The organism is Mycobacterium sp., assembly GCF_046330795.1.
Lineage (GTDB): Bacteria > Actinomycetota > Actinomycetes > Mycobacteriales > Mycobacteriaceae > Mycobacterium.
In genome coordinates this window covers 172,506-401,712 of record NZ_JAXLSA010000004.1, presented here as the reverse complement: position 1 = coordinate 401,712, position 229,207 = coordinate 172,506, and the positions used below count along the sequence as shown (strand labels likewise).

The 229,207-nt window shown below is 69.1% G+C and carries 214 protein-coding genes, 2 tRNA genes and 5 pseudogenes (2 of these 221 only partly in view); 120 read left to right on the top strand and 101 right to left on the bottom strand.

Annotation, left to right across the window (positions count from 1 at the left end; translation table 11 throughout):
* Both U0R18_RS16415 and U0R18_RS16410 read right to left on the bottom strand, forming a co-directional pair.
* Positions 1-432, bottom strand: partial view of a type 1 glutamine amidotransferase gene (locus tag U0R18_RS16415; protein ID WP_526370229.1) — the 5' portion only. It extends 285 nt beyond the left edge of the window; the window shows 432 of its 717 coding nt (coding positions 1-432); its start codon is at positions 430-432; the stop codon falls past the left edge of the window.
* Positions 433-534: 102 nt separating this feature from the next.
* Complete coding sequence (locus U0R18_RS16410) at positions 535-1,767, bottom strand: MurT ligase domain-containing protein (RefSeq protein WP_526370227.1); 1,233 nt, start codon at positions 1,765-1,767, stop codon at positions 535-537.
* 81 nt (positions 1,768-1,848) lie between these two features.
* Between U0R18_RS16410 and U0R18_RS16405 the strand changes: the two genes are divergently transcribed.
* Positions 1,849-2,838 (top strand): DEDDh family exonuclease, encoded by a 990-nt coding sequence (locus tag U0R18_RS16405; RefSeq protein WP_526370225.1) that lies wholly within the window; start codon positions 1,849-1,851, stop codon positions 2,836-2,838.
* A gap of 19 nt (positions 2,839-2,857) precedes the next feature.
* Here U0R18_RS16405 and U0R18_RS16400 read toward each other — a convergent pair whose 3' ends face one another.
* The 9 genes from U0R18_RS16400 to U0R18_RS16360 all read right to left on the bottom strand — a co-directional run bounded on the left by U0R18_RS16400 (position 2,858) and on the right by U0R18_RS16360 (position 13,028).
* Entirely contained in the window at positions 2,858-3,244 is a 387-nt protein-coding gene (locus U0R18_RS16400) for an SHOCT domain-containing protein (protein WP_526370223.1), read from the bottom strand.
* 102 nt (positions 3,245-3,346) lie between these two features.
* On the bottom strand, positions 3,347-5,218 hold the full coding sequence (gene leuA, locus U0R18_RS16395) for a 2-isopropylmalate synthase (RefSeq protein WP_526370221.1): 1,872 nt from the start codon (positions 5,216-5,218) through the stop codon (positions 3,347-3,349).
* 194 nt (positions 5,219-5,412) lie between these two features.
* Complete coding sequence (relB, locus tag U0R18_RS16390; RefSeq protein ID WP_526370219.1) at positions 5,413-6,054, bottom strand: type II toxin-antitoxin system RelB family anti-toxin; 642 nt, start codon at positions 6,052-6,054, stop codon at positions 5,413-5,415.
* Positions 6,055-6,063: 9 nt separating this feature from the next.
* A complete protein-coding gene (locus U0R18_RS16385; protein WP_526370217.1) occupies positions 6,064-7,251 on the bottom strand; it encodes an NAD(P)/FAD-dependent oxidoreductase in 1,188 nt (395 codons plus the stop codon).
* The gene (locus tag U0R18_RS16380) at positions 7,248-8,576 is read right to left on the bottom strand and encodes an FMN-binding glutamate synthase family protein (RefSeq protein WP_526370215.1); all 1,329 of its coding nucleotides are present in this window, start codon (positions 8,574-8,576) and stop codon (positions 7,248-7,250) included. Before U0R18_RS16380 ends, U0R18_RS16385 begins: the two co-directional genes overlap by 4 nt.
* Positions 8,576-9,259 carry a protein glxC gene (locus tag U0R18_RS16375; RefSeq protein WP_526370213.1) on the bottom strand — a complete coding sequence of 228 codons (684 nt, stop codon included), beginning with the start codon at positions 9,257-9,259 and terminating at the stop codon, positions 8,576-8,578. Before U0R18_RS16375 ends, U0R18_RS16380 begins: the two co-directional genes overlap by 1 nt.
* Positions 9,247-10,131 carry a class II glutamine amidotransferase domain-containing protein gene (locus U0R18_RS16370; protein ID WP_526370211.1) on the bottom strand — a complete coding sequence of 295 codons (885 nt, stop codon included), beginning with the start codon at positions 10,129-10,131 and terminating at the stop codon, positions 9,247-9,249. The genes U0R18_RS16375 and U0R18_RS16370 overlap by 13 nt, the downstream gene beginning before the upstream one ends.
* Before the next feature lie 20 nt (positions 10,132-10,151).
* The gene (glnT, locus tag U0R18_RS16365) at positions 10,152-11,477 is read right to left on the bottom strand and encodes a type III glutamate--ammonia ligase (RefSeq protein WP_526370209.1); all 1,326 of its coding nucleotides are present in this window, start codon (positions 11,475-11,477) and stop codon (positions 10,152-10,154) included.
* 297 nt (positions 11,478-11,774) lie between these two features.
* Positions 11,775-13,028, bottom strand: coding sequence for an ammonium transporter (locus U0R18_RS16360; protein WP_526370207.1), 1,254 nt, complete (start codon positions 13,026-13,028; stop codon positions 11,775-11,777).
* 137 nt (positions 13,029-13,165) lie between these two features.
* Between U0R18_RS16360 and U0R18_RS16355 the strand changes: the two genes are divergently transcribed.
* The 13 genes from U0R18_RS16355 to U0R18_RS16295 all read left to right on the top strand — a co-directional run bounded on the left by U0R18_RS16355 (position 13,166) and on the right by U0R18_RS16295 (position 26,718).
* Positions 13,166-14,434, top strand: coding sequence for a glycosyl hydrolase family 28-related protein (locus tag U0R18_RS16355; protein ID WP_526370205.1), 1,269 nt, complete (start codon positions 13,166-13,168; stop codon positions 14,432-14,434).
* On the top strand, positions 14,431-14,874 hold the full coding sequence (locus U0R18_RS16350) for a hypothetical protein (protein WP_526370203.1): 444 nt from the start codon (positions 14,431-14,433) through the stop codon (positions 14,872-14,874). Before U0R18_RS16355 ends, U0R18_RS16350 begins: the two co-directional genes overlap by 4 nt.
* A 102-nt stretch (positions 14,875-14,976) precedes the next feature.
* Complete coding sequence (locus tag U0R18_RS16345; protein ID WP_526370201.1) at positions 14,977-16,242, top strand: aspartate kinase; 1,266 nt, start codon at positions 14,977-14,979, stop codon at positions 16,240-16,242.
* Between the two features lie 2 nt (positions 16,243-16,244).
* Entirely contained in the window at positions 16,245-17,279 is a 1,035-nt protein-coding gene (locus tag U0R18_RS16340) for an aspartate-semialdehyde dehydrogenase (protein ID WP_526370199.1), read from the top strand.
* A gap of 69 nt (positions 17,280-17,348) precedes the next feature.
* On the top strand, positions 17,349-17,762 hold the full coding sequence (locus tag U0R18_RS16335; RefSeq protein ID WP_526370197.1) for a hypothetical protein: 414 nt from the start codon (positions 17,349-17,351) through the stop codon (positions 17,760-17,762).
* 105 nt (positions 17,763-17,867) lie between these two features.
* Entirely contained in the window at positions 17,868-19,328 is a 1,461-nt protein-coding gene (locus U0R18_RS16330) for a catalase (RefSeq protein WP_526370195.1), read from the top strand.
* A complete protein-coding gene (locus tag U0R18_RS16325; RefSeq protein ID WP_526370193.1) occupies positions 19,325-19,753 on the top strand; it encodes an organic hydroperoxide resistance protein in 429 nt (142 codons plus the stop codon). Before U0R18_RS16330 ends, U0R18_RS16325 begins: the two co-directional genes overlap by 4 nt.
* 40 nt (positions 19,754-19,793) lie before the next feature.
* A complete protein-coding gene (egtA, locus tag U0R18_RS16320) occupies positions 19,794-21,062 on the top strand; it encodes an ergothioneine biosynthesis glutamate--cysteine ligase EgtA (RefSeq protein WP_526370451.1) in 1,269 nt (422 codons plus the stop codon).
* A complete protein-coding gene (gene egtB / locus U0R18_RS16315) occupies positions 21,059-22,336 on the top strand; it encodes an ergothioneine biosynthesis protein EgtB (protein WP_526370190.1) in 1,278 nt (425 codons plus the stop codon). The genes egtA and egtB overlap by 4 nt, the downstream gene beginning before the upstream one ends.
* The gene (gene egtC, locus U0R18_RS16310; protein WP_526370188.1) at positions 22,336-23,040 is read left to right on the top strand and encodes an ergothioneine biosynthesis protein EgtC; all 705 of its coding nucleotides are present in this window, start codon (positions 22,336-22,338) and stop codon (positions 23,038-23,040) included. The genes egtB and egtC overlap by 1 nt, the downstream gene beginning before the upstream one ends.
* On the top strand, positions 23,037-23,999 hold the full coding sequence (gene egtD, locus U0R18_RS16305; protein WP_526370186.1) for an L-histidine N(alpha)-methyltransferase: 963 nt from the start codon (positions 23,037-23,039) through the stop codon (positions 23,997-23,999). The genes egtC and egtD overlap by 4 nt, the downstream gene beginning before the upstream one ends.
* Before the next feature lie 5 nt (positions 24,000-24,004).
* Complete coding sequence (gene egtE / locus U0R18_RS16300) at positions 24,005-25,081, top strand: ergothioneine biosynthesis PLP-dependent enzyme EgtE (protein ID WP_526370449.1); 1,077 nt, start codon at positions 24,005-24,007, stop codon at positions 25,079-25,081.
* Between the two features lie 32 nt (positions 25,082-25,113).
* Positions 25,114-26,718 (top strand): HNH endonuclease signature motif containing protein, encoded by a 1,605-nt coding sequence (locus U0R18_RS16295; protein ID WP_526370183.1) that lies wholly within the window; start codon positions 25,114-25,116, stop codon positions 26,716-26,718.
* Positions 26,719-26,731: 13 nt separating this feature from the next.
* On the opposite strand, the pseudogene U0R18_RS16290 reads toward U0R18_RS16295, so the two are convergent.
* Positions 26,732-26,902 (bottom strand): annotated as a pseudogene (locus U0R18_RS16290) (response regulator); the annotation flags it as partial.
* Here U0R18_RS16290 and U0R18_RS16285 point away from each other — a divergent pair.
* A pseudogene (locus U0R18_RS16285) lies at positions 26,860-27,111 on the top strand (C4-dicarboxylate transporter DctA); the annotation flags it as partial. The pseudogenes U0R18_RS16290 and U0R18_RS16285 overlap by 43 nt on opposite strands.
* An 87-nt stretch (positions 27,112-27,198) precedes the next feature.
* Here the strand turns inward: U0R18_RS16285 and U0R18_RS16280 are convergent.
* The 4 genes from U0R18_RS16280 to U0R18_RS16265 form a co-directional block, all read right to left on the bottom strand.
* Positions 27,199-28,689 (bottom strand): glutamate-cysteine ligase family protein, encoded by a 1,491-nt coding sequence (locus U0R18_RS16280; protein WP_526370181.1) that lies wholly within the window; start codon positions 28,687-28,689, stop codon positions 27,199-27,201.
* Between the two features lie 18 nt (positions 28,690-28,707).
* Positions 28,708-29,487: a class I SAM-dependent methyltransferase gene (locus tag U0R18_RS16275; protein ID WP_526370447.1), complete on the bottom strand. Its 780-nt coding sequence runs from the start codon at positions 29,485-29,487 to the stop codon at positions 28,708-28,710.
* 24 nt (positions 29,488-29,511) lie between these two features.
* Entirely contained in the window at positions 29,512-30,228 is a 717-nt protein-coding gene (locus U0R18_RS16270; protein WP_526370179.1) for a PadR family transcriptional regulator, read from the bottom strand.
* 83 nt (positions 30,229-30,311) lie between these two features.
* The gene (locus tag U0R18_RS16265; RefSeq protein WP_526370177.1) at positions 30,312-30,869 is read right to left on the bottom strand and encodes a PadR family transcriptional regulator; all 558 of its coding nucleotides are present in this window, start codon (positions 30,867-30,869) and stop codon (positions 30,312-30,314) included.
* A 64-nt stretch (positions 30,870-30,933) separates the two neighbouring features.
* On the opposite strand from U0R18_RS16265, the gene U0R18_RS16260 reads away from it, so the two are divergent.
* Positions 30,934-32,268, top strand: a complete 1,335-nt coding sequence (locus tag U0R18_RS16260; RefSeq protein ID WP_526370175.1) for a carotenoid oxygenase family protein — start codon at positions 30,934-30,936, stop codon at positions 32,266-32,268.
* An 18-nt stretch (positions 32,269-32,286) separates the two neighbouring features.
* A complete protein-coding gene (locus U0R18_RS16255) occupies positions 32,287-33,510 on the top strand; it encodes a cation:proton antiporter (RefSeq protein ID WP_526370173.1) in 1,224 nt (407 codons plus the stop codon).
* On the opposite strand, the gene U0R18_RS16250 is transcribed toward U0R18_RS16255, so the two are convergent.
* Positions 33,414-34,250: an RDD family protein gene (locus tag U0R18_RS16250; protein WP_526370445.1), complete on the bottom strand. Its 837-nt coding sequence runs from the start codon at positions 34,248-34,250 to the stop codon at positions 33,414-33,416. The two genes, U0R18_RS16255 and U0R18_RS16250, sit on opposite strands and share 97 nt — an antisense overlap.
* A gap of 41 nt (positions 34,251-34,291) precedes the next feature.
* On the opposite strand from U0R18_RS16250, the gene U0R18_RS16245 reads away from it, so the two are divergent.
* The gene (locus U0R18_RS16245; RefSeq protein WP_526370171.1) at positions 34,292-35,284 is read left to right on the top strand and encodes a stage II sporulation protein M; all 993 of its coding nucleotides are present in this window, start codon (positions 34,292-34,294) and stop codon (positions 35,282-35,284) included.
* A 51-nt stretch (positions 35,285-35,335) separates the two neighbouring features.
* Here the strand turns inward: U0R18_RS16245 and U0R18_RS16240 are convergent, their stop codons facing one another.
* The 5 genes from U0R18_RS16240 to U0R18_RS16220 are packed head-to-tail and all read right to left on the bottom strand — an operon-like array spanning position 35,336 to position 40,568.
* A complete protein-coding gene (locus U0R18_RS16240) occupies positions 35,336-36,658 on the bottom strand; it encodes a DUF58 domain-containing protein (protein WP_526370169.1) in 1,323 nt (440 codons plus the stop codon).
* Positions 36,658-37,623 (bottom strand): AAA family ATPase, encoded by a 966-nt coding sequence (locus U0R18_RS16235; RefSeq protein WP_526370167.1) that lies wholly within the window; start codon positions 37,621-37,623, stop codon positions 36,658-36,660. Before U0R18_RS16235 ends, U0R18_RS16240 begins: the two co-directional genes overlap by 1 nt.
* Positions 37,620-38,744, bottom strand: coding sequence for a DUF4350 domain-containing protein (locus U0R18_RS16230; RefSeq protein ID WP_526370443.1), 1,125 nt, complete (start codon positions 38,742-38,744; stop codon positions 37,620-37,622). Before U0R18_RS16230 ends, U0R18_RS16235 begins: the two co-directional genes overlap by 4 nt.
* An 8-nt stretch (positions 38,745-38,752) precedes the next feature.
* Positions 38,753-39,403, bottom strand: a complete 651-nt coding sequence (locus U0R18_RS16225) for a DUF4129 domain-containing protein (protein WP_526370165.1) — start codon at positions 39,401-39,403, stop codon at positions 38,753-38,755.
* Positions 39,404-39,410: 7 nt separating this feature from the next.
* Positions 39,411-40,568 (bottom strand): DUF7847 domain-containing protein, encoded by a 1,158-nt coding sequence (locus U0R18_RS16220; RefSeq protein ID WP_526370163.1) that lies wholly within the window; start codon positions 40,566-40,568, stop codon positions 39,411-39,413.
* 95 nt (positions 40,569-40,663) lie between these two features.
* Here U0R18_RS16220 and U0R18_RS16215 point away from each other — a divergent pair, with 95 nt between their 5' ends.
* Positions 40,664-41,128: a GatB/YqeY domain-containing protein gene (locus tag U0R18_RS16215; RefSeq protein ID WP_526370161.1), complete on the top strand. Its 465-nt coding sequence runs from the start codon at positions 40,664-40,666 to the stop codon at positions 41,126-41,128.
* A 12-nt stretch (positions 41,129-41,140) separates the two neighbouring features.
* Here U0R18_RS16215 and U0R18_RS16210 read toward each other — a convergent pair whose 3' ends face one another.
* On the bottom strand, positions 41,141-41,905 hold the full coding sequence (locus tag U0R18_RS16210) for an SDR family NAD(P)-dependent oxidoreductase (RefSeq protein ID WP_526370159.1): 765 nt from the start codon (positions 41,903-41,905) through the stop codon (positions 41,141-41,143).
* A 65-nt stretch (positions 41,906-41,970) separates the two neighbouring features.
* On the opposite strand from U0R18_RS16210, the gene U0R18_RS16205 reads away from it, so the two are divergent.
* The gene (locus U0R18_RS16205; RefSeq protein WP_526370157.1) at positions 41,971-44,685 is read left to right on the top strand and encodes a glycoside hydrolase family 5 protein; all 2,715 of its coding nucleotides are present in this window, start codon (positions 41,971-41,973) and stop codon (positions 44,683-44,685) included.
* Here the strand turns inward: U0R18_RS16205 and U0R18_RS16200 are convergent.
* From U0R18_RS16200 to ponA2, 7 genes and pseudogenes are all read right to left on the bottom strand, one after another.
* On the bottom strand, positions 44,676-45,923 hold the full coding sequence (locus U0R18_RS16200; RefSeq protein ID WP_526370155.1) for a PE-PPE domain-containing protein: 1,248 nt from the start codon (positions 45,921-45,923) through the stop codon (positions 44,676-44,678). The two genes, U0R18_RS16205 and U0R18_RS16200, sit on opposite strands and share 10 nt — an antisense overlap.
* Before the next feature lie 54 nt (positions 45,924-45,977).
* Entirely contained in the window at positions 45,978-46,466 is a 489-nt protein-coding gene (locus tag U0R18_RS16195; RefSeq protein WP_526370441.1) for a GGDEF domain-containing protein, read from the bottom strand.
* An 8-nt stretch (positions 46,467-46,474) separates the two neighbouring features.
* Positions 46,475-47,713 carry a PAS domain-containing protein gene (locus U0R18_RS16190; protein WP_526370153.1) on the bottom strand — a complete coding sequence of 413 codons (1,239 nt, stop codon included), beginning with the start codon at positions 47,711-47,713 and terminating at the stop codon, positions 46,475-46,477.
* 418 nt (positions 47,714-48,131) lie between these two features.
* Positions 48,132-48,205, bottom strand: a tRNA-Pro gene (locus U0R18_RS16185).
* Between the two features lie 245 nt (positions 48,206-48,450).
* Positions 48,451-49,554 (bottom strand): L-cysteine desulfhydrase Cds1, encoded by a 1,104-nt coding sequence (gene cds1 / locus U0R18_RS16180; protein ID WP_526370151.1) that lies wholly within the window; start codon positions 49,552-49,554, stop codon positions 48,451-48,453.
* A gap of 4 nt (positions 49,555-49,558) precedes the next feature.
* A pseudogene (locus U0R18_RS16175) lies at positions 49,559-50,519 on the bottom strand (metallophosphoesterase).
* A 49-nt stretch (positions 50,520-50,568) separates the two neighbouring features.
* On the bottom strand, positions 50,569-53,025 hold the full coding sequence (ponA2, locus tag U0R18_RS16170) for a transglycosylase/D,D-transpeptidase PonA2 (RefSeq protein WP_526370149.1): 2,457 nt from the start codon (positions 53,023-53,025) through the stop codon (positions 50,569-50,571).
* Positions 53,026-53,318: 293 nt separating this feature from the next.
* Here ponA2 and U0R18_RS16165 point away from each other — a divergent pair, with 293 nt between their 5' ends.
* Positions 53,319-53,672, top strand: coding sequence for a WhiB family transcriptional regulator (locus tag U0R18_RS16165; RefSeq protein WP_526370147.1), 354 nt, complete (start codon positions 53,319-53,321; stop codon positions 53,670-53,672).
* A gap of 9 nt (positions 53,673-53,681) precedes the next feature.
* Here the strand turns inward: U0R18_RS16165 and bagB are convergent, their stop codons facing one another.
* Together bagB and bagA are read right to left on the bottom strand one after the other, a co-directional pair.
* Positions 53,682-54,815, bottom strand: coding sequence for an ATPase BagB (bagB, locus tag U0R18_RS16160; protein WP_526370145.1), 1,134 nt, complete (start codon positions 54,813-54,815; stop codon positions 53,682-53,684).
* Positions 54,816-54,871: 56 nt separating this feature from the next.
* Complete coding sequence (gene bagA, locus U0R18_RS16155; RefSeq protein WP_526370143.1) at positions 54,872-55,891, bottom strand: ATPase BagA; 1,020 nt, start codon at positions 55,889-55,891, stop codon at positions 54,872-54,874.
* A gap of 43 nt (positions 55,892-55,934) precedes the next feature.
* Between bagA and sp36 the strand changes: the two genes are divergently transcribed.
* From sp36 to U0R18_RS16140, 3 genes are read left to right on the top strand one after another with little or no spacing between them, the layout of a single operon-like run.
* Positions 55,935-56,096: a Sp36 family protein gene (sp36, locus tag U0R18_RS16150; RefSeq protein ID WP_526284157.1), complete on the top strand. Its 162-nt coding sequence runs from the start codon at positions 55,935-55,937 to the stop codon at positions 56,094-56,096.
* On the top strand, positions 56,093-56,548 hold the full coding sequence (locus U0R18_RS16145; protein WP_526370141.1) for a RidA family protein: 456 nt from the start codon (positions 56,093-56,095) through the stop codon (positions 56,546-56,548). The genes sp36 and U0R18_RS16145 overlap by 4 nt, the downstream gene beginning before the upstream one ends.
* On the top strand, positions 56,545-57,321 hold the full coding sequence (locus tag U0R18_RS16140) for an MBL fold metallo-hydrolase (RefSeq protein WP_526370439.1): 777 nt from the start codon (positions 56,545-56,547) through the stop codon (positions 57,319-57,321). The genes U0R18_RS16145 and U0R18_RS16140 overlap by 4 nt, the downstream gene beginning before the upstream one ends.
* A 74-nt stretch (positions 57,322-57,395) precedes the next feature.
* Here the strand turns inward: U0R18_RS16140 and crp are convergent, their stop codons facing one another.
* A complete protein-coding gene (gene crp / locus U0R18_RS16135) occupies positions 57,396-58,070 on the bottom strand; it encodes a cAMP-activated global transcriptional regulator CRP (RefSeq protein ID WP_263997190.1) in 675 nt (224 codons plus the stop codon).
* Between the two features lie 88 nt (positions 58,071-58,158).
* Positions 58,159-58,476, bottom strand: coding sequence for a hypothetical protein (locus U0R18_RS16130; RefSeq protein WP_526370139.1), 318 nt, complete (start codon positions 58,474-58,476; stop codon positions 58,159-58,161).
* A gap of 173 nt (positions 58,477-58,649) precedes the next feature.
* Between U0R18_RS16130 and nth the strand changes: the two genes are divergently transcribed.
* The 4 genes from nth (at position 58,650) to marP (ending at position 61,955) form a co-directional block, all read left to right on the top strand.
* A complete protein-coding gene (gene nth / locus U0R18_RS16125; RefSeq protein ID WP_526370437.1) occupies positions 58,650-59,330 on the top strand; it encodes an endonuclease III in 681 nt (226 codons plus the stop codon).
* A 6-nt stretch (positions 59,331-59,336) separates the two neighbouring features.
* Positions 59,337-59,981, top strand: a complete 645-nt coding sequence (locus U0R18_RS16120) for a TlpA family protein disulfide reductase (RefSeq protein ID WP_526370137.1) — start codon at positions 59,337-59,339, stop codon at positions 59,979-59,981.
* A 64-nt stretch (positions 59,982-60,045) separates the two neighbouring features.
* Positions 60,046-60,777: an NUDIX hydrolase gene (locus U0R18_RS16115; protein WP_526370435.1), complete on the top strand. Its 732-nt coding sequence runs from the start codon at positions 60,046-60,048 to the stop codon at positions 60,775-60,777.
* Positions 60,774-61,955 (top strand): acid resistance serine protease MarP, encoded by a 1,182-nt coding sequence (gene marP, locus U0R18_RS16110; RefSeq protein WP_526370135.1) that lies wholly within the window; start codon positions 60,774-60,776, stop codon positions 61,953-61,955. Before U0R18_RS16115 ends, marP begins: the two co-directional genes overlap by 4 nt.
* A gap of 170 nt (positions 61,956-62,125) precedes the next feature.
* Here marP and U0R18_RS16105 read toward each other — a convergent pair whose 3' ends face one another.
* Together U0R18_RS16105 and U0R18_RS16100 are read right to left on the bottom strand one after the other, a co-directional pair.
* A complete protein-coding gene (locus tag U0R18_RS16105) occupies positions 62,126-63,088 on the bottom strand; it encodes an alpha/beta fold hydrolase (protein WP_526370133.1) in 963 nt (320 codons plus the stop codon).
* Positions 63,089-63,095: 7 nt separating this feature from the next.
* Entirely contained in the window at positions 63,096-63,593 is a 498-nt protein-coding gene (locus U0R18_RS16100; protein WP_526370131.1) for a phage holin family protein, read from the bottom strand.
* 171 nt (positions 63,594-63,764) lie between these two features.
* Between U0R18_RS16100 and U0R18_RS16095 the strand changes: the two genes are divergently transcribed.
* Positions 63,765-64,460, top strand: coding sequence for a S1 family peptidase (locus tag U0R18_RS16095; RefSeq protein WP_526370129.1), 696 nt, complete (start codon positions 63,765-63,767; stop codon positions 64,458-64,460).
* A gap of 145 nt (positions 64,461-64,605) precedes the next feature.
* On the opposite strand, the gene acs is transcribed toward U0R18_RS16095, so the two are convergent.
* Positions 64,606-66,570: an acetate--CoA ligase gene (gene acs, locus U0R18_RS16090; RefSeq protein ID WP_526370127.1), complete on the bottom strand. Its 1,965-nt coding sequence runs from the start codon at positions 66,568-66,570 to the stop codon at positions 64,606-64,608.
* 172 nt (positions 66,571-66,742) lie between these two features.
* Here acs and U0R18_RS16085 point away from each other — a divergent pair, with 172 nt between their 5' ends.
* From U0R18_RS16085 to U0R18_RS16065, 5 genes are read left to right on the top strand one after another with little or no spacing between them, the layout of a single operon-like run.
* Complete coding sequence (locus tag U0R18_RS16085; protein WP_526370433.1) at positions 66,743-68,323, top strand: peptide ABC transporter substrate-binding protein; 1,581 nt, start codon at positions 66,743-66,745, stop codon at positions 68,321-68,323.
* A 15-nt stretch (positions 68,324-68,338) separates the two neighbouring features.
* A complete protein-coding gene (locus tag U0R18_RS16080; protein ID WP_526370125.1) occupies positions 68,339-69,265 on the top strand; it encodes an ABC transporter permease in 927 nt (308 codons plus the stop codon).
* Positions 69,258-70,133 carry an ABC transporter permease gene (locus U0R18_RS16075; RefSeq protein WP_526370123.1) on the top strand — a complete coding sequence of 292 codons (876 nt, stop codon included), beginning with the start codon at positions 69,258-69,260 and terminating at the stop codon, positions 70,131-70,133. The genes U0R18_RS16080 and U0R18_RS16075 overlap by 8 nt, the downstream gene beginning before the upstream one ends.
* Complete coding sequence (locus tag U0R18_RS16070; protein WP_526370121.1) at positions 70,130-71,743, top strand: dipeptide ABC transporter ATP-binding protein; 1,614 nt, start codon at positions 70,130-70,132, stop codon at positions 71,741-71,743. Before U0R18_RS16075 ends, U0R18_RS16070 begins: the two co-directional genes overlap by 4 nt.
* The gene (locus tag U0R18_RS16065) at positions 71,733-72,473 is read left to right on the top strand and encodes an oxidoreductase (protein WP_526370119.1); all 741 of its coding nucleotides are present in this window, start codon (positions 71,733-71,735) and stop codon (positions 72,471-72,473) included. Before U0R18_RS16070 ends, U0R18_RS16065 begins: the two co-directional genes overlap by 11 nt.
* Positions 72,474-72,894: 421 nt before the next feature.
* Here the strand turns inward: U0R18_RS16065 and U0R18_RS16060 are convergent, their stop codons facing one another.
* A complete protein-coding gene (locus tag U0R18_RS16060) occupies positions 72,895-73,743 on the bottom strand; it encodes an HAD-IB family hydrolase (RefSeq protein WP_526370431.1) in 849 nt (282 codons plus the stop codon).
* A 409-nt stretch (positions 73,744-74,152) separates the two neighbouring features.
* Here U0R18_RS16060 and ssd point away from each other — a divergent pair, with 409 nt between their 5' ends.
* The 7 genes and pseudogenes from ssd to U0R18_RS16025 all read left to right on the top strand — a co-directional run.
* On the top strand, positions 74,153-75,247 hold the full coding sequence (ssd, locus tag U0R18_RS16055; RefSeq protein WP_526370117.1) for a septum site-determining protein Ssd: 1,095 nt from the start codon (positions 74,153-74,155) through the stop codon (positions 75,245-75,247).
* A complete protein-coding gene (locus tag U0R18_RS16050) occupies positions 75,244-76,410 on the top strand; it encodes a TadA family conjugal transfer-associated ATPase (RefSeq protein ID WP_526370115.1) in 1,167 nt (388 codons plus the stop codon). The genes ssd and U0R18_RS16050 overlap by 4 nt, the downstream gene beginning before the upstream one ends.
* The gene (locus U0R18_RS16045) at positions 76,407-77,192 is read left to right on the top strand and encodes a type II secretion system F family protein (RefSeq protein ID WP_526370113.1); all 786 of its coding nucleotides are present in this window, start codon (positions 76,407-76,409) and stop codon (positions 77,190-77,192) included. The genes U0R18_RS16050 and U0R18_RS16045 overlap by 4 nt, the downstream gene beginning before the upstream one ends.
* Positions 77,189-77,779 (top strand): type II secretion system F family protein, encoded by a 591-nt coding sequence (locus U0R18_RS16040; protein WP_526370111.1) that lies wholly within the window; start codon positions 77,189-77,191, stop codon positions 77,777-77,779. The genes U0R18_RS16045 and U0R18_RS16040 overlap by 4 nt, the downstream gene beginning before the upstream one ends.
* Before the next feature lie 60 nt (positions 77,780-77,839).
* A complete protein-coding gene (locus tag U0R18_RS16035; protein ID WP_526370109.1) occupies positions 77,840-78,043 on the top strand; it encodes a DUF4244 domain-containing protein in 204 nt (67 codons plus the stop codon).
* A 23-nt stretch (positions 78,044-78,066) separates the two neighbouring features.
* On the top strand, positions 78,067-78,369 hold the full coding sequence (locus tag U0R18_RS16030; protein WP_526370107.1) for a TadE family type IV pilus minor pilin: 303 nt from the start codon (positions 78,067-78,069) through the stop codon (positions 78,367-78,369).
* 22 nt (positions 78,370-78,391) lie between these two features.
* Positions 78,392-78,721 (top strand): annotated as a pseudogene (locus U0R18_RS16025) (Rv3654c family TadE-like protein); the annotation flags it as partial.
* Positions 78,722-78,910: 189 nt separating this feature from the next.
* Here U0R18_RS16025 and sftH read toward each other — a convergent pair.
* Positions 78,911-81,268, bottom strand: coding sequence for a DNA 3'-5' helicase SftH (gene sftH, locus U0R18_RS16020; RefSeq protein ID WP_526370105.1), 2,358 nt, complete (start codon positions 81,266-81,268; stop codon positions 78,911-78,913).
* A 219-nt stretch (positions 81,269-81,487) separates the two neighbouring features.
* Between sftH and U0R18_RS16015 the strand changes: the two genes are divergently transcribed.
* The 3 genes from U0R18_RS16015 (at position 81,488) to topA (ending at position 85,340) form a co-directional block, all read left to right on the top strand.
* Positions 81,488-81,691 carry a cold-shock protein gene (locus U0R18_RS16015; protein ID WP_005138711.1) on the top strand — a complete coding sequence of 68 codons (204 nt, stop codon included), beginning with the start codon at positions 81,488-81,490 and terminating at the stop codon, positions 81,689-81,691.
* Positions 81,692-81,822: 131 nt separating this feature from the next.
* Positions 81,823-82,404 (top strand): hypothetical protein, encoded by a 582-nt coding sequence (locus U0R18_RS16010; protein ID WP_526370103.1) that lies wholly within the window; start codon positions 81,823-81,825, stop codon positions 82,402-82,404.
* A gap of 137 nt (positions 82,405-82,541) precedes the next feature.
* Complete coding sequence (gene topA / locus U0R18_RS16005; RefSeq protein ID WP_526370101.1) at positions 82,542-85,340, top strand: type I DNA topoisomerase; 2,799 nt, start codon at positions 82,542-82,544, stop codon at positions 85,338-85,340.
* On the opposite strand, the gene U0R18_RS16000 is transcribed toward topA, so the two are convergent.
* Complete coding sequence (locus U0R18_RS16000) at positions 85,327-86,898, bottom strand: adenylate/guanylate cyclase domain-containing protein (protein ID WP_526370428.1); 1,572 nt, start codon at positions 86,896-86,898, stop codon at positions 85,327-85,329. The genes topA and U0R18_RS16000 overlap by 14 nt on opposite strands.
* 114 nt (positions 86,899-87,012) lie before the next feature.
* Here U0R18_RS16000 and U0R18_RS15995 point away from each other — a divergent pair, with 114 nt between their 5' ends.
* Positions 87,013-88,221 carry a DNA polymerase III subunit delta' gene (locus U0R18_RS15995; protein ID WP_526370099.1) on the top strand — a complete coding sequence of 403 codons (1,209 nt, stop codon included), beginning with the start codon at positions 87,013-87,015 and terminating at the stop codon, positions 88,219-88,221.
* Between the two features lie 78 nt (positions 88,222-88,299).
* Positions 88,300-88,372, top strand: a tRNA-Thr gene (locus tag U0R18_RS15990).
* A gap of 340 nt (positions 88,373-88,712) precedes the next feature.
* Here U0R18_RS15990 and U0R18_RS15985 read toward each other — a convergent pair.
* The 3 genes from U0R18_RS15985 to U0R18_RS15975 are packed head-to-tail and all read right to left on the bottom strand — an operon-like array spanning position 88,713 to position 91,438.
* The gene (locus U0R18_RS15985; protein WP_526370097.1) at positions 88,713-89,156 is read right to left on the bottom strand and encodes an EVE domain-containing protein; all 444 of its coding nucleotides are present in this window, start codon (positions 89,154-89,156) and stop codon (positions 88,713-88,715) included.
* 37 nt (positions 89,157-89,193) lie between these two features.
* A complete protein-coding gene (locus U0R18_RS15980; RefSeq protein ID WP_526370095.1) occupies positions 89,194-89,583 on the bottom strand; it encodes a carboxymuconolactone decarboxylase family protein in 390 nt (129 codons plus the stop codon).
* Positions 89,584-89,602: 19 nt separating this feature from the next.
* Entirely contained in the window at positions 89,603-91,438 is a 1,836-nt protein-coding gene (locus U0R18_RS15975) for a hypothetical protein (protein WP_526370093.1), read from the bottom strand.
* Here U0R18_RS15975 and U0R18_RS15970 point away from each other — a divergent pair.
* The gene (locus tag U0R18_RS15970) at positions 91,404-92,342 is read left to right on the top strand and encodes a GDP-mannose 4,6-dehydratase (RefSeq protein ID WP_526370091.1); all 939 of its coding nucleotides are present in this window, start codon (positions 91,404-91,406) and stop codon (positions 92,340-92,342) included. The genes U0R18_RS15975 and U0R18_RS15970 overlap by 35 nt on opposite strands.
* 82 nt (positions 92,343-92,424) lie before the next feature.
* Positions 92,425-92,811, top strand: a complete 387-nt coding sequence (locus U0R18_RS15965; RefSeq protein WP_526370089.1) for a hypothetical protein — start codon at positions 92,425-92,427, stop codon at positions 92,809-92,811.
* Between the two features lies 1 nt (position 92,812).
* Here U0R18_RS15965 and U0R18_RS15960 read toward each other — a convergent pair whose 3' ends face one another.
* The 6 genes from U0R18_RS15960 to U0R18_RS15935 form a co-directional block, all read right to left on the bottom strand.
* Positions 92,813-93,166, bottom strand: coding sequence for a DUF2304 domain-containing protein (locus tag U0R18_RS15960; protein WP_526370087.1), 354 nt, complete (start codon positions 93,164-93,166; stop codon positions 92,813-92,815).
* Positions 93,163-93,876, bottom strand: coding sequence for a polyprenyl-phospho-N-acetylgalactosaminyl synthase PpgS (gene ppgS / locus U0R18_RS15955; RefSeq protein WP_526370085.1), 714 nt, complete (start codon positions 93,874-93,876; stop codon positions 93,163-93,165). Before ppgS ends, U0R18_RS15960 begins: the two co-directional genes overlap by 4 nt.
* An 18-nt stretch (positions 93,877-93,894) precedes the next feature.
* Positions 93,895-94,311, bottom strand: a complete 417-nt coding sequence (locus tag U0R18_RS15950; protein WP_526370083.1) for a hypothetical protein — start codon at positions 94,309-94,311, stop codon at positions 93,895-93,897.
* Positions 94,312-94,481: 170 nt separating this feature from the next.
* The gene (locus tag U0R18_RS15945) at positions 94,482-95,738 is read right to left on the bottom strand and encodes a polysaccharide biosynthesis protein (RefSeq protein WP_526370426.1); all 1,257 of its coding nucleotides are present in this window, start codon (positions 95,736-95,738) and stop codon (positions 94,482-94,484) included.
* The gene (locus tag U0R18_RS15940) at positions 95,735-97,063 is read right to left on the bottom strand and encodes a M1 family metallopeptidase (RefSeq protein WP_526370081.1); all 1,329 of its coding nucleotides are present in this window, start codon (positions 97,061-97,063) and stop codon (positions 95,735-95,737) included. Before U0R18_RS15940 ends, U0R18_RS15945 begins: the two co-directional genes overlap by 4 nt.
* Complete coding sequence (locus U0R18_RS15935) at positions 97,060-100,980, bottom strand: Pls/PosA family non-ribosomal peptide synthetase (RefSeq protein ID WP_526370079.1); 3,921 nt, start codon at positions 100,978-100,980, stop codon at positions 97,060-97,062. The genes U0R18_RS15940 and U0R18_RS15935 overlap by 4 nt, the downstream gene beginning before the upstream one ends.
* A 226-nt stretch (positions 100,981-101,206) precedes the next feature.
* On the opposite strand from U0R18_RS15935, the gene U0R18_RS15930 reads away from it, so the two are divergent.
* Positions 101,207-102,178, top strand: a complete 972-nt coding sequence (locus U0R18_RS15930) for a TerC family protein (RefSeq protein ID WP_526370077.1) — start codon at positions 101,207-101,209, stop codon at positions 102,176-102,178.
* Positions 102,179-102,206: 28 nt separating this feature from the next.
* On the opposite strand, the gene U0R18_RS15925 is transcribed toward U0R18_RS15930, so the two are convergent.
* Positions 102,207-102,728 carry a 2-oxo-4-hydroxy-4-carboxy-5-ureidoimidazoline decarboxylase gene (locus U0R18_RS15925; protein WP_526370075.1) on the bottom strand — a complete coding sequence of 174 codons (522 nt, stop codon included), beginning with the start codon at positions 102,726-102,728 and terminating at the stop codon, positions 102,207-102,209.
* Positions 102,729-102,798: 70 nt separating this feature from the next.
* Positions 102,799-103,287, bottom strand: coding sequence for an inorganic diphosphatase (locus tag U0R18_RS15920; RefSeq protein ID WP_526370073.1), 489 nt, complete (start codon positions 103,285-103,287; stop codon positions 102,799-102,801).
* Between the two features lie 76 nt (positions 103,288-103,363).
* Here U0R18_RS15920 and dacB point away from each other — a divergent pair, with 76 nt between their 5' ends.
* From dacB to U0R18_RS15895, 5 genes are read left to right on the top strand one after another with little or no spacing between them, the layout of a single operon-like run.
* Positions 103,364-104,752, top strand: coding sequence for a D-alanyl-D-alanine carboxypeptidase/D-alanyl-D-alanine endopeptidase (gene dacB / locus U0R18_RS15915; protein ID WP_526370071.1), 1,389 nt, complete (start codon positions 103,364-103,366; stop codon positions 104,750-104,752).
* Positions 104,749-105,849, top strand: coding sequence for an Rv3626c family coenzyme F420 biosynthesis-associated protein (locus U0R18_RS15910; protein WP_526370069.1), 1,101 nt, complete (start codon positions 104,749-104,751; stop codon positions 105,847-105,849). Before dacB ends, U0R18_RS15910 begins: the two co-directional genes overlap by 4 nt.
* Positions 105,828-106,829 carry a tRNA lysidine(34) synthetase TilS gene (gene tilS / locus U0R18_RS15905; protein WP_526370067.1) on the top strand — a complete coding sequence of 334 codons (1,002 nt, stop codon included), beginning with the start codon at positions 105,828-105,830 and terminating at the stop codon, positions 106,827-106,829. The genes U0R18_RS15910 and tilS overlap by 22 nt, the downstream gene beginning before the upstream one ends.
* Positions 106,798-107,409: a hypoxanthine phosphoribosyltransferase gene (gene hpt, locus U0R18_RS15900; RefSeq protein ID WP_526370065.1), complete on the top strand. Its 612-nt coding sequence runs from the start codon at positions 106,798-106,800 to the stop codon at positions 107,407-107,409. The genes tilS and hpt overlap by 32 nt, the downstream gene beginning before the upstream one ends.
* A 10-nt stretch (positions 107,410-107,419) precedes the next feature.
* Entirely contained in the window at positions 107,420-109,669 is a 2,250-nt protein-coding gene (locus U0R18_RS15895; protein ID WP_526370063.1) for a molybdopterin-dependent oxidoreductase, read from the top strand.
* A gap of 7 nt (positions 109,670-109,676) precedes the next feature.
* Here U0R18_RS15895 and U0R18_RS15890 read toward each other — a convergent pair whose 3' ends face one another.
* From U0R18_RS15890 to U0R18_RS15880, 3 genes are read right to left on the bottom strand one after another with little or no spacing between them, the layout of a single operon-like run.
* Positions 109,677-110,396, bottom strand: a complete 720-nt coding sequence (locus tag U0R18_RS15890) for an SIMPL domain-containing protein (RefSeq protein WP_526370061.1) — start codon at positions 110,394-110,396, stop codon at positions 109,677-109,679.
* Between the two features lie 18 nt (positions 110,397-110,414).
* On the bottom strand, positions 110,415-111,530 hold the full coding sequence (locus U0R18_RS15885; protein WP_526370059.1) for an MBL fold metallo-hydrolase: 1,116 nt from the start codon (positions 111,528-111,530) through the stop codon (positions 110,415-110,417).
* Between the two features lie 18 nt (positions 111,531-111,548).
* On the bottom strand, positions 111,549-112,439 hold the full coding sequence (locus U0R18_RS15880) for an alpha/beta fold hydrolase (RefSeq protein WP_526370057.1): 891 nt from the start codon (positions 112,437-112,439) through the stop codon (positions 111,549-111,551).
* Positions 112,440-112,586: 147 nt separating this feature from the next.
* Between U0R18_RS15880 and ftsH the strand changes: the two genes are divergently transcribed.
* The 17 genes from ftsH to U0R18_RS15795 all read left to right on the top strand — a co-directional run bounded on the left by ftsH (position 112,587) and on the right by U0R18_RS15795 (position 128,738).
* Positions 112,587-114,896: an ATP-dependent zinc metalloprotease FtsH gene (ftsH, locus tag U0R18_RS15875; protein WP_526370055.1), complete on the top strand. Its 2,310-nt coding sequence runs from the start codon at positions 112,587-112,589 to the stop codon at positions 114,894-114,896.
* A gap of 20 nt (positions 114,897-114,916) precedes the next feature.
* The gene (gene folE / locus U0R18_RS15870; RefSeq protein WP_526370053.1) at positions 114,917-115,543 is read left to right on the top strand and encodes a GTP cyclohydrolase I FolE; all 627 of its coding nucleotides are present in this window, start codon (positions 114,917-114,919) and stop codon (positions 115,541-115,543) included.
* Entirely contained in the window at positions 115,540-116,373 is an 834-nt protein-coding gene (folP, locus tag U0R18_RS15865) for a dihydropteroate synthase (protein ID WP_526370051.1), read from the top strand. Before folE ends, folP begins: the two co-directional genes overlap by 4 nt.
* Positions 116,366-116,782, top strand: coding sequence for a dihydroneopterin aldolase (folB, locus tag U0R18_RS15860; protein WP_526370049.1), 417 nt, complete (start codon positions 116,366-116,368; stop codon positions 116,780-116,782). Before folP ends, folB begins: the two co-directional genes overlap by 8 nt.
* A complete protein-coding gene (gene folK / locus U0R18_RS15855) occupies positions 116,779-117,309 on the top strand; it encodes a 2-amino-4-hydroxy-6-hydroxymethyldihydropteridine diphosphokinase (RefSeq protein ID WP_526370047.1) in 531 nt (176 codons plus the stop codon). The genes folB and folK overlap by 4 nt, the downstream gene beginning before the upstream one ends.
* The gene (locus tag U0R18_RS15850) at positions 117,306-117,806 is read left to right on the top strand and encodes a DUF3180 family protein (protein ID WP_526370045.1); all 501 of its coding nucleotides are present in this window, start codon (positions 117,306-117,308) and stop codon (positions 117,804-117,806) included. The genes folK and U0R18_RS15850 overlap by 4 nt, the downstream gene beginning before the upstream one ends.
* A 99-nt stretch (positions 117,807-117,905) precedes the next feature.
* A complete protein-coding gene (locus U0R18_RS15845) occupies positions 117,906-118,946 on the top strand; it encodes a DUF6779 domain-containing protein (protein WP_526370044.1) in 1,041 nt (346 codons plus the stop codon).
* An 81-nt stretch (positions 118,947-119,027) separates the two neighbouring features.
* A complete protein-coding gene (locus U0R18_RS15840) occupies positions 119,028-119,948 on the top strand; it encodes a Rossmann-like and DUF2520 domain-containing protein (RefSeq protein ID WP_526370042.1) in 921 nt (306 codons plus the stop codon).
* Entirely contained in the window at positions 119,945-120,826 is an 882-nt protein-coding gene (gene panC / locus U0R18_RS15835) for a pantoate--beta-alanine ligase (protein ID WP_526370040.1), read from the top strand. The genes U0R18_RS15840 and panC overlap by 4 nt, the downstream gene beginning before the upstream one ends.
* Entirely contained in the window at positions 120,826-121,242 is a 417-nt protein-coding gene (panD, locus tag U0R18_RS15830) for an aspartate 1-decarboxylase (RefSeq protein WP_526370038.1), read from the top strand. Before panC ends, panD begins: the two co-directional genes overlap by 1 nt.
* Complete coding sequence (locus U0R18_RS15825) at positions 121,242-122,045, top strand: type III pantothenate kinase (protein WP_526370036.1); 804 nt, start codon at positions 121,242-121,244, stop codon at positions 122,043-122,045. Before panD ends, U0R18_RS15825 begins: the two co-directional genes overlap by 1 nt.
* A gap of 45 nt (positions 122,046-122,090) precedes the next feature.
* Positions 122,091-123,581, top strand: a complete 1,491-nt coding sequence (gene lysS / locus U0R18_RS15820; RefSeq protein ID WP_526370034.1) for a lysine--tRNA ligase — start codon at positions 122,091-122,093, stop codon at positions 123,579-123,581.
* A gap of 149 nt (positions 123,582-123,730) precedes the next feature.
* Entirely contained in the window at positions 123,731-124,072 is a 342-nt protein-coding gene (lsr2, locus tag U0R18_RS15815) for a histone-like nucleoid-structuring protein Lsr2 (RefSeq protein WP_526370032.1), read from the top strand.
* 237 nt (positions 124,073-124,309) lie between these two features.
* Entirely contained in the window at positions 124,310-126,874 is a 2,565-nt protein-coding gene (locus tag U0R18_RS15810; RefSeq protein ID WP_526370030.1) for an ATP-dependent Clp protease ATP-binding subunit, read from the top strand.
* A gap of 185 nt (positions 126,875-127,059) precedes the next feature.
* Positions 127,060-127,272 (top strand): CbtB domain-containing protein, encoded by a 213-nt coding sequence (locus tag U0R18_RS15805; RefSeq protein WP_526370028.1) that lies wholly within the window; start codon positions 127,060-127,062, stop codon positions 127,270-127,272.
* Positions 127,273-127,301: 29 nt separating this feature from the next.
* The gene (locus U0R18_RS15800) at positions 127,302-128,105 is read left to right on the top strand and encodes a CbtA family protein (RefSeq protein ID WP_526370026.1); all 804 of its coding nucleotides are present in this window, start codon (positions 127,302-127,304) and stop codon (positions 128,103-128,105) included.
* 81 nt (positions 128,106-128,186) lie between these two features.
* Complete coding sequence (locus U0R18_RS15795) at positions 128,187-128,738, top strand: histidine phosphatase family protein (RefSeq protein WP_526370024.1); 552 nt, start codon at positions 128,187-128,189, stop codon at positions 128,736-128,738.
* A 6-nt stretch (positions 128,739-128,744) separates the two neighbouring features.
* On the opposite strand, the gene U0R18_RS15790 is transcribed toward U0R18_RS15795, so the two are convergent.
* The gene (locus U0R18_RS15790) at positions 128,745-130,106 is read right to left on the bottom strand and encodes a serine hydrolase (RefSeq protein ID WP_526370022.1); all 1,362 of its coding nucleotides are present in this window, start codon (positions 130,104-130,106) and stop codon (positions 128,745-128,747) included.
* Positions 130,069-130,386: a mycobilin-forming heme oxygenase MhuD gene (gene mhuD, locus U0R18_RS15785; RefSeq protein ID WP_526370020.1), complete on the bottom strand. Its 318-nt coding sequence runs from the start codon at positions 130,384-130,386 to the stop codon at positions 130,069-130,071. Before mhuD ends, U0R18_RS15790 begins: the two co-directional genes overlap by 38 nt.
* Before the next feature lie 23 nt (positions 130,387-130,409).
* Between mhuD and U0R18_RS15780 the strand changes: the two genes are divergently transcribed.
* Complete coding sequence (locus U0R18_RS15780; RefSeq protein WP_526370018.1) at positions 130,410-131,183, top strand: alpha/beta fold hydrolase; 774 nt, start codon at positions 130,410-130,412, stop codon at positions 131,181-131,183.
* Here U0R18_RS15780 and U0R18_RS15775 read toward each other — a convergent pair.
* Positions 131,180-131,413, bottom strand: a complete 234-nt coding sequence (locus tag U0R18_RS15775; protein WP_526370016.1) for a hypothetical protein — start codon at positions 131,411-131,413, stop codon at positions 131,180-131,182. The two genes, U0R18_RS15780 and U0R18_RS15775, sit on opposite strands and share 4 nt — an antisense overlap.
* A 71-nt stretch (positions 131,414-131,484) precedes the next feature.
* Here U0R18_RS15775 and U0R18_RS15770 point away from each other — a divergent pair, with 71 nt between their 5' ends.
* The gene (locus U0R18_RS15770) at positions 131,485-132,438 is read left to right on the top strand and encodes a GlxA family transcriptional regulator (protein ID WP_526370013.1); all 954 of its coding nucleotides are present in this window, start codon (positions 131,485-131,487) and stop codon (positions 132,436-132,438) included.
* Positions 132,439-132,513: 75 nt separating this feature from the next.
* On the opposite strand, the gene U0R18_RS15765 is transcribed toward U0R18_RS15770, so the two are convergent.
* Positions 132,514-133,443 (bottom strand): iron-sulfur binding domain-containing protein, encoded by a 930-nt coding sequence (locus U0R18_RS15765; protein WP_526370011.1) that lies wholly within the window; start codon positions 133,441-133,443, stop codon positions 132,514-132,516.
* Here U0R18_RS15765 and U0R18_RS15760 point away from each other — a divergent pair.
* Positions 133,442-134,065: a carbonic anhydrase gene (locus U0R18_RS15760; RefSeq protein ID WP_526370009.1), complete on the top strand. Its 624-nt coding sequence runs from the start codon at positions 133,442-133,444 to the stop codon at positions 134,063-134,065. The genes U0R18_RS15765 and U0R18_RS15760 overlap by 2 nt on opposite strands.
* A gap of 3 nt (positions 134,066-134,068) precedes the next feature.
* On the opposite strand, the gene U0R18_RS15755 is transcribed toward U0R18_RS15760, so the two are convergent.
* Together U0R18_RS15755 and U0R18_RS15750 are read right to left on the bottom strand one after the other, a co-directional pair.
* Entirely contained in the window at positions 134,069-134,737 is a 669-nt protein-coding gene (locus tag U0R18_RS15755) for a response regulator transcription factor (RefSeq protein WP_526370007.1), read from the bottom strand.
* Position 134,738: 1 nt separating this feature from the next.
* Positions 134,739-135,962 (bottom strand): sensor histidine kinase, encoded by a 1,224-nt coding sequence (locus tag U0R18_RS15750; protein WP_526370005.1) that lies wholly within the window; start codon positions 135,960-135,962, stop codon positions 134,739-134,741.
* Positions 135,963-136,105: 143 nt separating this feature from the next.
* On the opposite strand from U0R18_RS15750, the gene U0R18_RS15745 reads away from it, so the two are divergent.
* From U0R18_RS15745 to U0R18_RS15735, 3 genes are read left to right on the top strand one after another with little or no spacing between them, the layout of a single operon-like run.
* Positions 136,106-136,495, top strand: a complete 390-nt coding sequence (locus U0R18_RS15745; protein ID WP_526370003.1) for a hypothetical protein — start codon at positions 136,106-136,108, stop codon at positions 136,493-136,495.
* Positions 136,488-139,328 carry an MMPL/RND family transporter gene (locus U0R18_RS15740; protein WP_526370001.1) on the top strand — a complete coding sequence of 947 codons (2,841 nt, stop codon included), beginning with the start codon at positions 136,488-136,490 and terminating at the stop codon, positions 139,326-139,328. Before U0R18_RS15745 ends, U0R18_RS15740 begins: the two co-directional genes overlap by 8 nt.
* A gap of 21 nt (positions 139,329-139,349) precedes the next feature.
* On the top strand, positions 139,350-140,132 hold the full coding sequence (locus U0R18_RS15735) for a hypothetical protein (RefSeq protein WP_526369999.1): 783 nt from the start codon (positions 139,350-139,352) through the stop codon (positions 140,130-140,132).
* A gap of 7 nt (positions 140,133-140,139) precedes the next feature.
* On the opposite strand, the gene disA is transcribed toward U0R18_RS15735, so the two are convergent.
* From disA to U0R18_RS15720, 3 genes are all read right to left on the bottom strand, one after another.
* Positions 140,140-141,225 carry a DNA integrity scanning diadenylate cyclase DisA gene (disA, locus tag U0R18_RS15730; protein ID WP_526369997.1) on the bottom strand — a complete coding sequence of 362 codons (1,086 nt, stop codon included), beginning with the start codon at positions 141,223-141,225 and terminating at the stop codon, positions 140,140-140,142.
* Entirely contained in the window at positions 141,222-142,703 is a 1,482-nt protein-coding gene (gene radA, locus U0R18_RS15725; protein ID WP_526369995.1) for a DNA repair protein RadA, read from the bottom strand. The genes disA and radA overlap by 4 nt, the downstream gene beginning before the upstream one ends.
* A 67-nt stretch (positions 142,704-142,770) precedes the next feature.
* Positions 142,771-143,307, bottom strand: a complete 537-nt coding sequence (locus U0R18_RS15720) for a copper chaperone PCu(A)C domain-containing protein (RefSeq protein WP_526370424.1) — start codon at positions 143,305-143,307, stop codon at positions 142,771-142,773.
* A 244-nt stretch (positions 143,308-143,551) separates the two neighbouring features.
* Here U0R18_RS15720 and carD point away from each other — a divergent pair, with 244 nt between their 5' ends.
* From carD to rlmB, 5 genes are read left to right on the top strand one after another with little or no spacing between them, the layout of a single operon-like run.
* Entirely contained in the window at positions 143,552-144,040 is a 489-nt protein-coding gene (carD, locus tag U0R18_RS15715; protein WP_078021125.1) for an RNA polymerase-binding transcription factor CarD, read from the top strand.
* 18 nt (positions 144,041-144,058) lie between these two features.
* Positions 144,059-144,727 (top strand): 2-C-methyl-D-erythritol 4-phosphate cytidylyltransferase, encoded by a 669-nt coding sequence (gene ispD / locus U0R18_RS15710; protein WP_526369993.1) that lies wholly within the window; start codon positions 144,059-144,061, stop codon positions 144,725-144,727.
* Between the two features lies 1 nt (position 144,728).
* On the top strand, positions 144,729-145,232 hold the full coding sequence (ispF, locus tag U0R18_RS15705) for a 2-C-methyl-D-erythritol 2,4-cyclodiphosphate synthase (RefSeq protein ID WP_526369991.1): 504 nt from the start codon (positions 144,729-144,731) through the stop codon (positions 145,230-145,232).
* 14 nt (positions 145,233-145,246) lie between these two features.
* Positions 145,247-146,662: a cysteine--tRNA ligase gene (cysS, locus tag U0R18_RS15700; protein WP_526370422.1), complete on the top strand. Its 1,416-nt coding sequence runs from the start codon at positions 145,247-145,249 to the stop codon at positions 146,660-146,662.
* Entirely contained in the window at positions 146,662-147,600 is a 939-nt protein-coding gene (gene rlmB / locus U0R18_RS15695; RefSeq protein ID WP_526369989.1) for a 23S rRNA (guanosine(2251)-2'-O)-methyltransferase RlmB, read from the top strand. Before cysS ends, rlmB begins: the two co-directional genes overlap by 1 nt.
* A 20-nt stretch (positions 147,601-147,620) precedes the next feature.
* Here rlmB and U0R18_RS15690 read toward each other — a convergent pair whose 3' ends face one another.
* The 3 genes from U0R18_RS15690 to U0R18_RS15680 are packed head-to-tail and all read right to left on the bottom strand — an operon-like array spanning position 147,621 to position 150,564.
* Positions 147,621-148,886 carry an SLC13 family permease gene (locus U0R18_RS15690; RefSeq protein WP_526369987.1) on the bottom strand — a complete coding sequence of 422 codons (1,266 nt, stop codon included), beginning with the start codon at positions 148,884-148,886 and terminating at the stop codon, positions 147,621-147,623.
* A complete protein-coding gene (locus U0R18_RS15685; RefSeq protein WP_526369985.1) occupies positions 148,883-149,803 on the bottom strand; it encodes an MBL fold metallo-hydrolase in 921 nt (306 codons plus the stop codon). Before U0R18_RS15685 ends, U0R18_RS15690 begins: the two co-directional genes overlap by 4 nt.
* Positions 149,803-150,564, bottom strand: a complete 762-nt coding sequence (locus U0R18_RS15680) for a LamB/YcsF family protein (protein WP_526369983.1) — start codon at positions 150,562-150,564, stop codon at positions 149,803-149,805. Before U0R18_RS15680 ends, U0R18_RS15685 begins: the two co-directional genes overlap by 1 nt.
* 113 nt (positions 150,565-150,677) lie before the next feature.
* Between U0R18_RS15680 and U0R18_RS15675 the strand changes: the two genes are divergently transcribed.
* From U0R18_RS15675 to U0R18_RS15660, 4 genes are read left to right on the top strand one after another with little or no spacing between them, the layout of a single operon-like run.
* Positions 150,678-151,535: a metal ABC transporter solute-binding protein, Zn/Mn family gene (locus tag U0R18_RS15675; protein ID WP_526370419.1), complete on the top strand. Its 858-nt coding sequence runs from the start codon at positions 150,678-150,680 to the stop codon at positions 151,533-151,535.
* The gene (locus U0R18_RS15670; protein ID WP_526369981.1) at positions 151,522-152,295 is read left to right on the top strand and encodes a metal ABC transporter ATP-binding protein; all 774 of its coding nucleotides are present in this window, start codon (positions 151,522-151,524) and stop codon (positions 152,293-152,295) included. The genes U0R18_RS15675 and U0R18_RS15670 overlap by 14 nt, the downstream gene beginning before the upstream one ends.
* On the top strand, positions 152,295-153,167 hold the full coding sequence (locus tag U0R18_RS15665; protein ID WP_526369979.1) for a metal ABC transporter permease: 873 nt from the start codon (positions 152,295-152,297) through the stop codon (positions 153,165-153,167). Before U0R18_RS15670 ends, U0R18_RS15665 begins: the two co-directional genes overlap by 1 nt.
* 11 nt (positions 153,168-153,178) lie before the next feature.
* Complete coding sequence (locus U0R18_RS15660; protein WP_526369977.1) at positions 153,179-154,273, top strand: Rv3575c family transcriptional regulator; 1,095 nt, start codon at positions 153,179-153,181, stop codon at positions 154,271-154,273.
* A gap of 2 nt (positions 154,274-154,275) precedes the next feature.
* On the opposite strand, the gene otsB is transcribed toward U0R18_RS15660, so the two are convergent.
* The gene (gene otsB, locus U0R18_RS15655) at positions 154,276-155,025 is read right to left on the bottom strand and encodes a trehalose-phosphatase (RefSeq protein WP_526369975.1); all 750 of its coding nucleotides are present in this window, start codon (positions 155,023-155,025) and stop codon (positions 154,276-154,278) included.
* Between the two features lie 2 nt (positions 155,026-155,027).
* Positions 155,028-155,633, bottom strand: a complete 606-nt coding sequence (gene kstR, locus U0R18_RS15650) for a cholesterol catabolism transcriptional regulator KstR (protein WP_526370417.1) — start codon at positions 155,631-155,633, stop codon at positions 155,028-155,030.
* A 270-nt stretch (positions 155,634-155,903) separates the two neighbouring features.
* Here kstR and U0R18_RS15645 point away from each other — a divergent pair, with 270 nt between their 5' ends.
* Positions 155,904-158,012, top strand: coding sequence for an acyl-CoA dehydrogenase family protein (locus U0R18_RS15645; RefSeq protein ID WP_526369973.1), 2,109 nt, complete (start codon positions 155,904-155,906; stop codon positions 158,010-158,012).
* Position 158,013: 1 nt separating this feature from the next.
* Here U0R18_RS15645 and U0R18_RS15640 read toward each other — a convergent pair whose 3' ends face one another.
* Both U0R18_RS15640 and U0R18_RS15635 read right to left on the bottom strand, forming a co-directional pair.
* Positions 158,014-158,589, bottom strand: coding sequence for a hypothetical protein (locus U0R18_RS15640; protein ID WP_526369971.1), 576 nt, complete (start codon positions 158,587-158,589; stop codon positions 158,014-158,016).
* 22 nt (positions 158,590-158,611) lie between these two features.
* The gene (locus U0R18_RS15635) at positions 158,612-159,679 is read right to left on the bottom strand and encodes a 2Fe-2S iron-sulfur cluster-binding protein (RefSeq protein ID WP_526369969.1); all 1,068 of its coding nucleotides are present in this window, start codon (positions 159,677-159,679) and stop codon (positions 158,612-158,614) included.
* 161 nt (positions 159,680-159,840) lie between these two features.
* On the opposite strand from U0R18_RS15635, the gene hsaA reads away from it, so the two are divergent.
* The 4 genes from hsaA to hsaB are packed head-to-tail and all read left to right on the top strand — an operon-like array spanning position 159,841 to position 163,408.
* On the top strand, positions 159,841-161,031 hold the full coding sequence (gene hsaA / locus U0R18_RS15630; protein WP_526369967.1) for a 3-hydroxy-9,10-secoandrosta-1,3,5(10)-triene-9,17-dione monooxygenase oxygenase subunit: 1,191 nt from the start codon (positions 159,841-159,843) through the stop codon (positions 161,029-161,031).
* Positions 161,032-161,038: 7 nt separating this feature from the next.
* Positions 161,039-161,914 carry a 4,5:9,10-diseco-3-hydroxy-5,9,17-trioxoandrosta-1(10),2-diene-4-oate hydrolase gene (hsaD, locus tag U0R18_RS15625; RefSeq protein ID WP_526369965.1) on the top strand — a complete coding sequence of 292 codons (876 nt, stop codon included), beginning with the start codon at positions 161,039-161,041 and terminating at the stop codon, positions 161,912-161,914.
* Between the two features lies 1 nt (position 161,915).
* Positions 161,916-162,815 (top strand): iron-dependent extradiol dioxygenase HsaC, encoded by a 900-nt coding sequence (hsaC, locus tag U0R18_RS15620; RefSeq protein ID WP_526370414.1) that lies wholly within the window; start codon positions 161,916-161,918, stop codon positions 162,813-162,815.
* Positions 162,816-162,841: 26 nt separating this feature from the next.
* Positions 162,842-163,408, top strand: a complete 567-nt coding sequence (hsaB, locus tag U0R18_RS15615; protein WP_526369963.1) for a 3-hydroxy-9,10-secoandrosta-1,3,5(10)-triene-9,17-dione monooxygenase reductase subunit — start codon at positions 162,842-162,844, stop codon at positions 163,406-163,408.
* Here hsaB and U0R18_RS15610 read toward each other — a convergent pair.
* A complete protein-coding gene (locus U0R18_RS15610; protein ID WP_526369961.1) occupies positions 163,405-163,644 on the bottom strand; it encodes a fibronectin-binding protein in 240 nt (79 codons plus the stop codon). The genes hsaB and U0R18_RS15610 overlap by 4 nt on opposite strands.
* A gap of 122 nt (positions 163,645-163,766) precedes the next feature.
* On the opposite strand from U0R18_RS15610, the gene U0R18_RS15605 reads away from it, so the two are divergent.
* Entirely contained in the window at positions 163,767-165,119 is a 1,353-nt protein-coding gene (locus U0R18_RS15605) for an MFS transporter (RefSeq protein WP_526369959.1), read from the top strand.
* 4 nt (positions 165,120-165,123) lie between these two features.
* On the opposite strand, the gene U0R18_RS15600 is transcribed toward U0R18_RS15605, so the two are convergent.
* From U0R18_RS15600 to fadD3, 6 genes are read right to left on the bottom strand one after another with little or no spacing between them, the layout of a single operon-like run.
* Positions 165,124-166,407: an HNH endonuclease signature motif containing protein gene (locus tag U0R18_RS15600; RefSeq protein ID WP_526369957.1), complete on the bottom strand. Its 1,284-nt coding sequence runs from the start codon at positions 166,405-166,407 to the stop codon at positions 165,124-165,126.
* A gap of 36 nt (positions 166,408-166,443) precedes the next feature.
* Entirely contained in the window at positions 166,444-167,553 is a 1,110-nt protein-coding gene (locus U0R18_RS15595; RefSeq protein ID WP_526370412.1) for a pyridoxal phosphate-dependent aminotransferase, read from the bottom strand.
* 52 nt (positions 167,554-167,605) lie between these two features.
* Positions 167,606-168,565, bottom strand: coding sequence for an acyl-CoA dehydrogenase IpdE2 (ipdE2, locus tag U0R18_RS15590; protein WP_526369955.1), 960 nt, complete (start codon positions 168,563-168,565; stop codon positions 167,606-167,608).
* Positions 168,562-169,518 (bottom strand): acyl-CoA dehydrogenase family protein, encoded by a 957-nt coding sequence (locus U0R18_RS15585; RefSeq protein WP_526369953.1) that lies wholly within the window; start codon positions 169,516-169,518, stop codon positions 168,562-168,564. The genes ipdE2 and U0R18_RS15585 overlap by 4 nt, the downstream gene beginning before the upstream one ends.
* Positions 169,515-170,657 (bottom strand): acyl-CoA dehydrogenase family protein, encoded by a 1,143-nt coding sequence (locus U0R18_RS15580; RefSeq protein WP_526369951.1) that lies wholly within the window; start codon positions 170,655-170,657, stop codon positions 169,515-169,517. The genes U0R18_RS15585 and U0R18_RS15580 overlap by 4 nt, the downstream gene beginning before the upstream one ends.
* Positions 170,657-172,201 (bottom strand): 3-((3aS,4S,7aS)-7a-methyl-1,5-dioxo-octahydro-1H-inden-4-yl)propanoate--CoA ligase FadD3, encoded by a 1,545-nt coding sequence (gene fadD3 / locus U0R18_RS15575; protein WP_526369948.1) that lies wholly within the window; start codon positions 172,199-172,201, stop codon positions 170,657-170,659. Before fadD3 ends, U0R18_RS15580 begins: the two co-directional genes overlap by 1 nt.
* 138 nt (positions 172,202-172,339) lie before the next feature.
* Here fadD3 and ipdE1 point away from each other — a divergent pair, with 138 nt between their 5' ends.
* From ipdE1 to fadA6, 4 genes are read left to right on the top strand one after another with little or no spacing between them, the layout of a single operon-like run.
* On the top strand, positions 172,340-173,500 hold the full coding sequence (ipdE1, locus tag U0R18_RS15570) for an acyl-CoA dehydrogenase IpdE1 (protein ID WP_526369946.1): 1,161 nt from the start codon (positions 172,340-172,342) through the stop codon (positions 173,498-173,500).
* Positions 173,497-174,288, top strand: coding sequence for a (5R,7aS)-5-hydroxy-7a-methyl-1-oxo-2,3,5,6,7,7a-hexahydro-1H-indene-carboxyl-CoA reductase (ipdF, locus tag U0R18_RS15565; protein ID WP_526369944.1), 792 nt, complete (start codon positions 173,497-173,499; stop codon positions 174,286-174,288). The genes ipdE1 and ipdF overlap by 4 nt, the downstream gene beginning before the upstream one ends.
* A 4-nt stretch (positions 174,289-174,292) precedes the next feature.
* Positions 174,293-174,877, top strand: a complete 585-nt coding sequence (kstR2, locus tag U0R18_RS15560) for a TetR family transcriptional regulator KstR2 (protein WP_526369942.1) — start codon at positions 174,293-174,295, stop codon at positions 174,875-174,877.
* Between the two features lie 16 nt (positions 174,878-174,893).
* Positions 174,894-176,054 (top strand): steroid 3-ketoacyl-CoA thiolase FadA6, encoded by a 1,161-nt coding sequence (fadA6, locus tag U0R18_RS15555; protein ID WP_526369940.1) that lies wholly within the window; start codon positions 174,894-174,896, stop codon positions 176,052-176,054.
* A gap of 33 nt (positions 176,055-176,087) precedes the next feature.
* Here the strand turns inward: fadA6 and U0R18_RS15550 are convergent, their stop codons facing one another.
* Positions 176,088-177,200 carry an NDMA-dependent alcohol dehydrogenase gene (locus U0R18_RS15550; protein ID WP_526369938.1) on the bottom strand — a complete coding sequence of 371 codons (1,113 nt, stop codon included), beginning with the start codon at positions 177,198-177,200 and terminating at the stop codon, positions 176,088-176,090.
* 162 nt (positions 177,201-177,362) lie between these two features.
* On the opposite strand from U0R18_RS15550, the gene U0R18_RS15545 reads away from it, so the two are divergent.
* A complete protein-coding gene (locus U0R18_RS15545; protein ID WP_526370410.1) occupies positions 177,363-178,010 on the top strand; it encodes a M15 family metallopeptidase in 648 nt (215 codons plus the stop codon).
* 60 nt (positions 178,011-178,070) lie between these two features.
* Here the strand turns inward: U0R18_RS15545 and ipdC are convergent, their stop codons facing one another.
* The 4 genes from ipdC to echA20 are packed head-to-tail and all read right to left on the bottom strand — an operon-like array spanning position 178,071 to position 181,565.
* The gene (ipdC, locus tag U0R18_RS15540; RefSeq protein ID WP_526369936.1) at positions 178,071-179,180 is read right to left on the bottom strand and encodes a (3aS,4S,5R,7aS)-5-hydroxy-7a-methyl-1-oxo-octahydro-1H-indene-4-carboxyl-CoA dehydrogenase; all 1,110 of its coding nucleotides are present in this window, start codon (positions 179,178-179,180) and stop codon (positions 178,071-178,073) included.
* Positions 179,177-179,923 (bottom strand): cholesterol ring-cleaving hydrolase subunit IpdB, encoded by a 747-nt coding sequence (ipdB, locus tag U0R18_RS15535; protein ID WP_526369934.1) that lies wholly within the window; start codon positions 179,921-179,923, stop codon positions 179,177-179,179. The genes ipdC and ipdB overlap by 4 nt, the downstream gene beginning before the upstream one ends.
* A complete protein-coding gene (gene ipdA, locus U0R18_RS15530; RefSeq protein ID WP_526369932.1) occupies positions 179,920-180,807 on the bottom strand; it encodes a cholesterol ring-cleaving hydrolase subunit IpdA in 888 nt (295 codons plus the stop codon). Before ipdA ends, ipdB begins: the two co-directional genes overlap by 4 nt.
* Positions 180,804-181,565, bottom strand: coding sequence for a (7aS)-7a-methyl-1,5-dioxo-2,3,5,6,7,7a-hexahydro-1H-indene-carboxyl-CoA hydrolase (gene echA20 / locus U0R18_RS15525; RefSeq protein ID WP_526369930.1), 762 nt, complete (start codon positions 181,563-181,565; stop codon positions 180,804-180,806). The genes ipdA and echA20 overlap by 4 nt, the downstream gene beginning before the upstream one ends.
* 88 nt (positions 181,566-181,653) lie before the next feature.
* Between echA20 and U0R18_RS15520 the strand changes: the two genes are divergently transcribed.
* Positions 181,654-182,424 (top strand): SDR family oxidoreductase, encoded by a 771-nt coding sequence (locus tag U0R18_RS15520; protein WP_526370408.1) that lies wholly within the window; start codon positions 181,654-181,656, stop codon positions 182,422-182,424.
* Positions 182,425-182,432: 8 nt separating this feature from the next.
* Entirely contained in the window at positions 182,433-183,350 is a 918-nt protein-coding gene (locus U0R18_RS15515; RefSeq protein ID WP_526369928.1) for an SDR family oxidoreductase, read from the top strand.
* A 6-nt stretch (positions 183,351-183,356) separates the two neighbouring features.
* Here the strand turns inward: U0R18_RS15515 and U0R18_RS15510 are convergent, their stop codons facing one another.
* The 4 genes from U0R18_RS15510 to U0R18_RS15495 all read right to left on the bottom strand — a co-directional run bounded on the left by U0R18_RS15510 (position 183,357) and on the right by U0R18_RS15495 (position 186,937).
* Entirely contained in the window at positions 183,357-184,805 is a 1,449-nt protein-coding gene (locus U0R18_RS15510) for a histidine phosphatase family protein (RefSeq protein ID WP_526369926.1), read from the bottom strand.
* A gap of 89 nt (positions 184,806-184,894) precedes the next feature.
* The gene (locus U0R18_RS15505) at positions 184,895-185,374 is read right to left on the bottom strand and encodes a nitroreductase family deazaflavin-dependent oxidoreductase (RefSeq protein WP_526369924.1); all 480 of its coding nucleotides are present in this window, start codon (positions 185,372-185,374) and stop codon (positions 184,895-184,897) included.
* Positions 185,375-185,387: 13 nt separating this feature from the next.
* The gene (locus tag U0R18_RS15500) at positions 185,388-185,774 is read right to left on the bottom strand and encodes a DUF8021 domain-containing protein (protein WP_526369922.1); all 387 of its coding nucleotides are present in this window, start codon (positions 185,772-185,774) and stop codon (positions 185,388-185,390) included.
* A complete protein-coding gene (locus tag U0R18_RS15495; RefSeq protein ID WP_526369920.1) occupies positions 185,774-186,937 on the bottom strand; it encodes a steroid 3-ketoacyl-CoA thiolase in 1,164 nt (387 codons plus the stop codon). The genes U0R18_RS15500 and U0R18_RS15495 overlap by 1 nt, the downstream gene beginning before the upstream one ends.
* A 182-nt stretch (positions 186,938-187,119) precedes the next feature.
* On the opposite strand from U0R18_RS15495, the gene U0R18_RS15490 reads away from it, so the two are divergent.
* The 21 genes from U0R18_RS15490 to U0R18_RS15390 all read left to right on the top strand — a co-directional run bounded on the left by U0R18_RS15490 (position 187,120) and on the right by U0R18_RS15390 (position 212,977).
* Entirely contained in the window at positions 187,120-188,361 is a 1,242-nt protein-coding gene (locus U0R18_RS15490; protein WP_526369917.1) for a cytochrome P450, read from the top strand.
* Positions 188,362-188,391: 30 nt separating this feature from the next.
* Complete coding sequence (locus tag U0R18_RS15485; RefSeq protein WP_526369915.1) at positions 188,392-189,414, top strand: acyl-CoA dehydrogenase family protein; 1,023 nt, start codon at positions 188,392-188,394, stop codon at positions 189,412-189,414.
* Complete coding sequence (gene fadE29, locus U0R18_RS15480) at positions 189,415-190,578, top strand: acyl-CoA dehydrogenase FadE29 (protein WP_526369913.1); 1,164 nt, start codon at positions 189,415-189,417, stop codon at positions 190,576-190,578. It abuts the gene before it with no gap.
* Positions 190,575-191,528, top strand: coding sequence for an OB-fold domain-containing protein (locus tag U0R18_RS15475; protein ID WP_526369911.1), 954 nt, complete (start codon positions 190,575-190,577; stop codon positions 191,526-191,528). Before fadE29 ends, U0R18_RS15475 begins: the two co-directional genes overlap by 4 nt.
* Positions 191,510-191,917 (top strand): MaoC family dehydratase, encoded by a 408-nt coding sequence (locus U0R18_RS15470; protein WP_526369909.1) that lies wholly within the window; start codon positions 191,510-191,512, stop codon positions 191,915-191,917. The genes U0R18_RS15475 and U0R18_RS15470 overlap by 19 nt, the downstream gene beginning before the upstream one ends.
* Before the next feature lies 1 nt (position 191,918).
* Entirely contained in the window at positions 191,919-193,100 is a 1,182-nt protein-coding gene (gene ltp2 / locus U0R18_RS15465; RefSeq protein ID WP_526369907.1) for a 17-hydroxy-3-oxo-4-pregnene-20-carboxyl-CoA lyase, read from the top strand.
* Between the two features lie 512 nt (positions 193,101-193,612).
* Positions 193,613-194,425: a helix-turn-helix transcriptional regulator gene (locus tag U0R18_RS15460; protein ID WP_526369905.1), complete on the top strand. Its 813-nt coding sequence runs from the start codon at positions 193,613-193,615 to the stop codon at positions 194,423-194,425.
* 448 nt (positions 194,426-194,873) lie between these two features.
* On the top strand, positions 194,874-195,575 hold the full coding sequence (locus tag U0R18_RS15455; RefSeq protein ID WP_526369903.1) for a helix-turn-helix transcriptional regulator: 702 nt from the start codon (positions 194,874-194,876) through the stop codon (positions 195,573-195,575).
* Positions 195,576-195,749: 174 nt separating this feature from the next.
* The gene (locus U0R18_RS15450) at positions 195,750-197,069 is read left to right on the top strand and encodes a UDP-glucose dehydrogenase family protein (protein WP_526369901.1); all 1,320 of its coding nucleotides are present in this window, start codon (positions 195,750-195,752) and stop codon (positions 197,067-197,069) included.
* A 53-nt stretch (positions 197,070-197,122) separates the two neighbouring features.
* The gene (locus U0R18_RS15445; protein WP_526369899.1) at positions 197,123-198,070 is read left to right on the top strand and encodes a UDP-glucuronic acid decarboxylase family protein; all 948 of its coding nucleotides are present in this window, start codon (positions 197,123-197,125) and stop codon (positions 198,068-198,070) included.
* Complete coding sequence (locus U0R18_RS15440; protein ID WP_526369897.1) at positions 198,067-199,596, top strand: sugar transferase; 1,530 nt, start codon at positions 198,067-198,069, stop codon at positions 199,594-199,596. Before U0R18_RS15445 ends, U0R18_RS15440 begins: the two co-directional genes overlap by 4 nt.
* A gap of 43 nt (positions 199,597-199,639) precedes the next feature.
* Positions 199,640-200,623, top strand: coding sequence for an NAD-dependent epimerase/dehydratase family protein (locus U0R18_RS15435; RefSeq protein ID WP_526369895.1), 984 nt, complete (start codon positions 199,640-199,642; stop codon positions 200,621-200,623).
* Positions 200,624-200,642: 19 nt separating this feature from the next.
* A complete protein-coding gene (locus tag U0R18_RS15430) occupies positions 200,643-202,103 on the top strand; it encodes a KamA family radical SAM protein (protein WP_526369893.1) in 1,461 nt (486 codons plus the stop codon).
* Positions 202,104-202,129: 26 nt separating this feature from the next.
* Positions 202,130-203,086 (top strand): hypothetical protein, encoded by a 957-nt coding sequence (locus U0R18_RS15425; protein ID WP_526369891.1) that lies wholly within the window; start codon positions 202,130-202,132, stop codon positions 203,084-203,086.
* Positions 203,071-204,249, top strand: a complete 1,179-nt coding sequence (locus U0R18_RS15420; RefSeq protein ID WP_526369889.1) for a GNAT family N-acetyltransferase — start codon at positions 203,071-203,073, stop codon at positions 204,247-204,249. The genes U0R18_RS15425 and U0R18_RS15420 overlap by 16 nt, the downstream gene beginning before the upstream one ends.
* An 80-nt stretch (positions 204,250-204,329) precedes the next feature.
* Complete coding sequence (locus U0R18_RS15415) at positions 204,330-206,411, top strand: heparinase II/III domain-containing protein (RefSeq protein ID WP_526369887.1); 2,082 nt, start codon at positions 204,330-204,332, stop codon at positions 206,409-206,411.
* Positions 206,408-207,730, top strand: coding sequence for a nucleotide sugar dehydrogenase (locus U0R18_RS15410; protein WP_526369884.1), 1,323 nt, complete (start codon positions 206,408-206,410; stop codon positions 207,728-207,730). Before U0R18_RS15415 ends, U0R18_RS15410 begins: the two co-directional genes overlap by 4 nt.
* A 4-nt stretch (positions 207,731-207,734) precedes the next feature.
* Positions 207,735-209,255, top strand: a complete 1,521-nt coding sequence (locus U0R18_RS15405) for an oligosaccharide flippase family protein (RefSeq protein WP_526369882.1) — start codon at positions 207,735-207,737, stop codon at positions 209,253-209,255.
* 13 nt (positions 209,256-209,268) lie between these two features.
* Complete coding sequence (locus tag U0R18_RS15400; RefSeq protein WP_526369880.1) at positions 209,269-210,420, top strand: glycosyltransferase family 4 protein; 1,152 nt, start codon at positions 209,269-209,271, stop codon at positions 210,418-210,420.
* 9 nt (positions 210,421-210,429) lie between these two features.
* A complete protein-coding gene (locus tag U0R18_RS15395; protein ID WP_526369878.1) occupies positions 210,430-211,545 on the top strand; it encodes a polysaccharide deacetylase family protein in 1,116 nt (371 codons plus the stop codon).
* Entirely contained in the window at positions 211,538-212,977 is a 1,440-nt protein-coding gene (locus tag U0R18_RS15390) for a hypothetical protein (RefSeq protein ID WP_526369876.1), read from the top strand. The genes U0R18_RS15395 and U0R18_RS15390 overlap by 8 nt, the downstream gene beginning before the upstream one ends.
* Here the strand turns inward: U0R18_RS15390 and U0R18_RS15385 are convergent.
* From U0R18_RS15385 to U0R18_RS15315, 15 genes and pseudogenes are all read right to left on the bottom strand, one after another.
* Complete coding sequence (locus tag U0R18_RS15385) at positions 212,974-213,885, bottom strand: heparin lyase I family protein (RefSeq protein ID WP_526369874.1); 912 nt, start codon at positions 213,883-213,885, stop codon at positions 212,974-212,976. The genes U0R18_RS15390 and U0R18_RS15385 overlap by 4 nt on opposite strands.
* Positions 213,866-215,110 carry a glycosyltransferase family 4 protein gene (locus U0R18_RS15380; RefSeq protein WP_526369872.1) on the bottom strand — a complete coding sequence of 415 codons (1,245 nt, stop codon included), beginning with the start codon at positions 215,108-215,110 and terminating at the stop codon, positions 213,866-213,868. The genes U0R18_RS15385 and U0R18_RS15380 overlap by 20 nt, the downstream gene beginning before the upstream one ends.
* The gene (locus tag U0R18_RS15375) at positions 215,107-216,264 is read right to left on the bottom strand and encodes a glycosyltransferase (RefSeq protein ID WP_526369870.1); all 1,158 of its coding nucleotides are present in this window, start codon (positions 216,262-216,264) and stop codon (positions 215,107-215,109) included. Before U0R18_RS15375 ends, U0R18_RS15380 begins: the two co-directional genes overlap by 4 nt.
* Complete coding sequence (locus tag U0R18_RS15370) at positions 216,261-217,340, bottom strand: glycosyltransferase family 4 protein (RefSeq protein ID WP_526369868.1); 1,080 nt, start codon at positions 217,338-217,340, stop codon at positions 216,261-216,263. The genes U0R18_RS15375 and U0R18_RS15370 overlap by 4 nt, the downstream gene beginning before the upstream one ends.
* Positions 217,333-218,838: an O-antigen ligase family protein gene (locus tag U0R18_RS15365; RefSeq protein WP_526369866.1), complete on the bottom strand. Its 1,506-nt coding sequence runs from the start codon at positions 218,836-218,838 to the stop codon at positions 217,333-217,335. Before U0R18_RS15365 ends, U0R18_RS15370 begins: the two co-directional genes overlap by 8 nt.
* Complete coding sequence (locus U0R18_RS15360) at positions 218,835-220,166, bottom strand: hypothetical protein (protein WP_526369864.1); 1,332 nt, start codon at positions 220,164-220,166, stop codon at positions 218,835-218,837. The genes U0R18_RS15365 and U0R18_RS15360 overlap by 4 nt, the downstream gene beginning before the upstream one ends.
* Positions 220,167-220,192: 26 nt before the next feature.
* The gene (locus U0R18_RS15355; protein ID WP_526369862.1) at positions 220,193-221,566 is read right to left on the bottom strand and encodes a flavin monoamine oxidase family protein; all 1,374 of its coding nucleotides are present in this window, start codon (positions 221,564-221,566) and stop codon (positions 220,193-220,195) included.
* A gap of 12 nt (positions 221,567-221,578) precedes the next feature.
* The gene (locus U0R18_RS15350) at positions 221,579-221,800 is read right to left on the bottom strand and encodes an acyl carrier protein (protein WP_526369860.1); all 222 of its coding nucleotides are present in this window, start codon (positions 221,798-221,800) and stop codon (positions 221,579-221,581) included.
* Positions 221,797-223,449 carry an AMP-binding protein gene (locus tag U0R18_RS15345; protein WP_526369858.1) on the bottom strand — a complete coding sequence of 551 codons (1,653 nt, stop codon included), beginning with the start codon at positions 223,447-223,449 and terminating at the stop codon, positions 221,797-221,799. Before U0R18_RS15345 ends, U0R18_RS15350 begins: the two co-directional genes overlap by 4 nt.
* 4 nt (positions 223,450-223,453) lie before the next feature.
* Positions 223,454-225,238, bottom strand: a complete 1,785-nt coding sequence (gene glmS / locus U0R18_RS15340) for a glutamine--fructose-6-phosphate transaminase (isomerizing) (protein WP_526369856.1) — start codon at positions 225,236-225,238, stop codon at positions 223,454-223,456.
* Positions 225,239-225,695: 457 nt separating this feature from the next.
* Positions 225,696-226,256, bottom strand: coding sequence for a YdcF family protein (locus tag U0R18_RS15335; RefSeq protein WP_526369854.1), 561 nt, complete (start codon positions 226,254-226,256; stop codon positions 225,696-225,698).
* Positions 226,243-227,268, bottom strand: coding sequence for a thioesterase domain-containing protein (locus U0R18_RS15330; protein ID WP_526369852.1), 1,026 nt, complete (start codon positions 227,266-227,268; stop codon positions 226,243-226,245). Before U0R18_RS15330 ends, U0R18_RS15335 begins: the two co-directional genes overlap by 14 nt.
* The gene (locus tag U0R18_RS15325) at positions 227,265-227,678 is read right to left on the bottom strand and encodes a phosphopantetheine-binding protein (protein ID WP_526369850.1); all 414 of its coding nucleotides are present in this window, start codon (positions 227,676-227,678) and stop codon (positions 227,265-227,267) included. The genes U0R18_RS15330 and U0R18_RS15325 overlap by 4 nt, the downstream gene beginning before the upstream one ends.
* A gap of 397 nt (positions 227,679-228,075) precedes the next feature.
* A pseudogene (locus U0R18_RS15320) lies at positions 228,076-228,225 on the bottom strand (AMP-binding protein); the annotation flags it as partial.
* A protein-coding gene (locus U0R18_RS15315) for a hybrid non-ribosomal peptide synthetase/type I polyketide synthase (RefSeq protein ID WP_526369848.1) crosses the window boundary here: on the bottom strand, positions 228,222-229,207 show its end. Its footprint extends 5,773 nt past the window's final position; the window shows 986 of its 6,759 coding nt (coding positions 5,774-6,759); its start codon lies off the right edge, out of view — the gene reads right to left on this strand; the stop codon is at positions 228,222-228,224. The pseudogene U0R18_RS15320 and the gene U0R18_RS15315, both read right to left, overlap by 4 nt.

Here is a 229,207-nt window from a genome sequence, read left to right as displayed (position 1 = left end):
CTGGGTGAGCCCCTCGATCAGCGGGTTGGCGGCCACCTCGCCGATGGTCCGCGACTCCTGTGGGGAGGTGGTCACGTCGAGCAGTCCGACCCCGTCCACCCGTTCGCCCGCCGAGGTCTCGTACCAGTGCCCGAGGACCTGGATGGCCGCGCAGATCGCCAGCACCGGAGCACCGCGCGCGGCCGCCGACTGCAGACCGGGATAGCGGATCAGATGCTTGGTGGCCAGTCGCTGCGCGTAGTCCTCGGCCCCACCCAGCGTGTAGAGGTCCAGTGAGTCCGGCACCGGGTCGGCCAGGGTGATCTCGACGATCTCGGCGGGGATGCCCCGTAACCGCAGGCGCTGCCGCAGCACCACCGCGTTGCCGCTGTCGCCGTAGGTGCCCATGACGTCGGGCAGTACCAAGCCGATCCGCACCGCGCTGACGGCCATTACACCGCCTCCTCCTCATCGCTTCGCTCTGCATCGTCGGCGCTGGCGGCCATTACACCGCCTCCTCCTCATCGCTTCGCTCTGCATCGTCGGCGCTGGCGGTCACGGGAGCCGCCGGTTCAGTTGCAGGAACGCGGTGTAGTTGGCGACCACCTCGACTCGCCCCGGCGGGCAGGAGGCGATGGCCGCCATGGTGTCGTGCACCAGCGTGTGCTCGACGTCGGCATAGCCCAGCCGGACCGCGAGGTCGGTGCCGCGTTCCCCGGCGGCGACGACGGGGCCGGTGTGCTTCCCTACGCTGAAGTGTTCGAAGTTCACGTCCCACAGCCAGGACAGGTCCTCGCCGTCGGGTACCTGACCGTTGACGGAGATCACCACCCCGGCGGCGGTGGTGTCGACCATCGACAGGGCCTCCTGCCAGCCGGCCGGATTCTTGGCCAGCAGGATCCGGACCGCGTGCGGGCCGACCTGCACCGTGCGATAGCGTCCGGCCACTTCGTCGACCGCAGCGGCCGCGGCGACGGCCTGCGCGGGGTCGGCCCCCATGGTCACGGCGGCCGCGACGGCCTGTGCGGCGTTGCCGCGGTTGACCGCGCCCGGCAGCGACAGTGTCATGGGCAGGGACAGGCCGTCGGGTCCGTGCAGATCGGCGTCGTCGAACCACCACTGCGGCTCGGGCCGCTCGAAGTCGGTCCCGGTCGAGTACCAACGGACCCCGTCCCGCACGATCACCTCGCCGCTGCGCGGGCAGCTGACCGAATCGCCGGCCCAGCCGCCGCCGGCGGCCACCCACACCACATTGGGACAGTCGTAGGCGGCCGAGGTCATCAGAACGTCGTCGCAGTTGGCGACGATGGTGGCATCGGGATGCCGGGCCAGGCCGGCCCGCAGTGTGCGCTCGATGTGGTTGATCTCACCGACGCGATCCAGCTGATCGCGGGACAGGTTCAACAGCACGACCACCTCCGCGCCCACCGCGTCCATCACGTGCGGCACGTGCATCTCGTCGACCTCGAGCGCCGCGTAGCCCGCGTCCCGGTCGGCGGCCAGCGCCGCGATCAGGCCGGCGTCCATGTTCGAGCCCTCGGTGTTGGAGGCCACCGGGCCCAGCGTGCGCAGCGCGGCCGCGGTCATCCGGGTGGTGGTGGACTTGCCGTTCGTGCCGGTCACGACGACGGAACGGCGGCCCGTCCCGAGCTGACCCAGGATCGATTTGTCCAGGGTCATGGCGACCAGGCCGCCGATCATCGAGCCGGCGCCGCGCCCGGTCAGCCGGGAGGCCCAGCGTGCCGCGGAGCCTGCGGCCAGGGCGGCGCGTCCACGGGCGGTGATCACCCGGGCAGTCTAATTCGGCGTCGGGACTCGCCGCGGCGCGGTGAGGGCCGGTTTGTCGGAGTCGCGTGCCATTCTGAGTTCGTGAACCACCCCTGGGGCCGCCCGGTCACCGATCACGGCGACGGTTGGGCCGTCATCGACGTCGAGACGTCGGGTTTCCACCCCAATCAGGCGCGGGTGATCAGCGTCGCGGCCCTGGCGCTCGATGCCGGCGGCCGGGTCGAACAGTCGGTGGTCAGCCTGCTCAACCCCGGGGTCGACCCGGGCCCCACCCACATCCACGGTCTGACCGCCGAGATGCTGGAGGATCAGCCGACCTTCGGCGATATCGCCGAGGATCTGGCCGAGTTGGTGCGCGGTCGCACACTGGTCGCGCACAACGTCGGCTTCGACTACGGCTTCCTGGCCGCCGAGGCCGATCAGGCGCGCGTCGAGCTGCCCATCGACACCGTCATGTGCACCGTCGAATTGGCCCGTCGTCTCGACCTAGGCCTGGACAACTTGCGCCTGGAGACCCTGGCGCGGCACTGGGGTGTCACCCAGACCCGGGCGCACGACGCCTTCGACGACGCGCTGGTGCTCTCGCGGGTGCTGGCCCCGGCGCTGGACCGGGCGCGGGATCAGCAGGTCTGGCTGCCGGTCCGGCCGGTCACCCGGCGCCGCTGGCCGAATGGCCGCATCACGCACGACGAACTCAAGCCACTGAAGGCGCTGGCGGCGCGGATGCCGTGTCCCTACCAGAATCCGGGCCGCTACGTCGGGGGCCGGCCGATGGTGCAGGGCATGCGGGTGGCGCTGTCCAGCGAGGTGCGGCGCACGCACGAGGAACTGGTCGAGCGCATCCTGCACGCCGGGCTCGCCTACAGCGAGAGTGTCGACCCCGAGACCTCGATGGTCATCTGCAACAATTCGAATCCGTTGCAGGGCAAGGGTTTCACTGCGGTCGAATACGGGGTTCCGGTGGTTTCCGACGGCGAGTTCATGGCCAACGTCACCCACGTGATCGGTGGCACCGACGTCGAGCAGTTCGCCGACACCACCGCCGACGGGGATCAGTTCGCCTTGTTCTGACCGCGTAACGGGCCCGAAATCAGCTGAGCGCCTTGGCCTTCAGTGCCTCGAACTCCGGCTGGCTGATGGTGCCGTTGTCGAGCAGGGCCTTGGCGTCGGCGATCTGCTGGGCCGGCGAATGTCCGGCGACCTTCTTGATGTAGTTGTCCTGGTCCACCTTCGCCTCGGCCGCGGCACGCTGGGCCCGCAGCGTCATGCCCTTCCCGCGGGCGATGACGTAGATCAGGGCGGTCAGCCACGGAATGAAGATCAGACCGATCACCCACAGCGCCTTGGTGAAGCCGCGCGTCTCGTGGTCACGCCACAGCAGGTCGACGAGGATCTGGAACAACACCAGCAGATACGCGATCCACGCGAAGATGATCAGGAAGTGCCAGAGGAAATCCCAGGTTGAGCCCCAGTTCACGTCGAACTCCTTGTCAGGGGTGGTCGGGCCACGGCTTGACCCATGGAGTCCACCCGCAGCGCACACTACCGCGCACGGCCGACCCGGCGGGCGGGCGAATGGTCACACGGTGCGGGTCGAAGGTCCCGGGGAGTGGGCCAGACGTGCCGCGCGATTCACCGCGGAGACCACCGCCCGCAGCGAGGCGGTGGTGATCGAGGTCGCAATGCCGACGCCCCACACCGTCCGGCCGCCGATCGACGCCTCGACGTAGGCCGCGGCCTGCGCCTCTTCGCCGGAGGACATCGCATGCTCGGAGTAGTCCAGGACGTTGACGTCGAAACCGATGGCGCCCAACGCATCACAGAACGCGGCCAGTGGACCGTTACCGGCGCCGACGATCTCGCGTTCGGTGCCGTCGACCTTGACCACCGCGGTGATGGTGTCGGTGCCGCCGTCGGTCTCGGCGGCGTCCACCTTCTGGCGGATCCGCTCCAGCGGGGTGGTCGGGGCCAGATACTCGTCGTAGAAGGCGTCCCACATCTCCTTGGGCGAGACCTCGCCGCCCTCGCCGGCTGTGCCCTCTGCGATCTCCTGGATCGCGCGGGAGAACTCGATCTGCAGCCGTCGCGGCAGGGCCAGGCCGTGGTCGGCCTTCATGATGTAGGCCACGCCGCCCTTGCCGGATTGCGAGTTCACCCGGATGACGGCCTCGTAGGTCCGGCCCACGTCGCGCGGGTCGATCGGCAGATAGGGCACCTGCCACAGGATGTCGTCGACATCCGAGTCGGCGTCGTCGGCGTCGACCTTCATCTGGTCCAGGCCCTTGTTGATGGCGTCCTGGTGGCTGCCGGAGAACGCGGTGTAGACCAGATCGCCGCCGTACGGGTGGCGTTCGTGCACGGGCAGCTGGTTGCAGTACTCGACGGTGCGGCGGATCTCGTCGATGTTGGAGAAGTCGATCTGCGGATCCACTCCGCGGGAGAACATGTTCATGCCCAGCGTCACCAGGCAGACGTTGCCGGTGCGCTCACCGTTGCCGAACAGGCAGCCCTCGATCCGGTCGGCTCCGGCCTGATAGCCCAATTCTGCTGCGGCAACGGCGGTTCCGCGGTCATTGTGCGGGTGCAGGCTCAAGATGATGGAGTCCCGGCGGGCCAGGTTACGGCTCATCCACTCGATCGAGTCGGCGTACACGTTGGGGGTGGCCATTTCGACGGTGGCGGGCAGGTTCACGATCAGCGGCCACTCGGGGGTGGGCTGGATGACGTCGGCGACCGCGTCGCAGACCTCTTTCGCGTACTCCAGTTCGGTGCCCGTGTAGGACTCCGGCGAGTACTCGAAGCGCCAGTTGGTGCCCGGGTAGTCCTTGGCCGTCTGCACGCACAGCGCCGCGCCGTCGGTGGCGATCTTCTTCACCGCGTCGCGATCGGCGCGGAAAACCACGCGGCGCTGCAGGATCGACGTCGAGTTGTAGAAGTGCACGATGACGTTCGGCGCGCCCTGGCAGGCTTCGAAGGTGCGGGTGATCAGCTCGGGCCGGCACTGCGTCAGCACCTGGATGGTGACGTCGGGCGGGATCGCGCCCTGCTCGACGATCTCGCGGACGAAGTCGAAGTCGGTCTGCGACGCCGACGGGAAGCCGACCTCGATCTCCTTGTAGCCCATCCGCACCAGCAGGTCGAACATGCGGCGCTTGCGGGCCGGGCTCATCGGGTCGATCAGGGCCTGGTTACCGTCGCGCAGGTCCACCGCGCACCAGCCGGGGGCGCGGTCGATGACCTTGTCGGGCCAGGTCCGATCGGCCAGTTTGATGTTCTCGACCTCGTCGCCGAAGGACCGGTAACGGTTGACCGGCATCGAGGAGCCGCGCTGGGTGTTCCAGGCGGGCTGGCCGGGATTGGGTGCGCCGGCGGGCGTGGAGATGGTGCGAACCGAGCTGAATGCGTCGGGGCTAGAAACAGCTGATGCAAAAGATTCAGAGAAGCTGGTCATTGGTGGCTCCGGATGGTCTTTGGAATTGATCCAGTGGATATCAGACCGGCATCGCGAAAGACCCGCGACGGGAAGCCAGTCTGGATCAGACCCCGTCGCGGCGCCCGAGGAGGAGCACACGCTGCACGTCGGTCACTGTACTCCTGGCTGGGGGTAGCGCCAAAACCCGCGCCCACCTGCGGTGAACGCGGCGTTCAGACCTGCGAATCCGGGAACGCGATCACCGACAGGAACCGGATCGGCAGCTCGACCAGATCCGCGGGCCCGTGCGCGCCCTCGCCGTCGAACTGCAGCGAGTCGCCGGGCTCGAGCCGGTAGACCGAGCGGCTGTGGCTGTAGTCCATGACGCCTTGGATCATGAAGAGGAATTCCGTGCCAGGGTGCTGGAACAGCGGGTAGGTCTGGCTCTTCTCGGACAGCGTCACCATCAGGCATTCCAGCCGCTTGTGTTCCCCGCGCAGTGAGCCGAGAAGTTCGTACTCGTGGCCTTCCCGCGTGCCGTTGCGCACGATCCGGGCGCCAGTTCCGGCCTTGACGAAGGCGGCCGGCCGTTCGACGTCGGAGCCGCGGAACAAGCTGGTGACGGGGACGTCGAGGCCCTTGGCCAGCAGCGCCAGCGTCGACAGACTGCACGATGTCTGGGCGTTCTCGATCTTGGACAGCATGGCCTTGGAGATGCCGACCCTGGTCGCCATGTCGGCGACGGTCAGGCCCTGCTGTTGGCGCAGCAGGCGGACGTTCTGCCCGATGGCCGATTCGAGTTCGAGTTCGCCGACCGGTGACTGGGGGTCACGGTCGCGCGCGGTACCGGACTGGTTGCGGATCAGGTCGGACACGGCACCTGTCTATCGCATCTGTCCGGCCGCCGCGTAAGGGTACGGCGTTGTGAGCAGGTCGCCGTCCGCGAACCGGCTCAGCCGGAAGTCGGACTCGGGAATGCGAGGGTCGCTGCTGTGCCCGTCCACGACGAGATCGGCCACCAACCGGCCGACCGCCGGGGCGATCTTGAAACCGTGACCACTGAAGCCCGCCGCCACCACCAGGCCGTCGATGTCCGTTCGGGAGATCACCGGATTCCAGTCGGGGGTGACGTCGTAGCAGCCGGCGTAGCTGGAGCTCAGCGAGGCGTTCGTCAGCCCGGGGAATCGGGTGCTCACCTTGTCCACGGTGATGTCGACGAACTCCTCGGTGGCCCGGTTGGAGTAGTCGTCCGGATCGGCTTCCCCCGGGTCGGCCAGATCGCTGTTGCCGAACAGGATCTCCCCGCCGGCCTCCGGCCGGACGTATTGCAGCGAGACGAGATCGGAGAACACGGGCACCTGCCCGACCGCCATACCCGGATCGATCAGGACGATCTGCTCGCGCACGACGGTGATGGGAATGTCGATGCCGTACCGCAGCAGAAGTGGCCGGGTCCACGCGCCGGTGGCGACGACGACGGTGCCGGCGGAGATCTCGCGGCCGTCCGCGGTGCGGACCCCGGCCACCTTCTGATCCGTGGTCAGAAGGTCGGTGACCTCGGTGCCCTGCCGCAGCCGCACGCCGGCCGCGCGGGCGCTGCACATGAACGCCTGCGCGGTCTGATAGGCATCGCCGTAGCCGCCGCGCGCTTCCCAGCCGAACGCGCCGAACGGGCTGAGGTCGGCCCACGGCCACATCCTGGCCACCTCGTCGACACCGATCTCCTCCGTCTGCACGCCCACGGCACGTTGGGCGGCAAGGCTCTTGCGCATGTTCTCGACGTCGGGTTCGCCGACGCCGACGACGTAACCCGTCTGCCGGAAGCCGATGTCGGAGCCGAAGACCTCGTCGGCCTTCTCGAACGTCTCCAGCCCGACGGCGGCCATCGCGGCGAGTGAGCTCACCCCGTAGTGACAGCGGACGATGCCGCTGGACTTACCCGTCATCCCCGAGCCGACCGTATGACGTTCGACCACAACGATATTCGTGATCCCGCTCTGGGCGAGCGCCCACGCCGTCGCGGCACCCTCGAGGCCGCCGCCGACGATGACGACGTCTGCCGTCTCGCTCACCGGCCGGGGATCCAGTCCGTGCCTGCCAACGGCACCCGCGCCATGGCGGCCGCCTCGATACTGACCGCCACGAGATCATCGGGTTCCAGGTGCGTGACGTGCGCCTTTCCGCACGCCCGGGCGATGGTCTGGGCCTCCATGGTGAGCACCCGCAGGTAGTTGGCCAGCCGCCGCCCGGCGGCCACCGGATCCAGCCGTGCGGCCAGTTCCGGGTCCTGCGTGCTGATGCCGGCCGGATCGCGGCCGTCCTGGAAGTCGTCATAGAAGCCGGGGGCGCTCCCGAGCTTTTCGTACTCGGCCGCGTAGCGGGGATCGTTGTCGCCCAGTGCGATCAGCGCTGCGGTCCCGATCGCGACGGCGTCGGCGCCCAAGGCCAGTGCCTTGGCCACGTCGGCGCCGGTGCGGATGCCGCCGGAGACGATCAGTTGGACCTTTCGGTGGACGCCGAGTTCCTGCAGGGCCTGCACAGCCTGCGGGATGGCAGCCAGTGTCGGGACGCCGACGTGTTCGATGAACACCTCCTGGGTGGCGGCGGTGCCGCCCTGCATCCCGTCGACCACGACGACGTCGGCGCCCGCGTGTACCGCGAGCTTCACGTCGTAGTAGGTCCGGGTGGCTCCGACCTTGACGTAGATCGGCTTCTCCCAGTCGGTGATCTCGCGTAGTTCGTTGATCTTGATGGTCAGGTCATCGGGTCCGGTCCAGTCCGGATGCCGGCAGGCGCTGCGCTGGTCGATGCCCTGTGGCAGGGTGCGCATGGCCGCGACCCGTTCGGAGATCTTCTGCCCCAGCAACATTCCGCCACCGCCGGGCTTGGCGCCCTGGCCCAGCACCACCTCGATGGCGTCGGCCTTGCGCAGGTCATCGGGGTTCATCCCGTACCGCGACGGCAGGTACTGGTACACCAGGTGCTTGCTCTGGCCCCGCTCCTCGGGGGTCATACCGCCGTCGCCGGTGGTGGTGGACGTGCCGACCTCGCTGGCGCCGCGCCCGAGTGCCTCCTTGGCCTGGCCCGACAGTGCGCCGAAGCTCATGCCCGCGATGGTCACCGGGATATCCAGGTGCAGTGGGTATTTCGCGTGCCGATCACCGAGCACCACGTCGGTGCCGCACCGCTCGCGATACCCCTCCAGTGGATAGCGCGACATCGACGCGCCCAGGAACAACAGATCATCAAAATGCGGTAATGCGCGCTTGGCGCCCCAGCCGCGGATGTCGTAGATCCCGGTCTCGGCGGCACGCTGGATCGCGGCGATGGTGGCTCGGTCGAAGGTGGCCGATTCACGCAGGCCCAGTCGGGCCCGGTCGTCAGTGGTGTAGCTCATCAGTAGGTGCTCGCATTGTCGACGTGGAAGTGGTACAGGGATCGGGCCGAGCCGTAGCGGGTGTAGGCCCTGGTGTCGTCGTCCTCGAACCCGGCCGATTTCAGCAGGTACGCCAGCTCGGCATGGTGCTCGTCGGTCATCTCCTTGGCCACGCAGTCCGCGCCCAGCGACGCCGGCGTACCGCGCAGGTAGATCCGGGTCTCGTAGATCGAATCCCCCAGTGCCTCACCGGCATCGCCGCGGACGACCAACCGGCCGGCCTGGGCCATGAAGGCGCTCATGTGCCCGACGTTGCCGCCGACGACGATGTCGACACCCTTCATCGAGATGCCGCAGCGGGCCGCCGCATCGCCTTCGATCACCAGCAGGCCGCCGTGCCCGGTGGCGCCCGCCGACTGGGATGCGTTGCCCTTCACCCAGACCGTGCCGCTCATCATGTTCTCGGCGACCCCGGTGCCGGCGTTGCCGTTGATGGTGATCTCGGCCTGCTGATTCATGCCGGCGGCGTAGTACCCGACGTGACCGTCGATGCCGATCTGCACCGGAGCATTCACCCCGACCGCCACATTGTGTGCGCCGGACGGATTCTCGATGACGAATTCACCGGACAACCCGGGTTGGTGCAGTGCGGAATTGACCGTCCGCAACGGTGTCTGCGTGAGATCGAACGTCAGCGCTGCCACGCGTACACCACCTCGGGTTCGGGTTCCCAGATCTTCGCGCTCTCGACGCCCGGCAGACCGGACAGCGCGCGGTACTCGCTGGCCATCGCCACCCAGTCGGTGGTCTCGGCGATCACGGCCGGCTTGCATGCGATGGCGTCGCGCACCACCGCGAAGGAATCGCGGTTGGACACCAGCAGGGTGTAGAAGCCGTCAAAGGTCGCGCAGAGTTCTTTGAGTGCGGTCTCGACGTCACGTCCGGCGGCCAGTTGGGCGGCCACGAACCGGGCGCCCACCTCGGTGTCGTTGAGGCTGTCGAACTGTGCGCCGGCCGCAATCAGCTCGCGCCGGATGGTCGCGTGGTTGGCAAAGGATCCGTTGTGCACCAGGCACTGTCCCGGACCGACCGCGTAGGGGTGGGCTCCCGATGGCGTGACCGCCGATTCGGTGGCCATCCGAGTGTGTCCCACGCCCTGCCAGCCGGTGGCCCCGGCCAGCCCCCAGTGCTCGGTGAGAGTGCGGGGGTGACCGACGCCCTTGAGCACCGTGAGATCCGTGCCGAACCCGGAGATCAGTGCGCCGGGATACACCGAACGCACTGCCGCCAGGAGGTCTTCGGAATCCGCCGCGGCCGAGAGCTGACACGTGTCACCGATGCGGCATACGGTCACCGGCCTACCCAGCGCCTCGCTGACGCGGCGGCCCTCCGGTTCGACGTCGAGCACCGACACGCAGCCCTGCCCGGCCGGTGACCACACCGGATCGCCGTACACCGCGACGCCGGCCGAGTCGCTGCCGCGGTCGGCCATCTCACAGAGCATGCCCGTCAGCAGTTCGCCGAGCCTGGGCACCAGTTCAGGATTGCGTAGATGCAACCCCACGATCCCGCACATAGGTTGTGCTCCTTCGGTTCTCAGAATGCCGTCAGGTACCGTTCGACCTCCCACGGCGACACCGAGCCGTGGTAGGCGAAGAATTCGTCGCGCTTGAGACCGGCGAAGTAACCGGCCACCCCGTCACCCGCCGCATTGAGCGTTGCGCTCACCACCGGGTCGGCCTCGAGTGCGTCCACGGCGTGCAGCAGGGTCGGCGGCAGGGTGCCGCGACCGTTGGCCGGGGCACCGACCACGCCGGGGTCCGCGCTGCGTTTGATCCCGTCCAGTCCGGCGCCCAGTGCCGCCGCGATCGCCAGATATGGGTTGGCCGAGCCGTCGCCGCCGCGCAGCTCGATGCGCTGGTTGTCCGGCACGCGGATGTAGTGCGTGCGGTCGTTGCCGCCATACGTCGGGGTGCGCGGAGCCCAGGATGCGCCCGAGGCCGTTGACGTGGCCCCGGTTCGCTTGTAGGAGTTGACGGTTGGGGCGATGACCGACTGCAGGGCGCTCGCGTGGTCGAGGATGCCGCCGATGAACGCGTACGCGGTGGGGGACAGCCCCAGACCACGCTCGTCAACGCCCGTGGCGTCCATCGCGGGAAACACCGGGGTGCCGGCGCTGGTCAGCGACATGTGCAGGTGCAGCCCGCTGCCCGTGCGATCGGCAAAGGGTTTGGGCATGAAGGTGGCGACCATGCCGCGCTCGGTGGCGATCATCGACAGCAGGTAGCGCAGCGTGATCACGCGGTCGGCGGTGGTCAGCGCGTCGGCGTATTCGAAGTTCTGCTCGAACTGGCCGTTGCCGTCCTCGTGGTCGTTGGCGTAGTTGGACCAGCCGAGGGTGTTCATCGCGGTCGAGATGCTCGTCAGATGCTCGTACATCCGGGTGACGCCCCGGGCGTCATAACACGGTTGGTCGGCGGTGTCGGCGGCGTCCGCGGTGGACAGGCTGCCGTCCGGGTTCCGGGTCAGCAGGAAGTACTCGACCTCGGCGCCGACCCACGGCTCGAAGCCGGCATCGGCGGCCTGGGCGATCAACGACTTCAGGATGACCCGTGGGGCGTACGGCCACGGCGCACCGTTCACATGCGGATCGCAGTGCACGATGGCCAGGCCCTCCCGGATGAACGGGACGGGGGTGAACGACGCGGGATCCGGGATCGCCATCAGGTCGGGGTCCTTGGGTTCCTGACCGATGGCGCCCACCGCGTAGCCGGCGAAACCGACTCCCTCGGTGGCCAGCTGGTGGACGGCCTCGACGGGAACGAGCTTGGCACAAGGCTTTCCGCGTAGGTCGACGAACAACGCCAGGATGAATTTCGTCGCGGTGGCGGCGGCCCGGTCGGCCAGTTCAGAGGAGCTCATGAAGATCCTTGTCTCTTGTTAGGAATCAATGTATCGCACGATGAAACAACGCGCAGCGCGAGAACCGGAGAGAGCCACTTCCCGGCGGATGTTCCGTCGGGAAGTGGCTCCTCGTGGACTTGCCTATCTACTTGGGGTTCACGCGAACTCGATGGCGCGATTCCTCCTCGGCCGTGGCGGCCGCATCGTCATCACGCGAACTCGATGGCGCGATTCCTCCTCGGCCGTGGCGGCCGCATCGTCATCACGCGAACTCGATGGCGCGATTCCTCCTCGGCCGTGGCGGCCGCATCGTCATCACGCGAACTCGAACTCGTACGAGCCGTCGCGGTGGATCGTCGAGTCGATGCCCTTCTCCTCGTCCTCCGGGGCCACCCGGATGCCCATCGTCAGCTTCAGGACATAGGCGATGACGAACGCCACGATGAAGGAGTAGGCGATGACCGCGCCCGCGGCGATGGCCTGCTTCCACAGCTGGCCGAAGCCGCCGCCGTAGAACACTCCGTTGGTCGCGTTCGGCATGGAATCGCTTGCCAGGAAGCCGATCATCAGCGTGCCGACGATCCCGCCGACCAGGTGGACACCGACGACATCCAGGGTGTCGTCGTAGCCCAGCTTGCTCTTGAGCGCCACGGCGTAGGGGCAGATCACGCCGGCAATCACACCGAGGACGATCGCGCCGACGGGTGTGACGGCACCGCAGGCCGGGGTGATGGCAACCAGGCCGGTGATGGCGCCCGACGCCGCACCGACGCCGGTGACGTGCCCGTCCTTGAACTTCTCGACCACCAGCCAGGCCAGCGTCGCCGCGCAGGTCGCGACGAACGTGGTCACCATCACGATCGCGGCCGAATTCCCCGCGGCCAGTGCGGATCCGCCGTTGAACGCGTACCAGCCGGCCCAGAGCATTCCGGCGCCGAGCAACGTCAGCGGCACGTTGTGCGGCTTGCGGTCGCTGCCCCAGCTCAGGGACTTGCCCAGAACGATCGCCACGGCCAGGGCCGCCACTCCGGCGTTGATGTGCACCGCGGTGCCACCCGCGAAGTCAATTGCCTTGAGGTTGTTGGCGATCCAGCCGCCGACGGAGTCCTTGGTGACGACGCCGTCGAACGCGAACACCCAGTGCGCAACCGGGAAGTACACCAGCACTGCCCACAGGCCGGCGAACACCATCCAGGAACCGAACTTCATCCGGTCGGCTACTGCGCCGGAAATCAGTGCGACAGTGATGGCGGCGAACAACGCCTGGAACAACGCGAACAGGCTCACCGGCAGCCCGCTGACCGTGGTCTGCGATTCGAGCATGTCCTTCATCCCGGCGAATTCGGTAATGCTGCCGACGAATCCGCCGGTCGAGGTGCCGAACGTCATCGAGAAACCGAACAGCACCCACAGCACGCCCACCAGCGCGGCCGAGCCGAACGTCATCATCATCATGTTGGTCGAACTCTTGACCGAGACCATGCCGCCGTAGAACAGCGCCAGCCCGGGGATCATCAGCGTGAGGCCGATGATGCAACACAGCATGAAGGCAGTTGTGCCCGTGTCCATAAACCCTCTCCTGGGTACGCGGCCACCCGCGGGCCGTCCACTGCTAGTCACCGTCGTCTCTGTTACGGAAACAGGCTTCCTGGGTTTCGTCCGGGTTAATGCTGCGCGACCCGGGCCCGGGCCATACCGTCGCGAGGGTGATCGATGTACGGGAGTACGGCGCAACGGGTGACGGCCGGACCGACGACCACGCCGCCCTCACCGCCGCGCTGCTCGCCGCGGACGCGGCCGGCGGCGGCACGGTGTGCCTACCCGCCGGCACCTATGCGATCTCGGCCCCGCTGGGTCGCCACGATCCGCCGCTGTCCCGGGTGCATCTGACCGGCGTCGGCGACCGCGCGGTCCGGATTCTGGCCATCGGGCCGTTCGCCGCGGTCGCCGGCAGTTGGTTCATGTCCCGCATCGAGAACCTGATGATCGACGCGGGCGCGCACGGCGGACCCGGCCTGGTGGTCGATCTGGACAAGAGTTATCTCCGGCACTGCTGGGTGCTCAACTGGGCCGGCTTCGGGATCTCGCTGAACCCGGCCCGCGAGGGACTGCTCAACTGGATCGACGACAACTTCGTCGAACAGTGCGAGGGCACCGGTATCCATACGACCTACCGGTTCTACGACTCCTGGATCGTCAACAACAACGTCGGCTCCACCGGCCCGAACCTGTCGGTGGAGAGCGGACCGGTCCGGATCCTGGCCAACCACTTCGACGGGGCGCCACGGCACAACATCGAGATGCGCGGCAACCGGTTGCTCACGATCGTCGGCAACATCTGCGAGGGCGCCCGCCGTGAGGCGATCATCTACACCATGCCGGCGTGGCTGGACACCGACAGTCCACAGGTGCAGATCGTCGGCAACAACATCAGCAATGGCGGTAAGGAAGCACCGGGGACACGTCCGGCCATCGGCATCTACTCCCGCGATGCCGAACACCGCACGTCCGGCTTCACCATCACGGGCAACTTCTTCGCCTGCACCGACGACGACGCCGGCTGGACCTACGCGGTGGACGCAGAGCACGTCGACGCGCTCGCGATATCCGGAAACCAGTGGGAGAACCGGGGATTCACCATTGCCGCGACGCGCACTCGGGGCCGCGACGCCGTCGTGTCGGGCAACAGCTCCGGCAACATCGGCGCCGACCGCGTCGTCACCACCCTGGCCGCGCCCACCGTCCTGACGGACACCTCGGGCGACGGGGTCTACTTCCTGCACGACGGCGCCGCGGTCACTCTGCCGGATGCCGGTGCCAACCGCTGCCGGTACACGTTCAAGAACCTCGCGGCGTCGAATTGCCGGTTGAGCGCCCAGAGCGGGCAGAGTGTGAACCGGCAGCAGTCGATCTCGCTGGGACCGGCAGAATCGGTCGAACTGCTCTCGGACGGTAGGAGTTGGTGGTCCCTGTGATCAAACGCTGGCGGTTCACGATCGCGGCTGTCGTCATCGCGGTGATCGCGACGCTGGTGTACCAGTTCTGGTACCGCCGCGTTCCCGCGGAATGCAAGCCGGTGCAGGAGTTGCTGAGCTTCAATTCCGCGCAGTCGAAGGTGATCGACGAGAAGACCAAGGACGACCAGGGGCTCCCGAACCCGGACCAGCTGGCCGCCTACACCGCCTGGGCCGACGGGCTGGCCGACCGGGCGGGGAAGGTCACCGCGCCCAACCTGGCCCAGCCAGCGGTCGAGTTGGCCACCCTGGCAAACAAGTTCGTCGGCAAGCTCGAGCTGATCAGCTCCACCCCGCACGCCCCCGGTGCCCCGCCGCCGCCGGAGTACTACGAGCTGACGATCATCAACGACCAGATCAACGAGGACATCGCACAGTTGAAGAAGGCCTGCCAACGCTGATCGGCGACGTGCGCCAGCTAACCGAACCTCGGCACGGAGAAACGAGGTGCGGAACTCCCTTATCCTTATGTGCGAACAATCCCACGCTGGAAAGGGCGAACAGTGGCGCTCGTCGTGCAGAAATACGGCGGATCCTCGGTGTCGGACGCCGAGCGCATCCGGCGCGTCGCCGAGCGCATCGTGGAGACCAAGAAGGCCGGTAATGACGTCGTTGTCGTCGTCTCGGCCATGGGCGACACCACCGACGACCTGCTCGACCTGGCCCAGCAGGTGTGCCCGGCCCCGCCGGCGCGCGAACTCGACATGCTGCTGACCGCGGGTGAGCGCATCTCCAACGCCCTGGTCGCCATGGCCATCGAATCGCTCGGCGCGCACGCCCGGTCCTTCACCGGTTCGCAGGCCGGCGTCATCACCACCGGCACCCACGGCAACGCCAAGATCATCGACGTGACGCCCGGGCGGCTGCGGTCGGCGCTCGACGAGGGCCAGGTCGTCCTCGTCGCCGGGTTCCAGGGCGTCAGCCAGGACACCAAGGACGTCACCACCCTGGGCCGCGGCGGTTCGGACACCACGGCCGTGGCCGTGGCCGCGGCCCTGCAGGCCGACGTCTGCGAGATCTACACCGACGTCGACGGCATCTTCACCGCCGACCCGCGCATTGTGCCCAACGCTCGCCGTCTGGACACCGTCTCGTTCGAGGAGATGCTCGAGATGGCCGCCGCCGGTGCCAAGGTCCTGATGTTGCGTTGCGTCGAGTACGCGCGCCGCTACAACCTGCCCATCCACGTGCGTTCGTCGTACTCCGACAAGCCCGGCACCATCGTCAAAGGATCGATCGAGGACATCCCCATGGAAGACGCCATTCTGACCGGAGTCGCCCACGACCGCAGCGAGGCCAAGGTCACCGTCACCGGAGTGCCCGACGTACCGGGCTACGCCGCCAAGGTGTTTCGTGCGCTCGCCGACGCCGACGTGAACATCGACATGGTGCTGCAGAACATCTCCAAGGTCGAGGACGGCAAGACCGACATCACCTTCACGTGCTCGCGTGAGAGCGGGCCCGTCGCCGTGGAGAAGCTGACCGCCGAGCAGGGCGACATCGGGTTCACCCGGGTGCTCTACGACGATCACATCGGCAAGGTGTCCCTGATCGGTGCGGGCATGCGGTCGCACCCGGGCGTCACCGCGACGTTCTGTGAAGCGCTGGCCGACGCCGGCATCAACATCGACCTCATCTCCACGTCGGAGATCCGGATCTCGGTGCTGATCAAGGACACGGAACTGGACAAGGCCGTCGCGGCGTTGCACGAGGCATTCGAACTCGGCGGCGACGAAGAGGCCGTCGTCTACGGCGGGACGGGACGCTAGCAATGGTTGCCATTGGTGTTGTCGGTGCGACCGGCCAGGTCGGCCAGGTCATGAGGACCCTGTTGGAGGAGCGCGGTTTTCCCGCGACCGAGGTCCGGTTCTTCGCGTCGGCCCGGTCGGCGGGCAAGAAGCTGAGCTTCCGTGGTCAGGAGATCGAGGTGGAGGACACCGAGATCGCCGATCCATCGGGCCTGGACATCGCGCTGTTCTCCGCGGGCGCGACTATGTCGAGGGTGCAGGCGCCGCGCTTTGCCGCCGCCGGCGTCGTCGTCGTCGACAACTCCTCGGCGTGGCGCAAGGATCCCGACGTCCCGCTGGTGGTCAGTGAGGTCAACTTCGAACGCGATGCGGGTCGTCGACCCAGAGGCATCATCGCGAATCCGAACTGCACCACCATGGCCGCCATGCCGGTGCTGCGACCGCTGCACGACGAGGCCGGACTGACCCGGATGATCGTGTCGAGCTACCAGGCCGTCTCGGGCAGCGGGCTGGCCGGGGTCGAGGAACTCGCGAGTCAGGCCCGCGCCGTCATCGACGGTGTCGAGCAGTTGGTGCACGACGGCGGCGCCCTGGACTACCCGGCGCCGGCGAAATACGTTGCGCCCATTGCCTTCAACGTCATACCGCTGGCGGGTGCACTGGTCGACGACGGGTCCGGCGAGACCGACGAGGACCAGAAACTGCGCAACGAGAGCCGCAAGATCCTGGGCATCCCGGATCTGGCCGTGTCGGGAACCTGCGTGCGGGTGCCGGTGTTCACCGGGCACTCGTTGTCCATCAACGCCGAGTTCGCCCGGCCGATCTCGGTGGCCCGCGCCCAGGAAATCCTGGCGGCGGCCCCCGGCGTGAAGTTGGTCGATGTGCCGACCCCGCTGGCAGCCGCGGGGGTGGACGACTCCCTGGTGGGCCGGATCCGGCAGGATCCGGGCGTGCCCGACGGCCGGGGCCTGGCCCTGTTCATCTCGGGCGACAACCTGCGCAAGGGTGCGGCGCTGAACACGATCCAGATCGCGGAGTTGCTGGCAGCCCAGCTGTAGGGGCTTTCATAGCGAGCTCATAGCCGCATACCAGCTGACACTTCGATGTCGGCGAGGATCATCGAAGGTATGACCGAAACAACTGAGCACACCGTCGACACCCCCGTTGCCGTGGAACGGCAGCCGAATCGGCTCTACCAGATAGCTGCCTGGGTGGGGATCGCCGCAGGAACCGTTTTCATCGTCGCCGTCATCTTCTTCTCCGGCTTCTTACTCGGCCGGCATTCCGGCGGCGGTCATTTCGGGGGCCACGGTAGCGGCCATGGCGGCCCCGGCATGATGATGGACCGGCCCTGGGGGCCCGGCCCGATGCGCGGCGGACCCGGTGGCCCGGGCGACCGCGACGATCGCGGTCCCGGCATGATGCCCGGAATGATGCGGCCCGGCGGCGCCGGCGATGGTGGGACCAACGCACCGACCGGGCCGGGTACGCCCGTCGGCCCCGGTGCGCCGCAACAGCCGCCCGCGACGCCGGGCCGCTGATCCGACCACCGAACGGCACCGGGAGCGAATCGTCGCCCCCGGTGCCGTTTCGCCGTGCGGGCGAGGGGGAAGCCTGGGACCGACCGTAGGACGGAAAGGTGTCCCATGTCCCCCAAGATTGCGACCACCGATGCCGGCGCCCCGGCGCCCAGCGTCGAGCACTCCCTGACCGTCGGACCCGACGGTCCGATCCTGCTGCAGGACCATTACCTGATCGAGCAGATGGCCAACTTCAACCGCGAACGCATACCCGAGCGCCAACCCCACGCCAAGGGCAGCGGTGCGTTCGGCACGTTCGAGGTCACCCATGACGTCAGCGCCTACACGCGAGCGGCGGTCTTCCAGCCCGGCGTCAAGACCGAGATGCTCGCGCGGTTCTCCACCGTTGCGGGTGAGCGGGGCAGCCCCGACACGTGGCGGGACCCGCGTGGGTTCGCGCTGAAGTTCTACACGACCGACGGCAACTTCGACCTGGTCGGCAATAACACCCCGGTCTTCTTCATGCGCGACCCCATGAAGTTCCAGAACTTCATTCGCAGCCAGAAACGGTTGGCCGCCAACAATCTTCGCGACCACCACATGCAGTGGGACTTCTGGACGCTGGTTCCCGAATCGGCGCACCAGGTGACCTACCTGATGGGGGATCGCGGCATCCCGAAGAGCTGGCGGCACATGAACGGCTACTCCAGCCACACCTACAGCTGGAGCAACGCCGACGGCGAGATGTTCTGGGTCAAGTACCACTTCAAGACCGACCAGGGTGTCGATAATCTGACGCAGGAGGACGCCGACCAGCTGGCCGGCCAGGACGGCGACGCCCACGTGCGTGACCTCTACGAGGCGATCGAGCGCGGGGAGCACCCGACCTGGTCGCTGAAGATGCAGGTGATGCCGTTCGAGGACGCCAAGACCTATCACCTCAACCCGTTCGATCTGACCAAGGTGTGGCCACACGGCGACTACCCGCTGATCGATGTCGGGAGGATGACGCTCGACCGCAATCCCACCGATCACCACGCGCAGATCGAACAGGCGGCGTTCGAACCGAACAACCTGGTGCCCGGTACCGGCTTGTCCCCGGACAAGATGCTGCTGGCCCGCGGCTTCTCGTACTCCGACGCCCACCGGGCCCGGCTCGGGGTCAACTACCGGCAGATCCCGGTCAACGAACCGCACGTGGAGGTCAACAGCTACAGCAAGGACGGTGCGATGCGGATCCGTCCCGTCACCGATCCGGTGTACGCGCCGAACTCGATGGGCGGTCCGGTGGCGGACCCGGTGCGGGCCGACGAGCTGCACTGGGCCTCCGACGGTGACATGGTGCGCTCGGCCTACACGCTGCGCAAGGACGACGACGACTGGACGCAGCCCGGCATCCTGGTGCGCGACGTGATGGACGACGCGGCCCGGGATCGGTTGGCGTCGAACATCATCGGCCACGTGTCCGACGGCGTGCGCGAACCCGTCCTATCGCGGGTGTTCGAGTACTGGAGCAACGTCGACGCCGATCTGGGCAAGAAGATCGAAGAGGGTGTCCGGGCCAACCTGGCATCATCGACGTCATGAGTATCGAAGTCGTCTACACCGCAGAATCCACCGCGTCCGGCGGCGGCCGCGACGGCCACGTCGAGTCCACCGACGGACTCATCGATCTGGACACCCGCCCACCCAAGGAAATGGGTGGCAGCGGTGAGGGGGTCAATCCCGAACTGCTGTTCTCGGCGGGCTACGCCGCGTGCTTCCTGGGGGCGCTGCGACTGATCGCCAAGAACGACAAGATCGACCTCGACGACGCGACCGGTATCACCGCCCGGATCGGGTTCGGCAAGGACTCGGCAGGCGGATACGGCCTGACCGCTCATCTGATCGGCTATCTGCCGGGCCTCGAGCAAGCGGTGGCCGACGGCCTGATGGCAAAGGCGCACGAGTTCTGCCCGTACTCCAAGGCCACCCGCGGCAACATCGACGTCGAGCTGTCGGCGAAGGTCTGATCGGTTCCGGCCCGGTAGAACAGTGGTGGTGACCGGCGGGATGGGGTACACCGTGCCAGTGACCCTGGTTGACGGTGCGCTCGGTCGTACCGAGCAGGAGTTGACCAGTGCCGTGGACGCCGCCCTGTACATCGCGGACGGCACCCTGGCCGACGGGCCGATCGGCCAGGTCGGTCTGGAACTGGAAGCGCACTGCTTCGATTGCGTCGACCCGGCTCGGCGCCCGAGTTGGGACCGCATCGCCGAGGTCATCGCCTGCCTCCCGGCGCTCCCGGGAGACAGTCGCGTCACCGTCGAACCCGGTGGCGCGGTCGAACTCTCCGGGCCGCCGGCCGCCGGCGTGCTCGGCGCCGTCACCGCGATGCAGACGGACCGTGCGGTGGTTCGGGAGCACTTCGCCCGGGCCGGCCTCGGGCTGCTCCTGCTCGGCGCGGATCCGTTGCGCGCGCCGCGCCGGATCCATCCCGGGGGCCGCTACCGAGCGATGGAACGGTTCTTCGAGAGCAGCGGAACCGGCGCCATGGGCGCGGCGATGATGACGGCGACGGCCTCCATCCAGGTGAACATCGACGCCGGGCCGCGGGACGGCTGGACCGAACGGGTTCGGCTGGCACACGCCCTCGGCCCGACCATGATCGCGATCACCGCGAATTCCCCGCTGCTGGCCGGCGAGTTCACCGGCTGGCAGTCCAGCCGGCAACAGGTGTGGAGCGAATTGGATTCGGCGCGTTGTGGTCCGGTGCTCGGTGTCAGCGGGCTCGATCCAGCCACCGACTGGGCGCAGTACGCCCTGAAGGCACCGGTGATGCTGGTGCATGATCCCGAACCGCGGCCGGTGCTCGAGTGGGTGCCGTTCGTCGAATGGGTGCAGGGCGATGTCCGGCTGGGCGGGCGCCGGCCCACCACCGAGGATCTGGACTACCACCTGACGACCCTGTTCCCGCCCGTCCGTCCGCGGCGCTGGATCGAGATCCGTTATCTCGACGCGGTGTCCGATCTGCTCTGGCCGGCAGTGGTTTTCACCCTGGTGACCCTGCTGGATCGCGCCCCCGACGCGTCGGCCGCCGCGGTCGAGGATGTCGCCGCGGCCTGGGACACCGCCGCCCGGATCGGTCTGCGGGACCGCCACCTGTTCGAGGCTGCCACCCGCTGCCTGGCAATTGCGGAGCCGTTCGTCCCGGCCGCACTCGCCGATTCGTTCGACCGGCTGTCCGCGTCGGTTCGCGGGGGACGTTGTCCCGGTGAGGGATTCGCGGAGAATGCGGTGGAAATGGGTATCGAGCCGGCTGTCCTGGAGGCGCTGGGATGACGTCCCGACAGACGCTGGCCGACCACCTGGCCCGTGCCCGGGACCGCACACTACGGCTGGTCGACTTCGACGACGACGAGTTGGGTCGGCAGTACGACCCACTGATGAGTCCCCTGGTATGGGATCTCGCGCATATCGGTCAGCAGGAGGAACTGTGGTTGCTGCGTGACGGCAACCCGGCGCTGCCCGGCATGCTCGACCCGGCCGTCGAGCAGCTCTACGACGCGTTCCAACATCCCCGGGCCCACCGGGTGAATCTTCCGCTCCTTCCCGCTGCCGAGGCGCATCGGTATCTGAAGACGGTGCGCGCCAAGGCTTTCGATGCTCTCGACGCGCTGTCCGGCGATGACGACGGATTCGTATTCGCTCTGGCGGCCAGTCACGAGAACCAGCACGGCGAGACCATGCTGCAGGCCCTCGGCCTGCGCACCGGGGCGCCGTTGCTCGGACCCGGCGCGCTCCTGCCGGCCGGTCGTACCGGCGTGGCCGGTACGTCGGTCCTCGTCCCGGCGGGCCCGTTCGTCCTGGGTGTCGACGCCGCCGACGAACCCGGCTCCCTCGACAACGAGCGACCTGCGCACGTCGTCGACATCCCGGCATTCCGGATCGGCCGCGTCCCGGTGACCAACGCCGAATGGCGGGTGTTCATCGACGACGGCGGTTACCGGCACCGGGCGTTGTGGTCGGTCCTCGGGTGGGAGCACCGTCAGCGGGCGGGGCTCACGGCCCCGCAGTTCTGGAATCCCGACGGCAGCCGCACCCGCTTCGGCCGGGTCGAACAGATTCCCGACGACGAACCCGTCCAGCACGTGACGTACTTCGAGGCGGAGGCATACGCCGCGTGGGCCGGCGCGCGGCTGCCGACCGAGGTCGAGTGGGAGAAGGCATGTTGCTGGGATCCGAACGTCGGTGCACGGCGGCGCTTTCCGTGGGGAAGTCAACCGCCGACGCCGACGCTGGCCAACCTCGGTGGTGACGCGCTGCGCCCGGCGCCGGTCGGCGCCCATCCGGACGGGGCATCGGCCTACGGCGCGGAACAGATGCTCGGCGACGTGTGGGAATGGACCAGTTCGGCCTTCCGTCCGTGGCCGGGATTCACGCCGATGATCTACGACCGCTACAGCCAACCCTTCTTCGGAGCGGATGATTACCGGGTACTCCGCGGTGGCTCGTGGGCGGTGTCGCCGGACATCCTGCGGCCTAGCTTCCGCAACTGGGACCATCCCATCCGCCGGCAGATATTCTCCGGTGTGCGCCTGGCCTGGGATGCCTGATGTGCCGACACCTGGGTTGGTTGGGTGCGCCGACGCCGATCAGTGCCCTGTTGCTCGATCCACCGAACAGCCTTCTGGTGCAGTCCTATTCACCTCGTCGTCAGAAGCACGGTCTGCTCAACGCCGACGGGTGGGGGGTCGGGTTCTTCGCCGGTGGACAGGCCCGCCGCTGGCGCAGTGCCGCACCCCTGTGGGGTGATGCGTCCTTCGCCTCGGTGGCCCCAGCCCTGACGTCGGGATGCGTGGTGGCCGCGGTCCGGTCGGCCACGGTCGGCATGCCCGTCGAGTCCAGCGCGTGCGCCCCGTTCACCGACGGTCGGTGGTTGTTGTCGCACAACGGCGTTGTCGACCGATCGGTACTGCCGCCGGCGCCCGATGCCGAGTCCGTCGTCGACAGCGCGGTGCTCGCGGCGCTGATCTTCGCCCGCGGTCTCGACCACCTGGGCCGGACGATCATCGAGGTGGGCGAGGCCGATCCGAATGCGCGCCTGAATATCCTGGCCGCCAATGGTTCCCGGCTGCTCGCCACCACCTGGGGGGACACGCTGTCGGTATTGCGCCGGCCCGACGGAGTCGCGGTGGCCAGCGAACCCTATGACGACGATCCGGACTGGCAGGACGTGCCCGACCGGCACCTGGTTCAGGTCTCCTTCGACGGGAACGCCGACAATGTGACCCTGACCCCGCTGAGAGGAACCTCATGACCCTGGTGGCCGATCTCCTGGATGCCGACCACGCCGCCCGGGAGCTGCGCAACGATGTCCGCGAAGGACTGACACGGACACCGAAATCCTTGCCGCCCAAGTGGTTCTATGATGCGACCGGCAGTGATCTGTTCGACCGGATCACCCGGCTGCCCGAGTACTATCCGACGCGCGCCGAGGCCACGATCCTGCGGCAGCGGGCCGCGGCCATCGCGGCCGCCACGGGAGCGGACACGCTGGTCGAACTGGGCAGCGGCACCTCGGAGAAGACGCGCATGCTGCTGGACGCGCTACGCTCAGCGGGAACCCTGCGCCGGTTCGTCCCGTTCGACGTCGACCGCAGCGTGCTGGAAACCGCCTCGGCCGCACTGACTTCGGAGTACCCGGGGCTGTCCGTCGAGGCGGTGTGCGGCGACTTCGAGCGTCATCTGGGCGAGATACCGGGCGGTGGGCGCCGACTGGTGGCCTTCCTCGGCTCCACCATCGGGAACCTGACCCGGGGGCCCAGGACGGCATTCCTCAACGCGCTCAGCGAGGCAATGCTCCCCGGTGACGCACTGCTCCTGGGCACCGACCTGGTCAAGGACGTCGATCGGCTGGTGCGTGCCTACGACGACAGCGCGGGCGTGACGGCGGCATTCAACCGCAACGTGCTCGCGGTGATCAACCGGGAGCTGGGCGGCAACTTCGATCTGGAGGCATTCACCCATGTCGCGCGGTGGAATTCGGCGGCCCGCCGGATCGAGATGTGGCTGCGCGCCGACGCAGCGCAGACCGTGGTGATCCCCGCGCTCGACCTGACCGTCGAATTCACCGCGGGTGAAGAGATGCTGACCGAGGTGTCGTGCAAGTTCACCCCCGATGTCGTCGATGCCGAACTGTATGCCGCCGGGCTGACCCGCACCCACTGGTGGACCGACCCAGCCGGAGATTTCGGGTTGTCGCTGGCCGTCAAGTGATCGACATCGAACTGGCCGACCGGTGGCGGGCGGCCAGGCCGGCGGTCGCGGGTGTGCATCTGGATTCGGGGGCGTGTTCGCGACAGTCGTTCGCGGTGATCGAGGCGGCCGCGCAGCACGCCCGGCACGAGGCCGAGGTGGGCGGTTACGTGGCTGCCGAGGCGGCCGGACCGGTATTGCAGGCGGGACGGGCCGCCATCGGATCGCTCATCGGGCTGTCCGCCGACGACGTCGTGTTCACCACCGGCTCTGGTCACGCGCTGGACCTGCTTCTGTCCGCGTGGCCGGGTGAGCGCACGCTGGCCTGTCCGGCCGGCGAGTACGGGCCGAACCTGACGGCCATGGCGGCCAACGGATTTCGGGTCCACCGGTTGGAGACGGATCCGCTGGGCCGGGTGCTGGTGGAGGCGGCGGAGGCCGAGCTGCGCCGACGTCGGCCCGCCCTGGTCCACCTCACCGGTGTGGCCAGCCACCGCGGCGTCGTTCAACCGATCGCCGATATGGCCGAGATGTGTCGCCGGGTCGATGTGCCTCTGGTGGTCGACGCCGCGCAGGCGTTCGGTCAGGTGGACTGCGATGTCGGTGCCGATGCGGTGTATTCCTCGTCGCGCAAGTGGATGGCCGGTCCGCGTGGGGTGGGGTTCCTGGCGGTTCGGCCGGACCTGGCCGGGCGGCTGGGGCACGCCTTGGAGAGCATTGCGGCAGTCGAGGCGAATGTTGCTGCACACGTGGGCTATTCGATCGCGCTGGGTGAGTACCTGGCCATCGGCCCGGAGCGGATGCGCCAATGCCTGGCCCGGGTCGGCGCTGTTGCCAGGGGGACGCTCGATGGTGTGGCGGGATGGCGGGTGGTCGAACCGGCCGACGAGTCGACGGCCATCACCACGTTGGTGCCGCCCGCCGGTGTCGTTCCCGCCACGGTGCGGGCGCGGTTGATCGAACGGCACCGGATCGTGACCACCGCGGCCGAGATCGCCCGTGCGCCCTTCGAACTCACCGGCCCGGTGCTGCGGGTGTCCCCGCATGTGGATGTGACGGCCGAGGATCTCGAGGCGCTGGCGGTGGCCCTGGCGGACGCGTAGATCATGTCGGACCGGTCTGGTATATAGAACACATGTTCGATCACCCGTTGCCGGAGTCATCCGCTGTCGCGGGGCTCGGGGATGCGGCGCTGGTGGATGCGATGGCCGTCGGAGCTGCGGTGGAGGCGGCCGCGGCGGGTCGGCGATTGGCGGTGATCGCCGAGTTCGCGGTCCGTCGCCTCGGTGGGGACGAGCGTGCTGATTGGGCGGCTGATGGTTGGGATGCGGCCAGTGTGGAGGTCGCTGCGGCCCTGGGCATCTCGCTGGGCCGGGCGAGCAACCAGATGGATCTCGGGTTGGCGTTGCGGACCCGGCTGCCGAAGGTGGCCGCGCTGTTGTGCGACGGCGTGATCTCGCTGCAGATCGCCCGGACCGCGGTCACGCGGACTTCGCTGATCGTGGATCGTGACGCCCTGGAGGTCGTGGACAGTCGGATCGCGACGGCCGCGGCGCAGTGGGGGCGGCTCTCGCAGGCCAAGTTGGAAGCGGCCGTGGATCTGTGGGTCAACGCGGTGGATCCGGCCGCGGTGCACCGGACCCGGGATCGGGCCCGCGAGCGTGATATTCGGATCGGCGACCCCGACAACGACAGCGACGGACTGACCGCGATCTGGGGCATGCTGTTGAAGGTCGACGGTGAGATCCTCGATGCCCGCCTGGCGGCGATGGCGGCCATGGTGTGCGGCCAGGATCCGCGGACGGTGGCCCAGCGCCGTTCCGATGCGTTGGGCGCGTTGGGTGCCGGGCACCTGCATTTGTCATGTGCCTGCGGGCGGGAGGAGTGCACCGCCGTGGTCGACGACGGGCGTGCCACCTCGGTCACCATCCACGTGCTGGCCGACGCCGAGGCGGTGTCCGCACCGGTCGACCCGCAGATTCACGGGGAGAAGCCACCCGCCGAGCCGATCGGTTTCGCCGAGGCCATCCACGAATACCACGAAAAGCACTGCAGCGCGGAGACACTTGCTCCGTCCGCGGCCACCGCGGAGGCTGCCACCCCTGAACCGGTCGAATCGCCGAAGCCGTCGGACCCCGGACGCTCGAAGCGGCGGAACTCGGCCGGCTACATCCCCGGCGGCCCGGTCATCCCGGCCGAACAACTGGCCGATCTGATCGCCCGCGGCGCCACCATCGACCACCTGAAGCCGCCCGCCGCGGAGTCACAGAAAGGCCATCGGCCAACCCCGTCGCTGGCCACCTGGATCCGCCATCGCGACCTGACCTGCCGCGCGCCGGGTTGTGACCGACCCGCCACCAGCGCCGACCTCGACCACACCAACCCCTGGCCCTACGGCCCCACCCATCCGTCCAACATCAAGGGATACTGTCGCAAGCATCACCTGGTCAAAACCTTCTGGCCGGGTTTCACCGACCGTCAAAAACCTGATGGCACTATCGAATTCACCACACCTACCGGGCACACCTACATCACCCGCCCGCTGAGCGTCCTGCTGTTCCCACGTGCCGACGCCACCACCGCGACGTTGCCCGAACCCAGCGGGCCACCCCCGCCCCAGGCCGACGGTCAGATGATGCCCAAACGCGCCACCACCCGCACCCAGCAACGCACTTACCGCATCAATGCCCAACGCAAACGTAACCTGCTCGAACACCCACCCCAACCGCCGCCATTCTGAGGAGCGGGTGCGGTCAGCGCACTAGTTCATACCGGACCTGCGGGCGTCCCGCCCGGCCGTACTCACTTGCCCGCCGAACGGCCCCGTCGTCGGCCAGACGTTCCAGGTAGCGCCACGCGGTAACGCGCGAAATGCCCAACCACGCTGGCCGGCGGTCTGCAGAGCCACCGTCCCGAGCTGCTCGACGGCATCGGCCTGATCGTCGGCATCGACCGCTTCATGTCGGAAGCCCGCGCGGTCACCAACTTCTCCGGCAACGCGGTGGCCACCATCCTGGTCGGGGCCTGGACCAAGACCCTGGACAAGGCGCGCATGGACGATGTTCTCAACGGACGCAACCCCTTCGACGAGGAGACCATGGTCGACGACCACAGCACTCCGGCCGACTCGTAGGAGAAGCAACTGGTTCCGGCCTGAGCACCACGTATCCCGGCCATCGGCGGTCGCGTCCCACCCCCAGGGCGCGGCCGCCTTCGAGGGTCAGGAGGGGCCGTCCCAGGTGTGGACGGGATCATTGGCATGCATCCGCTCGCAGTACAGCCGCAGCATCTCGGCCAGGGCCCGGGGCCGGGACAGTCCTCGGCGTTGCAGCGCCTCGACGGTGCGCACCTGCCATGTCGCGCCGTTGCGGCCGGTCTTGGCGCGGCCCTCGATCACGCCGAGGTATCGGTCGCGGACCTCGGCGGCAACCCCCCATCGGCGCAGGCCCTCGTCGGCCATGGGGAGCAACCGGCGCAGCGCGAGTTCGTCGGCGGTGACCTCGCCCAGGCCCGGCCAGTACAACCGGGACTCGATGCCGTCGCGGGCGGCGGCGGCGAAATTCTGTTCCGCGGCAGCGAAACTCATCTTGGTCCACAGCGGACGGTCCTCCTCGGACATCGTCCGAAGTAGGCCGTAGTAGAACGCGGAATTGGCCATCATGTCGATCACGGTGGGCCCCGCGGGAAGCACCCGGTTCTCCACCCGCAGGTGCGGCTTACCGTCCACTCCGTCACCGACGACGTCGTAAACCGGCCGGTTCCACCGGTAGACCGTCCCGTTGTGCAGCCGGAGCTCCGAGAGCGCCGGGGTGCGTCCGGCCGCCAGGACGGCCCGGGGGTCCTCCTCCGAGAGTTCGGGCAGCAGGCTGGGGAAGTAACGGACGTTCTCCTCGAAGAGGTCGAAGATCGACGTTATCCAGCGTTCGCCGAACCACACTCGCGGCCGCACCCCCTGGGCCTTCAGTTCATCCGGCCGGGTGTCGGTGGCCTGGGCGAACAGCTCGACCCGGGTCTCGGCCCACAGATGATGGCCGAAGAAGAACGGTGAGTTGGCCCCCAGCGCGAGCTGCGGGCCGGCCACGATCTGGGCGGCGTTCCAGTTCGCGGCGAAGTCGGCCGGCGCCACCTGGAGATGCAACTGCATACTGGTGCAGGCAGATTCAGGGGCGATGGTCGACGAATACAGGCTCAGGCGCTCGGGTCCGGCGATGTCGATCAGAATGTCCTCGCCGCGTGCGGTGAAGATCGAGTCGTTGAGCGCCTGATACCGGTGCGACTCGCTCATCCAGTCGTGGTCCAGGTGCTCGGGCATCAAGGTGGGCAGGATTCCGACCATCACGATGTGTGCGCCGCGCGCATTGGCCTTGGCCTCGGCGGCATTGAGACTGGCGCGGACCTCGTCCTCCAGCTCGAGCCCGGCCCGGCCCGGCAGTGGGCGCGGCGGCACGTTGAATTCGATGTTGAACGCGCCCAATTCGGTCTGATAGGCCGGATCGGCGATGGAGGCGAGCACGTCGACGTTGGTCATGGCCGGCTGGTAGTCGCCGTCGACCAGGTTGCACTCGATCTCGAGGCCCGTCAGGGGGCGGTCGAATTCGAAGCTGGAGTTCGCGAGCATCGTCTCGAACACGTCCAGGCACAGCTGGACCTTGCGCCGGTACTCCTGGCGGTGTGCCCGGCTGTAATCGGTGTGCGTGATCTCCTCGCCCACGCCGAAATAGTATTCGGCTCAGCCGGAATTCCGGTGCGCGATCACCACCTGTTCGCTCAACGGCCCGCCGTGCAGTTCGAGCTCGATCGCCGGGCCGGCGTGGGCGGCCAGGGCACGCAGCGCCGACGGACTGTAGGTGCGCAACGAGCTGATGAGCCCGTCGTGCACGAATGGCACGAACGGTGCGAACGGCAGCATCGATGCCAGCCGGATGAGGTGCAGTGGCGCCGGCGGGCGGGGCAGGTCGACGATCAGTAGGACGTCGGCCACCCGGGTGCCCTCCCGCAGCACCTGTGCGGCGGCTTCCGGCGGTAGGTGGTGGAACGACAGCGCGAACAACGCCAGGTCGAAGGAGCCGTCCGGCGCGTCGATCGCGGTGGCGTCCATGACGCGCACGGTGGCGCGGGGCTCGCCGGTGAAGGACTCGGCCATCCGGGCGACCGAGTCGGGGTTGATGTCCGTGACGGTCAGGTGCGCGGTCGGATGTTCCTCGAGGAGCAGCCGCGACACCGCGCCGTGTCCGGCGCCGAGTTCCACGATCTTCGGGTCGGCGACGTCGGCCAGCACGTCCAGGACGCGGCGGGCGATCTTGCGATGGTTGCCGAACACCCGGCCGCTCCAGTCCAGCGCGTCGACGACCTGACGTTTTTTCCTCGCCAGGGCCGCGTCATCGGCGTCATTGCGATCCAGATATTCGTCCCGGCCGGTCTGTAACAGCCGGTCCAGGCAGGAGGCGTCGAAGCCGCCGCGCGGCATGTCGGCGATGTCGGTCACGAAAGTGGCGCCCATGAAATACATCATGGGCGCCACTTCGATCGGGTGTCAGCTCTCGCCGAGGATCTGGTAGATCTCGCGACGCGCGTTGTTGACGATGTCGAGGATCCGCTGCTGCTGATCCGCATCGGCGGCGTGCGCGGACTGCGCGACCGCACCGAACAGCTGGCCGACGGCCTCGCGGAGGTTGACCTGCGCGGGGTCTGCGCCCTCGGTGATCTCGGTCCACGGCGCGGTCTCGATCTTTTCGGCGGCGGCCCGGCCCTCGTCGGTGAGTTCGAACAGCTTCTTGCTGCCCTCGGTCTGGGCCGCGGAGATCAGGCCTTCGTCCTCGAGCATCTGCAGCGTGGGGTACACCGAGCCGGGGCTGGGCTTCCACAGGTTGTCGCTGCGCTCGGCGATCTCCTGGATCATCTCGTAGCCGTGCATCTGGCGTTCGGCCAGCAGCTTGAGGATGGCCGCACGGACGTCGCCGCGCTTGCCCCGGCCGCCGGGTCCCCGGCGACCCCCCGGTCCGCGCCGTCCTCGACCGCCGCCGAAGGGGCCGCCGCCGAACGGGCCGGGACCGAAGCCGAAACCGGGGCCGCCGGGTCCACCGGGGCCGAAGCCGGGACCGAACGGGCCGCCACCCTGAGCGCGGACCTGCTCGATGAACTCTGCGCGCCGGTCGGCGTGGCGGCGTCCGTGACCGTGGCCGTGCCGGCGGTCGCCGGGGCCGAAGCCGAATCCGGTGTGGGGTTCTGGGGGTGTGAATGGGGTGTTCATGTCTGATTCCTTCAGGTTCGGGGAAGCTCAGATCGAGCTTCGATGTGTTGACGATATATCGGAAACTATCGCGATGCAACCAGTTATTCCCCGAACGGTCGGATCTGCCCAGCCTTCTTGTCGAGTTCGGCGAGCAGCCAGCGGGCCCACTGGATCTCCATTTCGGCTTCTCGCAGCCCGTATTCCAGCGCGGCGCGACCGTAGAAGTCGCCCGGCGCGTCGGCGGGGTCATCGCTCCACGTGACCGTGTCCCGCAACTCCGCGTAGCGGGCCAGCTCGGACTCGGCGGAGTCGGCCACGCGCGCGACGTACGCGCGGGCTTGCTCGACGGGGAGCTGGCCGAGCAGGAAGACCCGCAGCAGATCCGGCCGGCGCAGGGGCGGGTCGCCGTCGGGATGGATGATCCAGTCCAGCAGCTCCATCCGGCCGGCGTCGGTGACGCGGTACTCCTTGCGTCCGCGGGGCCCCACGTCGCTGACCTCGATCAGACCGTCCCGGTCCAGCCGGTTGAGTTCGCCGTACAGCTGACTCTGCGTCGCCGGCCACACGTTGGCCATCGACACGTCGAACCGTTTCAGGAGGTCGTATCCACTGCCGGGATGCTGGGCGAGCAGGCCGAGGGCCGCGATGCGAAGGCTCACACCCGTAGTGTAGGGTCTCATTCCACTATTGACATGTCACTAGTGGAATGTCAGGGTGGGGCGTATGACCGATACCCACGACGTTTCTCTGGTCGCCGATGTCCCGGGCGACGGCCAGTTCTTCCTGCAGGGCAACTACGCGCCCGTCCCCGACGAACTCACCGCCGACAACCTGACTGTCACCGGCACGATCCCGCCCGAACTGGACGGCTGGTACCTACGCAACGGCCCCAACCCGCGCACGGCGAGCGGCCACTGGTTCACCGGCGACGGGATGATCCACGGCGTGCGGCTCGAGGGCGGCGCGGCCAAGTGGTACCGCAACCGCTGGGTGCGCACCGACAGCTTCGCCGACCCGTTCCCGGTCTACGGCCCCGACGGCGCCCGCAACCTGCGCGCCAGCGTCGCCAACACCCACGTCGTCAACCATGCCGGGCGCACGCTCGCGCTCGTCGAGTCCTCGCTGCCGTACGAGATCACCAACGATCTCGAGACCGTCGGGGCCTTCGACTTCGGCGGCAAGCTCGTCGACGCGATGACCGCGCACCCCAAGATCTGCCCCAGCACCGGCGAACTGCATTTCTTCGGCTACGGCAACCTCGCCGAACCGCACGTCACCTATCACCGTGCGGATGCCAACGGTGAGCTGGTGATCGACCGGCCCGTCGAGGTTCCGGCGTTGACGATGATGCACGACTTCGCGATGACGGCCGGGCACGTCGTCTTCATGGACCTGCCCATCGTGTTCAACCTCGACCTGGCGATCGACGGCAAGGGCATGCCATACCGGTGGGACGACGACTACGGCGCCCGGTTCGGCGTGCTGCGCCGGGACGACCCGTTCGGCGAGATCCGCTGGTTCGACATCGACCCCTGCTACGTCTTCCACGTGGTCAACGCCTTCGACACGGGCGACTCCCTGGAGATACAGGCGATCCGGTATCCCGAATTATGGCGCCACGACGGCGGATTCGACGCCGACGGCGTGCTGTGGAGCTGGACCCTGGACCTGGCGCGCGGAACCGTGACCGAGCGTCAGCTCGACGAGCGCGGGGTCGAGTTCCCGCGCATCGACGACCGGCTGGCCGGTCGGCCGGCCCGCTACGGCGTCGCGGTCGGTGGTGACCGCCTGGTGCGCTACGACCTGACCGACGGCAGCGCCGCCGAACGCGCCTTCGACGGCGGGCGACCGGGCGAGGCGGTGTTCGTCCCGGCGGCGGGCTCCACCGACGAGAGCGACGGCTGGTACCTGGCCTACGTGTACGACCCGGCCCGCAATGGCAGCGATCTGGTGATCCTGGATGCCTCCGACTTCGGCGGCGCGGCCGTCGCGACAATCCACCTGCCCCAACGGGTTCCGTACGGCTTCCACGGAAACTGGATCACCGGGCACAGCTGACGGGTCTAGGGTGTCCGGATGCCGCAGTTCGGGTTCGACACCCTGGCCCTGCTCGTCGTCATCGGGCTGGCCGGACCGCTGCTCGCCGCCGTCCCCGGCCTGGGCATCCCGATGGTGGTCGGCGAGCTCGTCGCCGGGATCGTCGTCGGCAGAACCGGTTTCAACATCGTCGACCCCGCCGATCCCACCCTCCAGCTACTGGCCAATACCGGCTTCGCGCTGGTGATGTTCCTCGTCGGCACCCACGTGCCGGTGCACAACCCGACGCTGCGGTCCGCACTGCCGACGGCCGTCGTTCGAGCCGTGCTCGTCGGAGTGGTCGCCGCGGTGTTCGGTGTCCTGCTCGCCGAAGCGTTCGGCACCGGTCAGGCGATGCTGTACGCGGTCCTGATGACCTCGTCGTCGGCGGCCCTGGCGCTGCCCGTCATCGACGGTCTGAAGCTCGCTGGCCCGGCGGTGCTGTCGACGACGGCACAGATCGCGATCGCCGATGCCGCCTGTATTGTGTTGCTGCCCTTGGTCATCGATCCCGACCACGCCGGGCGGGCCGCGCTGGGGGCGCTCGCGATCGCGGGTGTGGCCACGGTGCTGTTCGTCGCACTGCGGGCCTTCGAGCGCAGCGGCCGGCGCAAGCGGCTGCACCACTACTCCGAGGACCACCGGGAAGCACTGGAGCTCCGGGTGAGCCTGATCCTCTTGTTCGGCCTGGCGGCGTTGGCGGTCGCCACCCATGTGTCGGTGATGCTGGCCGGTTTCGCGTTGGGTCTGGTGGTCGGCGCCGTCGGCGAACCGCGCCGATTGGCCCGTCAGCTGTTCGGAATCACCGAGGGGTTCTTCGCGCCACTCTTCTTCGTCTGGCTGGGGGCCTCACTGCGCGTCCGCGAACTGGGGGAGCGTCCGGGTTTCATCGTGTTGGGTCTGGCGCTGGGGCTCGGTGCGGTGGTGGCCCACTGGACCGGGCGGCTCCTGCGTCAACCCCTGTCGCTCGGCACCCTGGCCGCCGCACAACTCGGGGTGCCGGTGGCCGCGGCCACCATCGGCACCGAACAGCACCTGCTGCAGCCGGGCGAGGCGTCCGCGCTGATCCTCGGTGCGCTGGTGACCGTGGTGGCGACGTCGGTCGCGGGCCGGGTGGCGGTCCGCACTCAGCTCGGCGGGGTGAAGCCGCCCGGCCCGGGCGGTGACGCCGGCGGTGGTGGTGGCGCCGCCGCAACCGGCGGGAAGAAACCGGCGCCGGCCTGAGCCGGCCCCGCCGCACCGAGGCGCATCAGCTCGCGGCGATGACGTTCGGCCAGCACCGCCGCCAGCAGGTACTGCGGCGGTGTGCCCGGCGGCGGTGGCGGTGAGATGTGCGCGACCACCTCGGCCGCGATGCGCGCGCCCATCTGATCCCGCAGCCGTGGCTCCAATTGCGGCGCCCGCGCGAGGAACTGCCGGGCCAGATCGGCCTGCTCGACCGAGAGTCCGGACAGCTGCAACGACGACGCCCACCACGCCAGCTGCGGCGGCATCACCGGCGGCGGTGGCGCTTTGGGGCCGCGTTCGCTGATCACCACGGTGCCGGCGAACACGTCACCGAGGCGCTTGCCCTTGGCCGACACCATGCTGGCGATCACCGCCGGCGCGCCGAAGAGCATCCAGATCTCGACCAGGCCGGCCAGCGCGCGGAACAGGGCCTGACGGAACCGCTCCGGGCCGCCGTCCTCGGACACCACCCGCAGCCCCATCGCGAACTTGCCCGGTGAACGGCCGCGGGTGGCTGTCTCGAACACCACCGGGTAGCCGATGAAGACGAGCACGGTGAAGATCACGACAATGGCCTGGGCGATCGCCAGGTCGAACTGGCGCAGCGTGAGCGCCCACAACACCGTCGCGATGATGTTGAGCAGCACCATGATCACGATGTCGATCAGGGCGCCCACCGCCCGCACCGGCAGTTGGGCGATCTGGACGTCGAGCACCACGGCGTCCCCGGTGACCATTGACGGCGAACTCATGCTCGAACGCTACTAAACTCGCCGGGGTGGATGTCGATGCGTTCGTGGTCGCACACCGCTCGACATGGACCCGGCTCGACCAGCTGGTCAAGCGCCGCAACAATCTGACCGGGGCCGAGGTCGACGAACTGGTCGACCTGTACCAGCGGGTCTCGACCCATCTGTCCATGGTCCGGTCGTCTTCCTCGGACTCTGTTCTGGTGGGGCGGCTGTCCTCGTTGGTGGCCCGTGCGCGTGCCGCGGTGACCGGGGCCCACGCCCCGCTGTGGAGCGATGTCGCCCGATTCTGGACGGTGTCGTTCCCGGTGGTCGCCTACCGGGCGTGGCGCTGGTGGCTGGCCACGGCGGTGGTCTTCTTCGCCGTCGCGGTGCTCATCGGTGGCTGGGTGGCACGGGATCCGGGCGTGCAGGCAACTCTCGGAACCCCCAGTGAGATAGCCGAATTGGTCAACCACGACTTCGAGTCGTACTACAGCGACCATCCGGCGGCGGCCTTCGCGCTGCAGGTCTGGGTGAACAACTCCTGGGTGGCTGCCCAGTGCATCGCGTTCGCGGTGCTGCTCGGGATCCCGATCCCGTACATCCTGTTCCAGAACGCCGCCAACGTGGGCGTGACCGGGGGACTCATGGTCAGCGCCGGCAAGGCCGACGTGCTGTTCGGCCTCCTCGTGCCGCACGGTCTGCTGGAGCTGACCGCCGTGTTCCTGGCCGGCGCGGTCGGGATGCGGCTGGGGTGGTCGGTGATCGCGCCCGGCGACCGGCCCCGCGGTCAGGTGCTGGCCGAGCAGGGCCGGGCGGTTGCCTCGGTGGCGCTCGGCCTGGTGGCCGTCCTGCTGGTGTCCGGTCTGGTCGAGGCGATGGTGACGCCGTCGGGGCTGCCGACGTGGGCGCGGATCGCGATCGGGGCGACCGTGTGGGCCGCCTTCCTGGGCTACGTCGTGCACTTCGGACGGCGGGGCGTGCGTGCCGGGGAGACCGGCGACATCGACGACGCGCCCGACGTGGTGCCCATTCGCTGACCAATTGTCTCGCTCCTCACCACCGCGTCCCCCGGTGGATCGTCGACTCGACTAGAGCCTGCCGGAGGCCTTCATCGCCAGATACTTGTCGGCCAGTGCCGGCGCGAGTTCGGCCGGCCCGGCGTCCACCACCTCGATGCCGAGGTTCCGCAGCCGGCCGGCCAGGTGCCGACGGTCGTTGCGGGCCCGTTCGGCGGCCGCGGCTCCATACACGGTCGCGGCATCGGAACGCCCGGCCGACATCTCCTCGACCCGCGGGTCGGACACCGCGGCGATGATCACCTGATGGCGCGCGGCCAGCTGCGGCAGCACCTGCAGCAGGCCCTCCTCGAGGGCCGAACTGTTCAGATCGGTCAGCAGCACCACCAGCGCGCGCCGGCGGATCCGTCGAGAGATCTCCGAAACCATTGCGGCGGAATTCGATTCGATCAGCTCGGGCTGCAGGGCGACCATCGCGTCGACCAGTTTCGGGAGCACCTCCGAGCGGGACAGCCCGAACACCGCGGCGCGGGCCACCTGGTCATGCGCCAGGAAGTCGACGTGGTCGCCGGCCCGCGCGGCCAGTGCCCCCAACAGCAGGGCGGCGTCCAGCGACCAGTCCAGCCGCGGCCAGCCCGTCGGGTCGGCGGCAATCGGATCCACCCCGACGCGCCCGGCGGACGTCCGCCCGGTGTCGACGACGATCACGATCCGGCGGTCCCGTTCCGGACGCCAGGTCCGCACCACCACGTCGGCGCGCCGGGCCGTCGCACGCCAGTCGATCGACCGGACGTCGTCGCCGACGACATACTCACGCAGCGAGTCGAATTCGGTGCCCTGGCCGCGGACCAGCACCGGCAGCAGGCCGTCGATCTCACGCAGTCGGGCCAGCCGCGACGGCAGGTGTTTGCGCGACAGGAAGGCCGGCAGGATGCGCACCGTCCAGGCGATCCGGCGGGACCGCTGCCGGCCCGCCAGCCCGAGCGGGCCCAGCGTGCGCACGGTGGTGGTGGCCGACCGCAGTTCGCCGCGCCGGACGGGTCGCAGCGTGGTCTGCACCACGGTGGATCCGTGTGCCCGGATATCGAGTGGGTGGCTGCGGGGTTCGGCGCGTGCACTGGGTGCCCACGCGTCGCGGATGCGGCCCCGCAACCGCCGGCCGGTGCCGTTGTTCACCTGCATCGTCAGGTCGACCGTCTCACCAAGGCGTGCCGACGTGCCGCCGGACCGGGTCAGCTCCACCCCGGCCGGGCTGGGCGCCAGCAGGACGTCGGCCAGTACGGCGACGGCCAACGCGGCCAGTAGTATCGCGAATGATGTTGCGGGCCATGGCGATACCGCGATCGGCAGCAGGCACACCAGTGCCACCAGTGCGGTCCGCCCGGTGAGTACCACTAGCGTGGTACCGGCACGGCTGCCAGGATCCCGTCGAGCACCCCGTCCGCGGTGGCGCCCTCGAGCTCGGCTTCCGGACGCAGCGCGATCCGGTGCCGCAGTGTCGGTTTCGCCATCGCCTTGACATCGTCGGGCGTGACGTAGCCCCGGCCGGACAGCCACGCCCACGATCGTGCGGTGGCCAGCAGTGCCGTCGCGCCGCGCGGTGAGACACCCAGGTTCAACGCCGGCGAATTCCGGGTGGCCCCGGCGATGTCGACGATGTAGCCGAGCACCTCATCGGCCACCAGCACCTGCCGCACCGCCTCGCGTCCCGCGGCCAGTTCGGCCGGACCGGCCACGGGCCGGATCGCCGACAGGTCGCGCGGATCGAATCCGTGCGCGTGCCGGGACAGGATCGCCACCTCCTGATCACGCGGCGGCAGCGGCACATTGAGCTTGAGCAGGAAGCGGTCCAGCTGCGCCTCGGGCAGCTGATAGGTGCCCTCGTACTCGATCGGGTTCTGGGTGGCGGCGACGATGAACGGATCCGGCAGCGCGCGCGGCTGCCCGTCGACGCTGACCTGACGTTCCTCCATGGCCTCCAGCAGGGCGGCCTGGGTCTTGGGCGGAGTGCGGTTGATCTCGTCGGCCAGCAGCAGGTTGGTGAACACCGGCCCCGCGCGGAACTCGAAGGCCGCGGTGCGCGCGTCGTACACCAGTGATCCGGTGACATCCCCGGGCATCAGGTCGGGGGTGAACTGCACGCGTTTGAAATCGAGTTGCAGCGCCGCCGCCAGCGCACGCACCAGCAGTGTCTTGGCCACGCCCGGAACACCTTCGAGCAATACGTGGCCGCGGCACAGCAGTGCGATCACCAGACCGCTGACCACGGCGTCCTGGCCCACGACGGCCTTTCCGATCTCGGCGCGCAGGGCGAGCAGCGCGGTGCGCGCCGGATCTGAGGGGGGAATCGGCTGACTCACGTGCGCCGGACCTGCCTTTCGATGGTGTCGAGGGTGTTTGCGAGTTGGACGAGTTGGTCGTCGCTGTGCGGCGGCGGCCCGAACAGCGCCTCGTGCACGGCCCTGGGTTCGCCGCCGCCCTGGGCGGCCACCGCCATCGCGACGGCTTCGGGCGTGGCCTGCGGGCCCAGGCCCAGCCGTGGGGTCAGCCGCTGCAGCGCCGCGGTCCGCAGCGCGCCGGCAGCCTGGACGCGGGCCCGCCGCGATCGGTACAGCCGGCCACGGCCCTCCACGGTTTCCGAGGCCCGCACCACGACGGGCAGCGTCTCGGCCACCAACGGGCCCATTCGCCGCGACCGCCACAGCGCCAGCAGCACGATCACCAGGACGAGTTGCGCGACGATCCAGTACACCCGCGCGGGGATGAGGTCGGACAGCGTTGCCGCGCCGTCCTTCTCGCCCTCGGCGCGCTGCGGCGCGTACCAGATCAGGTGGGCGTGCGAGCCGGCGAGGTTCATCGCCAGCGCGGCGTTGCCCTCCCGCAGCAGACCGCCATTCGTCATGAACCCCGATGCCCCGACCACGGTGACGGAGTCCGGGCCGTTCTGATAGCGCACCAGCACGCCGCCATAGCAGCGGGTGAGTTCCAGGTCGTCCGCGATTGACGTAAATGCTTGGGCGTCACCGAAATTCACGGCTCCGGCTTGTTGCGCCGCACGCAGGTCGCAGTCCGGGTCGGCGTGCTGCAGCCCACTCGGGGCGGTGCGGATTCCCGAGGCCAGCTGGTTACGGGCCGACGGGCCGGGATCGACGAGCAGGCGGTCGCCCGGAGCCTGGACCAGGTCGGCCAGCTGTGCATCGGTGCTGAGGTGGGGCGTCTGGGCCACCAGCAGCAGGGTGTCCGAACCCGCGTCCGAGGCCGCTCGCCGGGCATCGGCGGCCGAATCGGCCACGACCACGTCGACACCGCGCTCGCGCAACAGGGTGACCAGTGCGTGTGCGCCGTCGGTGGACGTGGAATCGGGATTCATCAGGCCGCCGCCCCGTGGAGCGGTCAGCCAGGCGGTCAATCCGGCCACCGCGACGATGGCCGCCAGCGCCAGCGTGAACCCGCGCCACGTCTTGCGGCGGGTGCGGGGCATCCCGGCCGTCACCGGACCGGTGTCCAATCCTGTTGTGCCGGTTGTGTCGTCGTCGCCGGCGCCCGGCGCGCGGAGTGCTCCCGCAGCCGGTCGTCGAGGTCGGCCACGATGCGGTAGGACTCGGATGTCCCGGGCATCTCGCCGTAGGCGACGTCGTTGAAAGCCGCTGCAGCGTTGGTGAATTGGGATGACAGTGCGGGGAACACCGCGCCGGCGTCGTGCGCCAGTTCCCCGGCCGTGCGGCCGGGCACCGGCGCCAGCGCGCCGTCCTCCTCGAGCTGGCGGGCCACGGCGCGCAACCGCTCCCGGACGGCGGCGGCCCATTCCCCGCGGGCTGCGTGCTGTTCGGCGGCGCCCCGGTGTGCGGCCGCGGTGCGTTCGGCGACGTCGAACAACTGATGGTCGGCGCGATCGACCCGCATGGCGCGCCGCGCCATGCGCACCGCGACCACCAGGGCGACGGCGACGATGATCACCAGGACGGTGACGGTGAACCAGCCACCGGGGACGTCCGACGCCAGCTGGGTCAACCGGAACAACTGGTCGTCGAGCCACTGCGAGATCCGGTCGAACAGCGACGGCTTCGGATAGATCGGCCGGGCGAGTTCGTGTCGGGCCGCTTCGTGCGCGGTGTCGCGGTCGACGTCGACGGTGGGCACTGTGCGCCTACGGACCGGTGAGCCACAGCTGGTCGGTGCCGGCGCCCGGGATCGCGTTCGCCGCGCCGCTGCGCAGCACCAGATCGAACGCCTCGGCCCGGATCCGCCGGTCGGTGTAGAGCAGCGTGTCCACTCCCGCGCTGAACGGTGTCACGACGATCTGCCCGATGATCGAACCGACCATGTTGGCCGTGGCGGCCAGCAGGATTGCGGCGGTGGACAACGACGACGCCGATGCCACCACCATCGTCACGATCGCGAACGGGACCGACACCGCGGTGGACACCGCCCCGGCCACCAACCCGGCCAGCAGGCGGATTCCCAGCACTCGCCAGAATCCGTTGCGCACCAGCGCGAGCGAACGCGAGAACGCGGCGAACACCGGCTTGCGTTCCAGCACGACCGCCACGGGTGCGAACGACACGATGGTGAAGAGCCAGACCAGCAGCGCCAGCGAGCCCAGCCCCAGCGGAACGCCGATCGCGGCGGCGGCATAACCGTTGCCCGCCATGGCGATTCCTGCGATGACGGCCGTCACGACGCCGATGATCACGGCCGCGCCGGCCACCTCGACAGCCACCAGGCCCAGCAGCGGAAGCAGTCGGCCCCGGATCCGGTCCCACGCCTCGGCCGCCGTGATCGGTGTACCGAACACCGCGCGGCCCACCACCACGGTGAGCATGCCGGTCAGTACGAGGGCGCCGAGCATTTTCACCACGAAACCGATGAACGACGTGATCGACGAAAGTGCAACGGCCCCGCCGTCATCGGCGGCGTTGACCATGGCGTCCAGATTGCCCGTCGCCGCCAGTGGACCGAGCTGGATGAACAGACCGAACAGCTGCGTGATGATCACCACGCCCGCGGTCAGCCCGAGCGTCACCCTCGGATTCGCCCGGATGTAGCGGATTGCCCCGTTGAACATGTCGCTGAGGGTCAGCGGTCGCAGGGGAATCACCCCGGGCTGCAACGCCATCGGCTGCCCGTACGGTGCGCCCGGCGGGGGGTGACCCGGGTAGCCCGGCGGGTAGCCCCCGTAGCCCGGGGGTGGGTAGCCGGGTGGCGGGTAACCCGGCGGTGGGTACTGCGAGGGGTAGGCCGAAGGTGGGTAGCCCGGTGGCCCCTGCCAGGATGGCCAGCCCGGACCCGTGGGGGGCATTGTCATCGCGCAGTCACCGGGAACGTCCCTCCCCCGTCGATCGAATGGTTTCGGATGTCGCTTCGGTCCAGTTTGGCACGGGTCGGCGTATCTTCGGCGGCATGGCCGAACTCGAGGACCGATTGCGGGCGGATCTGACCGTGGCGATGAAGTCGCAGGACAAGTTGCGAACGGCGACGCTGCGGATGTTGCTGGCCGCGATCCAGACCGAGAAGGTGTCGGGCAAGCAGGCCCGCGAACTGACCGACCCCGAGGTCTTGAAGGTGCTCGCCCGGGAGGCGCGCAAGCGTGGCGAGGCGGCCCAGATCTATGTCACCAACGGCCGCGGTGAGCTGGCTGCCAACGAACGCGCCGAGGCCGCCGTCATCGAGGAGTACCTGCCGTCGCCGCTGAGCGAGGACGAGATCGCCAATGTGGTCAACACCGCGATTGCGCAGGTGGCCGAGGAGATCGGCGAACGACCGCACATGAAGCACATGGGTCAGGTGATGAAGGCCGCCACGGCCATCGCGGCGGGCAAGGCCGACGGCGCCCGGCTGTCGGCGGCGGTCAGGGCGCGGCTGTAGTCGACCGATCCGTCAGGACAGGCCCATCAACCGGGTCACCCCGTGGTCGCGGCCGGCCGTGTACCCGCCGTCCACGGCGATGGCCTGGCCCGTGACGAACGACGCGTCAGCCGAGAGCAGGAACCTCGCCACCGACGCAATCTCCTCCGGACGGCCCAACCGGCGCAGCTTGTGCTCGTCGACCACGTGCGCCCGCACCTCCGCCATGCCGGGAAGGTCGAACACGTTGCGCAGCATGGGCGTATCGATGAAGCCCGGGCAGATGCAGTTGGCCCGGATTCCCTTGCCGCCGTAGTCGATCGCCAGGTTCTTGGTGAGGAGTACGACCCCGCCCTTGGACGCGTTGTAGGCACAACCACCGGCGGTGCCCTCCAGACCCTCGACGCTGGCGACGGTGACGATCGCGCCGCGCTCGCCGTCGCGGGGCTCCTGCTCGAGCATCCGCGCCGCGGCGTGCTTGGCGACGTGGAAGGTGCCCGTGAGGTTGATGCCGATGACCCGGTCCCATTCCCCGCGCTCGACGAAATGGGCCGGACCGCCCCCGCTGACCCCGGCGGAGGTGACCACCGCGTCGATGCGGCCGTGCCGGGACACGATGGCATCGATCAGGGTCGCGACGGCGACCTCGTCGGTGACGTCGAGTGCCTCGATCCCCTCGGCCGGGGTGATGTCGGCGCCGATCACCGTCGCTCCGTCGGCGGCCAACCGCGCCGCCGTGGCCGCCCCGATCCCGGAGGCCGCGCCGGTCACCAATGCCACCTTGCCCATGACTGTCATGGGGGCAATATGCCGCATCCGGAAAACCGCGCGCGGCCCTTTGCCCGTCCCGTATACAGAGGTGCATGTTGACGATCGGTCGGGTACGCGGGCTGGCGGCTGCGCTGGGTATCGGCGCTGCCCTGACCGTGGGTGCGGGGGTGGCGTGGGCCGAGGGCGACGGCACGGCCGCCGAGCATGCGGCCACCGACTCGGCTCCGGCGTCGTCGGACACCAACGCCGGACGCCCGGCGGCCGCAGCGACGGCGGACCACGAATCCGACACCACGGAGACTTCCGCGGCGACCGCGGCGGACGAGACACCGGCTCGTCACTCCGAGCAGCCTGACACCGAGAACACCGAGACCGCGGCGGACGACCCGGCCGATGAGGCCGCCGAACCGGCTGCGGCGCACCACTCTCGGTCGGTGGCCGAGGAGGCCACCGTGACCGTCGCCAGGACCTCGGACCCGGCCGACGAGCCGTCGTCGTCGAAAACGGACGACAGCCCGAGCGCGCCCGTGGACGAACCGGTGGCCGCGCTCGCGTATGCCGCCGTCGAGCGCCGTGAGAAGTCCGTGGCGGCGCCGTCCGCCCAGCGGGTGGTCCCCACCGAGACAACCAAGACAACCGAGACAACCGAGACAACCGAGACGGCCGACACGTCGGAACCCGTCGCCGTCACGACCACGAGTGCCCCCGCCACCGCGACGGACCTGATCGAGCAGTTCATCTATCTGCCCGTCCATTATCTCGTCCAAGCGTGGATCCGGAGCGGCATCGGCCGTGCGGTCGACGGCATTGTCAACGCACTCCTGGGCTCCTACGTCATCGGCAACGGCGCCGACGGCACCGAAGAGCATCCCGACGGCGGGGCCGGGGGCTGGTTGCTGGGTGACGGCGGTAAGGGCTGGAACAGCACCCTGGCGGGTTTCGCCGGCGGTAAGGGCGGCGCCGCCGGGGCGTTCGGCACCGGAGGTATCGGCGGGGCCGGCGGCGCGGGCGCGGCCGGTGGTGCCGGGGGTGCCGGGGGCTGGCTGATGGGTGTCGGCGGGGCCGGTGGCAACGGCGGTTCGGGTGCGCCAGGCGGTCCCGGTGGTGCCGGGGGTGCGGGCGGCGGCGCCGTCGGCCTGTTCCTGGGTGTCGGTGGGCACGGCGGCCGCGGCGGGGACGGCTCCGACGGCGGACGGGGCGGTACCGGCGGCGACGGCTCCTTGATCTTCGGTACCGGTGGTGCCGGCGGGGACGCGGGCGACAGTGGAATCGATGGTGCCACAACACAATTGCCCGCTCTCGGCGGCGCGGGCGGAACGGCCGGCTGGCTCGGTGCCCACGGCGCCGTCGGCAAGTCCGGTACCGGCGGGGTCATCCCGGGTCCCGGCAGCGGGGATTCCGACTCGGCCCTGCTGACTGTTTCGGCCAACGGCAGCTGGCTGACCACCGCCGACGGGCGGGTGGTTGTCCTGCACGGCGCCAACGAGGTCTACAAGGTCGACTCCTTCGACCCGGCCGACAGCGGGTTCGACGCCGACGATGCGGCATTCCTGGCGGCCAACGGCTTCAACGTCGTCCGGCTGGGCATCATCTGGGCCGCGGTGGAACCGCAGCCCGGGGTCTTCAATGATGCCTATCTCGCGTCCATCGCGCAGACGGTCCAGACGCTGGCCGACCACGGCATCTACAGCGTCCTGGACATGCACCAGGACAACTGGGGCACCACCTTTGGCGGTGAGGGCGCCCCGGAGTGGGCCACCCAGACCGGCGGACTGCCCAACAACGACTTCGGCTTCCCGTGGAGCTACTTCCTCAACCCCGCCGAGGGTCATGCCTGGGATTCGTTCTGGGCCAACGCCGAAACCCCGACCGGCCTCGGACTGACCGACGAATATGCCCGGGCGTGGGAGAACGTGGCGTCGTATTTCACCGGCAATTCGGCGGTGATCGGCTACGACATCATGAACGAGCCCTTCGAGGGCTCCAACTGGCTGTCTTCCCTGCTCGGCGGCACCTTCTTCGTCGAGCAGCAACTGGCGCCCATGTACAACCAGGTGATCGCCGCGATCAGGGCTGTCGATCCGACCACCGCCATCTTCGTCGAGCCGACGCCGGCCACCTTCGAGCTGGGCGCCCTGCTGGGCCGCCCACTGGTGATGGGCACCATCAACGACCCGAATGTCGTTATGGCAGTTCACAATTACTGCTATGGATCGGCTACCACCGGGATCTGCGGGTGGATCGCCACGACGGTGGCCGACAACGCGCAGGCCTACTCCGTCCAGCACCAGATCCCCGTGTTCATGGGTGAGTTCGGGGCCTCCGACGTGACCACCGATCTCACTGCGGCCACCAACGCCGCCGCCCGGTACTTCACCAGCTGGACGGTGTGGGCGTACTCCGGCAAGGGCGACATCACCACCGCCGGAACGACCACGGGCGAGGCGCTGGTGTACGACCCGGCGCAGCCGCCGTCCGGTACCAACGTCAACACGTCGAACGTGCTGACCCTGTCCGCGCCGTACCCGCAGCTGATCTCGGGTACACCGAACTCGTGGTCGTTCGCCGACGGCACGCTGAACTTCAGCTATTCCACCGAGAAGGTGGACGGCTCAGGCAGTTTCGATGCCGGCTCGCTCACCACCATCGCGGTCCCGGCCGGCCAGTTCCCGAACGGCTACCAGGTGAGCGTCACCGGCGGGCAGGTGGTGTCTGCCGCCGGCGCCCCGGTACTGGTCATCGCGTCCGATCTCGGAGCGACCACGGTCAGCGTCGTGGTGAACGCCAACGCGCCGGTTCAGGTCTGATCCGCCGCCGGGGCCGGATCGGCCTTCGGGGATGAATGTTCTTGCTGTTCCGATGAATTCGCTGGAACAACCCCCTCGTCGCCCTTGTGGTCCTGTTTCGGCGGCGCACTCTCCGGTGCGGTGGCGGCGGGCTCGTGTTCGTGGGATCGCGGCGCGTCCGTCGGCTCATCGGCCGTCTTGTCGGCGTCGCTGTCGCTCTTGTTGTCCGCGCCGGCCGGCTCATCGTCGTCGTCGACCGTGACCGGTTCGGGCGGATCAGCGGTGACCGACCGCGGCGATGGCTTCTTCTCCGGCGCCTGCGGCTTCGTGGTCGCGGTGTCGATCAGCTTGCCGTGCGACAGATGCGGGCCGTCCTCGGGGGTCAGGTTGCTGTAGCCCCTGTTGATGATCGGGATCAACATCGAATCCAGCGCATGCACGATCCCGGTGGGCACCCCGAGCTGTTCCAGCGGCCGGGTCAGCGGCAGGTACGGGGCCGGGACGAGGTAGGTGGTGATCGTGGCGCCCCTGCTGTTGGTGGTGGTGGTGATGTTCGACTCCGGCACGGTCGACAGATCCGCCCACTGGGTGAGCGGGTGCAGGTAGAAGCCGCCCAGGATGGCGTTCAGGTCGGCGAGCAGATGCCAGGGGCGGTCCGGGAAGTTGCCGACGCCGTCGTACTGGTAGGTGATGTCGACCCGGTCGAAGGCGCTGTCGGCCGGTGCGGCCCGCACCGTGTACTCCAGGATCGGAATGTGGGTGCCGGTGGGAAGGAACACGGTGAACAGGCCGGTCGCTCCCTGCGGGTCGGCGGTCGCGACGAAGGTGAGGTCGGCGTCCGGTTGGGTTCCCGTGCGGTCGAGATCGTCCTGCACGTCGTCGACCACCAGTGAGCCCTGCGATGTGCCGACCACCGTCACAGTGCCCGAGCTGCTTCCGATTGCCTTGTGCAGGTTGGCGATTCCTTCATCGACGGAGACTCCGAGAACCGGTCCGGTCGGGTCGGCCGCCGCGGTGAGTGGCCAGAACGACGCCGGATACTTCACCGTGACGACGTTGGTGCCGTAGGCGCCGTGGAGCACCGAGATCGGACCGCCCGGCGGTCCCGAGGGTGGCGGGCCGGGTACGACGGATTCCGTGCCGTTGAGCCACAGCACGGTGTCCGCGGCGTTGGCGGTGGAGATCGGCGCGGCCAGGATCGCGGCGGCAAGCGCGGCGACGAACCGTGTGCCACGGGAGCGAGAGACCTCGGTCAGCACAATTGCGCACCCCCGGTGAACGTGGTGGGGCCATCTTCCCACCACCGTTGCCGTTCAGGACGCCGATTGATCGACGTCGACGACCCTTCCGTGGCTGCGGATGTGTGGCGATGCGGGGCAGTCGTGGGTTCGGTTCCGGCCACCGTTCTTGGCCGCATACATTGCCCGGTCGGCGCGGCTGATGCACTCTTCTATCGTCTCGCCGGGCCGCCAGGCGGTGTATCCGATGGAGCATGTCTGGTCCGATGGCATGGAGCAGCGGATCCGTTCGAGCACCGAGACCGCTTGGGCCACGGTGATTTCGGGTAGGGCAACCAGGAACTCCTCGCCGCCCCAACGGGCCACGAGGTCCGATGACCGCACGTTGGTCGTAATCGTGTCCGCGATCTGGCGAAGGAGACGGTCGCCGGCGAGGTGCCCCGAAGAGTCGTTGAACGCTTTGAAGTGGTCGATGTCGATCATGGCGATCACGAGTTCACCGGCCGTCACGCACGGCTCGTCCAGCAGCGGCATGAGGTGGGCGATCCAGGCGCGGCGGTTCATCACATTGGTCAGGGCATCGGTATTGGCGATCTGCAGGAGATTCTGCTGGTCGGCGATCGCGTCGGTGACATCGCGGACCTGAACCTGAAAAGCATTCTGACCTGCATATTTGAGCGGTTGATGGTGTACTCGACGTGCAGCGTGATCCCGTCGCCGCGCTGCAGCACCGACCGGCCCGACGCCGAGTCCGTCTCCCTGGCGGCGAAGGCCGCCAGCGTCGACGCCAAGGCGTCCTGCTGACCCGGCGCCACCAGTTCGAGGGCCGAGCGTCCGTGGAGATCGTCGATGCTCGGCACCGCGCACAGCTGAACTGCGGCAGGGTTGACGTAGATGAGCACACCGGCTTCATCGGTCACGGCGATCGCCACCGGAGACGCTTCGACCAATGTCCGCAGCCGCATCTCGGCGTCTTCGAGGGCGGCGCGTTCGGCCTCCACATCCGTGATGTCGGTCGAGACCCCCGCGATGCCGATCACGTCGCCCGCGTCGTCCCGGACCGGGAACTTGGTCGAGCGGTAGGTGCGGTGTGAGCCGTCGCCGTGCATCAGGCGTTCGGTGAACACTTGGTGCTCAACGGTTTTGATGATCTTCTCGTCATTTCGCCGGTACTCGGCCGCGATCTCGGCGCTGAACAACTCCGCATCGCTGTGCCCGATCATGTTCTCGGTGACGCCGGTCGCCTGGGTGACCGCAGGGTTGACCATGACGTACTTGCCGTCCAGATCCTTGGCGTAGGTCAAGACGTCGGTGTGGTTCAGAACGCCCTCGAGCATGCGCCTGCTGGTTCGGGCCTCCTCCAACGCCGCCTGGAGCGCGATCGCCTGGCGACGGACCTCCAGCTGCGCCATCACCTGGGCGGCCAGGACGGTGAGCTGCCTGCGTTGCGTGTCGGAAAGGCGGCGCGGCTCATAATCTGCGACGCAGAGGGTGCCCAGACCGTGGCCGTCGGCCGTCCGCAGCGGCGCACCGGCGTAGAAGCGGAAACCGGGTTCGCCGCGGACGCAGTCATAGTGGGCGACCCGGGCGTCCTGTCGGGCGTCGGGGATCTCGACAACGTCGGTGCTGTCGAGCACGTGCACGCAGAACGACTCGTCGCGCGGGGTGGATGTGGCGTCGATACCGCGGCGGGATTTGAACCACTGGCGATCGGCGTCCACCAGGGTCACCAGAGAGACCGGAACCTCGCACAGTTCGGCAGCCAACTCCGTCAGATCATCAAAGTTCCGCTCGGCTGGCGTATCGAGCACAGCAAACGACTCGAGGACCTGAATCCGTTGCGTCTCAGAGGAGATCATGCCCGACTCGCAGTCCATGTATCCCTACTGACATGCGGAAAGTTTAGTCGCCACATCGCTTCGAATGGTCGAGAAACGCAGCTTTGCTACGGCGGCAAGCAAATGTACTTGCCCGACCGGACAAGGAGGCATCGAGTGCGGAATTTGCTGGAATCAGCGGGTCGCGCGCACTTCGTTTTCTGGCTATGTCCCCCGTTCGGGGTTGCCGCAGGAGGCGCCGCTGAGAGGCTTCGGCCCGAGTGGGCCGCGATCGCCCCCGGGCTCGGGGCCGAAGCTTCGCTGAATCTGCTGCGGCACGAGTGCTCCGCCCGAACGAGAGAAGGCCCCCATCCGGATACCGGATCGGAGCCCTCTGTCTGCGAAACACGAGTCGGGGTGGCGGGATTCGAACCCACGACCTCTTCGTCCCGAACGAAGCACGCTACCAAGCTGCGCCACACCCCGCGTGAAGCCACGACAGCGTATCGCACCGGCCTGCCCGGAAGCCAAACGCCGCCGAAGCGCTGGTCACGAATCGGGAAGCAGCGGGCGTGTCGACGCGTTGAGCCCAGATGAAGCTGTCACCCTGGGTGACGCCACAAGATCGCAGGAGAGACCATGACCATGCTGGGTGCCGCCCTCTACATCGGATTCTTCGCGGCGGCCGCACTGTGGCTGCTGCTGACCTCCGACGTCAGCGTGGAGACGGATCAGCCCGAGGCCGGCCACCGACCGGACTGCTCGAACCCGCTCAGCGTGGGTGCCCACTCGGCGAGGTCCAACCCCGCGTTGGCCACCCACTCGTCGCGGTAGTAGGTATCGGCGTACCGGTCGCCGCTGTCGGCCAGCAGCGTCACCACCGAACCTCGGCGGCCGTCCGCCACCATCTCGGCCAATAGGCCGAACGCACCCCACACATTGGTGCCCGTCGACGGGCCCACCCGGCGGCCCAGCACCCTGCTCACGTGCCGCGCGGCGGCCACCGAGCCCGCGTCCGGGACGCTGACCATCCGATCGACCACCTCCGGCAGGAACGATGGTTCCACGCGCGGCCGCCCGATGCCCTCGATGCGGGACGAGGCGCCGGTGGACACGGCGCGGCCCTCGACGTAGGAGGGGAAGAAGGCCGAGTTCTCCGGATCGACGACGCACAACCGGGTGGCCAACCGTCGGTAGCGGATGTAGCGCCCGATCGTCGCGCTGGTGCCGCCGGTGCCCGCGCCCACGACGATCCACTCCGGGACGGGGTGCGGTTCGTCGCGCATCTGGGCGAAGATCGATTCGGCGATGTTGTTGTTGCCGCGCCAATCGGTGGCCCGCTCGGCGTTGGTGAACTGGTCCAGGTAGTGCCCGCCCGTCTCGGTGGCCAGCCGCTGGGCCTCCGCGTAGATCTCGCCGGAGTTGTCGACGAAATGGCAACGGCCACCTTGTGATTCGATGAGCGCCACCTTGGCCGCGCTGGTCGACCGCGGCATCACGGCGATGAACGGGACATCGAGCAGCGCGGCGAAGTAGGCCTCCGAGACCGCCGTCGACCCCGACGACGCCTCCACCACGGTGGCGGTGTCCTCGGTGATCAGCCCGTTGCACAGCGCGTAGAGGAACAGCGAACGGGCCAGCCGGTGCTTGAGACTGCCGGTGATGTGGGTGGTCTCGTCCTTCAGATAGAGCTGAACATCCGCGTCCGCGGACCAGGACGGCAGCGGGTAGCGCAGTAGGTGGGTGTCGGCGCTGCGCCGGGCGTCGGCCTCGATCAGCGCCACGGCGCGGTCGACCCAGCGCCGCGAGCGCGAGCGGTCGGCCGTCCGGGTCACCGGGTCAGCGTGCGTAGGCTGTCCGCTTCGACCGGGGGAGAGGGCGTGAACGAGTCGTCACCGCCGATGGGCGAGGCGACCAGCGTGAGCATCGTGGCCTCGGGCCGGCAGCAGAACCGGAACGGCGCGTACGGCGACGTCCCGATGCCGGCCGATACGTGCAGGGCGGTGTTGGCGCCCCACTGGGACGGCCCCTTGGCGCGGGAGGTGTCCAGATCGCAGTTGGTCACCAGGGCGCCCTTGAACGGCAGACACAACTGGCCGCCGTGGGTGTGCCCGGCCAGCACCAACTGGTACCCGTCGGCGGCGAACCGGTCCAGCACCCGGGTGTAGGGCGCGTGCGTGATCCCGAGGCGCAGGTTGGCGGCCGCGTTCGGCGGCCCGGCGATGGTCTCGTAGCGGTCGCGGTCGATGTGGGCGTCATCCACCCCGCCGACCGCGATGGTCAGGCCCGCGACCTCGATCTCCCGGCGGGCGTGGGTGACGTCGAACCAGCCGCGCTCACTGAATGCGGCCCGCAGATCCTGCCAGGGCAGCGCCGGCCCGTGCGAGCGGTGGTCCTTGCGGAACAGGTAGTTGGCCGGGTTCTTCGGCTTGGGCCCGAAGTAGTCGTTGCTGCCGAACACGAAGACGCCCGGTACGGCCAACAGATCGCCGAGCGCCTGCACCACCGCCGGCACCGCTTTGCGGTGCGACAGATTGTCGCCGGTGTTGACGACCAGATCGGGTTCCCAGCCCGCGAGCTCCCGCAGCCAGGCCTGCTTGTGCCGTTGGTTGGGCCGCATGTGGATGTCGGACAGATGCAGCACCCGCAGCGGTGACGAGCCCGGCGCCAGCACCGGCATGGTGAGCTCGCGCACGACGAAGGCGTTGGGCTCCACCAGGGATGCGTAGCCGAGCCCGGCGATCGCCGTCCCGACTGCCAGGGTTACGGCACTCTTCAGAGCGTGTGGTGCGGCAGGCATGTAGCGAATGGTACTGCGGTCGACCGGCTACAGCGCAGTGATGCGCGTGTCACGGCGGTGGCGGCGGCGCAGGCGGAATCAGCACCGGAACGGTGATCGGTGGCAGGCCGGGGATCTCGACGACCGTCTGCCCGAACGCCGGCGGGGCCCCGGGTGGCGCCCCCGGCACGGGCGGCGGCGCCGCGGGCGGTGGCGGCGGTGGCGGCGGTACCCCGTTGCTGGCCAGGATGGTCACGATGACGCCCGGGATGGTCTGTCCGGCGGGCGACGTGCCCAGGATGCTGCCGTACGACGACGCGCTATTGATGTAGCTGATGTTGTCGGAGACCTGGAACCCGGAGTCCTTCAACCGCTGCCGCGCTTCGTCCTGGGTCAGACCGGCGACCGAGGGCACCCGCGAGTTCGGGCCCCCGTCGACATAGCGGGGATCGGTGGGCGGCAGTTTCACCTCGCCGAAGTTGTTGGCGACCGGGTTCATCGCGGCGAACCAGGTGGCCGCCGGCTCACTGCCGCCGGTCAGGTTGCCGTCGTAGCACTGGCGCAACGGGAAGGCGCACAGCTCGCCCGGGTCGGTGGAGTCGTCGTAGACGTAGGAGGCGCCGGCCAGGGTGTTGGTGAAGCCGATGAAGCCGGCCGACCGGTGCGCCTCGGTGGTTCCCGTCTTGCCCGCCATCGGCAGGTTCCAGCCCACCGAATTGGCGGACCCGGCCGCGGTGCCGTTGCCCTGGTCGTCGTGACTCATGGCGTTGGCCATGGTGTTGGCCAGCCCGTCGGGCACCACCTGCTCGCAGGTCTGCGTGGTCACCGACACCTCGTTGCCGTGCCGGTCGAAGACCTTGTCGATCGGGTTGGGCGGGCACCACACGCCACCGGAGGACAGCGTGGCGGCGACGTTGGCCAGTTCCAGTGCGTTCACCTGGATGGGGCCCAGGGTGAACGAGCCGAGGTTCTGCCGCTTGACGAACTCGGCCAGGCTCTCGTTGTTGTCGGGGTCGTAGGACCGCGCGGTGCCCGGCTCCGCGTAGGACCGCAGACCGAGCTTGACCGCCATGTCGACGGTGCGCTGCACCCCGATCTGCGAGATCAGCTTGGCGAACGCGGTGTTCGGTGAGGTCGCCAGGGCGTCGGTGACACTCATCGGCGAGCGGTAGGCGGAACCGTTGTAGTTCTGCACGCACCAGGTGTCCCGCGGGCAGCCCTTGGCGCCGCCACTGCCCAGCCCCTTGGCCTCGAACCGGTTCGGCACGTCGAGCTGGGCGTTGATGCCCATTCCCATCTCGAGGGCGGCGGCCGTGGTGAAGATCTTGAAGATCGACCCGGCGCCGTCGCCGACGAGCGAGAACGGCTGCGGCTGCATCGTCTCGCCGGCGTCGCTGTTCAGGCCGTAGGTCCGGTTGCTGACCATCGCCAGCACCGGATGCGACTCCCGTCCCGGCCGGATCACGCTCATCACGCTCGCGATGCCCTGGATGTCGGGCGCCGCGTTGCTGTCGACGGCGGCCTTCACCGGTGCCTGGATGTCGGGATCCAGGGTGGTGCGGACCAGGTAGCCGCCCTTGGAGAGTTGGTCCTTGCTGATGCCGGCGCGCGCCAGGTACTCCTGGACGTAGTCGCAGAAGAACGCGCGGTCGCCGGCGGCGATGCAGCCCCGCGGCAATTCGTTGGGCTGCGCCAGGATGCCCAGCGGCTGCTCCTTGGCGGCCCGCAGCTCGTCGGCGTGCTCCGGGATGTTGTCGATCATCGTGTCCAACACCAGGTTTCGCCGCGCCAGCGCACCGTCGGGGTTGGTGTAGGGATCGAGCATGCTGGTCGACTGGACCAGGCCGGCCAGCAGCGCCGCCTGCTGCCAGTTCAGCTGCGAGGCGTCGATGCCGAAGTAGGTCTGCGCGGCGTCCTGGATGCCGAAGGCGCCGTTGCCGAAGGAGACCAGGTTCAGATACCGCGTCAGGATCTCCGGCTTGGTGAAGGTCTTGTCGAGCGTCAGCGCCATCCGGATCTCCCGGAGCTTGCGCGCGGGGGTGGTCGCGACAGCGGCGCGCTTCTCGGCGTCGGTCTGTGAGATCACCAGCAGTTGGTAGTTCTTGACGTACTGCTGCTCGATGGTCGAACCACCGCGGGTGTCGTCGTCCCCGGACATGTAGCCGGTCAGGCCCGTCAGGGTGCCCTTCCAGTCGACGCCGTTGTGCTCGGCAAACCGTTTGTCCTCGATCGACACGATTGCCAGCTTCATCGTGTCGGCGATCTGGTCGCCGGCCACTTCGAAGCGGCGCTGCGAATAGAGCCAGGCGATGACGTTGCCCTTGGCGTCGACCATCGTCGTCACCGCCGGCACTTCGCCCTCGACCAACTGCGCCGAGCCGTTGGCCACCACATCGGAGGCGCGATTGGACATCACACCGGCCCCGCCGACGACGGGGAACAGCATGGCGGCCACGATCACCGCAGCCAGCAGGCAGCACCACGCCAGCTTGATGACGGTGACGGCCACCGGTGGGCGGTCCGACATGCACTACAGACTAACGACCGTCCCAGCGCCTCCGCGCACTCGTGGGTGCCCCGCAGTATCCGGGCCGGACGGCCATTGCGTGTCAATTCGACGGGTGTGTCGGCCTGTCTGCACGCTCGTCCCAAAAAAGTGGTTATCGAACTGTTGCGCAAACGGCACCTGACCACCTAACTTGAACACACGATGCGACACAGGTAACAACGACCTGCGTAGTGTGGCGTAGATCGCACTCAGCGATCTACACCCGTGGTTAGACCACCTCACGAGGTGGTCCGAGCGAATAGGGAGCGCTGATGTCAGCTTCTCGGCCCGCGCCGCGTAGGACGAACACCCCAGCCATACCGGCCACCGTCCAGAGCGTTGAAGCAGAGGCCCGGATCACCTGGGTCGCAAAGGCGAGGTGCCGGGGCGCGGACCCCGACGAGTTGTTCGTACGTGGTGCAGCCCAGCGCAAGGCCGCCGTCATCTGCCGGCACTGCCCGGTGATCGCCGAGTGCGGTGCCGATGCTCTGGACAACCGGGTGGAGTTCGGCGTCTGGGGCGGCATGACCGAGCGTCAGCGTCGTGCGCTGCTCAAGCAGCATCCCGAGGTTGTTTCCTGGGCAGAATTCTTCGCCGCGCAGCGCAAACACCGCGCGGTCGGCTAACCGGGCCTGTCAGGCCGACTTCGCGCCGGCCTGGGTGATCTGATCCGCGATTGCCTGCAACGCCTCCATATCGGAGACATCGAACGGCAGTGACGGCACGCCGACGATCGCCACGTGCGGGTTGGCGCCGGTGAAGCGGGACAGCAGCCGGATCTCCCGCTTGGCGGTCAGCGCCCGGTCCGCATGCACCCGCAGCACCCCGGCCGCCAGTGAATCCGCGTCGGCCTGCTCGAGCTCCTCGGCGGCGTCGGTCGCGCGCTCGACGGTCAGCGAGCACAACGTCGGATGTGTCCGGTTGAGGATGAGCCCGGCCAGCGGCATGTTCTCCTTCGACAACCGGTCGACGAAGAAGGCGGCCTCGCGCAGGGCGTCCGGTTCGGCCGCCGACACCACGACGAACTGGGTGCCGCGCCGCTTGAGCAGTTCGTAGGTCCGGTCGGCCTTCTCCCGGAAGCCACCGAACGTCGCATCCAGTGATTGCACGAAAGCCGAAGCATCGGAAAGCATTTGGGAACCGAGCACCGTCGAGAGGCCCTTCATGGCCAGGCCGACGGCGCCCGTGACGATCCGCCCGAAGCCACGACCGGGCGCCAGCAGCAGGCGCCACAGCCGGCCGTCCATGAAGCTGCCCAGCCGCTTCGGGGCATCGAGGAAGTCGAGCGCATTGCGGGACGGCGGGGTGTCCACCACCACCAGGTCCCACTTATCCTGGGCCAGCAGCTGACCCAGCTTCTCCATCGCCATGTACTCCTGCGTACCGGCCAATGAGGTTGCCACCGTCTGATAGAACTTGTTGTCCAGAATCGCTTGTGCGCGTTCGGGTTCCGAGTGCTCGATCACCATCTCGTCGAAGGTGCGCCGCATGTCGAGCATCATCGCCGACAGGTCGCCGGGCACGCTCTCGTCGAGCGGAACCCGCTGGGGGGTGTTGCCCAGATCCTTGACCCCGAGTGCCTGGGCCAGCCGGCGGGCCGGGTCGATGGTCAGCACCACGACGCTGCGGCCGTACTCGGCGGCGCGCAACGCCATGGCCGCGGCGGTCGTGGTCTTGCCGACACCGCCGGCGCCGCAACAGACGACCACGCGGTTGCTGCGGTCGGCCAGGATCGAGCCCATGTCCAGGGTGCGAGGTGTGGTGCTCATCGGTCAGACCTCACTTTTCGCTCTTCGCATCGCTCGTGCCTCGCTCTGCTCATCACTCAGCGGACTCCCTGTTGTGCCAACGCCTCGGCCAGCTCGTAGAGGCTGCCGAGATCGATGCCGTCGTTGATGGCCGGAAGTTCCAGACGCGGCACGTCGATCTCATCGAGCGCCTCGGCGCTCTCGGCGCGGGCCCGGATCCGGGTGGCGTGCTCGATGGTCTCGGTGAGCAGTCCGGCGAAGTCGGCGTCGGCGAGCTTCACGCCCACCCGGCCGAGGTCGGCACGAACCGTCTCCGCGTCGATCACCCCGTCGGCGGCCGCCAGCAGCGCATCCGACGGCAGGATCGTGGGGATGTTGCGGTTCACGATGACGCTGCCGATCGGCAGGTCCAGTTCCCGCAGTTCCTCGATGGCCTCGATGGTCTCCTGGATGGGGAGGGACTCGAGCAGCGTGACCAGATGGATCGCGGTGTTCTCGGAGTGCAGGATGTTGACCACACTCTCGGCCTGCGCGTGCACCGGCCCGCCCTTGGCCAGTTCCGACACCGCCTTGGTGACGTCGAGGAACCGCGAGATCCGGCCGGTGGGCGGTGAATCCACCACGATCGCGTCGTAGCGCTGTTTGTGGTCGTTCTCCGTGCGGGTGACGATCTCCCGGATCTTCCCGGTGAGCAGCACGTCGCGCAGACCGGGCGCGATGGTGGTGGCGAACTCGATGGCGCCGATGCGGCGCATGGCCTGACCCGCCAGCCCCAGGCGGTAGAACATGTCGAGGTATTCGAGGAACGCCGCCTCGATGTCGATGGCGAGTGCGTTGACCACCCCGCCGCCCTCGGCGGTGGCGATCTTCTGCTCCTTGTACGGCAGCGGCGGCACGTCGAAGAGCTGCGCAATCCCTTGGCGCTCTTCGACTTCCACGAGCAGCACCTTGCGACCGCCGGCCGCCAGCGTCAGGGCCAGAGCGGCGGCCACCGTCGATTTGCCGGTGCCGCCCTTGCCCGTGACGAAATGGAGCCGGGCCTTGGCCAAGCGGGAGGGCCAGCCGACGAGATGTCCGCCGCTTGCTGTGGTCACCATGAGTGCATGCTAACCAACAGGCACCCCCGGTTAAGCTCCAACCATGAGTGAGCTGACCACGTGGGAGTACGCGACCGTGCCACTGCTGACCCACGCGACCAAGCAGATCCTCGATCAGTGGGGCGCCGACGGCTGGGAGCTGGTGTCCGTGCTGCCCGGACCGACCGGCGAGCAGCACGTGGCGTACCTCAAGAGGCCCAAGTGAGCCACCGGGCGAAGCTGACCGAACTCGGTCTGGAACTGCCGCCGGTGGTCGCGCCCCTGGCGTCCTACGTGCCGGCGGTGCGCAGCGGCAACCTCGTCTTCACGTCCGGCCAGTTGCCGATGGTGGACGGCAAGTTGGTGCACAGCGGGAAGGTGGGCGCGGCCGTCACCCCGGAACAGGGCGCCGACCTGGCGCGCATCGCGGCCTTCAACGCACTGGCCGCGATCGACGCTCTGGTGGGCCTCGACGTGGTGACCCGCGTGGTCAAGGTCGTCGGGTTCGTCGCCTCGGCGTCCGGTTTCACCGGTCAACCCGCGGTGGTCAACGGCGCCTCGAACTTCCTGGGCGAGGTGTTCGGCGATGCCGGCGCACACGCCCGCTCGGCCGTCGGGGTCGCCGAACTGCCCCTGGATGCACCCGTCGAGATCGAGCTCGTCGTGGAGATCGGCTGATCCTGGAACATCCCGCCGTCGGCCAGCTGCGCGCGGTCACCGAGACCGCGTCGGTCCTGCTGTGCGACAACCCCGGGATCATGACGCTCGAGGGCACCAACACCTGGATCCTGCGCGGCCCCGGCAGCGCCGAGTTCGTCGTCGTCGACCCCGGCCCCGACGACGATGCGCACCTCGCCCGCATCGCCGAACTCGGCACCGTGGCACTGGTGCTGATCAGCCACCGGCACGGCGACCACACCGACGGGATCGACAAGTTGGTGGGGTCGACGGGCGCGGTGGTCCGTTCGGTGGGCAGCGGATTCCTGCGCGGGCTCGGCGGGCCGCTGACCGACGGCGAGGTGATCGACGCGGCCGGACTGCGCATCACCGTGCTGGCCACGCCGGGGCACACCGCCGACTCGGTGTCGTTCCTGCTCGACGACGCGGTGCTGACCGCCGACACCGTGCTGGGCCGTGGCACCACCGTCATCGACAGCGAGGACGGCTCGCTGCGGGACTACCTGGAATCGCTGCATCGGCTGGCCGGTCTGGGCGGCCGGCGGGTCCTGCCCGGCCACGGACCCGAGCTGCCCGACATCCGCGACGTCACCGCGATGTATCTGGCCCACCGTCGGGAACGGCTCGACCAGGTGCGCGGCGCGCTACGGGAACTCGGTGAGGACGCCGGCGCCCGACGGATCGTCGAACACGTCTACACCGACGTGGACGAAAAGCTATGGGACGCAGCCGAGAAATCGGTGCAGGCGCAGCTCGACTACCTGCGGTCCTGAAACACCCGTCCGACAACGACGAAATGGTGCGGCTTACTCGTACGAATTCGCCGAAAGGTACGTTTCGGCGAGGATCACCGCGCGCGGCGGGCCAGGCGCTCGCTGTCGCTGATCAGAACGCTCTTGCCCTCCAGGCGGATCCACCCGCGATGGGCGAAATCGGCCAGTGCCTTGTTGACCGTCTCGCGGGACGCGCCCACCAGCTGGGCGATCTCCTCCTGCGTCAGATCGTGGGTGACCCGCAGCGCGCCACCCTCCTGGGTGCCGAATCGCTGGGCCAGCTGCAGCAGCTGCTTGGCCACCCGGCCCGGCACGTCGGTGAAGATGAGGTCGGCCAGGTTGTTGTTGGTGCGGCGCAGCCGGCGTGCCAGCACGCGCAGCAACTGCTCGGCGATCTCCGGCCGATCGGCGATCCACGCCCGCAACGCCTCGCGGTCCATCGACACCGCGCGCACCTCGGTGATGGTGGTGGCGCTGGACGTCCGGGGGCCCGGGTCGAAGATCGACAGCTCACCGAACATGTCCGACGGACCCATGATGGTCAGCAGATTCTCCCGGCCGTCCGGCGACCGCCGGCCGATCTTCACCTTGCCGGAGATGATGATGTACAGCCGATCGCCGGGCTCGCCCTCGGCGAACACCGTGTGCCCACGCGGGAAATCGACAGGCTGCAGCTGCTTGGTCAGCGCTGATACAGCGGTTGGTTCGACTCCCTGGAAGATTCCGGCCCTGGCCAGGATCTCGTCCACGTTTTCCCTCGTATTCATCAATTGTCCGAAATGGCGCTGAACAGCTCCGACCTAGTCTAGAGGCAGGGCTGTGTGCGACGAGCCAACGCTACACAGGATTGGCATGGCGAGTCGCCCGAAACTGCGGATTCGCGGTCTCGTGCTGGCACACCCGCGTGGGCAGGCCGGGTTCGGTATCCAGCGCGGCGAGTCCGGTGAAGCCGCCGCTCGAGGACCATGACGGCAACGGCGGCAAGGTCGGCGCCGGGCGGGCGATCTGGTCGCGGGGCCGGTCCACCTTGGGCGGTGTCAGGGCAACGAGCTGATCGATCGCGTCGGGGTCGCCGTGGAAGCCGAGCGCGTTCTCCACCCGCTCGAGCCCGAATGTTCCCAGCATCAGCAATGCGGGGATCAGTGCGGGAAACATCCAGGACACAAGGGTGAAGTAAACACGCGGAAGGTCTCATCGGGATCACGAATTGTCACCGGTCCGGACCTGCTCAGTACCCTGACAGGGTGACGGCGGCGGGCACGGGCAAACGCGGATCGGCGAAGGTGCGCACCGAGTCGCAGCTCGGGTTGGTCCGCCGGGCCCGGCGGATGAATCGAACGCTGGCCCGCGCCTTCCCCCACGTCTACTGCGAACTCGATTTCACCAATCCGCTCGAGTTGGCCGTCGCCACCATCCTGTCGGCGCAGAGCACCGACAAGCGGGTCAACCTGACCACGCCGGCACTGTTTGCGCGGTACCGCACCGCCGCCGACTATGCGACCGCGAACCGGACCGAACTCGAGGAGCTCATCCGGCCCACCGGCTTCTACCGGAACAAGGCGAGCTCACTGATCGGACTCGGGCAGGCTCTGGTGGACCACTTCGGCGGGGAGGTGCCCGCCACCATGGATGAGTTGGTGACGCTGCCGGGCGTCGGCCGCAAGACCGCAAATGTCATCCTGGGCAACGCTTTCGACATCCCGGGCATCACGGTCGACACGCACTTCGGCCGGCTGGTCCGGCGCTGGCAGTGGACCACCGAAGAGGATCCGGTCAAGGTCGAGAAGGCGGTCGGCGAACTCATCGAACGCCGGGAGTGGACGCTGCTGAGCCATCGCGTGATCTTCCACGGCCGGCGGGTCTGCCATGCGCGCAAGCCGGCCTGTGGGGTGTGTGTGCTCGCTTCGGACTGCCCGTCGTTCGGGCTGGGTCCCACCGATCCTCTCCTGGCGGCACCGTTGGTCAAGGGGCCCGAGACCGAACACCTACTCGCCCTGGCCGGGCTGTAGGCGCGGATGCGCGGCTCGGCCCGGTGGACCCTGGTGTGCGCAGCGCTGGCGGCGCTGCTGGTCGTCGCGTTCGCGACCCAATTGGGTGGGACGGGTAAACCGGCCGGCGGTGACGGCCGGCCGGTGGTGCAGTCCGCGCCGGACGCCCAGGGCACCGAACTGGCCCTGGCCGATGTGCGCCGGCGCGCCGATCTGGCACCCTGCCCCGCGGGTTCCGGTGGCCCCGGGCCGGCGGCCCTGCGTGATGTCACCGTGCAGTGCGCGGCCGACGGCGCGCCGGTGGATGTCGCGCGCGCCCTGGCGGGCGGGCCCGTCGTCCTCAACCTGTGGGCCTACTGGTGCGGCCCGTGTGCCGTGGAACTACCCGCCATGGCCGAGTACCAGCGGCGTGCCGGTGCCGCCGTCACCGTCGTCACCGTGCACCAGGACCCCAACGCCGGGGCCGGTCTGCAACGTCTTGCCGAGCTGGGGGTGCGGCTGCCCACCTTCCAGGACGGTGACCGCCGGATAGCCGCTGCCCTGCACGTCCCCAATGTCATGCCCGCGACGGTGGTGCTGCGCGCGGACGGTACCGTTGCCGCAATCCTGCCGCGCGCGTTCACCGATGCCGACGAGATCGCCGCCGCGGTGGGCGAGGCACAGCGGCGATGACCCGATGACCGACGGCGAGAGGTGTGTGGCGGTGAATGCAGCCAATCCGCCGGCACCCCCGGAAATGGGAGCGGGGCCGGCCTGGCTGCGGCCGCTCATCGACAACATCGACGGAGTCCGAGGCGCCTACCGCCGCCGGGTGCCGGCCGACGTACTGGCCAGTATCGGCGCCGCCAATGCCGCCGCCGGTGTCCTCGGCGCGCGTCGCGACGCGGCGGTGCTGGTGCTGTTCTCCGGCGCCGCGGACGCGCCGGCAGGCGCCGTGCCCGCCGACGCGGACCTGCTGGTCACCGTGCGCGCGGCGACGCTGCGGCATCACGCCGGGCAGGCCGCCTTCCCCGGCGGCGCCAGTGATCCCGGAGACGACGGACCCGTCGGGACCGCCCTGCGCGAGGCGTTTGAGGAGACCGGCATCGACGTCACCCGCCTGCAACCCCTGGCCACCCTCGAGCGAATGTTCATCCCGCCCTCGGGATTTCACGTCGTCCCGGTGTTGGCGTACTCGAGTGATCCGGGTCCGGTCAGCGTCGTGGACGAGGCCGAGACGGCCGTGGTGGCACGAGTTCCGTTGCGCGCCTTCGTCAATCCGGAGAACCGGTTGATGGTGTATCGGGCGGCCAACACCCGGCGGTTCGCCGGCCCGGCCTTCCTGCTCAACCAGATGTTGGTGTGGGGCTTCACCGGTCAGGTGATCTCGGCAATGCTCGACGTCGCCGGCTGGGCACAGCCGTGGGACGACCGCAAGGTCCTCGAATTGGACGACGCTATGGCACGGGTTGGCGAAGGAGCGCGATGACATCGTCTCAGGTACTGGACATCGTGATCGTGGTGGTCGCGTTCCTCGCCGCGGTGTCGGGCTGGCGCTCGGGCGCGGTCGGTTCGCTGATGTCCTTCATCGGTGTGACCCTCGGGGCCGCCGCCGGTGTGCTGCTGGCGCCGCACGTGGTCACCCACCTCGACGGCACCCGGACCAAGACGTTCGCGACGCTGTTCCTGATCCTCGCGCTGGTGGTCGTCGGGGTGATCGCCGCGTCGGTGGTCGGGGGCGCGATGCGTGGCGCCATCCGGCACGGCGGCGCGCGACTGCTCGACTCGCTGATCGGCGTGGTTCTCCAGGTGGCGGTGGTGCTGTTGGCGGCGTGGCTGATGGCTGCTCCGCTGAAGGAGTCGACACAACCGAGTCTGGTTGCCGCCGTTCAAGATTCGAAAGTGATCCAGCAGATCGACCGGATCGCTCCGCCGTGGCTCCACAATCTGGTGAGCAGCCGGTTGAAGGAGGCCCTGGCCTCCTCCGGGCTGCAGATCGGACCGAATCAGACCGTCAACGTCGACGACCCGGACCCGTCCCTGGCCTCGAGTGCCGTGGTGAGCGCCCTGCGGCCCAGCGTGGTGAAGGTTCGCGGGGTGGCCACCGGCTGCGAAAAGGTGCTCGAGGGCAGCGGTTTCGTGGTGGCGCCCAACCGGGTGATGTCCAACGCGCACGTGGTGGCCGGATCGGCCAGCGTGACCGTCGAATCCGACGGCCAGGTGTACGACGCCGTGGTGGTGTCCTACGACCCGAACGAGGATCTGTCCATCCTCGAGGTACCGGATCTGCCGGCCGTGCCGATCCCGTTCGCCACCAAATCGGCGGTGACGGGAACCGATGCCCTGGTGCTCGGCTTCCCCGGCGGCGGCGACTTCGTGGCCACACCCGCCCGCGTGCGCGAGACGATCAAGCTCAACGGCCCCGACATCTACCGCAGCGCCACCGTCACCCGCGAGGTGTACACCGTCAAGGGGACTGTCCGACAGGGCAATTCGGGCGGTCCGCTGGTCAATCGGGGCGGGCAGGTGCTCGGCGTGGTGTTCGGCGCGGCCGTCGACGACAACGACACCGGGTTCGTGCTCACCGCCAACGAAGTGTCGCGGCAGCTGGCCCAGGTCAACAACACCGAGCCGGTGCCGACGGGGGCCTGCCTGCCGTCGGCATAGTCGAGTCGACGATGCCGCCGCGGATGCGGCGGAGGAGGAGCGAGACGGTCAGGTCGGGTCGAGTCGACGATGCCGCCGCGGATGCGGCGGAGGAGGAGCGAGACGGTCAGGTCGGGTCGAGTCGACGATGCCGCCGCGGATGCGGCGGAGGAGGAGCGGGACGGGTGTTCTCAGCCCGTGTGGACCTGGTCGAGGAATCGCCCCACATGACCGTTGACCTGGTCGGGCATCTCCTCGTGTGCGAAATGGCCGGCGCCGGTGATCGATACGAATCGGCCGTGCGGCGCGTACCGGCGGGTGTGTTCCACGGGTGCGGACAACACGTACGGGTCGGCCTCACCGCGCATGTGCAGAACGGGCACGCCCAGTGGCCGTGCCATCGAGCGCATGAACCGGTGTCCCTCGCGGCGCAGCTGACTGCGCACCGCCCAGCGCTGGTATTCGAGGGCGCAATGCGCCACCCCGGGGATCTGGAACGCCGTGCGGTAGTGCCCGATGCTTTCCGAGAAGTCTTCTGAGGCAATCCACTTCGCCGACGCGCGCACGCGGATCACGGCCTCGAGGGCGTCGGCGTCGTGCCGGGCCAGCCGGCGCTCCGGTAGGACCGGGAGCTGATAGGACAGCAGCGTCGGCAACAGGGCGCGGCTCTGATCGCGGCGGGTCAGCGCGCAGCCGCGCAGGGCCGCGGGGTGCGGCGAACTGACCAGCGCGATGGACCGCACCAACCGGGGATGCAGCATCGAGGTGGCCCAGCAGACCAGGCCGCCGTCGGCGTGGCCGATCAGCGTCGCCGACGTATGACCCAGCGCTCGGATCAGCCCGGCGGTGTCACCGGCCAGGGTCCAGCCGTCGTATCCGCGCGGCGGTTTGTCGCTGCCGCCGTAGCCGCGCAGATCGACGGCCACCGCACGCACCCCGGTCAGTCCGCGCAGCTGGTGCCGCCAGGACCACCAGAAGGACCCGAACCCGTGCAGCATGATGACCAGCGGCCGGGTGGTGGACGGCTCGCGGTCGGCGACGGTGCCCGCGGGCGGCACGGCCTCCACAACGTGGAAGCGGATGCCGTTGGCATGAACGTCCAGGTGCCGCCACGGCCCGGCGATGCGCGCGACCGACGGTCCCGGAACGCTCACCCGTCCGTCACCATCCGGATGGGTCCGTCTCGAGCTTCACGGCGGTGCCGGGCGCCCGGTCGTGGCCGGTGAACGCGGCGCGGGTCTCCTTGACCGTCTCGATGGTCTGCTGCGGGCCGCGGATCTTGCGGACCTTGCGCCAACCGAACAGTCCGAGCACGGCGGCACCCAGCACCATGCCGACGAACACGATCAGGAACGCCAGCCACCGCCAGATCCAGGTGTCCAGGAGCTCGGCGAGGAAGAAGAAGAAGAAGAAGGTCGAGTACAGCAGCACGACGCCGGCCAGGATGAAGAAGATACTGCCCGTCATCCCCTTCTTGACGTCGCGGGTGATCTCCGCCCGGGCCAGCTCGACCTCGGCGCGCACCAGCGTGGAGACCTGAGAGGTGGCGTTCTTGACCAGCTCCCCGATCGACGGGTCGGCGGACAACGCATGCGGGTCGACCAGCGGAATGGACGTCACGGTGCTGGGCACGCCGGTGGTGGGGTCACCATTGCTCACGGTCTGCGATCCTCCCCGATGGGCTGGAACTGGTCGGTCTGGAACTCAGCGTTCATCGTGCCATGCCCCGCCAGCTCCCGAGGAGCGAGTGCGCTGACCCGCGCAATGTTACGGGTGGGGCAAATGTGGTTCAGCTAGACTGGCGGCCGTGGGCTTCCAGGGCGAGCACAGATGAGCGGTCGGCACCGATTGCGGCCGACCAGTGCCGCGATCCCCGCATTGGTCGTCCTGTCCCTGCTGACCGCAGGGCCCGCCGCGGCGGCCCCGGTCACCCTGGGCGGCGGCTCCGGCATCGTCGTCGACGGTGATACCTACTGCACACTGACCACCATCGGGACCGACAACCGCGGCGAGCTGATCGGGTTCACCTCCGCGCACTGCGGTGGTCCCGGCGCGAAGGTGGCGGCCGAGTCGGCCAAGGACGCCGGGCCGGTCGGTGAGATGGTGGCGGGCAACGACGGCCTGGACTACGCGGTGATCAAGTTCGACCCGGCCAAGGTGACCCCGACCGATAACGTGAACGGCTTCGTCATCAGCGGGCTGGGTCCGGATCCGAAGCTCGGCGATATCGCCTGCAAACTGGGCCGCACCACCGGGTCGTCGTGCGGCATCACCTGGGGGCCCGGCAAGGACCCGGGCACCATCGTCAACCAGGTGTGCGGTCAGCCGGGCGATTCCGGCGCGCCGGTGACGGTGAACAACAGGCTGGTCGGCATGCTGCACGGCGCGTTCACCGAGGACCTGCCCACGTGCGTCATCAAGTACATCCCGTTGCATACCCCGGCCGTCACGATGTCGATCAACACCCAGCTGGCCGACATCGTCGCCAAGGGGCGCCCCGGCTCGGGATTCGTCCCGGTCGGCTGAGAGGACGGGAGCTCCGAGTGTGAATCCTTTGCGAGATTTCGACCGATTTCTCGCCAACGATTCACACTCGGCGCGTCGAGCCGGCGGTTCCATTGCCGCCGGGCCTCGTGCTCGCGGAACCGCGCCGCTCGCCGAACCCGGCGGTCTACTTGCTGGCGCGGATCGCCTCGAACACCTTGGGGTCCAACAACGTTGACGTATCGCCGAGTTCGCGGCCCTCGGCCACGTCGCGCAGCAGACGGCGCATGATCTTGCCGCTGCGGGTCTTCGGCAGCTCGGGAACCACGTGGATCTCCCGCGGCTTGGCGATCGGCGAGATCTCCCGCGCCACCTCGGCCCGCAGTTCCTCGACCATCTGCTCCTGCGACATCTCCGCGGCGTGCGCCTTGAGGATGACGAACGCGCAGATCGCCTGACCGGTGTGGTCGTCGGTGGCACCCACCACCGCCGCCTCCGCGACACCGGCGTGGCCGACGAGGGCGGACTCGACCTCGGCCGTGGAGATGCGGTGCCCCGACACGTTCATCACGTCGTCGATGCGGCCGAGCACCCAGACCTCGCCGTCGCTGCCGTAGCGGGCGCCGTCGCCGGCGAAGTACCAGCCCTGCTCGGCGAACCGGGCCCAGTACGTCTCCCGGAACCGCTCGGGATCACCCCAGATGCCGCGCAGCATGGCCGGCCACGGCTTGTCCAGGACCAGGTAGCCCGTGACGTGCTCGCCACCGTCGGCAGCCGGCTCCAGCTCGTTGCCGTCGTCGTCGACGATCTTGGCCGAGATGCCGGGCAGCGGACGCATGGCCGATCCGGGCTTGCAGTTCGTCACGCCCGGCAGCGGCGAGATCATGGCGGCCCCGGTTTCGGTCTGCCACCAGGTGTCGACGACCGGAGCGGTGTCGTGGCCGAAGGTCATCCGATACCAGCGCCAGGCCTCGGGGTTGATGGGCTCACCGACGGAGCCGAGCAACCGGATGCTGGACAGGTTGTGGGCGAAGGCAAGTTCGCGGCCCCACTTCATGAAGGTCCGGACCACCGTCGGCGCGGTGTAATAGATTGTGACGCCGTACTTTTCGATCACCTGGAAGTGCCGGTGCTCGTCGGGGGAGGCGGGAGTGCCCTCGTAGACCACCTGGGTGACGCCGTTGGAGAGCGGGCCGTAGGTGATGTAGGTGTGCCCGGTGACCCACCCGATGTCGGCGGTGCACCAGTAGACATCCGCCTCCGGTTTCACGTCGAACACGTTGTAGTGGGTGTACGACGCCTGGGTCAGATAGCCGCCCGAGGTGTGCATGATGCCCTTGGGCTTGCCGGTGGTTCCCGAGGTGTAGAGCAGGAACAGCGGATGCTCGGAGTCGAACGCCTCCGGGGTGTGCTCGGTGGCGGCTTTGGCGACCGTGTCGTGCCACCATAGGTCGCGGTCGTCGGTCATCGGGGTGTCGATCCCGGTGCGGCGCACCACCAGAACGTGCTCGACGGGGTTGTCGTCCCCGAGCCCGGCCAGTGCCTCGTCCACGCCGGCCTTCAGCGGCGCGGCGGAACCGCGCCGGAACTGCCCGTCGGTGGTGATCACCATCTTGGCCGCGGCGTCGTCGATACGGGCCCGCAGCGCTGATGCGGAGAAGCCGGCGAACACCACGCTGTGCATCACCCCGAGGCGCGCACATGCCAGCATCGCGACGATGGCCTCGGGCACCATCGGCATGTAGATGGCGACGCGGTCACCGGCTTCGAGCCCGAGTTCGGTCAGGGTGTTGGCGGCCCGGCACACCTCGTCCTTGAGTTCGGCGTACGTGATGTCGCGCGCGTCACCGACCGGTTCGCCCTCCCAGTGGATCGCGACCCGGGCGCCGTTGCCGGCCTCGACGTGGCGGTCGACGCAGTTGTAGGCGACGTTCAGCTTGCCGCCGACGAACCATTTGGCGACCGGTGCCTCCGACCAGTCGAGCACCTCGGTGAACGGGGTGTCCCAGGTGAGCCGATTCGCCTGCTCGGCCCAGAACGCCAGCCGGTCGGCCTCGGCCGCGTCGTACAGTTCCTGTGATGCGTTCGCGTTCGCCGCGAACTCCGCCGATGGCGGATAGCATGACTGAACTTCAGTGTGCGTCTCGGTCATGCTTGTGAGCGTAGTCACTCAACGTTGCATCAACGTTGGCAACTCACACCCCCTGACCGCGGACGGCGGGTGGTGTGCGCCGAACGGTCGCGCCCCGTGGGCCGAACGGTCCGGCGGACGCGGGTGCGGAAAGGGTGAGCCAGTGCTGCGGTTGCGAATTGCGGTGACCGCGATGTGTGTCCTGGTGCTGATGGTCATTGCCGGATGCGGCGGGGCGGGCGGTCCCGGGGCGGGTCAGGGCGTGGTGACGGTCAACGGGGGCGAACCGCAGAACCCGCTGATTCCCACCAACACCAACGAGAACAACGGCGGCCGGATCATCGACCGGCTCTTCGCCGGCCTGATGTCGTATGACGCCCACGGCAATCCCACCAACGAGGTCGCCCGGTCGATCGACACCACCGACAACGTCAACTTCCACATCACGCTCCAACCGGATTGGAAGTTCACCGACGGGACACCGGTGACGGCGAAATCGTTCGTCGACGCGTGGAACTACGGTGCGCTGAGCACCAACGGCCAACTGCAGCAGAGCTTCTTCTCGCCGATCGTCGGGTTCGACGAGGTGGCCGGTGAGAAGCCGACCGCGCAGACGATGTCGGGCCTGGTGGTCCTCAATGACACCGAGTTCACCGTGCGGCTCAAGGCGCCGACCATCGATTTCACCCAGCGGTTGGCGTTCACCCCGTTCTATCCGCTGCCGCAGGTGGCCTTCGCCGACATGGCCGCCTTCGGACGGCACCCCGTGGGCAACGGCCCCTACCGTCTGGCCGGCGCCGACGCCTGGCAGCACAACGTGCGCATCGACCTGGTGCCCAATGCGGACTACCACGGCAATCGCCCGGCCCGGAACAAGGGCCTGCGGATGGTGTTCTACGCCAACCTCGATACCGCCTACGCCGATCTGCTGGCCGGCAACCTGGACGTGCTCGACACCGTGCCGACCAGTGCGCTGCCCACCTTCCGCAAGGATCTCGGGGACCGGGCGATGACCGGGCCCGTGGCGCAGAACCAGACCCTGGACACGCCGCTGCGGCTCGATCACTTCGGCGGCGAGGAAGGCCGGCTGCGCCGGCTGGCCCTGTCCGCGGCGATCAACCGACCACAGATCTGCGAGCAGATTTTCAGCGGAAGCCGCTCTCCGGCGAGGGATTTCACCGCAAGCTCGTTGCCCGGATTCAGCGCCGACCTGCCTGGCAACGATGCGCTGGACTACAACCCGGACCGTGCCCGCGCGCTGTGGGCCAAGGCCGACGCCATCTCGCGGTGGAGCGGCCAGTACGTCATCGCCTACAACGCCGACGGCGGGCACCAGGAGTGGGTGGACGCGGTGGCCAACAGCCTGAAGAACACCCTGGGCATCGACGCCGTCGGTGCTCCGCAGCCGACGTTCGCCGCGATGCGCACCCAGATCACCGACCGCACCATCGGCACCGCCTTCCGGGCCGGCTGGCAGGGCGACTACCCGTCGATGCTGGAGTTCCTGGAGCCGTTGTTCGTCACCGGCGCCGGCTCCAACGACGTCGACTACTCCAACCGCGAGTTCGACGGTGCGGTGACCGCGGCGCAGGCCGCGCCGACACTGCCGGAGTCGCAGACGTTGACCAACACCGCGCAGCAGATCCTGCTCCAGGACATGCCGGTGGTGCCGCTGTGGGACTACATCGGCGCCGCGGGCCGCTCAGCGGCCGTCGACAACGTGGTGATGACGTGGAACGGATTGCCGGACTACGAGAACATCGTCAAGTCCTGATGTCCGGTTCCTGAGATGTGGGTCTACCTCGCGCGCCGGGTGGCGGTGATGGTGCCGGTGTTCTTCGGGGCGACGCTGCTGATCCATGCCATGGTCTTCCTGTTGCCGGGGGATCCGGTCGCCGCGCTCGGCGGCGACCGCCCATTGAGCCCCGGTGTGGTGGCCCAACTGCGCGCGCAGTACCACCTCGACCAGCCCTTCTGGCTGCAGTACGTGCACTACCTCGGCGGCATCCTGCGCGGCGACTTCGGTGTGTCGTTCTCCGGCCTGCCCGTCAGTGAGGTTCTGGCACAAGCGTTTCCGGTGACCATTCGGCTGGCCCTGGTGGCGCTGGCGGTCGAAGCGGTGTTCGGTATCGGGTTCGGTGTGCTCGCCGGGCTGCGCCGCGGCGGATGGTTCGACGCCACCGCGCTGCTGGCCAGCCTGGTGGTGATCGCGGTGCCGGTGTTCGTGCTGGGATTCCTGGCGCAGTTCCTGTTCGGCGTCCGATGGGGCATCGCACCGGTGACGGTCGGGGACCAGGCCAGCTTCGCGCGGCTACTGCTGCCCGGCATCGTGCTGGGGTCGGTGTCGTTCGCCTACGTGCTGCGGCTGACCCGGTCCGCGGTCGCCGAGACCGCGCAGGCCGACTGGGTACGCACCGCCGCGGCCACCGGCGCCTCCCGGTCCCGGGTGGTGTCGATGCACATCCTGCGCAACTCGCTGATCCCGGTCGTCACGTTCCTGGGCGCGGATCTGGGCGCGTTGCTCGGCGGCGCCGTCGTCACCGAGGGCATCTTCAACATCCACGGCGTCGGCGGTGCGCTCTACCAGGCCGTGACCCGCCAGGAGGCACCCACCGTCGTCGGCATCGTGACGGTGCTGGTGTTGGTGTACCTGGTGGCCAACCTGGTGGTGGATCTGCTCTACGCGGCCCTCGATCCCCGGATCCGGTATGGCTGAGCGGTCCGGCGGCCTGGTCACCGATACCTGGGCGCAGCTGCGGACCCGCCCGCAGTTCTACATCGCCGCCACGCTGATCGTCCTGGTGGCTGCCGCCGCGCTGGCGCCGGAACTGTTCACCGGGCTCGACCCGCACTACGCCGACCCCGCGCAGAGTCTGCTGGGCCCCTCGGCGCGGCACTGGTTCGGCACCGACCTGCAGGGCCACGACGTCTACGCACGCACGGTCCACGGCGCCCGCGCGTCGATCGCGGTGGGCCTGGGCGCGACGACGCTGGCGGTGCTGTTCGGCGGGACGCTCGGCGCGTTGGCGGGCTTCTTCGGTGGCCGGCTGGACGCACTGGTCTCGCGCTGCGCCGACATCTTCTTCGGCATCCCGCTGCTGCTGGCCGCCATCGTGCTGATGCAGGTGATGCGGCAGCGCAGCATCTTGACGGTGATCGTCATCCTGGCCGTGTTCGGCTGGCCGCAGGTGGCGCGTATCACCCGGGGCTCCGTGCTGGCGGTCCGCTCCTCGGACTACGTGCTGGCCGCAAAGGCCATGGGGCTCAGCCCGTTTCGCATCCTCCTGCGGCACGTACTGCCCAACGCCGTCGGCCCGGTGATCGTCGTCGCGACCATTGCGCTGGGGGCGTTCATCGTGACGGAGGCGACGCTGTCGTACCTGGGCGTGGGACTGCCGCCGTCGGTGATCTCCTGGGGAGGGGACATCAACACCGCACAGGCCCGGCTGCGATCCGGTTCGCCGGTGCTGTTCTATCCGGCAACGGCGCTGGCGCTGACGGTGCTGGCCTTCATGCTGATGGGCGACGCGCTGCGCGACGCGCTCGACCCGGGTGCCCGCGCCAGGCCGGCGTGGCGCGCATGACCGAACCACTGCTGCGGGTCGAGGGCCTCGAGGTGACCTACGACGGGCACCCGCCCGCGGTCACCGGCGTGGAGCTGTCGGTGTCCGCCGGGGAGACCGTCGCGGTGGTCGGCGAATCGGGTTCGGGCAAGTCCACTCTCGCGGCGGCGGTGCTGGGGCTGCTGCCCCCGGGCGGACGTGTCACCGCCGGGCGCATCGTGTTCGCCGGCACCGACCTGACCGCCGCGGACGATCGGGCGCGTCGAGCGGTTCGCGGCCGAGCCATCGGCTATGTGCCCCAGGATCCGGTGACCAACCTCAACCCGGTCTGGAAGGTGGGCGTTCAGATCCGGGAAGCGTTGCGCGCCAACAACATCAGAGCGCGAAAGGTGGCCCGGGCGCGTTCGGTGCAGCTGCTGGCCGACGTCGGGATGCCGGATCCGGCCGGCACGCTGACCCGCTACCCGCATCAACTGTCCGGCGGAATGTGCCAGCGTGCCCTCATCGCGATCGGACTGACGGGCCATCCGCGGCTGCTGATCGCCGACGAACCGACCTCGGCACTGGATGTCACGGTGCAGCGACAGGTTCTCGACCATCTGGCCGCGATGGCGGCGGATCTGGGCACGGCGGTCCTGTTCATCACCCACGACCTGGCGCTGGCCGCCGAACGTGCCGGCCGGATCGTCGTCATGCGGGACGGCCGGATCATGGAAGTCGGTGCGGCAGAACAGATCATCGCCGATCCGCAGGATGAGTACACCCGCCGGCTGGTGGCCTGTGCGCCGGCGCTGTCCGCATCCGAGCGTCGCCCGCCGCTCGCCGAACCCGGCGGCGATCTGGTGGTTGCCACCGACCTGACCAAGGTGTTCCCGCTGCCCGGACCGCCGCCGTGGCGACGACACGAGCTCACCGCCGTCGACGCGGTGTCCTTCCGGCTGCGGCGGGGGTCCACGCTGGCCGTGGCCGGCGAATCCGGTTCGGGCAAGTCCACGTTGGCGCGCATGGTGCTCGGGCTGACCGAACCGACGTCCGGAACGGTGGCCTTCGACGGCGCCGACGTCGCGGCACTGGACCGCCCGGGCACCCTGCAGTTCCGCCGCCGCGCCCAGCCGGTGTTCCAGAACCCGTACAGCAGCCTCGATCCGATGTACACGGTGCAGCGCCTCATCGAGGAGCCGCTGCGAATCCACGGCGTCGGCGACCGGGTGTCCCGCCGGCGGTCGGTGGCCGATCTGCTCGACGAGGTCGCCCTGCCGTCGGCGATCCTGGCCCGGCGGCCGCGGGAACTGTCCGGCGGTCAGCGCCAGCGGGTCGCGATCGCCCGGGCCCTGGCGCTTCGGCCGGACCTGCTGGTGTGCGACGAAGCGGTTTCCGCGCTGGATGTCATCGTGCAGGACCAGATCCTGCGCCTGCTGGCCGAATTGCAGGACCGGCTCGGGCTGACCTACCTGTTCATCAGCCACGACCTGGCGGTGATCCGGCGGATCGCCGATGACGTGCTGGTGATGCGGACGGGACGCGTCGTGGAGGCGGGTTCGGCCGAGCAGGTGTTCGACCATCCGCGCGACGACTACACCCGGCGTCTGCTCGATGCCGTCCCGGGTAGGGTGGGCCGCCGTGACCGCTGATCCGTTGGCTCCCCTGCTGGATCTGCCGGGTGTGGCCGAAGCGGCCGAGCATGCGCGCGACGCGCTGGGGCGCGCCCACCGGCACCGGGCGAATCTTCGGGGCTGGCCGGTGACCGCGGCCGAGGCGGCGCTGCGGGCCGCGCGTGCTTCGTCGGTGCTCGACGGCGGAACGCTGCAGCTGGACGAGAACACCGTCGAGGATCCGGTGTTCGCGGGGTCGCTGCGGGTGGCCCAGGCGCTCGAGGGCGGGGAGGGTTCGCTCATCGGTGTCTGGCGCCGCGCGCCGTTGCAGGCGCTGGCCCGGATCCACAGCCTGGCCGCCGCCGACCTGGTGGCCGAGGATGCGCTCGGCCGGCCGCGGCTGAACCCGGAGACCTCCGCCCGGCTGGACCTGATGGCGCGGCTGGTGACGGGCGGGTCGGCTGTCCCGGCTCCGATCCTGACCGCGGTGGCCCACGGCGAGCTGTTGGCGCTGTCCGCCTTCGGCAGCGCCGACGGCGTCGTCGCGCGGGGCGTGGGACGCCTGGTGAGTATCGCCACCGGACTCGATCCGCACGGGCTCGGTGTGCCCGAGGTGTTCTGGATGCGCCGGGCGGCCGATTACCGGGAAGCCGCGCAGGGCTTTGCATCTGGGACCGAGGACGGGTTGACGCGGTGGCTGGTCCTGACCTGCCGGGCGCTCCAGGAGGGCGCGCGCGAAGCGGTGGCGATCGCCGACGCCAAGGCCTGACGAGAACATGAAGCGGGCGGCGTTCCGAATTACTCGGCTCGCCGCCCGCTAGCACGGATCCCGGTTACCATGCGTGCAACTGTGGGTTACGCGGGATGGCCTCGGCGCTCTTGTGACGCGCTACGGCATTAGCCCCTCCCAAAGGGCCTGTGGGGAATCTCGAAGGAGTACCCCGAGCCATTCGCATTTTCGCAATTACGCAGGCCCGCAACACTTCTGCCATTATCGCGGCTGTGACTCCGCGTGGGTGCCGTGGAACCGTGCTGGGTTGCCGGTTGCGGGAGATCGACGCTTCTCTTCCGAGTCGACCTTGGCCTCACCGGCTTCCGTGCACTCCTTTGTACTACGTGACCCCGGTCACAGCAAGCTCTGACGCCGGATCGTTACGGGTGTGGCGCGAGTGTCGTGGAGTTATCCGGTCTCACCGAGACATCAAGCGCTGCAACACCGAATACGTCGCGGCGCCCGCGGCCAGCGCGCTGATCCCGATCGCGGCGGTGGTGGCGATGGCGGCCCGTGATGGCGCCGGCAACCGGTCGCGGATCGACACCGGCCGGGTGAACGTCAGCACAGGCCAGTTACGCGCTGTGGCTTCGCGCCGGAGCGTCCGGTCCGGGTTGACCACCGCCGCGTGTCCGACCGCCTCGAGCATCGGCAGATCGGTGCTCGAGTCCGAATACGCGTAGCAGTGCTCGAGGGCGTAACCCTCGCGGTCCGCCAACTCGCGGATGGCCTGCGCCTTGCCCTCGCCGTAGCAGTAGAACGCGATCTCGCCGGTGTACCGGCCGTCCTCGACGACCATCCGGGTCGCCATGGCATGGGTGGCTCCCAGGGCCCGGGCGATCGGGGCCACGACCTCTTCCCCCGAGGCGGACACGATGACGATGTCGCGGCCGCACAACCGATGGTCGGCGATCAGCTCGGCGGCTTCGGCGAACACCAGCGGGTCGACGATGTCGTGCAGGGTCTCGCCGACGATCGACTTGACCTGTTCGACGTCCCAGCCGGTGCACATGCTGGTCACGTAGGACCGCATCCGATCCATCTGCTCGTGATCGGCCCCGGACATCAGGAACAGGAACTGCGCGTAGCTCGATCTCAGGACGGTCCGCCGGTTGAGCAGCCCCTGATCCAGGAAGGGTTTGCTGAAGGCGAGCGCACTGGACTTGGCGATGACGGTCTTGTCGAGATCGAAGAACGCGGCGGTGCGGCCCGGCGGTCGCGAGCCCCGGATGATGGCGGGTCCGGCGGGCTGTTCGGGGTCCGGCACCGGGGCGGTCACGGTGCCAGGATAGAGGGTGCGTGACACAAGTCGCCCTTTTGTTCAAAGTGGCATTTCAAGCCAGGTGGCTGAGGCTGCAAAATTCCGAGATAACAGTTCGGTGTGTTGATTCCGCACACTTGCGGGGGTCACCGGTGTCGTGTGTATAGTGGGCATTACTCGGCTTATGTCGAGTGTGTATCAGCCCGACCCCCCGGGGCTGATACACGACGACCCTCGCCTCCTCCCCCCCTGGCGGGGGTCGTCTCATATCCGGACCACATTCGCTGGGTGGATTTCGATAGCGCCGCGAGTTTGCTGATCGCCGCAATCCACAGATTCGATCTCGTCCACAATTCCGCCGGTTTCCGGCCCGGCTCGGCGGTGTGCGCAGCCACGCAACCGGCACGCTGGGTCCATGTCGACTACGCCGCGCGTTCTGACCCTGCTCTCCGATCCGGCACTGCGCGAGGAGATCGATCGGGTCACCGCGGCGGTCGGAACCACCGCGGTGCACCTCGACGCCGGCTCCCGTCCGGGAGCCCGGATCTGGGCGGCGGCGCGTGCGGTCGTCGTCGACGGCGCCGCGGCGTGCGCCCTCGCTGTGATGCCGCTCACACGCAGGTCAGCGGTTTTCGTCGTGACGGCGGGAGCTCCCGACGATCCGCCTCCGGACACTGCCGTGCTGTCGGCGTCGATCGCGGTCGGCGCGGAGGCGGTGCTCACCCTGCCGGCCCACGCCGATCAGCTCGTCCGCGGGCTGTCGGATCCCGGTGATCACGCCGGCGTCAGGGGTTCCCGTGGCGCAGTGGTGGCCGTTGTCGGCGGCCGCGGTGGCGCGGGTGGGTCGTTGTTCTCGGCGGCCATGGCGTTGTCGCTCACAGGCTCGTTGCTGATGGACCTCGATCCCTGGGCCGGTGGCATTGACCTGTTACTCGGCGCCGAGGGCGCCGCCGGGTTGCGCTGGCCCGACATCCAGGTCCAGGACGGCAAGCTGGACTGGGCGGCGGTGCGCGAAGCACTGCCGCGACAGCGGGGCATCAGCATCCTGTCCGGCACACGGCGGGCGCACGACGTCGAACCCGCGGCCGCCGCGGCGTTCACCGATGCGGCCCGCTCCGGTGGCGTGACGGTCGTGTGCGATCTCCCCGGCCTGCATACGGCTGCGGCCCGAACCACCGTGGAGGCCGCGGATCTGGTGGTCGTGGTCGCCACGTGCGACGTCCGCTCGTGCGCGGCGACGGCGGCGCTCGCCCCGGCGCTGAGCGCGCTGAACCCCAACGTCGGCCTGGTCGTGCGCGGTCCGGCACCGGGCGGACTGGGTTCCGGCGAGTTCGGGTCCGCCGTCGGACTGCCCGTGCTCACCACGATGCGGCCCGAACCGATGCTCGCCGAACGGCTCGAACACGGCGGTCTGAAGCTGGGCGGCAGATCGCCGCTCGGCCGGGCGGCCCGGGAGATCCTCGACGTATTGGCGGGCGCCCACCGGGAGCCCAGCGGGCGGGCGGCATGAACGCCCCGCTGATCGATCGCGTCCGGGAACGGCTGGCGGCCGAACCCGGCCCGCTGCGTCCCAATGTGGTGGCGCGCGCCATCCGCGCGGAATCCGGCGGTGTGCTCGGTGATACCGACGTGTTGGCCAACCTGCGCGTATTGCAGACCGAGCTGACCGGGGCGGGACTTCTCGAACCGCTGCTGGCAGCGCCGGGCACCACCGATGTCCTGGTCACGGGTCCGGAGCAGGTGTGGGTCGACGACGGGCAGGGTCTGCGGCGCAGCACAATTCGGTTCCCCGACGACGCCGCGGTCCGCCGGCTGGCACAGCGGTTGGCGCTCGCCGCGGGCCGACGACTCGACGACGCCGCACCGTGGGTGGACGGCCTGCTGACCGAGATCGGGCCCACAGGCTGCAATGTGCGGCTGCATGCCGTCCTGCCGCCGGTTTCGGTTGGAGGGACAGCCATTTCGCTCCGAGTGTTGCGACCCGCCGGCCAGGATCTCGAGTCGCTGTGCCGGTCCGGTGCGGTGGTGGCCGAGATCAGCGGAATCCTGCGGGAGGTCATCGCGGCCCGGTTGGCCTTCCTGGTGTCCGGCGGGACCGGTGCCGGCAAGACGACGCTGTTGGCGGCACTGCTGGGTGCCGTGTCGGACAGTGAGCGGATCGTCTGCGTCGAGGACGCCGCCGAGCTGGCGCCGGTGCATCCACATGTAGTGAATCTCGTTGCGCGCGGGGCGAATATCGAGGGCGCCGGCGAGATCACGGTCCGCCAACTGGTCCGGCAGGCATTGCGCATGCGCCCGGACCGGATCGTCGTCGGTGAGGTCCGGGGCGCCGAGGTGGCCGACCTGCTTACCGCGCTGAACACCGGCCACGACGGCGGAGCGGGCACCGTGCACGCCAACAGCACCGCGGAGATCCCGGCTCGGCTGGAGGCCCTCGGCGCGCTGGGCGGCCTCGACCGGGCCGCACTGCATGCCCAATTGTGGGCGGCGGTGCGGGTGCTGCTGCACGTCGCACGGGACCGGGAGGGACAGCGACGGCTGACCGAGGTCTCGGTGCTCGATCGGGGAGGCCCGGACAACACCTGCCATGTCGTGCCGGCGTGGCGGGCCGGCGAGGGGTTCGGCGCGGGCATGGCGGCGCTGCGTGCACTTCTGCGGGACCGTCTGGTATGACCGGAATACCCTTCGCCGCAATTCTTCTGGCGCTGTCCCTGCTGACGCTTCCGGCTCCCGGACGCCCGGCCCCCGGTGTGCCGCGGGTGCGTCGGCGTCGCGTCCCGGTGTTCTGCGCGGCGGCGTCGCCGGCGGTGGTCGCCGTGGTCCTCCTGCCCGGTGCCACCACCCTGTCGGCGGCGGTCGCCGTCGCCACCGCCCTGGTGCGCGTGGCCCGGGCCGCCCGACGCCGGCGCGTGTCCGGTGAGGCCGAAGTCCTCATCGGCGCGCTGGACGTGCTCGTCGGTGAGCTCAGGATCGGCGCACACCCGGTGGCTGCCGTCGAAGCGGCGGCACGGGAATCGGCGGGGCCGGTGGCCACCGCACTGTGGGGGATCGCGGCCCGGGCCCGCCTCGGTGGCGATACGGTGTCGGGCCTGTCCGCGGGAATCCCCGGATCGCTCCTCTGCGCCGAATGGTCGCGGTTGGCGGTGGCCTGGCGGCTGGCGGCCGAGCACGGCATTCCGATCGGCGCGGTGATGCGGTCTGCCCAGACCGATATCGTTGAACGGCAACGCTTTCGGCAGAAGGTGCAATCGGCCCTGGCCGGTGCTCGCGCGTCAGCGGGCATCCTGGCCGCCCTGCCGGTGGCCGGGCTCGCCCTCGGTCAGGCGATCGGCGCGGATCCCGTCCGATTCCTGATCGGCGGCGGGGTGGGCGGATGGTGCCTGCTGGCCGGCGTCCTGTTGCTCGCGGCCGGGTTGCTCTGGGCCGATCGGATCATCGATCGGGTCGGCACGTGAGCGCGGCGGCGCTCGCACTCGCGTTGGCGGTGCTGCTCGCGGGGCGGTCGGCCGCGGTGCGGATGCGTGGCGGGAACGGGTCCCCGGAGGCCGCTCACGGCGGCCGGAAACGCGCCGCCGGTGATCCCTTCGCGACCGCGTCCGCCCTGGATATCTTCGCCACGTGTCTGTCCGCCGGGATGGCCCCGGCCACGGCCGCACGCGCGACGGCCCCCTCGGCTCCGGCGGAACTGGCGGTCCTGCTCCGGCGATCGGCCGACCTGCTCGCGCTGGGTGCCGAGCCCGCCGTCGCCTGGGCCGAACCCGCGCCCGTCGGAGAGGAGCACTGCCGTGTCGCCGCTCTCGCGTTGTTCCGGTTGGCGCGCCGATCGGCGTCCTCCGGGACGGCCCTGGCCGACGGGGTCGCCGAACTGGCGCTCGAGACACGCCAGCGCATCGCACATGACGCCGCGGCCGCGGGCGAGCGGGCCGGGGTGTTGATCGCCGGGCCGCTGGGCGTCTGCTTCCTGCCCGCGTTCATCTGCCTGGGCGTCGTGCCGGTGGTGGCCGGCCTGGCCCGCGACGCCTTTTCCTCCGGCCTGCTGTGAGTGGCAACGGGCATCAGCCCCACCAACTCCGAAGAAGTGTCACACAGAAAGGGAAATCAATTGTTACAGAAGGCTATTCGTCTCATCCGGCAGAAGCTGACGGTGGTGGTGACCGACGACACCGGGATGTCCACCGTGGAATACGCGATCGGCACCGTGGCCGCGGCGGCATTCGGCGCCATCCTCTACACCGTCGTCACGGGAGATTCGATCGTGACCGCGCTCAGCGGCATCATCGCGCGGGCCCTGAACACCAGCGTCTGAGCGGTGAGGCCGGATTCGGGACGGTGGAGGCTGCCCTGGCCGTTGCCGCCCTGGTCGTCGTTCTGGTGTTGTGCGCCGCCGGCCTGGCCGCGATCAGCGCTCAGATCCGGTGTGTGGACGCCGCCCGGGAGGCGGCGCGGCTGGCGGCCCGTGGCGACGAGCGGGCGTGGTCCGGCGCGCTCGGGTCCCTGGCCCCGGCCAATTCCGTCCTGCAGGTGCACCGGGACGGCGACTTCGTCGTGGCCACGGTTTCCTCCGGTACTCCGCTCCTGCCAGGGCTCACGTTGCGGGCCGAGTCGATCGCGGCGGTCGAACCGGCCGCCTGACCGGACGGCAGAGCGCGGTGCGGCCACCGTTCTGGGCGCGTTCCTGGCTGCGGTACTGGTGAGTGTGACGATCGCGCTGGCCACGATCGGTGCTGCCGCGCTGGCCCGGCACCGGGCGCAGGCCGGCGCGGACCTCGGCGCGCTGGCCGCCGCGCTGACGCTGCCCGCCGGGGCCGGCTCCGCGTGCGACCGCGCGCGCGAGCTGGTGAACGCCATGCGGATGTCGACGGCACACTGCGCGATCGAGCGACTCGACGTCGTCGTCACGGTGGCGGTCCCGGTCCGAGTGGCCGGTTGGAACCTGGGTACGGCGCGCGCGGTTGCGCGGGCAGGTCCGGCCGGCCCGGAATGAAGGAATGCGAAATTGCGCAAATTAATCGCAAACCGCTGCGTGCGCTGCGATATCAGTGTCGATAACCGCGTTATGCGACGAAATTGGTTGTAGGACGCCGGGTTCGGTGCGTGCCGCCGCGACAGGGGTGTTGCGGCGTGCTCGGTAGCGGGGGTAGCTTTCGGCAATGCACGTCGTCGAGGCGTGCATTCATCCTGGAAGCCGCCCGTCGAGGGGTCGGTTGGCCTCCAGTGCTGTGAGAACCGTCTGCAGCACGGCGATCGCCCCCATCTTGTCCAGGGGGTCGTTGCCGTTCCCGCATTTGGGGGACTGCACGCACGACGGACAGCCATTGGGGCATTCGCACGCCGATATCGCATCCAGGGTCGCGCCCAGCCAGACCGCGGCCTGCTGATAGCCCCGATCGGCGAATCCCGCGCCGCCCGGATGGCCGTCGTACACGAAGACGGTCGGCAGCCCGCCGGGGCCCACGGCCGTGGACAGGCCGCCGATGTCGCCCCGGTCGCAACTGGCCACCAGCGGCAGCAGGCCGATCGCCGCGTGCTCGGCCGCGTGCAGCGAACCCGGAATACGGACCGGGTCGATCCCGTTGTCGGACAACGCCTCCGGCGTGATCGTGTACATGACGGCGACGGTGGGCAGATGTTGCGGGGGCAGGTCGAGTTCGACGAAGTCGAGCACCTCGCCGGACAGGGTGCGCCGCAGGTACCCGGTGACGGTGTTCGTGACGGCAACCGGTACCACGCCGAGCGTGACCGGCCCGAGGTCGGTGTGGTCGCCCGACCCGGTGACCGTGATGTCGGTGACCTCCCGCGCGTGGGTCGAATAGCCGGGATCCTCGGCATGCACGAACGCGATCGCCGCCTCCAGGTCCAGCGAGTCGACCAGGTAGGTCTCACCCTGATGCAGGTACACCGCACCCGGGTGCACCGTCGCCGGGGCCCGGCCCGCCCCGACCCCGCCCAGCAGCCGGCCGGTGTCGGTCTCCAGGATGGCGACCTGGCCGCCGGCGGAGCCGCGGATATCGACCGCCGGATGCGGGTCGACGCCCGGACTCGGGTAATACCGCCCCCCGCGGCGGCGCAGCAGGCCGTCGTCGATCAGCGACGCCGCCACTTCGTGGGCCGACCACAGTGCGATCTCGGCTTCCCCGATCGGTAATTCTGTTGCGGCACAGAGGAGTTGGGGTCCCATCACGTACGGGTTGGCCGGGTCGATCACTACCCGCTCGACCGGCTCGTCCAGCAGGGCCGACGGGTGGTGCACCAGGTAGGTGTCCAGGGGGTCGTCCCGCGCGATGAGTACCACCAGCGCACCCTGGCCGCGACGCCCGGACCGGCCGGCCTGCTGCCAGAACGACGACACGCTGCCGGGGAACCCGGCCAGCACCACGGCGTCCAGTCCGGCGATGTCGATGCCCAGCTCGAGGGCATTCGTGGTCGCCAGGCCGCGCAGACCACCGTCGACGAGTGCCTGCTCGAGGGCCCGGCGGTCCTCGGCCAGATATCCGGCCCGGTACGACGACACCAGAGCGGCCAGTTCGGGGGCGACCTCGGCCAAGCGGGCGCGGGCACCCAGCGCGGTCAGTTCGGCGCCGCGCCGCGACCGCACGAAGGTCAGCGTCCGGGCGCCCTCGACGATCAGGTCGGCCATCACCCGGGCCGCTTCCGATCCCGCCGAACGCCGGACCGGCGCACCGTTCTCCCCGGTGATGTCGGTGCGCAGCGCGGGCTCCCACAGGGCGATGGTCCGCGCACCCTGCGGGGCGCCGTCGGCGGTGATCTCCTCGACGTGCTGGCCGATCAACTCGGCCGCCGTGCGGCCCGGCGCCGCCGTCGTGGCACTGGCCAGGATCACCGTCGGAATGGTGGCGTCGGGGGAGTAGCGCGCGGCCAGGCGCAGCAGCCGGCGCAGCACCATCGCCACGTTCGAGCCGAAAATTCCTCGGTAGTAATGACATTCGTCGACAACCAGATAGCGCAGCCCGCGCAGGAACACCGCCCACCGGGCGTGGTTGCGCAGCAGCGACAGGTGGATCATGTCGGGGTTGGAGAACACCCATCGCGACCGTTCGCGGGCGAACCGGCGGATCTCGGCGGGGGTGTCACCGTCGTACGCGGTGGGCGCCGCCGCGAAGTCCCCGGCCAGCGCCGGGATCGCCGCCGTCAGTGCGTGCGCGGAGCGCAGCTGGTCGTGGCCCAGTGCCTTGGTCGGACTCAGGTACAGGGCCCGGGCCCGGGGATCGCGGGCCAGCGCGTCGAGGATAGGCAGTTGATAGGCCAGCGACTTGCCCGACGCCGTGCCGGTGGCGATCACCACGTGCCGGCGCTGGTGGGCGAGTTCGGCAGCGTCGCGCTGGTGGGTCCACAACGCGGCGATGCCGCGCTCGGTGAAGGCGCGCACCACGTCGCCGTCGGCCCAGTCCGGCCAGGGTTGGCGCTGGCCGGGCCGGGCGGGCAACTCGGCGATGTGCCGGATCGGGCTTTCGGTGGTTTCGGTGCCCGCGAGCGCGGCGGCGAGCAGCTCACTGCCGAAATTCGTCGTCACTTTCGCCCTTTGTTCACCCGGTTCCTCGATGCACGACTGTTGCAAGTGCCCAGTTCATGATTGGATAAGGGTGGTCGCAGCTTCTGTGTGGTGTCAAAGCTCTCGCAGGATCGACGTTGCGGTCGCGGTTCCTGCGAAGGATGTGCGGTCGACAACGGGCCCGGTACGCCGAAAGGTGGTGTACCGCACCCGAAGTACACAGTAAGGAAAGATCGAAAGATGCCACAGGGAACTGTGAAGTGGTTCAACGCGGAAAAGGGCTTTGGCTTCATCGCCCCCGAGGACGGCTCCGCTGACGTTTTCGTCCACTACACGGAGATTCAGGGTTCGGGCTTCCGCACCCTGGAAGAGAACCAGCGAGTGGAGTTCGAGGTCGGCCAGAGCCCCAAGGGCCCGCAGGCCACCGGCGTTCGCGCCGTCTGAGCGACTCCCAGCTACGTAAACACCCCGGACGGTCCAACCGCCCGGGGTGTTTTGTCCGGTGGGGTGCGTTTTCGGCCGCCGGAGCGTTTTGTCGGCCGCCATGAGCACCGGTCTGGCTTAGTGTCGATGACGTGAGCCAGCTGTCGTTCTTCTCCGCTGACTCGGTGCCGCCCGCGGTGTCCGATCTCACCGGGCTGCTCGCGACATCCGGGCAGATCGTGGTCGTCGGCGCATCGGGCGCGCGGCTGTCCGTGGTCGTCGACCGCCCCTGGCGGGCGGATGCGCTGGCGGAGATGATCGCCGAGTGCGGGCTGACGCCGGAGGTGCTGCGCACCGAGGAGAACACGCCGCTGGTGCGAACCGGCGTCGACACCGCGCTGCTCGGTATCGCCGCCCTGTGGACACGTGGGGCGGTCAAGACGGTCCCCCCGCAGTGGGTGCCGGGGTCGCGCGAGCTGAGGGCCTGGGCGCTGGCGGCGGGTAGCCCCGACAACGACCGGTATCTCCTCGGCCTGGACCCGCACGCGCCCGACACGCACTCGCCGCTGGCCTCGGCGTTGATGCGGGCCGGAATCGCGCCGACGTTGATCGGAACTCGGGGGGCCCGTCCGGCGCTGCGGATCAGTGGTCGCCGACGGCTGTCTCGCCTGGTAGAGAACATCGGCGAGGCCCCGGACGGCATCGAGGCGTTCGACGCCTGGCCCCGGGTTTGAGCCCCTCGACCGGGGGAGCCGGTTTGCGTAGGTGGGCTTCGGATGCAAAATTGGCAGTTGCCCGCCGGGTTCGACGGGGTCGGTACCCGGCAAGTATGCCTATATATAGGCAATCATGAGCAGGAGCGTAGGCGCAGTTGGCTGACGATGACCGCGGTAGCGGCGGACGTAACGGCGGTGTCCGGCGACTCGTCATAGTCGAGTCGCCCACCAAGGCACGCAAGATCGCGGGCTATCTGGGCAAGGACTACATCGTCGAGTCGTCGCGTGGGCACATCCGCGACCTGCCCCGGGCCGCTGCCGACGTGCCCGCCAAGTACAAATCCGAGCCCTGGGCGCGCCTGGGGGTCAACGTGGACCAGGACTTCGAGCCCCTCTACATCGTCAGCCCCGAGAAGAAGTCCACCGTCACCGAACTCAAGGGCCTGCTCGAGGACGTCGACGAGCTCTACCTCGCGACGGACGGTGACCGCGAGGGCGAGGCCATCGCCTGGCACCTGCTGGAGACCCTCAAGCCGCGCATCCCGGTCAAACGGATGGTGTTCCACGAGATCACCGAGCCGGCCATCCGCGCGGCGGCCGAGGACCCCCGCGAACTGGACAACAACCTGGTCGACGCGCAGGAGACGCGCCGCATCCTGGACCGGCTGTACGGCTACGAGGTCTCCCCGGTGCTGTGGAAGAAGGTCGCTCCGCGGCTCTCGGCCGGCCGGGTGCAGTCCGTGGCCACCCGCATCATCGTGCAGCGCGAGCGGGAGCGGATGGCGTTCCGCAGCGCCGACTACTGGGATATCGCGGCCGAGCTGGACGCCAGTGTCTCGGACCCCACCGCAGTCCCGCCGGTGTTCTCGGCACGGCTGGTCAACGTCGACGGCCGCCGCGTGGCCACCGGCCGGGACTTCGATTCGCTCGGCGTGCTGACCAAGCCCGACGAGGTGCTGGTGCTCGACCAGGCCAGCGCCGGTGAACTGGTCGCCGGTCTGCGCGGAGCGAGCCTGACCGTCGCCTCGGTCGAGGAGAAGCCGTACACCCGCCGGCCGTACCCGCCGTTCATGACCTCCACGCTGCAGCAGGAGGCCGGGCGCAAGCTGCGGTTCTCGGCGGAACGCACGATGAGCCTGGCGCAGCGGCTGTACGAGAACGGCTACATCACCTACATGCGTACCGACTCGACGACGTTGTCGGCGAGCGCCATAGATGCGGCACGTCGCCAAGCCGGCCAGCTCTACGGCCAGGAGTACGTGCATCCCACCCCGCGCCAGTACACCCGCAAGGTGAAGAACGCGCAGGAGGCCCACGAGGCGATCCGTCCGGCCGGCGACACCTTCGCCACCCCGGACGCCGTACGGTCCGAGCTGGACAGTGACGAGTTCCGGCTCTACGAGCTGATCTGGCAGCGCACCGTCGCCTCCCAGATGGCCGACGCCCGCGGCACCACCCTGAGTCTGCGGATCTCCGGGCAGGCCGGATCGGGCCAGCGGGTGACCTTCGCCGCCAGCGGTCGCACCATCACCTTCGCGGGCTTCCTGAAGGCGTATGTGGAGACGGTCGACGAACTTGCCGGCGGCGAGGCCGACGACGAGGAACGCCGGCTGCCCAACCTGACGCAGGGTCAGCACGTCACCGCCAACGACCTGACCCCGGCCGGGCACTCGACCAACCCGCCGGCCCGCTACACCGAGGCCTCGCTGATCAAGGCGCTCGAGGATCTCGGCATCGGCCGGCCCTCGACGTACTCGTCGATCATCAAGACCATCCAGGACCGCGGCTACGTGTACAAGAAGGGCAGCGCGATGGTGCCGTCCTGGGTCGCGTTCGCCGTGATCGGCCTTCTGGAACAACACTTCTCGCGGCTGGTGGACTACGACTTCACCGCGGCCATGGAGGACGAGCTCGACGCCATCGCCGGCGGCCTCGAGCAGCGCACCAACTGGTTGTCCAACTTCTACTTCGGTGGGGAGCACGGAGTCGAGGGGTCGGTGGCCCGGGCCGGTGGCCTCAAGAAACTCGTCGGGGCCAACCTCGAGGACATCGACGCGCGAACGATCAACTCCATCAAGCTCTTCGACGACGAGGAAGGCCGCGCGGTCAACGTCCGCGTCGGCAAGAACGGTCCGTACCTGGAGCGGATGATCGTCGACCCCGACGATCCCGACGGTGCCCTCAAGCCGCAGCGGGCGAACCTCAACGACTCGCTGACCCCCGACGAGCTCACGCTGGAACTGGCCGAAAACCTGTTCGCCACACCGCAAGAGGGCCGCAGCCTCGGTGTGGACCCGGACACCGGCCACGAGATCGTCGCCAAGGACGGCCGGTACGGGCCGTACGTGACCGAGGTGCTTCCGGAGCCGCCGGAGGATCCCGACTCCGGGGTGACCGCCAAGAAGGGCAAGAAGCCCACCGGGCCCAAACCGCGCACCGGTTCGCTGCTGCGCAGCATGGACCTGCAGACGGTGACGCTCGAGGATGCGCTCAAGCTGCTGTCGCTGCCGCGGGTCGTCGGCGTGGACCCCGCCAGCGACGAGGAGATCACCGCCCAGAACGGCCGCTACGGTCCGTATCTGAAGAAGGGCACCGATTCCCGATCGCTGGCTACCGAGGACCAGATCTTCGAGATCACCCTCGACGAGGCCCTCAAGATCTACGCCGAGCCGAAACGCCGTGGGCGCCAAGCGGCTTCGGCCCCTCCGCTGCGCGAGCTGGGCAACGACCCGGCGTCCGGCAAGCCGATGGTGATCAAGGACGGCCGGTTCGGGCCGTACGTCACCGACGGTGAGACGAACGCCAGCCTGCGCAAGGGCGACGACGTGCTGTCCATCACCGACGAACGTGCCGCGGAGCTGCTGGCCGACCGGCGCGCCCGGGGACCGGTCAAGAAGACGGCCCGCAAGAGCGCCAAGAAGGCGCCGGCGAAGAAGGCCGCTAAGAAGGGCTGACGGCCGGGCTGGCCGAGGCCAGCCGGACCGGCCGGGCCAATTGGGTCGGTTTGGTCCGTCCGCGCAGTTCGACGACCTCGCCCACGTCCCATTGCAGCGCTTCGGCGTCCACCGCATCGCTGACGGCGTTCGATGATGCCAGGACGTGGCCCGGTTCCAGCTTGGCCAGCTCGGTGAGCCGGGCGGCCTCGTTGACCGGGTCGCCGATGACGGTGTACTCGAAGCGGGCCTGCGCGCCGATGTGCCCCGCGATCGCGCGGCCCGCCGAGACGCCGATGCCGAACTCGGCGTCGCCGATGACCGGTAGCAGGTCGTCGTGCAGCTCGCGGGCGGCGGCCAGCGCGGCGCCGGAGGCATCGGGATGCTCGATCGGGGCGCCGAAGATGGCCAGCGCCGCGTCACCCTGGAACTTGTTCACGAACCCGCCGTGCTTGTCCACCGTGTCTACGACCACCCGGAAGAACTCGTTGAGCAGGTTCACCACCTCGCCGGGCGGGCGGGTGGATGCCAGCTGCGTCGAACCCACCAGGTCGATGAACAGCACCGCGACGTCACGTTCCTGGCCGCCCAGCTCTGTCCCGCGCTCCAGCGCGCGGCGAGCCACGTCCTCGCCGACGTACCGGCCGAACAGGTCGCGCAGCCGCTGCCGCTCGGCCAGGTCGCGGACCATGTCGTTGAACCCGGCCTGCAGCAGCCCGAGCTCGCTGGCGTCGTAGATCTGCATGTGGGCGTTGAAGTTTCCGCGCTGGACCTCACCGAGCGCCCAGCGCAGCTGGCGCAGCGGGTCGGCGATCGACATGGCCGCCAGCACCGTGCCGGTGAGTCCGACGACCAGGGCGACCACCGCCAGGATCAGCAGCGGGGTGAACAGCTCGCCGGGCTCGGCGTGCAGGATCTGGAACCGGCTGGCCACTGCGGTGAGGATGATGGCCAGTAGCGGCACGCCGGTGCTCAGCACCCAGGTCAGCACCTGGCGCAGGATCACTCCGGGCGCGTGGAAGTGCTCGGGCACGCCGCCACGCAGAGCGGCCACCGCGACCGGGCGCAGCACCCGCTCGGACTGCAGGTATCCGATGATGGACGTCGCCGTGGCACCCAGTGCCGTCGCCACCGCCATCACGGGCGCGCCGTGGCTGGCGACCGACCAGCTGGCGGCGATGAACACGATGGCGCCGATCAGCCAGTTGGTGCCGCTGATGAGCGTCCGGTAGGTGGGCATCCGCAGCGCCCGGGTGCGGGCGAGTTCGGTGGCGGCGGGGTCGGTGACCGCCAGTCGGCCATCGCTGCGCTGCCAGCGGAACACCGGGGCCAGTAGCCACAGGCTCAGGATGGCGCCGAGGGTGAACGACACGAACAGATAGACGAGGAAGATCATCAGGTTGACGGTCGGCAGATCCTGGACCTGGATCCGGTCGGCGGCGGGCAGCCCGAATCGAAGGAAGCCGAGGACGAACAGTGCGCCGATGAGGTCGGCCTGCAACATGCTCAGCGTGAACAGCGGCCACGGCGTGCGGACGATCCAGCGGAGGAATCCGCCGATTCGCCTGCTCAGTGGCATGGTGGTCACCTGCTAACCGTATCGGTCCGGGCTGACGGATCCGAACCTCGCGAACGGATCCGGGTCCCGCCGGCCATGATTGCGTCGGCCGGCGCCGCTACTGTTGGCGCAGTGATGTCAGGGGTTTTCGCGCGATTGGTGGGTCAACAGGCCGTCGAGGCCGAGTTGGTGGCCGCCGCGGCCGCCGCGCGCGGTGATTCAACTCACAGCGGATTGACCACCGGACTGATGACACATGCCTGGCTGATCACCGGGCCGCCCGGGTCGGGCCGGTCGGTGGCCGCCCAGTGTTTCGCCGCGGCGTTGCAATGCACCGCCGACGGGGTCCCGGGCTGCGGCGAGTGCCGGGCCTGCACCACCACCATGGCCGGCACCCACGGCGACGTCCGGCGGGTGGTGCCGGAGGGCCTGTCCATCGGCGTGGACGAGATGCGCGCCATCGTCCAGACGGCGTCGCGCCGGCCCAGCACCGGGCGCTGGCAGATCGTGGTGATCGAGGACGCCGACCGGCTGACGGAGGGTGCGGCCAACGCGCTGCTGAAGGTCGTCGAGGAGCCACCGGCGTCGACGGTGTTCCTGCTGTGCGCGCCGTCGGTGGACCCGGAGGACATCGCGGTGACGCTGCGGTCGCGCTGTCGGCACGTCGCCCTGGTCACCCCGTCGGCCACGGCCATCGCGCAGGTGCTCACCGGCGCCGACGGAATCGACGCCGGCCAGGCGACCTGGGCGGCGTCGGTCAGCGGGGGCCACGTCGGCCGCGCCCGTCGGCTCGCCACCGATCCGGACGCGCGGGCCCGGCGCACGCAGGCGCTCGGCCTGGCCCGGGATGCCGCCACACCGTCGCGGACCTACGCCGCCGCCGAGGAACTCGTGGCCACCGCGGAAGCCGAGGCCAAGGCGCTGACCGAGGGCCGCAACGAGGTCGAGACCGAAGAGCTGCGCACCGCCCTGGGGGCGGGTGGCACCGGCAAGGGCACGGCGGGCGCCCTGCGCGGCGCCACCGGGGCCATCAAGGACCTGGAGAAACGGCAGAAGTCCCGCCAGACCAGGGCGTCGCGGGACGCGCTCGACCGCGCCCTGATCGACCTCGCGACGCATTTCCGGGACGCCCTGCTGCTGTCCAGCGGGGCGGATCAGGTGACGCTGAACCATCCCGACATGTCCGATCGGGCCGGCGCGCTGGCCGACCACGCCTCCCCGGAACGCCTGCTGCGCTGCATCGAGGCCGTGCTGCAGTGTCGTGAGGCGCTGGCCATCAACGTCAAGCCGAAGTTCGCCGTCGACGCCATGGTCGCCACCATCGGTCAATCCCTGCGCACCTGACGTCCCTGTGGTTTCGCCGCGTTTGGGCGGGTCGGCGCGCCTGCCGTAGACTCTGCTGCGCCCGGCCAGGCCGGGCACGCCGCCTTAGCTCAGTCGGTAGAGCGTCTCACTCGTAATGAGAAGGTCGGGGGTTCGATTCCCCCAGGCGGCTCCGGTGTGATGTCGCAGGACATCGGCATACCCGAACCGCTGTGCAGGGTTCGGATATTTCTTTTTTCGGATACCCGTAGATACGGGGAATACCTGCATGGCCCCCGAGCGATGAACCTTTTGAGGCCTCGAAGCAGTACAGCGGAGAGATCTGAGAGGTAGTGAAAATGTCCAAGTTGATTGCAGCAGTAGTGATTTCCGCAGCAGCGCTGGCCGGAGCGGCTCCGGCAGTGGCCGCGGGTCCCCCGCGGTGCAACACGATCACCGCGCTGAACGCCATGACGTGCCCGCCCGTGAACGGAAACACCGGTAACCGGTAATTCCGTTCTGACGGGGCGGAGCTACGGCCCGGTCGGACCGGTTTCGGCCGGCCGGGCCGTCATGGCCGCCCGGATGATCTCGAAATCGGCGTCGTCGATGGTGAACAGGCCGAATCGGAAGCGGAACCCCCAGCGCTGCTTGTCGGTGATGAAACCGAGTCGGTCGATGAGCGGCCGGATCGGTGTCTCTGCGCAGTCGACGAACTCAACGTTCCGGCGGTACGGATGAAAGTCCGTGGTGACCTCGACCTGGTGCGGTTCATCGTCGGTTACCCGGCCCAACGCCGTGAACGCTTGCAGCGCAGCGCCTTTCGGATAGTCGGTGCGCGGTGAATAGAACGCGATCCAGTCGCCGCGGCGCAGCCGGCGAAGGGCGTCCGGCTTGCCGTGGTTGGCCTGGGTGAACCCGCCGGAGACGCCACGCAGCACATGCTCGCGGCTGACGGTGTTGATCCATGTGGTCATGGCCCCACGGTAGGACCGGGGTGTGACAGCCGAACGGCTACAGTTCGTGGTCCTTGGACAGCGCCCGCACAGCCGCCGCCTTGGCGGCGTTGGCGGCGGGGAACCCCGCATAGCCGGTGGCGTGGTAGATCACCTCGGCCAGTTCGTCCTCGGTCAGCCCGTTCTGCAACGCGATGCGGAAATGGGATTCCATCTCCTGTTCGGCCCCGAGCGCGATCAGGATGCCGAGGGTCACCAGGCTTCGGTCGCGCCGGGCCAGCCCCTCGCGGGACCACAACCGCCCGAAGATGCCCTCGATCCCGATCTCCATCAATTCGGAGGCGAATCCACTGCCGAAGCTGACCTTCTCGTTGGGCACGTGGTCGGGGAGGGTGCCCGGCAGCATCTCCCGGAACACGTCGAGGCCCTGATCGCGCCAATTAGTCATGCGAACTACTTTGGCACAGTCACGCCGGTGCCAGGTAACCGACCGGGCCCGAGGCCAGGCAGACCGACAGCGCGGCGGTTCGGGCGCGCACGGTGATCGCATCGCCGGCACCGGGCAGTCGCACGTAGACCCGGTTCAACCCGGGCAGCACCGGCACCCTGGTCTCGGGGCCGTCGCTGAGGGTGAGCGTGATGGTGCCCTCGGTGTTGGCGAGGTAGTTCAACTCCACGGTCCAGTCCGATGGCAGCAGCGGACCGTCGAGGGGCATGGTCACCGGGGAGTCGGGCTGGGCCAGATAGCCGCAGCTGGGGGTGGGGCCCGGCCGGATGGTCCGCACCCAGGTGACCTTGGCCCCGATGAGCCGGCCGGTCATGTCCAGCATGCGTAACCGGGTTGTGCCGGAGGCGAATTGAGGACGGTCGCGAATGAGGGCGAACATGTGGCTGGCCAGGTTCTCCGGCCAGGCCACCCGCTGCAGGATCAGGGGGTCCACCTCCTGATCGAGCAGCGGGGCGCTCGACGTGACCCGAGCGTCGGCCAGTGCCGCCCGGACATTCTGCAGGTAGGCCTTCGTCGGGTTGTCCCGCCAGCTGGCCAGGAACGTCCATGACGAGTACAGGCTGCTGGCGACGAACAACGCGCACGCCCCGCCCACTGCTACTGCCCGCAACCGGGTCGCATCCAGCAGCGGGGTCACTCGATTCGGCGCGCACAGCCCGACGGCGCACAGCAGGGCCAGCACGAAGACCAGGTCGGGCTGATACCGCAGGGTCTGCGCCAGCTCGAGGGCGGTGAATCGCGAAGACCGCATCAGATAGATCGGCACCTGGCACACCGCGGCGTAGCCGAGGGCGGCCAGCCACACCGGTGCCAACCGTCGCTTGCGGAGCACGGAGACGACGACGACCGCGGCCAGTGCCAGCCAGCCCAGCGTCATCACCGTGGTCGGTGGCACCGCCCACGGCGAAGCCGGCGCCCAGCGCTGCCATTGCCACGGCCCACCCACCAGGCCGGGCACGATGCCGTGGGTGAAGGAGCGCCGCAACAGGTTCCACGTCATCGTCAGGTCCCAGCTCCAGCGCTGCTGATCGACCACCACGAGATATACCGCGACCCAGCCCGCCAGCAGCACACCCGCGGACACCCAGAGCCCGGTGCCACGGCGCCACACCGTCCTGAGCCAATCCCGTTCACCGGCAACGTAATAGAGCAGAGCGACCATCGCGAAGCCGACGAACGGGATCACCGCGGCTTTCTCGAAGAACAGCAGACCGCCCAGGAAGGCTGCCAGACCGGTGGCCAAGTAGCGGCGATTCCCGGTGCGCACCAACAGGATTGCGTCGCCGCAGAACCAGGCCAGGGCGGCCAGCATGGGTAATGAGTTCAGGCCCGCGGCCCACCAGGCGAAGCCGGGAAGCCCGAGCGGGGTGAACAACGCGAACGTCCACGGCACCAACAGCACCGGTCGCCGGCCCAAGATGATGTGCAGGGTGCGCAGCAGAGCCAGCCAGGCCAGCAGCTGCAGCAGCACCAGGGACAGCGCCGGCCAGAACCAGACCAGCGGCGCGGCCCGCGTGATCAGACCACCGAGCAGGAATCCGGCCGGCATCACGTGTCCGTCGTGATCGTCGAACAGATAACCCCAGGACAGCAGGTTCTGGGTGCCCGCCCGGCCGACCAGGATGAGGTCGTCCCAGTAGAAATAGCCGCCGAACGCCGGCACCGCACGGACGGCGAGTGCGACAGCCAGCAGTGCGGCGCAGATCACAGATACCCGGCGCGCAGACATTCCCCCCTTCATACCTGGGTAGGGTGAGCCGATGCGCGCACTGGTCACCGGCGCTGCCGGCTTCATCGGGTCGACCCTGGTCGACCGCCTCCTGGCCGACGGCCATTCCGTCGTGGGTCTGGACAATTTCGCCTCCGGCCGCGCCACCAACATCGAGCACCTGGCCGACAACCCGGAGTTCTTCTTCGTCGAGGCGGACATCGTCGAGGCCGATCTGGACACCATCCTCGAGGAGTACCACCCCGAGGTGGTGTTCCATCTGGCCGCGCAGATCGACGTCCGGCACTCGGTGGCCAACCCGCAGTTCGACGGGTCGGTCAACGTGATCGGGACCATCCGGCTGGCCGAGGCGGCCCGCAAGGTCGGAGTGCGCAAGATCGTGCACACCAGCTCGGGTGGCTCCATCTACGGCGTGCCCGACGTCTTCCCGACCTCCGAGGCGGTGCCCACGGATCCGCATTCGCCGTACGCGGCGGGCAAGGTCGCCGGCGAGATCTACCTGAACACCTTCCGGCACCTCTACGACGTGGACTGCTCGCACATCGCACCCGCCAACGTCTACGGACCCCGGCAGGACCCGCACGGTGAGGCCGGAGTCGTGGCGATCTTCGCGCAGGCGCTGCTGGAGGGCCGGCCGACGAAGGTGTTCGGGGACGGCGGCAACACCCGCGACTACGTCTTCGTCGACGATGTGGTGGACGCGTTCGTCAAGGCTTCCGGTACCGCCGGCGGCGGGTTGCGGTTCAACGTCGGCACCGGGGCCGAAACGTCGGACCGCGCGCTGCACACCGCGGTCGCCGCGGCGGTCGGCGCGGCCGACGACCCCGAGTTCGCCCCACCGCGCCTCGGTGACCTGAAGCGGTCCTGCCTGGACATCAGCCGCGCCGATCAGGTGCTCGGCTGGGCGCCCAAGGTCGCGCTGGACGAGGGTGTGCGCCGAACCGTGGAGTACTTCCGGTCGGTGGGGTGAATTCCTGCTCGACCGCCGGCGAAACCGTTGTAGCTCAAGCAGTTCCGGTGGATATCTCGCCGGCTGACGTAGCCTGGTGACCGTGACGGTTCCTGGGCCCGTGGACGGGCATCCGGTGATTGGTCCCCCGGACCCAATGGATCGACACTGGGGCTGGTTTGCCGGTATCTTCGCCGTGCTCGCCATCCTCGGCGTCGTCGGCGCAATGCTGTCCCTGCTGCCGCTGGCGATGGCCACCGACGGGTGCCACGGGGACGACGATTCAGGCGTATGCGGGCTGTCGGCCGCCGGTCAGAACGCCCTGGTACTCATCCCATGGATCGCGCTGGGGGTCGGATCCATCGTGACGATCGTCGGGGCCGCCGTCGCGGCGAGGGCCCACCGTTCGCCGCTCATCGGGTTGCTGGTGGGCGTCGTCGCGTACGTCGTGGTGATACCGCTGGCATACAGGATCGCGTTCCTGTTGTAGCTCAAGCACTTTCGTTCGGGTGCTCCGGCTGCTGCGCGCTCTGCAGTGCCACCGCGCGGGCCAGTCGGGCATACTTGAGTTCGAGATCCTTGAACCGCATGTAGGTGCTCATGGTGGTGAAGATGAACGCCACGATCAGCACGTAGCCGATCAGGTCGGCGCCGCGGTCGACCCCGAGCCAGTGCGCCACCACCGTCGTGTCGTCGGGCCGCAGGATGGCGTACACGGCCGCGATGACGAACAGCAGGTAGCCCACCTTGACCCACGCCTTGGTCTTGGCGCTGCTGCGTGAGCGCAGCAGGTAGAACAGCAGCGAGACGATGGCACCGATCAGCAGGACCTGGATCCAATTCATCGAGACAACCTTCCCCTGAGCAGTCCGTCGAACAGAATGTTGACGCCGTTGAGCAGCGGCTGCCCCTTGGCCAATGAATAGTCCGTATAGAGAATCTCGACCGTCTCTTCGCCTATCCGCCAATGGTTTTCGGCGACCAGCGCGATGAACTCGCCAGCGTGACTCATGCCGTTCATGGTGAGGTTCAGTCCGTCGGCCACCCGTTTGTCGAACACCCGCAGCCCGTTGTGCGCGTCGGTGAGCCCCAGCTTCCGGCTGCTCGGGCTCAGCCAGGCCGCTGCCTTGAGCACGATGCGCTTGAGGGCCGGCACGCGAGCGGGTGCGCCGGCCCCGGACACGTGGCCGAACCGGGTGCCCACCACGATGTTCAGATCGTCGCGGCGCAGTCGATCGATCATCGCGACGACGTCGGCGACGCGGTGCTGCCCGTCGGCGTCGAACGTCGCGAACACCTGGGCGCCCGGCTGGGCCCGCGCGTATTCCACCCCGGTCTGGATGGCGGCACCCTGGCCCAGGTTCACCGGATGCGGTACGACGTGGGCCCCGGCCCGCAATGCTGCCGTGGCCGTGCCGTCCCGGCTGCCGTCGTCGACCACCACGATGTTGCCGAACTCGGTGCGCAGATCTGCCACGACGTCGCCGATGACGGTTGCCTCGTGGTAGGCCGGGACGACGATCCAGACGTCGGGGTAGTGCGCGTCAATGCCCACAGCGTACGCGGTCGGTGCTCACGGAAAGATCTGCCGGGCGAAGGTTTCGACCGAGTTGTCGTCGAAGACCAGCGCCGTGCAGAGGAACGTGTTGTGGGATTCGAGTCCACTGCCGAACGGGACCGAGCCCGGCAGTGAGACCTGCCCGTTGACCTGCCAGGCGGCCCGCACCGACGACGGCGTGCGGCCGTCGTGCTGCAGCAGTCCCTGGACGTCCTCGCTGACGACGGTCTGCATCACCGTCGGCTCGCCGAACTGTGCGTCGCTGTGGATCCTGCGCTGCACATCGTCGCGCAGGTCCGCCAGACAGTGCGCCACCGCGGCGTCCTTCCCGAGTCGCCGATCGTGCAGCACAGTGCGATCGAGCACCAACCATCCGACGGCCAGGACGACGAGGACCGCCGTCGCGATGACCAGTCGACGTCGTCCGCTCATGTTTCTGACGCTCATGATCCGCCGATCTACCGTCCCGGCAGGGCCGGTTTTGTCAGTCCGTTCAGGGCGGCGACCAAGCGGTTGAAGCCGGTTGCGGAGTTGGGCGAACGAGACCACCCCGGGATGGTATCGGCCAGTGCGCCTGTGTGTTTACTGTGAAGAGCGCTGCCTCATCCGCGCTCCCTCAGCGCGGCCAGGTGCACCGCGATGCCGACCAGCGGTCCGCACACGAGCGCGACGACGGTGCGCGTCTCGAGGGCCAGCGGTAACAGGAGCAGCGCCGCCGCCGCCACGGTCGCGCACACCCAGCCCAACGAGTACGCCCGATGCAGTGCGGCGGCCACCGCGGCCGCTCCGGTGATGGTGAGCACGGCGATGACGACGGCCCCCGCCGTGAGCCAGGCCAGCAGCGCACCGGAGGCGCGGTACTGCTCGCCGAAACCGACGCGCAGCAGCCACGGGCCGGTCAGGGCGGCCAGGGTGATTCCGGCGGCCCCGACGACCGCGAGCACCGCCACGGCCTGTGCCACGGCCCGCAGCCGGTGCGCACGGGCATCCACGAAATGGGCGATCAGATTGCCCTGCATGGCGGTCAGCGGCACCAGCAGCGGCGCGCGGGTCAGGGTCACGGCCAGGATCACGACGCCGCCCGCGGCGCCCAGTTCGCCGGAGGTCGTTTTCAGCAGGACCGGGAAACCCATGACCAGGATCGCGCTGGCGCCGGCGGCGGCCACCGCGTGCGCCGCGCCGCGCAGGAACGAGGCCGGGCTCTCCCGGGCGACCAGTGTCGCGGCCGCGCGGGTGGCCGGGGAGGCCAGCAGGAGCAGCAGCCAGGACAGTGACCCGCCGACGGTGGCCCACAGGAAGCCCTCCAGGCCCCAGCCCAGGGCCACGCTGGCCACCGCGATCACCACGCGGATGCCGGCGTCGGTCACCATCAACGCGCCGTACTGCGACCACCGATCGGCACCGGCCAGCATGCCCAGCAGCGTCGCGTGCAGGCAGAAGCAGGCCAGCCCGACGGCCAGCAGGACCACCGAGAGGCGGCGCGACTCGATGAACACGTGCGGCGACCACAGCACCGCGGTGGTGGCGACGACGACCGCCGCGGTCACGCCGACGGCCGCGGCCAGGCGCAGGGGGCGGGTGATCCCGGTGGGCGCCGGAGCCGTCGGGTCGTGCCGGGCCGTTCTTCCCGAGAGCCGGATCTCGCGGGTGCTCTGCTGCAGCAGTCCGAATGCGGCACCGGTCACCAGACCGAAGGCACCCCAGAACACCCCGAACACCGAGAAGCCCGCCGGATCGAGATCCCGCGCCGCCAGGTAGAGCACGGCGTAGCCGCACAGCGCGCTGACGGCCGTCGCCGCACCCACCCGGGTGACGCTGCTGCGGGTCACCGGGCCGGTCGGCGTGCCGGCGTCGGTCACAACGGCGGTACCGGGGTCGAATGCAGCCAGGCGTCCCACAGCGGACGCAGCGAGGTCTGCGCGTAGTTCGCGGCCAGCCCGGTGAAGTCGTCGGTGACCACGGTGGAGTGCCGATACCGGGCGGTCCAGTCGCGCAGCAGGTCGAAGAAGTTCGCGTCGCCGATCACGCCGCGCAGCGCGTGCAGGGTCAGCGCGCCGCGCTTGTACACCCGGTCGTCGAACATGTCCCGTGGACCCGGATCGGACAGCAGCAGATCCTGCGGGGAATCGGTGAGCCGGCGGTGGTACTGGCGCGCCAGTTCGTCGGTGCTCGGGCCGCCGGAGTCCTGCGACCACAACCATTCGGCGTAACAGGCGAAGCCCTCGTGCAGCCAGATGTCCCGCCAGCGCCGCACGGTCACGCTGTTGCCGAACCACTGGTGCGCCAGTTCGTGGGCGATCAGCCGCTCCGAGCGGCGGGTGCCGTCGCAGTGGTTGGCGCCGAATATCGAAATCCCTTGTGCCTCCAGGGGTATCTCCAGATTGTCGTCGGTCACGACGACGGTGTAGCCGGTGGACAGCGGGTACGGGCCGAACAATTTGGTGAACAGTTTCATCATCAGCGGCTGGCGCGCGAAGGTCTGGTCGAAGCCGCGCCCCAGCCGCTCGGGCAGGGCGGCCTGCATCGGCGCCGGCGCCTTGGGCAGTTTGCGGATCTGGTACTCGCCGATCTGCAGGGTGATCAGGTAGGTCGACGTCGGCTCGACGAGGTCGTACGTCCAGCTGGTCATGCCCGCCTTGACGCGGCGAGAGACCAACTCCCCGTTGGCAATTGCGCGGTACGGCGTCTCGGTGCTGATCCGGATCCGGTAGCTGGCCTTGGAGGTGGGGTGGTCGTCGCACGGGAACCACGACGAGGCGCCGTTGGGTTGGCCGGCCACCAGCACCCCGTTGGTCAGCTCCTCGAAACCGACGTCACCCCAGATCGTGTGATTGGGTTTCGGCGAGCCCCCGTAGCGGATGTGGATCTGCATCGCCGCGCCCGTCGGCAACGCCGCGGCGAGCGTGATGTGCAGTTTGCCTGCGCTGCTGCGGAAGGACGCCGGGCGCCGGCCGTTCACCATCACCTTCGTCACCGAGAGCGCCGGGCTGAGATCGAGGGTGAAGGTCTTCAGCGCGGCCAGGGTGACGGCGGTGATGTCGGCCGCCCCGGCCAGCCGGTTGATGGTGACCTTGTACTCCAGCTCGAGTTCGTAGCGCGACACCCGGTAGCCGAAGTTGCCGGTGCCCGGCAGGTAGGGGTCGATGACCGGTGGACCCGCGGTCCGTTTCTTCGGTTTGCTCACGCGGCTGCTCCGCGGGCGGCCTTGGAGCCGCGCTTCTTGCGTGAATCCACCCACGGGGCAATCGGATTGCCCTGCCAGCGGGTGTTGGCGGGCACTTCGTCGCCGCGCATCACCAGCGACGCCGGGCCGACGGTCGCCCCCGCTCCGAGCCGGGCGGCCGGCAGCGCGACGCAGTGCGTGCCCAGCGTCGCGCCGGCCTCGAGCACCACCGTGTCCATCCGCATGATCCGGTCGTGGAACAGGTGGGTCTGCACCACGCAGCCGCGGTTGACGGTGCTGGCCCGCTCGAGCGTGACCAGATCGGCCTCGGGCAGCCAGTAGGTCTCGCACCACACGCCGCGGCCGATCTTCGCGCCCAGCCCGCGCAGCCACACGTTCATCACCGGGGTGCCGCTGGCGGCCCGGGCGAACCAGGGCGCGGCGACGGTCTCGACGAAGGTGTCCGACACTTCGTTGCGCCAGACGAACGACGACCACAGCGGATGCTCGACGGCCCGGATCCGGCCCACCACAACCCATTTCGCGACGACGGCGATGGCGCCGGCCACCCCGCCGGCGATCAGCAGCACCACCCCGCCGGACAGGGCGGCGCCGCCCCAGCCCCACGCGCCGGCGGCGGCCTGCAACGCGATCAGGACCCCGACGCCGATCGCGAACGTCACCATCATCGGGATCACCCGGCAGGTCTCGACGGTGCCGCGGGCCAGCTTCAGCGACGTCGAGGGGTGGAAGGTGCGCAGTACGTCGGCGGCAGTTGGCTTGCGGCGCAACCGGATCGGTGGGCTGCCCAGCCACGACGACCCACGCTTGGCCTTGTGCGGGGTGGCCGAGAGCACGGCCACCAGGCCGTCATCCGGCACCCGGCGGCCGGGCTGGGTGATCCCGGAGTTGCCCAGGAATGCGCGCTTGCCGATGGTTGCCGGGCCGACGTGGATCCAGCCGCCGCCCAGTTCGTAGGACCCCACCATGGTGTCGTCGGCCAGGAATGCGCCGTCCTCGACGACGGTGAACCGGGGGATCAGCAGGGCGGTCGAGATCTCGGTGTCCTTCCCGATCCGGGCGCCCAGCAGCCGCAGCCACCACGGGGTCAACAGGCTGGCGTAGACCGGGAACAGGTAGTTGCGGGCCGCGTCCATCAGCCGCTCGGTGGCCCACAGCTGCCAGCCCACCCGGCTGCGGACCGGGTGGTAGCCCTCGCGCAGCCCGAGGGACAGCAGTCGCACTCCGATGACGGTCAGCGCGGCGTAGATCGCGACGGAGACCAGCGTCGCCACCGGCACCCACAGCAGGGCCGGGCCGATGGCGGCGCTCAGGGTGGGCGCATCGCGGACGGCCCAGCCGATCACGGCCAGCCCCGCGGCCAGGGCGAGCAGCGGCAGCGCGCCCAGCAGTATCGAGGAGATCCCATAGGCGGCCACCCACCAGGGCGCCAGCGGCGGCCGGTGGTCGGGCCACGGGTGGCGGGCCTTGCCGGATTTCACGGCCGGGGAGCCCTTCCAGTACTGGCCGTTCTTGACCTTGCCGACCACGCCCGAGCCGGGCGCGATGTCGGCGTTCTTGCCCACCACGGCTCCCGGCAGCAGGGTGGTGCGCGCACCCACGGTGGCGTCGTCGCCGATCGTCACGGTGCCGACGTGGAAGAGGTCGCCGTCGATCCAGTGCCCGGACAGGTCCACCTCCGGCTCCACCGAACTGCGGTGGCCCAGGGTAAGCATCCCGGTCACCGGCGGCGCGGAGTGCAGGTCCACGCCCTTGCCGACGTCATTACCCAGCGCCCGGGCGTAATACACCAACCACGGAGCACCGGCCAGGTTCTCGGCGCCGCTGGCATCGGCGAGACGTTCGGTGAGCCACACCCGCAGGTGCTCGCTGCCGCCGCGGCGGTAGGTGCCCGGCCGCAGCCCCGACAGCAGCAGGCGGGCGAACAGAACGGCGATGCCCATCCGGCCCGGCGGGGTGATGAACACCAGGAACGCCGCCAGGATCCACCACCAGTTCAGCGGCACCAGCCAGGACAACCCGGCGGTGGGAGGCCCCCACGCCAGGACGACGTTGTTGGCAATGGCCAGCCAGGTCACCCACTGCAGCCCGGTCAGGGTGGTCAGGGGCAGCGTCAGTGCCATCTGGGCGGCCTGGGTCGTCAGCGGGGTCGGCGCCACCTGCCGGGGGAGGATCTGCGCGGGTGGGTCGAGTTCGTCGAGGAATTCGGCCAGCGAACCGAGCCGGGGATGGTCGTAGAGCTGGGCGACGGTCAGCCCCGGATAGCGTTCGCGCAACGCCGCCACCAACTGGGCGGCCGACAGCGACCCGCCGCCCAGGGCGAAGAAGTCCGCTTCGGGGCCGTCGATCTGGGCACCCAGGACGTCGCGCCAGCGGCCGGCCAGCCAGCCCAGGGTCCCGCCGAGATCGGCGGTGTCGTCACCGTCGTCGGCGCCCGGCGGGGGCCACGGCAGCGCGTCGCGATCCACCTTCCCCGACGTCCGGGTGGGCAGTTCGTCGACCACGACGAGGCGGGGCACCAGCGCGGCAGGGAGCTGCTCGGCCAGGGCGGCCCGCGCCGAGCCGACGTCGAAGGCCGGGTCCGCGCTCGCCACGTACCCCACGAGAATCGGTGTGCCGCTGGATGTCCGGCGCACGGCCGCCGCACCGCCGGACACGCCGGGCAGGTTCACCAGGGCCGCATCGACCTCGCCGAGTTCGATCCGGCGGCCGCCGACCTTCACCTGATCGTCGGCGCGGCCCTGGAAGTACAGGCCGTCGGCCTCCAGTCGCACCAGGTCACCGGAGCGGTAGGCCCGTTGCCAGCCGATCGACTCCAGCGGGGCGTACTTCTCGGCGTCCTTGTCCGGGTCGAGATACCGCGCCAGCCCGACGCCGCCGATCACCAGCTCGCCGATGTGGCCGTAGCCGACGGGCTGGCCGGCGGCGTCCACGACGGCCAGGTCCCAGCCGGGCAGCGGCAAGCCGATGCTGATCGGGCCCGCCCCGGTGAGCAGCGCGGCGCACGCCACCACCGTCGACTCGGTGGGACCGTAGGTGTTCCAGACCTCGCGGCCCTCGACCGCCAGTCGCTCGGCCAGCTCCGGTGGACATGCCTCGCCGCCGAAGATCAGCAGCCGGACCTGTTCGAGCGCTTCGGCCGGCCACAGCGCCGCCAGTGTGGGCACCGTGGAGACGACGGTGATGTCCCGGGATACCAGCCACGGCCCCAGGTCCATACCGCTGCGCACCAGCGAGCGGGGCGCCGGCACCAGGCACGCGCCGTGCCGCCAGGCCAGCCACATCTCCTCGCACGACGCGTCGAACGCCACCGAGAGTCCGGCCAGTACCCGATCGCCCGGTCCGATCGGGTTGTCCTGCAAGAAGATTCGTGCTTCGGCATCGACGAAGGCCGCGGCGTTACGATGGGTGACAGCGACGCCCTTGGGTGTGCCGGTGGAGCCGGAGGTGAAGATGATCCAGGCGTCGTCGCGGGCCAGCGGGGCACCCGCGCGCCAACCCCGGGACGAACCGGTGGCCCGGCTCAGGCCGGCCTCGGTGATGATGCCGACCACACCGGCTTCACCGAACACCAGGTCGGCGCGCTCCTGGGGATCGTCGGCGTCGACGGGGACGTAGGCGGCCCCGGCAGCCAGGATCGACAGGATCGCGACGTAGAGCGCATAACTGCCGGACGGCATCCGTACGCCGATCCGGTCACCCCGGCCGATCCCACGGGCGCCCAGCCACGCCACGCTGGCCTCGATGTCCTCGACCAGTTCGCTGTAGGTCAACTGGACGTCGCCGTCGTCGATCGCGGGCGCGTCGGGATGGCGCCGGGCGGTGTCGTGCAGGATGTCGATCAGGGTGCGGGGTTCGGGTGCTCGGGCGGACAGTAGGTACTGGGCAGGAATCTGCGGTGCCGGGGCGCCTGTCACAGTCCGAAATACTAAGGATCCCCGCCCCGGCCCGCACCGGCGGCGCCACGTGACTTCGCAATTTCTCCGCGGACCTGAAAGACTGTGCGCAGAGGGGAGTACTCCTTACGCCGCGGAGTCGTCATCACGTCGACCGTCATCGGGCGACCGGCGCCGCGGGCCGGTGCGCATCGCATGCCGGCGGAAGAGACCTCTGGCGATTTTTACCTGGCCGGAGGACTCTGCGTTGAATGTTTCTCAGCTCGAATGGATCATCACCCTGTCGGTGACGGTGGCGGTGTTGCTGTTCGACGTCGTGGTGATCGCCCGCAACCCGCACGAACCGACCACCCGTGAATGTGTGCGTGCGCTCATCTTCTACGTCGGTGCGGCGATCGCCTTCGGTGTCTGGTTGTGGAACTTCCACAGCCGGCAGTTCGCGCTGGAGTTCTATGCGGGCTGGCTCACCGAGTACAGCCTGTCCATCGACAACCTGTTCATCTTCATCATCATCATGGCCAGCTTCAAGGCGCCCAGGAAGTACCAGCAGCAGGCCCTGATGGTGGGCATCATCCTGGCGCTGATCTTCCGCGGTGTCTTCATCGCCCTCGGCGCCGTCGCGATCGAGCGGTTCTCGTGGATGTTCTACCTGTTCGGTGCGTTCCTGGTGTACACCGCGGTCAAGCTGGTGCGCGACACCGAACACGACGATGACGCCGACAACCGGGTGGTCCGGTTCGCGCAGCGGCACCTGAGTTTCACCGACAAGTGGGACGGCCTGAGGCTGTGGGTGCACGACAACGGCAAGCGCCTGATGACGCCCATGTTCCTGGTGATCGTGGCGCTGGGCACCACCGACCTGATGTTCGCCCTGGACTCCATCCCGGCGATCTACGGCCTGACCCGCGAGCCCTACATCGTGTTCACCGCCAACGTCTTTGCCCTGATGGGCCTGCGCCAGCTGTACTTCCTGCTCGGCGACCTGCTCAACCGGCTGGTGTACCTGTCGCAGGGGCTGGCGTTCATCCTGTTCTTCATCGGCGTGAAGCTGGTCCTGCACGCCCTGCACGAGAACGAGCTGCCGTTCATCAACGGTGGCCACGGTGTGCACGTGCCGGAGATTCCCACGCTGTGGAGCCTCGGCGTCATCATCCTGACCTTGTTCATCACGATGATCGCCAGCCTGATCAGGACCCGGGTCGCGTCCAGATCGGGCTGAGTGCCCGGCTGCGCGCCGACCCGCGCACTCACCAGTTCTGGTAGCCGCCCTCCGGACCGAGCATCCGCTCCAGGCGGGTCCGGTTGATCCGGGCCAGTTCGTTGCGGACGACCTTGCGCTCGGTCTCCTCGTCGTGGTGCATGCGGTCGTCGATCGCGGTCAGCACCTCGGTCGCCGTGCTGCCGCCGACGTACATCACGAACCCGAAGCCGAACTGGTCGGCGTAGCGGGTGGCCGCCGCGGCCAGTCGGGTCATCACCGCGGGGTCGTCGTCCCACAGCGCGCACTGCTCGGCCTGCGACCTGGCGCTGCGTGGCCGCCGTCCGACGTGCGGGTACGCGTCGAGAATGTGGTCGATCGCGGCCTCGGGCAGGCTGAACAGCAGCGCGTCGGCGCGCCGGAAGAGCGCGTCGTGGCCGGTGTACGGCCGGGTGTCGGCCAGGTCACCGGCCAGGGCGACGCTGTAGCAGCACTCGTAGAGGGCGTGGACGGCCTTGTGCCGGGGCAGCTCGTTGAAGGCGTCCAGGCCCATTCCCTGATGCAGCAGCACACCGCAATGATCGGAGACTCAGGGCACGCCCGCGTTACGCCGTGTTACGCCCGTGCAAATTCCGGCCGGTTCAGTGCCCGGTGGTCTTGAACCGCTCCAGCGAGCGCTGCACCTCCGCCTCGGCGTCGGCGCGTCCCACCCAGTCGGCGGCTTCCACGAACTTGCCCGGCTCCAGATCCTTGTAATGCACGAAGAAGTGCTTGATGGCGTCCAGTTCGAAGGTCGAGACGTCGCCGAGGTCCTGGATGTGATCCCACCGACTGTCCCCGGCCGGAACGCAGAGGACCTTGTCGTCGCCGCCGGCGTCGTCGACCATCTTGAACATCGCGACCGGGCGGGCCTCGACGATCACGCCGGGATGGACCGATTCGGGCAGCAGCACCATCGCGTCCAGCGGGTCGCCGTCCTCGCCCAGGGTGTCTTCGATGAACCCGTAGTCGGCCGGGTAGCCCATGGGCGTGTAGAGGTAGCGGTCCAACCGGAGGCGGCCCGTCTCGTGATCCACCTCGTACTTGTTGCGCTGTCCCTTGGGGATCTCGATGGTGACGTCAAACTCCACTGCATGGCTCCTTGGGTGTGCTGCCGGTGACTGTCCAGGGTCGGGGCCACCCTAATGGAGCGATACCCTGCAGTACATGCATCCCACCCGTTGGCGCCGGTCCACGCACCTCGTGGTCGGGCTCGGAGTGGTCGCGCTGACCGCCGTGCTGGTGGTGGCGGCGGTGTTCCTCACCGGCGCGCACAGCCGGGATCGCAACCGGATCCCGGCTCCGGAGCCGGCGGTGGCCGCGCCCGGGGTCACCCCGGTCGACGACTCCGCGACGGTGCCCACCGGCGCCGGTCTGGCCGCCGCGCTGGGCCCGCCGCTGGCGAATCCGGACCTGGGTGTCATCACCGGTCGGGTGGCCGACGCCCGGACCGGAAAGCTGTTGTGGCAGCAGGGTTCCGACGTGCCCATGCAGCCCGCGTCCACCAACAAGGTGCTCACCGCCGCAGCGGCGCTGCTGACCCTGGACCGCGACGAGCGGGTCACCACCAAGGTGGTGGCGGCCGAGTCGGGCCCCAGCGTCCGCGCCGGCACCGTGGTCCTGGTCGGCGGGGGCGATCCGACCCTGTCGGCGGCGCCGCCCGGTACGGAGACCTGGTACCCGGGCGCGGCGCGCATTGCCGACCTGGCCGCGCAGGTCCGCAGCGGCGGGGTGAAACCGACCGCGGTGCTGGTGGACACCTCACTGTTCAGCGGTCCGGAGATGGCGCCCGGGTGGGATCCCGCCGACATCGCCGGCGGCGACTTCGCCCCCATCCAGCCGGTGATGCTCGACGGCGGCCGCACCCAGCCGGTCAGCGTCGAATCGCCGCGGTCCCTGACCCCGGCGCTGGACGCCGGCCGCGCCCTGGCCGTCGCGCTGGGCGTCGATCCCGCCACCGTCACCACCGCACCTGGACCCGCCACCGGCGACGAACTGGCCTCGGTGCAGTCCGCACCGCTGATCGAACGGCTGCGCCAGATGATGTCGGCGTCGGACAACGTGATGGCCGAGAGCATCGCCCGCGAAGTGGCCGGTCACGATCAGCGCCCGCGCAGCTTCGCCGGTGCGGTCCAGGCCGTCACCGACCGGCTGTCGCGGGCCGGGGTCGAGATGACGGGCGCCACCCTGTACGACTCGAGCGGCCTGTCGGTGCTCGACCGGCTGACCGCCACCAACCTCGACGAGGTCGTGAGCCTGGCCGCCGGGCCCGACCAGCCGGCGCTGCGCCCGCTGGTGGACCTGCTGCCGGTCGCCGGCGGCAGCGGCACCCTGTCCGACCGGTTCCTGGACCCCGAGACCAGCCAGGGCGCGGCCGGCTGGCTGCGGGCCAAGACCGGGTCGCTGACCGCCACCAACGCGCTGGCCGGCATCGTCACCGATCGCGGCGGACGGGTTCTGACCTTCGCGCTGATCTCCAACGGCGCGGGCCAGACCGGCCGGACCGCGATCGACGCGCTGGCCGCGACCCTGCGGACGTGCGGTTGCGGGGCATGACACGCGCCCCGGCCGACCGAACCAGCCCACCGCCCACCCTGGGCCGGTCGGTGGACTGGGGTGTCGCGGCGTCGGTGGGGTCCCGGCTGACGCGGCCGGCGCCGCCCGTCACCGAGTACACCCGCGCCCAGGTGATCGACGAGCTGGCCGCGGCCTCACGGGCCGCCGAACCGCCGGTGCGCGAGGTCACCGGTCTGCACGCCGAGGGTCCGGTCCCCGATGCCCGCATCGTCGATCGCCCGCAGTGGATCGCCGCGGCCGCGCAGTCGATGCGGGCGATGACCGGTGGCGACCCCGATGCGGGAACCGGGGACGAACCTGCACACCCGTTCGCCGCGGTGACGGGAAAAGTGGCCGGTGCCCAGACCGGGGCGGTCCTGTCCTTCGTGTCCTCGGGAATCCTGGGCCAGTACGATCCGTTCGGCAGCGATGGCGGCATCCTGCTGCTGGTGTATCCGAACGTCATCTCCGTCGAACGACAGCTGCGTCTGAAGCCGGCCGACTTCCGGCTCTGGGTGTGCCTGCACGAGGTCACCCACCGGGTGCAGTTCACCGCGAATCCCTGGCTGGCCCAATACATGTCGAGTCAGCTGGGCACGCTGACCCAGGACATGAGCGAGGATGTCGGCGCGGTCGCCGGCCGGCTGGTCGCGCATCTGCGCAGCCGGCGCGACCGGGAGAACGTCGGCCCGGAGGACCCCAGTGAGCGCGGGGTGCTGGGCCTGATGCGCGCGGTGCAGTCCGAATCGCAGCGCGCGGCGCTGGACCGGCTGCTGGTGCTCGGCACGCTGCTCGAGGGCCACGCCGACCACGTCATGGACGCGGTCGGGCCGGCCGTGGTGCCCACCGTCGCCACCATCCGCAACCGCTTCGATGCCCGGCGGCAGCGCAAACAGCCTCCGCTGCAACGGATTCTGCGCGCGCTGCTGGGCATCGACGCCAAGCTGTCGCAGTACACCCGCGGCAAGGCATTCGTCGACGACGTCGTCGGCCGGGTGGGGATGGACGGGTTCAACCGGGTCTGGGAAGGGCCGGCGACGCTGCCCCTGCCCGACGAGATCGACCAGCCGCAGCGATGGATCGACCGGGTGCTCTGAACCGGGTGCGCTCCGCCGTGCGCGACTTCGCCGCGGCGTACCTGCCCGATGTCGACCGATGGTGCGTCGCGCTGTCCGGCGGTCCGGATTCACTGGCGCTGACGGCGGCCGCGGCCGGCGAGCGGCCCACCACCGCGCTGATCGTCGACCACGGCCTGCAGCCCGGCTCCGATGCGGTGGCCCGGTCCGCCGCCGAGTTGGCCATGTCGTTGGGATGCGTTGGCGCACAGATTATTCCGGTTCAGGTCGGAACGGTAGGCGGCCCCGAGGGTGCGGCGCGCACGGCGCGCTACGCCGCGCTGGAGCACGCCCGGACCGGCGCTCCGGTGCTGATCGGCCACACGCTCGACGATCAGGCCGAGACCGTGCTGCTGGGCCTGGGCCGCGGATCGGGACCGCGCTCGATCGCCGGGATCCGGCCCTACGACGCGCCCTGGTGCCGCCCGCTGCTGGCGCTGCGCCGGGCGGACACCGAGGCGGCGTGCGCGGAACTGGGCATCACCGCGTGGCGCGATCCGCACAACGACGATCCGCGCTACACCCGGGTGCGGTTGCGGGCCGAGGTGCTACCCCTGCTCGAGGAGGTCCTCGGCGGCGGGGTGGCCGAGGCGCTGGCCCGGACCGCCACCGCACTGCGGTCCGACGGCGATCTTCTGGATGCCCTGGCCGATCAGGCCCTGGCCGGCAGCCGGGCCGCGGACGGCGGGCCGGGACTGCCGGTTGCCGCGCTGGCCCCGTTGCCGGAACCGATCCGGCTGCGGGTCATCCGCGGCTGGCTGCGGGCCGGCGGCGCGGTGCGGCTGACCGCCAAACAGATCCTGGCCGTCGATGCGCTGGTGGTGGCCTGGAAGGGGCAGGGCGGTGTCGCGGTGGGCAGCGAACTGGCCGGGCAGCGGTTGTTCGCCGGACGTCGCGACGGCGTGCTGATGCTGTATTCCGAACCACTGGGTGGTTCTCCCGCCCCCGGCATGGCAACCTAGTGCCGTGCCAGCCCACACACCCGAGTTGTACTCGGGGGACATCAAGTCGGTCCTGTTGTCCGAAGAACAGATCAGGACGCGCACGGCCGAGCTGGCCGAGCTGGTGGCCCAGGATCACCGCGACGCGGGTGGGGACCAGGACCTGTTGCTGGTGACGGTGCTCAAGGGTGCCGTCATGTTCGTCACCGACCTGGCCCGCGCCATCCCGGTGCCGACCCAGCTGGAGTTCATGGCCGTCAGCTCCTACGGATCCTCGACGTCGTCGTCGGGGGTGGTCCGCATCCTCAAGGACCTCGACCGCGACATCCACGACCGCGACGTGCTGATCGTCGAGGACATCATCGACTCCGGGCTCACGTTGTCCTGGTTGCTGCGCAACCTGGCCACCCGGCATCCCCGCTCGCTGCGGGTGTGCACGCTGCTGCGCAAGCCGGAGGCGATGAAGGCCAACGTCGACGTCGCCTACATCGGCTTCGACATCCCCAACGAGTTCGTGGTGGGCTACGGCCTGGACTACGCCGAGCGCTACCGCGACCTGCCCTACATCGGCACCCTGGACCCCAAGGTCTACACGCTCTGAGAAGGCTCACATGACCCGTACCGCGCTGCGCATCTGCCCACTCTGCGAGGCCACCTGCGGTCTGAGCCTGACCATCGATGAAGCCGACCCGGTCGCCCACATCACCGCGGCCCGCGGCGACGCCGACGACGTGTTCAGCGCCGGGTTCGTCTGCCCCAAGGGGGCCAGTTTCGGGGAGCTCGACGGCGACCCGGACCGGTTGCGCCGGCCGCTGGTGCGCCGCGACGGCGTCCTGACCGAGGTGGACTGGGACGAGGCGTTCGCGACGGTCGCCGAGCGCCTCGGCGCGGTGGTCGCCGAATACGGGGGTCCGTCGGTGGGGGTCTACCTGGGCAACCCGAACGCCCACACGATGGCCGGGGCACTGTATCCCCCGGTGGTCATCAAGGCCCTGCGCACCCGCAACGTGTTCAGCGCCAGCACCCTGGACCAGATGCCCAAGCAGGTCGCCCTGGGGCTGATGTTCGGCAACCCGTTCGCGTTCACCGTGCCCGACATCGACCGGACCGACCATCTGGTGGTGATCGGCGCCAACCCGATGGTGTCCAACGGCAGCCTCGCCACGGCGGCCGACTTCCCGGGAAAGCTGCGGGCCCTGCGCCGACGGGGCGGCCGGCTGACGGTCATCGATCCGGCCCGCACCCGCACCGCCGCGCTGGCCGACCGGCATCTGGCGCCGCTGCCGGGCAGCGACGGGCTGCTGCTGCTCGCCGTGGTGCACGTGCTGTTCGACGAGGACCTGGTGACCGCCGACCTCGGCGGTATCGCCGAACACGTCACCGGTGTCGAAACCGTGCGCGCCCTGGCCGCCGACTTCCCACCCGAAGCCGTCACCGGCAGTTGCGGTGTTGCGGCAGAAGACATCCGGCAGTTGGCGCGCGACATCGCGACCTCGCCGTCGGCCGCGGTGTACGGGCGCATCGGCACGTCGACCGTCGAATTCGGGACCCTGGGCAGCTGGCTGGTGGACGTCGTCAACGTGCTGACCGGCAACCTGGACCGCCCGGGCGGGGCGATGTTCCCGCTCGGTCCGACCGCCCCGGCGCCCCGGCCGCCCCGGCCCGGCCGCGGATTCGCCACCGGCCGCTGGCACAGCCGGGTGTCCGGGTATCCGGAGACGGCCTCGGAGTTCCCGACCGCCGCCCTGGCCGAGGAGATCGACACACCGGGCGACGGCCAGCTCCGCGCGGTCATCACCATCGCGGGCAACCCGGTGCTCTCGGCGCCCGACGGCGACCGGTTGGCCAGGGCGCTCGACGGGATCGACTTCATGCTCAGCATCGACCCCTACCTCAACGAGACCACCTGCCACGCCGACGTGATCCTGCCGCCGCCCCCGCCCAGCCAGTGCGGTCATTTCGATTTCGCGCTGAACAACCTCGCCGTCCGGGCGAACGCGCGGTACTCACCACCGGTACTGGCCCTCGAGGAGGGCCGGCCCGACGAGGCGGAGATCCTGTCGCGGATTGCGCTGATCCTCTACGGCGCCGGGCCGGACGGGGATCCCGCGCTGGTCGACGGTCAGGTGATCGCGGCGACCCTGGCCAAGGAGACCGCGGACCCGCATTCGCCCGTGGCCGGCCGGGACGTCGACGAACTGACCGCGATGCTCACCGGCGACCGCGGCTACGAACGCCGGCTCGACATGATGTTGCGGCTGGGCCCATACGGTGACGGGTTCGGGGCCACGCCCGGCGGGCTGACCCTGCAGCGCCTGCTGGACGAACCGCACGGCGTCGATCTCGGGCCGTTGGCGCCCCGGCTGCCCGTGGTGCTGCGCACGCCGAGCGGCAAGGTCGAGCTGGCCCCCGCGTCGCTGGTCGCCGAGACCGCCCGGCTGCGCGACCGAATCAATTGCAGCACAACTGAACTGGTGCTGATCGGGCGCCGGCATCTGCGGTCCAACAACAGCTGGATGCACAATCTGCCGGCGCTGGCCGGCGGCACCAACCGGTGCACATTGCACATCCATCCCGACGACGCGCGCCGGCTCGGCATCGGGGATGACACAGATAGTGCCGTGGTCAAGGGCGCCGGCGGCGAGATCGTCGTGCCCGTCGAGGTCACCGACACCATCCGCCCGGGGGTGGTGTCCCTGCCGCACGGCTGGGGGCACGGTCAGGACGGCACCCGGCAGACGGTCGCCGCGGCACAGCCCGGCGCCAACGTGAATCAGCTCAACGACGGCACGCTGCTGGATCCGCTGTCGGGCACCGCGGTGCTCAACGGGTTGCCGGTGACGGTGTTCGCCGCGGGCTGAGCGGTCCTCAGACCAGTTCCCACACGGCGGTGACCTGGAAGCTCACCGTCTGCTGACCCGGTTCGATCGGCACCGCCGACACCGCGGCGTCGGCCATCGGACCGCGCGGCATCGGCACGGGCATCGGCGGGACGGCGCCGGGAACCTCGGCGATCGACAGCACGTTGCCGAGCTTCAGCCCGGACAGGTCGGCGAACTGCTGCGCGCGGTCCTTGGCGTCGTTGAAGGCGCGTGCCCGGGCGTCACGCAGCAGTTGCGAATCGTCGTTGATGGACAGGTTCACCGAGTTCAGCCGGGTGGCGTTGCCCCCGGTGCTGGTGATCACGGCCAGCACCCGCGAGGCGGTGCTCAGGTCGCGGACCGTCACGGTGAAGACGTTGCTGGCCTGGTATCCGGTGACGGTCGTCCCGTCGGAGCCGTACTGCGATTGCAGGGTGACGTTGCTGGTGGCGATGTCCTTGCGGTCGACGCCGGCGGTCACCAGCGCCTCGACGACGGCCTGCTGGCGTTCGTTGGTCTGGTTCATCGCCACCGTGACGTCGGATCCGGTGAAGGTGACCGTCGCGTTGGCGGTCAGGGTGTCGGGCGCGCCGTCGACCTTGCCGTTGCCGACGACGGTGACCTGGCGGGCGGCGCCGCCGGCCGGTGGCGCGGCCGGCTTGGAATCGCACCCCGACACCAGCGCGCCCGCCAGCAGTACACCGATGAACAGCATGACAACTCGCATGCGTCAGACCTTAGGCGATCACAGCGGGAAAACCTGACCGTCGGTGGCGATGGTGGTCCGGCCCGCGAAGTTCTTCCGGATCTCGCCGAGCCACCGGGCCTCCGGCAGATCGGGCGGGTCGTAATGACTGACGATGAGGTGCCGCGGCCCGGTCTGCGCCGCCACCTGTCCGACCTGTTCGGCCGACGTGTGCGACCGCACCAGGTAGTCCGTCGGGAATCGGCCACCGTAGAACGCCGAATCGAGACTGAACATCGACTCGTGCACCAGGACATCGGTGCCCCGGGCCAGGGTCACCAGGTTCTCCGACACCGTGGTGTCGCCCGAGAACGTGACCGAGACCGCGGGCCGGTGGATGTCGAAGCGGAACGCGAACGCCGGGTAGACGTCGTAGTGGGGAACCAAAGTTGCTGTGACGGCGACATTTTCGTCCGACATCACCGGGAACGGGTCCATCCGGGGCGAGCGGTCGAGGTAGTTCGGTCCCGGTGGGACAGCGATCTCGACCACGTCCATCAACGCGGCGATGTCGGCGACGCCGTTGTCCCGGATGAAGATGTTGCTGGTGTAGGCGAACGCCTGCTGCAGGGCGGCGGTGGTGGCGGCCAGGCCCGGTGCCGGGTTGCCGGGCGCGACGGTGGGCGGGTCGGGGTTGCCGACCTCGCTGGGCGGCAACCCACCGGCCGGGCCGGGTCCGTAGATCGCAACGGCGGCGCGTCCCGGCCGTGCCGCGGCGCCGCCGCTGAGGAAGAAGCTGTAGTAGTCGACGATGTGGTCGGCATGCAGGTGGGTGATGAACATCGACTTCAGGTCCGCGAACTTCAGTCCCGCATTGGCGAAGGCGTTCAGCGAGCCCAGCCCGCAGTCGATCACGTAGACGTCGGTGCCGATCTTGAGTGCCGAGGAGATGCCGATCCGGTTGGGTATCGGCGGTGGCCCGGCCTGTACGCCCAGGGTGATCAACGCGTTCTCGGGCAGGGCCGCGGCCGGTTGGGCCGCAGCGATGCCCGTCGAGGCGCTCAGCAGGCCCGCGCCGAGCACCGCCGAACCCGCCGCGGTCAGTGCCGCCCGCCGGGACACCGCCCCGACAAGATCCCCGTTCCCGTGTCCCTCGCCGCCGCAGCATCCATGCATGCGCCACAACGTAGCGGCTCACCAACCGCAGAAGTCGAGGAACTCCAACAGAATTCGATTGACGTCCGCCGCGTGGTCCTGCGGGATCCAGTGTCCGGCCCCGTCGAGCCACTCCTCGCGGTACGGACCGGTGACCACCTCGCGGGCCCGGTCGGTCCGGGTGAACCCGAGCACCGGATCGGCCCGGCCGCCGATGAACAGGGCCGGCACCGCGATGGTGGTCGGCTCGGTGGTCGCCCAGTTGCGGTCCATGTTGCGATACCAGTTCAGCCCGCCGGTGAAACCCGTCCGGGTGAACTCGGACGCGTAGAAGTCGAGGTCGGCCGCGCTCAGCCAGTCCGGCAGCGGCGCGTCGGGTGCACCGGCCAGCAGCGCGTGCAGGGTGGCCCGCGGGTCGGCGCCCAGTTCGGCGTCGGCGACGCCCGGCTCCTGGAACCGCAGGATGTAGAAGTCGTCGCCGAATTTGCCGAACGCCTCGGTCGGCCTGGTTCGCGGCCGGGGGACCGGCGGCACGCTGAGCCCGGCCACCGCCGCCACCCGGTCGGGGTGCAGTTGGGCCACGTTCCACACCACCGTCGCGCCCCAGTCGTGTCCGACGAAGACGGCCCGCTCGGCTCCCACCGAATCCAGCAGGGCGACCAGATCGCCGGTCAGCGCGTGGATGTCGTAGGCGGCGACGTCGGCCGGACACGACGAGCGCCCGTATCCCCGCTGGTCGGGTGCCAGCACCTGGTAGCCGGCCGCGGCCAGTACCGGAATCTGGTGCCGCCAGGTGTATGCCAGTTCGGGGAAGCCGTGCGCCAGCACCACCACGGGTGCGTCCGGCCGGCCCGCCCGGGTGACCGCCAGGCGCACCGCGCCGGTGGTGTGCACCTGGACGGACGTGGGGTTATCCGTGTTGTCCGGCACCCCTCTACCGAAGCACACGATTTCTCCAATGTGGGAACTGCTGATCGTTGAGGTAGCGGTAGCCTGAACATTTGATGCGCATTGGAAGGACCGGGGCCGGGCAGTCAGCGATGCCGGGCGAAACAGATCGATGAATCGACACCAACGATGAACCGAAAGAATGTCATCCGCACGCTCACGGTGATTGCCGTGGTCCTGTTGCTGGGGTGGTCCTTCTTCTACTTCGGCGACGACACCCGCTCCTACAAGCAGGTCGACACCTCCGTCGCGATGACCCAGATCCACGACGGCAACGTCAAGAGCGCCCAGATCGACGACCGCGAACAGCAGGTCCGGCTCGACCTGAAGAGCGGCAACTCCGACACGTCCGACTCCGCCAAGGTCATCAGCAAGTTCCCGACGGGCTACGCGGTCAACCTGTTCGACGCGCTGCAGGCCAAGAACACCCAGGTGAACACCGTGGTGAACCAGGGCAGCATGCTCGGGTCCCTGCTGATCTACATGCTGCCGCTGCTCCTGCTGGTCGGCCTGTTCATGATGTTCTCCCGGATGCAGTCCGGCGGCCGGATGGGCTTCGGCTTCGGCAAATCGCGGGCCAAACAGCTGTCCAAGGACATGCCGAAGACCACGTTCGCCGACGTCGCCGGCGCCGACGAGGCGGTCGAGGAGCTCTACGAGATCAAGGACTTCCTGCAGAACCCGGCGCGCTACCAGGCGCTGGGCGCCAAGATCCCGCGCGGCGTGCTGCTCTACGGTCCGCCGGGCACCGGCAAGACGCTGCTGGCGCGCGCCGTGGCCGGCGAGGCCGGCGTGCCGTTCTTCACCATCTCCGGTTCGGACTTCGTCGAGATGTTCGTCGGCGTCGGCGCCTCCCGGGTGCGTGATCTGTTCGAACAGGCCAAGCAGAACAGTCCCTGCATCATCTTCGTCGACGAGATCGACGCGGTCGGCCGTCAGCGCGGCGCGGGCCTCGGCGGTGGGCACGACGAACGCGAACAGACACTCAACCAGCTGCTGGTCGAGATGGACGGCTTCGGCGACCGCCAGGGCGTCATCCTGATCGCCGCCACCAACCGGCCCGACATCCTGGACCCGGCGCTGCTGCGCCCCGGCCGCTTCGACCGCCAGATCCCGGTCTCCAATCCCGACCTGGCCGGCCGCAAGGCGGTGCTGCGGGTGCACTCGCAGGGCAAGCCGATCGCGCCGGACGCCGATATGGACGGCCTGGCGAAGCGGACGGTGGGGATGTCCGGCGCCGATCTGGCCAACGTGATCAACGAGGCCGCGCTGCTGACCGCCCGCGAGAACGGCACCATCATCACCGGTGCCGCGCTCGAGGAAGCCGTCGACCGCGTGGTCGGCGGGCCGCGACGCAAGAGCCGCATCATCAGCGAGCACGAGAAGAAGATCACCGCCTACCACGAGGCCGGCCACACGTTGGCGGGATGGGCGATGCCGGACATCGAGCCGATCTACAAGGTCACCATCCTGGCCCGCGGCCGCACCGGTGGTCATGCGATGGCCGTGCCCGAGGACGACAAGGGTCTGATGACCCGGTCGGAGATGATCTCTCGGCTGGTGTTCGCGATGGGCGGGCGCGCTGCCGAGGAACTGGTCTTCCGTGAGCCCACCACCGGGGCGTCCTCCGACATCGACCAGGCCACCAAGATCGCCCGGGCGATGGTGACCGAGTACGGCATGAGCGCCAAGCTCGGCGCGGTGCGCTACGGGACCGAGCACGGCGATCCGTTCCTGGGCCGCACGATGGGGACGCAGGCCGACTACAGCCATGAGGTGGCCCGCGACATCGATGACGAGGTCCGCAAACTCATCGAGGCCGCGCACACCGAGGCCTGGGAGATCCTGTCGGAGTACCGCGACACCCTCGATGCGCTGGCGGGTGAGCTCCTGGAGAAGGAGACCCTGCACCGGCCGGAGCTGCAGAAGATCTTCGGCGAGGTCCGCAAGCGGCCGCGCATCACGGCGTTCGACGACTTCGGCGGCCGGATCCCGTCCGACAAGCCACCCATCAAAACCCCCGGCGAGCTGGCCATCGAGCGGGGTGAGGAGTGGCCGAAGCCGGTGCCGGAACCGGCGTTCAAGTCGGCCATCGCGGCCGCCGAGGCGGCCCGCCAATCAGGGCCCAACGGCTCCAACGGAGCGCCCGGCCGCAACGGCTCCAACGGCGGCGGTCATGACGGCGGGCCGACACAGCCCGACTACGGCGCCCCCGCGGGCTGGCACGCCCCGGGCTGGCCCCCGCCGGATCAGCCGCCGTATGGCTACGGGTACCCACCGGGGTATCGCCAGCCGCCGGCCTGGCAGCCCCCGCCGGGGCAGCCGTACCCGCCGCAGCCCCAGCCGAACCATGGTCACCACCCGGAGCCTCATGGCCGCCATCAGGCCGACCCGCCCGACCGCGCCAACACTCCGCCGCATCCGCCGGCGCACGGCTGACCACGACCACGGAGGGGAATATGTCCACAGAGGTGTCCGAAGCGCCGTCCGGCTCTCCGGAAGGGCTCCCCACCCTCGGGGTCTTCGATCAGGCCCGCGCGGAAGCCGCAGTACGTGAACTGCTCCTGGCGCTCGGCGAGGACCCGGACCGGCACGGCCTGATCGACACCCCGGCGCGGGTGGCCCGGGCCTATCGCGAGGTGTTCGCGGGGCTCTACGAGAATCCCGACGACGTGCTGAACACCACCTTCGACGAGCAGCATGACGAGCTGGTGCTGGTGAAGCAGATCCCGATGTACTCGACCTGCGAGCACCACCTGGTCTCCTTCCACGGCGTCGCGCACGTGGGCTACATCCCGGGCGTCGACGGCCGGGTCACCGGGCTGTCGAAGATCGCCCGGGTGGTCGACCTGTACGCCAAGCGCCCGCAGGTCCAGGAACGCCTCACCGGTCAGATCGCCGATGCGGTGATGCGCAAGCTCGATCCGCGCGGCGTCATCGTGGTGGTCGAGGCCGAGCACCTGTGCATGGCGATGCGCGGGGTGCGCAAGCCCGGAGCGGTGACCACCACGTCGGCCGTCCGCGGACAGTTCAAGACCGACAAGGCATCTCGAGCCGAGGCGCTGGATCTGATCCTGCGCAAGTGAGTCCTATGCGCACACAGGTCATGGGGGTCGTCAACGTCACCGACGACTCCTTCTCCGACGGGGGCCGCTACCTGGACCCTGCGGCGGCCGTCGAACACGGACTGCGCCTGGCGGCCGACGGTGCCGACATCGTCGACGTCGGCGGTGAGTCCACCCGGCCCGGTGCGGTCCGCGTCGATGCGGCCGTCGAGATCGCCCGCGTCATCCCGGTCGTCAAATCGCTTGCCGCCCAAGGATTGACGGTCAGCATCGACACCATGCACGCGGAGGTGGCCCGGGCGGCGCTGGACAACGGGGCGGCCATCGTCAACGACGTGTCGGGCGGGCGCGCCGACCCCGCGATGGCCGGTGTGGTGGCCGCGGCCGGGGTGCCGTGGATCCTGATGCACTGGCGGTCGGTCTCGGCCGGCGATCCGCACCGGGTGCCCGGCTACGGCGACGTCGTCGCCGAGGTGCGCGCCGAACTGCTGGGCGCCGTGGACGCCGCGGTGGCCGCCGGGGTGGACCCGGCGCGGGTGATCATCGACCCCGGGCTCGGTTTCGCCAAGACCGCGCAACACAATTGGGCGCTGCTGCATGCGCTGCCCGAACTCGTGGGTACCGGCATTCCCGTGCTGATCGGGGCGTCGCGCAAGCGGTTCCTCGGCGCCCTGCTGGCCGCTGATGACGGGCAACCGCGCCCACCGGACGGCCGGGAGACGGCCACCGCCGTCGTCTCCGCACTGGCCGCCGGCCACGGGGCGTGGGGTGTGCGGGTGCACGACGTGACCGCGTCGGTCGACGCACTCGCGGTACTCGCCGCGTGGAATTCCGGAGGTGGCGGTGGCTGACCGAATCGAACTGCGCGGCTTGACCGTTCGCGGGAACCACGGTGTCTTCGAGCATGAGCGCCGGGATGGCCAGGACTTCGTCGTCGACATCACGGTGTGGATCGACCTGGCCGCCGCGGCCGCCAGTGATCAGCTGGCCGACACCTACGACTACGGCACCCTGGCCCAGCGCGCCGCCGCGATCGTCGCGGGACCGGCGCGCAACCTCATCGAGACGGTGGCCGCCGAGATCGCCGAGGACGTGATGGCGGATCAGCGGGTCCATGCCGTCGAGGTGGTGGTGCACAAACCGTCGGCGCCGATTCCGTTGCAGTTCAACGATGTTGCCGTCACCGCGCGACGATCCCGCCGCGGCGGGCGGGGTGGTGGGAGCGACATCGGGCGGGGTGGCGGGGGGAGCCCCTCATGAGCCGGGTGGTCCTGTCCATCGGATCCAATCTCGGTGACCGGTTGGGCCGGCTGCAGTCGGTTATCGACGCGCTCGGCGAGGACGTCGTCGCCGTCTCACCGGTGTACGAGACCGACCCGTGGGGCGGCGTCGACCAGGGCCCCTTCCTCAACGCCGTGGTGGTGGCCGAGGATCCGCGGCGCGACGCCCACGACTGGCTGAACTTCGCACAGGCGGCCGAACGCGCCGCCGACCGGGTCCGCGGCCAGAAATGGGGTCCCCGCACGCTGGACGTCGACCTGGTTCGGGTCCAGCAGCGCGACCCCGACGGCACGTTGCGTGAGGTGGTCTCCCGCAGTGACGGCCTGACGTTGCCGCACCCGCTGACGCACCTGCGGGCGTTCGTCCTCATCCCGTGGCTGGACGTGGAGCCCGATGCGCAGCTGCCCGTCACCGACACGGACCGCCCCGTCGCCCGGTTGCTGGCCGAACTGGACCCGGCCGAGCGCACCGGCGTGCGCCCGACCGGTCTGGAGTTGCACGCGTGAGCCCCACCCGCACCCGGGACCTGGCCGCCACCGTGATCGCGACGGCGGTGGTCGCCTACGTGCTGGTGCTGTGGCTCTACCGGTGGTTCCCGCCGTTGACCGTCTGGACCGGACTGTCGCTGGCCGCGATCGCCGCCGCCGAGGCGGCCTGGGGTGGCTACGTGCGCGCCAAGGTCGGCGCGGGTGAGATCGGTGAGGGCGGCGATCGACTGCATCCCATCGCGGTGGCCCGCAGTGTCGTGATCGCGCAGGCGTCGGCGTGGGTGGGCGCCCTGGTGCTCGGCTGGTGGATCGGGGTGCTGGCCTATCTGCTGCCGCGCCGCGGGGAGTTGCGGGTGGCGGCCGCCGACACCGCCGGTGCCGTGGTGGCCGCGGTGTGCGCGCTGGCGCTCGTCGCCGCCGCGCTGTGGTTGCAGCATTCCTGCAAGTCCCCGCCGCAGGATCCACAGGATCCCGCCGGGAGCGCCGGCAAACCCGGCGAGACCGCGCCGGAGTAGTCGCCGTGCCGCACCGACGACGCGGGACCGCGATAACAACATTGAGAAATGCCGGTTGGCGCAACGGGTTCGGCCAGCTCTCGGCGGTACAGTCAGGCCATGAGTGAACCCCACCGCGGCGATCGAGCGCGCCGTGGTGGTCGTCGGCCGGGCTGGGCGCTGCTAACGGCCCTGCTGGTCCTGGCCATCGGCGCCAGCACGGCGCTGGTGTTCACCAGCCGGATCGAATTGCTGCGCCTGGGCCTGTTGCTGGCCCTGTGGGCGGCGGTGGTCGCCGCCTTCGTTTCGGTGACCTACCGCCGGCAGGCCGATCTGGACCAGGCCAAGGCCCGCGACCTCAAGACCGTCTACAACCTGCAGCTGGACCGCGAGATCTCCGCGCGGCGCGAATACGAGCTGAACGTCGAGGCCCACCTGCGCCGCGAACTCGCGCACGAGGCACGTGCCGAGACGAACGAAGAGGTGGCCGCGTTGCGGGCGGAGCTGTCCGCCCTGCGCACCCACCTGGAGATCCTGTTCGACGCCGATCTGTCGCACCGGCCGGCCATCGAACACGACCGCACCACCGCCCCGCGCTCGGTCGGCTGGTCGGGCCCGGCAGGTATCCCGGATGCGCCGCCGCGCCCGGACCGGGTGTCCAGCACCCGGATCACCGAGACGGAGGACGTCGAGGACATCTTCGTCGGTGCGGCCCCCGCCGAGCGCCCCGCCCACTCCGACACCGAGGACACCGCCGAGAGCCCGATCATCGACGTGCCGGAGGAACCGTTGTTCACCGGTGCCCAGCCGGTCGCCCAGCATCGCGCCGCCGACCCCGAGCCCCGCCGCGACGAGGTCCGCGATGTCGAGCAGACCCGTTGGATCCCACCGGTTCCCGCCACCCCGCCCGCACCGGCGCAGTGGATGCCGTCCGCGCCGCCGCCGGCCACCCGGCGCAACGGCGCGGAATCCGCTCCGGCGGCACCCCAGCCCGAGCGGCGCGGCCGGCACGCGCCGCCGCCGGAACCCGAGACCGTCCCGCGGCACGGCGCCGCCGACGACGACGCGCCCACCGGGGGCCAGTCGGTGGCCGAACTGCTGGCCCGCCTGCAGCACAGCGGCCCCACCGCGGGCGGCCGGCGCAGGCGCCGCGAGGACTGAGCTACCCTTTCCAGAACCGTTTCGACCGGTACCCCGAGTGGGACTGGATCGGGTCATACGAGAACTCGAGAGGTCGTCTGCATGCCGCAGTCGGGTCATGTCGAGGGGCTGCGCCCGGCACGCCTGAAGGTTGGGCTCATCTCCGCCGGCCGCGTGGGCACGGCACTGGGAGTCGCGCTCGAGCGTGCCGACCATGTCGTGGTGTCGGCCAGCGCGGTGTCGGCGGCCTCCCTGCGGCGCGCCGAACGGTACCTGCCCGACACCTTGATCCGCCCACCCGACGAGGTGGCCGCCGACGCCGAACTGCTGATCCTGGCGGTGCCGGACGCCGAACTGGCCGGGCTGGTGTCCGGGCTGGCGGCCACCGGGGCGGTCAAACCGGGCACCATCGTGGTGCACACGTCCGGCGCCAACGGTGTCGCCGTGCTGGGCCCGCTGACCGAACGGGGCTGCGTGCCGCTGGCGATCCATCCGGCGATGACCTTCACCGGGGCCGACGAGGACATCGCGCGGCTGGCCGACACCTGCTTCGGGATCACCGCCGCCGACGAGATCGGCTATGCCATTGCGCAGGCGCTGGTCCTCGAGATCGGCGGCGAGCCGTTCCGCGTCCGTGAGGATGCCCGGGCGCTGTACCACGCGGCCCTGGCGCACGCGTCCAATCACCTGGTGACCCTGATCGGGGATGCGCTCGAGGCCCTGCGGGCTGCGTTGTGGGGCGCCGAACTGCTCGGCCAGGAGACCGTCGTCGACGACCCGGCGGGCATCGCCGAGCGGGTGATCGCACCGCTGGCCCGCGCCGCGCTGGAGAACACGCTGCAGCGCGGCCAGGCGGCGCTGACCGGACCGGCGGCGCGCGGTGACGCCCCGGCGGTGGCGCGCCACCTGGCGGCGCTGCGCGAGGTCGACCCCGGTCTGGCCGAGGCCTACCGCACCGCGGCGTTGCGCACCGCGCAGCGCGCGCACGCTCCCGAGGAGGTATTCGAGGTGCTCGAACGATGACCAATGTATCACCCAAATTCGTTGCCGGACAATTGAATACGTACAATTCCCCGGCGGATGCCGCCGCGGTGAGCCGGGCGCTGCGGATGGCCGGTCGCCGGGTGGTGCTGGTCCCGACGATGGGCGCCCTGCACAACGGCCACCTGACGCTGGTGCGGATGGCCAAGCGCGTACCGGGATCCGTTGTCGCGGTGTCGATATTCGTCAACCCGCTGCAATTCGGGCCCGGCGAGGACCTGGACGCCTACCCGCGAACCCTGGACGCAGACGTCGAACTGCTGCGCTCCGAGGGGGTGGAACTCCTGTTCGCCCCGACCGCCGCCGCGATGTATCCCGACGGACCACGGACGTCGGTCCACCCGGGCCCGCTGGGCGCCGAGCTGGAGGGCGCCGCGCGACCGACCCACTTCGCCGGCATGCTCACCGTGGTGCTCAAACTGCTCGACATCATCCGGCCCGATCAGGCGTACTTCGGCGAAAAGGACTACCAGCAACTGGTTCTCGTCCGCCAGATGGTCGCCGACCTCAACGTCGGCGTCCGCATCGTGGGGGTGCCGATCGTGCGTGAACCCGACGGGCTGGCGCTGTCCTCCCGCAACCGCTACCTCGACGCCGAACAGCGGGAGCGGGCCACGGCGCTGTTCGCGGCACTGGTGGCCGCCCGGCACGTGGCCGGAACCGGTGCCGCTGCGGCCGTGGCCGCCGGCCGGGCGGTGATCGAGGCGGTGCCGGGACTCGAGCTCGACTACCTGGAGGCGCGTGGGCCCGACCTCGAGCCCGCACCGGCAGCGGGGCCGGGCCGCGTGCTGATCGCCGCGCGGCTGGGAACCACCCGGCTGCTGGACAACATCGCCGTCGAACTGGGGGGGAGCAACTGATGCTGCGAACGATGCTCAAGTCCAAGATCCACCGGGCCACCGTGACGCATGCCGACCTGCACTACGTCGGATCCGTGACGGTGGACGCCGACCTGATGGACGCCGCCGACCTCTTGGAGGGCGAGCAGGTCACCATCGTCGACATCGACAACGGCGCCCGGCTGGAGACCTATGTGATCACCGGCGCCCGCGGGTCCGGTGTCATCGGGATCAACGGTGCCGCAGCGCATCTGGTGCACCCCGGCGACCTGGTCATCCTGATCGCCTACGGGACCATGGCGGACGAGGAGGCCCGCACGTACCAACCGCGGGTGGTGTTCGTCGACGCCGACAACCGCACGATCGAGCTGGGGAGCGACCCCGCGTACGTACCGGCCGGGACACCCGGCCTGGTCTCGCCCCGGGGGCTGGGCTAGTGCTGCTGGCGATCGACGTACGCAACACGCATACCGTCGTCGGTCTGATCCAGGGTGCCGCTGAACATGCAAAGGTGGTGCAGCAGTGGCGGATTCGCACCGAACCGGAGGTCACCGGTGACGAGCTGGCGCTGACCATCGACGGGCTGATCGGTGACGACTCCGAGCGGCTCACCGGTGCGGTGGCGCTGTCCACCGTGCCGTCGGTGCTGCACGAGGTCCGGTCGATGCTCGACCAGTACTGGCCCTCGGTCCCGCACGTGCTGATCGAGCCGGGGGTGCGCACCGGGATCCCGCTGCTGGTCGACAATCCCAAGGAGGTCGGCGCCGACCGGATCGTCAACTGCCTGTCGGCCTTTCACAAGCTCGGTACGGCGGCCATCGTGGTCGACTTCGGATCGTCGATCGTCGTGGACGTGGTGTCCGCCAAGGGGGAGTTCCTGGGCGGGGCGATCGCACCGGGGGTGGGGGTGGCCTCCGATGCCGCGGCCGCGCGGTCGGCCGCGCTGCGCCGGGTGGAACTGACCCCGCCTCGGTCGGTGATCGGCAAGAACACCGTCGAATGCATGCAGTCCGGTGCGGTGTTCGGTTTCGCGGGCCTGGTCGACGGGTTGATCCGGCGGATCCGGGACACCCTGGCCGACACCGGCACCGACGGTGAGGTGTCCGTGGTGGTCACGGGGCACGCCGCGCCGATGATGCTGCCCGAACTGCAGACCGCGGCCCGCTTCGAGCGGTATCTGACGCTGGACGGGTTGCGGCTGGTGTTCGAGCGCAACCGTGACCAGCGTCCCAGGCGCTGACTTTGATTGAAGCTCGGGGTGTTCTCTCGAGTAGGCTGACGCGACGTGAGCGAGGCTGACCTTCCCGAACAGTTCCGGATCCGGCAGGACAAGCGCGACCGGCTGTTGGCCGAGGGTCGCGAACCGTACCCGGTAACGGTGCCGCGCACGCACACGCTGGCCGAGATCCGCGCCGCGTATCCCGAGCTGGCACCGGACACCCAGACCGGTGACGACGTGGGCGTCGCCGGCCGGGTGGTGTTCTCCCGCAACTCGGGCAAGTTGTGTTTCGCCACGCTGCAGGACGGCGACGGCACCCAGCTACAGGTGATGATCAGCCTGGCCGGCGTGGGCGAGCAGGCACTCGAGGCCTGGAAGGCCGACGTCGACCTCGGCGACATCGTGTTCGTGCACGGCGAGGTGATCAGTTCGCGGCGCGGGGAGCTGTCGGTGCTTGGTGACTCCTGGCTGATGGCCGCCAAGGCGCTGCGCCCGCTGCCGGTGGCGCACAAGGACATGAACGAGGAAACCCGGGTGCGGCAGCGCTACGTGGACCTGATCGTGCGGCCGGCCGCCCGCGATATCGCCCGGACCCGGATCGCCGTCGTGCGTGCCGTCCGGTCGGCCCTCGAGCGCCGCGGGTTCCTCGAGGTCGAGACCCCGATGCTGCAGACGCTGGCCGGTGGCGCCGCCGCGCGGCCGTTCGTCACCCATTCCAATGCCCTGGACACGGATCTGTACCTGCGTATCGCGCCGGAACTGTTCCTCAAGCGCTGCGTCGTCGGCGGTTTCGACAAGGTCTTCGAGCTGAATCGCAACTTCCGCAACGAGGGCGCGGATTCGACACATTCTCCCGAATTCTCGATGCTCGAGACTTATCAGGCGTACGGGGACTACGAGGATTCCGCGCGGATCACCCGCGAGGTAATTCAGGAAGTCGCCGACGAGGCGATCGGAACCCGGCAAGTGCCGCTGCCGGACGGTTCGGTGTACGACCTCGACGGGGAATGGTCGACGTTACAAATGTATCCCTCTCTGTCAGCGGCCCTCGACGAGGAGATAACCCCGTCGACTTCGGCCGAACACCTGTGGCAGATTGCCGACCGATTGGGTCTCGAGCTGCCGCGTGACCGCGGTTACGGGCACGGAAAGCTCGTCGAGGAGTTGTGGGAACACACCGTCGGCGATTCATTGTGGGCACCGGTATTCGTCAAGGATTTCCCGGTCGAGACGACGCCGTTGACCCGCCAGCACCGCAGTGTGGCGGGTGTGACCGAGAAGTGGGATCTCTACGTCCGCGGATTCGAACTGGCCACCGGCTATTCCGAGCTCGTCGACCCGGTGGTGCAGCGCGAGCGTTTTGTCGCGCAGGCCGTGGCGGCCGCCGCCGGCGATGACGAGGCGATGCAGCTGGACGAAGATTTCCTGGCCGCGATGGAGTACGGGATGCCACCCACCACCGGAACCGGAATGGGTATCGACCGGCTGTTGATGGCTTTAACAGGCTTGTCAATTAGGGAAACGGTGCTCTTTCCGATTGTCAAGCGCTCGCGATAAGTGCCGTCCGGCCTGCCGGAACGCCCGCTTCTTGAAATATCCGCACTCGATATGGCACATTGGTATCGACAATCCACATTCGGGTGATTCCCGCGAGTTCGGGGCGTGCGTATGTGTATATCCCGTGAGGTAGAAGGGTCGGCACACTAATGGCAAAAAAGGTTACCGTCACATTGGTCGACGATTTTGACGGTGAGGGTGCCGCCGATGAAACTGTCGAATTTTCCGTCGATGGTGTCACTTACGAGATCGATCTTTCCGCCAAGAATGCGAAAGCGTTGCGCAACGACCTGAAGAAGTGGGTCGAGGCGGGTCGCCGGGTGGGCGGCCGCCGGCGCGGCCGGTCGGGCGGTTCGGGCCGCGGCCGGGCGGCCATCGACCGCGAGCAGAGCGCGGCCATCCGGGACTGGGCCCGCCGCAACGGTCACAACGTGTCGACCCGCGGCCGCATCCCGGCCGACGTCATCGACGCCTTCCACGCGGCCACCTGACCCGCGGGCGCGCCCTGCCGAAGCCGGGGTGCCGTTCGCTGGTCGCGAACCTCCGCCATATCCGGGAAACGATTACGCAGTTCCCGTCGTTGCTCCGTCGAGTCGATCCCGTGGCGGGCCACCAAGGTAAAGCACCCGGGGGCCATGCCCACTACAGTGGTCGGCAAGGCGCTGTGCACCCTGTTCCACGTGCGGATCGTGCATGAGCGCCCGATCAAGGAGAGCAGGTAATCACGGATGTTCGAGAGATTCACCGACCGTGCCCGTCGTGTTGTCGTCCTGGCCCAGGAAGAGGCCCGGATGCTCAACCACAACTACATCGGCACCGAGCACATCCTGCTGGGACTGATTCACGAGGGTGAGGGCGTCGCCGCCAAGTCGCTCGAGTCGCTGGGCATCTCGCTCGAGGGCGTGCGCAGCCAGGTCGAGGAGATCATCGGCCAGGGCCAGCAGGCGCCGTCCGGGCACATCCCGTTCACTCCGCGGGCCAAGAAGGTGCTCGAACTCAGCCTGCGTGAGGCCCTGCAACTCGGCCACAACTACATCGGCACCGAGCACATTCTGCTCGGCCTGATCCGTGAGGGCGAAGGCGTTGCCGCCCAGGTCCTGGTGAAGCTGGGCGCCGAACTGACCCGGGTGCGCCAGCAGGTCATCCAGCTGCTCAGCGGATACCAGGGCAAGGAGACCGCCGAGGCCGGCAGCGGCGGGCGCGGTGGCGAGGCCGGTTCCCCGTCCACGTCGCTGGTGCTCGACCAGTTCGGCCGCAACCTGACCGCCGCCGCCATGGAGGGCAAGCTCGACCCGGTCATCGGGCGCGAGAAGGAGATCGAGCGGGTCATGCAGGTGCTGTCGCGGCGCACCAAGAACAACCCGGTGCTCATCGGCGAGCCGGGCGTCGGCAAGACCGCCGTCGTCGAGGGCCTGGCGCAGGCCATCGTGCACGGCGAGGTGCCCGAGACGCTGAAGGACAAGCAGCTCTACACCCTGGACCTCGGTTCACTGGTGGCCGGCAGCCGGTACCGCGGTGACTTCGAGGAGCGCCTGAAGAAGGTGCTCAAGGAGATCAACACCCGCGGCGACATCATCCTGTTCATCGACGAGCTGCACACCCTCGTCGGCGCCGGGGCCGCCGAAGGTGCCATCGACGCCGCGTCCATCCTCAAGCCCAAGCTGGCCCGCGGGGAGCTGCAGACCATCGGTGCCACCACGCTGGACGAGTACCGCAAGTACATCGAGAAGGACGCCGCCCTCGAGCGCCGGTTCCAGCCGGTGCAGGTCGGTGAGCCCACCGTCGAACACACCATCGAGATCCTCAAGGGTCTGCGCGACCGGTACGAGGCGCACCACCGGGTGTCCATCACGGATCCGGCGCTGGTGGCCGCGGCCACCCTGGCCGACCGCTACATCAACGACCGGTTCCTGCCGGACAAGGCGATCGACCTGATCGACGAGGCCGGCGCCCGGATGCGCATCCGCCGGATGACCGCGCCGCCCGACCTGCGCGAGTTCGACGAGAAGATCGCCGACGCCCGCCGCGAGAAGGAGAGCGCGATCGACGCGCAGGACTTCGAGAAGGCGGCCAACCTGCGCGACAAGGAGAAGCAGCTCGTCGCGCAGCGGGCCGAGCGCGAGAAGCAGTGGCGCTCAGGCGATCTCGACGTGGTCGCCGAGGTCGACGACGAGCAGATCGCCGAGGTGCTGGGCAACTGGACCGGCATCCCGGTGTTCAAGCTGACCGAGGCCGAGACCACCCGCCTGCTGCGCATGGAGGACGAACTGCACAAGCGGATCATCGGCCAGGAGGACGCCGTCAAGGCTGTCTCCAAGGCCATCCGGCGTACCCGCGCCGGGCTCAAGGATCCCAAGCGGCCGTCCGGTTCGTTCATCTTCGCCGGCCCGTCCGGTGTCGGTAAGACGGAGCTGTCCAAGGCGCTGGCGGAGTTCCTCTTCGGCGACGACGACGCACTCATCCAGATCGACATGGGCGAGTTCCACGACCGCTTCACCGCCTCGCGGCTGTTCGGTGCCCCTCCGGGCTACGTCGGCTACGAGGAGGGCGGCCAGCTCACCGAGAAGGTCCGGCGCAAGCCGTTCTCGGTGGTGCTGTTCGACGAGATCGAGAAGGCGCACCAGGAGATCTACAACACCCTGCTGCAGGTTCTCGAGGACGGCCGTCTGACCGACGGCCAGGGCCGCACCGTCGACTTCAAGAACACGGTGCTGATCTTCACGTCCAACCTGGGCACCTCCGACATCTCCAAGGCGGTGGGCCTGGGCTTCACGTCCGGCGGTGGGGAGAACAACTACGAGCGGATGAAGCTCAAGGTCAACGACGAGCTCAAGAAGCACTTCCGGCCCGAGTTCCTCAACCGGATCGACGACATCATCGTCTTCCACCAGCTGACCCAGGACGAGATCATCCAGATGGTCGACCTCATGGTCGGCCGGGTGTCCAAGCAGTTGGCGGCCAAGGACATGGAGATGGTGCTCACCGATCAGGCCAAGTCGCTGCTGGCCAAGCGCGGGTTCGACCCGGTGCTCGGTGCGCGGCCGCTGCGCCGGACCATCCAGCGCGAGATCGAGGACGCCCTGAGCGAGAAGATCCTGTTCGACGAGGTCGGACCGGGTCAGATCGTGACGGTCGGCGTCGAGGGCTGGGACGGCGAAGGCTCCGGCGAGGACGCGAAGTTCACCTTCAGCGGCGCACCCAAACCGCGCCCGGTCGAGGACGCGGACCTCGCCGGTGCGGGTGCGTCGGGCTCGGCCGCGGGATCGGCCGGAGTTGCACCGGCGGCCGATTAGCACGAATGTCGAACGGGCGGCCACTCCCCATTGGGGGTGGCCGCCCGTTTGTCGTAGGATCGCCCGGTAACCGACGAGTCGAGGAATCTGGTGTAACTCCAGAACGGTCGCGCCACTGTCACAGTCAGACCCCGGCCCGTCACCCCGCCTGACCCGGGACGCGTGATCCCCGAAAGGAAACCGACATGACCGCACCACAGACGCGCAGTACCGCTCGCGGTATCGACCTGTCCGCCGCCAAGGCCGTCGCCTGGCTGAGCCTGACCGCCTTCCTCGCGCTGCTGGTGCTCTACTTCGTCGGTGTGGACCAGGGCGCCACCTCGGTCTTCGGCGACAACATGTACATCCATGAGTTCGTGCACGACGCACGCCACCTCCTCGGCTTCCCCTGCCACTGACGCGGCCGACGGGAAATCGAGAACTGAACATGGAAAAGCACGTCATCTGGCGCGGCATCCTGGCCGGCGCCCTGGCCGGTGTACTGGCCTTCATCTGGTCGAAGATCTTCATCGAGCCCATCGTCGGGCGGGCCATCGACTTCGAGGACGGCTCGGCGGCCGCCCATGAGGCGATGGAGGCCGCTGCCGCACACGGCCACCACCACGAAGAGGGCGCGGAGCTGTTCACCCGCGCGGTGCAGTCGACGGTCGGCATGGGCCTCGGGGTGCTGGCCTTCAGCGTCGCCCTGGGTGCGCTGTTCGCCGTCGTGTTCTGCGTCGTCTACAGCCGCACCGACAACATCACCGCCCGGACGCTGTCGGTCCTGGTGGCCGGGGCCATGCTGATCTCGCTGTGGGTCGTACCGGCGTTGAAGTACCCGCCGAACCCGCCGGCGACCAGCCTGGACACCACCATCAAGGAGCGGGCGCTGCTCTACATCCTGTTGGTCGCGCTGTCCGCGCTGCTGATGGTGGCCGCGGTGTATCTCGGCAGCCAGCTGGCGCCGCGGTTCGGGGTCTGGAATGCGACCCTGCTCGCCGGCGCGGCCTACGTCGTCGCGGTGGCCGTCCTGATGCTGGTACTGCCGACTGTCGACGAGACACCCGGGCCCATCGAGGATGCGGCCGGGACCATCGTGTTCCCCGGTTTCCCGGCGGCGGATCTGTACGAGTTCCGGTTGTTCGCGCTGGGCACCCAGGTGATCATCTGGACCACCATCGGACTGGCCGGCGCCGCGATGCTGTCGCGGTTGCTGGACACAAAGCGAACAGAGCGGCTGACCGCGTCCTGACATTCACCCATTCCGCGGGGACCGACGGCGGGGCCGGGTAGGTTACCGGCATCGGAGCCGCGGGCAGGGGAGTGTTATCAGGTGACCAAGATCGTCCGGCTGACACTCGTGTCGCATGCGATGACCTCGGCGTTGTCGGCCGGACGGTTCCCCATCGACGAAGCGCTCAACGGGCTCGGCCACCGCCAGGTGATCGGCGCGGCCGACCTCGGCCCCGTCGCCCGCGCCCAGTGCGGGCCCGAGAAGCGCACCCGCCAGACGGCGGAGTTGCTGGGCCTGGACGCCGACATCGATCAGCGGCTGAGCGATCTGGATTTCGGCGCGTGGCGCGGCAAGACCCTCGAGGCCATCGATCCGGCCGAGTTGGCCATCTGGCTGACCGATCCGCGCACCGCGCCGCACGGTGGTGAGTCCGTGGTGGACCTGATGTGCCGGGTGCGCGACTGGCTCGGGTCGATCACCTCCAAGCAGTCCCGCATCACCGCGGTCACCCATCCGGCGGTGGTCCGTGCCGCCATCATGCTGACCCTCGACGCGACGGCAAACTCGTTCTGGCGCATCGATATCGAGCCCGTGAGCACTACCCTGCTGCATTTCCGCGGGGGTGCCTGGACGCTGCGCGTGCGGGCCTGACCGGGGTCACCGGATCGGGATCATCCCGAACATGCCCTTGATGATCATCATCAGCCAGCCGCCGGTGGTGGTGCCGTGGAAGCGGTTCCAGTTGGTCTGAAGGCTGACCACCCACGGCTGTCCCGTGCGGTCCACCGCATACCAGCTGAACGTCAGTTCCCCGGGCAGGTTTCCGGCCTTGGCCCCGATGTAGGGCCACTGGGTCCGGTCCAGATCGATGCCGGGGATGTTCGACATGATCTCCTTGACCGGCGCGGCGGCCCCGGTGGCGATCGTCTGCAGCGCCGCATGCACCCGGCAGATGTCCTCGGCGTTGCCGTACCACTCGGCCCCGTAGGCCGATGCCGGCGAATGCGTGCGCAGCGGATCGGGTTCGTAGTGTCGCGGGCTGACCTCGGCGAGCAGTTTGGCCCGGCCGCGCTGATCGGCGGTCTTCCACTGCTCCCGCAGATCTGGTTCACCCCAACCGATCTGGAACAGTGCGTGCATCGTGGGGAACGGCGTCATGCTGGCTGGGTCGTGATGGCCGGCGTCGGCCAGCGCACGTTCGACGGCCCGGGTGCCGACCCGGTTGATCAGCAGATCGGTGGCCATGTTGTCACTGTTGGCGATCATCTTGCCGGCGGCCGTGCGGACCGAGATCCGGGTGCCGGCGGGCATCTTGTCGAATGCCGACGAGCCGACGGTCTTGCCCTCGTCGGTGATGGTCAGCTGGTCGTCCCAGGACACGGTGCCGGCCTTGACGCCCTCCGCCACGGCGTAGAGGACGTAGAGCTTGAAGATGGACGCCAGTGGCAGTGAGTCGGCGGTGTTCGATCCGGCGAACTGCTCGCAGCGGCCGTCGACCACCCGGGAGACGCGGTACGAGTAGCGGCCGCCGGAGTTCGCCAGGGCGGCGTCGACGTCGGCCCAGGAGTGGATCACCGGCGGCACGGTGGTGACGGCGAACCCGTCGACCAGGGTGTCGTCGCCGGTGTGCAGTTCGATGTCCTGGCGCGCGCCGTAGGACGTCGACAGGTGCAGGGTCGCCGCGCCGGCCCGGATGTCGACCCCGGCAACCCGGTAGGGGCGTTCCCACCACAGGTTGTCCATGACCGTGCCGACGTAGTCGACCTGGTTGGGCGCGGCGAGCGTCTTGATCCCGACCGGGCCGATCGGCCAGTCGGAGTTGAGCATGTCGACGATCTGCTTGGCGCGTACACCCTGCGGGGTGTTGATGCTGATCCGTGCACCCGCGTCACCGGCGCTGGCCGAAGGAGTCGATGACGATGTGCACCCCCCGACGGAGCCGATGACCAGGACGGCGCCGCAGAGCGGCGCCAGTACCCGGCTAAGCCTTCGCGTCGGACCCGGCAACGTCGAGCACAACCTCGAACTCGAGCAGCGACGCCCCGGAGGCCACCGGGTTCTTTTGCTCGCCACGATGCGCCTCGATCGCCGGGCCGTTGGCCCAGGCCTGGAAGGCGTCGTCGGATTCCCACTGCGTCACCACGAAGTAGCGGTTGTCGCCCTTGACGGGACGCAGCAGCTGGAAGCCCAGGAAGCCCGGCTGGTTGTCGACGGCGTGCGCACGATGCGCGAAGCGCTTCTCCAGTTCGGGTCCAGCGCCCTCGGGCACCTCGATTGCGTTGATCTTCACCACGGCCATGGGGCAAGGCTACCGTGCGGGGTATGCCGGTCGACCCGTTGCGCCACGTCACCTACCGCGGGGGTACCGGTGCACCGGTGGTCCTGGTGCACGGGCTGATGGGCCGGGGGTCGACGTGGTCCCGGCAGATTCCCTGGTTGACGGAATTCGGTTCGGTCTACACCTACGACGCGCCGTGGCACCGCGGCCGAGACGTGCCGGATTCGCAGGCGATCAGCACCGAGCGATTCGTCGCCGATCTGGGTGACGTGCTCGATGCGCTGCCCGGCCCGGCGATCCTGGTCGGTCATTCGATGGGCAGCCTGCACTCATGGTGTCTGGCGGCCGCCCGGCCCGGAACGGTGTCCGCGGTGGTGGTCGAGGACATGGCACCGGACTTCCGCGGGCGCACCACCGGGCCGTGGGAGCCCTGGGTGCACGCGCTGCCGGTCGAGTTCCCGACCGAACAGGCCGTGATCGATGAATTCGGACCGGTGGCCGGCCGGTACTTCGCCGAGGCGTTCGACCGGACCGACACTGGTTGGCGGCTGCACGGCCGGCCGCAATGGTGGGTGCAGATCGCCGCGCAATGGGGCACTCGCGACTACTGGGAGCAGTGGCGCGCGGTGCGCGTGCCGACGCTGCTGATCGAGGCGGGCAACTCGGTGACCCCGCCGGGGCAGATGCGCAGAATGAGCGAAATCGGTTATCGCACAACATACGTCAGCGCTCCGGAGGCGGGTCATCTGGTCCACGACGATGCCCCCGAGATATATCGCGACGCGGTGGAGTCGTTCCTGGGGGATCTCACGGGCTAGCGGTGATGGTCGAACCGGGTGCGGATCGCCTCGATGTCGTGTTCAACCCGGCGCAGATCGGCGTCATCATCGGAGAACAGCCGGCCGGCCATCGGTGCGGCGAATCGGAACTGGTCGAAATGCCAGCGCAAGTGGCCGTCACGGCGGGCACGTCCGGCCAGGGCCGCCACCACGGCGAACGGTCCGAGCAGGACCGCCAGGATGAGCAGGAATTGGATCAGTGTGTTCATGGCAGTAACTATGCTGACAAAAAGATCCCGCCAACAGTGGCAGCACTGACGCTGTGCAATAAGATACTGCCATGCTGGAAACGGTCAGCGCGCTGGTGCTCGACGGCCTGGCGCCGTTCGAGTTCGGAGTCGTCTGCGAGGTGTTCGGCATCGACCGAACCGCCGACGGGGTGCCCAACTTCGACTTCAAGATCTGCGGCCCGGTGGCGGGGGTGCCCGTACGGACGTCGGTCGGGGCGTCGGTGGTCCCCGATCACGACCTGTCGGCGCTGCACGGCGCGGATCTGGTTGCCGTCCCGGCGATCCACGACCCCGGCGCGGCCGGCTACCCACGCGCGGCGCTCGACGCCCTACGGGCGGCCGCCGATGCCGGATCGATCATCCTGACCGTGTGCTCGGGCGCCTTCGTCGCGGGTGCGGCCGGACTGCTGGACGGCCGGCCCTGCACGACGCACTGGATGCACGCCGACGAGTTGTCCCGGCAGTACCCCACCGCCCGGGTGGACCGCAACGTGCTCTTCGTCGATGACGGCAACCTGATCACCAGCGCGGGCACGGCCGCCGGGATCGACGCCTGCCTGCATCTGGTGCGCCGCGAACTCGGCAGTGCGACCACCAACGTCATCGCCCGGCGCATGGTCGTGCCGCCGCAGCGCGACGGCGGTCAACGGCAGTACATCGACCAGCCGATACCGCCGAGGTGCTCGGAAGGCTTTGCCCCCCAGCTGGATTGGATCATCGCCAACCTGGAGCAACCGCACACTGTGGCGACGCTGGCGCGCCGGGCGAACATGTCGGCGCGGACCTTCGCCCGCCGGTTCGTCGACGAGACGGGCACCACTCCGATGCAGTGGATCACCGATCAGCGGGTGCTCTACGCGCGCCGACTGCTCGAGGAGACCGACCTCGAGATCGACCGGGTGGCCGAGCGTAGCGGCTTCGGGAGTGCCACGCTGCTGCGGCACCACTTTCGGCGAATCATCGGCGTCACCCCGTCGGACTACCGCCGCAGCTTCGCCGCCTGAGTCCTTCCCCCGGGCATCTGTTCTGCGTCCTCTGCGAGATCTACTCGACTTTTGTCGCAGCCAGCGCTGAGCAGATCAAGATTCGCGCCCATCGTCGCCTTCGCCGGCGAGCGCGAACCGGCCGTCCGCCGTCTGCTCCACCAGCCCGTCGACCAACAGTGAATCCAGCGCGCGGTCGCGCTGCGCGGTATCGGTGAGCCACGCGGTGTCCAGCTGCGCACGGGTCACCGGAAAATCGTTGCCGCGCAACACATCCAGCAGGCGGCCGCGAACCTGCCGATCCGTGCCGGCATACTTCTGCACCCGCTTGGCCACACCGTCACCCGGCGGAAAGCCCGCCGCCCGCCACGCGCAGTGACTCAGCGGGCACACCCCGCACTTCGGGTTGCGGGCCGTGCAGACCAGCGCGCCCAGCTCCATCAGTGCGGCCGAAAAGCGCGGCGCCAGTGCGTCTTCCGGTAACAGCACGACGACGTCCGCCTCGTCACGGACGGGCGCCGGGGAGCCCGCATCGGCGCGGCCGTGCACGGCCCGCGCGATCACCCGCCGCACGTTGGTGTCGACGACGGGCACCGCTTGCCGGTAGGCGAAACAGGCCACCGCACGGGCGGTGTAACTGCCGATGCCCGGCAGTGCCACCAGGGCCGCCACGTCGGCGGGCACAACGTCGCCGTGGTCGCGGGCGATCGCGACGGCGCACTCGTGCAGCCACTTGGCCCGGCGCGGATACCCCAGCTTGCCCCAGGCCCGCAGCACGTCGGCCGACCCGGCCGCGGCGGTGGCCGACGGGGTCGGCCAGCGGGCCACCCAGTCGATCCAGATCGGCAGGACCCGGGCCACCGGGGTCTGCTGCAGCATGAACTCGCTGACCAGGATCTGCCACGCGCTCACCCCTTCCGCACGCCAGGGCAGGTCGCGGCCCTCGCGGTCGAACCAGGCGATCAACTCACCGGGAGGCAGGCTCATCGCATGCGTCCGGACGTGGCAGGGCACAATGGCAGCCATGCCGAATACCAGTCCTGTGACCGCTTGGAAGGCACTCAAGGAGGGTAACGAGCGCTTCGTCGCCGGCCAGCCCGTGCACCCCAGTCAGAGCATCGAGCACCGCGCCGCCCTGGCCTCCGAGCAGAAGCCCACCGCCGTGGTGTTCGGCTGCGCCGACAGCCGGGTGGCGGCCGAGATCATCTTCGACCAGGGTCTCGGTGACATGTTCGTGGTGCGCACCGCGGGCCACGTCATCGACTCGGCCGTACTCGGCTCGATCGAATACGCCGTGGAGATCCTCAATGTGCCGCTGATCGTCGTGCTCGGTCACGACAGCTGCGGCGCGGTCAAGGCCACCATCTCGGCCCTGGATGACGGCGCCGTGCCGGGCGGCTATGTCCGCGACGTGGTGGAGCGGGTCACCTCGTCGATCCTGTTGGGCCGGCGCGACGGCCTGACCCGCGTCGACGAGTTCGAGGCCCGCCACGTGATCGAGACCGGCGCGCAGCTGATGGCCCGGTCCACGGCCATCGCCGAGCGGGTCAACGCGGGAACGCTGGCCATCGCCGGCGTCACCTACCACCTGGCCGACGGGAAGGCCGCTCTGCGAGCGCACCTGGGCGACGTCGGCGAGGCCGACTGACCGCTACTGCGGCACCACGATGCCGTGGTTGTAGGCGTACACGATCGCCGCGGCGCGGTCGCGCAGGCCGAGCTTGAGGAAGATCCGCCCGATGTGGGTCTTGACCGTCACCTCGGAGATGAACAGTTCGGCGGCGATCTCGGCGTTGGACCGGCCCTTGGCGATCAGCGTCAGCACACCGGCCTCTCGGGCCGTGAGTTCCTCGACGGCGACGGTCGCAGGCGCCGGGGTGGCGTGCCGGTAGGTCTGCAGCACCCGCGAGGTGACCGCCGGATCGAGGTAGCTGTCGCCGGCGGCGACAGCCCGCACCGCGCGGATGAGTTCCTCGGCCGAGGAGTCTTTCAGGACGAACCCGGCCGCGCCGGCGCGTAGCACCCCGGACAGCAGTTCGTCCTCGTTGAAGGTCGTCAGGGCCAGCACCGGCGGGGCGTCCGGACCGGCGAGCCGGCGGGTGGCCTCGATGCCGTCCACCCGTTTCATCCGCAGATCCATCACCACGATGTCGGGCCGGTGCTCGGCCACCGCGGCGGGCACCTCGTCGCCGTCGGAACACTCCGCCACGATCACGAAACCGTCCTTGCGGCGCAGGATCCGGCGCAGCCCGGAGCGGACCAGTTCCTGATCATCGACCAGGATGACGGTGATATCGGGGGTGTCGCCGGTGGTGGTCATGTCAGCCGGTGCACCAGGGTACCCGGCTGGATCCAGAGAAACCGCCGGATCCATTGTCGGTCAACGGAATCGACGCCCGCACGTGCCAATTACCTTGCGCCGGGCCGACATCGATGTCGCCGCCGAGCAACTCCACCCGCTGCCGCATACCGTGCAACCCGCGTCCCTCCGAATTTCGAGCCGCACCCACCGTCACGGGCAGCCGGTTGGTGATCGACAGCTCTGCCGTCGCAGGCGTGATGCGCAGCGTGACGACGGGCCCGGTCTGCGGCGCGTGTTTGGCGATGTTGGCCAGGGACTCCTGGGTGATCCGGTACAGTGCAAGACCTTCGGCCGCCGAGACCCGCCCGGTGGGCCCGTCGATCCGCAGTCGCACGTTCATCCCGGCCTTCGTGAAATCGTCCACCAGGGCGCCGATGTCGTCGACGCCCGGTTCGGGAGCCATCCGGGCATTCCCGTCGTCGAGTAGTCCCACCGTACGGCGGATGTCGGCCATCGCCTGCCGGCCCAGCCGTTCGGCATCCTCGAGGGCCTCCTGCGCATCGTCGACGTCGCGGTCCTGCTGCAGCGCCCGGCGGGCGGCGGTGACGTGCAGCAGCGTCACGCTCAGCGAGTGCGCGATGACGTCGTGCACCTCCCGCGCGATCCGTCTCCTTTCGTCGGTGACCGCGTGTTCGGCCAGGGCGGCCTGGTTCTCCTCCTGTTTGATCATCAGCTTGCGCTGCGTCTGCATCAAGAACCCGACCAGCCAGCCCATCCCGAGCACCGGGAGGTAGAGCAGCAGGCCGTCGAGCCGACCGGCCTGACCCGCGGCCACCAGCAGCGCCGCGCTCGACGCCGACACCATCACCCCGAACAGCGGTGGGCTCATCGCCACCGTGGCGCCGACCGCCAGGACCAGCAATAGCGGGGCGAAGTCGGATTCGACGGGAGTGCTGGTGGCGAACAACAGGAGAGCGGTGGTGATCATCGCGAACACCCACATCACGGCGGGATGGAACTTCGTGGAGGAGAAGAAGAACCAGACGTCGGGAATGACCGCGAGGAAGATCGCCAGCAGGCAGATCGCGAGGTCGGCGGGTGGACGCTGAAGCATAGCGACCACCAGGATGGCGGCCATTGTCACGTCCACGACGACGGCGAACGTCCACGAGAACCCCAGCGGGATCAGTTCACCCCGCTGGCGGATTCGGTCACCCAGGTAGGTGGCCAGCTCACCCAGCACCGCACCATCCTAGAGGCGCGGCCCGGCCCGGTACATCGTTCCGCGGTCGTACCGCTGACCGCCGTTGTCCTACCACGGTAGGAGGGCCGAGTCCGGACCGTGGCACGACGCGGCGGTGTGCCCGGCGCTCGTAGCGTCGCGGTATGACTTGGACACAGTTTCACGAACGCAATGACTTCATGGCCCGAACGATCGATCGCGCGGCAGCCGAACCCGAACGTGCACTGGACTTCTCGCCCGAAGAGCTCGCCGAAGTGAGTCGTCTCTTCGGCGACGTGGACAGCCTGCTGCTGGCGCTGCGCGCACGGTGGATGACGACGCTGAGCGCCAAACTGGAACAGGCGGTGTACGACGACATCCCGGTGGAACGCGTCCGCGCCCAGCTCGCGGCCGCGCAGCCGGGACTGAGCGCGCTGGTCAGCGCGGCGTCGCGCCGGTCGGTGCGGGTGCGCGCGCTGGTGCACGGCGAGCAGCAGATGGTGGACTACTTCGACGGTCCGAACCAGCCCAAACGCCGCGACATTGTTGCGTGAGAGGAGATCACCGGCGGAGCTGATCCGGCCCCTGCTGATCATCTCCGTCTGGGTGATTCTCGCGGCGCTCGGCAATGTGCTGGTGCCCCAGCTGGAGCGGGTGGTCGAACAGCACGCCCGGGCGTTCATGCCGGCCGATGCCCCGAGTTCGACGGCGGTCCGCCAGTCGGCACTGCTGTTCGGTGAGAGCCCCGGCAACAACATCAATTATGTTGTGCTGGAACGAAGTACCGGCCTGACCGGGGACGACCGCCGGTTCTACGGCGACCTGGTCTCGCGACTGCACGCCGACTCCGCCCAGGTCACCTCGGTGACCGACCTGTGGTCGGATCCGGTGACCGCTGAGGCCGCAGTCAGCGCCGACGGTCGCGCGGCGGTCGTGATGATCCGACTGGTCGGCGACCTGGGAACCGCCGAGGCGGGCGACGCGGTCCGGGCGGTGCGCACCGATGTCTCGACACTCGGGCCGCCGGCGGGCCTCGACGTCTACGTCACCGGCCCCGGGGCCACGATCGGCGACGAGTTCGCCGCGATCGACCGGCAGATGCTGATGATCACCGGCGCGACGGTGCTGTTGATCCTGGTGCTGTTGCTGATCCTGTACCGGTCGCCGGTGACCGCAGCGATCCCACTGCTCGCGGTCGGCGTCGCGCTCGCCGTCGCCCGCCCGATCGTGGCGGCCCTCGGCCAGGCCGGAGTCATCGAGGTATCGCTGTTCTCGGTGACCCTGCTGGCCGCGCTGATGCTCGGCGCGGGAACCGATTACGGCATCTTCCTGATCGGTCGCTACCACGAGGCCCGCCGACAGGGCACGCCGCGCGACTCGGCGCTCGGGTTGGCCCGCCGGGGCGTGGGTCCCGTCATCGTGGGTTCGGCCCTGACCATCGCCGCTGCGCTCGGCGCGCTCGGGTTCGCCAAGGTCGGCATGTTGCGCAGCGCCGGAATACCCACGGCGGTAGGAACTCTCGTGGTCATGGTTGCCTCGCTGACGCTCACTCCGGCGCTGCTGGATCTGGCGACGCGCCTCGGGTTCGCCGAGCCGCGCCCGACCAACGCGATCCGGCGGTGGCGGCGGGTGGGGACGACGGTGGCGCGCTGGCCCGGTCCGGTGCTGGTGGCTGCGATCGGGCTGGTCGCGCTGCTGGCCCTGCCGTTGGCCGGAATGCGCGTCGGCTGGAACGAGATCGACGCGACCCCGTCGGGTTCGGAATCGAATCGCGGGTACGCCGCCGCCGACCGGCACTTCCCCGCCAACCAGATCCTGCCCACGGCGGTCGTCGTCACCGCCGACCACAGCCTGCGCAACCCGGCCGGCCTGCTGGCGCTCGAGCGGGTCAGCCGGGCGCTGATGGCGATTCCCGGGGTGCGGTCCGTGCAGTCCGCGAGTCGGCCGGCCGGCCGGGTGCCGGACGAGGCCACGATTAGCCACCAGGCCGGCGTCATCGGGCGCCAGTTCGGGGACGCCATCGACCAGTTGACCGGACAGTTGCAGCGCGTCGGCGATCTGGATGCGACTCTGTCGCAGCTGCAGGACGTGGTGGCGGGTCTGCCCGGGCAGCTCGGCCGCGGCCGTGGCGGATTCACCGAGATCGAGTCCGCCGCAGGCGATATGCAACGCGGCATGGCCGATGTCCAGCGCACGGCCACCGAGCTGTCCGGCCGGCTGGACCCGTTGCGCAACTTCGTCGCCGGGACGCCGGACTGTCCGGGGAACATGTTGTGCGCCGCCGTCGATCAGGTGGTGGCGCCGGTCGACGAACTGCTGCGCGGATCGGCCGGACTGGCCGACAGTGCCGCACGGCTGCGTGGCGGCACGCAGCAGGCCGGTGGCGCATTCGACGGTCTCCCGGCGGCGCTGACGACGATGCGCGACGCGTTGGCCCGGGCCCGGTCGTCGGCCCGGGAGGTCACCGAGGTTGTCGGCGCGATGGGCCCCGATATGCACCAGCTGTCCGACTACCTCGGCGAGTTGGGTGCCCAGTTCAGCGGGAGCGCCGACGGGGGCTTCTACCTACCGCAGCAGGCACTGTCGGATCCGCGCCTGCGCGCCGCGATGGATTCCCTGCTGTCCACCGACGGCCGGGCCGCCTATCTGCTGGTCCATGGGGAGGGCCCGGAGTGGGGCGTCGACGGCGCCGCGCGCTCGCGACTGATCGAGACGGCCGTGCACGAGGCGACCAAGGAGGGCACGTTGCGGCCGGCCGCGGTTTACCTCGGCGGTGTCGGGCCAGTGACCCGCGACCTGCAGACGCTGCTCGCGCGGGACATGCGTCTGCTGGTCGGCACGGCGCTGGTGCTGATCTTCGCGATCATGCTGGTCATGCTGCGCAGCCCGGTCGCGGCCCTGGTGGTGGTCGGGACCGTCGTGGTGTCGTTCGCCGCCGCGGTGGGCGCATCGGTGCTCGTCTGGCAGTACCTGCTCGGCCATGACCTGCACTGGGCGGTCGCGCCCATCGCGTTGATCGCGCTGCTGGCGGTCGGCGCCGACTACAACCTGTTGCTGACACTGCGGCTGCGCGAGGAGACCTTCGTCCGCGCGGCCGGCCCCAGAACGGGGCTGATCCGGGCGTTCGGTGCCACCGGCGCGACGGTGACGGCCGCGGGAGTGGTGTTCGGCGTGACGATGGCGGCGCTGGCCGGAAGCACGGTGCTCAGCGTCGCCCAGATCGGGACCACCATCGGTATCGGTCTGATGATCGACACGCTGGTGATCCGCGCGTTCGTGGTGCCCAGCGTTGCGGTGCTGCTGGGCCGGTGGTTCTGGTGGCCAATACCGCCTGTGAGTCCGATGAGGGTGGCGACACGCCGCCCCGGGTCGAACATGTTGCGGTGACCTGCCCTTACCGTTGAGAACGTGCTGGATTTGGAACCGCGCGGGCCGTTATCGCCCGAGATCTACCGCCGCCGCCGGGCGCTGGCCATCGGCGTCGCCGGCCTCGTGGCGGCCATCGTCATCGGAACCTTGTTCATGGTCTTCGGTGGTGGGAGCTCCGGCACCCCGAAGAAGGCCGCCGAACCCAACACGTCGCAGGGGCCGCTGGGCCAGGCGCCGGACCCCGGCGTGAAGACCCCCGTGGTGGCGCCCGCCGAGCAGAGCCCCGCGGCCACGCCGACGCCGACGGCGGCCGTCGAACCGCCGCCGGTGCTCAAACCGGGCGACGACTGCCCCGATTCGACGCTGGCCGTCAAGGGCCTGACCAACGAGCCGCGCTACGTCATCGGCGATCAGCCGAAGTTCACGATGGTGGTCACCAATATCGGCCTGACGGCCTGCCAACGTGACGTGGGCGCGGCGGTGCTGGCGGCCTACGTGTACACCCTGGACAACAAGCGGCTGTGGTCCAACCTGGACTGCGCGCCCTCCAACGAGACCCTGGTGAAGTCGTTCAATCCCGGTGAGCAGGTGACCACCGAGGTCACCTGGACGGGGATGGGCTCGGCCCCGCAGTGCCCGCTGCCGCGTCAGCCCATCGGGCCGGGGACGTACAACCTGGTGGTCCAGCTGGGCAATCTGCGGTCGGCGACGGTGCCGTTCGTGCTCGCGGAACCGTCCGCCCAGGACCCCGCAGCCCCGGCGCCGCCACCGGCTCCGGACGCCCCCGCTCCGCCGCCCGAGGGCCCGGCCCCGGCCGGCTGAGCGCCGCTCAGGCCAGCCGGTCGGCGATGGTCGACTCGGCGAGCTGGGACAGCCCCTCCCGGACGTGCCGGGCCCACATGGCGCCGATCCCGTCGACCGACTGCAGATCTGTGGCGCTGGCCGCCAGCAGACCCTGTAGGGATCCGAACGTGCGTACCAGCAGGTCGACGTGGGCGAACTGCAGGCGCGGAATGCCGGCCATCGCCCGGTAGCCGCGCGAGTTCAGCGCCGAGTCCTGGGCTTCGACGGTGGATGGATAGCCGAACACCTGGGCCAGTGCGGTGAAGTCCAGCAGGTCGGCGTCGGAGAGGGTGTCGAGTGCGTCGAGCGTCTCGGCCACCTCGGTCTCCGACGGGGCGTCGGGGTTGGCGTGGTAGTCGCGCACGATCAGTTCCCGGGCGGTGTCGTTGCCGCCGAGCAGTTCCTCGAGCTGCAGCCGGAGCTGACGGCCGTCGGTTCCCAATTCCACTGTGTCATAATCGATTTCGAGTCCGATGCGACGGACCATCTCCAGCCGCTGCACCACGGTCATCACATCGCGCAGCGTGACGAAATCCTCGATCTCCCCGGTGGACAACTGCCGGCTGACCTCGTCGAGGCGGGCCTTGTAGCGCTCGAGGGTGGCGATGGCCTGGTTGGCCCGCGACAAGATGGTGGCCGAATCGGCCACCACATGACGTTCACCGGCCACATACACCGTCACGATGCTCATCGAATGACTGACCGAGATCACCGGAAAGCCGGTCTGAATGGCCGTACGTTCGGCCGAGCGGTGCCGGGTGCCGGACTCGTCGGTGGGAATGGACGGATCCGGGACCAGTTGGACATTGGCGCGGACGATTCGCTCACCGTCGGTGGACAGCACGACCGCGCCGTCCATCTTGGACAGCTCGCGCAGCCTGGTGGGGGCGTACCGGACGTCCAGCGCGAAGCCGCCGTCGCAGATCCCCTCGACGCGCTCGTCGTACCCGAGCACGATCAGCGCACCCGTGCGGCCGCGCAGGATCCGTTCCAGGCCGTCGCGCAGCGCGGTGCCGGGGGCCAGGCGTCCGATGGTGTCCCGCAGGGTCGGGCCGGTGGTGCTGGGTGTCACGACCAACCATTGTCCCCTGTGTCGTCCGCGGGTGGATGCCGGTCCACGACTTTGAGGTCCGGCCGGGTTGGAGGTTTGACCACGGGCGGTGCGCCGGCCGGCCGGACGGCGATCTTCATCAGGGTGGCCAGCGCGTCCCGGATGGTGGCGACCTCGAGCAGGCGGATGCCCGGCGGGGGTTTGGTGACGCCGGGCGGGACGATGGCCGTGGTGAAGCCCAGCCGGGCCGCCTCGGCCAGCCGCCGCTCGAGTCCGGTGACCCGGCGCAGATCGCCCGCCAGCCCGACTTCGCCGATCACGACCGTCGACGTGGGCAGGCACAGGTCGGCGTACGCGGAGGTGATGGCCAGCGCGACGGCCAGATCCGACGACGGGTCGGTCAAGCGCATGCCACCGACCGTCGACAGGTACACATCGTGCTTGCCGATCCGGATGCCGGCGCGCGAGTCCAGCACAGCGGCCGTCATCGCCGCCCGGGACTGGTCGACCCCGCTGACCGCGCGGCGCGGCGAGGGCACCTCCTGGGTGCCGATCAGCGCCTGGATCTCGCCGATCAGCGGTCGCTTGCCGTCCAGGGTGACGGTCACCGCGGTGCCGGGCACCGGCTCGGGCCGTTGATCCAGGAACAACCCGGACGGGTCGGCCACCCCTTCGATCCCGTTGTCGTGCAACAGGAAACAGCCCACCTCGTCGGCGGAGCCGAACCGGTTCTTGACCCCGCGGACCATGCGCAGGGTGCTGTTGCGGTCGCCCTCGAAGTGCAGCACCACATCGACGAGGTGCTCGAGCGACCGCGGGCCGGCGATGGCGCCGTCCTTGGTGACATGACCGACCAGGACCATCGCCACCCCGGGCCCGGCCTTGGCGTAACCCGTCAGCGCCGTGGTGACCGCGCGCACCTGTGTGACGCCGCCGGTGACGCCGTCGGTCTCGGTGGTGGACAGGGTCTGCACGGAGTCGATGACGACCAGCGACGGGCGCACCGCGTCCAGATGGCCCAGCACGGTCTGCACGTCGGACTCGGCGGCGAGGTAGACCTCGTCGTGGGCGCAGCCGGTGCGTTCGGCCCGCATCCGGATCTGGCCGGCGGACTCCTCGCCGGACACGTACAGCGCGCGACGCCCGGCCGACGCCCAGCGGTGCACGACCTCGAGCAGCAGCGTCGACTTGCCCACCCCCGGCTCGCCGGCGAGCAGGATGACCGACCCCGGGACGATCCCGCCGCCCAGAACGCGGTCCAGCTCGGCGACGGCGGTGGGGACGTGGCGGGTGTGGTCGGGGTCGATAGCGCTGATCGGCACGGCGGCCGAGACCGGCACCTTGGATCGGCCGGTGCCGCCCAGCGAGGTCAGTACCGCGACCTCGTCAACGGTGCCCCACGTGCCGCATTCCGGGCAGCGGCCCACCCATTTGGCCGTGACATGCCGGCACTCCGAGCACTGGAACTGCGGGCGCGGTCGGGCACTGGCTCTGGTCACGTCGCGACCGTAACCGGGGGGTACGACAGATCGGCGCAGACACGGCGCTGCCGGTCGGGCCTGTTGGTCAGCCCTCTTGGCGCGATGCGTTGCCGGCCGAGATCGGCACGGCCAGGGTCTTCTGGCCGGCCTTCTCGAAGGTGAAGGTGAAGTCGTACGTCAGGCCGTTGCGGATCGGCTTGGTCAGCGCGACCGAGGCCCCGGCAGCGGTCGCGGCCTCCACGGAGCTCAGCTCCGCGGCGCCGTCCGGCACCCCCACCGCGAGCATCCCCTGGGCGGGCACCTCGGTATTGCCGGTCAGCGTCACCTCGCCGACGTCGGTGGTGATGCCGACCAGCCGGTCGTTGACGTCCGGGGAGGAGTTGGCGACCGCGAGGATCAGGGCGACGTCGCTGCCCGGCTCCAGCGCGTCACCGGTCTCGACGGCCTGGATGTGGACGTTGCGCAGAGCGATCGGGCCCAGGTTGCCGAGGGTGCCGTTGACGGCGGGTTCCTGGGTGGCGACCTGGGAGACCTGCCCGGCGCCGCATCCGGCCAGAGTGGCCGCGACGACCAGTCCGGCGGCGGCCAGCCCGATGCGGGCGGCGGTACGACGGCTATCCATGCTCACCACTGGTGGCCTCCTGCTCGGGAACGGACTTGGAAGAAGACTAGTACGCAGCGTAGTAGTCGGCGTCAACCGCCGCCCGGGACCCGCCCCGCATTGGCCCCCGCAGGGCGGTTCGTTGCACGTAAACGACACCCTGTCAACCCCCAGTCTTAACCCGTTGTGCCCCTGACCTGCATCGTTGGATCACGCTTGGTCACAGCGCGTGCTATCCTGGTGGAGCGAAAGGGGCTCTAATCTGATGATTTTCAAGGTCGGAGACACCGTTGTCTATCCACACCACGGTGCTGCGTTGATCGAGGCGATCGAAACCCGGACCATCAAGGGCGAGCAGAAGGAATATCTGGTCCTCAAGGTCGCCCAGGGCGACCTGACCGTACGGGTGCCCGCCGACAACGCCGAATACGTCGGTGTTCGCGACGTGGTTGGACAGGAGGGTCTCGACAAGGTCTTCCAGGTGCTGCGCGCCCCCCATACCGAGGAGCCGACCAACTGGTCGCGCCGGTACAAGGCCAACCTCGAGAAGCTCGCCTCGGGTGACGTCAACAAGGTCGCCGAGGTCGTTCGCGACCTGTGGCGCCGTGATCAGGAGCGCGGACTGTCCGCCGGCGAGAAGCGCATGCTGGCCAAGGCCCGGCAGATCCTGGTCGGGGAGCTTGCCCTGGCCGAGAACACCGATGACGCCAAGGCCGAGATCATCCTCGACGAGGTTCTGGCGGCCGCCTCCTAGGCCGCGGTGGGCACTCACGTGCGCACCGTTGCCATCGTCCCCGCCGCCGGTGCCGGACACCGGCTGGGCGCGGGAGTTCCGAAGGCCTTCGTCGAACTCGAAGGCAGATCGCTCATCGAGCATGCGCTGATCGGGTTGCGAGAATCGGGTGCCGTCGACGAGATCGTCGTCGCCGTGCCGCCCGGCCGCACCGATGAGGCGATGCTCGTGCTGTTCTCGCCCGACCACCCCGTGACCGTCGTCGCCGGCGGCGCGGAGCGCGGCGATTCCGTCCGGCTGGCGCTCGAGGCCGCCGGTTCCGCGGATTTCGTCCTGATCCACGATGCCGCGCGGCCATTGACGCCGCCCGCTCTGATCGCCCGCGTCGCGGCCGCGCTGCGCGACGGCCACGACGCGGTGGTGCCCGGCCTGCCGCTGGCGGACACGGTCAAGGCCGTCGACGCCAACGGCGACGTCCTGGGCACACCGGAACGGGCCGGACTGCGCGCGGTGCAGACACCGCAGGGCTTCGCCACCGAGCTGCTGTTGCGGGCCCATCAGCGGAGCGCCGGGACGTTCACCGACGACGCGGCCATGGTCGAGAACATCGGTGGCCGGGTCCACGTGGTCGACGGCGACCCGCTGGCCTTCAAGATCACCACACCCCTGGACCTGACCCTGGCCAGGGCGGTGCTCCGTGGTCTCTGACGTGGGAGCTGCACTCCCCCGGGTCGGGCAGGGCGTCGATGTGCACCCCGTGGAACCGGGCCGGCCGTGCCACCTGCTGGGGTTGCTGTTCGACGGCGCCGACGGGTGTGCGGGCCATTCCGACGGTGACGTGGCCGCGCATGCCCTGTGCGACGCCCTGCTGTCGGCCGCCGGATTGGGTGACATCGGCGGCGTGTTCGGCGTCGACGATCCGCGGTGGGCCGGTGTGACGGGCCGGGTGATGCTCGCGCACGTACGCGAACTGCTCGCCGGGGCGGGCTACCGGATCGGCAACGCCGTGGTCCAGGTGATCGGCAACCGGCCCAAGGTCGGCCCGCGCCGGGCCGAGGCGCAGCAGCTGCTCTCCGAGCTCCTCGGTGCGCCGGTCTCGGTCTCGGCGACCACCACCGACGGTCTGGGCCTGACCGGGCGGGGTGAAGGCCTGGCCGCCATCGCCACCGCGCTCGTCGTCGCCGATGCCGGTTCCGCCCCGAACGGCCGGTAAGCTCGCACGTCGTGATTGAACGCGGGGCTGCCAATGGCCTGAAGCTGCACGACACCATGACCGGTGCCGTGCGTGAGTTCACGCCCGTGCGGCCCGGCCACGTCTCGATCTACCTGTGCGGCGCCACCGTGCAGGGGCTGCCCCACATCGGCCACGTCCGCAGCGGCGTCGCATTCGACGTGCTGCGCCGCTGGCTACTGGCCAAGGGGCTCGATGTCGCGTTCATCCGCAACGTCACCGACATCGACGACAAGATCCTCACGAAGGCCGCCGCCGCGGACCGGCCGTGGTGGGAGTGGGCCGCGACCCACGAGCGGGCCTTCGCCGCCGCCTACGACGCGCTCGGTGTGTTGCCGCCGTCGGCCGAGCCGCGTGCCACCGGGCACATCACTCAGATCGTCGAGCTGATCGAGCGGCTGATCGACACCGGCCACGCCTATACCGGCGCTGGCGACGTCTACTTCGACGTCCTGAGCTATCCCGAATACGGGGCGCTGTCGGGACACCGCATCGACGACGTGCACCAGGGCGAGGGCGTGGCCACCGGTAAGCGTGACCAGCGGGACTTCACCCTCTGGAAGGGCGCCAAGCCCGGTGAGCCGTCGTGGCCGACGCCGTGGGGGCGCGGCCGGCCGGGCTGGCATTCCGAGTGCGTGGCGATGGCGCACGAGTACCTCGGGGCGCAGTTCGACATCCATTGCGGCGGAATGGATCTGGTTTTCCCGCATCACGAGAACGAGATCGCCCAGGCCCGGGCGGCCGGCGACCGGTTCGCGGAGTTCTGGCTGCACAACGGGTGGGTCACCATGGGTGGCGAGAAGATGAGCAAGTCGCTGGGCAACGTGCTCTCGATTCCCGCAGTGCTGCAACGGGTTCGGCCCGCCGAGTTGCGGTACTACCTGGGTAGCGCCCACTATCGGTCGATGCTGGAGTTCTCCGAAGGGGCATTGCAGGATGCGGTGAAGGCCTATGTGGGCCTGGAGGACTTCCTGCACCGGGTACGCACCCGGGTCGGCGTCGTCGAGGTCGGCCGGTGGACCGACCGGTTCGGCGCCGCGCTCGACGACGACCTGGCGGTGCCGGCCGCGCTCGCCGAGGTGCACACCGCCCGCGCCGACGGCAACCGCGCCCTGGATGCCGGCGACCACGATGGCGCCATGGCCCAGGCCGCCTCGATCCGGGCCATGATGGGGATCCTCGGCTGCGACCCGCTCGACGAGCGCTGGGTGTCGCGCGACGAGACGTCCTCGGCCCTGGCCGCCATCGACGTGTTGACCAAATGGGCCCTCGAGGGCCGTACTGATGCTCGCGCACAACGGGATTGGGCCCGGGCCGACGAGATCCGCGACCGGCTCAAGGCGGCCGGGATCGAGGTCACCGATACCTCCGACGGCCCGCAATGGTCCCTGGCCGACGGGACGGCCCGCTGATGGCCGGCAATTCGCAGCGGCGCGGCGCCGTCCGCAAGCCGGGCACCAAGAAGGGGCCGACGGTCGGGTCCGGTGGCGTCCGGCGCCGCGGGCTCGAGGGCAAGGGCGCAACTCCGCCGGCCCATGAGCGGCCCCACCATCCGGCCGGCAAGCGGGCGGCCAAGGCCGCTCGGTCGGCGCAGGGCCGGCAGAAGAAGACCGACGACACCGAGATCGTGCTCGGCCGCAACCCGGTGGTGGAGTGCCTGCGGGCCGGTGTTCCCGCGACCGCGCTCTACGTCGCGCTGGGCACCGAATCCGATGAGCGGCTGACCGAATCCGTCACGCGGGCAGCCGATTCCGGCATCCCGATCCTCGAAGTGTCCCGTACCGACCTGGACCGGATGAGCAGCAACGGGCTGCATCAGGGTATCGGCCTGCAGGTGCCGCCGTACCAGTACGCGCATCCCACCGATCTGCTGCGGGAGGCCACCTCCGATGCGATGCCCGCCCTGCTGGTCGCGCTCGACAACATCTCCGATCCCCGGAACCTGGGCGCGATCGTGCGGTCGGCCGCGGCGTTCGGCGGACACGGTGTGCTGATCCCGCAGCGTCGCTCCGCATCGGTGACCGCGGTCGCGTGGCGCACCAGTGCCGGTGCGGCGGCCCGGCTGCCGGTGGCCCGCGCGACGAATCTCAATAGAACGCTGAAGGATTGGGGCGACGCCGGGTTGCAGATCGTCGGGCTGGATGCGGGTGGCGACACCACCCTGGACGAGCTCGATGCGACCGGGCCCACCGTGGTGGTGGTCGGTTCGGAGGGCAAGGGCCTGTCGCGCCTGGTCCGGGAGAACTGCGATGCGGTGGTGTCGATCCCGATGGCCGGCCCGACGGAATCGCTGAACGCCTCGGTGGCCGCCGGAGTGGTACTGGCCGAGATCGCCCGCCAGCGCCGCTGATTCGGGCGGAACCTGCTCGCTCAGACGCCGAACACACGGATGCCGGCCCACAGCGCCAGCACCGCCAGCACCAGCGTCACCGGGACGGTGAGCACGCCCAGCACGGTGAATTCCCGCACATCCGTCGAGATCCCCTGGGCGCCGAGGACTCGCCGCCACAACAGGTTCGCCAGCGATCCGACGTAGGTCAGGTTGGGGCCGATGTTCACCCCGATCAGCACGGCCAGCACCGCGGCCGGTCCAGTGACGCTCACCAGCGGCAGCAGCACGAGGACCGCGGGCAGGTTGTTGATCAGGTTGGCCAGCACCGCGGCCAGCATCGCGATACCCAGCAGGGCGGCCGGCCCGGTGCCGTCGGGCACCAGGTGGCCCAACCGGTCGGCCAGTCCGTTGTCCATCACGGCCCGCACCACGACCCCGAGTGCCAGCACGAAGACCAGGAACACCGGGTGGGCCGAGCGCGCCAGCCCCGTCCACGTGCTGGTGCCGCGCGCCAGACTGTGCGCGCCGAGCACCGCCGCACCGCCGGCCGCCGCCCAGAACGGCTCCAGGCCGAGGAACGACGTCACCGCGAACCCGGCCAGGGTCACTGCGAGCACCGCCAGGACGAAGCGCGGCAGCGTGGGCGGGTCGATCGCGGCCACGGTGGCGGGGCCGTCGCGGTTCGGCTCGGGCGTGAGATCGCCGGCGAAGAACAATCGGAACAGGACGTATTCGGCGGCGATCGCGATCAGCCACGGCCCGGTCATCAGCACCGCGAACCGCGTGAACGACACACCCGCGGCGGCGAACGCCAACAGGTTGGTCAGGTTGGATACCGGCAGCAGCAGCGAGGCCGTGTTCGAGAGGTGGGCCGTGGCATAGGCGTGCGGCCGGACGGGCACGGCCGCCTTGCGGGCGGTGGCCAGCACCACCGGGGTGAGCAGCACGATCGTGGCGTCCAGCGAGAGCACCGCGGTGGTGACGGCCGCGACGGCGAACACCTGGCCCAGGAGTCGGACCGGTCGGCCGGGGCTGCGGCGTGCCATCATCGTGCCCAGGGCGTCGAAGAGCCCCTCGTCGTCGCAGATCCGGGCCAGCACGAGGACGGCGCCCAGGAAGGCGACGACGGGCAGCAGGCGGTGGGCCTCGGCCAGTGCGTCGCGCGACGAGATCGCGCCGACCGCAACGAGAATCAGTGCGGCCGGCAGCGCGGCGGCGGCTTCCGGCCAGCCCTGCGGGCGGGCGATGGCGAACACCAGGACGATCAGCAGCAGTGCCAGCGACAGGACCGACACGAACGTCACCGCCAGGGGTCCTCGCGCTGCCAGAGGGTGGGCAGGAGCAGGCGTACGCCGTCGGCGCGGGCCAGTTCGCCGAGCACCCGCAGCGAGTTGTCGAGGTCATCGCCGGCATAGGGCAACGCGCGCAACGGTTTCGACAGCGGCCGGAAGAAGTCGTCCCAGTGGATCCCGACCACCGTGCGGGCGCCGACCGCGCGGACGGTCTCGGTCCAGTAGTCGACGAGGTACTGCCGCGGCTGAATACCCAACTGGCCCAGCCCGAGGTAGGCGACCTCGGCGCGGTGCTCCCGCAGTGCGCCGGGCACGAAACCCGCGCTGCCCTGGATCAGGACGCGCCGGTCGCTGGGCCGGTGGTGCAGGAAGGCGGACCAGGCTTCCCCGCACCGGTAGGCCGAGGTGCGCACGGGCGGCCGCACGGGTTCGGTGATCACACCGGGGAACCGGTCGGGCGGACAGTGGTGGGATTCGACCAGGGTGAGGTCGAACGCGCCGAACGACAGCGCCGAACCCGGGTCGGCAACCACGATCCGATCTTCCGGAAGTCCTTGTCCGCGGCCGATATTCGCCGCAGACCGGCCGCCGATCAGGGTGGCACCGGTGCGCTCGGCCACCACTGCGGAGTCGAGCCCGTGGTCGAAGTGCGTGTGCACGGGCAGCACCGCGTCGAGGCGCCGCACGCCCAGGCGGCCCAGGCAACCGTCGATGCGTGGGGCGCTCGGGGCGATCCGGCCCAGGCCCACCCGTGCCAGTGACGGCCGAGTGAAGAAGCCGTCGGTCATCAGCGCCGACTCGCCGTCGCTGATCAGCAGCGTCGACACCCCGGCCCAGGTGATGGCCAGCGGGCCGGCGGGCTCGGCGGTGGGGACGGCGAACAGGTGGTTGTGGTCGGCGAGGTCCGGCCGGCCCAGTCGTGCGCGCATCAGCTGAACGCCTCCAGAGTCACGCCGCGCTGCTGCAGCCGGGTCCGCACCGCCCGCGCGATCTGCGTTGCGCCCGGTGAATCACCATGTACGCAAATGGATTCCACGTTCAGTTCGATGCGCGTGCCGTCGACCGCGGTGATCGTACCGGTGGTCACCATCTGCTCGACGCGATCGGCGATCTCGGTGGCGTCGTGCAGGACGGCGCCCGGCTGGCCGCGGGGCACCAGGGTGGCGTCCGCCAGGTAGGCGCGGTCGGCGAAACCTTCGGTGACGGTGCGCAGTCCCAGGCGGCGGGCCTCGGTGAAGAATGCCGAACCGGCCAGCCCGAGCACCGGCAGGCCGGTGTCGACGGCGGCCACCGCGGCGGCCACGGCCCGGGCCTGCTGAGTGTCGGTGACGATGGTGTTGTACAGCGCGCCGTGCGGTTTGACGTAACCGACGTGGGCGCCGACGGATCGGGCCAGTGCCTGCAGTGCCCCGATCTGGTAGATCACATCGGCCATCAGATCGTCGTGAGCGACGTCGATGTAGCGCCGGCCGAACCCGGCGAGATCGCGGTAACCGATCTGCGCGCCGATGCGGACGCCGGCCTGCGCGGCCTGTCGGCATACGCCGCGCAGACCCGCCGGGTCGCCGGCATGGAATCCGCAGGCCAGGTTGGCGCTGGTGACGATGCCGAGCATGGCGGCGTCGTCACCGACCCGCCACACCCCGAAACCCTCGCCGAGATCGGCGTTCAGATCGACGCGCGTCGTCATGGGGCATCAGCCTATGCGCCGAACGCGATGTGTCCTCCTTATTGAAAACCGTTACCATTAGTGCTGTGCGAATCCTCGGCCTGCTGTCCCTGGTCAGTGCGTCCGTCGTGCTGATGTCCTGTTCGTCCGGGACGAAGGAGCCGTCCGGCGCGGCCGGCGCCGCGGACTGCCCCACCGATCCCGTCGACGTCGTCGTCAGTGTCGACCAGTGGGGCGACATCGTCTCCGAACTCGGCGGCGCGTGCGCCCGGGTGACGACGCTCCTGGCCGGTTCCGCGGCCGACCCGCACGACTACGAGCCCACCCCGGCCGCCGCCGCCGCGTTCCGCGACGCCCAACTGGTGGTGGTCAACGGAGGGCACTACGACGAGTGGGCGGCCAAGCTGGCAGCCGCGTCGGCGCCCACGGCGCCGGTCGTCACCGCCGCGCCCGAGGGCACCCCGAACCCGCACGTCTGGTACGACCCCGTGGCCGTGGTTGCCCTCGCCGACACGGTGACCGCCAAGCTCAGCGCGCTCGCGCCGGGCGCCGCGGCCTACTTCACCGACCGGCGGGCCGGATTCACCACCGCGCTGCAGCCCTACGACGCCGCCGTCGCCGCCCTGAAGGCCGGTGCGGCCGGAAAGTCCTACGCGGCCACCGAAGCGGTGTTCGATGACATGGCGGCGGCCATCGGCCTGCAGAACCGGACCCCGGCGGGCTACCAGGCGTCGGCGGCCCACGAGGCCGAACCGTCGCCCGGGGATCTCGGCGCGTTCCTGAAGCTGCTGGCCGGCCGGGGCGTCGACGTGCTGATCTACAACACCCAGACCGAGGGCGCACTGCCGCAGCAGATCCGGGCCGCCGCCGAGGCCGCCGGTGTCCCGGTGGTCGAGGTCACCGAAACGGTGGCGCCGGGCGCGAAAACGTTCGAGGCTTGGCAGGTGGACCAACTCACCGCCCTGGCCAAGGCGCTCGGTGTCAGTCGCTGAGCCCCCGGCGCTGGCCTTCGACGACGTCAGCGTCGTCCGCGGCGGCCGGCTGATCTGGTCGGAAGGCACGTTCGACGTGCCGTCGGGCGGCATCACGGCCGTCATCGGCTCGAACGGATCGGGCAAGACGACGCTGCTACAGGTGGTGCTGGGGCTGGTTCCGGTCGCATCGGGCACCGTCGAGGTGCTCGGCCGGCCCGCGGGGGAGGCGACGTCGGCGATCGGCTACGTGCCACAGAACTACGCGGCCGTGCCCGGCGACGCCATCCGCGCGGGCGACGCGGTGATGCTCGGGCTGATCGGCGCCCGGTGGGGGTTCGCCGGCCCCAGCGACGAGGAGCGCCGCCGCGTCGTCGAGACCCTCGACGCGGTGGGCGCGGCGCCGTTCGCCCACCGCCGGCTCTCGCAGCTCTCCGGCGGCCAGCGCCAGCGGGTGGCCGTCGCCGAAGCGCTGGTCGGCCGGCCGCGGCTGCTGATCCTCGACGAACCCCTGGCCTCGCTGGACCTGCGCAACCAGCGGGAGATCGTCACCCTGCTGGCCCGGGTCCGCGACACCTTCGGTGTCACCATCCTGGTCGTCGCGCACGACCTCAACCCCCTGCTCGGTGTGCTGGACAGCGCCATCTACCTGTTGGACGGCCACGCCCACTTCGACACCATGGACGAGGTGGTCAACGCGGATCTGCTGAGCCATCTCTATGGCACCTCCATCCAGGTGGTGCACACCCCGCAGGGTGATCTCTACATGCGGAGCATCTGATGACCACCCGCCTGATGGCCGTCGGCTACCAGCCGAACTGGTGGGAGATCCTGACGTCGCCGTTCATGCGCAACGCGCTGCTGGGCGGCACCCTGGTCGCGCTGGCCGCCGGTTTGATCGGCTACTTCATCATCGTCCGCAACACCGCGTTCGCGGCACATGCCCTGGCGCACATCGGGTTTCCCGGGGCCACCGGTGCGGTGCTGCTCGGTCTGCCGGTCACCGCGGGCCTCGCGGTGTTCTGCATCGGGGGCGCGCTGGTGATCGGGGCGCTGGGCAAGCGCGCCGACGAGCGTGAGGTCGCGACCGGTACGGTGCTGGCCGCGGCGACGGGCCTGGGCCTGTTCTTCAGCTCGCTGGCCACCCGCAGCAGCAGCACGGTGACCAACATCCTGTTCGGGAATCTGTTGGCCGTCACCGGCCGCCAACTGGTGCTGTTCGCCGTGGCGGTGGTGGTGCTCACCGTGGTCATCACCTTCGTGTTCCGCCCGCTGTTGTTCGCGTCGGTCAATCCGGCGGTGGCCGAGGCCAAGGGCGTTCCGGTGCGCCTGCTGTCGGTCATCTTCATGGCGCTGCTCGGGCTGGCGGTCACCATGGCGGTGCAGGCCGTCGGGACGCTGCTGTTGTTCGCGCTGTTGGTCACCCCGGCCGCCACCGCCATCATGCTGACCGCCCGGCCCACCGCCGCCATGGCGGTCTCGACGGTGTTGGCGCTGGTCGCGGTGTGGGCCGGGCTGGCGCTGTCGGCGATGTTCAACATGCCGCCCAGCTTCCTGATCGTCACGATCGTCAGCGTGGTCTGGTTCGTGGTGTGGCTGGCCGCCCAGCGTGTCCGCGGCGGGACGGCCGAACCGGGCCCGGCGATCCGCTAGCCTCGGAGAGCATGTCGCGGAGTCCCACGCCCCGGCGGCGGGCCACCCTGGCGTCCCTGGCGGCCGAGCTCGAAGTCTCCCGCACCACCATCTCCAATGCCTACAACCGGCCCGACCAGCTGTCGGCCGAGCTGCGCGAGCGGATCCTGGCCACCGCCAAACGGCTGGGCTACGCCGGTCCCGATCCGGTTGCCCGATCCCTGCGGACCCGCCGGGCCGGCGCCGTCGGGTTGGTCATCACCGAGCCGCTGACCTATTCGTTCAGCGATCCGGCGGCGCTGAACTTCGTCGCCGGCCTGGCCGAGTCCTGCGAAGAGGTCGGCCAGGGCCTGCTGCTGGTGGCCGCCGGTCCGGGCCGCACGGCGGACGAGGGTTCCGGCGCCGTGTTGTCGGCCGGGGTGGATGGATTCGTGGTCTACGCCGCCGCGGACGAGGATCCCTATCTGCAGCTCGTGCTGCAACGGCAGCTCCCGGTGGTGGTCGTCGACCAGCCCACCGATGTCCCGGGGGCGTCGCGGGTCGGGATCGACGACCGCCGGGCCATGCGCGAGCTGGCAGACTACGTTCTGTCGCTGGGTCATCGCGAAATCGGGCTTCTCACAATGAAACTCGGCGACGATGGCGGTCCGGGATCGGTGCGCGTCGCCGACGCGGACCGGATCGCCGCCACCCAGTACCGAGTGCAGGGCGAGCGGATCGGCGGGGTGCGGGACGCGCTGGTGGCTGCCGGGGTGGGTGCCGACGCGCTGACGGTGGTCGAGAGTTCCGAGCATGGGCCCGAATCCGGCGGCGCCGCAGCTGAATTGGCGTTGGCGACCAACCCGCGGATCACCGCCCTGATGTGCACCGCCGACGTGCTGGCATTGGCGGCGATGGATTTCCTGCGCGCCCGCGGCATCTACGTGCCGGGGCGGATGACGGTCACCGGTTTCGATGGAATTCCCGCGGCGCTCAAGCGCGGGCTGACCACCATGTCGCAACCCAGCATGGAGAAGGGCCGGATCGCCGGCCGGATGTTGCACAGCCCACCGCGGTCCGGGCTGCCGATCATCGAGATGCTGCCCACCGAACTCATCCGCGGGCGCACCGCGGGTCCGCCGGGCTGATCTCAGCGCAATGCGCCGCGTTCGGCGGTCAGCACCGCCAGCGCCGCGGCCACGTCGGCCGGAGTGTCGACCCGGAATTCCGCCGCGGTGTCGCCGGTGCCGACCTTGACCGACACGTCCCCGTCGCGCATCCGCCGGAACGCCTTTTCGTCGGTCACGTCGTCTCCGAAAAAGACTACCGCAGAAGCCTTTTCACGGTCACGAAGAATCTCGATCGCGTCCCCCTTGTCCGTCGTGATGACCGCGAACTCCAGGATCTGCTTGCCCTCGGTCATCGTTGCGGACCACGCAACCGCGGCGGCGCGGGCGGCCGTCAGCGCGGCTTCGCCGTCCTCGGCGGTCGCGTTGCGCACGTGCAGCACCACACCGGCGGGTTTGGTCTCGACCATGGCGCCCGGGAACCGGTCGGCGATGGTTCGCAGTCCGGTGCCGATGCTCTCCAGGAGGCCGGTGTCGATCCGTTCGGCGAATCCGGTGTCGAATTCCGCGCCGTGGCTGCCGATCAGGTGCACGCCGGCCGGGGCGCCGGACAGCGTGGTCAGCACGTCGAGGGAGCGGCCCGAGATCAGCGCCGCGGCGGTGTCGGGCAGTAGCGCGAGCGCACACAGGGATTCCAGCGCACCCGGCAGCGCCCGGGCGTCGGCGGGGTTGTTCACCAGCGGCGCCAGCGTGCCGTCGAAGTCGGAGGTGACCAGCAGGCGGGTGGTGCGGGCGGCCCGGGCCAGCGCGGCCCGCAGATCAGTGGGGGGCACCGTCACACCTTGGGGTGTTCGGCGTCCCCGATGAGCAGCCGGACCGCGAGGTCGAGGCGCTTGCTGACGTCGGTGGCCGACGCGCGGCGGGTCAGCCAGGCCAGCAGGTTGGACAGCCAGACGTCGGAGATCACCCGGGCGATGTGGAACTGGTCCTCGGAGGGGTCGCCGTCGGCCATCGCGCGGGCGAACATCGAGTCGATGATCTTCTCCACGTGGTCCACCTCGCCGGCCGCCGAGGCGTCGGCGAACACGTAGGCCCGCGTCATCGCCTCGGTCAGCAGCGGGTTGCGCTGCATTGCCCGGTTGAGCTTGTTGACCATGAAGCTCAGCCGCTGGTACGAGGTTCCGCCGGCGACCACGGTGCGGTCGGTCTTGGCGTCGATGCGTTCGAACTCGCGTCCCAGCGCCGACACCAGCAGGTGCACCTTGGAGGGGAAATACCGGTACAGGGTGCCCACCGCGACGTCCGCGCGATCGGCCACGGCGCGCATCTGGACGGCTTCGTAGCCGCCCTTGGAGGCAATCGCCATGGTGGCGTCCAGGATGCGCTTGCGGCGTTCCCGTTGCGCCTCGGAGCCCAGTTCGGATTCGGCCAGGACTGCCACGGTCAGCACCTCCCGCGGTTTCGCGTCCGGGTCAGCCGATTCCCGGTCTGGTGGCGACGACATGCGGCGGACACCTCCTTCATGGTGTGCGTTCGCGGGCGGGTTTCGGGAACGACGGGTCGGGCATGATCCCTCACCTCCGGCAGACCCTCGGACACCGTATTTCCTGCTGCGATGGCAGTCGACTTGACTGACGATTGCTGGCACTATTAGAACACGTTCTAGTGGGCCGTACCGGCCTTCGTCCGCCAAATGATCGAGGAGTCCGGTATGTCTGGGGTCTCTGCAGGCGTCACGTCCGAGCAGGCCGCCGCGCGTGAGCTGGTTCGCGACTGGGCCGCCGGGTCGGGCGGTATCGCCGCCGGCCGCGACGTCGAGCACGGTGAGCCCGACGCCTGGCGGCCGGTCTATGCCGGTCTGGCCGAACTCGGCCTGTTCGGGGTCGCGGTGGCCGAGGAGGACGGCGGTGCCGGGGCGGCGGTGACCGATCTGTGCGCGATGGTCGACGAGGCCGCCGCCGCGCTGGTGCCCGGTCCGGTGGCGTCCAGCGCACTGGCGACGCTGGTGCTCGACGCCCCCGACGTGCTGGCGGCGCTGATGACCGGCGAGCGCACGGCCGGTTTCGCGCTGAGCGCCGATCTGACGGTGACCGACGGTCGCGCCACCGGCTCGGCCGATCACGTTCTGGGTGCGGTGGCCGGCGGGTACGTGCTGCTGCCCGCGGCGGACGGTTGGGTCCTGATCGACACCACGGCCGACGGCGTTGCCGTCGAGGCGCTGACGGCCACGGATTTCACCCGCCCGCTGGGCCGGGTCGTCCTCGACGGCGCGCCGGTGGTCCCGATCGCGATGACGCCGCGGCGCATCGAGGATCTCGCCGTGACGGTGCTCGCGGCCGAGGCCGCCGGGGTGACGCGGTGGGCGCTGCGCACCGCGGCCGACTACGCCAAGGTGCGCGAGCAGTTCGGCAAGCCGATCGGCAGTTTCCAGGCCATCAAACACATGTGCGCGGAGATGCTGCTGCGTTCCGAGCAGGCCTCGGTGGCCGCGTCCGACGCCGCGCAGGCCGCCATGGGAGACGATCCCGACCAGCTGGCGCTGGCCGCGGCCGTCGCCGCCGCCACCGTGATCGAGACCGCCCGGGCCAACACCAAGGACTGCATCCAGGTGCTCGGTGGCATCGGCATCACCTGGGAGCACGATGCGCACCTGTATCTGCGTCGCGCGTATGGGATTTCGCAGATCCTCGGCGGGCGTAGCCGGTGGTTGCGCAAGGTTGTCGGGCTGACCCGGGACGGCGTCCGTCGCGACCTCGAGATCGACCTGAGTTCCGTGGAGCAGTTGCGGCCGGAGATCGGCGCTGCCGTGGCGACCGTCGCCGCACTTCCCGCGGCCCAGCGTCAACCGGGGCTGGCCGAGGCCGGTCTGCAGGCGCCACACTGGCCGAAGCCCTACGGGCGCAACGCTTCTCCGGCCGAGCAGCTGCTGATCGACCAGGAGATGGCCGCCGCCGGCGTCGAACGTCCGGATCTGGTGATCGGCTGGTGGGCCGTCCCGACGATCCTCGAGCACGGCTCGCCCGAGCAGGTGGAGCGGTTCGTGCCGCCCACGCTCTCCGGTGAGCTGGTGTGGTGTCAGCTGTTCTCCGAGCCGGGTGCGGGTTCGGATCTGGCCGCCCTGCGGATGAAGGCGGTGCGGGCCGACGGGGGCTGGAAGCTGACCGGGCAGAAGGTGTGGACCTCGGCCGCGCAGAAGGCGCACTGGGGTGTGTGCCTGGCCCGGACGAACCCCGACGCCCCGAAGCACAAGGGCATCACCTACTTCCTGATCGACATGACCTCGCCGGGCATCCTGGTTCGCCCGCTGCGCGAGATCACCGGCGACGAGTTGTTCAACGAGGTCTTCTTCGACGACGTGTTCGTGCCCGACGAGATGGTGGTCGGCACGGTCGACGACGGCTGGCGGCTGGCCCGCACCACGCTGGCCAACGAGCGCGTCGCGATGGCGCAGGGCACCGCGTTGGGCAATCCGATGGAGGAGCTGCTGCGGGCGGCCGGCGATCTCGACCCGGCCGATCAGGACCGTCTCGGCGCGCTGATCGTGTCGGCGCAGGTGGGCTCCCTGTTGGATCAGCGGATCGCGCAGCTGGCGGTCAGTGGTGACGACCCGGGCCCGCAGGCCAGCGCCCGCAAGTTGATCGGGGTGCGCTACCGGCAGAATCTCGCGGAGTTCCGGATGGAGCTGTCGGCCGGCGGTGGGCTGGTGGTCGACGAACGGGTCTTCGACTTCCTCAACACCCGCTGCCTGACCATCGCCGGTGGCTCCGAGCAGATCCTGCTGACGCTGGCCGGGGAGCGCCTGCTCGGCCTGCCCCGCTGAGTCAGAAGCGGGTCTGGCTGCAGGTGCTCGGGGTGGCCAGGTTGTGGCCGTTCCACACGGCCTGGATGTGCGTGCACACGATGAAATCGGCGCCCGTCGCGGGCCGTCCGTCGGTCCAGTTCCGGGGTGCCGACGTGCCGTCGACCACGAACCGCTCCGGTGCGCCGCCGCCGAAGTAGGTCACCGAGATCTCGACGTTGTTGAGCGCCCGGTACATCTTCGACAGGACGTTGTCGATGTTGGCGCCCTTGGTCTGACGGGGCGATCCGATCGGCGCGCTGTACTCGGCTTCCTGCCAGACGTTGCGGTCCGACGATCGCACCTCGACGGTCTGGCGGCCCCAGAAGTCGCCGGGGAATCCGGTGGGACCCTCCGGGGTCATCAGGTTGGCGGTGGCGGTGAAATAGCACCGGCCCTCGGCGGCCACGCAATTGGCGGTGGTGTGCGACTGCAGCTGGGTCACGGCGTCGACGGGAACCGAGCTCTGAGAACTGTGCGCCGCGGCCGCCGCTCCCGGGGGCGGGACGAGGGCGAGCAGCAGCAGCGGTCCGGCCAGGGCCGGGATCAGGCGCTTCATCTGCACGACGGTAATCCGTTCGCTATTCGTCGTAGGTGACTTCGACGGTATCGGTGGTCGGATGCGCCTGGCAGGCCAGGATCAGCCCCTCGTCGAGGTCGGAGGGTTCGAGCACGTCGTTGATCTCCATGTCGACCGAGCCGCTCTTCATCATCACCGCGCATGCGCCGCAATGCCCTTCGCGACAGGAGAACGGCGCGTCCAGGCCCTTGTCGAGCAGCACGTCGAGCAGCTTGGCCCGGCGGGGCCAGGTCAGTTCATGGGTGCTGCCGTCCAGGGTGACCACCGCCGTGGCGGGGCCCTCGTCGCCGTCGCCGTCGCCGGAGTAGTCGATCTCCACGGCCTTGAAGGGATCGGAGTCCAGGGATTTGAACACCTCGATGTGCACCTGTTGGGCGGGCACCTGCAGCGCCTCCAGTGCCGCCGATGCCGCCGTCATGAACGGCCCCGGCCCGCAGATGAACACCTGCCGGCCGGTGTGGGGTGCCGCGAGGCGGCCGAGGCCGGGCGCGCTCGGCAGGCCCTGCACGGACTCGAGCCAGTGCACGACGGCGAACCGGTCGGGGTATTCGGCCGCCAGCGCGCGCAGGGCGCCGGCGAAGATCACCGACTTCTCGTCGCGGTTGGCGTAGATCAGGGTGACCTGACCGGTGCCCTGCGACAGTGCCGATTTGCAGATCGCCATCATCGGGGTGATGCCGCTGCCGCCGGCGATCAGCAGGAAGTCGGTGTCGAGATCGGTGGGGACGAAGGTGCCCGACGGGGCCAGCACATGCAGCTTCATGCCCGGGTGCGCGTGGTCGCACAGCCAGTTGGAGGCGTATCCGTCCGCGGTGCGCTTGACGGTGACGGCCAGGGCGTCGTCGATGTGCGGCGAGCTGTAGAGCGAGTAGCAGCGCGCGACGGACCCGGTGCGCTCGCTGGGCACGCGCAGGGTCAGGAATTGGCCGGGGGAGTACGCCAACCTGCCGGCCGGGATCTCGACCCCGTCGGGAACGCGGAAGACCAGCGACCGGGAATCGTCGGTCTCGGCGATGACCTCGGCCACCTCGAGCTCGAGCACGTGGCTGCCGAGCGGCTCGTCCGTCACTGGGGCACCCTTTCGACCGTCATAACTAGAACAGGTTACAGAAATGCAATACCGCAGGTCAATCACGTAGGGGAACCCGCTGCTCGACATGAATCGTAACGTGTTCTAGTCTTTCTGGAACAGGTTCCAATTCGGGCCCAGAGTCCCATGGAGGCATTGCCGTGACGTCCATTCAACAGCGTGATGCACAGTCGGTCCTCGCCGGTATCGACGAACTGCTCCCGGCGCTGCGCGAGCGCGCCCAGGCCACCGAGGATCTGCGCCGGCTGCCCGACGAGAACATCAAGGCGCTCGACGACGTCGGCTTCTTCAAGCTGATCCAGCCCGAGCAGTGGGGTGGCCTGCAGTGCGATCCCACCGTCTTCTACGAGGCGGTCCGGCGGCTCGCCAGCGCGTGCGGATCGACCGGCTGGGTCGCCGGCATCCTGGGCATCCACAACTGGCACCTGGCGCAGTTCGACCAGGCCGCCCAGGACGAGGTCTGGGGCGAGGACCCCAGCGTGCGCATCTCGTCGTCGTACGCCCCGATGGGCGCCGGCGTGGTGACCGAGGCGGGCGACGGCTACATCGTCAACGGTGCCTGGAACTGGTCCTCCGGATGTGACCACGCCACCTGGGCCTTCCTCGGCGGCCCGGTGATCAAGGACGGCAAGCCGGTCGACTTCGGCAGCTTCCTGATCCCGCGCACCGAATACGCCATCGACGACGTCTGGCACGTCGTCGGCCTCAAGGGCACCGGTTCCAACACCGTCGTCGTCAAGGACGTGTTCGTGCCGCGGCACCGCTTCCTGTCCTACAAGGCGATGAACGACCACACCGCCGGCGGCCTGGTGAACAACACCGCCCCGGTCTACAAGATGCCCTGGGGCACAATCCATCCCACCACCATCTCGACCCCGATCGTCGGCATGGCCTACGGTGCCTACGACGCCCATGTCGAGCACCAGGGCAAGCGGGTGCGCGCGGCGTTCGCCGGGGAGAAGGCCAAGGACGACCCGTTCGCCAAGATCCGGATCGCCGAGGCGGCCAGTGACATCGACGCCGCGTGGCGGCAGCTGATCGGCAATGTGGCCGACGAGTACGCCTTCCTGACGGCCGGCCAGGAGATCCCGTTCGAGCTGCGGGCCCGGGCCCGCCGCGACCAGGTCCGGGCAACCGGGCGGGCGATCGCGTCGATCGACCGGCTGTTCGAGGCGTCCGGTGCCACCGCGTTGGCCAGTGATGCTCCGGTGCAACGGTTCTGGCGGGACGCACACGCCGGGCGGGTGCACGCGGCCAACGATCCCGAGCGCGCCTACCTGATCTTCGGTAACGAGGCGTTCGGGTTGCCGGCGCAGGACACGATGGTCTGATCGGCGCATGACGGCCACGCAGGACCTGACGTTCGAGTCCACCTCTCGGTACGCAGAGGTCGATGGCGGCACGCGGAACATGCGGCTGCACTACCACGAGGCCGGCGATCCGTCGGCGCAGACCGTGGTGCTGCTGCACGGTGGCGGTCCCGGCGCGTCCAGCTGGTCGAACTTCTCCAAGAACATCGCCGTGCTGGCCCGGCACTTCCATGTGCTGGCCGTCGATCAGCCCGGGTACGGGCATTCCGACAAGCACGCCGAACACGAGCAGTACAACCGGTACAGCGCCAACGCGCTGCTCGGGTTGTTCGACCACCTCGGCATCGAACGTGCTGCGCTGGTGGGCAATTCGCTCGGCGGCGGCACGGCGGTGCGGTTCGCGCTGGACAATCCGGGCCGGGCCGGCCGGCTGGTCCTGATGGGCCCGGGCGGGCTGAGCGTCAACCTGTTCGCACCCGACCCCACCGAGGGTGTGAAGCTGCTGGGCAAGTTCACCGTGGAGCCCACCCGGGAGAACATCGAGAAGTTCCTGCGGATCATGGTCTTCGACCAGAAGCTCATCACGCCCGAGTTGGTCGACGAGCGGTTCGCGATCGCCAGCCAGCCCGAGTCGCTGGCCGCCGCCAAGGCGATGGGCCGATCGTTCGCCGGCGCCGACTTCGAGCTCGGGATGATGTGGCGCGACGTCTACAAACTGCGTCAGCGGGTGCTGCTGATCTGGGGCCGCGAGGACCGGGTCAACCCGATCGACGGGGCCCTGGTCGCGCTCAAACAGATTCCACGGGTGCAGCTGCACGTTTTCGGGCAGTGTGGGCACTGGGCACAATTGGAGAAGTTCGACGAGTTCAACAAGCTCACCGTCGACTTCCTGGAAGGTGAGTGAGATGGGCCTGCGTTCGCTGGGATATCTGCGGATCGAATCCACCGACGTCGCCGCCTGGCGCGAGTACGGCCTGAAGGTGCTCGGCATGGTCGAGGGCTCCGGGGCCACCGACGGTGCGCTGTACCTGCGCATGGACGAGTTCCCCGCTCGCCTGGTGATCGTGCCGGGAGATCGCGACCGGCTGTTGGTCGCCGGCTGGGAGACGGCCAACGCCGCCGAACTGCAGGAGATCCGCAATGCCCTCGACATCGAGGGCACGCCGTACAAGGAAGCCTCGGCGGCCGAGCTGGCGGACCGTCGCGTCGACGAGATGATCACCTTCGACGACCCGTCGGGTAACACCCTCGAGGTCTTCCACGGCGCCGCACTCGAGCATCGCCGGGTGGTCAGTCCGTACGGGCACAAGTTCGTCACCGAGGAACAGGGCCTGGGCCACGTCGTCATCACCACTCGCGACGACGCCGAATCCACCCACTTCTACCGCGATGTGCTGGGCTTCAAACTGCGCGATTCGATGCGGCTGCCCCCGCAGCTGGTCGGCCGTCCCGCGGACGGGCCGCCGGCCTGGTTACGGTTCTTCGGGATCAACCCGCGCCACCACAGCCTGGCCATCATGCCGGGCGAAACGCCCAGTGGCATCGTCCATCTCATGATGGAGGTCGAGAGCGCCGACGACGTCGGGCTGTGCCTGGATCGCGCGTACCGGCGCAAGGTGCCGATGTCAGCCACCCTCGGCCGCCACGTCAACGACAAGATGCTGTCGTTCTACATGAAGACCCCGGGCGGATTCGACGTCGAATTCGGTTGCGAGGGTTTGGAAGTCGACGACACCGATTGGATCGCCCGGGAGAGCACCGCGGTCAGCCTGTGGGGCCACGACTTCTCCATCGGGTTCAAGTAGGCCCGGCGTAGGTCTGGTCCAGGCTCATGGGCTCCGCCGCCGTCGACCCGCGCGCATTCCGCAATGTGCTCGGCCAGTTCTGCACGGGTATCACCATCATCACCACGGTGCACGAAGAGGTGCCGGTCGGTTTCGCCTGTCAGTCGTTCGCCGCGCTGTCGCTCGACCCGCCGCTGGTGCTGTTCTGTCCCACCAAGGCATCCCGGTCCTGGGCCGCGATCGAGGCCAGCGGGCGGTTCTGCGTCAACATCCTGCACGAGAACCAGCAGGAGGTCTCGGCTCGGTTCGGTTCACGTGAGCCGGACAAGTTCGGTGGAATCGACTGGACCCCTACCGAACTCGGCTCACCGGTGATCACGGGGTCGCTGGCCCATATCGACTGCTCGGTGCACTCCGTCCATGACGGGGGCGACCACTTCGTGGTATTCGGTGCGGTGCAATCACTTTCGGAACTACCCGAGCGTAAGCCACGCCCGCTGCTGTTCTACCGCGGCGAGTACACCGGCATCGAGCCGGACAAGAACACCCCGGCGCAGTGGCGCAATGACCTCGAGGCGTTCCTGACCACCACTACCGAGGACACCTGGCTCTAGATACAGGCGACCGCGCAGACGTCGGCGGGCGGGAGATCTTCGGCGTTCGGCATCGGGGGCTGACCCTGGGTCATATCGACGTCGTGGTCGAGATCGGGCAGCGACGGGATCATGTTGCAGACGAACGACAGTTGGCCGCAGTTCGGCATGCCCGGATCGGCGGCGGCCGGCGCGGCCAGCGTGAGCGCCCCGACGGCCAGTCCACCGCCCAGTGCGATCAGGATCCGAGACGACATGCCGCGAGACTACTCCGCCGCGTCCGCGGCTTCGGCGGGTATCTCCCGATTCACGCGGCGCCGAGCAGCTCGGCGGGAATACTCAGGGCGAATGTGATACGTCACGAGCCGAAGGAGATCCGATGAGTGACACCGCCGAGTACCCGACGTCCGGGTTGCGCCGGGTGGTGATCGCGTCGATGGCCGGCACGGTGGTCGAGTGGTACGAATTCTTCCTCTATGCCACCGCGGTGACGCTGGTCTTCAGCAAGTTGTTCTTCCCCGCCGGTGTGAACGAGTACAACGCGATCATCGCGGGCTTCGCGACGTACGCGGTCGGCTTCGTCGCGCGTCCGCTCGGCGGGGTGGTGTTCGGCCACTACGGCGACAAGTACGGCCGCAAGAAGCTGCTGCAGTTCTCGCTGATCCTCGTCGGTATCGCCACCTTTGCTATGGGTTGCCTGCCCACCTACGCCCAAATCGGTATCTGGGCGCCGATCCTGCTGGTGGTGTTGCGGTTTGCTCAGGGCTTCGCGGTCGGTGGCGAATGGGGCGGCGCGGTGCTGCTGGTCGCCGAACACAGCCCGAACCGCAGCCGTGGGTTCTGGTCCAGTTGGCCGCAGGCCGGCGTCCCGGTGGGCAACATGCTGGCCACCGTCGTCCTGCTGACGCTCACCGCGACGCTGTCGGACGCCGCGTTCCTGTCCTGGGGCTGGCGGGTCGCGTTCTGGCTGTCGGCCGTCGTGGTGTTGATCGGCTACTACGTGCGCACCAAGGTGACCGACGCGCCGATCTTCCTGGAGGCGCAGCAGGAGGCCGAACGCATCAAGGCGTCGTCGCTGTCGGTGGTCGAGGTGTGCAGGCGCTACCCGCGCGGCGTGCTCACCGCGATGGGGATGCGGTTCGCGGAGAACATCATGTACTACCTGGTGGCGACATTCACCATCACTTATCTCAAGATCCACGCCGGTGTGAGTACCTCCGCCATCCTCTGGTACCTGCTGATCGCGCATGCGGTGCACCTGGTGGTGATCCCGTTGGCGGGACGGCTCTCCGACCGCTACGGCCGGCGGCCGGTGATCATGACGGGCGCGGTGCTGGCCGGCACCTGGGGATTCTTCGCCTATCCGATGATGGACAGCGGGCACTATCTGGTGATCATGCTCGCCGTCGTCATCGGCCTGATGATCCATTCGCTGATGTACGCCCCGCAGCCGGCCATCATGGCCGAGATGTTTCCGACCCGGATGCGCTATTCCGGTGTGTCCGTTGGCTATCAGGTCACGGCGATCGTCGCCGGTTCGGTGGCGCCGATGATCGCGGTCGCCTTGCTGCAGCGGTTCGGGACCTGGGTGCCGATCGCGATCTATCTGGCCGCCGCGTCCGTCGTGACGATCATCGCGGTGTTCTTCGCCCGCGAAACCCGGGGCATCGATCTCGCCGACGTCGACGCCGCCGATGCGCGGGCACTGGCGCAGGAGCAGGCGCGCACGTGAGGGGTCAGGCGGCCGCGAAGGTCACCAGGTCGACGCTGAGTCTGCCTTCGACCAGGCTGAGCTTTTTGCGTACCGGCACCCCGGGTAGTGGTGGCGCCGTCGATCGGTACACCGCACCGGTCGGGGTGGTGAACTCCGCGGTGTGGACGCCGGCGGTGTCGTTAATGGTGACGACCCACCCCGGAGCTTCCTTCGTGTAGTTGCAGGCCTCGCAGGTACCGAGACCGTTCAGCGCGCTGGTGGGCCCGCCCCGGCGTTTCGGCACGGCGTGGTCGCGATGCCGGATCGGGGCATTGCAGTACGGGGTGCGGCAGGTCTGGTCGCGCAGGCCGATGAACGCGGCCAGACCCTTCGGGAAGATCCGCGACCGCGATTCCATGGCGACCAGTTGCCCGCTGACCGGATGCCGGTACAGCCGTCGCAGAGCGGCCTTGGCGGATGCGTCGGCCACGGCGTCGCCGGTCAGCGCGCGGGCCAACCCCGCCGGGACCGGGCCGAAGTTCTCCAGCCAGCCCGGCGCATCGTCCTCGCCGAAGAGGGTGGTATCCGCCATCACCAGATTCAGTGCCACCGGCACCGGTTGATCTGCGGCCCTGCCGGTGACCCGCTCGACCACGGTGTCGGCCATCACCTGGCCGCGCGAGCGACCGTCGCACGTGGTGTCGGCCGCCCGGGTGAGCGCGGCGTAGACCGCAACGCCCTGACCGACGGGCAGCAACACCGTCACATAGGTCATGGTGTCCGGAGCCGGACGTATTGTGACGCAACGATCTTCGGCGGCCTTGGCCGACCGTGCCACTACGGCGGCCGCGTCGAGCCGAGCCGCGATCCGCTTGGCCTCCGCTTCCACCCGCGCGTTGCCCCAGCCCGCCAGCTTGGAGATGTCGGCACACAGATCGGCGTCCAACTGCCCGCGGTGCTCGACACTCAGGCACGCCGATTCCCGGACGATCAGGGTGGCCCGCCATTCCGACAGGGCTCCGCACTGCAGAGCGGCCAGCGTGTGCGGCATCTCGTCGACGAGCGCCCGCGCCAGGCCGAGGTGGGTGTTGCCGCGCATAGGTGCGTCGTTGCGGGCCAGTGCGACTTCGGCGGCCAGCCCGCGGCCGCGCCTGGCCGCGGACATGCCGGCCGCCTCCTCGGCGGCGAGGCGCTTGGCCGCCCAGGCGGCGGTGGCGCGGGCCTGCGCGGCGGCCGCGGCGGACTTCATCCGCTCGAACTGCTCGACCTGGGCCCGCAGGTCGGCCTCGGCCGCCTCGGGATCGATTTCGAACAAACTTTCGAACATGCTGTCGACGGTACACCGCGGCGCCGACAAGAATGTTCAGCGCAGCCAGGACCCCAGCCGCTCCAGCGCCGAGGTGATGTCGGACGTCGGCCCGGCGAAGGACAACCGCACGAACGAGCCGCCGCGAGCGGGGTCGAAATCGATCCCCGGTGCGATCGCCAGCCCGGTGTCGGCCAGCAGCTTCTCGCAGAACGTCAAGGAGTCGCCGGTGAACTCGGAGACGTCGGCATACACGTAGAACGCGCCGTCGGTCGGCGCCAGCCGGTCGATCCCGATATCTCGCAACCCGTTCAGCAGCAGTTGCCGGTTGGCGCCGTAGTGCCGCAGGTGGCCGTCGGCCTCGGCGATCGACTCGGGGGTGAACGCGGCCACGGCGGCGTACTGCGCGAGCACCGGCGGGCAGATGGTGAAATTGCCCGTCAGGCAGTCGATCGTGCGCTGCAGCGACTTGGGCACCAACAGCCAGCCGAGCCGCCAGCCCGTCATCGCGAAATACTTCGAGAAGCTGTTGACCACCACCGCGTCGCGCGAGGTGCTCCAGGCGCAACTCGTCTGTGGCGCACCGGGATACACCAGACCGTGGTAGACCTCGTCGCTGATCAGCCGGACGCCCGAATCGGCGCACCACGACGCGATGGCCGCCAGTTCCGCGGGCGCGATGACGGTGCCGGTCGGGTTGGCCGGGCTGGCGACGATCACCCCGTCCAGCGGGCCGGCCTCGGCCAGCATCTCGGCGGTGGGCTGGTACCGGGTGTCCGGGCCGCACGGGAGCTCGACCACCGTGCAGCCGAGCGCGGACAGGATGTTGCGGTAGCAGGGGTAGCCCGGGCTGGCGATGGCCACCCGGTCGCCGGCGTCGAAACAGGCCAGGAACGCCAACAGGAATCCGCCCGATGAACCGGTGGTGAGCACCACGTCGTCGGGCTCCACCACCAGGCCATGGCGCTGGGCGTAGGACTGCGCTATCGCGGCGCGCAGCTCCGGAATGCCGAGCGCCACGGTGTAACCCAGCTGATTGGCCGTCAGCGCCTCGATGGCCGCCGCCCGCACGGGTTCTGGGGCACCGACACTGGGCTGGCCGGCGGACAGGTTGACCAGATCGCCGTGGGTGCGCTGACGCTCGGCGGCGGCGAGCCACACGTCCATGACGTAGAACGGCGGGATGCCGGCCCGCAGTGCGGTCTTCACCAGGCCAAGGCTAATTCAGTGCGGCCGACTCGAGGCGGCGCAGGTACTCGATCGGCTGACCGAACAGCTGGGCGCTGCCATGCGCGCGTTTGAAATAGAGCTGGATGTCGTGTTCGGCGGTGATCGCGATGCCGCCGTGCAGCTGGATGGCCTCGCCGGCGACGTCGCGGAAAGCCTCGATCGCGGTGACGTGCGCCAGCGCGGCCGACGTCGGCGACGGATCCTGGAGTGCCTCGTCGACGACGGCGGCGGCGGTCTGGACCTTGACGTACATGTCGGCCATCCGGTGCTTGAGGGCCTGGAAACTGCCGATCGGCCGACCGAACTGCACCCGCTCCTTGGCGTATTCGACGGTCAACTCGAGACAGCGGGTGGCGGCGCCGACCGCCTCGGCGGCCAGCAACAGCGCGGCCATGTCGGCCAGGCCGGGATCGGCGCCCAGCGGTTCGGTCTGCGTGGCGGTGAGCGCGGCCAGCCGCCGCGTCGGGTCCATCGCGACCGCCGGGGTCACGGTCGGTTCGGTCCAGCGGCTCAGTCGGCCGTCGGCGGCCGCGATCACGACGTCGGCGTCGGCACCGTTGACCACGAAGCCGGGGTCGAACACCACCGTGCCGATCGACTCGCCGGCGACCAGCGCCTCGAGCGTGTCGGTGTCGGGTTCGACGCCGTCCTGGGGTGCCAGCAGAGCGAGTTCGGCCAGCGTGGTGCCGAGCAGCGGGGTGGGCACCAGGGCGCGACCCAGTTCGGCGATGACGGCCGCGGCGTCGGCCAGTTCGCCGCCCGCGCCGCCGAGGTCCTCCGGGATGACCAGGGCCGCCGCACCGACCTGCTCGCACAGCAGTCGCCAGAGCGATTCGTCGTAGCCACGCTCGGATTCCATTGCTGCACGGACGGATTCGGAGTCGGCGTGCTTGCTCACCAGATCCCGGACGGTCCGGACCAGCAGGGCCCGATCTTCGTTCGTGGTCACAGCGCCTCCAATACGCGGCGCCGGTGCGCCGTGGTGTCACCCCAGGCCGAGCGCAGCGCCTGTGCACGCAGCAGCAACAGCCCGAGGTCATGTTCCTGGGTGAACCCGATGGCGCCGTGGGTCTGCAGCGCCGAGCGGGCCGCCAGCAGACCGGCTTCCGCGGCAGCGACTTTGGCGGCGCTGACGTCGCGCGCGGTGTCCGGGGAGTCGGCATGCAGGCTCAGTGCGGCGCCGTACACCAGCGGCCGGGCCAGCTCGAGGGCGATGTGCACGTCCGCCAGCTTGTGCTTGATCGCCTGGTACGAGCCGATGACCCGGCCGAACTGCGAACGCTGTTTGGCGTACTGCACCGAGAGGTCCAGCATCGCCTGGCCGGCCCCAATGAGCTGGGCGGCCGTCGCCAGGGCGCCGAACTCGCGGGCCCGCTGGACATCAGCAGCCCAGCTGTCGTCGGAAGCATTGACGTCGAACAGCTTTCGGCTCGGATCGAGCGATTCGTGCGCACCCTCGGCGGTGCCCTCGCTGACCGCACCGTCGCGGCCCACCAGGATCACACCGGCGAACTCGGCGTCGACGGCGCGGGGTGACTCGGGGGCGATCGCGGCGGTGGCGATCAGTTCACCGGCGGCCAGTTCGGCACTGCGCTGGGCATCGGAGGCCAGCAGAACCGGTGCCACGGCGATGGATTCGGTCACGGGGCCGGGCACGCAATGGGCGCCGAGGCGTTCGAGTGCGACCACCAGGTCCACCGGATGTGCGCCGATGCCGTCGTGCTCCTCGGCCACGGCCAGCGCCGTGACGCCGAGTTCGGTCAGCGTCTGCCACACCTTGCGACCGGGTGCGGTGTCGCCGGCGGCCCAGGCGCGCACCACTGCGGGAAGGTCGGCCGAGCCGAGGGCCGCGTCGATGCTGGCGGCGAAATCGCGCTGCTGTTCGTCGATCTCGAAGTTCATTTGCCCTCCCTGGGCAGGCCCAGCAGTCTCTCAGCGATGATGTTGCGCTGAATCTCGTTGGTGCCCGCGTAGATCGGTCCGCCGAGGGCGAACAGGTAGGACTCGGTCCACGAATCCGCCAGTTCGGCATCGGCGCCCTGCAGGTCCAGGGCCGTCTGGTTGATCGCGACGTCGAGGTCCGACCAGAACACCTTGGTGACCGATGACTCGGCACCCAATTCGCCACCGGCCGCCAGTCGGGTGACGGTGCCGAACGTCTGCAGACGGTAGGCCTGCGCCTGGATCCAGGCGTCGGTGACGCGGTCGGCGAACTGGTCGCGAACCGCCTTGTCGGGGTTGGACTTCCACAGCTCGACCAGTCGCGCTGCCGCCGAGGTGAATCGCGCCGGACTGCGCAGCGACATGCCGCGCTCATTGCTCGACGTGCTCATGGCGGCCCGCCAGCCGTCGTTCGGCGTCCCGATCACGTCCTGGTCGGGCACGAAGACATCGTCGAGGAAGATCTCACCGAAGCCGGTGTCGCCGCCGAGTTGGGCGATCGGCCGCACGGTGATGCCGTCGGCCTTCAGGTCGAACATGAAGTACGTCAGGCCCTTGTGTCGCTGCGCTTCCGGGTCGGAGCGGAACAGGCCGAACCCACGGTCGCCGAACGGCGCCCGTGAACTCCAGATCTTCTGGCCGTTGAGTTTCCAGCCGCCGTCCACCTTGGTGGCGGTGGATCTCAGCGACGCCAGGTCGCTGCCGGATTCCGGCTCCGACCAGGCCTGCGCCCAGATCTCTTCGCCGCTGGCCATTTTCGGCAGGATCCGCATCAGCTGCTCCTCGGTTCCGTGCGCGAACAACGTCGGCGCCAGCATGGACGTCCCGTTGGCGCTGGCCCGTCCCGGCGCGCCGGCGTGGAAGTACTCCTCCTCGTAGGCCACCCACTCGAGCAGGCTCGCGTCACGGCCGCCGTACTTCGCCGGCCAGCTGATCACCGACAGGCCGGCGTCGAAGAGGATCTTGTCCCAGCGTCGATGCTGCTCGAAACCCACTGCCGTGTCATAGGACTCGGTGGGGAAGTGCGCGCGATTGGCGGCGAGGAACTCGCGGACCTCCGCGCGGAACGATTCGACTGGTTCATCGAAGTCCAGATCCATCAGATTGACTCCCTCAGTAGGGGTTTGACGACCTTGCCGCCCGGGTTGCGTGGGAGCGCATCGAGGAACTCCACCGAACGCGGTGTCTTGAAGTTGGCCAGGTGTTCCTTGGTGTACGCGATGACGGCGGCCTCGTCGAGATCGGCACCGGGCAGCCGCACCACGAACGCCTTGCCCACTTCGCCGAGGCGGTCGTCGGGAACCCCGATCACGGCGGCCTCGGCGACGCCGGGCAACCGGGCCAGCACCTGCTCGATCTCGGCCGGGTAGACGTTGAACCCGCCGCAGATGTACATGTCCTTCAGCCGGTCGGTGATGCGCAGATTGCCTGCGGCGTCGACGGTTCCGACGTCGCCGGTGTGCAACCAGCCCTCGGTGTCGACGGCCGCCGCGGTGGCCGCCGGGTCGTCGAGGTAGCCCAGCATCACGTTGGGTCCGCGCAGCAGTACCTCGCCGGGTTCGCCGTCGCCGGGCGCGTCGATGCGCAGTTCGAAGTCGGCGATGGGCCGCCCGCAGGTGGTGGCGACGGTGACGGCGTCGTCGTCGGGCCGGCACATCGTGCCGAATCCGGCGGCCTCCGTCAGGCCGTAGGCCGTCAGCACGATGTCGATGTCGAGTTCGGTCTGCATCCGCTCGATGAGGACCACAGGCACCACCGCGGCGCCGGTGACGGCGAACCGCAGCGAGCTGAGGTCGTACCGGCCGCGGTTCGGGTGATCGAGCAGCATCTGATAGATCGTGGGCGGCCCGGGCAGCACCGAGGCGCGGTGTTCCTGCACGGCGTGCATGGCCTGCTCGGCGTCGAACGTCACCATCGGGATCAGCGTCGCGCCGGTCTGCAGGCAGGCCAGGATGCCGGCCTTGTAGCCGAAGTTGTGGAAGAACGGGTTGATGCACAGGTAGCGGTCGGTGGAGTCGACCTCGCCGCACGCTGCCCAGGCCGCCGAACCGGCCAGCGACTGACGGTGCGCGCACAACACACCCTTGCTGCGGCCGGTGGTGCCGGAGGTGAAGAGGATGTCGGAGATGTCGTCGGGCCGGACCGCGTCGGCCCGGGCGTCGGCCTCCGCCAGGGCGTCCGCCCGTTCGCCGCGCGCGACGAACTCGGCCCAGGTGCCGTCCGTCTTCTCGACGGGCACCCGCACGATGTGGCGCAGTGCGGGCAGCGCGTCCCGGTCGAGCTCGGCGCTGCGATCCGCGCCGAGGAATTCACCCGCGGCGATCAGCAGCGGGGCCTGGGTGCGCGCCAGGATGTCAGTCGCCTCGGTGGCGGTGTAGCGGGTGTTCAGCGGCACCAGCACCGCACCCGCATGGTGGGTGGCCAGGCAGGCGACCACCCAGTGCCAGGTGTTCGGCGACCAGACCGCGACCCGGTCGCCCGGGTTGACGCCCAGGTCGACCATGGCGGCGGCGGCCCGGCGTACCTCTTCGCGCAGTTGGGTGAACGTCAGCGTCTTCTCCGGCGTGACCAGCGCTTCGTGGTCGGGGAGCGCACGGGCGATCCGATCCAGCACCGCAGGTGTCGTCTGCGGGACGCTCGTCATCGAAGCTCCTCGTGTTGTCGACCGGCTGTGGCGCTGCCCGGTACCCGTGCCGCTGGCGGCGAGGCCGCCGACATCCTGGTGCACACTGAGTCGCCCCGGGGCTAACAAAGCAAGTGCTTGGTAGGTTAGCCTACAGGGATGGAGGAGGTCCAGAAGTTCCGGGCGGAGGTCCGCGAGTGGCTCGCCGACAATCTGGTCGGCGAATTCGCAGAGCTGAAAGGCCTCGGCGGGCCGGGACGTGAGCACGAAGCGTTCGAGGAACGCCGGGCGTGGAACCAGCATCTGGCCAAGGCCGGGCTGACGTGCCTGGGGTGGCCGGTCGAACACGGCGGGCGCGGCCTGTCGGTGGCCCACCGGGTGGCCTTCTACGAGGAATACGCCCGCGCGGACGCCCCCGACAAGGTCAACCACTTCGGTGAGGAGCTCCTCGGCCCGACGCTCATCGCATTCGGTACGCCCGAACAGCAGCAGCGCTTCCTGCCGCGCATCCTCGACGTCACCGAGTTGTGGTGCCAGGGCTATTCCGAGCCCAACGCCGGCAGCGACCTGGCCAACGTGTCGACCACCGCCGAACTGGATGCGGAGGGTCAGCAGTGGCACATCACTGGGCAGAAGGTGTGGACGTCGCTGGCGCACTGGGCGCAGTGGTGCTTCGTGGTGGCCCGCACCGAGAAGGGCTCCAAGCGGCACGCCGGTCTGTCGTATCTCCTGGTGCCGCTGGATCAACCGGGTGTCGAGGTCCGGCCCATCGTCCAGCTGACCGGTGACTCCGAATTCAACGAGGTGTTCTTCGACGACGCCCGTACCGACGCCGATCTGGTGGTCGGCGCACCCGGCGATGGCTGGCGGGTTGCCATGGGCACGCTGACCTTCGAGCGCGGGGTTTCCACGCTGGGCCAGCAGATCCGTTATGCGCGTGAGCTTTCCGGCATCGTGGCGCTGGCCCGCGACAACGGCAGCATCGACGACCCGCTGATCCGGGAGCGGCTGACCCGGGCCTGGGTCGGGCTGCGAGCCATGCGGTCGTACGCCCTGGCCACCATGGATGTCGAGAAGCCGGGCCAGGACAACATCTCGAAGTTGTTGTGGGCCAATTGGCATCGGGACCTCGGCGAGCTCGCCATGGACGTACTGGGCAAGGCGGGCCTGCTCCGCGACGGCGAATCCCACGACTTCAATGAGTGGCAGCGGCTGTTCCTGTTCTCGCGCGCCGACACCATCTACGGCGGATCGAACGAGATCCAGCGCAACGTCCTCGCCGAGCGAGTGCTCGGCCTGCCGAGAGAGGTAAAGGGATGACCGACCTGGCACAGGTTCCCGAAGAGATCGAGGGACACGGACTCCTGACCGGCAAGGTGGTGGTCGTGACCGCCGCCGCCGGCACGGGGATCGGTGCGTCGACCGCGCGCCGGGCGCTGCTCGAAGGAGCCGACGTCGTCGTCTCCGATCATCATGAGCGCCGCCTCGGCGAGACGCGCGAGCAGCTGGAGAGCCTGGGCCTGGGCCGGGTGGAGAGTGTGGTCTGCGACGTGACCTCCACCGCGCAGGTCGATGCGCTGATCTCCTCGACCACCGCGCGGCTGGGCCGGTTGGACGTGCTGGTCAACAACGCCGGTCTCGGTGGGCAGACGCCGGTGGTCGACATGACCGACGAGGAATGGGACCGGGTGCTCAACGTCAGCCTCACCTCGGTGATGCGCGCGACGCGTGCCGCGCTGGCCTACTTCCGCGACGCCGGCCACGGCGGCGTCATCGTGAACAACGCCAGCGTATTGGGCTGGCGCGCACAGCATTCGCAGTCCCACTACGCCGCCGCGAAGGCCGGCGTGATGGCGCTGACCCGGTGCAGTGCCATCGAGGCCGTCGAGTACGGCGTGCGGATCAACGCGGTGTCCCCCAGCATCGCCCGGCACAAGTTCCTGGAGAAGACGTCGTCGTCGGACCTGCTGGACCGGCTGTCGTCGGACGAGGCATTCGGCCGTGCCGCCGAGCCGTGGGAGGTCGCCGCAACCATCGCCTTCCTGGCCAGTGACTACTCCAGTTACCTGACCGGCGAGGTCATTTCGGTGTCGAGTCAACGCGCGTAATGACGTGACCAGACGCGACGAACTGCTGGAGCTGGCCGCGGCGATGATGGCCGAGCGGGGCCTGCGCGCCACCACGGTGCGCGACATCGCCGATGCTGCGGGAATCCTGTCCGGCAGCCTCTACCACCACTTCTCCTCCAAGGAGGAGATGGTCGATGAGGTGCTGCGCGGGTTCCTGGACTGGCTGTTCGCGCGGTATCAGGAGATCATCGACACCGAACCCAATCCGCTGGCCCGGCTCGAAGGCCTGTTCATGGCGTCCTTCGAGGCCATCGACACGCGGCACGCGCAGGTGGTGATCTACCAGGACGAGGCCAAGCGACTCTCGGCGCAGCCCCGGTTCGCCTACGTCGACGAACGCAACCGCGAGCAGCGCAAGATGTGGCTCGATGTCCTCGATCAGGGCATCAAGGAGGGCTGTTTCCGGCCGGACCTCGACGTCGATCTGGTGTACCGGTTCATCCGCGACACTACGTGGGTGTCGGTGCGCTGGTATCAGCCCGGTGGCCCGCTGACCGCCCAGGAAGTGGGCCGGCAGTACCTCGCGATAGTACTCGGGGGAATCACGAATTCCCCAAAAGAGCAGTGAGCAAAGGAGATTGGTAATGGCTGAAGCGTATGTGATCGACGCCGTGCGGTCCGCCGTCGGCAAGCGGGGCGGCACCCTGTCCGGAGTCCATCCGGTGGACCTGGGCGCCCTGGGCTGGCGCGCGATCTTCGAGCGCAACGACGTGGATCCCGCGGCGGTCGACGACGTGGTGGCCGGCTGCCTGGACACCATCGGTCCGCAGGCGGGCAACATCGCCCGGCTGTCCTGGCTGGCCGCGGGATTCGACGAGGCGGTGCCCGGTGTCACCGTCGACCGACAGTGCGGGTCGAGCCAGCAGGCCATTTCCTTTGGCGCCCAGGCGATCATGTCGGGAACCGCCGACCTGATCCTGGCCGGCGGCATGCAGAACATGAGCGCGATCCCGATCAGCTCGGCGATGACCGTCGCCGAGCAGTTCGGCTTCACCTCGCCCACCAACGAATCCAAGTTGTGGCTGGAACGCTATGGGGATCAAGAGATCTCGCAGTTCCGCGGATCCGAACTGATCGCCGAGAAGTGGGACCTGTCCCGTGAGGACATGGAGAAGTACTCGCTGCGCAGCCATGAGCGGGCCTTCGAGGCGATCAAGGCCGGGCATTTCGACAACGAGATCTTCACCGTCGAGACCGAGCACGGCCCGTTCCGGGTCGACGAGGGCCCGCGGGAGTCCTCACTCGAGAAGATGGCCGGCCTGAAGACCCTGGTCGAGGGCGGTCGGCTGACCGCGGCGATGGCCAGCCAGATCTCGGACGGCGCCAGCGCGGTGCTGCTCGCTTCGGAGCAGGCCGTCAAGGATCACGGTCTGAAGCCGCGGGCCCGCATCCATCACATCAGCACCCGTGGCGCCGACCCGGTGTTCATGTTGACCGGTCCGATCCCGGCCACCCAGTACGCACTCGAGAAGACCGGCCTGTCGATCGACGACATCGACACCGTCGAGATCAACGAGGCGTTCGCGCCGGTGGTGATGGCCTGGCTGAAGGAGACCAAGGCCGACCCGGCCAAGGTCAATCCCAGCGGCGGTGCGATCGCCCTCGGCCATCCGCTCGGCGCCACCGGCGCCAAGCTGTTCACCACGATGCTGAACACGCTCGAGCGCACGGGCGGCCGCTACGGCCTGCAGACCATGTGCGAGGGCGGCGGCACCGCCAACGTCACCATCATCGAAAGGCTGTAGTAAGGCTCCAGAACTGCCGCTCGTGCGAGCAGGTCAGTGGTCGTGCAGCACCACGCCGCGGATGTTCTTGCCGGCCCGCATGTCCTCGTAGCCCTCGTTGACCTCGGCCAGCTTGTACTCGTGCGTGACGGTCTCGTCGAGCAGCAGCTTGCCCTCGCGGTAGAGGCTGAGCAGGCGCGGGATGTCGGCGCGCGGATTGGCCTCGCCGTAGAGGCTGCCCAAGAGGCGCTTCTGGAACAGCGTGAACATCATCATGTTCAGGGTCGGCGTGGAGTCGGCCATCCGGCCCAGGGCGGTCATCACCACCGCGCCGCCCTTGCGGACCAGGTTCGCGGCGTCCTCGAGCATCGCGCCCTCCAGCAGGCCGACCGTGAGGATCGACGAATCGGCCATCACGCCCTTGGTCAGGTCGGCGACCAGCGCCATGGCCTCCGGCATGGACGTGACGAAGTGCGTGGCGCCGAACTCCGTTGCCTTGGCCCGCTTGCTCTCTATGGGGTCGATGACGATGATCTTCTCGGCCCCGGCCAGCCGGGCGCCCTGGACCGCGCCGCTGCCGATGCCGCCCAGGCCGATCACGACGACGGTGTCGCCGGGCGATACGTCGGCGGTGTTGACGGCCGAGCCCCAGCCGGTGGTGACGCCGCAACCCAGCAGGCAGGCCCGGGACAGCGGCAGGTCGTCGTCGATCTTGACGATCGATGCCTCGGGCACGGTGCCGTACTGCGAGAAGGTTCCGACGAACGCCATGACACCGACGTTCTGGCCACGGGCCCGGCGCCGGTGGGTGCCGTCGGCCTGGGTGCCCGCCATGATGAGCGCACCGAGGTCACACAGGTTCTGATGCCCGGTCGAACAGAACCGGCAGCGGCCGCAGGCCGGCAGGAACGACGCCACCACGTGATCGCCGGGTTTGAGACCCTGCACTCCGGGGCCGACCTCCTGGACGATGCCGGCTCCCTCGTGGCCGCCGATCATCGGCAGCGGGGCGGGCAGGTCGCCGGTGCGGATGTGTTCATCGGAGTGGCACAGTCCGGTCGCCTCCCACGAAACCAGCACCTCGCCGTCCTGCGGGGGGTCGAGGTCGATCTCCTCGACCTCCCAGTTGCCACCGAACTCCCAGAGGATTGCGGCATTCGTCTTCATCGGTGATCTCCTCATCGCTTGGCTCCCCACCGGAGTCTAGGAAGTGCTCCAGCACGAATCCGGGTTTCTCCGAGATCGGTACGCTGCCGGCGCTCGCGCTAGATTCACACGGTGCATGCTGCCGGCCGCCGCCGAGTTGGTGGGATCGTGGCGGCCCTCGCGATGACGACGGCGTTGACGCAGTGTGCGGACCCGCCGCAACCGTCACCGGCCACGCCGTCCAGCGCCGCGATGGTGACCGTTGCGCCGCCGTCCGTGCACCCGGTCACCGCGGGCGAACTCGGCGCCAGCTGGCATCCCGGGTGCCCGGTCGGCCCGGCACAGTTGCGCCGAGTCGAGCTGACGTATGAAGGCTTCGACGGTGCGCCACATCGCGGCGAACTGGTGGTGCACCAGGATCGGGTCAGCGAGATCGAGCAGGTGTTCGCCGAGCTATTCCGGCTGCACTTCCCGATCGCGAAAATGCAACTGCCGCAGAACTATCCTGATGCGCAGGACGAGCTCTCGATGGAGGACAACAACACCTCGGCGTTCAACTGCCGCGGGATCCCCGGATCATCGAGCTGGTCGCAGCACGCGTACGGCCGGGCGGTCGACGTCAACCCGCTGCTGAACCCGTCGGTGCACCAGGACGGGTGGCTCGAGCCCAGCACCGCGGAGCGCTATCGGGATCGCGCTCGCACCGATCCGGGGCTGCTGCATGACGGCGACGCGGCCGTGCGGGTGTTCACCGACCGCGGTTGGACCTGGGGCGGGCACTGGCGGAATCCGAAGGATTACCAGCACTTCGAGCTGCCGGCGCCGGGGTGAGTGTGCACAGGAGTCCGCGCACGGGCGGCGTGTTGCGGACCAACACGCACGCTCGCCGAGCTAGGTGATGTGCGCGGTGGCCGCGCGCAGGTGTGCGACGGCCTCGGCGACGATCGCGGGCACCAGCTCCGCGCACGACGGCAGATCGTCCAGGATGCCGGCCACCTGTCCCGACGCCAGCACACCGGCATCGGTGTTGCCCTCCACCAGTCCGGCCTTGAGCAGCATCGGGGTGTTGGCCGCCATCACGACCTGCGACCAGGTGAGATCCTTCCCGTGCCGCATGGCCATGCCGTCGCGGATCATCGACCGCCATGTCATGCCGGTCATCTTCTTGAACTTCTGCGCGTTGCCGATTGCCGCGGTGAAACCGCGTACCCGCGAACCGCTTTCGAGCTTCTCGACCAGTCCGGTCCGCAGGACGCGGTGGGGCATGCCGTCGACGCGCGTGGACACGACGGTGCCGTCCAGGGCCGCGCCGAGATAGCGCTGCTTGACCTCGTCGGGGACCGTGGAGTCCGAGGTGAGCAGGAACCGGGTCCCCATGGCGACGCCCGCGGCGCCGTACGACAGGGCGGCGGCCAGTCCGCGGCCGTCGAAGAAGCCGCCGGCCGCGATCACCGGCATCCCGGTATCGGCGACGGCGTCGAGCACCGACGGCAGCAGCAGTGTGGTCGCGACGGGACCGGTGTGACCGCCACCCTCGCCGCCCTGCACGATCACGGCGTCGGCTCCCCAGCCGGCCACCTTCTTGGCGTGTTTGGCGGCGCCGACGGACGGAATGACAACCACGCCAGCGTCTTTCAGGCGCGCAATCAGATCGGGCTTGGGAGCCAGGGCGAAGGAGGCAACCTTGACGCCTTCGCGGATCAGGAGGTCGACACGGTCGTTCGCGTCACCGGCGTCGGCGCGGATGTTGATGCCGAACGGCTTGTCCGTGGCGGCCTTCACCTTGCCCACCGCGGTGCGAAGCTCGTCCAGCGTCATGGTCGCCGACGCCAGGATTCCCAGGCCGCCGGCGTTGGAGGTGGCGGCCACCAGGCGGGCGCCGGCCACCCAGCCCATGCCGGTCTGCACGACGGGATGCTCGATGCCGACCAGTTCGGTCAGCGGCGTGCTCAGTGATCCCCCGGGTCGCGGCGCTCCTGCCCCCTGCGACGCTGAACTCATATCTTGACCTCTTTGTCCCGCAACGACTTCGGGTCGATCGACCGGAGCAGTTCGAGCTCGGCGCTGCTGGGCAGCCGGGTGGTCTCGGCGGTGTCCAGGCCAGCCACCTCGAAGGAGGTGTTCTCGGCGACCTGATCGGCCTCGACCCCGGGGTGCAGCGACAGCGCGCGCATCGTGTGGTCCGGGCCGTTGAAGTCGAACACCCCCAGGTTGGACACCACCCGGTAGACGTCGACGAAGCGGTACGCGGGGTTGTCGGGATCCACCTTGTCCCAACCGATTCCGGAGACGATGTCCACCGAGTCGCAGAACACCCGCGTGGAGTGGTTGCCGACGAAGTAGCTGGTGGCGTGGTTGATGGTGTTGCCCGGCGCTCCGCGCACCCCGAACATCTGTCGGGTCGGATGCTGCGGCGGCCCGAACGCCGACAGGTTCTGGTTGCCGAACCGGTCGATCTGGTTGGCGCCCATCACCACATGGCGACGGCCCCAGGCCAGTGTCTCGAACACCCGGCCGAAGGGCATCCAGCCCTCGATGGCCGCGGGCGCGCCGATGGCCGGGGTGTCGGCGATCAGCCGGGCCTCCCCGTCGGTCAGCACGATGTCGGGGGAGAACGAGAGCCTGGCCAGCCGGGCCCCGATGGACACGATGGTGGTCATGGGGGAGACCATGATCTCGCCGGCGTCGCGGAACAGTTCGGCACAGGCGACGGCGCAGACGTCACCGCGGCTCACGGAAATCACTTGGACGCCTCCTGATCAGCCTTGAACTTCCGGACGGCCGCCTGGTAGTCGGCCTCGCTGCCGGACAGGTACGTGGACACGAACTCGGCCCAGGTGTCGTCGGAGCCGGCCGCCTCGGCGTAGTGCCGCTGGAACTTCTCGTCGCGCCGGTAGTCGGGTTCGTTGGTGGTGAAATGCGCCCCGTTGGGGGCCTCGACCACGGTGTCGACCATCATCCGGTTGACCAGAAGTTGCTGCGGGACAACTGATTTGACCAATTCGTCGGTGGGCACCACCTTTTCCACCGAGAGCAGCCGCCGCCGCGCCGACATCAGGAACAGATCGTCGAAGTACGGGTCGATGCCGGTGTATGCGGCGTTGCCGGACTCGTCCCCGAGGTTCAGGTGGCACAGGGCGACGTCGAGGTTCAGCGCGGGCATCGCGATCAGTTCCTCGTACCCGTCGCCGGTGGGGTAGGGGGAGCGCACCGTCTTCAGTTCGTCGCCCCAGAACGCCCGCACGTCGCTGCCCAGGCCGGCCCGGATCGGCAGGAACGGCAGTCGCTGGGCCGCGGCCTGCAGGCCGCAGCGCAGCATGCCCTCGTCCATCTCGCGGGCCTCGATGGCGCCGGTGGTGCGGGCCTTGGCGAACCACGGGTCGTAGAACGGCGGCGAGTCCAGCGAGACGAAGCCGTAGTAGACCTTCTTGACCTTGCCGGCCGAGCACAGCAGGCCCAGATCCGGTCCGCCGTAGGTGACGACGGTCAGGTCGGTGACGTCGGTGCGCAACAGCGCCCGGATGAACGCCATCGGCTTGCGCCGCGAGCCCCAACCGCCGATGCCGATGGTCATCCCGCTCTCGACGGCGGCGACGGCCTGGTCCAGAGTTGTTCTCTTGTCGGTCATTTGGCGTCGGAGCCCTTCGAAGTGCCGGCAAAGGCATCGCGATGCTCGTCGGAGACACCCGCGAGATTGAGCTCGAAGGTGAAACCCTGCTCCATCCGGTACCGCGCGGTGACCGGCTGGATGTCGATGAAGTTCAGCGCCTCCTTGGCGGCCCGGATCACCCGGGTGTCCTTGGATGCGATGTCGCGGGCCACCCGCAGTGCAGCCTCGTCCAGATCGGCGTGGGGCACCACCTCGTGCACCGAGCCGAAGTGGTGCAGCGTCTCGGCATCGACGGTGGCCGCGGTGAAGAACAGCCGCCGCATCATGTGCTGGGGCACCAGCCGGGACAGGTGGGTGGCCGCACCCAGTGCGCCGCGTTCGACCTCGGGCAGGCCGAACTTCGCGTCGTCGGAGGCGACGATGACGTCGGCGTTGCCGACCAGGCCGATGCCGCCGCCCACGCAGAATCCGTTGACCGCCGCGACCACCGGCACCGCACACTCGTAGACCGCGCGGAAGGCTTCGTAGCAGCCCCGGTTGGCGTCGATCAGGGCGGTGAAGCCCTCGGTGTTCTGCATCTCCTTGATGTCGACGCCGGCGTTGAAGCCGCGGCCCTCGGCCCGCAGGATCACCACGTGCGTCGAGAGATCGCGGCCGGCGGCGGTGATGGCGTCGGCCAGTTCGAACCAGCCCCGGGACGGGATGGCGTTGACGGGCGGATAGTCGACGGTGACCGAGACGATGCCCGGTTCGACGGTCTTGGTGGTGATCGGCATGGATTCCTCGTCGCTACTGGGGTGGCTACCTAAGCAAGCACTTGCTTGGTACGCTAGCACAGTGACCGCAGCCGCTGACAGTGCTGAGATGAACGACGAACCGGCGATCAACCTGCAACTGGCCGGCCGCGTGGTCCTGGTCACCGGCGGGGTACGTGGGGTCGGAGCCGGCATCAGTGCCGTGTTCGCCGCCCAGGGCGCAACCGTCGTGACCTGCGCCCGGCGCCCCGTCGACGGACTGCCCTACGAATTCCATCCCTGCGATGTGCGCGACGACGCCTCCGTGGAGGCACTCATCGGCGCCGTCGTGGACGAGCACGGCCGGCTGGACGTCGTGGTCAACAACGCCGGCGGATCGCCCTACGTGGCGGCGGCCGCGGCATCGGCGAAATTCAGCGCCAAGATCATCGAGTTGAATCTGCTGGGGCCGCTGTCGGTTTCGCAGCACGCCAATGCCGTCATGCAGACCCAGGACACCGGTGGGACGATCGTGAACATCTCGAGCGTCAGCGGCCGCCGGCCGACCCCGGGCACCGCGGCCTACGGTGCCGCCAAGGCCGGGATCGACAACCTCACCGCGACGCTAGCGGTCGAGTGGGCGCCGAAGGTCCGGGTGAACTCCGTGGTGGTGGGCATGGTCGAGACCGAGCAGTCCGAGCTGTTCTACGGTGACGCCGAATCGGTGGCGGCGGTGGCCGCCACGGTCCCCCTCGGCCGGCTCGCCAAGCCGGCCGACATCGGTTGGGCCGCAGCGTTTCTGGCCTCCGGTGCGGCGTCCTACATCAGCGGCGCCACCCTCGAGGTCCATGGCGGCGGCGAGCCACCCACCTACCTGGAAGCCTCCAGTGCCAACAAATGAGGAGAGAAATGGGATTGCTTGACGGCCGCGTGGTCATCGTCACCGGAGCCGGCGGCGGTATCGGCCGCGCCCACGCCCTGGCCTTCGCCGCCGAGGGCGCCCGGGTGGTGGTCAACGACATCGGTGTCGGCCTGGACGGCTCTGGAGCCGGGTCGGCGACAGAAAAGGTGAGTGCTGCCCAGGGTGTGGTCGACGAAATCACCGCTGCCGGAGGCGAAGCCGTGGCCAACGGGTCCAACGTCGCCGACTGGGCGCAGGCCGAGGCCCTGATCCAGACCGCCGTCGACTCCTTCGGCGGCCTGGACGTGCTGGTCAACAACGCCGGCATCGTGCGTGACCGGATGTTCGTCAACGCCACGGAGGATGAGTTCGACGCCGTCACCGCCGTGCATCTCAAGGGGCACTTCGCCACCATGCGGCATGCCGGCGCCTACTGGCGCGCCAAGTCCAAGGCCGGTGAGGCGGTGGACGCCCGCATCATCAACACCAGCTCCGGCGCCGGACTGCAGGGCAGCGTCGGTCAGGCCACCTACAGCGCCGCCAAGGCCGGCATCGCGGCCCTGACGTTGGTGGCCGCCGCGGAGATGAGCCGCATCGGCGTCACCGTGAATGCGATCGCGCCGTCAGCGCGCACCCGGATGACCGAGACCGTGTTCGCCGACATGATGGCCACCCAGGGGCAGGACTTCGACGCCATGGCGCCCGAGAACGTCTCACCCCTGGTGGTGTGGCTGGGCTCGGTTTGGTCCCGCGACGTCACCGGCCAGGTCTTCGAGGTCGAAGGCGGCAAGATCCGCGTCGCCGAGGGCTGGGCCCACGGCCCGCAGATCGACAAGGGCGCGCGCTGGGATCCGGCCGAGCTCGGACCGGTGGTCAGCGACCTGCTGAGCCAGGCGCGCCCCGCGGTGCCGGTCTACGGAGCCTGAGTTCGCTCAGGCGGCCGCATCCTGGGTGTGGTCGGTAGCGACGGAAGTCGCTGCGGTGGAATGGGTTTCATTCGCCGTGGTGTCCTCGGCCGGCGTGCTGGCCGACGAGGCGTCGGATTCGGACTGATCGTCCTTGGTCGCGACGTCGGCGTCCGCGGCAGCGTCGGCGTCGGCGTCGGCGGCTTCGGTATCGGTCTCGGCGGCTTCGGTGTCGGTTGCCGGGGTGCCGGTCTCCTCGGCCGGGTCCTCCGCCTCCGTCAGGTCCTGGTCCGCAACCTCCGCCGTGGTGGCCTCGGTGGTGGCCGGGGCGGCGGATTCGGTCTGCTCCACGGCCGTCGGCGTCGGCTCGGCGGTGGCGGTGGCAGTCGCCGGTTCGGCCCCGGCCACCGTGGTGCCGGACGTCACGGCGAGCGGAGTGGCGACAGCTGGCGTGACGTCGGCCGAGGCCGGATCGGGCACGGCCGCGAGTCGCGCGGCCGGCTCGGGGGCCGCCTCGACGGCGGCGGTCGACACCCCGGACGTCGTGGTGGGCTTGAAGATCTCGTCGATGAGGTTCTTGGCCACCGAGACGACGAAGTCGATCGGCGACAGGCCGAGTTTGATCGCCGCCTTGATCAGCGCATCCGCCGCTTCGAACAGGTTGCCGCTGTCGAATGCGTGGTTGACGGTGTAGATGGCCTCCTGCGGGGCGACGATGAGGTCCCGCACATCGACGAACAGCTTCATCAGCAGCGACGGTTCGGCGGCGACCTCGATGCCGTCCCAGCTCACCAGCTTCCAGCCGTCCTCCGGGTTGCCGTTGATGACCACCACCGACGTGTTGTTCAACTGGTGGCTGAACAGCAGGAAGAGGTCGGGGTTGTCGACGTTCATCAGGGTCCAGAACATGATCGTGGCGCCGTGCGAGAACACCACGGGATTCTGGTTGCCGCTGTCGTAGATGTCCTGGATGGCATCCGCGACGCGATGCTGGAAGACGTTTCCGTCGGAGTCCGTCGAGCCGGGCATGGTGGCGAATCTCAGTCCGAGCGTCCACAGCAGCGGAGTGGCCGCGTACCCGAGGCGACCCCACCCGTCGTCCTCCGAGGATCCCTCGTAGACGCCCGCGTCGATCTCGTGCAGACCTGGCAACACCGTGATCGACTTGCCCAGCAGGTCGGCCAGCGGTTGGGCGGTCTCCTGTGTGCGGATCATGTCCGACGCATAGATGCCGTCGTAGCCGTTGCCGGCGAGCGCGTCCCGGATCGCCTGGGCCTGCGCGAGGCCGACCGGATCGGACAAATGAGGACCCGGAACCTTGGTATCGATCACGCCGTCGGCGTTCGCCTGCGATTCGGCGTGCCGGACGAATGTCACCGTGATACTGGTGGCGGCCAGTGCCGACGCCGCAAACACCAACGCCGCCGTCAGGACGGCCAGGAACGTTGTTGCAATAGCTAACGCTGAACGATGCATACCCCGCATCTAGGAAACCGTAAGCAAATTCTCGGGAAGCGGTGCGCTTTCGGTGAATTTACTTGGCCCAGCTACCGAAATCGCCGCTGTCAGGCCGGATCACAGATGACGATCGGGATCTTGCGGTTGGTGTAGGACCGGTAGTTGACGAAGTCGGGGTACATGGCGTCGAGCTTGGGCCAGTACAGGTCGCGTTCGGCGTCGGTGGCATCGCGCGCGGTCAACTCGACGGTGCCCTTCTTGCTCTGGAACTTGACCCGCGGGTCGGCCACGAGATTGAGGTACCACATCGGGTTGGTGGCCCGGCCGCCCTGGGAGGCCACCAGCACGATGCGGCTGCCCTCCTGCAGGAAGAGCAGCGGGCTGTCCCGCGGCTGGCCGGACTTGCGGCCGGTGGTGGTCAGGATGCCGACCTCGGCCCCGCGCAGGAACTTGTTGCCGAGCTTGCCGCCGGACGCCTTGAACAACCACGTCTGTGCCTTCGACATCCACTTGATCGCGGTGCCGGTCGATTTCGCGTTGAGCCGTTCAACCTGCTTGGGGCTCAGCGGACGGGGAGTGTCGGCCATGGCGGGAACCTATCTAGCGTGTGATGCGGGGCCGGATGGTGGCCCGGATGTGGTGGATCAGGCCGTCGGTGGCCGGGATGGTGAACGTTTCATCGACGTGCGCGCCGATCCCCACGCCGGCCACGGCGGGTTTGGTCGCGAGATCGAACAGCACTCGGACCTCGTCACCGGTGACCGTGGCCTGCCGAACCTCGACCGACTTGATCAGCCGGAACTGCGGCCCGCGATTCAGGCTGCGGCGCAAGTGATCTCCGGAGAACCCGGTCTTCAGACCGTTCTCGACGCGGGTGCACCCCGGGGCGAACGCGACGTCGTCGCCGTGATGGGACACCAGAGCGTCGATGTAGGCACGCGCAACGGCGATCCGTTCGGCGTCGGTCAGCTGGGCGGTCGGGGCCATCAGATGCGTTCGATGATGGTGCCGGTGGAAAGAGCACCGCCGGCGCACATGGTGATCAGCGCGGTGGACTTGTCGCTGCGTTCCAGTTCGTGCAGGGCGGTGGTGATCAGCCGGGCGCCGGTCGAGCCGACCGGGTGACCGAGCGCGATCGCGCCGCCGTTGACGTTCACCTTGTCCATGTCCGCGTTGTGCACACTGGCCCACGACAGCACCACCGAGGCGAACGCCTCGTTGATCTCGGTCAGGTCGATGTCGCCCATCTTCATCCCGGCCTTCTCCAGAACCCGCGCGGTGGACTGGACCGGGCCGTCGAGGTGGTAGTAGGTCTCGGAGCCGACGTTGGCCTGCGCCACGATCCGGGCGCGCGGCTTCAGGCCGAGCGACTTGGCCACATCGCTGTCCATCCACAGCACCGCCGCCGCGCCGTCCGAGATCTGCGACGAGGTACCCGCGGTGTGCAGCGCGCCCTCCATCACGGGCTTCAGGCCGGCGAGGCCCTCGAGCGTGGTCTCGCGCAGGCCCTGGTCCCGGCTCACCATGTGCCGCTCGGCGGTGGGCTGCTTGTTCTCGTCGATCACGGGTGCCTCGATCGGGGAGATCTCCCGGTCGAACCGGCCCTCGGCCCAGGCGCGGGCGGCCTTCTGCTGCGAGGCTAGCCCGAACGCGTCCAGGTCGGCGCGGGTGATGCCGCGGCGCTGGGCGATCCGCTCGGCGGCCTCGAACTGGTTGGGCATGTCGATGTCCCAGGACGAGGCGCGGATCACCGAGCGGTCCGGGCCGGCGTTGGCGCCCAGGCCCACGCGGCTCATGGCCTCGATGCCGCACGCGATGCCGATGTCGATGGCCCCAGTGGCGATCAACCCCGCGACGAGATGATTGGCCTGCTGGGCGCTGCCGCACTGGCAGTCCACCGTGGTGGCGCCGACGTGCTCGGGCAGGCCGGCCGTCAGCCAGCCCACCCGGGTGATGTTGTTGGACTGCTCGCCGTACTGCGTGACGCAGCCGCCGATGAGCTGCTCCACGGAACCGGGATCGATCCCGGCCTTTTCCACGACGGCTTTCTGGACGGCGCCCAGCAGCTCGGTAGCGTGCAGACCGGACAGCCAGCCGCCCCGTTTGCCGATCGGGCTGCGGGTGGCTTCGACGATGACAGGGTTACCCATCCAGCCAGGCTAGAACACGTTTCAGTACGATGACAAGCGCCGACGCTGCTCACAACGTCCTCGGACCTTTGATCTGCGGTGAAGCCGTGTTTCAATGGTCGCCAGCACGGTCCGAGAACAACTAGACCACGTTGTTTCTAGGCTGTAATCAGTGAGTACGAATACCGACTTGGAGGCTGACCATGGGCCGCACGAACATTCCGGATGACTTCGACTTCCTGGACGCCGACCTGAACCTGAAGGGGCTTCCGGTCGAGGAACTCGCCGAGCTGCGCCGGGCCGAGCCGATCCACTGGGTCGACGTACCCGGCGGCACCGGCGGGTTCGGTGACAAGGGCTACTGGCTGGTGACCAAGCACGCCGACGTCAAGGAAGTGTCCCGGCGCAGCGACGTGTTCCTCAGCTCGCCGGACGGAGCCATTCCGGTCTGGCCGCAGGAGATGACCCGCGATGCCATCGACCTGCAGCGCAGCGTCCTGCTCAACATGGACGCCCCGCACCACACCCGGCTGCGCAAGATCATCTCGCGCGGATTCACCCCGCGCGCCATCGGTGCGCTCAAGGACGAACTCGCCGCGCGGGCGCAGAACATCGTCAAGGCCGCGGCCAGCGAGGGCTCCGGCGACTTCGTCGAGCAGGTCTCCTGCGAACTCCCGCTGCAGGCCATCGCCGAATTGCTGGGCGTTCCGCAGGACGATCGCGACAAGCTGTTCCGGTGGTCCAACGAGATGACCGCGGGCGAGGACCCGGAATACGCCGGCGTCGATCCCGCGATGTCCTCGTTCGAGGTCATCACGTACGCCATGAAGATGGCCGAGGAGCGCGGCAAGAACCCGACGGACGATATTGTCACGCAGCTCATCCAGGCCGACATCGACGGCGAGAAGCTGTCCGACGACGAATTCGGATTCTTCGTCATCATGCTCGCGGTGGCCGGCAACGAGACATCGCGCAACTCGATCACCAACGGCATGATCGCCTTCTCGCAGAACCCGGAGCAGTGGGAGCTCTTCAAGCGTGAGCGTCCGGACACGGCGGTCGACGAGGTGATCCGTTGGGCCACACCGGTTTCCGCGTTCCAGCGGACTGCCAGCGAGGACACCGAGCTGTCCGGCGTGCAGATCAAGAAGGGCCAGCGGGTGGTGATGTCCTATCGGGCCGCCAACTTCGATGACGAGGTGTTCGAGGATCCTTACACTTTCAACATCTTGCGCAACCCCAATCCGCACGTCGGGTTCGGCGGAACCGGGGCGCACTACTGCATCGGCGCCAACCTGGCCCGGATGACGGTCGGTCTGGTGTTCAATGCGATCGCCGACAACATGCCCGACCTGAAGCCGATCGGCGAGCCCGAACGGTTGAAGTCGGGCTGGCTCAACGGCATCAAGCACTGGCAGATGGACTACAGCGGTAACCAGGCCTGAGTTCGCTCACCAGTCGATCAAGGAGGATCGGTGGACTTCACCCTGGACGAGGGGCAGCAGGCAGTTGCCGACGTCGTCGCTTCGGTACTCGGGCGAGACGGTGCTCTCGAACCGGAGAACACCTGGCAGGCGCTGGTCGACGGCGGCGTGACGGCGCTCGGCGTTCCCGAACGGCTCGGCGGTGACGGTGTGGGATTGGCGGAGATCGCCACCGCACTCACCGAGATCGCCCGGCGGGGCGCCATCAGCCCCGCGCTGGCGACCCTGGGTCTGGGCCTTGTTCCGCTGCTCGATCTGGCGACCGATGCGCAACAGGATCGCTATCTCGCCGGGGTGCCCGGTGGTGCGATCCTGACCGCGGCCCTCGATGAGCCCGGCACGGCGCTACCCGAGAGACCGCAGACATCACTGTCCGGTGGCCGGCTGAACGGTACCAAGATCGCGGTGCCATATGCCGAGCGCGCGGCGTGGCTGGTGGTGAGCACCGACTCCGGCGTCGTGGTCGTCTCACCACAGGCTGCGGGCGTGACGCTGACCAGGACACCGTCGTCCAACCATTCCGATGAGTACGTGGTGTCCTTCGCCGATGTTGCCGTCGCCGCCGACGATCTGCTCGACGGTGCGACCGTGCGACGGCTCAATCAGTTGGCACTCGCGGCGATCGGTGCGTTCGGCGCGGGCCTGGTGGCCGGCGCGCTGCGGCTGACCGCCGACTACGTGGCCACCCGTGAGCAATTCGGCCGGCCGCTGTCGACGTTCCAGACGGTGGCTGCGCAGCTCGCCGAGGTCTATATCGCCTCGCGCACAATATCGTTGGTGGCCACATCGGTTGCCTGGCGGTTGGCCGAAGGGCTGGACGCCGACGAGGACCTCGAGATCCTCGGTTACTGGTTGACGTCGCAGGCGCCACCGGCGATGCGGGTCTGTCATCACCTACACGGCGGGATGGGTATGGACATCACCTACCCGATGGACCGCTACTACTCGTCGATCAAGGATCTGACCCGGCTGCTCGGTGGTCCTTCGGTTCGGCTGGACCTGGTGGGAGTCTGAGTGTTCATCGATCTGACGCCCGAGCAGCGGGCACTGCAAGCCGAACTGCGGCAATACTTCTCGACCCTCATCACGCCCGATGAGGCGGCGGCAATGGAGTCCGACCGGCACAACGAGGCCTACCGTGCAGTGATCAAACGGATGGGTAGCGACGGAAAGCTGGGTGTCGGCTGGCCCAAGGAGTACGGCGGCCTGGGATTCGGCCCGGTCGAACAGCAGATCTTCATCAACGAGGCCAATCGGGCCGATGTGCCGCTGCCGCTGGTGACGTTGCAGACGGTGGGCCCGACCCTGCAGGCCTACGGCACCGAGGCGCAGAAGAAGAAATTCCTGCCCGGGATCCTCTCCGGCGACATCCATTTCGCGATCGGCTACTCCGAGCCGGATGCCGGTACCGATCTGGCCTCGCTGCGCACCAGCGCCACCAAGCACGGCGACGAGTGGGTGGTCAACGGCCAGAAAATGTGGACCACGGGCGCGCACGATGCCGATTACATCTGGCTGGCCTGCCGTACCGATCCGAATGCCGCCAAGCACAAGGGCATTTCGATCCTGATCGTCGACACCAAGGATCCGGGCTACTCATGGACCCCGATCATCCTGTCCGACGGTGCGCACCACACCAACGCCTCGTACTACAACGACGTCCGGGTTCCGACCGACATGCTGGTCGGCGAGGAGAACGGCGGCTGGAAGCTGATCACCACCCAGCTGAACCACGAGCGGGTTGGTCTTGGGCCGGCCGGCCGGATGGCGGGCATCTACGAGAAGGTGCACACCTGGGCCGCCAAGCCCGGCAGCGACGGTGTCACTCCACTGGAGAATGACGACGTCAGAAGGCTTCTCGCGCAGATCAAGTCGATCTGGCGGATCAACGAACTGCTCAACTGGCAGGTGGCCGCATCCGGTGAGACCATCGCCGTCGCCGACGCCTCGGCCACCAAGGTCTTCTCCACCGACCGGATCCAGGAAGTGGGGCGTCTTGCCGAAGAGATCGTCGCGCGGTGCGGGAATGCGGCCGATCCGGAGACCGGTGAGCTGCTGGACTGGCTGGACAAGATGACCAAGCGCAATCTGGTGATCACCTTCGGCGGCGGTGTCAACGAGGTGATGCGCGAGATGATCGCGGCATTCGGGCTGGGTGTTCCGCGGGTGACGCGATGAGCGATCTGCAGGCCGGCATCGAAGCGTTGAAGGCCTCGGGCAGCAGCACGCCGCGGCTGGGTCGCTTCCCGGTCAACGGGCCCATGGTGGAGCACTGGCTCGACGCGATCGGCGACAAGAATCCGATCTACGTCGACGAGGCGGCCGCGGTCAGCGCCGGGCATCCGGGCGTGGTCGCACCGCCCGCCATGATCCAGGTGTGGACCATGGTGGGCCTGGGCGGCGTCCGGCCCGATGACGATCCGCTGGGCAAGATCATCGAGTTGTTCGATGCCGCAGGCTATGTCGGCGTGGTGGCCACCAACTGCGAGCAGACCTATCACCGGTACCTGGTGCCCGGTGAAGAGGTCAGCATCGCCGCGGAGATCACCGATGTCGTCGGGCCCAAGCGGACCGCCTTGGGCGAGGGCTACTTCATCACCCAGAAGATGACGTGGACCGTCGGCGAGGAAGTCGTGGCCGAGATGATGTGGCGGATGATGAAGTTCATCCCCGCCGACCAGTCCGTCGATGGCTCGGCCGTGCCGGAGGATCTGGACCCCGACAAACTGATGCGGCCCGCCGCGTCGCGGGATTCGAAGTTCTTCTGGGACGGCGTGGACGCCCACGAGTTGCGGATCCAGCGTCGTCCCGACGGGACGTTGCAGCACCCGCCGGTGCCGGCGCTCTGGCAGGACCACACCGCGCCCATCGACTACGTGGTGTCCTCGGGCAATGGCACGGTGTACAGCTTCGTGGTGCACCATGCCCCCAAGGTGCCCGGTCGGACCCTGCCGTTCGTCATCGCGCTGATCGAACTCGACGAGGGTGTTCGGATGCTCGGCGAGCTCCGTGGCGTCGACCCGGCCGCGGTGGAGATCGGAATGCCGGTCCGCGCAACGTATATCGACATCCCCGAGTCGGCCACCGGCCCGGCCTGGACGCTGTATGCATGGGAGCCCACCGCGTGAGCACGCCGACCGTGGGCACCAGGCTGCCCGAACTGAAGATCTACGGCGACCCGACGTTCATCGTCTCGACGGCCATCGCCACGCGTGACTATCAGGACGTCCATCACGACCGGGACAAGGCGCAGGCCAAGGGGTCCAAGGACATCTTCGTCAACATCCTGACCGATACCGGTCTGGTGCAGCGCTTCCTGACCGATTGGGCAGGTCCGAACGCCGTGGTGAAATCGATCGGACTGCGTCTCGGGGTGCCCTGGTACGCATACGACACCGTCACCTTCACCGGCGAGGTCACCGCGGTCGACGGTGACGTGGTGACCACCAAGGTCGTTGGCAGCAACAGCCTGGGCGATCATGTGATCGCCACCGCGACACTGACGATGGGTAACTAGGATGCTCTCCGGGAAAGCTGCCATCGCCGGCATCGGTGCCACCGATTTCTCCAAGGACTCCGGCCGTAGTGAGCTGCGGCTGGCCGCCGAGGCCGTACTGGACGCGCTGGACGATGCGGGTCTGGCTCCGTCCGACGTCGATGGTCTGGTGACCTTCACCATGGACTCCAACACCGAGCAGGCGGTGGCGAGAGCCGCCGGCATTGGTGAGTTGAAGTTCTTCTCGCAGATCCATTACGGCGGTGGCGCGGCCTGCGCCACGGTCCAGCAGGCCGCCATCGCGGTGGCCACCGGGGTGGCCGATGTCGTCGTCGCCTACCGGGCCTTCAATGAACGCTCCGGCATGCGGTTCGGTCAGGTCCAGACCGCCCTGGCGGGATCGGTTGGTGCGACGGCGAATTCGACGCAGGCCGACAATGCGTTCTCCTATCCATTCGGCCTTTCCACCCCGGCAGCACAGGTGGCGATGATCGCGCGCCGCTACATGCACGCGTCCGGTGCGACCAGCCGGGATTTCGGTGCGATCTCGGTGGCCGACCGGCGGCACGCCGCGACGAACCCGAAGGCGTACTTCTACGAGAAGCCGATCACCATCGAGGACCACCAGAATTCGCGGTGGATCGCCGAGCCGTTACGCCTGCTGGACTGCTGCCAGGAGACCGACGGCGCGGTGGCGATCGTCGTCACCACGGCGGAGCGCGCCAAGGATCTGAAGCACCGGCCGGCGGTCATCGAGGCCGCTGCGCAGGGCTCCGGCGTCGACCAGTACACGATGGTCAGCTACTACCGGCCCGAGCTCGGGCTGCCGGAGATGGGCCTGGTGGGTGATCAGCTGTGGGCGCAGTCCGGCCTGAAGCCCACCGACATCCAGACCGCCATCCTCTATGACCACTTCACCCCGTTCACCCTCATCCAGCTCGAGGAACTGGGCTTCTGCGCCCGTGGTGACGCGAAGGATTTCGTCGCCAACGGCGCCATCGAGATCGGCGGCCGGCTGCCGATCAACACCCACGGTGGACAGCTCGGCGAGGCCTACATCCACGGGATGAACGGCATCGCCGAAGGTGTCCGGCAGCTGCGCGGTACATCGGTCAATCAGGTCGACAACGTCGAGCACGTCCTCGTCACCGCGGGCACCGGCGTGCCGACATCGGGTCTGATTCTGGGCCGAGGGGCCCAGTAGGGGCCCGGATCCTCGTTCGCGACGGCCGTGGACTGCACCAATTTTTGCGGTTCTGGCAAACATTAGCTGGGATGCGCATAGCGCTCGAAGCCGAATCGATCAAGTGTGCCAGACCAGGCCGCCTGATCGCGAAGTCTGGCTAAATATGCAGATAGAACGGGTCAGCTAGGCGATATATCGAATCGCCGAGGTTGCGGTTCGGCCCCCCCGTTGGGCCCTCGCTGAGGATATGGCCCGCTACCAACTGGTATGGCAAATCTTTTCCTGGCCAAAAAATTCATCGCTGGATCACTAGTAAAACTGCTGATCGACGCCCACAATATGTTCTATCGCGGGGGCGAGGGCGCTTGAATCTTTGAGTGGGGTTGGGTATGAGAGGTTCACCCTGGACTGGGTCGGGACCAGACGGGTCCGAGGACAATTCACGGTCGTTGTGGGTACAGGTACCCGTCCGGCGATCCAGCTCCGATGATGCATGGGCCGGGCCCACCGAGAAGGTGTTCCGGCGCGAGATGATTGATCGGGCCACGGTCCATGCGCCGGTGCAGTCGGACGTGTCCGCCGCCTACGGGGGACCGCGGTGGACCTATCACAACGGGGTGAACGAGACGGCGCCGCGGGAGCAACGCTCGCCGCTGGCCGATCTCCGGCTCCTGATCGTCGACGACTGCACCCTCCAGCGCGAGAACCTGGCCGCCGCGATCGCCGCCCACGGCCCCGCGCGGCCCAAGTCGGCGTGGGATCTCTCGTCGTTGGTCACCGCACTGAACGACGATTCGCCGAACCTGGTGCTCATCAATCTGGACACCCGGGACAGTGCGATGTTGGTGCAGGCCACCTTCGAGGTTCGGCCCGACATCCGCGTCATCGTTCTCGGGATGTCCGAGGACGATGAAACGCGGATCGTCGCGTGTGCCGAGGCCGGAGTCTCCGGCTACCACCTGCGCAGTGAATCGATCGACGACCTCATCGCGCTGATCGGCCGGGTGGCCAGCGGCGAGTCGCTGTGCTCGCCGCGGGTGTCGGCGATGTTGCTGCGCAGACTGTCCGCGCTGGCCGCGGATCGACAGCCGGCCGCAAAGGAATTGGTGCTGACCTCACGGGAGGCCCAGATCCTGCGGATGCTCGAGATGGGTCTGTCGAACCGGGATATCGCCGATCGTCTCTGCATCGCCGTGCACACGGTCAAGAACCATGTCCACAGCGTTCTGACCAAGCTCGGTGTCAACACCCGAGCGGAGGCGGCGGCGCAGTTCCGCACGATGAGGTTCAACGGGATCCGGCCGCCGGCACACGATTCCGCGATCGAGGGCACCCGGGCCTAGGCCGCCCCGACGTTCCCGGCCGGACAGAACTAGTCCTGCCGCGGTCGAGGTACCGAACATCACAGGGCTGTTTCCGGCCCGGAAATGCGCCGTGGTCCTAGGCACGGAACCGGTACGAAGATGGTTCCAACGGCCCATGTACGACAGGGCCGCACAGGGCCGATAGTGAAGCGATGGCGTTGGGGTCCGGCGCTTCGGGCGCATCCACCAGGGCACCGGCACGTCCACAGGGGTGGCGGGCCCGTGCTCGAAAGGTTCGGCTCTCCAGCCGAATTCGATCGGCCGGCACATCGGTGGACGGCGCCGCCGGTGGTTCCGCGGTCAGGTCGGGACGTTGATCACCGGCTGCCCCCGGCCGGGGGAACTGAGCGGCCGGCACGCACCTCGCCCGAACGGGGACCGCCGCGTACATCCGGCGTCGTCCGGCTCGCGGCGGTCGAACCCGCGGATGCGATCCCGACCGGTGGGCGAGGGCGAACCCGATCGGGCCGCGCGCAGCGGCCGGGTGCTGATCCTGGACGACTGCCGGCTGTTTCGTGAGTGTCTCGCCGGGACACTGGAATTCAGCGGCACGCCGGAACCCGCAGTCGCCTGGGATCTGCCCTCGCTGGTCCAGGTGCTCAGGGAGGCCGACGTGGGCGTCGTCCTGCTGAGCATGACCACCCACGGCAGTCACCTACTGCTACGGGCGACGATGGACATCGATCCGACCATGCGGGTGATCGTGCTGGGCGTGTCCGAGGACGATGAGACGGGCATCGTGGCGTGTGCCGAGGCCGGGGTGGTCGGGTACCACATGCGCAGCGATTCGTTCGACGATCTCGTGGTTCTGATGCACAAGGTGGTGGCCGGGGAGATCTGCTGCCCGCCATCGGTGGCGGCGATCCTGTTGCAGCGGTTGCTGACACTGACCTCCCAGCCCCCGGCAGTGGTGCAGGATCTGGCTCTCACGGCCCGGGAGGTCCAGATCCTCGGGATGCTGGAACTAGGTCGGTCGAACCGCGATATCGCGGAGCGCCTCGACATCGCCGTGCATACCGTGAAGAACCACGTGCACAGCCTGTTGGCCAAGCTCGGAGTGACCACCCGCGCCCAGGCGGCGGCCATGTGGCGGACCTATCGCTCCGATCGCGGAACGGACTGGAGCTAGTCCTCGGACTAGTCAAAATTGGCTCCGATGGCCCATGTACGCAACAGTTGCCGCCGCCGATAGTGAGATGGTGAATCAGAGGCCGGCTTGCTGCGACGACCTGCCCGCAACGGTGAATCCGATTGTGGCAGTGCAAAAGTCGATGAAGGCCGAATCAGATCTGGGGGGGCTCGGATGAAGGTCGCGGTGATCGGGGCGGGCTATCTGGGGACGACGCACGCCGCGGGAATGGCACAACTCGGCCACGACGTGGTCGCCGTCGACATCGACGCCGACAAGGTGGCCAAGCTGCAGTCCGGCGTGGTTCCGTTCTTCGAGCCCGAACTCGAGGAGGTCGTGCAGGACGGACTGGCCGCCGGCCGACTGCGGTTCACCGAGTCCTACACCGAGGCTGCCGAATTCGCCGATGTGCACTTCCTGGTGGTCGGCACCCCGCAGAACAAGCGGGACTGCAGCGCCGACATGTCCTACATCGACGCGGCGATCGACGCGCTGTGCCCGCACCTGGACCGCCCGACGCTGATCGTCGGGAAGTCGACGGTACCGGTGGGAACCGCGCAACGGCTGGCGGAGCGGGCCCGCGGCATCGCTCCGGCCGGGGACGGGGTGGAGCTGGCCTGGAATCCGGAGTTCCTCCGGGAGGGCCTCGCGCTGCAGGACACCCTGCACCCGGACCGCATCGTGGTCGGTGTCGAGGACCGGCCGGACTCCCGCTCGGAGAGTCTGCTGCGCGCGTTGTACGCCCCGTTGCTCGACTGCGGCACACCGTTTCTGGTCACCACCCTCGAGACAGCGGAGCTGGTCAAGGTCGCGGCCAATGCGTTCCTGGCCACCAAGATCTCGTTCATCAACGCGATCGCCGAGGTGTGCGAGGTCACCTCGGCGAACATCGCGACCCTGGCCGATGCGATCGGCTACGACAACCGGATCGGGCGCCGATTCCTGGACGCCGGCCTGGGATTCGGCGGGGGATGTCTGTCGAAGGACATTCGCGGGTTCGTCACGCGGGCAACGGAACTGGGGGTCGGTGACTCGCTGAACTTCCTCCGCGAGATCGACGACCTCAATTGCCGCCGGCGGGCCCGCATCGTGGACATCACCCGGGATGCGTGCGGATCGCTGGCCGGTGCGCGGGTGGGAATCCTGGGCGCGGCGTTCAAACCCAACACCGACGACATCCGTGACTCGCCCGCGCTGGACGTCGCGAACCGGATCCAGTCGGAGGGAGCGGAGGTCAGCGTGTTCGACCCGAAGGCCATGGACAACGCGCGAAAGGCTTTCCCCACGCTCAACTATGCGTTCTCGGCCGCCGACGCATGCACCGGGGTCGACGCGGTCCTGGTCCTGACCGAGTGGGACGAGTTCCGGAACCTGCGGCCCGAGGACCTCGCGGACGTCACGAGATCCAACCACGTCATCGACGCACGCAACTGCCTGGAGCCGGGTGCCTGGCGGGCCGCGGGCTGGACCTATCGCGGCTTCGGGCGTCAGTGACACGGAGCCGGTGAGACACACGGGCGACACCAACCACACAACAGGGGAGACCGATGAGAATTCTCGTCACCGGGGGAGCCGGATTTCTTGGATCCCATCTGTGCGAACTGTTCCTGGCGCGCGGCGACACGGTCGTGTGCCTGGACGATCTGTCGAGCGGACGCCGGTCGAACATCGAGCCCCTGACCTCCTCGTCGCGGTTCACCTTCGTCGAGGCCTGCGTGCTCGACCCGATCGACGTCGAGGGTGAGTTCGAGGGTGTCGTGCACCTGGCCAGCCCGGCGTCGCCGCGGCTCTATCTGATGAAGCCGATCTTCACCCTGCGCACCGGCGCGGAGGGCACGCGCAATGTGCTCGAATTCGCCCGCGCGAAATCGGCCCGGTTCATCCTGGCGTCCACCAGTGAGGTCTACGGCGAGCCGCTGATCCATCCGCAGTCCGAGACCTATTGGGGCAACGTCAATCCGGCCGGACCCAGGAGTGTTTACGACGAGGCCAAACGCTATGCGGAGGCGTTGACCACCACGTACCGCACCACGTACGGCGTGGACACCGGCATCGTCCGGATCTTCAACACGTACGGCCCGCGGATGCGGCCCGACGACGGGCGGGTGGTGTCCAGCTTCATCGACCAGGCCCTGCGGCGCGCGCCGCTGACGGTCTTCGGCGACGGCCGTCAGACCAGGAGCCTGTGTTACGTGGACGACCTGGTACGGGGTATCGCGGCGATGCTCGGCTCCCGCGAGGCCGGCCCGATCAACCTCGGGAATCCGGTGGAACTTCGGGTCCGCGAGATCGCGGAACTCGTACGGGTGCTGACCGGTTCCACCTCACGGATCGAACTGCACCCGCTGCCGCAGGACGACCCGACACGCCGCCGGCCCGACATCACGCTGGCCCGCGAACGGCTCGGCTGGTCACCCCGCGTCGCGGTTCGCGAAGGGGTCGCCCGGACGATCGCCTGGCACCAGCAGGCCCTCAAGGAAGCCCTGGCGTCGTGACGACCATCGGCGGCGAGCACCTTCGCACCGGACCGGGAATGCGGATTCCCCAGCCGGAGAGCATGATCCGGGCCCAGGGGCCGTCGCGGCACGTCCTGGACCGCCTGCGCTGGCAGCGCCGGTACACCGCGATCCTGCTGACCGCGGACATCGCGGTGGTCTGTGGCGCGGTGTTGCTCGCGCAGTTCATCCGGTTCGGTGAGGATTCCCTGACGTCCGGGCCCGAGGACCATTACGCGACGGTGTATTCGGTGCTGATCGCCACGCTGTGGCTGACCGTGCTGGCCGGATTCCACGCTCGCTCGGCGAAGGTCGTCGGCCGGGGGATCGAGGAGTACCGGCGCGTCGTGCAGGGCAGCCTGTGGACGTTCGTGATCATCGCGCTGGCCGAACTGCTCTTCAAGCTCGAGCTCGCGCGGGGTTACCTCGCGGTGGCGCTGCCGGCCGGCATCTTCGGACTGTTGCTGAGCAGGTCGCTGGTGCGCAGACACGTCGCGCGCGAACGGATCAACGGCGGCTACCGGACCGCGGTGCTCGCGGTGGGAAGGCTGGGCGCCGTCGAGCGGCTCGCGGACGAATTCGACCGGAATCCGAAGGACGGCATGGTGGTCGTCGGCGCGTGCGTGCCGGGCTGCGATCCATCCGACCCGTTCCGCACGGTGGTGTCGCCCCGCGGGATACCCGTCATCGGCGACGAATCGGCCATCCTGGAGGCGGTCGACACCTGCAGCGCCGACACCGTCGCGATCGTCGGCACCGATCATCTCGACGTCCACGACATCCGCACGCTCACCTGGAAACTCGAACCCACGGATGTCAATCTTGTCGTCTCACCGGGTGTGCTGGACATCGCGGTCTCGCGGATGGCGGTGCTGCCGGTCGCCGGACTGCCGCTGCTGCAGATCGGGCGGCCGCAGTACCGCGACGCACGACGGTTCCAGAAGCGGGCCTTCGACTTCTGCTTCGCCCTGGCCGCACTCATGGGAACGCTGCCGATCCTGGTCATCGCCGCCATCGCGATCAAACTGAACAGCCGCGGACCGGTCTTCTACTCGTCCCAGCGGATCGGCCTCGACGGCCGGCAGTTCGGGATGCTGAAACTGCGCACCATGGTGCCGGACGCGGACAAGATGCTGGACGGACTGCTGGACAGCAACGAGTGCGACGGGCAGCTGTTCAAGATCCGCAACGATCCGCGCGTCACGCCGGTGGGCCGGGTGTTGCGGCGCTTCAGCATCGACGAGCTGCCGCAGTTCATCAACGTGCTGCGCCAGGAGATGAGCGTGGTCGGGCCGCGCCCGCTGTTCGAGGTCGAGGCGGACCGATTCGACGATGACTTCGGGCACCGGCTGCTGGTCAAACCCGGGATCACCGGACTGTGGCAGATCAGCGGGAGATCCGATCTCGCCTGGGCCGATGCGCTCCGGCTGGATCTCTCCTACGTCGACAACTGTTCGATGACATCGGATCTGGTGATCATCGCGAAGACAATCCGGTCGGTGTTCGAGCGTAGGGGGGCCTACTGACCATGGCCGGCAGCAACCCCGTCGAGGACAGGAGTGACACGTCGTGCGTACATTGATAACCGGCGCAGCCGGATTCATCGGATCCACCCTGGTGGATCGGCTGTTGGCCGAGGGCCATGATGTGGTCGGGATCGACAACCTGAGCACCGGCCGGATCGCGAATCTCGCGGAAGCGTTCTGCTGCAACAGGAATCGGCGGGGTCGATTCACCTATCTGCAGAACGACATTCAGGCGCCCGAACTCACCGACATCGTCGCGGGCACCAATCCGGACGTGATCTTCCATCTGGCCGCGCAGGTCGATCTGCGGGCGTCGGTGTCCGATCCGCTGTTCGACGCCCGGTGCAACGTGCTCGGGACCATCAACGTCCTGGAAGCCGCGCGACGGTCCGGGGTCCGGCGGCTCGTCTACGCCGCCTCGGGCGGCTCACGGTACGGAGCGCCCACCCGGCTCCCCGTGGACGAGACCACGAGGCTGGGCCCGTTGTCGCCGTATGCCGCCGCCAAGGTGGCCGGCGAGATGTACATCGGCGCGTACGCGGGGATGTACGGGATCGCGCCGATCTGCCTGGGTCTGGCCAATGTGTATGGGCCGCGGCAGAATCCGCACGGTGAGGCCGGCGTGATCGCGATCTTCGCCAGCCGGATGCTCGCCGGCCGGCCGGTGACGGTGTTCGGCGACGGGACCGCCGCACGTGATTACGTCTACGTCGATGACGTGGTCGACGCCTTCGTCCGGGCCGGCCGGGCCCCCCTGACGACGGTGGGGACCTACAACATCGGCACCGGGCGGCAGGCGACGGTCACCGAGGTGCACGAGCTGATCGCCGCGTTCCTCGGCGAGGTCCCGCCACCCTGCTACGCCGAGGCGCGTACCGGTGAATTGCAGGCGATCGCCCTGGATGCCACGCGCGCGCAACGGGAACTCGGGTGGCTGCCGGAGATCCATCTGGCCGAGGGGATCCAGCGCACCATGGAGTGGCTGCGCGCGATCCTCGACCCCGAACCCGCACTGCTCGAAGCGTGAACCCGGTGAGGACGGACTCATGACACACCACTTGCGGGAGCGGCCGGGGACCCGGCGCGGGGTCGATGCGGCGCCCACCGACCAGCCCTATTCCTATGCGCGCAAAGAACTGTCGGAACCCGACTGGCGCCGCTTCCCGGGCTGGGCGGCGGTCACCGACGCCGAATGGCGGGACCCGCAATGGCAGCGGGCGCACTCGGTGAAGAACATCCGGCAACTGCGCGCGGTCATGGGCGACCTGCTCGACGACCGGTTCTACGCCGATCTGGCCGCCGATCAGGAACAGCGGGCGACCATGTCGATGTTGTTGCCGCCCCAGATGCTCAACACCATGGTCCCGGATCACACGCCGCAGCGCAGCGATCACACCGAGGCCTTCTACGCCGACCCGATCAGGCGCTACATGCTCCCGGTGCTCAGCGACCGCGAGCCGGAATGGTGTTCGCACCCCTATGCGGAGCGGGATTCGTTGCACGAGAGCGATATGTGGGTGGTCGAGGGACTGACGCATCGCTACCCGACCAAGGTGCTCGTCGAGCTGCTGTCCACCTGCCCGCAGTATTGCGGCCACTGCACCCGGATGGATCTGATCGGCAACTCGACGCCGACGGTCGACAAGGCGAAACTGGTCCTGCAACCGGTGGATCGGCAGACGCGAACGCTGGAGTATCTGCGCGCCACCCCGACGGTGCGCGACGTGGTGGTCTCCGGCGGAGATGTGGCCAATGTCCCGTGGCCGCGGCTGGAAGCATTCCTGACCCAGCTGCTCGAGATCGACACCATTCGCGATATCCGGCTCGCGACAAAGGCATTGGCGTCACTGCCGCAGCACTGGCTGCAGCCCAAGGTGGTCGACGGGGTCCACCGGGTGGCTCGGATCGCCGCGGCGCGCGGGGTCAACCTGGCCCTGCACACGCATGTCAACCACGTGAACTCGGTGACACCGCTGGTCGCTGCGGCCGCGCGGGCGCTGCTCGACGTTGGCCTGCGCGACGTGCGCAACCAGGGGGTGTTGATGCGCGGGGTCAATGCCACCGCGGAGGATCTGCTGGACCTGTGCTTCGCGCTGCAGGGCGAGGCCAACATCCTGCCCTACTACTTCTACATGTGCGACATGATCCCCAACGCCGAACACTGGCGTACGTCGCTCGCGGAGTCGCAGGAATTGCAGCTGGCGATCCTGGGCTACCTGCCCGGATTCGCGACGCCCCGAATCGTGTGCGACGTGCCGTTCGTCGGCAAGCGGTGGGTGCACCAGGTGGAACGGTACGACCGGGAGTTGGGCGTTTCGTACTGGAGCAAGAACTACCGGACGGTGCTCGACGGGTCGGACTCCGACGCACTCGACCGCGTCCACCCGTTCTACGACCCGATCGACAGCCTGCCGGCCTCCGGTCAGTCGTGGTGGCGGAAGAACGCCGGGACCAACTGTGGGACAAGGCATCCCATCGACAATCAACGAGTTGTGCTGCCCGCCTGAGCGCGGGTGGACGGGGGTCGGTAGCGGTGGACGAAGAACACCACGAGGCACACGGGCGGCCGCAGTCGCGCCACGGCGGCGCACCGCAGGCCCCGTCCGTCGCACTCACGGCCGTGCTGCGGCCCAAGCGGACGCGGCTGACCGCGGAGGCCAGCCCGATCACGGACGAGGATGTTGCCGCGGTGGCGGAATTCCTGCGGACCAATCTCAACGACCGGGTGCCGTGGACGCTGGCGTGCGCGACGGTCCCGTGGAAGATCGATGCGCCCAACCACGGGTTCATGCTCCGCGACGGGAACCGGGTGGTGGGCGTGCTGTTGGCGCTGTACTCCGAACGGCTGGTCGCGGGACGGCGCGAGCGGTTCTGCAACATGGGATCGTGGTGTGTCGGACCCGACTACCGGTCCGGCAGCCTGTTGCTCCTCAGAGCGCTCCTGGCACAGGAGAACTACCACTTCACGGTCCTCACGGCCGACGTCGGTCCCCAGGAGATCCTGGCCTGGTCCGGATTCCGCCCCCTGGACACGTCCGCGGTCCTGATTCCCAACCTGCCGTGGCCCACCCGGCCGGGCCGGACGCGGGTCAGTGCCGACCCGGAGGTCATCGAGCGGACGCTGACCGGGGCGGTGCTCGAGCTCTACCACGATCACGAGCGGGCCCTGGCCGCCAATCATCTCGTCCTGATCCGCGACGCGGAGTCCTGTTATGTGGTGTATCGCGAATCCGAATACCGCAACAAGCCGATCGCCCTGATCCTGTACGTCAGCAACCCGGACGTGTTCCACGCCGCCCTGGCGCCGTTGACCCGCCATCTGCTGTTCCGTCGGCGCCTGCTGGCGACCATGGCGGAGTTGCACGTGGTCGGACGCGCACCGTGGCTCGGGGTCAATGTGCACAGCTCGCCCAGGATGTATCGCAGTGCGGCACTGGGGCCGGAGCACTTCGACTATCTCTACAGCGAGCTCACGTGCGTGCCGTGGTAGCCGGGCGACTGTTCCCGCGCGACGACATCGCCGCCCACGGCGGGCCGGCGGGGTGCCGGGACATCACCTTCCGCGTCGAGCCGATGGGTCCGCTGGCCGAACTCGAACGCGACTGGCGCCGGCTCGAAGCCGATGCCGCGCCGTCGTTCTTCCTGTCGTGGAACTGGATCGGCACGCTGCTGGAGACCATCCCGCCGGAGGTGGCTCCGCGGCTGCTGCGCGGCACGGTGGGCGACCGGACGGTGGCCCTCGGTGTGCTGGGCGATGCGTCGATCCGCCGGCACCGGGTGGTCCGGGCGCGCCGCTGGGTACTCAACGCCACCGGCGATCCCGAGTTCGACTGCGTGCACCTCGAGCACAACGGGTTGCTGGCCGCCCCGCAGGCCGGCTGGGCCGGGCTGCTCGATGCGTTCGCGAACACGGCGGGCGTCGACGAGATCGGCCTGCCCGGGGTCGCCGCACCGCCCCCGGTGGCTCTGGTGGAGCAGCGCGGGCTGCTCCGGCACGAGACCCCGGAGCTGTCGTTCGCGGTCGACCTCGGCGCGCTGGACGACAGCGGCGGTGACGTCGCCGCGATCCTGAGCCGGAACTCGCGCTCGCAGTTCCGGCGTGCCCTGCACCGGCTCGAACCCGCGCGACTCGAGGCGGCCACGAGCCCGGCCGAGGCGATCGACTTCTTCCGGACCCTCAAGGAACTGCACGTGCCCTGGTGGGAGCGGCGGGGGCTGCCGCACGCGTTCGTCCACGACTTCTTCGAGCACTTCCATGAACGGCTCATCGAGCGCGGGTTCGCCGAGGGCGCCATCGAGCTGCTGCGGCTGCGCAGCGCCGACCGGACCCTCGGGGTCCTGTACAACTTCCGCCGGGGCTCCCAGGTGTACGCCTACCAGAGCGGGTTCGTCCAGCCCTCGGAGCACGAACGTCCCGGCGTCGTGGCCCATGCACTCGCGATCCGGCGGGCCTGGCAGCAGGGGGCCCGGGTCTACGACTTCATGGCCGGTGAGAACCAGCTCAAACGCAGCTTCGGGAACCGGATCCAGACGCTGTCGTGGACGGTGGTGCAGAAGCCCCGGTTGCGTTTTCGGGCCGAACGGCTGGCCCTCGGCGGCATGCGCCGGACGATTCCGCCGCACCAGACCGGCCCGGGGAGTGGTCCGCGATGACGCGGGCATCCCGGATCGGCTGGTATGCGGGCCGCGCGGCGGCGATGTCACCGCGGGAGATAGCTTGGCGCGCAAGATGTATGGGCGATGTGCTGTTGCACCGTGACGGACTGCGCGAGCGGTCGGACGACGGGATTCGCTCCGACTGGCCCAGCATGCTCGAGCGGTTCCGCGCCGGCGACGGCCGGGCGGTGCTGCTCGACCGTGACCGTGCCCGCCGGGTCGCCGACGAACAGCCGGCGCAGATGGCCCAACTGATCGCCGAGGCCGACGGGATCCTGGCCGGCGAACGGGAATTCTTCGGCTATCCCCGGGTGAATGTCGGTGCACGGCCCGACTGGAACCTGGATCCGTTCACCGAATACCGTTGGCCGGCAGCCCCGGCCGGCCGGATCGATCCGCGGGTGGCGACCAGTGACCCGAAGTGGATCTGGGAACTGAACCGGCTCCAGCACCTGCCCGCGCTGGCGCAGGCGTGGCTGGTGAGCGGCGAATCACGGTATGCCGACGGCGCGTTCGACCACCTCGACTCGTGGCTGGAGCAGAACCCGCCCGGTACCGGAATCGCCTGGCGGGGCGCCTTCGAGGCGGGCATCCGGGCGATCTCGGTGGCAGTCGCCCTGCAGGGTCTGCGGGACGCGCCCGGCATGACCGTGCAGCGATACCGCCGGACCGCCCGGCTGCTGGACGCGAGCGCCCGCTACTGCTGGCGCGCGCGGTCCCGCTACAGCTCAGCCAACAACCATCTGGTGGGTGAGCTCGCGGGGTTGATCGCCGTACATCTGATTCTTCCCGAACTCGACGCGCCCGCCACCTTGTGCAGGAGCGCACTCGACGCACTCGCCGGCGAGGCGCAGCGGCAGATCCTGCCCGATGGCGCCGGAGCCGAGCAGTCGGTCTCCTATCAGATGTTCACCGCCGAGCTGCTGGCGATCGTGGTCCTGCTCCTGCGGCTGCACGGGGAACGGGTCCCTCGGGAGCTCACCTCGGCGCTGGGACGCAGCTCCAAATACCTTGTCTCGTTGGTGGGTTCGGCGGACCCGGATCCGCGCTACGGAGACGACGACGACGGATTCGGGCTGCGGCTCGGCGCCGAACCGAAACGCACGGTGCGCGACCACCTGGGGATCATGGCGGCCATCACCGGCGATACCGTCGTGGGCAGCCATGGCCGGGCCACACTCACCTCCGCGTGGATCTCGGCGGCGCTGGGTGGTTCCGTCCCGGAGGTGGGCGCCGACGGTCCTGGGGGTGGAGCACCGGGTAGCCTCTTTGCGCCGCACGGCGGGCTCGTGGTGCTGCGAACCACCGCCCGTCGGCTGACCATGGACGTCGGCCCGTTGGGTTACCTGTCGACCGCGGCACACGGGCACGCCGACGCACTGGCGGTAACGCTCAGCGACGGGTACGACGAATTGATCGTTGATCCGGGAACCGGGAGCTACTACGGAAACCCGGCCTGGCGCAGTGCTTTCCGGGGCACCCGGGCGCACGCCACGGTCTGCGTGGACGACACCGACCAGTCCGAGATGGGCGGGCCGTTCTACTGGCGACGCCAGGCCACCACCACGGTCCACGCGGTGGACCTCGAACGCGGCATCGTCGATGCCGAGCACGACGGCTATCGCCGACTCGATGACCCCGTGGTGCACCGCCGGTTGCTGATCGCCGCGCCCGGCGGCGTCACGACGGTGGTGGTCGACCTGCTCGACGGACGATCGGTGCACGACGTGACGGTGTCGTGGCCGCTGCATCCGGATCTGGACGTCGTACCCGCCGACGACGGGCACCTGGCCGTCCGGGATGGTCGGCCCGTACTCCAGCTATGTTATGCCGCAACGGTTCCCATCCAGGTCGAACAGCGCCGAGCGGACTGCCGGTCCCACCTCGGCTGGCTGTCGGATCGACTGGAGGCCAGGAAGCCGGCCTGGCTGCTCGGCGCGCACGCCCGGACCGCGCTGCCGTTGGCGATGCTGTCCGTGCTCCGCAACCCCGATGCGGGCGAGATCGCGCTGCCGGACGTCATCCGGGACGGCGCGACCCTCACCGTCAGCTGGTCCGAGTGCGGACTCCGGCGTGGCCTGAAGATCGATCTCGCCGGTGCGGGTTCGGTGGCCGATATTCCCTTGTTGTCGCCCGTGAGGTTGGTGAGCGAATCATGAACAGCATCAGCGTTTTCGGTCTCGGCTACGTCGGCTGTGTGAGCGCTGCGTGCCTGGCCTCGCGCGGCCACCGGGTGGTCGGCGTGGACGTGAACCCCGACAAGATGTCGGCCCTGCGGCAGGGGACGTCGCCGATCGTCGAGGCGGAGATCGGCGACCTCACCGCGGCGGTGGTCGCCGCCGGCAACCTGGTGGTCACCCCCGACGCACACGAGGCCGTCCTGGCGACCGACGTCTCACTGATCTGTGTCGGGACCCCGTCGGCGGCCGGTGGGGCGCTGTTGACCCGGTACCTCGAAGAGGTGACCGCCGAGATCGGGGCGGCGCTGCGGGACAAGGACGGCTGGCACGTCGTGGTGTACCGCAGCACCATGGTGCCCGGAACCTGCGAAGGGCTGCTGATCCCGCTGCTGGAGGATGCTTCGGGTAAACGCGCGGGGGTGGACTTCGGGGTGTGCGTCAACCCGGAGTTCCTGCGAGAGGGGACCAGCGTGCGCGACTTCCTGGATCCGCCCAAAACTGTTGTCGGGGGTACTGATTCACGCAGCATCGAGACGGTGTTCGGGCTCTACGCGGGGTTGCCCGGGCCGTGCTTCCCGGTGGCCGTCAAGGTCGCCGAGATGACCAAGTACGTCGACAACAGCTTCCATGCGGTGAAGATCGGATTCGCCAACGAGATCGGCGCCATCTGCGCCGCCCTCGGCCTGGACTCGCACGCCGTCATGGATGTGTTCATGTCCGACACGAAACTCAACATCAGCCCCGCCTACCTGCGCCCGGGGTTCGCCTTCGGCGGGTCGTGCCTGCCCAAGGATCTGCGGGCGCTGACCCACACCGCGCGCAGCAACGACATCGACACGCCGCTGCTGGCGAATGTGCTGGCCTCCAACGAGGTCCGGCTGCGGCACGCCGTCGATCTGGTGATCGCCGACGGGCGGCGCAAGGTCGGCATCTTCGGGCTGTCCTTCAAACCGGGCACCGACGATCTACGGGAGAGCCCGATGCTCGAGCTCGCGGAGCGGCTGATCGGCAAGGGCTTCGACGTCAAGATCCACGACGCGAACGTCATCGTGTCACGGCTGATCGGCGCCAACCGCAGCTACATCGATGAGCGGCTGCCGCACATCGGCGAGCTTCTGGTGGACGACGTCGATGCCGTTGTCGCACATGGTGAAGTGCTGATCGTCGCATCGCGTGCCCCCGAGGTGCTGGACGCGCTGTCGCGCGCCGGGTCGGAGCGGTTGATCATCGACCTGGTGCGGCTGCCCGACGCCGGGCAGCGCCGCGAGACCGCGAACTATCAGGGCATCGGCTGGTGATCCGATGACGTCGGCCGAGCTGAGCGCCGAGGCGGGTGGCCTCAGTGGCGTGGTCAAGCGGGGGGTCGGATACTCCGCCGTCGGCGTGGCAGTCTGCCAGCTGGTCGTTGTCGTCCAGACGATCGTGCTGGGCCGGCTGCTGGGACCCGCGGAGGTGGGTGTCTACACGGCGGGGTCGGTGCTGACGGGCTTCCTGCTGGTGTTCTCGCAGGGCACCCTCGCGCAGGCGCTCATGCATCGCGGTGAGGACATCGAGGATGCCGCCAACACGGTCCTGGTGGTGACGTTCGGGACGGGCCTGTTGCTGGGGGTCGGGGTGCTGATCGCCTCGCCGTTGATCGGCGAGCTCTTCCACAGCGCCCGGGCCGGGCAGATCTCGGCGGCGACCTCGGGGCTGATGCTGCTGTATCTATGCCTGAGCGTTCCAGAGGCACTGATGCAGCGCGCATTTCGATTCAAGCAACGGATGATCATCCAGCCCGCGGCCAAGATCGCGTTCGCCGGGGTGTCGATCGTGTTCGCGGTGTGGGGGTTCGGTGCGTGGTCGATGGTCATCGGTTCCTACGCATCGATCATCACCTTGCTGGTGCTGAGCTGGTCGATGGCGAGATGGCGGCCGTTCCGGGGGCGCTTCTCGGTCCGACTGTGGCGCGAGATGGCGAAGTTCTCGCTGCCGTTGGTGCTCGAGCACATGGCCGACAGCATCCGGGACACCTTCCAGCAGGTGCTGCTCGGCCGTCGGCTCGGCACCGCCGACCTGGGCCAGTACCGCTACGGGTACCAGATGGCCGGGATGCCGGCCATGGCCATCGTCGAGATCTTCGGGTATCTGTTGTTCCCGGCGTTCGCACGGCTTTCCGCCGACGCGGCCCGACTGCGGGACGCGTTCCTGCGCGCACTCGGCTGGACCTGGTTCGCCGTGCTGCCCCTGGGCGCCATCCTCGTCGTGGCCAGCCGGCCGGTGGCGGTTCTGCTGCTGGGCGAGCAGTGGCGCCCGGCCGGGACGGCGGCCATGGCGATGTCGGGCATGACCGTGGGTGCGGCGCTGCATGCGCTCGGCGCGACGGTGATGAAGGGTGCCGGCCGGTCGTCGCTGGTGAACTGGCTCAGCGTGGTGGGCCTGGCGCTGCACCTGCCGCTCATCGTGGTGCTGCTGCGGTTCGGCCTCGTCGGCGTCGGCGTCGGCCTGTCGATCACCTACGTCGTCGGCGGTGTCGTGAGCGTGCTGATCGCGCGATCGGTGGTCCGCGCGTCCCTGCGCGAAATATTCAGCTGTGTTGCGCCCTCGACGATTTCGGTGCTCGCGGCCTTCGCCGTGGTGTTCCCGCTGGAACACGTCCTGGTCAGGTCGGACCGACTGGTCGAACCCGTCGGCCTGGGATCGATCTTCGTCGAATGCCTGATCTTCGGGCTGCTCTACCTCGGTGCGCTGCGACTGTTGTCGCCGCAGCGGTTTCGAGCGGTCCGCGGTTTCGCCGAGCGTGCCGTGCGCAGGCTGACGAGCGCGGCTCGCCGGCGGACGTGAGTGGGGGATCGACATGGGGCTGAAAGTGCTGATGATCGGGACGTATCCGGTGCAGCCGGGTGTCGTGCGCGGTGGGGTCGAGTCTGCCACCAGCGCACTGGTGCCCGCCCTGGCACGACGCGACGACATCGACAGCGTCACGGTACTGCGCTTCCATCACGGCGAGGCGCCGACGGCGTACCGGCGCGAGACGCCGAAGGTCCAGGTGTTCTATGTGCGCGGTCAATACCGGTGGCGGATGACCACCCGCGCGTATCTGGATGTGCGCAAGGCGCGCAAGCTGATCGCGGAGCTGAAACCCGACGTGGTGCACGGCCAGGAGATCGGGCTGAACAGCGACATCGCCGCGCGCTGCAGCCGCAACTGCGTGGTGACCGTACACGGGATCACCTACGTCGAGACCCATCTCTATCATCGGGCGAGCCTGCGGAACACCCTGCGGGCCAAGCTCATCCACGATGTCGCACGGCGCGTGCTGCGTCGGGCCAAGGTTGTCATCTCGATCTCCGGGTACGACGCGCGGGAGCTCTCGGGCATGACCCGGGGAGCCCGGGTGAGCATCGCCAATCCGACCGCCGCGGAGTTCTTCGCACTCGCGCCTTCGGCGCCCACGGGCCCGCGGCTGTTGTTCGCCGGCGGCCTCATCCCGTTGAAGAACCCGCTCGGGCTGGTCAACGCATTCGCCGAGGCGCACCATAGGTTTCCCGATGCCCGGCTGGCACTGGTCGGTCCACAGCCGGACGGGGAGTACCTGACCCTGCTGCGGGACCGGGTGGCGACGCTGGGACTGACCGACTGTGTCGACTTCGTCGGAATGGTGGACAACGAGCGGATGTTGCGCGAGATCGCAGCCGCGCGTGCCGTCGTGCTGTTCTCCCGGCAGGAGAATGCGCCGACCATCATCGCGCAGGCGATGGCGGCGGGAAAGCCCGTGGTGGCCAGCCGCGTCGGCGGCGTGGCCGAGATGGTGGACGACGGTGCGACGGGATTCCTGGTGGAGTCCGAGGACGAGGCCGCGCTGGCCGACCGGCTCGCGCGGGTCCTGGATGACGAACCCCTGTGCGGGCGGATGGGCCGTCGGGCCCATGAGGTCGCCTCGGCGCGGTTCGCGCCCGACGCGATCGCCGAGCTGACCGTCCGGGCATATCAGACAGCTCTGAATTAGGAGGCCGACATGTTCATCGAGCCAGTGCAGCAGTGGAATCCGCCCGTGGGGGCCAAGGAGACGGCCGCCCGGATCCTGTGTGCCATCGGGGTTCCCGCGTTCGCGCGATGGCGCAACTCCCGACGGCTCGCGATCCTGATGTACCACGGCGTGGAGGCGGAACCCGTCCGGCCGCGCTGTAGCTACGTTCTCGATGTTGCGACCCTGCGGCAGCAGCTGACGTACGTCCGCCGGCACTTCAACGTGCTGCCGATCGAAGAGGCCCTGCGGCGGCTCCGTGCTGGCACGCTACCCCGTCGTGCGGCCGTGCTGACCTTCGACGACGGGACCCGCAACCTCGCGACCCACGCCGCGCCGGTGCTGCGCGAGCTGGGCCTGCCCGCCGCGGTGTTCCTGGCGACGGGGCCGATGGGAACCGGTGAATCGCTCTGGCCCGACCGCCTCTGGCTGGCGTTCGCCCGGACACAGGTACCCGAGGTCGACCTGACCGCCATCGGGCTGGGGAAACGGCCCCTGCGAATCCCGGCCGACCGCAAGGAGACTCGCGAGGAAGCGGTGCAGTACTTCAAGCAGCTCCCCGACCCGGAGCGAATTGCCGGGGTCGACTGGCTGGTCGGTCTGCTCGGCCCCGAGCTCGATGCGTACGGGAGTCCGTTCGAGATGCTCGGCTGGGACGATGCGCGGGAGCTCGCCGGCGACGGACGCGTCTCGCTCTACCCGCACACCGTCACACATCCGATCCTGGCGAACTGTTCGGACGAGAAGGTCGATTACGAGATCACCGAGTCGTGCCGGACGATCCAGCGCGAAACAGGCAGCGCCCCCGCGGTCTTCGCCTATCCCAACGGCGGCGCGGAAGACTTCGACGGGCGCGCCAGGGCGGCGCTGTGGCGCAACGGAGTGCGCTGGGCGCTGTCGACCACGAACGGGTTCGCGGGTCGCGACTCCGATCCACTCGCACTGCCCCGCATCGGGATCGCGAGCCAGCACGCCTTTGCGTTGTTCCGGCTCAAGGTCTCCGGTTTCGAACTGCGGCGCAATCCGCTGCGCCGGACCAGGCCGGCGCGACCGGTCACGCCGGCACGGCCGGGCGCCGCGGCGATGGCGGCGAACGCACATGCCTGAGCGCTCCGGCGCTCTGCGTACGCGGGCGGCCCCCGGCCCGGCCCGAACCGCCTGGCGCATCGGCGGCACCGGCTGTGCGGTGCTGGTCGGCCTCGTCGTGGTCCTGAGCCGGCTGCCCTTCCTCGGGCGTGGCTACGGGAGCGATCCCGACGCGTGGCGGGCCATTTCGGCGGCCCGGCACCTCCTGGAGACGGGCCGGTACGTGCCGTCCCGGGTGCCCGGTTACCCGCTGCCGGAGTATTTCGACGCACTCATGCTCCGCGTCGGTGCCGGCTCAGCGCTGGGGATCGGCCTGGTGTCGGCGCTGCTGTCCGGGGTCGCGGCGGCGCTGTTCGTCCTCCTGCTGATGCCCCTGGGCCGAGCCCGTGCGGTGGCCGGTGCGCTGGCGCTGTCGTTCACGCCCGTGGTGTACGTCGCCGGGCTGGGTGCCATGGACTACCTCTGGGGGCTGACATTCTTCCTGGCGGCCACGCTGTGCACGGTGTCGCGCCGGGCGGGGCTCGCGGCCCTCTTCCTGGGTCTGGCCGCAGCCTCCCGGCCGAGCTACGCGCTGGCGATCATCCCGCTGGGCCTGCTGTGCGTCGACTTCGAGCCGGCGCAACTACGGCTGGCGCTGCCCAGACGGCGACTCTTCGTGCTGGCCGCGGGGTCGGGGCTGATCGCGCTGGCGTTCTTCCTGCCCGCGTTCGCCACGGTCGGCGTCCAGGTGCCCCGGGCGTACGGCGGTTGGGAACACGTCGTCGTCAACAGTTCCGTGGGCCTGTTCGGCGCCGCCGGGCTGCTCGGGGTCGGCTGGGCCGTGGTCTCCGCCTGGCGGGGGCGCCGCCATCCCGTCCCGCTGTCCGACGGCCTCGGGGGCAACCTCGACCGCTGGGCCGTCACGGTCCTGATCGTCTACGGCCTGCTGTTCGTCCGACTGCCCGACGAGGCGTCCTATCTCCTGCCTGTGCTACCCGGCCTGTACTGGCTGCTGTGCCGGTACGCGCGGGACATCGCACTCTGGGTGCTGACAGCGGCATTGTTGTTGTCCTGCTTCGTCTTCTCGGTCAACCGGGACTCCGGTGCGGTGGGTATGACCCTGCGCGGCCCCGTCCTGCACGAGATCGGGACACAGGAGGACCGGGACTGCGTGGCGAACGTCGTGCAGCGGAAGCTGGCGGCCTCGCCCGACGGGCTCGACCTGGTGATCGCGGGTGCGAGCCGCCCCCAGTTGCTCGTCGAACTGGGGGCGCCGCTGTCCGACCGGGTGCTCTACACGGTGCGGCCCGGGGCCGACGGGACCCTGGTCGACACGGAAGGGGTGGTGGTTCCCCGGAACGCCCGGCTGTTGTTGCTGGACCGGGCCGCCGATCAGCAGTCCGAACTGTGGCAGATCCCCGAAGGCCTTGTCGCAGTCCTGGATTCGGGCGACGAGTGCGGCGATCAGGACTAGAGGGCCGCCTGGGTCGGTGCGCACCGGAAACCGGCGTGGTACACGACACCCGTCGGCGCGATCCCGTTCTGCCGGTAGTAGCCCTCCTTGTAGTAGACGGAGGGAGCCGGTCCGCCGGGTACCAGTGTGCGCACCCGGTAGGTCTGTGAGCCGTCGGTGAACTGCTGACGAACTCCGTTGTGCCACAACTCCACGAACCCGACCGAGTCCGACGCCGACCAACCGATCTGCATCTGGACGTCGTGCCAGGTGCCCGGGGCCAGGGGAGTGTTGAACAGCGCGATCTGACCGATCGAGTCACCTGCCGAGGACTGCCGGTCGGCGAGCAGCGTCCACTGCCCGTCCTGGTGGCTGACGCTCCAGTTGAGCGGCGGTGTGCTGAAATTCGATCCGCCGTGCCACTGATTGGTCAGACCCCAGCCCAGACTCGCGTGGTCGTCGGGGAAGGACGGATCGAACTTGGTGGCCAGCCGATACCAGCGGACCTGACCCTCCACCCCACCGGAGCTGTCGCCGCCGCTCACTTCCGAACGTTCACCGCCGCCGAACGGTGCCACGTCGCCGGTACGGACCTCGAACCGGGCCGCGTGACCGGTCTGGGCGTCCGGCACGACGCCGGCCGAATACGAACCCGGGAACGCGCTGCCCTCGCCGTTGTATCCCTTGCACTGGACCCACCACTGACTGAAATCGCCTGTGCTGTAATCGCCGTCGAAGGATTCCAGGCTGGTGGGCCGGACCCCCGCGGAGGTGACCGCCGGTGGCGTGCCGGCCGTCGGCCTGGCGGCACAGCTGCCGACGATGCCGGTGGCCAGCGCGAGCGACATGCGCGCGAAGTCGCGACGCCCCAGCCGGGGACCCGATTCGCCGGCATCGGAATGCGGATGGCTAGACGTGGTCTCGGACACGGTGACTCCTTGTTGATCCCGTCGTCGGTGCTGCGGGCCTGCCGAGCAACTTCTCGTAGAACGAGACGAGGGCCCGCCGGGAGATATCCCAGGAGAGTTCCTCGGTGAGCCGGCGGTACCCCGCATCGCCCATCTGCCGGCGCCGTGCCGGATCGTTCAGCAGTTCGTCGATCGCCCGCGCGAAGGCGAGGCCGTCGTTGGGCCGGACATACACGGCCGCACTGCCGGCCGACACGCGGGCCTCGGTGAGTTCGAAGGACACCATCGGGCGTCCCATGGCCATGTATTCCACCACTTTGTTCATCGTCGACACGTCGTTGACCGGGTTCAGCGGATCCGGCGACAGGCACACGTCCGCGGTGGACAGGCAGCGCTGCACGAACTCGTCGGTCACCCGGCCGGGAAACTCGGCGATGTCGGCGAGACCGAGTTGCTCGGCGAGCGCGACGAGTTCGTCGTAGCGGTCGCCGGAACCCATGAAGATGCAATGGAAATCGTCGCGTCCGATCTCGTCTCGCAACAGCGCCAACGCCCGCACCGCGTGGTCGACCCCGTCACAGGCCCCCATCACGCCCAGGTAGGCCAGCAGGTGCGGCTTGCCGCGACGCAGGCTGTCGTCCGGATCGCGCCGGACGAAGCGGCCGATGTCGGGTGCGCTGCGGACGACGACCACCCGGTCGGCGGGCATCTTCCCCCGCTCGATCGCCACCCGACGATAGCTCTCGTTGGTCGAGATCGCCGCGGTGGCGGAGGCGAAGGTGAGTCGTTCGGCAATTCTGGTCAGCCAGTAGAGGATTCGCCCCGCGCCGGGGAAGCGGGACAGGAACATCTCGGGGAACATGTCGTGGTGGTCGAAGACGAACCGGGCGCCCGTGGGTCGTAGCGCCAGCGCGACGAGGAACAGCAGGTCGGGCGGGTTGCAGGCCTGGACGACATCGACCCGCTCATGCCGGCGCACCCGGATCGCGAGACGCAGCGTGTGGAACAACGCCTGGGTGTACTCGAACAGGTAACCGAGCGGCCCGCCCGTCGCCGCGCGCAACGGGTAGCGCAGGATCCGGATGCCGTCGATCGTGGTTTCCCGCTCCCGGTCCTGGCCGGCGCCGACGGGACAAATGACGGTGACCGTGAATCCCGCGGCGGTCAGCGCCCGGGCCTCCTGCCAGACCCGGCGGTCGAACGGCACCGACAGGTTCTCGACGAGAATCAGAATGTGACGACTCATCCGCTACTCCGAACGCTCGAAAGACGTTGGCCCGCGACTACTTCCTCGATGGCATGCTGGGCCGCACGGACGCTGTGCTCCAGACTGAACTGGGTCTGCACCCGGTCGCGGGCTGCGCGACCCATGCGCTGTGCGAGCCCCGGGTTCGACAGGACCTCGAGGAGGCGGGCGGCCAGCCGCTCGGGATCCCCGGGCGGCACCAGGAAACCGGTTTCCCCGTCGACGATCATCTCGGGGATTCCCCCGACCGCGGTGCAGACCGCGGGCCGCGCACACGCCATGGCCTCGAGCAGGGCGATGGAGAAGCATTCCACCGTCACCGAACTCAGCGCGAAGACGTCGATCGCACGCAGCAGCCGCCCGACATCGCGGCGCACACCGGTGAAGTGGACGTTCGCCGAGATCCCCAGTTCCGCGCTGAGCTGCTCCAGCGCGCCGCGTCGCGCGCCGTCGCCGATGACCAGGAACCGCGCCCCCGGCAGCTCCCGGACCACGAGCCGGGCCGCCCGCAGAAAGGTGTCGTGATCCTTGATCGGGCTGAGCTCGGCGAGGATGCCGACCACCTGGTCGGCGTCCGCCCAGCCCAGTTCGGCCAGTACCTCCCGGTCGGTGCCGACCTCGAACAGGGCCGGGTCCACCCCGTTGTGGATGATGCGGATCCGGTCGCCCGGGTAGCCGAGATCGTCCGTCAGGTAGCGCCGTTGGGCCTCGGCGACACCGAAGTAGGCGCTGGTCCGGCCCGTCAGGGCACGGTCGACCGCGGTGCGAATCATGCTGCGGGGCTTGGGGTCACCGATATTGTGCGCCCACAGGATGGTGTGCCCGACGCCCGCCGCGCGGGCCGCGACGCGGCCCAGGATCTCCGCGTTGTATCCCCGCACCACCACCACGTCGGGCCGGTCCCTGCGCATGATCGCGATCAGTTCGGCCAGCGCGCGGGCCGCCCGCCACTTGCCCCCGAGATGCAGTGCGCGGGCGTCGATCCCGGCCGCGCGCAGGTCCTCGAAGAGCTCGCCCTCCTTGCCGATGCACACCACGGACGCGGCGAACCGGTCCGGGTCCAACCGCGGCAGCAGGGTGGTCACGTGCCGCTCGGCACCGCCGACCCGGAGATCCGGGACGACGAACAGGAGCCGGATGGGGTGCCCGTTCATCGGGCCACTTCGCGGTAGAGCGCGTCGAGGCGGGCCGCGACGGCGTCGACGTCGAACCGGGCCGCCGCCCGCGCGTGCGCGGCCGCACCGCGGGAGGCACGCAATTCGCGGTCCCAGATCACCTGTCGCAGAGCCGCTTCGATCGCCTCGGTATCCTCGGGTGGGATCAGGACCCCGCACCCGTCGCCGATCATCTCGGGGATCCCGCCGACCTCGGTGGCGACCACACACACGCCCCGGGCCATCGCCTCCAGGATCGCCATCGGCTGCCCCTCGTTGCGCGACGGCAGCACCAGCACGTGGGCCTGGTCGAGCAGCTTGGCGACCTCCGGCTCCGACAGCCAGCTGTGGACCTCCACGTCGTCGAGGCCGAGGTCCCGGATGCGCCGGCGGGCCCGGTCCACCTCACCGTCCCCGGCCAGGGTCAAGGTGGCCGCCGTCCGGACGCCGGTGCCGAACGCCGGGTCGGCGGCCAGCGCCGCCCACGCGTCGAGCAGCCGGAACGTGCCCTTGTGTTCGCCGATACGGCCGAGGAACACCACGGAGACCGGCTCGCCGGGCTCCGGCTGCGGCGCTCGTGGCCCCACCCGAATTGCGTTGGGGATGGCGATGATCCGCGCCGTCGGCGCGATCTCGCGGATCCGGTCCGACCACACCTCGCCGAGCGCGACGAACGCACTGGTCCCGCGCAGGGTCGCGCGGATCACCGCCCGGAACGCCCGGGGTGAGGTGGCGTAGAACTCCGGGAAGGCCGAGCCGTGCATGTGCATCACGACGGGCACCCGGGCCGGCCGGCTGATCCAGAACAGTGCCGCCTTACGGACGAAACTGCCCCGTGCGCTGGCATGCAGGTGTACGACGTGGGGACGGAACCGGATGAGCTCGATCACGAAGAGCACCGCGCCGCGCGCGAACGTGCCGATCTTCTCCGCCGTGGAACCGTCCCCGTGGGTGACCACGTGCCGGACGTTCCAGTCCGTCCACATGGGCGTCTGCTGCATCGCGCGGACGTAGCTGGCGATGCCGCCCCGGGTCTGCGTGCTGGTGGCCACCCACAGGGCCCGGCGCTCAGACATGGTGCAGCACCGTCGGTCGAGGAATGCCGCCCGCGCCGGCCGGGGTTCGGCTGGTTCGGTCCGCCCCGCCGATCGCGATTCCGATGAGCAGGAAGATGACCGTGATCGCGAACTCGAAGAACCTGAGGTCGACCGTCATTCCGGCGCTGATCAGGATGGCCATCGCCATCATCGCGAGGACGGCCAGCGGCTTACCACACAGGTCGGCATCCGGGAGGGTGCGGTACGCGCGCCACACCCCGATGGCGGCGAGCGCCAGCACACAGATCCATGCCGTGAGCCCGACGATGCCCAACTCGGCCAGGATCGCCAGCTCGTTCTGGTGCGAGACCTCGCCGTAGCCGAGGCTGAACGCGGTGTCGACGCTCCACTGCTGATGGTGGTAGGTGTTGACGGACTGGAACCGGCCGATACCCCAGCCCTCCAACGGCTTTCGCTCGAATGCCCAGAACGCGGTCCGGATGTCGTTGAGCCGGGAATCGACCTCGTTGAGCGACCCCACGCCGCCGGCCTCCCGGTCGGCGCTGGTGAACGTGGACCAGTTGGCCGCAACGGTGGTGATCACCAGGAGCAGGGCCACGACGAACCCGGTGCGGTATCCCGTGGCCAGCAGCGCCCCGATGAGCAGGACCGCCAGCGCGCCGAGCCAGGCCGCACGCGTATGGGTTTCGTAGACGCCGATTCCGGAGGCGATACCGATCACCAGCGCGGTGCGTCGCTGCCAGGCGGGTTCGTCGCGCCGGGCGGCCAACAGCATCGCGATCGCGACGCCGAGCGCCAGGACCATCCCGTTGACCACGGGCTGGTTGAAGATGCCGACGGCCCGGCCGGCCCAGCCCGGCGTCTGGATCTCGACGATGTACCGCGGCCAGACCCAGTCGGCCAACCCGACCGACGGCATGATGCTGACCACGGCGGAGAACGCCGCCAACGCCAGGATCGCCCAGAGCAGTGTGCGCACCGCCGATCTCCGGTCGAAGGCGTACCGGCCGACGAGGTACATCGCGAACGGGATCAGTGAGCCCATGACGATGAGACGGGTCACCGAAAGCCGCTCGCCGACAACGGGATCTGCCGCGACATACTGGTGCGGGGTGAACATCGAGTACACGTTCCACGTGAGGTAGGCGACCATCGCCCAGCCGACCGAACCCAGGCCACGCAACCGATCCGGGGTGCGGTCCATCCACAGCACCGTCGAGACCGCCACCCCGGCGAACGCGATCAGGAACAGCTCGACGGGAAGTCCGACCGCCGCACGGATCGGCAACCGGAGGAACATCGTCACCAGCAGCAGGACGGTCGCCAGGACCGGATTGATCAGGGCGCATACTCCGATGGCCAGCGCAACCATCCCGGCCGCCAGGATCAGGATGGACGTCGAACCCATCAGCGGCATGGCGGCAACGGCGACCACGACCCCGGTCCCGATGACGGCGGCGGGCAGCCGGGACGCACGGGGCCCCCGGTGTGCGCCCGCGGTCGCCAGTGCGGTCATCCGCCCTTCCTCCCCTCGACCAGCACCGCGCCGAGCAGCACCGCGTGCGTGTCGGCCAGCGACTCGACCGCCGCGGTGACATCACCGGCGCGCGTGTTGCGTCCGTCGACGACGACGATGGTGAGATCCGCTGCCGCACATATCGGTTGGGTGTCAACGGTGTCGACGATCGACGGCGCCACCACCACGATCACGTCGGCCTCCGCGCGCAGCTCGTCGAACACGGCGGCAATCCGGTCACGGCTGACCAGCGGGTAGCGATCGGTGACGGCCGAGCCCGAGTACATGATCTTCAACGACTCGACGGTGCCGGCCTGCAGGGCGCTGCTCACCACGTTGCGGTCGGCGAGGGCTTCGTTGAAGCCGATTCGGGCGGTGCGCAGCGGTGCGTCGTTGCCGGTGTGCACCAGTACCGTGGAGTTTCCCTGTTCGGCCGACAACCTGGCCAATGCCGCGGCGAGTTCCCGCGCGGCACTGGCACCGCGGGTGTCGGTGAGCGCCACGACCGTCGACTTCGGCAGGTCCTGCAGGCTGACCATGTTGGCCAGCATGCGCAACCGGTCCTCGCGCAGACTGTCCTGCTTCATCGAACCGCCGGCGGGCACCTCGATCAACGGTTTGATGCCGGTCTTCTCCAGGAGTTCCGTCGAGTTGGAGAGCCGTCTCGACATGGTCGCCAGACCGAGGGCGGCGAGCACGCCGAGCACCAGGCCCCCCAGGGCCCGCGCCGCGAACTGGAACGCCAGCTTGGGCGATTCCTGGGTGACGCCCGCGCGCAGTTGAAGTTCCTGGAGCTGGTCGGTCGAATCGGAGCGCAGGGTGTTCAGCTGCTGCTGGACGACGGGCACCAGCGGATTCATGAAGCCGTCGGGCCCGGGCTTGGTCATCAGCACGTCGAGCTCGGCCTGCCTGTCCTGGATGGCCTTGTCGATCCGCCGCTGCCGGACCGCGTTGATGTCGTCCCGGAACGCTTCGGCGACGTCCTGGGCCGCGTTCTGCGCCACGTTCGGATCCGTTGCCGCCGCCGCCACGGTCACGATCGGGCTCGCCCCGACCATCCGGCCCTCGACGGTCACCTCCTTGGGGATGTTGCGGGCAGCCTTGAGCCGGGCGATCGTCGCGGGCTCGTTCAACAGGCTGGCGTAGCCGACGGCCATCGCCGCGTCCTCGACGGGACTTCGGCCCGGTGACGCGAGCACGAGCGTCGACGTCGCCTCGTACATGGGCTTGTTGTTCGTCAGCAGCTGCACACCGGACAGCGTCGCCAGGGTCGCGATGACCACTACCACCCACCAGCGTCGACGGACCTGGTCGATCCGGCGTCGCACAATCGGATTCATTCCCCCGCTGCCGCTCACGACGGCACACCCTCGAGTGCGGCCGCGGCCGGCGCGCGGTCCTCGATCAGCTCGGCGACCACCCGCCGGGCCGACCTGATCGCACCTTCCATCAGGCCGAAGTACTCCAGACTGGTCTCGGTGCCGGCCCAGTGGACGCGGCCGTGCGGGGTGGTCAGCGCCGGGCCCAGCCGCAGCCAGTCGCCCGGCCCGAACAGCGCGGCGTAGCAGCCCCTGCTGTACTGCTCGGCGGGCCAGTCCGTCACCGACACCCGGTCCGGTGGCGGCAGATCGGGGAACAGTCGCCGGGCGTGGGCCAGCGCGGCCTCCTGCTGCTGCGCCGGGGGCATCGCCGAGAAGGTCGTTGCGGCGGCGCCGGTGACGAATCCCGTGAGGACACCGGCGGATTCATCGGGCGGCGAGTCGTCGACCGTGGACAGCAGCGGACCGTCGGTGCTCACCGACCACCCGGACAGTCCGCCCGCGCGCCACAGCGGCGCCGGATAGCTCAGGTGCACCTTGACCGCGCAGCCGCGTCCGGTGGCCGCCGAGGCTCTCGGCGTGCTCAACGCGGGCCGGAAGTCGATCCCCTGTGCCAGCAGTGGTGGCACGGCGACCACGACACGGTCGGCCCGGAAGTCGACCGGATTGCCGTCCGCAGCGGAGACACATTGCACCACAACACTTTCGGAATCCTGGATGATCGTGCTGACCGGGTGCCGCAGGCGCACCCGGTCGCCGAGCCGGTCGGCGAGTGCCAGGCACAGCAGGTGGGAGCCGCCGTCGATCCGCCACTGCTGGGCACCGCCCTCGAACGAGTTCAGGTAGCGGATGCCGCCGCCGGATCGCAGATAGAAGGCCATGTGCAGGACGGAGATGTCCGCCGGGTCGGCGGCCATCATCTCGCCGATGAAGAGCGGGAAGAACGTCCGGGCATCGGGGTGGTTCACCTCGTCGGCGAGCCAGCGGGCGGCGGTCTGCCGGTCGAGCCGTCCGGCCTGCGGGGTCTGCCACGGGGCGTCGATCCGGACCTGCGCGACGAGATCCTCGAGCCGATCGAAGAGGTCCCCCAGCGCCACCGCGTCCAGGGGAGGTACCCGGCCGGCCGTCGTCGTCCGGGCCCCCGACATCAGGAACGTGCTGTGCCCGGCCATCCCCGTCGACGCCAGGGGCAGGCCGTACTCCCGGATCATGGCGAGCAACTCGGTGTGCTTGACGCCGAGGTACGCCGCACCCCCGTCGGCGAAAACGTCGGTGGATACCGGGATCCCGTGCATCCGGCCACCCACCCGGTCGCGCGCCTCGACGATGGTGACCTCGGCGCCGGCCGCCAACAGGTCCACCGCAGCGGTCAGTCCGGCCAGGCCGGCTCCGACGACGACAACATGCATTTCTCCCCCGTTTCACGTAGTGGCGAAGGCGACCTTCGTGAACAGCCCCTCCGGTGTGGGGTCGTCGACGAAGTCGTCGTACAACAGCTCCGTGCCGGAATCGCGCGCGATCGCGCTCAGCACCCGGGTGGCCAGTAACGAGTCGCCGCCGAGTTCGAAGAAGTCGGAGTTGACGTCGACGTCCTGGATCCCGAGCACCCGCCGGAAGATCTCCACGATCCGAACTGCGTTCATGGGCCGGTTCCTTTGCTCTCGCCGATGTGGGCGGCACGCCGCGTTGCCGACCGGTCGATCTTCCCGCTGGCCGTGTATTCCAGCGCCGCAACGAATTTCATTCTGGTGGGGACGAACTGGCCGGGCAGTCGCGCGCGCAGGAAGCTCTTCAGTTCGGCCGCGGTGGTGTCCCCGGCCGGCACGACATACGCGGTCAACGTGGTTCGCCCCCGGCTGTGTTCGCCGACGACGACGGACCCCACCACGGCCGGATGAGCGTTGAGCTGCGTCTCCACCTCGGCCGGATGTACCCGCACACCAAGAACTTTCACCTGCTCGTCCGCACGGCCGCGGGAATGTATGAGCCCGTGTTCGTCGCGCGCCACCAGATCGCCGGTGCGGAACCAGCGGGTGGGGCCGCCGCCGTGGTCGGCGATCGGGAATGCGCTGTCGGTGGCGTCCGGCAACCGCAGATAGCAGCTCGCCAGGGACGTCCCCGAGATCAGCAGCTCGCCGTCGGCGGTGATGTGATCCCGGACGTGGGGCAGCGCCCGGCCCAGCGGTGCGTCGCCGTCGTGGGTGGCGATCGCCTGTTCGGTGCCGGGGCCGCCGAGTTGCACCGCGTGGGTGATCATCGTCGTCTCGGTGCACCCGTAGGTGTTGAGCAGCCGGACGTGCCCGACGTCGAGGTCGCGCCACTGCCGCAACCGGGTCGGGTCGACCCGTTCGCCGCCGATCACCACCAGCCGGATGCTGGGCGGCAGCGCGGCCCGTTCCTCATGGAGGTAGAGCACCAGTTCGTGCCAGAACGCGGTCGGCAGGTCGACGACGGTGATCTCCTGTGCGGCCAGCGTGCGGACGAACCGCGGCATGGAACCGCAGTGCACGCCGTCGTCGAAGACCAGGGCCGCACCCGTGGTCAGCGCGGGCAGGATCTCCTCCAGGCAGGTGTCCCACCCGAGTGACGCGAACTGCAGCACCCGGTCGTCCGGGGTGAGCGCGAACAGCCGGCGCAGGGCGCGCACCGTGGCGGTCAGGGCCCGCCGCGACACCACCACCGGTTTCGGCGCCCCGGTCGAACCCGAGGTGCACAGCACGTAGGCTGGGTGATCCGATGAAAAAGTCTGCGGCAGTGCATAATCCGGTGCAGCCGGGATGCCGTCGAGAATTTCGGTCGGCAGACCGGTGGATCTGGCCGGGTCCGCGGTCAACGTGTGCAACCGGTCGATCCCGAGCACCGACGCGATCGCCTGCACCCGGGTGGCCGGAAGGCCGGCGTCGATCGGGCAGTAGGCCGCGCCGGCCCGCATTATCGCGAGCAACTGCTCGGCCACATCCGGGGTGTGTGCGACCAGCGCACCGACCAGATCGGCCGATCCGCCGAAACCCGTTGTCCGGTACCGTGATGCGGCCAGGCGCACCCGGGCCGCGAATTCAGCGTAAGTGGCGGGGACCCCGTTGTGCACGACGGCGGTGCGCCGGGGGCATTCCTGCACCACCGCGTCGAAGTCCCCGACCACGTCTTCGCCGGACCGGACCCCATCCCCGGCCCAGGCGCCCATTCTGGGCGGCCGACCCGCCACTGTCCGCAGCGACGGGTCGGCCGGTGTGATGGCCCCGTCGGCGGGCACGACCAGGCCGACCCCCGTATTCGATGCCCCCGGTGTCATCGGATCAATCCACCGTCACGGACTTCGCCAGGTTTCGGGGCTTGTCGACGTTGCAGCCCAGGATCAGCCCGATCGTGCGGGCCAGGATCTGCATCGGCAACACGCTCTCCAACGGGCCCCAGGGCGCATTCAGGTTGGTGGGCAACGGAATCGTGCAGCCCTCGGTGTTGCCGACGCTGATGATGCGGCCGCCGCGCGTCGCGACCTCGGCGATGCTCGAGGCCATCTTCGGATCCCCGTTGTCGACCACCACGACGGGAGTTCCATCGCCGATCAACGCGAGTGGACCGTGCTTCAACTCGCCGGCCGGGCAGCATTCGGTCCACCGGTAGGTCAGTTCCTTCAGTTTGAGCGCCCCCTCGGCCGCGTACGGCAACCCGTTGCCCTTCGAGATGAACACGAAGCCACTGCTCGAACTCACCTCTTCGGCGATCGGCGGGATGAGGCACTTCGACACCGTCGCGGCGGCGGCCAGCCGATCCGGCATGCGCCGCAGCTCGTCGACCAGTTGCGCGGCGGTCGACCGCGTCATCCGGTCGGAGTCGACCAGTGCGGACAGTGCCACGGCCGTCCCCGCGATCACCTGGCAGACGAAGGTCTTGGTGGCCGCCACACCGACCTCGGGGCCGGCCGAACAGGTGATGAAACCGGCGGCGCGCCTGGCCAAGGTGGAATGCGCATTATTGGTGATGGCCAGCACCGGGTCACCGGGTTCCAGGCCGTCCACGGCGCGCAACACATCGGCCGTCTCACCGGACTGGCTGATCGCCAGGCACAGGGTACCGGCCTCCGCGATCTCCGCGCCGGCCTCGCTGGCCACCGTGACGCGTACCGGCACGCCACCCACCCGGCGCATCAGGTTGGCGACGACCTGACCGGCGTTCAGCGAAGTGCCACAACCGATCACGTGCACTCGATCGAACGGCGCACAGCCCAGCTCCCGCCACAGGCTGCCGTCGGCGACCCGGTCGCCGAGCTCGTCGAGCACGCGGGCCGCGGCGGCGGGTTGTTCGTCGATCTCCTTGGCCATGTGGTCGACGTAGCCGTTCAACTCCACGTCGCCGCTGCGCCACGGGCAACGCGCCACCGCGTTGGGATGGCGGGGCCCGGACCGGGCCGGGGCCGCGGCACCGGTCAGTTCGACGACGTCGTCGTCCTCGAGCACCGTGAAATGGTCGACCCAATCCGTGACCGCGGCGATGTCGCTGGTCGCGAAGGCGCCGTGGGCGGAATGAGCGATCAGCAGGGGTGAGCGGCGGGCGGCCACCACGATCCGGCCGGTCCGCTTCTCCAGCACCGCCAGCGCCCAGGATCCCTCCAGCGGAGTGAGCGCGGCCTGCACCGCATCCGGCAGATCCCCGGACACGGCCAGCTGATCCTCGATCAGATGACACAGCACTTCGCTGTCGACGTCCGACGTGAAGTGATGGCCCGACAGCGCCAGCGCGTGCCGGAGCTGAACGGCGTTCTCGATTATCCCGTTGTGCACCAGACTGATTCGCCCGCCGCAGTCGGAGTGCGGGTGGGCATTGCCCTCGGTGGCCGGTCCGTGGGTGGCCCACCGGGTGTGACCGATACCCGTGCCGTCCAGTTCGGGGCCGGTCCAGCCGGCGACCGAGCGGTTCAGCGCTTCGACGTGTCCCACCGTCCGGAACCGCACGACATCCCCGGTCGTCGTGCGCACGGCGACCCCGGCCGAGTCGTAGCCACGGTATTCGAGCCTGCGAAGCGCGGTCAGAAGGTAGTCGATCGCCGGAGCCTGGGTACGGCACGCGATGATCCCGCACATCAGCGGGTCCGCCCATCCGGACCGATCGGAAGCGGGCGGCGGCCCCCCAGCCGCCGCCACCGCTCCGATGTGACCGTCGTTCGCCCGGCGTACCCCACGTCCGCCGGACCCAGCAAAGAATTTGCCAGCAAGCGCTGACCGTCACTGGGAGCTAACTTCCGGATCACCACTTCACTATCGGTCCCGGCACGGGTGAGGTACATGGACCATCAGAGCCAATTTTGGCTAGTCCGCGGACTAGCTCCCCCGGATCGCGCCCCGAGTTCCGGCGGTGCCCCGGCACCGGCCCGCGGGATGCCGCGGGCCGCGTCGAGGCTGGCCGACGGCCCGTGGGCGAGGTTTTCGGCGGTGCGGCACGTCCCCCACGACACCGCGGTTCGAGCGGACTAGTTCCCACCGCCGAAGGATCTGGATCTTCCCAACCAAGAGAGCTGGATCCCCGTCCCGCGGGGAGCCGTCAGCAGCCCGGTTGCAGGACCGCCCGGACATAACCGGCGGTCTGGTAGGCGTATTCGAAACCCCACCTGGCGGGCGTGAGGTGCGCCGGGCTCGCGACCATGACGAGGTCGCCGTCGAAGCACTGCCCGAGGATGTAGCGGGCCCGGGAGATGTGCGGCTGGAACGTCACGACGATGACCGTGTGCCATCCGTGCAGGGTCGCCAGCCGGCGCAGCTCACGTCCCTCGCCCTTGGTCGTGACGGGATCCGGCACGAAGCAGTGCACCGTGATCCCCGGGTCCGGGGCGGCGCACAGGTCGGCCAAGCGCCGGTTGTCCGTGCCAGCGGGGTTCGAAATCACCAGTTCGGGGGCCCAGCCCTGTTCGGCGAGGTCCAGACCGAAGGGGTAACGGCCGTGTTTGGGCCCGCTCAGGACCAGGATTGCGTCGGCGCGGCGCAGCTGGTCGACCTGGGGACGCACGTACACCGGCAGCCCCGCGGCGACAACGCCGCACAGCAGGCAGACGACGACCGCGAGGTGCCGGACCCGGTGGCGCGCCAGGAGGTCACCGGGCGGCACGGCGGACCGCCGAGGGGCGCGCGGCACCGGTCGCCGGTCGTGGGAGGCGTCGCTGCACCTCGGTGACGAGTGCGGCGAACGTCGGGGCATGACCGGGCAGCAGCATGACATCGCCCGTGCAGCCCTCGGGCCCGGCGAACACCGCCGTGCTCACGGTCGATCTGCCCCAGCGCAACGGGCGTGCCCAGGACCGCCGCCAGGACGAGCAGGGCAGCATCACATCCAGGTGGCAGCCGCAGGGTCCAGGCGTGTACTCGCGCACCGCGGCCATCGTCGTCTCCTCGACGCGCTGGCGCCTGGCCAGCACCGGATCGGAGATCTGCGCGGCCCGGCGCGGCGTCAACCGGCGCAGCCGGGCGGCCAGGTACCGCCGGCGCTCGGACGCCGGGACCTGCAGCAGGGTCCGGGCGTGCGTCACCGAACGTCCGGCCAGGTAGCGGGCCTGGGCCGCCCGGATGCGCAGGGGACGGTAGGACGTGCAGTACGGCGCTCCGAACAGGATCAGGTTCGTGACGTCCGCACCCGCAGCGGTCAACTGGCGCGTCAGCTCGAACGCCACGGTCCCGCCGGCGCAGTACCCGGCGATCGACATGGGCCCCGTGGGCCGGAACGCGCGGATCTGCGCGGCGAAATAGCGCGCCATGTCCTCGACGCTGGTCAACGGAACGCTGCCCTCCTCGAGCCCCGCCGGTTGGAGACCGAAGAACGGCTGATCCGGGGCGAGGTGCTGGACCAGTGCGCGATAGGCGAACACATCGCCGTTGTGCCCGGCCACCGCGAAGATCGGCGCCCGCGTCCCGGTGACCTGCAGGGGCACGATCGCGCGCTGCTGCACGGCCAGCCGCTGAGCCTCCCGCAGGAAGGCGACCACCTCGGGCTTGCGCTGCGCCAGATCGCGTTTGTGTTCGTCGGTCAGCACCCCCGCCGGGGCGTCCAGCCGCAACCGGTCGCCGTCGAGCGCCACGCTCACATCCAGCTTGCGCAACTCCGCGAGCAACTCGGCTGCCGTCATAGTTCGATCTCCTCCCGCGGGCCCGAGCGGGCAGCCGCGAGCGGGGCGCGCTCATCGGCCGTCCAGGACAGTGCGTCGATCGCGGCGGCGAGCTGCTCGGCCGTCGGCCGCTCGAACAGGTTGCGCAGGGGTAGATCGACGTGCGCCATCTCGCACAGCTTCGCCATCACACGGGCGGCCATCAGCGAGTGGCCGCCGAGGTCGAAGAAGTTGTCGAACACGCTGATGTCGCTGCGATCGAGCACTTCGCTGAACACCCCGACCACCAGGCTCTCGCTGGACGACCGCGGGACGACGATCTCGTGCGGCTCGGTGTGGGTGGGTTGGGGTGGGGGTAGGGCGTTGCGGTCGAGTTTGCCGTTGGGGGTCAGGGGGAGGTGGGGGAGGGGGTGGTAGTGGGTGGGGTGCATGTAGTCGGGGAGGTGGGTGGCGAGGTGGTGGCGTAGTTCGGTGTGCAGGTTGGGGGGGGGGGGGGGGGGTGACGAGGTAGGCGGTGAGTTGGTGGTGGCCGTGGGGGTGTTGGTGGGTGGTGACGGCGACGTGGTTGATGTGGGGGTGGGTGGCGATGGTGGTTTCGATTTCGGCGAGTTCGATGCGGTAGCCGCGGATTTTGATCTGGTGGTCGATGCGGCCGAGGTATTCGATGTCGCCGTTGTCGAGGCGGCGGGCCAGGTCGCCGCTGCGGTACATGTGGCCGTCGTGGAAGGGGTCGGGCAGGAAGCGTTGGGTGGTGAGGTCGGGGCGGTTGAGGTAGCCGGCGGTGACGCCGGGTCCGGCGATGTGGATTTCGCCGGTGACGCCGATGGGGACGGGGTTGCCGTGGGGGTCGAGCAGGTAGAGGCGGAGGTCGGGGATGGGTTGGCCGATGGGGCTGGTGGTGGTGTTCAGGTCGGTGGTGGTGATGGGTCGGTAGGTGGCGTGGATGGTGGTTTCGGTGATGCCGTACATGTTGATCAGTTGGGGGTGCTGGTCGCCGTAGCGCTGGATCCAGGGGGCCAGGGTGGGGGGTGGAGGGCTTCGCCGGCGAAGATGATGTGCCGGAGTGCCCAGGTGGCCCGGGGTTGGGTGTGGTCGGCGTCGATGAGGCCGGTGAACGCGGTGGGGGTTTGGCAGTAGATGGTGACGTGGTGGTGTTGGAGCAGGGTGTGCAGGGCGGTGGGGTCGCGGCTGGTGTCCTGGGATATGACGATGAGTTGTCCGCCGTGTAGCAGGGCGCCCCAGGTTTCGAAGACGGAGACGTCGAAGGCGTAGGAGTGGAACAGGGTCCAGACGTCGGTGGGGCCGAATCCGAACCAGTGGTCGGTGGCGGCGAACAGGCGTAGCACGTTGTGGTGGGTGACGCGGACGCCTTTGGGTTGGCCGGTGGATCCGGAGGTGTACATGACGTAGGCCAGGTCGTCGCCGGTGGCGGGGGTGGCTGGTGGTGTGGTGGTGGTGGGGGGGAGGGGTTCGTCGAGGTAGAGGTGTTCGATGGTGTTGGGGTCGAGTTGGTCGGCCAGGTCGCGGTGGGTCAGGACGAGGTGGGCGTGGGCGTCGGTGAGCATGAAGGTGGCGCGTTCGGGGGGGTAGATGGGGTCCAGGGGCAGGTAGGCGGCGCCGGTTTTGAGGATGGCCAGGATGGCGATGATGACCTGGGGGCTGCGGGGGAGTCGGATGCCGATGATGGTGCCGGTGCGGGCGCCGCGGGTGCGTAGGTGGGTGGCCAGGGTGTCGGCGTGGTGGTCCAGTTCGGCGTAGGTGTAGGTGATCGGGCCGGTGGGGGTGTCCATGTGCAGGGCGGTCGCGTTGGGGGTGGCCTGGGCTTGGTGGGTGAAACTGTCATGGAGCGTGGCCCGCGCCGTGGTGAACACCGGAGTCTCACCCTCACCCACCAACAACACCCGCTCACTCGGCGACACCAGCGACAGCGCGGCGAGTTCGGCGGCCGGTTCCGCGGTCA

Excerpts from the sequence above, each read along its gene's own strand:
- leuA (WP_526370221.1), bottom strand. The coding sequence starts at position 5,218 with ATGACCAGCTTCTCTGAATCTTTTGCATCAGCTGTTTCTAGCCCCGAC.
- U0R18_RS16380 (WP_526370215.1), bottom strand. The coding sequence starts at position 8,576 with ATGAGCTACACCACTGACGACCGGGCCCGACTGGGCCTGCGTGAATCG.
- U0R18_RS16370 (WP_526370211.1), bottom strand. The coding sequence starts at position 10,131 with ATGTGCGGGATCGTGGGGTTGCATCTACGCAATCCTGAACTGGTGCCC.
- glnT (WP_526370209.1), bottom strand. The coding sequence starts at position 11,477 with ATGAGCTCCTCTGAACTGGCCGACCGGGCCGCCGCCACCGCGACGAAA.
- U0R18_RS16360 (WP_526370207.1), bottom strand. The coding sequence starts at position 13,028 with ATGGACACGGGCACAACTGCCTTCATGCTGTGTTGCATCATCGGCCTC.
- U0R18_RS16340 (WP_526370199.1), top strand. The coding sequence starts at position 16,245 with ATGGTTGCCATTGGTGTTGTCGGTGCGACCGGCCAGGTCGGCCAGGTC.
- U0R18_RS16335 (WP_526370197.1), top strand. The coding sequence starts at position 17,349 with ATGACCGAAACAACTGAGCACACCGTCGACACCCCCGTTGCCGTGGAA.
- U0R18_RS16330 (WP_526370195.1), top strand. The coding sequence starts at position 17,868 with ATGTCCCCCAAGATTGCGACCACCGATGCCGGCGCCCCGGCGCCCAGC.
- U0R18_RS16325 (WP_526370193.1), top strand. The coding sequence starts at position 19,325 with ATGAGTATCGAAGTCGTCTACACCGCAGAATCCACCGCGTCCGGCGGC.
- egtA (WP_526370451.1), top strand. The coding sequence starts at position 19,794 with ATGGGGTACACCGTGCCAGTGACCCTGGTTGACGGTGCGCTCGGTCGT.
- egtB (WP_526370190.1), top strand. The coding sequence starts at position 21,059 with ATGACGTCCCGACAGACGCTGGCCGACCACCTGGCCCGTGCCCGGGAC.
- egtC (WP_526370188.1), top strand. The coding sequence starts at position 22,336 with ATGTGCCGACACCTGGGTTGGTTGGGTGCGCCGACGCCGATCAGTGCC.
- egtD (WP_526370186.1), top strand. The coding sequence starts at position 23,037 with ATGACCCTGGTGGCCGATCTCCTGGATGCCGACCACGCCGCCCGGGAG.
- U0R18_RS16295 (WP_526370183.1), top strand. The coding sequence starts at position 25,114 with ATGTTCGATCACCCGTTGCCGGAGTCATCCGCTGTCGCGGGGCTCGGG.
- U0R18_RS16275 (WP_526370447.1), bottom strand. The coding sequence starts at position 29,487 with ATGTATTTCATGGGCGCCACTTTCGTGACCGACATCGCCGACATGCCG.
- U0R18_RS16270 (WP_526370179.1), bottom strand. The coding sequence starts at position 30,228 with ATGAACACCCCATTCACACCCCCAGAACCCCACACCGGATTCGGCTTC.
- U0R18_RS16260 (WP_526370175.1), top strand. The coding sequence starts at position 30,934 with ATGACCGATACCCACGACGTTTCTCTGGTCGCCGATGTCCCGGGCGAC.
- U0R18_RS16255 (WP_526370173.1), top strand. The coding sequence starts at position 32,287 with ATGCCGCAGTTCGGGTTCGACACCCTGGCCCTGCTCGTCGTCATCGGG.
- U0R18_RS16250 (WP_526370445.1), bottom strand. The coding sequence starts at position 34,250 with ATGGTCACCGGGGACGCCGTGGTGCTCGACGTCCAGATCGCCCAACTG.
- U0R18_RS16230 (WP_526370443.1), bottom strand. The coding sequence starts at position 38,744 with ATGCCCCGCACCCGCCGCAAGACGTGGCGCGGGTTCACGCTGGCGCTG.
- U0R18_RS16220 (WP_526370163.1), bottom strand. The coding sequence starts at position 40,568 with ATGACAATGCCCCCCACGGGTCCGGGCTGGCCATCCTGGCAGGGGCCA.
- U0R18_RS16215 (WP_526370161.1), top strand. The coding sequence starts at position 40,664 with ATGGCCGAACTCGAGGACCGATTGCGGGCGGATCTGACCGTGGCGATG.
- U0R18_RS16210 (WP_526370159.1), bottom strand. The coding sequence starts at position 41,905 with ATGACAGTCATGGGCAAGGTGGCATTGGTGACCGGCGCGGCCTCCGGG.
- U0R18_RS16205 (WP_526370157.1), top strand. The coding sequence starts at position 41,971 with ATGTTGACGATCGGTCGGGTACGCGGGCTGGCGGCTGCGCTGGGTATC.
- U0R18_RS16195 (WP_526370441.1), bottom strand. The coding sequence starts at position 46,466 with ATGAACCGCCGCGCCTGGATCGCCCACCTCATGCCGCTGCTGGACGAG.
- ponA2 (WP_526370149.1), bottom strand. The coding sequence starts at position 53,025 with ATGTCGGACCGCCCACCGGTGGCCGTCACCGTCATCAAGCTGGCGTGG.
- U0R18_RS16165 (WP_526370147.1), top strand. The coding sequence starts at position 53,319 with ATGTCAGCTTCTCGGCCCGCGCCGCGTAGGACGAACACCCCAGCCATA.
- bagB (WP_526370145.1), bottom strand. The coding sequence starts at position 54,815 with ATGAGCACCACACCTCGCACCCTGGACATGGGCTCGATCCTGGCCGAC.
- bagA (WP_526370143.1), bottom strand. The coding sequence starts at position 55,891 with ATGGTGACCACAGCAAGCGGCGGACATCTCGTCGGCTGGCCCTCCCGC.
- sp36 (WP_526284157.1), top strand. The coding sequence starts at position 55,935 with ATGAGTGAGCTGACCACGTGGGAGTACGCGACCGTGCCACTGCTGACC.
- U0R18_RS16130 (WP_526370139.1), bottom strand. The coding sequence starts at position 58,476 with ATGTTTCCCGCACTGATCCCCGCATTGCTGATGCTGGGAACATTCGGG.
- nth (WP_526370437.1), top strand. The coding sequence starts at position 58,650 with ATGAATCGAACGCTGGCCCGCGCCTTCCCCCACGTCTACTGCGAACTC.
- U0R18_RS16120 (WP_526370137.1), top strand. The coding sequence starts at position 59,337 with ATGCGCGGCTCGGCCCGGTGGACCCTGGTGTGCGCAGCGCTGGCGGCG.
- U0R18_RS16115 (WP_526370435.1), top strand. The coding sequence starts at position 60,046 with ATGGGAGCGGGGCCGGCCTGGCTGCGGCCGCTCATCGACAACATCGAC.
- marP (WP_526370135.1), top strand. The coding sequence starts at position 60,774 with ATGACATCGTCTCAGGTACTGGACATCGTGATCGTGGTGGTCGCGTTC.
- U0R18_RS16095 (WP_526370129.1), top strand. The coding sequence starts at position 63,765 with ATGAGCGGTCGGCACCGATTGCGGCCGACCAGTGCCGCGATCCCCGCA.
- acs (WP_526370127.1), bottom strand. The coding sequence starts at position 66,570 with ATGACCGAGACGCACACTGAAGTTCAGTCATGCTATCCGCCATCGGCG.
- U0R18_RS16085 (WP_526370433.1), top strand. The coding sequence starts at position 66,743 with ATGTGTGTCCTGGTGCTGATGGTCATTGCCGGATGCGGCGGGGCGGGC.
- U0R18_RS16080 (WP_526370125.1), top strand. The coding sequence starts at position 68,339 with ATGTGGGTCTACCTCGCGCGCCGGGTGGCGGTGATGGTGCCGGTGTTC.
- U0R18_RS16075 (WP_526370123.1), top strand. The coding sequence starts at position 69,258 with ATGGCTGAGCGGTCCGGCGGCCTGGTCACCGATACCTGGGCGCAGCTG.
- U0R18_RS16070 (WP_526370121.1), top strand. The coding sequence starts at position 70,130 with ATGACCGAACCACTGCTGCGGGTCGAGGGCCTCGAGGTGACCTACGAC.
- ssd (WP_526370117.1), top strand. The coding sequence starts at position 74,153 with ATGTCGACTACGCCGCGCGTTCTGACCCTGCTCTCCGATCCGGCACTG.
- U0R18_RS16050 (WP_526370115.1), top strand. The coding sequence starts at position 75,244 with ATGAACGCCCCGCTGATCGATCGCGTCCGGGAACGGCTGGCGGCCGAA.
- U0R18_RS16045 (WP_526370113.1), top strand. The coding sequence starts at position 76,407 with ATGACCGGAATACCCTTCGCCGCAATTCTTCTGGCGCTGTCCCTGCTG.
- U0R18_RS16015 (WP_005138711.1), top strand. The coding sequence starts at position 81,488 with ATGCCACAGGGAACTGTGAAGTGGTTCAACGCGGAAAAGGGCTTTGGC.
- U0R18_RS16000 (WP_526370428.1), bottom strand. The coding sequence starts at position 86,898 with ATGCCACTGAGCAGGCGAATCGGCGGATTCCTCCGCTGGATCGTCCGC.
- U0R18_RS15995 (WP_526370099.1), top strand. The coding sequence starts at position 87,013 with ATGTCAGGGGTTTTCGCGCGATTGGTGGGTCAACAGGCCGTCGAGGCC.
- U0R18_RS15985 (WP_526370097.1), bottom strand. The coding sequence starts at position 89,156 with ATGACCACATGGATCAACACCGTCAGCCGCGAGCATGTGCTGCGTGGC.
- U0R18_RS15980 (WP_526370095.1), bottom strand. The coding sequence starts at position 89,583 with ATGACTAATTGGCGCGATCAGGGCCTCGACGTGTTCCGGGAGATGCTG.
- U0R18_RS15970 (WP_526370091.1), top strand. The coding sequence starts at position 91,404 with ATGCGCGCACTGGTCACCGGCGCTGCCGGCTTCATCGGGTCGACCCTG.
- U0R18_RS15975 (WP_526370093.1), bottom strand. The coding sequence starts at position 91,438 with ATGAAGCCGGCAGCGCCGGTGACCAGTGCGCGCATCGGCTCACCCTAC.
- U0R18_RS15960 (WP_526370087.1), bottom strand. The coding sequence starts at position 93,166 with ATGAATTGGATCCAGGTCCTGCTGATCGGTGCCATCGTCTCGCTGCTG.
- U0R18_RS15950 (WP_526370083.1), bottom strand. The coding sequence starts at position 94,311 with ATGAGCGGACGACGTCGACTGGTCATCGCGACGGCGGTCCTCGTCGTC.
- dacB (WP_526370071.1), top strand. The coding sequence starts at position 103,364 with ATGCATCCCACCCGTTGGCGCCGGTCCACGCACCTCGTGGTCGGGCTC.
- U0R18_RS15910 (WP_526370069.1), top strand. The coding sequence starts at position 104,749 with ATGACACGCGCCCCGGCCGACCGAACCAGCCCACCGCCCACCCTGGGC.
- tilS (WP_526370067.1), top strand. The coding sequence starts at position 105,828 with ATGGATCGACCGGGTGCTCTGAACCGGGTGCGCTCCGCCGTGCGCGAC.
- U0R18_RS15895 (WP_526370063.1), top strand. The coding sequence starts at position 107,420 with ATGACCCGTACCGCGCTGCGCATCTGCCCACTCTGCGAGGCCACCTGC.
- U0R18_RS15890 (WP_526370061.1), bottom strand. The coding sequence starts at position 110,396 with ATGCGAGTTGTCATGCTGTTCATCGGTGTACTGCTGGCGGGCGCGCTG.
- U0R18_RS15885 (WP_526370059.1), bottom strand. The coding sequence starts at position 111,530 with ATGCATGGATGCTGCGGCGGCGAGGGACACGGGAACGGGGATCTTGTC.
- ftsH (WP_526370055.1), top strand. The coding sequence starts at position 112,587 with ATGAACCGAAAGAATGTCATCCGCACGCTCACGGTGATTGCCGTGGTC.
- folE (WP_526370053.1), top strand. The coding sequence starts at position 114,917 with ATGTCCACAGAGGTGTCCGAAGCGCCGTCCGGCTCTCCGGAAGGGCTC.
- folK (WP_526370047.1), top strand. The coding sequence starts at position 116,779 with ATGAGCCGGGTGGTCCTGTCCATCGGATCCAATCTCGGTGACCGGTTG.
- U0R18_RS15845 (WP_526370044.1), top strand. The coding sequence starts at position 117,906 with ATGAGTGAACCCCACCGCGGCGATCGAGCGCGCCGTGGTGGTCGTCGG.
- U0R18_RS15840 (WP_526370042.1), top strand. The coding sequence starts at position 119,028 with ATGCCGCAGTCGGGTCATGTCGAGGGGCTGCGCCCGGCACGCCTGAAG.
- panC (WP_526370040.1), top strand. The coding sequence starts at position 119,945 with ATGACCAATGTATCACCCAAATTCGTTGCCGGACAATTGAATACGTAC.
- panD (WP_526370038.1), top strand. The coding sequence starts at position 120,826 with ATGCTGCGAACGATGCTCAAGTCCAAGATCCACCGGGCCACCGTGACG.
- lsr2 (WP_526370032.1), top strand. The coding sequence starts at position 123,731 with ATGGCAAAAAAGGTTACCGTCACATTGGTCGACGATTTTGACGGTGAG.
- U0R18_RS15810 (WP_526370030.1), top strand. The coding sequence starts at position 124,310 with ATGTTCGAGAGATTCACCGACCGTGCCCGTCGTGTTGTCGTCCTGGCC.
- U0R18_RS15805 (WP_526370028.1), top strand. The coding sequence starts at position 127,060 with ATGACCGCACCACAGACGCGCAGTACCGCTCGCGGTATCGACCTGTCC.
- U0R18_RS15800 (WP_526370026.1), top strand. The coding sequence starts at position 127,302 with ATGGAAAAGCACGTCATCTGGCGCGGCATCCTGGCCGGCGCCCTGGCC.
- mhuD (WP_526370020.1), bottom strand. The coding sequence starts at position 130,386 with ATGGCCGTGGTGAAGATCAACGCAATCGAGGTGCCCGAGGGCGCTGGA.
- U0R18_RS15780 (WP_526370018.1), top strand. The coding sequence starts at position 130,410 with ATGCCGGTCGACCCGTTGCGCCACGTCACCTACCGCGGGGGTACCGGT.
- U0R18_RS15775 (WP_526370016.1), bottom strand. The coding sequence starts at position 131,413 with ATGAACACACTGATCCAATTCCTGCTCATCCTGGCGGTCCTGCTCGGA.
- U0R18_RS15770 (WP_526370013.1), top strand. The coding sequence starts at position 131,485 with ATGCTGGAAACGGTCAGCGCGCTGGTGCTCGACGGCCTGGCGCCGTTC.
- U0R18_RS15760 (WP_526370009.1), top strand. The coding sequence starts at position 133,442 with ATGCCGAATACCAGTCCTGTGACCGCTTGGAAGGCACTCAAGGAGGGT.
- U0R18_RS15765 (WP_526370011.1), bottom strand. The coding sequence starts at position 133,443 with ATGGCTGCCATTGTGCCCTGCCACGTCCGGACGCATGCGATGAGCCTG.
- U0R18_RS15755 (WP_526370007.1), bottom strand. The coding sequence starts at position 134,737 with ATGACCACCACCGGCGACACCCCCGATATCACCGTCATCCTGGTCGAT.
- U0R18_RS15745 (WP_526370003.1), top strand. The coding sequence starts at position 136,106 with ATGACTTGGACACAGTTTCACGAACGCAATGACTTCATGGCCCGAACG.
- U0R18_RS15720 (WP_526370424.1), bottom strand. The coding sequence starts at position 143,307 with ATGGATAGCCGTCGTACCGCCGCCCGCATCGGGCTGGCCGCCGCCGGA.
- carD (WP_078021125.1), top strand. The coding sequence starts at position 143,552 with ATGATTTTCAAGGTCGGAGACACCGTTGTCTATCCACACCACGGTGCT.
- rlmB (WP_526369989.1), top strand. The coding sequence starts at position 146,662 with ATGGCCGGCAATTCGCAGCGGCGCGGCGCCGTCCGCAAGCCGGGCACC.
- U0R18_RS15685 (WP_526369985.1), bottom strand. The coding sequence starts at position 149,803 with ATGCGCGCACGACTGGGCCGGCCGGACCTCGCCGACCACAACCACCTG.
- U0R18_RS15680 (WP_526369983.1), bottom strand. The coding sequence starts at position 150,564 with ATGACGACGCGCGTCGATCTGAACGCCGATCTCGGCGAGGGTTTCGGG.
- U0R18_RS15675 (WP_526370419.1), top strand. The coding sequence starts at position 150,678 with ATGTCCTGTTCGTCCGGGACGAAGGAGCCGTCCGGCGCGGCCGGCGCC.
- U0R18_RS15665 (WP_526369979.1), top strand. The coding sequence starts at position 152,295 with ATGACCACCCGCCTGATGGCCGTCGGCTACCAGCCGAACTGGTGGGAG.
- U0R18_RS15660 (WP_526369977.1), top strand. The coding sequence starts at position 153,179 with ATGTCGCGGAGTCCCACGCCCCGGCGGCGGGCCACCCTGGCGTCCCTG.
- U0R18_RS15645 (WP_526369973.1), top strand. The coding sequence starts at position 155,904 with ATGTCTGGGGTCTCTGCAGGCGTCACGTCCGAGCAGGCCGCCGCGCGT.
- U0R18_RS15640 (WP_526369971.1), bottom strand. The coding sequence starts at position 158,589 with ATGAAGCGCCTGATCCCGGCCCTGGCCGGACCGCTGCTGCTGCTCGCC.
- hsaD (WP_526369965.1), top strand. The coding sequence starts at position 161,039 with ATGACGGCCACGCAGGACCTGACGTTCGAGTCCACCTCTCGGTACGCA.
- hsaC (WP_526370414.1), top strand. The coding sequence starts at position 161,916 with ATGGGCCTGCGTTCGCTGGGATATCTGCGGATCGAATCCACCGACGTC.
- hsaB (WP_526369963.1), top strand. The coding sequence starts at position 162,842 with ATGGGCTCCGCCGCCGTCGACCCGCGCGCATTCCGCAATGTGCTCGGC.
- U0R18_RS15610 (WP_526369961.1), bottom strand. The coding sequence starts at position 163,644 with ATGTCGTCTCGGATCCTGATCGCACTGGGCGGTGGACTGGCCGTCGGG.
- U0R18_RS15605 (WP_526369959.1), top strand. The coding sequence starts at position 163,767 with ATGAGTGACACCGCCGAGTACCCGACGTCCGGGTTGCGCCGGGTGGTG.
- U0R18_RS15600 (WP_526369957.1), bottom strand. The coding sequence starts at position 166,407 with ATGTTCGAAAGTTTGTTCGAAATCGATCCCGAGGCGGCCGAGGCCGAC.
- U0R18_RS15595 (WP_526370412.1), bottom strand. The coding sequence starts at position 167,553 with ATGGACGTGTGGCTCGCCGCCGCCGAGCGTCAGCGCACCCACGGCGAT.
- U0R18_RS15585 (WP_526369953.1), bottom strand. The coding sequence starts at position 169,518 with ATGAACTTCGAGATCGACGAACAGCAGCGCGATTTCGCCGCCAGCATC.
- U0R18_RS15580 (WP_526369951.1), bottom strand. The coding sequence starts at position 170,657 with ATGGATCTGGACTTCGATGAACCAGTCGAATCGTTCCGCGCGGAGGTC.
- fadD3 (WP_526369948.1), bottom strand. The coding sequence starts at position 172,201 with ATGACGAGCGTCCCGCAGACGACACCTGCGGTGCTGGATCGGATCGCC.
- ipdE1 (WP_526369946.1), top strand. The coding sequence starts at position 172,340 with ATGGAGGAGGTCCAGAAGTTCCGGGCGGAGGTCCGCGAGTGGCTCGCC.
- ipdF (WP_526369944.1), top strand. The coding sequence starts at position 173,497 with ATGACCGACCTGGCACAGGTTCCCGAAGAGATCGAGGGACACGGACTC.
- fadA6 (WP_526369940.1), top strand. The coding sequence starts at position 174,894 with ATGGCTGAAGCGTATGTGATCGACGCCGTGCGGTCCGCCGTCGGCAAG.
- U0R18_RS15550 (WP_526369938.1), bottom strand. The coding sequence starts at position 177,200 with ATGAAGACGAATGCCGCAATCCTCTGGGAGTTCGGTGGCAACTGGGAG.
- U0R18_RS15545 (WP_526370410.1), top strand. The coding sequence starts at position 177,363 with ATGACGACGGCGTTGACGCAGTGTGCGGACCCGCCGCAACCGTCACCG.
- ipdC (WP_526369936.1), bottom strand. The coding sequence starts at position 179,180 with ATGAGTTCAGCGTCGCAGGGGGCAGGAGCGCCGCGACCCGGGGGATCA.
- ipdA (WP_526369932.1), bottom strand. The coding sequence starts at position 180,807 with ATGACCGACAAGAGAACAACTCTGGACCAGGCCGTCGCCGCCGTCGAG.
- echA20 (WP_526369930.1), bottom strand. The coding sequence starts at position 181,565 with ATGCCGATCACCACCAAGACCGTCGAACCGGGCATCGTCTCGGTCACC.
- U0R18_RS15520 (WP_526370408.1), top strand. The coding sequence starts at position 181,654 with ATGAACGACGAACCGGCGATCAACCTGCAACTGGCCGGCCGCGTGGTC.
- U0R18_RS15515 (WP_526369928.1), top strand. The coding sequence starts at position 182,433 with ATGGGATTGCTTGACGGCCGCGTGGTCATCGTCACCGGAGCCGGCGGC.
- U0R18_RS15510 (WP_526369926.1), bottom strand. The coding sequence starts at position 184,805 with ATGCATCGTTCAGCGTTAGCTATTGCAACAACGTTCCTGGCCGTCCTG.
- U0R18_RS15505 (WP_526369924.1), bottom strand. The coding sequence starts at position 185,374 with ATGGCCGACACTCCCCGTCCGCTGAGCCCCAAGCAGGTTGAACGGCTC.
- U0R18_RS15500 (WP_526369922.1), bottom strand. The coding sequence starts at position 185,774 with ATGGCCCCGACCGCCCAGCTGACCGACGCCGAACGGATCGCCGTTGCG.
- U0R18_RS15495 (WP_526369920.1), bottom strand. The coding sequence starts at position 186,937 with ATGGGTAACCCTGTCATCGTCGAAGCCACCCGCAGCCCGATCGGCAAA.
- U0R18_RS15490 (WP_526369917.1), top strand. The coding sequence starts at position 187,120 with ATGGGCCGCACGAACATTCCGGATGACTTCGACTTCCTGGACGCCGAC.
- U0R18_RS15475 (WP_526369911.1), top strand. The coding sequence starts at position 190,575 with ATGAGCGATCTGCAGGCCGGCATCGAAGCGTTGAAGGCCTCGGGCAGC.
- U0R18_RS15470 (WP_526369909.1), top strand. The coding sequence starts at position 191,510 with ATGGGAGCCCACCGCGTGAGCACGCCGACCGTGGGCACCAGGCTGCCC.
- ltp2 (WP_526369907.1), top strand. The coding sequence starts at position 191,919 with ATGCTCTCCGGGAAAGCTGCCATCGCCGGCATCGGTGCCACCGATTTC.
- U0R18_RS15460 (WP_526369905.1), top strand. The coding sequence starts at position 193,613 with ATGATTGATCGGGCCACGGTCCATGCGCCGGTGCAGTCGGACGTGTCC.
- U0R18_RS15455 (WP_526369903.1), top strand. The coding sequence starts at position 194,874 with ATGCGATCCCGACCGGTGGGCGAGGGCGAACCCGATCGGGCCGCGCGC.
- U0R18_RS15450 (WP_526369901.1), top strand. The coding sequence starts at position 195,750 with ATGAAGGTCGCGGTGATCGGGGCGGGCTATCTGGGGACGACGCACGCC.
- U0R18_RS15445 (WP_526369899.1), top strand. The coding sequence starts at position 197,123 with ATGAGAATTCTCGTCACCGGGGGAGCCGGATTTCTTGGATCCCATCTG.
- U0R18_RS15430 (WP_526369893.1), top strand. The coding sequence starts at position 200,643 with ATGACACACCACTTGCGGGAGCGGCCGGGGACCCGGCGCGGGGTCGAT.
- U0R18_RS15415 (WP_526369887.1), top strand. The coding sequence starts at position 204,330 with ATGGGCGATGTGCTGTTGCACCGTGACGGACTGCGCGAGCGGTCGGAC.
- U0R18_RS15410 (WP_526369884.1), top strand. The coding sequence starts at position 206,408 with ATGAACAGCATCAGCGTTTTCGGTCTCGGCTACGTCGGCTGTGTGAGC.
- U0R18_RS15405 (WP_526369882.1), top strand. The coding sequence starts at position 207,735 with ATGACGTCGGCCGAGCTGAGCGCCGAGGCGGGTGGCCTCAGTGGCGTG.
- U0R18_RS15400 (WP_526369880.1), top strand. The coding sequence starts at position 209,269 with ATGGGGCTGAAAGTGCTGATGATCGGGACGTATCCGGTGCAGCCGGGT.
- U0R18_RS15395 (WP_526369878.1), top strand. The coding sequence starts at position 210,430 with ATGTTCATCGAGCCAGTGCAGCAGTGGAATCCGCCCGTGGGGGCCAAG.
- U0R18_RS15390 (WP_526369876.1), top strand. The coding sequence starts at position 211,538 with ATGCCTGAGCGCTCCGGCGCTCTGCGTACGCGGGCGGCCCCCGGCCCG.
- U0R18_RS15380 (WP_526369872.1), bottom strand. The coding sequence starts at position 215,110 with ATGAGTCGTCACATTCTGATTCTCGTCGAGAACCTGTCGGTGCCGTTC.
- U0R18_RS15375 (WP_526369870.1), bottom strand. The coding sequence starts at position 216,264 with ATGAACGGGCACCCCATCCGGCTCCTGTTCGTCGTCCCGGATCTCCGG.
- U0R18_RS15370 (WP_526369868.1), bottom strand. The coding sequence starts at position 217,340 with ATGTCTGAGCGCCGGGCCCTGTGGGTGGCCACCAGCACGCAGACCCGG.
- U0R18_RS15365 (WP_526369866.1), bottom strand. The coding sequence starts at position 218,838 with ATGACCGCACTGGCGACCGCGGGCGCACACCGGGGGCCCCGTGCGTCC.
- U0R18_RS15355 (WP_526369862.1), bottom strand. The coding sequence starts at position 221,566 with ATGCATGTTGTCGTCGTCGGAGCCGGCCTGGCCGGACTGACCGCTGCG.
- U0R18_RS15350 (WP_526369860.1), bottom strand. The coding sequence starts at position 221,800 with ATGAACGCAGTTCGGATCGTGGAGATCTTCCGGCGGGTGCTCGGGATC.
- U0R18_RS15345 (WP_526369858.1), bottom strand. The coding sequence starts at position 223,449 with ATGACACCGGGGGCATCGAATACGGGGGTCGGCCTGGTCGTGCCCGCC.
- glmS (WP_526369856.1), bottom strand. The coding sequence starts at position 225,238 with ATGTGCGGGATCATCGCGTGCCGTACCCAGGCTCCGGCGATCGACTAC.
- U0R18_RS15330 (WP_526369852.1), bottom strand. The coding sequence starts at position 227,268 with ATGACGGCAGCCGAGTTGCTCGCGGAGTTGCGCAAGCTGGATGTGAGC.
- U0R18_RS15325 (WP_526369850.1), bottom strand. The coding sequence starts at position 227,678 with ATGCACCCCACCCACTACCACCCCCTCCCCCACCTCCCCCTGACCCCC.